Origin of the sequence: Myxococcus sp. CA040A (genome assembly GCF_013336725.1) — a bacterium.
In the GTDB taxonomy this organism is placed as follows: Bacteria; Myxococcota; Myxococcia; order Myxococcales; family Myxococcaceae; genus Myxococcus; species Myxococcus llanfairpwllgwyngyllgogerychwyrndrobwllllantysiliogogogochensis.
In genome coordinates this window covers 1-171,999 of record NZ_JABUMR010000014.1, presented here as the reverse complement: position 1 = coordinate 171,999, position 171,999 = coordinate 1, and the positions used below count along the sequence as shown (strand labels likewise).

139 protein-coding genes, 1 tRNA gene and 2 pseudogenes are annotated in these 171,999 nt (G+C 68.3%); 46 read left to right on the top strand and 96 right to left on the bottom strand.

All coding sequences use genetic code 11. From position 1 onward, the window contains the following. Nucleotides 1-755: 755 nt before the first annotated feature. The gene (locus tag HUA75_RS41785; RefSeq protein ID WP_174489609.1) at nt 756-1,403 is read left to right on the top strand and encodes a choice-of-anchor C family protein; all 648 of its coding nucleotides are present in this window, start codon (nt 756-758) and stop codon (nt 1,401-1,403) included. A gap of 408 nt (nt 1,404-1,811) precedes the next feature. Here HUA75_RS41785 and HUA75_RS41780 read toward each other — a convergent pair whose 3' ends face one another. From HUA75_RS41780 to HUA75_RS41675, 22 genes and pseudogenes are all read right to left on the bottom strand, one after another. Next, complete coding sequence (locus tag HUA75_RS41780) at nt 1,812-2,282, bottom strand: CopG family transcriptional regulator (protein WP_174489608.1); 471 nt, start codon at nt 2,280-2,282, stop codon at nt 1,812-1,814. Nucleotides 2,283-2,284: 2 nt separating this feature from the next. Further along, nucleotides 2,285-2,494 (bottom strand): hypothetical protein, encoded by a 210-nt coding sequence (locus HUA75_RS41775; protein ID WP_174489607.1) that lies wholly within the window; start codon nt 2,492-2,494, stop codon nt 2,285-2,287. After that, nucleotides 2,494-2,895, bottom strand: a complete 402-nt coding sequence (locus HUA75_RS41770; protein ID WP_174489606.1) for a hypothetical protein — start codon at nt 2,893-2,895, stop codon at nt 2,494-2,496. The genes HUA75_RS41775 and HUA75_RS41770 overlap by 1 nt, the downstream gene beginning before the upstream one ends. Before the next feature lie 247 nt (nt 2,896-3,142). Continuing rightward, nucleotides 3,143-3,355 (bottom strand): hypothetical protein, encoded by a 213-nt coding sequence (locus HUA75_RS41765; RefSeq protein ID WP_174489605.1) that lies wholly within the window; start codon nt 3,353-3,355, stop codon nt 3,143-3,145. Then, nucleotides 3,352-3,837: a hypothetical protein gene (locus HUA75_RS41760; RefSeq protein WP_174489604.1), complete on the bottom strand. Its 486-nt coding sequence runs from the start codon at nt 3,835-3,837 to the stop codon at nt 3,352-3,354. The genes HUA75_RS41765 and HUA75_RS41760 overlap by 4 nt, the downstream gene beginning before the upstream one ends. Continuing rightward, nucleotides 3,834-4,019 (bottom strand): hypothetical protein, encoded by a 186-nt coding sequence (locus tag HUA75_RS41755; protein WP_174489603.1) that lies wholly within the window; start codon nt 4,017-4,019, stop codon nt 3,834-3,836. Before HUA75_RS41755 ends, HUA75_RS41760 begins: the two co-directional genes overlap by 4 nt. After that, nucleotides 4,016-5,062, bottom strand: coding sequence for a hypothetical protein (locus tag HUA75_RS41750; protein ID WP_254628048.1), 1,047 nt, complete (start codon nt 5,060-5,062; stop codon nt 4,016-4,018). Before HUA75_RS41750 ends, HUA75_RS41755 begins: the two co-directional genes overlap by 4 nt. Continuing rightward, complete coding sequence (locus tag HUA75_RS41745; protein WP_174489602.1) at nt 5,059-5,565, bottom strand: GIY-YIG nuclease family protein; 507 nt, start codon at nt 5,563-5,565, stop codon at nt 5,059-5,061. Before HUA75_RS41745 ends, HUA75_RS41750 begins: the two co-directional genes overlap by 4 nt. 172 nt (nt 5,566-5,737) lie before the next feature. Next, nucleotides 5,738-6,985: a site-specific DNA-methyltransferase gene (locus HUA75_RS41740; protein WP_254628047.1), complete on the bottom strand. Its 1,248-nt coding sequence runs from the start codon at nt 6,983-6,985 to the stop codon at nt 5,738-5,740. Beyond that, a complete protein-coding gene (locus HUA75_RS41735; protein ID WP_174489601.1) occupies nt 6,982-7,665 on the bottom strand; it encodes a hypothetical protein in 684 nt (227 codons plus the stop codon). Before HUA75_RS41735 ends, HUA75_RS41740 begins: the two co-directional genes overlap by 4 nt. Further along, the gene (locus tag HUA75_RS41730) at nt 7,662-9,635 is read right to left on the bottom strand and encodes a DNA cytosine methyltransferase (protein ID WP_174489600.1); all 1,974 of its coding nucleotides are present in this window, start codon (nt 9,633-9,635) and stop codon (nt 7,662-7,664) included. Before HUA75_RS41730 ends, HUA75_RS41735 begins: the two co-directional genes overlap by 4 nt. After that, nucleotides 9,632-9,820: a hypothetical protein gene (locus HUA75_RS41725; protein ID WP_174489599.1), complete on the bottom strand. Its 189-nt coding sequence runs from the start codon at nt 9,818-9,820 to the stop codon at nt 9,632-9,634. The genes HUA75_RS41730 and HUA75_RS41725 overlap by 4 nt, the downstream gene beginning before the upstream one ends. Beyond that, a complete protein-coding gene (locus tag HUA75_RS41720) occupies nt 9,817-10,257 on the bottom strand; it encodes a hypothetical protein (protein WP_174489598.1) in 441 nt (146 codons plus the stop codon). The genes HUA75_RS41725 and HUA75_RS41720 overlap by 4 nt, the downstream gene beginning before the upstream one ends. Further along, on the bottom strand, nt 10,250-11,389 hold the full coding sequence (locus HUA75_RS41715) for a DUF5131 family protein (RefSeq protein ID WP_174489597.1): 1,140 nt from the start codon (nt 11,387-11,389) through the stop codon (nt 10,250-10,252). The genes HUA75_RS41720 and HUA75_RS41715 overlap by 8 nt, the downstream gene beginning before the upstream one ends. Then, nucleotides 11,382-11,600: a hypothetical protein gene (locus HUA75_RS41710; protein WP_174489596.1), complete on the bottom strand. Its 219-nt coding sequence runs from the start codon at nt 11,598-11,600 to the stop codon at nt 11,382-11,384. The genes HUA75_RS41715 and HUA75_RS41710 overlap by 8 nt, the downstream gene beginning before the upstream one ends. Then, nucleotides 11,597-11,896 carry a hypothetical protein gene (locus HUA75_RS41705; protein WP_174489595.1) on the bottom strand — a complete coding sequence of 100 codons (300 nt, stop codon included), beginning with the start codon at nt 11,894-11,896 and terminating at the stop codon, nt 11,597-11,599. The genes HUA75_RS41710 and HUA75_RS41705 overlap by 4 nt, the downstream gene beginning before the upstream one ends. Before the next feature lie 59 nt (nt 11,897-11,955). Continuing rightward, a pseudogene (locus HUA75_RS47300) lies at nt 11,956-12,156 on the bottom strand (repressor LexA); the annotation flags it as partial. Nucleotides 12,157-12,230: 74 nt separating this feature from the next. Continuing rightward, nucleotides 12,231-12,467, bottom strand: a complete 237-nt coding sequence (locus HUA75_RS41695; RefSeq protein ID WP_174489593.1) for a hypothetical protein — start codon at nt 12,465-12,467, stop codon at nt 12,231-12,233. Next, nucleotides 12,464-13,012 carry a DUF1643 domain-containing protein gene (locus HUA75_RS41690; RefSeq protein ID WP_174489592.1) on the bottom strand — a complete coding sequence of 183 codons (549 nt, stop codon included), beginning with the start codon at nt 13,010-13,012 and terminating at the stop codon, nt 12,464-12,466. The genes HUA75_RS41695 and HUA75_RS41690 overlap by 4 nt, the downstream gene beginning before the upstream one ends. Then, nucleotides 13,009-13,245, bottom strand: a complete 237-nt coding sequence (locus HUA75_RS41685) for a hypothetical protein (RefSeq protein WP_174489591.1) — start codon at nt 13,243-13,245, stop codon at nt 13,009-13,011. The genes HUA75_RS41690 and HUA75_RS41685 overlap by 4 nt, the downstream gene beginning before the upstream one ends. Then, on the bottom strand, nt 13,242-13,937 hold the full coding sequence (locus HUA75_RS41680) for a hypothetical protein (protein ID WP_174489590.1): 696 nt from the start codon (nt 13,935-13,937) through the stop codon (nt 13,242-13,244). The genes HUA75_RS41685 and HUA75_RS41680 overlap by 4 nt, the downstream gene beginning before the upstream one ends. Continuing rightward, a complete protein-coding gene (locus HUA75_RS41675) occupies nt 13,934-14,185 on the bottom strand; it encodes a hypothetical protein (protein ID WP_174489543.1) in 252 nt (83 codons plus the stop codon). The genes HUA75_RS41680 and HUA75_RS41675 overlap by 4 nt, the downstream gene beginning before the upstream one ends. Nucleotides 14,186-14,528: 343 nt before the next feature. Here HUA75_RS41675 and HUA75_RS47295 point away from each other — a divergent pair, with 343 nt between their 5' ends. After that, the gene (locus HUA75_RS47295) at nt 14,529-15,083 is read left to right on the top strand and encodes a Vps62-related protein (protein ID WP_254628046.1); all 555 of its coding nucleotides are present in this window, start codon (nt 14,529-14,531) and stop codon (nt 15,081-15,083) included. 27 nt (nt 15,084-15,110) lie between these two features. On the opposite strand, the gene HUA75_RS41665 is transcribed toward HUA75_RS47295, so the two are convergent. Further along, on the bottom strand, nt 15,111-16,214 hold the full coding sequence (locus tag HUA75_RS41665; protein WP_254628045.1) for a mannosyltransferase family protein: 1,104 nt from the start codon (nt 16,212-16,214) through the stop codon (nt 15,111-15,113). A 210-nt stretch (nt 16,215-16,424) separates the two neighbouring features. Here HUA75_RS41665 and HUA75_RS41660 point away from each other — a divergent pair, with 210 nt between their 5' ends. Further along, a complete protein-coding gene (locus tag HUA75_RS41660; RefSeq protein WP_174489587.1) occupies nt 16,425-18,011 on the top strand; it encodes a carboxypeptidase-like regulatory domain-containing protein in 1,587 nt (528 codons plus the stop codon). A 67-nt stretch (nt 18,012-18,078) separates the two neighbouring features. Here the strand turns inward: HUA75_RS41660 and HUA75_RS41655 are convergent, their stop codons facing one another. The 5 genes from HUA75_RS41655 to HUA75_RS41635 all read right to left on the bottom strand — a co-directional run bounded on the left by HUA75_RS41655 (nt 18,079) and on the right by HUA75_RS41635 (nt 25,247). Next, complete coding sequence (locus HUA75_RS41655; RefSeq protein ID WP_141641295.1) at nt 18,079-18,666, bottom strand: hypothetical protein; 588 nt, start codon at nt 18,664-18,666, stop codon at nt 18,079-18,081. Between the two features lie 469 nt (nt 18,667-19,135). Beyond that, the gene (locus tag HUA75_RS41650; RefSeq protein WP_174462072.1) at nt 19,136-20,389 is read right to left on the bottom strand and encodes a carboxypeptidase-like regulatory domain-containing protein; all 1,254 of its coding nucleotides are present in this window, start codon (nt 20,387-20,389) and stop codon (nt 19,136-19,138) included. Nucleotides 20,390-20,685: 296 nt separating this feature from the next. After that, nucleotides 20,686-21,987, bottom strand: a complete 1,302-nt coding sequence (locus HUA75_RS41645) for an ankyrin repeat domain-containing protein (protein ID WP_254628044.1) — start codon at nt 21,985-21,987, stop codon at nt 20,686-20,688. Nucleotides 21,988-22,308: 321 nt separating this feature from the next. Beyond that, nucleotides 22,309-23,925, bottom strand: coding sequence for a Rieske 2Fe-2S domain-containing protein (locus HUA75_RS41640; protein ID WP_141641293.1), 1,617 nt, complete (start codon nt 23,923-23,925; stop codon nt 22,309-22,311). A 245-nt stretch (nt 23,926-24,170) separates the two neighbouring features. Beyond that, a complete protein-coding gene (locus tag HUA75_RS41635) occupies nt 24,171-25,247 on the bottom strand; it encodes a carbohydrate-binding protein (protein WP_174489586.1) in 1,077 nt (358 codons plus the stop codon). 350 nt (nt 25,248-25,597) lie between these two features. Here HUA75_RS41635 and HUA75_RS41630 point away from each other — a divergent pair, with 350 nt between their 5' ends. Then, complete coding sequence (locus HUA75_RS41630) at nt 25,598-26,584, top strand: TerC family protein (protein ID WP_174464936.1); 987 nt, start codon at nt 25,598-25,600, stop codon at nt 26,582-26,584. A 155-nt stretch (nt 26,585-26,739) separates the two neighbouring features. Here HUA75_RS41630 and HUA75_RS41625 read toward each other — a convergent pair. From HUA75_RS41625 to HUA75_RS41600, 6 genes are all read right to left on the bottom strand, one after another. Continuing rightward, a tRNA-Val gene (locus HUA75_RS41625) sits at nt 26,740-26,811 on the bottom strand. A 74-nt stretch (nt 26,812-26,885) separates the two neighbouring features. Beyond that, nucleotides 26,886-27,155, bottom strand: coding sequence for a hypothetical protein (locus tag HUA75_RS41620; protein WP_141641290.1), 270 nt, complete (start codon nt 27,153-27,155; stop codon nt 26,886-26,888). A 14-nt stretch (nt 27,156-27,169) separates the two neighbouring features. Next, on the bottom strand, nt 27,170-27,595 hold the full coding sequence (locus HUA75_RS41615; RefSeq protein WP_141641289.1) for a hypothetical protein: 426 nt from the start codon (nt 27,593-27,595) through the stop codon (nt 27,170-27,172). A gap of 6 nt (nt 27,596-27,601) precedes the next feature. Beyond that, on the bottom strand, nt 27,602-29,221 hold the full coding sequence (locus HUA75_RS41610) for an Hsp70 family protein (protein WP_141641288.1): 1,620 nt from the start codon (nt 29,219-29,221) through the stop codon (nt 27,602-27,604). 89 nt (nt 29,222-29,310) lie between these two features. Beyond that, entirely contained in the window at nt 29,311-31,392 is a 2,082-nt protein-coding gene (locus HUA75_RS41605) for an ATP-dependent helicase (RefSeq protein ID WP_174489585.1), read from the bottom strand. Nucleotides 31,393-31,445: 53 nt separating this feature from the next. Further along, nucleotides 31,446-33,137 carry a HEAT repeat domain-containing protein gene (locus tag HUA75_RS41600; protein WP_174489584.1) on the bottom strand — a complete coding sequence of 564 codons (1,692 nt, stop codon included), beginning with the start codon at nt 33,135-33,137 and terminating at the stop codon, nt 31,446-31,448. Nucleotides 33,138-33,273: 136 nt separating this feature from the next. On the opposite strand from HUA75_RS41600, the gene HUA75_RS41595 reads away from it, so the two are divergent. After that, a complete protein-coding gene (locus HUA75_RS41595) occupies nt 33,274-34,140 on the top strand; it encodes a CHAP domain-containing protein (RefSeq protein WP_174489583.1) in 867 nt (288 codons plus the stop codon). A gap of 61 nt (nt 34,141-34,201) precedes the next feature. Here the strand turns inward: HUA75_RS41595 and HUA75_RS41590 are convergent, their stop codons facing one another. From HUA75_RS41590 to HUA75_RS41575, 5 genes and pseudogenes are all read right to left on the bottom strand, one after another. Further along, a complete protein-coding gene (locus tag HUA75_RS41590) occupies nt 34,202-35,386 on the bottom strand; it encodes a glycosyltransferase family 2 protein (RefSeq protein ID WP_174455291.1) in 1,185 nt (394 codons plus the stop codon). Between the two features lie 169 nt (nt 35,387-35,555). Then, nucleotides 35,556-38,114 (bottom strand): hypothetical protein, encoded by a 2,559-nt coding sequence (locus HUA75_RS41585; protein WP_254628043.1) that lies wholly within the window; start codon nt 38,112-38,114, stop codon nt 35,556-35,558. Nucleotides 38,115-38,120: 6 nt separating this feature from the next. Beyond that, nucleotides 38,121-38,219: pseudogene (locus HUA75_RS48120) on the bottom strand (zinc-ribbon domain-containing protein); the annotation flags it as partial. 9 nt (nt 38,220-38,228) lie between these two features. Then, a complete protein-coding gene (locus HUA75_RS41580) occupies nt 38,229-38,645 on the bottom strand; it encodes a helix-hairpin-helix domain-containing protein (protein WP_141641282.1) in 417 nt (138 codons plus the stop codon). A gap of 4 nt (nt 38,646-38,649) precedes the next feature. Beyond that, nucleotides 38,650-39,927, bottom strand: coding sequence for an aspartate kinase (locus tag HUA75_RS41575; protein ID WP_174455288.1), 1,278 nt, complete (start codon nt 39,925-39,927; stop codon nt 38,650-38,652). A gap of 107 nt (nt 39,928-40,034) precedes the next feature. Between HUA75_RS41575 and hutH the strand changes: the two genes are divergently transcribed. Further along, nucleotides 40,035-41,561, top strand: a complete 1,527-nt coding sequence (hutH, locus tag HUA75_RS41570; protein WP_174489581.1) for a histidine ammonia-lyase — start codon at nt 40,035-40,037, stop codon at nt 41,559-41,561. A gap of 78 nt (nt 41,562-41,639) precedes the next feature. On the opposite strand, the gene HUA75_RS41565 is transcribed toward hutH, so the two are convergent. The 8 genes from HUA75_RS41565 to HUA75_RS41530 all read right to left on the bottom strand — a co-directional run bounded on the left by HUA75_RS41565 (nt 41,640) and on the right by HUA75_RS41530 (nt 51,936). Then, complete coding sequence (locus tag HUA75_RS41565; RefSeq protein ID WP_141641279.1) at nt 41,640-41,915, bottom strand: hypothetical protein; 276 nt, start codon at nt 41,913-41,915, stop codon at nt 41,640-41,642. Nucleotides 41,916-42,030: 115 nt separating this feature from the next. After that, the gene (gene vioE, locus HUA75_RS41560; RefSeq protein WP_174489580.1) at nt 42,031-42,660 is read right to left on the bottom strand and encodes a violacein biosynthesis enzyme VioE; all 630 of its coding nucleotides are present in this window, start codon (nt 42,658-42,660) and stop codon (nt 42,031-42,033) included. A gap of 7 nt (nt 42,661-42,667) precedes the next feature. Further along, complete coding sequence (locus HUA75_RS41555; protein ID WP_174489579.1) at nt 42,668-43,957, bottom strand: NAD(P)/FAD-dependent oxidoreductase; 1,290 nt, start codon at nt 43,955-43,957, stop codon at nt 42,668-42,670. Continuing rightward, complete coding sequence (vioB, locus tag HUA75_RS41550) at nt 43,958-46,969, bottom strand: iminophenyl-pyruvate dimer synthase VioB (protein ID WP_174489578.1); 3,012 nt, start codon at nt 46,967-46,969, stop codon at nt 43,958-43,960. Further along, a complete protein-coding gene (locus HUA75_RS41545) occupies nt 46,966-48,327 on the bottom strand; it encodes an FAD-dependent oxidoreductase (RefSeq protein WP_254628042.1) in 1,362 nt (453 codons plus the stop codon). Before HUA75_RS41545 ends, vioB begins: the two co-directional genes overlap by 4 nt. Before the next feature lie 240 nt (nt 48,328-48,567). Further along, nucleotides 48,568-48,861: a hypothetical protein gene (locus HUA75_RS41540; RefSeq protein ID WP_174489577.1), complete on the bottom strand. Its 294-nt coding sequence runs from the start codon at nt 48,859-48,861 to the stop codon at nt 48,568-48,570. A 102-nt stretch (nt 48,862-48,963) separates the two neighbouring features. After that, nucleotides 48,964-50,730 (bottom strand): thiamine pyrophosphate-binding protein, encoded by a 1,767-nt coding sequence (locus tag HUA75_RS41535; protein WP_174489576.1) that lies wholly within the window; start codon nt 50,728-50,730, stop codon nt 48,964-48,966. A 258-nt stretch (nt 50,731-50,988) separates the two neighbouring features. Beyond that, the gene (locus tag HUA75_RS41530) at nt 50,989-51,936 is read right to left on the bottom strand and encodes a pirin family protein (protein WP_254628041.1); all 948 of its coding nucleotides are present in this window, start codon (nt 51,934-51,936) and stop codon (nt 50,989-50,991) included. Nucleotides 51,937-52,005: 69 nt separating this feature from the next. Between HUA75_RS41530 and HUA75_RS41525 the strand changes: the two genes are divergently transcribed. The 4 genes from HUA75_RS41525 (at nt 52,006) to HUA75_RS41505 (ending at nt 73,908) form a co-directional block, all read left to right on the top strand. After that, the gene (locus HUA75_RS41525; RefSeq protein ID WP_254628040.1) at nt 52,006-54,951 is read left to right on the top strand and encodes a hypothetical protein; all 2,946 of its coding nucleotides are present in this window, start codon (nt 52,006-52,008) and stop codon (nt 54,949-54,951) included. A gap of 177 nt (nt 54,952-55,128) precedes the next feature. After that, nucleotides 55,129-67,257 carry a non-ribosomal peptide synthetase gene (locus tag HUA75_RS41520; RefSeq protein ID WP_174489575.1) on the top strand — a complete coding sequence of 4,043 codons (12,129 nt, stop codon included), beginning with the start codon at nt 55,129-55,131 and terminating at the stop codon, nt 67,255-67,257. Between the two features lie 63 nt (nt 67,258-67,320). Further along, a complete protein-coding gene (locus HUA75_RS47290) occupies nt 67,321-68,622 on the top strand; it encodes a hypothetical protein (RefSeq protein ID WP_254628039.1) in 1,302 nt (433 codons plus the stop codon). A gap of 207 nt (nt 68,623-68,829) precedes the next feature. Further along, nucleotides 68,830-73,908: a tetratricopeptide repeat protein gene (locus HUA75_RS41505; RefSeq protein WP_174489574.1), complete on the top strand. Its 5,079-nt coding sequence runs from the start codon at nt 68,830-68,832 to the stop codon at nt 73,906-73,908. Between the two features lie 24 nt (nt 73,909-73,932). Here the strand turns inward: HUA75_RS41505 and HUA75_RS41500 are convergent, their stop codons facing one another. Then, nucleotides 73,933-74,670, bottom strand: coding sequence for a molybdopterin-binding protein (locus HUA75_RS41500; protein ID WP_174462056.1), 738 nt, complete (start codon nt 74,668-74,670; stop codon nt 73,933-73,935). Between the two features lie 162 nt (nt 74,671-74,832). On the opposite strand from HUA75_RS41500, the gene HUA75_RS41495 reads away from it, so the two are divergent. Next, nucleotides 74,833-75,456: a hypothetical protein gene (locus tag HUA75_RS41495; protein ID WP_174489573.1), complete on the top strand. Its 624-nt coding sequence runs from the start codon at nt 74,833-74,835 to the stop codon at nt 75,454-75,456. 9 nt (nt 75,457-75,465) lie between these two features. On the opposite strand, the gene tmk is transcribed toward HUA75_RS41495, so the two are convergent. Next, entirely contained in the window at nt 75,466-76,122 is a 657-nt protein-coding gene (tmk, locus tag HUA75_RS41490; protein WP_141641270.1) for a dTMP kinase, read from the bottom strand. Further along, entirely contained in the window at nt 76,119-76,457 is a 339-nt protein-coding gene (locus HUA75_RS41485) for a hypothetical protein (protein WP_217440105.1), read from the bottom strand. The genes tmk and HUA75_RS41485 overlap by 4 nt, the downstream gene beginning before the upstream one ends. A 214-nt stretch (nt 76,458-76,671) precedes the next feature. Between HUA75_RS41485 and ribB the strand changes: the two genes are divergently transcribed. Beyond that, nucleotides 76,672-77,826 (top strand): 3,4-dihydroxy-2-butanone-4-phosphate synthase, encoded by a 1,155-nt coding sequence (gene ribB / locus HUA75_RS41480; RefSeq protein ID WP_141641268.1) that lies wholly within the window; start codon nt 76,672-76,674, stop codon nt 77,824-77,826. Nucleotides 77,827-77,895: 69 nt separating this feature from the next. On the opposite strand, the gene thrC is transcribed toward ribB, so the two are convergent. The 5 genes from thrC to greA all read right to left on the bottom strand — a co-directional run bounded on the left by thrC (nt 77,896) and on the right by greA (nt 84,338). Next, the gene (thrC, locus tag HUA75_RS41475; protein WP_174464923.1) at nt 77,896-79,233 is read right to left on the bottom strand and encodes a threonine synthase; all 1,338 of its coding nucleotides are present in this window, start codon (nt 79,231-79,233) and stop codon (nt 77,896-77,898) included. Further along, a complete protein-coding gene (locus tag HUA75_RS41470; protein WP_174477795.1) occupies nt 79,230-79,790 on the bottom strand; it encodes a hypothetical protein in 561 nt (186 codons plus the stop codon). The genes thrC and HUA75_RS41470 overlap by 4 nt, the downstream gene beginning before the upstream one ends. Nucleotides 79,791-79,914: 124 nt before the next feature. After that, nucleotides 79,915-80,559, bottom strand: coding sequence for a protein-L-isoaspartate(D-aspartate) O-methyltransferase (locus HUA75_RS41465; RefSeq protein WP_141641265.1), 645 nt, complete (start codon nt 80,557-80,559; stop codon nt 79,915-79,917). A gap of 156 nt (nt 80,560-80,715) precedes the next feature. Further along, nucleotides 80,716-83,697, bottom strand: a complete 2,982-nt coding sequence (gene recG, locus HUA75_RS41460; protein WP_174489572.1) for an ATP-dependent DNA helicase RecG — start codon at nt 83,695-83,697, stop codon at nt 80,716-80,718. 122 nt (nt 83,698-83,819) lie between these two features. After that, on the bottom strand, nt 83,820-84,338 hold the full coding sequence (greA, locus tag HUA75_RS41455) for a transcription elongation factor GreA (RefSeq protein ID WP_141641263.1): 519 nt from the start codon (nt 84,336-84,338) through the stop codon (nt 83,820-83,822). A 185-nt stretch (nt 84,339-84,523) separates the two neighbouring features. On the opposite strand from greA, the gene HUA75_RS41450 reads away from it, so the two are divergent. The 9 genes from HUA75_RS41450 (at nt 84,524) to HUA75_RS41410 (ending at nt 93,162) form a co-directional block, all read left to right on the top strand. After that, a complete protein-coding gene (locus HUA75_RS41450) occupies nt 84,524-85,054 on the top strand; it encodes an FHA domain-containing protein (protein ID WP_141641262.1) in 531 nt (176 codons plus the stop codon). Between the two features lie 54 nt (nt 85,055-85,108). Then, complete coding sequence (locus HUA75_RS41445) at nt 85,109-85,519, top strand: MGMT family protein (protein ID WP_174467316.1); 411 nt, start codon at nt 85,109-85,111, stop codon at nt 85,517-85,519. Between the two features lie 96 nt (nt 85,520-85,615). Continuing rightward, a complete protein-coding gene (locus HUA75_RS41440; RefSeq protein WP_174459378.1) occupies nt 85,616-86,158 on the top strand; it encodes a D-alanyl-D-alanine carboxypeptidase family protein in 543 nt (180 codons plus the stop codon). A 190-nt stretch (nt 86,159-86,348) separates the two neighbouring features. Then, entirely contained in the window at nt 86,349-87,224 is an 876-nt protein-coding gene (locus HUA75_RS41435; RefSeq protein WP_174459377.1) for a TIGR04222 domain-containing membrane protein, read from the top strand. Then, nucleotides 87,221-88,066, top strand: a complete 846-nt coding sequence (locus HUA75_RS41430; RefSeq protein WP_174489571.1) for a DUF692 family multinuclear iron-containing protein — start codon at nt 87,221-87,223, stop codon at nt 88,064-88,066. Before HUA75_RS41435 ends, HUA75_RS41430 begins: the two co-directional genes overlap by 4 nt. After that, nucleotides 88,063-88,527, top strand: coding sequence for a hypothetical protein (locus HUA75_RS41425; protein ID WP_174489570.1), 465 nt, complete (start codon nt 88,063-88,065; stop codon nt 88,525-88,527). Before HUA75_RS41430 ends, HUA75_RS41425 begins: the two co-directional genes overlap by 4 nt. Nucleotides 88,528-88,636: 109 nt before the next feature. Further along, nucleotides 88,637-90,883, top strand: coding sequence for a DUF4139 domain-containing protein (locus HUA75_RS41420; protein WP_174489569.1), 2,247 nt, complete (start codon nt 88,637-88,639; stop codon nt 90,881-90,883). Beyond that, complete coding sequence (locus HUA75_RS41415) at nt 90,883-92,445, top strand: mucoidy inhibitor MuiA family protein (RefSeq protein ID WP_141641299.1); 1,563 nt, start codon at nt 90,883-90,885, stop codon at nt 92,443-92,445. Before HUA75_RS41420 ends, HUA75_RS41415 begins: the two co-directional genes overlap by 1 nt. Before the next feature lie 12 nt (nt 92,446-92,457). Then, on the top strand, nt 92,458-93,162 hold the full coding sequence (locus HUA75_RS41410; RefSeq protein ID WP_174489568.1) for a hypothetical protein: 705 nt from the start codon (nt 92,458-92,460) through the stop codon (nt 93,160-93,162). 34 nt (nt 93,163-93,196) lie between these two features. Here the strand turns inward: HUA75_RS41410 and HUA75_RS41405 are convergent, their stop codons facing one another. Next, complete coding sequence (locus tag HUA75_RS41405; RefSeq protein ID WP_174489567.1) at nt 93,197-95,425, bottom strand: transporter substrate-binding domain-containing protein; 2,229 nt, start codon at nt 95,423-95,425, stop codon at nt 93,197-93,199. A gap of 187 nt (nt 95,426-95,612) precedes the next feature. On the opposite strand from HUA75_RS41405, the gene HUA75_RS41400 reads away from it, so the two are divergent. Beyond that, nucleotides 95,613-96,206, top strand: coding sequence for an HD family hydrolase (locus HUA75_RS41400; protein WP_174489566.1), 594 nt, complete (start codon nt 95,613-95,615; stop codon nt 96,204-96,206). A gap of 16 nt (nt 96,207-96,222) precedes the next feature. Here the strand turns inward: HUA75_RS41400 and HUA75_RS41395 are convergent, their stop codons facing one another. Then, nucleotides 96,223-97,071 (bottom strand): MBL fold metallo-hydrolase, encoded by an 849-nt coding sequence (locus HUA75_RS41395; RefSeq protein WP_174462231.1) that lies wholly within the window; start codon nt 97,069-97,071, stop codon nt 96,223-96,225. Between the two features lie 293 nt (nt 97,072-97,364). Here HUA75_RS41395 and HUA75_RS41390 point away from each other — a divergent pair, with 293 nt between their 5' ends. Continuing rightward, nucleotides 97,365-97,979, top strand: coding sequence for a hypothetical protein (locus HUA75_RS41390; protein WP_174489565.1), 615 nt, complete (start codon nt 97,365-97,367; stop codon nt 97,977-97,979). Continuing rightward, nucleotides 97,976-98,884: a DUF3396 domain-containing protein gene (locus tag HUA75_RS41385; RefSeq protein ID WP_141641252.1), complete on the top strand. Its 909-nt coding sequence runs from the start codon at nt 97,976-97,978 to the stop codon at nt 98,882-98,884. Before HUA75_RS41390 ends, HUA75_RS41385 begins: the two co-directional genes overlap by 4 nt. A gap of 12 nt (nt 98,885-98,896) precedes the next feature. Here the strand turns inward: HUA75_RS41385 and HUA75_RS41380 are convergent, their stop codons facing one another. Together HUA75_RS41380 and def are read right to left on the bottom strand one after the other, a co-directional pair. After that, nucleotides 98,897-99,538 carry a glutathione S-transferase N-terminal domain-containing protein gene (locus tag HUA75_RS41380; RefSeq protein WP_174489564.1) on the bottom strand — a complete coding sequence of 214 codons (642 nt, stop codon included), beginning with the start codon at nt 99,536-99,538 and terminating at the stop codon, nt 98,897-98,899. A gap of 88 nt (nt 99,539-99,626) precedes the next feature. Continuing rightward, nucleotides 99,627-100,241, bottom strand: a complete 615-nt coding sequence (gene def / locus HUA75_RS41375; RefSeq protein ID WP_174489563.1) for a peptide deformylase — start codon at nt 100,239-100,241, stop codon at nt 99,627-99,629. Between the two features lie 1,116 nt (nt 100,242-101,357). Between def and HUA75_RS41370 the strand changes: the two genes are divergently transcribed. Both HUA75_RS41370 and HUA75_RS41365 read left to right on the top strand, forming a co-directional pair. After that, nucleotides 101,358-102,056 carry a hypothetical protein gene (locus HUA75_RS41370; protein WP_371746315.1) on the top strand — a complete coding sequence of 233 codons (699 nt, stop codon included), beginning with the start codon at nt 101,358-101,360 and terminating at the stop codon, nt 102,054-102,056. A 128-nt stretch (nt 102,057-102,184) separates the two neighbouring features. Further along, nucleotides 102,185-102,610: a hypothetical protein gene (locus HUA75_RS41365; protein WP_371746314.1), complete on the top strand. Its 426-nt coding sequence runs from the start codon at nt 102,185-102,187 to the stop codon at nt 102,608-102,610. A 20-nt stretch (nt 102,611-102,630) separates the two neighbouring features. On the opposite strand, the gene HUA75_RS41360 is transcribed toward HUA75_RS41365, so the two are convergent. Further along, nucleotides 102,631-103,788, bottom strand: a complete 1,158-nt coding sequence (locus tag HUA75_RS41360; protein ID WP_174489562.1) for a fatty acid desaturase — start codon at nt 103,786-103,788, stop codon at nt 102,631-102,633. A 321-nt stretch (nt 103,789-104,109) separates the two neighbouring features. On the opposite strand from HUA75_RS41360, the gene HUA75_RS41355 reads away from it, so the two are divergent. From HUA75_RS41355 to HUA75_RS41345, 3 genes are all read left to right on the top strand, one after another. Next, nucleotides 104,110-105,327: a type I restriction endonuclease gene (locus tag HUA75_RS41355; protein ID WP_174489561.1), complete on the top strand. Its 1,218-nt coding sequence runs from the start codon at nt 104,110-104,112 to the stop codon at nt 105,325-105,327. A gap of 23 nt (nt 105,328-105,350) precedes the next feature. Continuing rightward, nucleotides 105,351-107,147, top strand: coding sequence for an SIR2 family protein (locus tag HUA75_RS41350; protein ID WP_174489560.1), 1,797 nt, complete (start codon nt 105,351-105,353; stop codon nt 107,145-107,147). 302 nt (nt 107,148-107,449) lie between these two features. Beyond that, a complete protein-coding gene (locus HUA75_RS41345) occupies nt 107,450-107,848 on the top strand; it encodes a hypothetical protein (protein WP_174459174.1) in 399 nt (132 codons plus the stop codon). Between the two features lie 179 nt (nt 107,849-108,027). Here the strand turns inward: HUA75_RS41345 and carB are convergent, their stop codons facing one another. Beyond that, on the bottom strand, nt 108,028-111,282 hold the full coding sequence (carB, locus tag HUA75_RS41340; RefSeq protein WP_141641247.1) for a carbamoyl-phosphate synthase large subunit: 3,255 nt from the start codon (nt 111,280-111,282) through the stop codon (nt 108,028-108,030). Nucleotides 111,283-111,432: 150 nt separating this feature from the next. Between carB and HUA75_RS41335 the strand changes: the two genes are divergently transcribed. Beyond that, the gene (locus HUA75_RS41335) at nt 111,433-112,296 is read left to right on the top strand and encodes a hypothetical protein (protein WP_174489559.1); all 864 of its coding nucleotides are present in this window, start codon (nt 111,433-111,435) and stop codon (nt 112,294-112,296) included. Between the two features lie 52 nt (nt 112,297-112,348). Here the strand turns inward: HUA75_RS41335 and HUA75_RS41330 are convergent, their stop codons facing one another. From HUA75_RS41330 to HUA75_RS41310, 5 genes are all read right to left on the bottom strand, one after another. Further along, on the bottom strand, nt 112,349-113,539 hold the full coding sequence (locus tag HUA75_RS41330) for a pyridoxal phosphate-dependent aminotransferase (protein ID WP_141646022.1): 1,191 nt from the start codon (nt 113,537-113,539) through the stop codon (nt 112,349-112,351). Between the two features lie 51 nt (nt 113,540-113,590). Further along, nucleotides 113,591-114,073: a pantetheine-phosphate adenylyltransferase gene (coaD, locus tag HUA75_RS41325; protein ID WP_141646023.1), complete on the bottom strand. Its 483-nt coding sequence runs from the start codon at nt 114,071-114,073 to the stop codon at nt 113,591-113,593. Between the two features lie 45 nt (nt 114,074-114,118). Then, nucleotides 114,119-114,676, bottom strand: a complete 558-nt coding sequence (gene rsmD, locus HUA75_RS41320; RefSeq protein WP_141646024.1) for a 16S rRNA (guanine(966)-N(2))-methyltransferase RsmD — start codon at nt 114,674-114,676, stop codon at nt 114,119-114,121. Nucleotides 114,677-114,702: 26 nt separating this feature from the next. Then, nucleotides 114,703-115,740 carry a hypothetical protein gene (locus HUA75_RS41315; protein WP_174489558.1) on the bottom strand — a complete coding sequence of 346 codons (1,038 nt, stop codon included), beginning with the start codon at nt 115,738-115,740 and terminating at the stop codon, nt 114,703-114,705. 112 nt (nt 115,741-115,852) lie between these two features. Continuing rightward, complete coding sequence (locus HUA75_RS41310) at nt 115,853-116,848, bottom strand: cation diffusion facilitator family transporter (protein ID WP_174459178.1); 996 nt, start codon at nt 116,846-116,848, stop codon at nt 115,853-115,855. Nucleotides 116,849-116,955: 107 nt separating this feature from the next. Here HUA75_RS41310 and HUA75_RS41305 point away from each other — a divergent pair, with 107 nt between their 5' ends. From HUA75_RS41305 to typA, 3 genes are all read left to right on the top strand, one after another. Next, nucleotides 116,956-118,539 (top strand): sigma 54-interacting transcriptional regulator, encoded by a 1,584-nt coding sequence (locus HUA75_RS41305; protein ID WP_141646027.1) that lies wholly within the window; start codon nt 116,956-116,958, stop codon nt 118,537-118,539. Continuing rightward, the gene (locus tag HUA75_RS41300; RefSeq protein WP_174459179.1) at nt 118,536-119,477 is read left to right on the top strand and encodes an alpha/beta fold hydrolase; all 942 of its coding nucleotides are present in this window, start codon (nt 118,536-118,538) and stop codon (nt 119,475-119,477) included. The genes HUA75_RS41305 and HUA75_RS41300 overlap by 4 nt, the downstream gene beginning before the upstream one ends. Nucleotides 119,478-119,690: 213 nt before the next feature. Further along, nucleotides 119,691-121,538, top strand: a complete 1,848-nt coding sequence (gene typA / locus HUA75_RS41295; protein ID WP_141646029.1) for a translational GTPase TypA — start codon at nt 119,691-119,693, stop codon at nt 121,536-121,538. A gap of 195 nt (nt 121,539-121,733) precedes the next feature. Here typA and HUA75_RS41290 read toward each other — a convergent pair whose 3' ends face one another. Then, nucleotides 121,734-122,189, bottom strand: coding sequence for a MarR family winged helix-turn-helix transcriptional regulator (locus HUA75_RS41290; protein ID WP_174489557.1), 456 nt, complete (start codon nt 122,187-122,189; stop codon nt 121,734-121,736). A gap of 157 nt (nt 122,190-122,346) precedes the next feature. Between HUA75_RS41290 and HUA75_RS41285 the strand changes: the two genes are divergently transcribed. Continuing rightward, entirely contained in the window at nt 122,347-122,826 is a 480-nt protein-coding gene (locus HUA75_RS41285; protein ID WP_174489556.1) for a DUF1772 domain-containing protein, read from the top strand. Continuing rightward, on the top strand, nt 122,823-123,584 hold the full coding sequence (locus tag HUA75_RS41280) for an SDR family NAD(P)-dependent oxidoreductase (RefSeq protein ID WP_174489555.1): 762 nt from the start codon (nt 122,823-122,825) through the stop codon (nt 123,582-123,584). The genes HUA75_RS41285 and HUA75_RS41280 overlap by 4 nt, the downstream gene beginning before the upstream one ends. Before the next feature lie 12 nt (nt 123,585-123,596). Here HUA75_RS41280 and cglE read toward each other — a convergent pair whose 3' ends face one another. The 14 genes from cglE to HUA75_RS47630 form a co-directional block, all read right to left on the bottom strand. After that, entirely contained in the window at nt 123,597-124,199 is a 603-nt protein-coding gene (gene cglE / locus HUA75_RS41275) for an adventurous gliding motility protein CglE (RefSeq protein ID WP_141646033.1), read from the bottom strand. Nucleotides 124,200-124,367: 168 nt separating this feature from the next. Beyond that, nucleotides 124,368-126,416, bottom strand: a complete 2,049-nt coding sequence (locus tag HUA75_RS41270; protein WP_141646034.1) for a TonB family protein — start codon at nt 126,414-126,416, stop codon at nt 124,368-124,370. A 51-nt stretch (nt 126,417-126,467) separates the two neighbouring features. After that, nucleotides 126,468-126,761 carry a hypothetical protein gene (locus HUA75_RS41265; RefSeq protein WP_141646035.1) on the bottom strand — a complete coding sequence of 98 codons (294 nt, stop codon included), beginning with the start codon at nt 126,759-126,761 and terminating at the stop codon, nt 126,468-126,470. A gap of 181 nt (nt 126,762-126,942) precedes the next feature. After that, on the bottom strand, nt 126,943-128,439 hold the full coding sequence (locus HUA75_RS41260; protein WP_174489554.1) for a lipopolysaccharide assembly protein LapB: 1,497 nt from the start codon (nt 128,437-128,439) through the stop codon (nt 126,943-126,945). Next, nucleotides 128,436-132,098, bottom strand: coding sequence for a tetratricopeptide repeat protein (locus tag HUA75_RS41255; RefSeq protein WP_174462033.1), 3,663 nt, complete (start codon nt 132,096-132,098; stop codon nt 128,436-128,438). The genes HUA75_RS41260 and HUA75_RS41255 overlap by 4 nt, the downstream gene beginning before the upstream one ends. Nucleotides 132,099-132,323: 225 nt before the next feature. Then, the gene (locus tag HUA75_RS41250; protein WP_174489553.1) at nt 132,324-133,865 is read right to left on the bottom strand and encodes a tetratricopeptide repeat protein; all 1,542 of its coding nucleotides are present in this window, start codon (nt 133,863-133,865) and stop codon (nt 132,324-132,326) included. Between the two features lie 25 nt (nt 133,866-133,890). Continuing rightward, on the bottom strand, nt 133,891-135,144 hold the full coding sequence (locus HUA75_RS41245; protein WP_174489552.1) for an outer membrane beta-barrel domain-containing protein: 1,254 nt from the start codon (nt 135,142-135,144) through the stop codon (nt 133,891-133,893). Between the two features lie 15 nt (nt 135,145-135,159). After that, entirely contained in the window at nt 135,160-135,981 is an 822-nt protein-coding gene (locus HUA75_RS41240) for an outer membrane beta-barrel domain-containing protein (RefSeq protein ID WP_141646040.1), read from the bottom strand. Between the two features lie 385 nt (nt 135,982-136,366). Then, nucleotides 136,367-137,041, bottom strand: coding sequence for a 50S ribosomal protein L3 (rplC, locus tag HUA75_RS41235; RefSeq protein ID WP_141646041.1), 675 nt, complete (start codon nt 137,039-137,041; stop codon nt 136,367-136,369). Between the two features lie 147 nt (nt 137,042-137,188). Next, complete coding sequence (locus HUA75_RS41230; RefSeq protein ID WP_141646042.1) at nt 137,189-137,959, bottom strand: hypothetical protein; 771 nt, start codon at nt 137,957-137,959, stop codon at nt 137,189-137,191. A 65-nt stretch (nt 137,960-138,024) separates the two neighbouring features. Beyond that, nucleotides 138,025-138,498 carry a hypothetical protein gene (locus tag HUA75_RS41225; protein ID WP_174459189.1) on the bottom strand — a complete coding sequence of 158 codons (474 nt, stop codon included), beginning with the start codon at nt 138,496-138,498 and terminating at the stop codon, nt 138,025-138,027. 58 nt (nt 138,499-138,556) lie between these two features. Further along, nucleotides 138,557-139,633 carry a HupE/UreJ family protein gene (locus HUA75_RS41220; protein ID WP_174489551.1) on the bottom strand — a complete coding sequence of 359 codons (1,077 nt, stop codon included), beginning with the start codon at nt 139,631-139,633 and terminating at the stop codon, nt 138,557-138,559. 49 nt (nt 139,634-139,682) lie between these two features. Then, nucleotides 139,683-140,249: a hypothetical protein gene (locus HUA75_RS41215; RefSeq protein ID WP_174459191.1), complete on the bottom strand. Its 567-nt coding sequence runs from the start codon at nt 140,247-140,249 to the stop codon at nt 139,683-139,685. After that, nucleotides 140,246-140,404: a lmo0937 family membrane protein gene (locus tag HUA75_RS47630; protein WP_141649494.1), complete on the bottom strand. Its 159-nt coding sequence runs from the start codon at nt 140,402-140,404 to the stop codon at nt 140,246-140,248. The genes HUA75_RS41215 and HUA75_RS47630 overlap by 4 nt, the downstream gene beginning before the upstream one ends. Before the next feature lie 307 nt (nt 140,405-140,711). Here HUA75_RS47630 and HUA75_RS41205 point away from each other — a divergent pair, with 307 nt between their 5' ends. The 7 genes from HUA75_RS41205 to HUA75_RS41175 all read left to right on the top strand — a co-directional run bounded on the left by HUA75_RS41205 (nt 140,712) and on the right by HUA75_RS41175 (nt 150,048). Further along, nucleotides 140,712-141,449 (top strand): lytic transglycosylase domain-containing protein, encoded by a 738-nt coding sequence (locus HUA75_RS41205; RefSeq protein ID WP_141647217.1) that lies wholly within the window; start codon nt 140,712-140,714, stop codon nt 141,447-141,449. 224 nt (nt 141,450-141,673) lie between these two features. Continuing rightward, complete coding sequence (locus tag HUA75_RS41200; protein WP_174489550.1) at nt 141,674-141,994, top strand: STAS domain-containing protein; 321 nt, start codon at nt 141,674-141,676, stop codon at nt 141,992-141,994. 84 nt (nt 141,995-142,078) lie between these two features. Beyond that, nucleotides 142,079-143,062 (top strand): MoxR family ATPase, encoded by a 984-nt coding sequence (locus HUA75_RS41195; RefSeq protein ID WP_174489549.1) that lies wholly within the window; start codon nt 142,079-142,081, stop codon nt 143,060-143,062. After that, nucleotides 143,059-144,030, top strand: a complete 972-nt coding sequence (locus HUA75_RS41190; protein ID WP_141647220.1) for a DUF58 domain-containing protein — start codon at nt 143,059-143,061, stop codon at nt 144,028-144,030. The genes HUA75_RS41195 and HUA75_RS41190 overlap by 4 nt, the downstream gene beginning before the upstream one ends. Then, the gene (locus tag HUA75_RS41185; protein WP_174489548.1) at nt 144,027-146,081 is read left to right on the top strand and encodes a DUF3488 and transglutaminase-like domain-containing protein; all 2,055 of its coding nucleotides are present in this window, start codon (nt 144,027-144,029) and stop codon (nt 146,079-146,081) included. The genes HUA75_RS41190 and HUA75_RS41185 overlap by 4 nt, the downstream gene beginning before the upstream one ends. A 458-nt stretch (nt 146,082-146,539) precedes the next feature. Next, on the top strand, nt 146,540-147,427 hold the full coding sequence (locus HUA75_RS41180; RefSeq protein WP_141647222.1) for an RNA polymerase factor sigma-32: 888 nt from the start codon (nt 146,540-146,542) through the stop codon (nt 147,425-147,427). A gap of 158 nt (nt 147,428-147,585) precedes the next feature. Further along, nucleotides 147,586-150,048, top strand: a complete 2,463-nt coding sequence (locus HUA75_RS41175; protein ID WP_174467529.1) for an OPT family oligopeptide transporter — start codon at nt 147,586-147,588, stop codon at nt 150,046-150,048. Nucleotides 150,049-150,127: 79 nt separating this feature from the next. On the opposite strand, the gene HUA75_RS41170 is transcribed toward HUA75_RS41175, so the two are convergent. The 4 genes from HUA75_RS41170 to HUA75_RS41155 all read right to left on the bottom strand — a co-directional run bounded on the left by HUA75_RS41170 (nt 150,128) and on the right by HUA75_RS41155 (nt 151,996). Then, the gene (locus tag HUA75_RS41170) at nt 150,128-150,556 is read right to left on the bottom strand and encodes a hypothetical protein (protein ID WP_141647224.1); all 429 of its coding nucleotides are present in this window, start codon (nt 150,554-150,556) and stop codon (nt 150,128-150,130) included. A gap of 51 nt (nt 150,557-150,607) precedes the next feature. Continuing rightward, entirely contained in the window at nt 150,608-151,111 is a 504-nt protein-coding gene (locus HUA75_RS41165) for a hypothetical protein (protein WP_141647225.1), read from the bottom strand. 68 nt (nt 151,112-151,179) lie between these two features. Then, on the bottom strand, nt 151,180-151,578 hold the full coding sequence (locus HUA75_RS41160) for a hypothetical protein (protein ID WP_174489547.1): 399 nt from the start codon (nt 151,576-151,578) through the stop codon (nt 151,180-151,182). A gap of 79 nt (nt 151,579-151,657) precedes the next feature. Continuing rightward, nucleotides 151,658-151,996: a hypothetical protein gene (locus HUA75_RS41155; protein ID WP_141647227.1), complete on the bottom strand. Its 339-nt coding sequence runs from the start codon at nt 151,994-151,996 to the stop codon at nt 151,658-151,660. Nucleotides 151,997-152,174: 178 nt separating this feature from the next. On the opposite strand from HUA75_RS41155, the gene HUA75_RS41150 reads away from it, so the two are divergent. Both HUA75_RS41150 and HUA75_RS41145 read left to right on the top strand, forming a co-directional pair. Further along, nucleotides 152,175-153,938 carry a HEAT repeat domain-containing protein gene (locus HUA75_RS41150; protein WP_174459195.1) on the top strand — a complete coding sequence of 588 codons (1,764 nt, stop codon included), beginning with the start codon at nt 152,175-152,177 and terminating at the stop codon, nt 153,936-153,938. A 4-nt stretch (nt 153,939-153,942) separates the two neighbouring features. Further along, the gene (locus HUA75_RS41145; protein ID WP_141647229.1) at nt 153,943-155,253 is read left to right on the top strand and encodes an HD-GYP domain-containing protein; all 1,311 of its coding nucleotides are present in this window, start codon (nt 153,943-153,945) and stop codon (nt 155,251-155,253) included. Here the strand turns inward: HUA75_RS41145 and HUA75_RS41140 are convergent. The 7 genes from HUA75_RS41140 to HUA75_RS41110 all read right to left on the bottom strand — a co-directional run bounded on the left by HUA75_RS41140 (nt 155,234) and on the right by HUA75_RS41110 (nt 162,122). Then, on the bottom strand, nt 155,234-156,277 hold the full coding sequence (locus tag HUA75_RS41140; RefSeq protein WP_141647230.1) for an RluA family pseudouridine synthase: 1,044 nt from the start codon (nt 156,275-156,277) through the stop codon (nt 155,234-155,236). The two genes, HUA75_RS41145 and HUA75_RS41140, sit on opposite strands and share 20 nt — an antisense overlap. Before the next feature lie 10 nt (nt 156,278-156,287). Next, on the bottom strand, nt 156,288-156,551 hold the full coding sequence (locus HUA75_RS41135) for a hypothetical protein (protein WP_141647231.1): 264 nt from the start codon (nt 156,549-156,551) through the stop codon (nt 156,288-156,290). A gap of 84 nt (nt 156,552-156,635) precedes the next feature. Next, the gene (locus HUA75_RS41130) at nt 156,636-158,345 is read right to left on the bottom strand and encodes a helix-turn-helix domain-containing protein (protein ID WP_174489546.1); all 1,710 of its coding nucleotides are present in this window, start codon (nt 158,343-158,345) and stop codon (nt 156,636-156,638) included. Next, the gene (locus HUA75_RS41125) at nt 158,342-159,295 is read right to left on the bottom strand and encodes a P-loop NTPase (RefSeq protein ID WP_141647234.1); all 954 of its coding nucleotides are present in this window, start codon (nt 159,293-159,295) and stop codon (nt 158,342-158,344) included. Before HUA75_RS41125 ends, HUA75_RS41130 begins: the two co-directional genes overlap by 4 nt. A 222-nt stretch (nt 159,296-159,517) precedes the next feature. Beyond that, nucleotides 159,518-160,111 (bottom strand): HNH endonuclease, encoded by a 594-nt coding sequence (locus tag HUA75_RS41120; protein ID WP_141647233.1) that lies wholly within the window; start codon nt 160,109-160,111, stop codon nt 159,518-159,520. Further along, on the bottom strand, nt 160,108-161,505 hold the full coding sequence (gene selA, locus HUA75_RS41115) for an L-seryl-tRNA(Sec) selenium transferase (RefSeq protein ID WP_174462025.1): 1,398 nt from the start codon (nt 161,503-161,505) through the stop codon (nt 160,108-160,110). Before selA ends, HUA75_RS41120 begins: the two co-directional genes overlap by 4 nt. 107 nt (nt 161,506-161,612) lie before the next feature. Next, nucleotides 161,613-162,122, bottom strand: a complete 510-nt coding sequence (locus HUA75_RS41110; RefSeq protein ID WP_141649184.1) for a GNAT family N-acetyltransferase — start codon at nt 162,120-162,122, stop codon at nt 161,613-161,615. 90 nt (nt 162,123-162,212) lie between these two features. On the opposite strand from HUA75_RS41110, the gene HUA75_RS41105 reads away from it, so the two are divergent. After that, on the top strand, nt 162,213-162,551 hold the full coding sequence (locus HUA75_RS41105; protein ID WP_141649183.1) for a TerB family tellurite resistance protein: 339 nt from the start codon (nt 162,213-162,215) through the stop codon (nt 162,549-162,551). A 55-nt stretch (nt 162,552-162,606) separates the two neighbouring features. Here the strand turns inward: HUA75_RS41105 and HUA75_RS41100 are convergent, their stop codons facing one another. The 4 genes from HUA75_RS41100 to mltG form a co-directional block, all read right to left on the bottom strand. After that, entirely contained in the window at nt 162,607-163,146 is a 540-nt protein-coding gene (locus HUA75_RS41100) for a hypothetical protein (RefSeq protein ID WP_141649182.1), read from the bottom strand. A gap of 284 nt (nt 163,147-163,430) precedes the next feature. Further along, on the bottom strand, nt 163,431-166,412 hold the full coding sequence (locus HUA75_RS41095; protein WP_174489545.1) for a DNRLRE domain-containing protein: 2,982 nt from the start codon (nt 166,410-166,412) through the stop codon (nt 163,431-163,433). A 137-nt stretch (nt 166,413-166,549) separates the two neighbouring features. After that, nucleotides 166,550-169,459 (bottom strand): DNRLRE domain-containing protein, encoded by a 2,910-nt coding sequence (locus HUA75_RS41090; RefSeq protein WP_371746312.1) that lies wholly within the window; start codon nt 169,457-169,459, stop codon nt 166,550-166,552. A 199-nt stretch (nt 169,460-169,658) separates the two neighbouring features. After that, nucleotides 169,659-170,675, bottom strand: coding sequence for an endolytic transglycosylase MltG (gene mltG / locus HUA75_RS41085; RefSeq protein WP_141648576.1), 1,017 nt, complete (start codon nt 170,673-170,675; stop codon nt 169,659-169,661). Nucleotides 170,676-171,014: 339 nt separating this feature from the next. Here mltG and HUA75_RS41080 point away from each other — a divergent pair, with 339 nt between their 5' ends. Next, the gene (locus tag HUA75_RS41080; protein WP_174489544.1) at nt 171,015-171,869 is read left to right on the top strand and encodes an alpha/beta fold hydrolase; all 855 of its coding nucleotides are present in this window, start codon (nt 171,015-171,017) and stop codon (nt 171,867-171,869) included. Nucleotides 171,870-171,999: the final 130 nt, after the last annotated feature.

Sequence of the window (171,999 nt, the reverse complement as noted above, 5' to 3'; positions counted from 1 at the left end):
GGAACCGGCAGCGTCAACACGCGCATCCCGGACCCTTGTGACAGGTGTTCGCCCGGGGGATGCAGGAGTCGCCACAGGGTTTGCTGCTGGGCCCACAGCGTCGGCAGCAGGCACCACCTCCGCCACCCCCTTCAGATGGGTATTCGCACGTCATCGAGTTTGGGTTGCATTCGCTCTCGCCCAAGCACTCGTCTTCAACGTGCCACTCCCGACGCCCCTCTTGGTCCGCCTTGCACCTGAGCACGGCGTACTCATCGCACTTGAGCGTTCCGGGCTCTTCGTTCGCACAAGAGTCGCCTCCAATGTCACACCCCTGCAGCGTCAATGCGGCCACCAGCAACACCATCAACCTGGTCATGGTCCCCCCGTCAGATGAACAAGCAGGGGCGCATGCTTTCAGCGTCGGGGGACACCTCGCAAGCCAGCTCTAGCCCTTGGGCTCGGGCCATAGGTCGAACTGGCCCACCGCAGTCTCCTGCCGTTCCCGCTGACGGGTTGAGTTCCGCGCGCAGCAGCAGACCTCGGGCGCAGAAGCTACTCCTCCTGCGCAGCCGATCCTTCGCATTGGTGGAAAATTCTATCCTTCCCTGGCACGGGGGTGGACCAACAGAGCGGCCCCGTTTGGTCGGCCGCTCGGCGAGGCCATTGACGGGCACCCACATCCCAGATTCCTGGGATGGACTCACCCGCCTGCGCCAACGCACTCTGGCGCCATCCTGATTTACCTACCACCAACCACCAACCGGAGAAACCACATGCACGGCTCAGCATGCCCACAACGCTTCAAGCGCAAGAGCGTCGCCTCCTCATGGTTCGTCCTGGCATCAGCAAGCCTGAGCATCATGCTCTATGGCTGTGGTGCAACTGAGCCGGCAACACATGAATCGCACGACACACAATCAGAAAGCACGCAGCAGCTCTTTGACATAAACGTAATCAACCCCAGCTTCGAGACAGGAGTAAACACATATCACCCAAGCATCAAACTTGCCCCCGGAAGCAACTTCCAAGGCTGGACCATCGGGGGTGGCGGCATTGATCTCATCATAAGCCTTTGGCAAGCGGCAGACGGTTCACGGAGTGTCGACCTCAACGCGACCTCGGCCGGTTCAATCACGCAGTTTATCGATGTCGAACTACCAACCTTCCCCTATACCGTTTACTTTTCAATGGCAGGCAATCCCGATTGCGGCGGAGGCGAGAAGCGCCTGCGCGTAGAGGCTGCTGGTCAGTCCCAAGAATTCAGCTTCAATACAACCGGAAAGACGCGAGGCAACATGGGCTGGCAGAATTTCACGTTCTCGTTCGTACCCAGTGCCACTCGCATACGCTTGGTGTTTCGCAGCCTTACGGATGGAGCCTGTGGCCCAGCTATCGACCACATCTCGATTCACACCATCTGAGACATGTCGCCCCAGTGCACACCCAAACTCGACGAGGGGAGAGCCAACATCAAAGATGTCGCATCTATGGCTCTGACCACAGATTAAGCTGCGCCTCGGACCGCTCCTTTCTGGTCCGAGGCGTTGGTATCGATTCCGGCCGAAGCAGCAGCCCTCTGGCGTAGGAGACAGAGGCCTTTCGAAGCCTGTCTTTCGCTCGCGCGAACTCGACCTCGTCGTCTCCCGCGTCGGCGTACGCCAGGGCAGCCGCAGTGAGCCGATCCCAAGGGGTCGCGTACGTCTCGGCCACGGGCGTGGACAGGGGCTGGCCCCGCGTCGAGCGCTTCTGGTGCGCGTGGCAATGCCGCCGCCCTGCCGCGGCGTTCCGCGTGCAATCGGCCACCGTGCACTGCTCGGGGGGACACGGCGTCACGTCTCCCTCCTCTCGTGGGCCTGCCAGGCCGCGTCGACATGGACTTCTCCCTCTTGGTCATTCACGGCGGTGCCCTCTCTCCTCACTGTTGCCCAGCTCGTCCGCATCGAGGCCTCCACCTTGCGCCGGGCCTCTCGGAGCTCCTCCACCGCTTCGGCCACCCAATCCGGAGCGGGCGGAGGCGGATGCCGCGCGCACCACTCGCGGACGGCCTCGCGGAGCACCTCGATGCGCGGGACACCACGCCGAGCAGCCTCCTCGTCCACCATGGCGAGCAGTTCCGGAGGGGCGATGCGTCCCTGCACCTCCTGCCAGTCGTCGATGCGGACCGCCCGCGTGTACTGGAGCGGCGCCTCCAGCGCCTGCCCGCGCTCCTTCCGTCGGGCGTGCAGCACGCACATGCCGCGCTTGCGGCTTGGGCGCCCACACCCCTCGACGCTGCACTCCCGCTTCGCGCAGTCCGCCATGGCTACCTCCCTTCCGCGCGCACCGCGGCCCTGTCACCGGCCACCACCAGGAGGAGGCCCGCGACGTCGAGCACCAGCGCGCGGCCAACCTCCCCCGTCAGCCAGAAGTTGACGCTCACGCACCACAGCGCGCCACCTGCCAGCCCGAGGGCCGCGCCCTGGGCCCGGAGCCACCGGCGGCGCCTCTTCTCCTCCAACGGCGTCAGCAGCATCACTTCCTCCTCGTGTCGGTGCTGCGGTAGGTGGCGGGCGTGGCCAGTGCCCGGACGTCGGCCGGTGACTTCGGGCGCTTCTCCGCGCGGACATCGAGCGCGGTCCGCACCACCTGGCCGTCGACGGCGGCGAGCGCCTCCTCAGGGGTGGTGACGATGGCGACGGTGAGCTCCGCGGCGCTGAGCTGGGCGTGCAGCTCCACCTGGGCCGGCTTCATCCGCCCGCCCTTCGCGGCCTTGACCTCGAGGAAGACGATGCGGCCCTTCCTCACGCAGAGCAGGTCCGGCACACCTGCGCCGTTGAGCTGGATGACGAGCCACCCGTTGGCGCGGAGGGCGTCGACGATGCCCGGCTCGTTGGCGTCGCGATTGAGGGCGAAACGGCGTCGGCAGCGGCTCATGGGCGTCTCCGGTAGAATGAGCCCGTGGGTGACCGAGCCCACGAACACGGGGGAAACACGACATGAGCAACAACACCGATAATGGCCGTCCTCTCGACACCACCGACTGGACGCAGGTCCGAAGCACCTGCAAGAAGTGCGGGCACGAAGGGCCCGTTGCTCCTGACTTCGGCCTCCGGACGCAGGAGGGAGTCGGCTGGCCTCAGTCGTGGTGCAATGCCTGCCGGGCTGCGACGAAGCGCTGACGTCATGGCTTGAGTCCTCCCTCTCGGATGCGGTCGTGGAGCTGGCAGGTGCAGGCGCTGTGTCCGTGGCTGCGGGAGAACCGGCACCCGTGCTCGTGGCGCCCGTACCTGTCGAGGGCGTTGGTCATCTTCCCCACCAGTGCCTCCAGCTCCGCGATGCGCTGGACGTGGTGCTGGTTGACGCGCTCCAGGTCGGGGTGGTTGCGGCACGTCATGGCGTTGCCTCCTCGGGGCGCAGGGCCCCATCCGCGTCCATCAGCAGCACGCGTCCCTTCCACCGCTCAGCGCTGCACAGCCGGACCATGTGAGCCGTGCCCTTGCCCAGGCCCGGGTCGGTGTGCGCGGCAGCCCAGCGCACCGTCCAGCCACGGCGCACGTAGCCGCGGAGGGCGCGGTGCATCTGCTCGTTGCGTCGCGGGCCGGCCTTCCCGCCCAGCGTCTTCCAATCCGCCGGCCACCGCTCGACGTCAGCGACGCGGAACCAGGGCCACTCCAGCGCGCATGCCGTCTCCCACAGCTTGTCGGCGCCGATGGCGGCGGGGCCGTCCTCCTTGCGGGTTCCGCCGGCACCGTGCATGAGACGCGCGCCAGGGCAGGCCACGAAGCGCCGCACGTACCGGCGCAACTCCGGCAGGTGCGCCAGCGTCAGGCCCGAGGAACCGGTGCCCAGGAGGATGAGCTTCGTGGCGCAGCTCATGGCCGCACCCACGTCGAGCGCCACCAGCCGAGGTGCGCCCGGTCAGCCACCATCGCGCGCGTGGCGTAGCCGAACCGCTCGCGACCAGCGCGCATCGCCCGGAATGTGGCGCGCAACCTGCGAGCGTGGAGGTAGTCGCGGCACAGCACCATCTCCACCAGCGCCCAGGTGAGCGGGCTCAAGGTGCCACCCCCTGGGCCTGACCGCGGCGAGACTCCACCCACGCGGCCACCGTGGCGTCGGAGAGCGGGAACACCTCGTCCATGGCTGCCTCACCGCAGAGCCGGCACAGCGGCTGTCCCCACACCGTGGCCCATGCTTCGCGTCCGCAGCCCGTGGGGCACGGGCCGCCCACCGGGTTCCACCCGCCACCGACGGCGAGGTCAGGTGCGCGCGTCTTCGCTGGCGCGCTGCCGGCCCGCTCTTCGGGCGTGGCGTTGGCCTCCCACCGGCGCACCAGGTCCGGCAGGGTGTCGACCCGCTGCTTGAACTGGGCCCGGAGTCCATTCTCCAGGCGTCGCAGCACCTCGGCGACGGGCCCCCGGGACAGGAGTTCACGCGCTGCGGCGTCGTCCCTGCCTGGGCGCCAGTCGTAGGGCACCCCCTTCACCTCGAGGTTGAGGCGGTTGACGCCGTCGGGGAGCGTCTCCTCCAGCGCATCTCCCGCCGTCGTCCCGCGCGGAGCGCTGGAGGGAGACTTGAGGGGCGGTGGCTGCGGCGCCACAGGGACGCGCTCGCGTGACGTCGTCTCCTCTGCCCTACGTGCTGGAGACTTCTTCTCCCTTCTCTGCTCTCCCTTCTCCCCGCCGTCCTCCCGCGCGGGAGATTGGAGGGATTCGCGCGGGGCGGTGGCGGGCTCGGCGGGGGCTCCCGCCGTCCTCCCGTCGGGCTTGGCGCGGTCGCGCTCCACCTTGGCGATGTGGGTGCCCTGCTCGTCGGCCCACGTGGCAACCACGAGGTCCTCGCCGTCGAGCACCAGCAGGCCCACCGCGAGGAGCCCCTCCACCAGCTTCCCGCGGCGCCCGCGCCAGCGCACCGCGCGCTCCACGGCGAGGGCGGCACCAGGCCCAGGGAAGCGGCCTTCGAGGCGCTCCCGGCCGCAGTAGGCCCAGAGGCGGAAGAGGTAGGCGTCGGCCTCGGGGCCCAGGAGGGCACAGAGGGCGTGCACCGGGTACTCCTCCGGAGCAGCCGAGCGAAACTTGAACCAGGGAAGGCAGGACGTCATCGCTCGGCCCTCATCTCGCCATCTGCGGCGAGCATGTACCGGATGTAGTCGACGAGTTCGCGCGTGGCGGTGAACCACTCACCATGGAGTCGGATGGCCGCGAAGCGCTCATGCAGAATCCGCTCCAGCCCCTGGTCGCCGACGACTTCGCCGCAGTACTTGAGCTCCACGGCGTTCCCCGTCTGGAGCTCCTGCATCCGCACACGCGGATTGCGCGAGAACCCAATCTTGATGGGGCCACCATCTCCGGCCTGGACGAAGTAGACGAAGGACGGCTCCGGCTGCGACGGTGGCGAGGCGCGCCGAAGCGTTTGTTGCGGCGGGGGCGGTTGGGGCAGTGAAGGCGGTGACACCTCCATGTGCCGAACCAGCGCCTGAGCCTGGAAGTACGTAGCCTCCGTGAGGCGATTGACGCTGGCATCGGCACGCCGGCGCGCCTCGCGCTCTTGCGCAAGCTCAGCCCGAAGGTGGGCGAGTTGAATCTCATGCGGGCACTGGCTCATGGAGTGGGCTCCGGAGTGGCGACAGGTGCGGAAGGAAGAAGGGGCGACGGCGCGCTGCAGGCCGAGCACCACCGGTCCCGGGGTGCTGGCGGCAACACCCACCCGCCGCGCACGCCGGCCTCGCTGAACACCCACGGCTCGCCACAGGCCGGGAGGACAGGCTGGTTGCGGATCACCGGCCACCTCCGAAGAGGCTGCCCTGACGTGGCACCTCGGGCTTGCTCGGCGCAGGGGCGACGTTCCCCACGCGGCACCGGGCAATCTCCAGGTACTCGGCGGACTGCTCGACTCCGACGAAGCGCAGCCCTTCGTGGAGCGCCGCCAGCCCGGTGGTGCCACTACCGGTGAACGGGTCCAGGACGATCCCACCCGGCGGTGTGACGAGCCGCACAAGCCAGCGCATCAGCGCGACGGGCTTGACGGTGGGGTGGACGTTCCGAGCGCCCCCGGTTCTCCCAGCTCCTGCGCGCGGGCTTGCTGCGCCGGGGCTCCCGTCCTCGCGGTCCGTCGCTTCGCCACCGCTACGCACGGGGAGGGACTCGCAGCCCTCGTCACGCTCGGCGCGAGACGCCTTGGCGACGTAAAAGAAGCGAGACGCGCCACCACTGTCGACGCCGCGGGCTGGCACGCACGCCTCCTGCCCCTGGAACTCGCCGAACGTATTCTTGAACTTCGCGGCACGCCGACGCGTGGGGTTGGCACCGCTGGTGAGCATGCCAGTCTGCGCGTCGAGCGCCGCGGCGGCTTCCTCGTCGAGCACGACGTTCGCGGGCCAGCGGCCCGAAGGCTGGACGTAGTCGCCAGGGACGCCCCGCCCTGGCGCGAACATGCCTTGCCCCTTCGCGTCACGGGCATCACCAACCAGTCCTCCAGCGCGGCCTCCAGCGCTGTAGGCGCCACCGTTGAGGTTGTCGGTGGTTTCGATTCGGCACCCGTCGATGTTCAGCGCTCCGGTGCCGTGGGCCTGGACGTTCGCCGCGACGGTGCCCGCCAGCGACTTGCGCGCAAGGATGATGGGTTCCCACGCGGGCTTGAGAGCCGTGCCGCGCCCGTCGCCCAGGTTCATCGACTTGGGAAACCCGGTGCCGTACATCCACGACAGGGTGTCCCGGATGTCAAAGCCCGCGTCTTCGATGGCGCAGGCGATGCGATGGAACGTGCGCGATCCGCCGAAGGCAACCAGGTAGCCACCCGGCTTGAGCACGCGCAGCATGGCTGCCCACGTTTCGGGCCGGAACGACACGCCGGCCGAGTCCCAGGACTTGCCCATGAAACCGAGCTCGTAGGGCGGGTCCGTCACCACGGCGTCCACCGACTCAGGGGGCATCGTAGGAAGAACGGCCAGCGAATCGCCGTGGACCAGGGTCCACTTCGCGGCGTGAGAGAGAACCTCGGAGAATGACGACGCTGGGCACGTCATGGCCGTGCCTCCGCGCCGCACACGTGCCGCGTGCAGCTGCACTTCCACCCCTGGCAGGAGCTGCACTTCACCAGCGCCTTGGTGCACCCGGGCTGGGCACACTTCTTCAACACACGCTCCTTGAGCCCATCGCGGACGATGGGGACGGAGCACCCGGAGGCCTTCGCCCGGTACGCCGTCCACCTCTCCTCGTCCTCGCGCACCACCTGGCCGTACCCGGCGCGCACCTGGGCCTGGACGTCGGGCGGCAGCTGCCACACCTCACCCTCACCGCGCAGCTCGCACGGCACGGACGCGGGCAGCGTGACGACGTCCTCCAGCCACAGCGTCACCGGACCCCAGTACCAGGGGCTGCTGACGAAGTGCTGGAACCGTTGGTGCTGGGGCGCGGCCGGGTACTCGGACACCACCGCAAGCCGGCCCACGGCAACAACCACGCGCGTCGGGAGCTCGTCCTCGGGCGGGGTGCAGATGGCCACCTCGCGGCGGAACCACTCCACGAGGTCGTCGTCCCTGCCCTTGCCCGCGCAGACGGCCACGTACGCACCCGGGCCGACACCCGCGGGCACGCTGGGCAGGTTGAGGATGGCCATGCAGCGCGCGGCCACCGCACGGGCCCAGGCAGGCGCCACGGTGACGGCGATGAGCGGCGCACGCTCTGAGGGAGGCCAGGCGTTCATGACGGCGCGTACTCCTCGCCCGCCTGGGGCGCGTCGAACCAGTAATCGCCACGGAGACTCCAGCCCTCGCCCAGCGTCGAGCGCAGCAGCGCCTCCAGCGTCACCCGTCCCCAGGCCAGCGCTCCGCCGACGGGGATGGCGTTGCCGATGGCCTCGCGCCAGCGCGCGTCGCTGTTGCCGGCGAGGATGAGCGGCGCACCCTGGTGCACGTGGGGCAGCCCCTGGAGGACAGCCAGCTCCAGCGTGGTGAGCGGCCGGTGCCAGCAGCCGGAGAGCGGCGAGAGGATGGCCGGCGCCGGCGTGCCCTTCGGCGGCTCCCAGCCCTCGGCCAGGAGCTGCAGCGCGAGCTTGATGTCGATGACGAGCCGGGGCGGCGGCATCCGCGGGTCAGCGACGCACGCCGGCCCGTTGTCGAGCTGGAGGCTCCCCGTCACCGTCCAGCCGGGGTTGGACCAGTCGAGGACGCCGTAGAAGCCGTTGTACACGTGGCACCCGAGGCCCAGGCGCTCCACGCGTTCGTCGGCGACGGCCGCCTGCGCGTTGCCCCCGGACACGGTGGCCCTCCCCGGCACGGTGGGGCTCGGCTGGTGCCAGTCACCCACGCCGAAGAGTCCCGGGCGGCCCTTGAACCCTTCAGCGCCCTCCCCCGTCTTGCCCAGGCCGAGCTGCTCGAGCGCGCGCGGGTCGCCGACGGACACCGGAGAACTGCCGCCGGACACCCATGACGTCGCGATGATGGTGCCACTGGGCCCGTCCCAGCCGATGACACCGGCAGCGCCTGGCCGTGCGTCCGCGCGCATCGCCAGCGCCTCGACGGCGCGGGCGTCAGCGACGGACGGGGCCCCTGTCTGGAGGTCCGTGTCCGCCGTCACCGTGCCAGCGGCCTGCGCCCAGTCACGAACTCGGTAATGGTTCGCGTGCCGCCCGCCGCGGTCGTGCGTGAGACCCAGTGCCTCCAGCGGCCGTGGGTCCTCGACCGCGCACAGCCCCGCGCCACCCGGCCCGGAGACGGTGGGCGCCGACTCAGCCCAGGCCTGCACGGGATGCCGGCGGTGCACCTCGCGCCGCTGCTGGCCTTCCTCCACGGGGTTGCCGAGCTGCTCCTCGACGAGAACCCGGAAGGCCGCCGTGTCCATGCCCGTCGGCCAGAGGCCGCGAGCCTGGAGAGTCTCCACCACCTGCCCGCGCTTCGGCAGGTCGCGCCAGTCGCCGCCCGGGGGGATGAGCGCCAGGCGCACGGCGTTGAGCCAGGAGACGCGGGGGAGCCGGTGCATGCGCCCTGCCCGCGGGTCATCCGGCCAGGGCAGCGGGCCGAGCACCTCACCCACGCCGCGCAGCCGCTGCGCGGGCGGCATGTCCACCTGCACCGGGCACTGCGCCACGTCGCGCGCCGCAAGAGTGAAGCGCTCGCGCGTCTGGGCGAGCCCGCCCTCCTCGCCCAGGTTGTGCGTCCGGACGTCCACCTCGTAGTTGGCCTCGCGCAAGAGGCGAATCGTCTTCCCCAGCACCTTCCGGCACCGCGTGCGGAAGCTGGGCACGTTCTCCACCACGATGAGCGCGGGCCTGTTGCGCGGGTCCGGGTAGGCCGCCAACACCAGCTTCGTGGACAGGTACATGAGCTCGTTCATGTCCTGGTACTTGGCGCTGGCGGCCATGTCCGCCGGCAACAGGCGCGACGCGCCCTTGCAGGGAGGGCTCTTCTTCACCTTGGTGGGCGCGAGCGGCCCCCAGAAGTCTCGAAGTGCCTCGGGCGTAAGGGTGGCGATGTCCGCGCAGAGGGCAGGCGCCCCCGTGAGGTACCGGAAGTCCTCACAGCACTTCGCGTCGAAGTCGACGCCCCCCAGGTTGCGCCAGGAGGCGGTGAATCCATTTACCTCCGCGCGGGACATGTCGCCGCCCATCGCTCCAGGGCCGGAGCCGCAGAACAGGTAGCCGACCGTGTACTCGTGGTGGGTGCTCGTGCAACTCATGGGCGGCAGCTCCGACGGAAGGCGGCGCGCACCAGGGCGGCGGCACCGAGAACGAGGACAACGGACACGACGGACTTGAGCGCGGCGTGCCACTGGTGGGCGTCCGCGCGGGCGGACAGCCCGGCCACGCACGAGGACGCGAGCGCGAGCCCGGCGAGGGCCACGGTGCCGACGCGGGGGCTCACCGGGACGCCTCCGCCTTGGCGCGCTGCCATTCCTCGCGGACCTGGGCGAGGACGTCCTCACGAAGGGTCCACAGCCCCTGGGCACCGCGACAGGCCACGGGACGGATGGGCGTCGCTTCTGTCAGCCACAGCCCCGTGTCGCCCATGTACCAGCGGCTCTCGCGGTAGGGAGTGCCGCGCGTGACGGCCTCCACCCGCGCCACCCCGATGATGGTTCCGGCCGGGTGCTCGCCCTCCGGAGGCACGACGAGTTTGAACTCCTCGGCCATCGCCGCCGCGTTGTCCTCGTCCCACTTCAGGCCGTTGTGGATGGCGAGCCAGGAACCCACCGGAGGCGCAGGGAAGCGCGCGCCTCGGTTCTCCACGTCCTTGCCCCCGTGGAAGATGGCCCAGCCCCACGGCCGCCAGAGCGTGAGTCCGCGGATGCGCTCAGTCATGGGGGAACTCCCGGACGCGCAGGTACTCGGGCCACTCGGCCATGTCCCCACCCTTCGAGTCGTTGAGGCGGACGACGCGCCCGTTCAGTCCCTCGACGTGGCGGTGGTTTCCGAAGCGCGTCCCCGACGGCCACTCGCGGTCCGGCGTGAAGGGGTCCTCTCCCGGAGCCGGCTCGCGAATCACCGGCACCTCGCCGAGCTGCTTCACGAAGGACGGCACGGCAGCATCGCGGCACTGGCGGACGACGTCGCGCACCCACTCCACGTGGCACGGGCGCGCCTTGTTGCCGGACTCGCCCCCGACGATGACCCAGTCGAGGAACCGAGAATGCGCGCTCACCAGCGCCTGCCGGCTCAGGCCGCACTCGGCCCCGGCGGCCTTGGCCTCGGCGTAGCTCTGGTAGGGGAATCGCCACCATCCGCGGACAGGCCACATGAACTTCCGCAGGTCCAGCGGGCCCACGAGCGGCTCCGCCGACACGAAGCGGTAGCGGAATCCATCAGCCTGGAGCAAGCGCGGGACCATCTCGTCAGCCGTGGCCTGGTCGCTGACGCTCGTGCCCAGCCACACCAGCGGGCGCACGTCCTCGGGCACCAGCGCCCAGTTCTCGGGGCGCTTCGTGAGGAGGAGCCAGTCGAGGCCACCTGCCGCAGCTCCGCACCCGGCACACGTTCCTGGGTCCTGGCCGGGCGAGGGCTGGAGGCACCGGCCGCTCCGCTCGTTCGAGCACACGAAGTGCGTCGCGCGGATGACGCCCCAGAGGCGCTCGCGCGCGCTGGCCATGGCGTCGCGGGCCTCGGCGACGCGGAGAGCGGCCGCGCCGCCATCCCGGATGGAGTCGGGGACGTCGGCCGGCACCTCAAGCACGTCCGCCAAGGAGGAGCAGAACACCCGGCGACGCACGCCAGCCGCAGCGGCCTGACGCGCCCAGGTGACGGGCTTCTTCCAGTAGTCGGCGGACATCATCGTCCGCGTTCCGCCCTGCCAAACCTCGCCCCAGGTCGTGCGCGAGGTCCTCACCGGGGTCTGCGTCATCGCGTAGCACGACGCGCATCCCACGTGGACCTTGGAGCAGCCCATCCAGATGTTGAACGTCGCATCGCACCACTCGATGGCGGTCGTGTCACCCACGGGGAGCCTCCTTCGCGTTGAGGTCCGGGCCCGCGCACTTGGCGCCGGCGTCAGTCGGATGGGCGGGGCGGATGATGAGAAAGAAGGCGTCCTTGCCGGGCGGCTCGAAGCGCGCCACGGAGCGGTCGATGACCTTGCCGCACGTACAGACGACGGGGCCCGAGCGGATGACCTTCCCCTTCAACGTGAGTCCCTGCGGCACGGTGCTCACGCGTCGCTCCGGCGCTTCCGCTCGGTGGGCGTCGCGAGCCCCTCGCCCGCGTCTTCTTCCTCGACGTCGAAGATGCCGCGCTGCCGGTCTCGAAACTCGCCCTTCTGGCGGATGACCTTCGAGAGATGCCGGGCCTGCATGGACAGGTCCGACTCCGACTTCTTGAAGTCCTTCATCGCCGCGGTCTTCTCCTCGCGGACGGTGTCGAGCTTGTCGAGGACGGCGGCCAGCTCCGTGGACTTCTCCAGCAACTGGTCTCGGGTGTACGGCACGAACTCCTGGGTGGACTCGCTCATGACTCGGCTCCTTCCGTGGTGGTGAGGGGGTGACGGGCCGCCTCGCGCAGCCCGGTGGCGGTAGGCACCAGCGAGCGCGCAGTCATCGCGTCGCGGTCCAGGCAGCCCTTGCGCACCAGCGCCTTGAGGTGGTCGTTCACCCCGTTGGTGGAGGTGATGCGGAACGCCTGGCCAATCTCGCGGACGCTGGGCGAGTAGCCGCGGCGCTCCCTCACGTCGACGATGAAGCGGAGGATTTCCCGCTGGCGTCCCGTGAGCTCGTTCTTCGCGGCGTCGGTGGTTGCACCAGGGTCAGCCGCAGGCCGGCGACGCGTGGGAGCACAGTACGGGCACGTCATGACAGGACCTCCTCGGGTGGGTATTCGGTGGTGATGTCGAAGTCGTCGACGGTGAGCCCGGCCGCGTCGGCCTGGGCCTCAATGGCGGCGAAGGCCTTGGCCTGGGCCTCCTCGTTGGTGGCCGCGTCCTCCACCACGGACTTCAGTCCGTCAGCGTGGATGGTGACGCGGCGGCCCTCTGGCCCACGCGTCTCGCGGTACAGCAATTGCCTGGGCGCGAGGCACGTGCTCATGCCGCACCGGCCTTCGCGCGAAAGAGGACGGGCTCGGTGCTGTTGGGCAGGTACAGCGGGTGCTGCGGGTGGCCGTCCTTCGTGACCTTGAAGGCGTAGACGTCCGCATGTGCCGTGAGCACGCGGAGCACTGGGCGCGGGCGCTCGCGCACCACCTGCGCCTTGCTCTCGGCGTGGAGCGTCCCCCACGCAGCCATGACCCGACCGACGGCGCCGCCGGCCCCCTGGCCGAAGTCCGCGCCGGACACCAACTGCGCCAGCCACGCGTCGTTGTCCGGGCCCACCGCGCCGGGCAGCAGGGTGAGCGCGTCCGGGTCCGTGGCCCGCCACGCACAGAGGTTGCCCTTCACGAGAGCGCCGAAGCCCCAGCGCTTCGCGAACCCCACCTCCTTGCGGATGGTGTTGTCGTCCAGCTTCTCGTCGGCGGTGCTCGGGTTGTGGCCGATGATGACGAGCGCTGGCGCGTCGCTCCACCGGCGGCCCAGCACGTACCGGTAGCACCGGTCCTCGCTCAACACGGCCCAGGTGTTCGCGCACGCGGTCATCGCGACACCCGGCCCAGGAAGTTGGCCACGTAGCCGTCAACGGCCCGGCGCGCGTCAGTCGCCTTGAGCGCCCAGGCCGAGGCCACGACGTCGCCGTCAGCGGTGAGTGCGTTGGCGCGCCAGCCACTCACCCCGCGCGTCACCATGACGGCGATGGCCGGGACGACCTGGTTGACCCGCTCGTACGCGGGCGGAGTCAGCGCGCTCCAGTCCTGCCGGACGGGGGCGCTCATGACGCCACCGCCTGGGGCTGGGCCTGCTGCTCTGCCGCCAGCTCCGCGCGGAGCATGAGGACGAGGCGCGGCCACACGGCAGCAGTGAAGGCATCGACGACGCGGGCCTTCGCGGTGTTCACGCCCAGCTTGCCGGCGACGTAGCCGACGTCGAGCCTCGACGCCCACGAGCGGAAGCAGGAGGAGCCCGTGGAGGTCCACCGGAAGCCGTAGCCGCCCCAGTCCGACAGGGCGAAGAAGGACCCATCCGAGCGGAGGACGACGTCCGCGAGCCAGTCACCCGCCTCGGTGCGCACCACGTACTGCCACACGGTGGGGGCACTCGGCGCGACCTGCGCTGCCACCTTGCCCTCCAACTCGTCGACGCGGGCGAGCAGGTCCCGGACGTCCTCCCATGACGCGGCGAGGAAGCGCGCATCCGGGTTGGCGATGTCAGTCACGCGGCCCCGGCCCACGGAGGTGTCCGGCACCACAAGCTCGGACATGTTGTGGAGGATGCCGTCGACGCTGAAGACGGGCTGGGCGGACTGCATACCCCAGCGGTGGAACTCCATGACCGACGAGGCGCCACGCCCGTGCAGCCCGACCTCGTTCGAGCCGAGATAGCCGAACCAGAACCACGGCCCCTTCGTGGTGGCGACATGCCGCGTACGGATGGCGGCGAGCTTCTCCGGCCAGGTGGGCGTGCTCATCGCGAGCCTCGCTTCCCGCGCACGGACTCGGGCTGCAACTCGCCGGACTCGAAGACGCGGACGGGGAACCACTCCGTGCCGCCCTTGTCCGACACAGCCAGCACCGGGCGCTCACCGACGAGCTCGCCGTAGCGCTGCTCGAGGCGCTTCACCGTCCAGAGGCGGGCCGGCACGTCGCGGTCCCGCTCGCCGGCACTTCGGATGTCGTACGTCCGCCCGACGAGGACGGAGGTCGTGGCGCCGCTCATCGCCCCCTCCCGCTCTTGGCCAGAACGGCGGAGACCAGCCCAACGTCACGGGAGGGGCCGCGACGCTTCGCGGGTTGGGGGCGGAGGCGCTCCAACTCTGAGACGAGGGCAGCGCAGTCGTGCGCGTCCAGGACGACGGACCGCCCGGCCGCCGCACCGGAACGAAGGGTGGCCTCGAGGAAGACAGGGAGCCCACGGGGGGAGTTTCCCCGCGTCACGCCGGCGTCACGCGTTCGTGTCCGCTGCTGTCCCTTCCTGTCCCTTCCTGTCCGCTCCAGAGGGGGCGCTGTCCTCTGGAGTCCGCTCCTGTCCGCTCCTGTCCGCTCCTGTCCGGAGCCTCGCGTTGTTCTATCCGTACAACAATGGCAAGCGCGTCTGTATTGGCTGGTACTCACCCTGGGGCTGCGTGGGGGGCTATTCCACCTTCGGCAACCACGTGGGGGATTGGGAGCACGCGACGGTGCGCTTCGTGGAGGGCCGGCCGTCGCAGGTCTACCTGAGCCAGCACTCCAACGGGCAGACCTTCACCTATGGCGACAAGGGCATGGGCTTGCTGGGCTGGCGGCCGGAGCTCTTCTCCGCCCAGGGCTCCCACGGCGTCTACGCGGATGCCGCCCGACACATCTACCGGCAGTTGCCCAACGGCGACTTCCTGGCGGATGACACCGGACGCGGCATCGCCTGGGACACGTGGAGCGCGCTGGTGCCCTTCGACTGGCGCACGCCGGGCACCTTCGAGGGGAGCCTGGCGTGGCTGAACCGCACCGAGCGCTGGGGCAACCCGAAGTCGGGCTGCGAGGTCTCCGAGCCCATCGCGGGGGAGTGCGTCCTCAACGACGGGCCCACCGGCCCCATGTCGAAGAGCGCGTCACGGCCGGACTTCCTGCCCCTCGACTGACACGAGAGGGGCACTCGCCTTGCGGCCCTAGTTGATGGGGTACGCGTGGACGAAGAGGAAGACGAGCATGCCCTGGAACAGCGCGAAGCCGAGCACCACGGGCCCTCGCAGCGCGGGGTGCCGGCCGAGCCAGGCTCCCAGGGGCAGGAAGGCGGGCCACACGGCCGCGCTGTAGCGGCCCAGGCCCACCAGCCCGACGGTCCACAACACGAGCATCAGCGGAAGGCCAAAGGCCGCCAGCGCCCACCAGCGCCGGCGCGCCAGGAGCAGCAAGGCCCCCACGCCGGGGATGAAGGAGAGCGCCACGTAGAGGCTGACCTCGGGCGCCCAGTCACCCTTCCACCAGGTCAGCAGCCCCGCCCAGGCCCCCGCCCACTCGCCTCCGCGCACCTTCCACCAGATCTGCGGGTCTCCGAACTTCCGCCAGAGGAAGACGAAGTAGAGCGAGGTCATCACCAGCGGTATCGCCAGCGCGAGCATGTCGCGGTGGAACCACGCCCGAAGCCCGCCCCCACGAGAGCGCACCTGCTGGAACAAGAGGGACAGGCCCGCCGCCAGGGACAGGTGCCGCGCCAGACCGCCGAAGCCCAGGGCGAGCGCCGCCCACCAGTGACGGCCGCGCAGGCTCAAGAGCAGCGCGAGCGCGGTGAGGAACACCATCCACGACTCGGGGTAGCCCGCGGACTGGAAGAAGGCGAAGGGATACGCCGTGAAGAGCAGCAGCGAGACACGGGCCGTCTCCTCGCCTTCCAGCGCGCGAAACAGCCGATACAGGACGATGAGTCCCAACAACCCGGCGACGTTGGCCACCAGCACCAGCGAGACCTGGATGCTCAGGCCCGTGGCGTCTCGCACCCACCGCCCCAACATGGGCAGCAACGGGAAGAAGTTCGTGGCCTGGGGGCGCTCATAACCCTTCTGCGCGATCTCCATGTACCAACCACAGTCCCACCGACAGAACGCATCCAGCCCCGCCGGGCCCACCTGCTGGAAGGGCGCTCGGTGGAGCCTGTTGTCGAACGCGAGCGATACGCGCGCGAGCAGCAACAAGGCCAGACGGCTGAAGAAGAAGAGCCCCACGGGAAAGGCCAGCTCCGCGCCCAGCACGCGCAACCGCGCGCCCAGGGACATAGGCAGTGGCGCCTCTCCTGAAACAGGAACATCGGTGGACATGCGGTGGAGAAATCCGAGGGTGCGGGAACGGCGGACACCCTACCCTACTCCCTCGCCCTTCACAGCGGGGAAGACCCCGGCGGCCGTGCCCAGAACGGCCCCGGGAATGGTAGTCTCATCTGTCTCGCCCAGGTTGCGCGGGTGCGAGGAGCCTGGGAGGTCCACATCATGCGTGCAAAGGCTGGCTGGGTCGCGACCGCGGGAGTCGTGACGGCCCTTGGAGTCGCCGCGCTGCTGCGCCAGGAGCTGACGGCGCGAATCCATCCGCCTCCTCCGGCCGCCATCACGCCCGTCCCCCTCCAACCCGCGGCCCCTCCCGCGAGCCCCTCCGCGCCCAGGCCTCGTCCACCGCTGACACCTCCCACGCGCGATGGGACGGGACTCGCCGAGGTCCACGTCGTCTCCGCCCAGGACCAGCGGCCTCTCGCGGGGGCCATGGTCGCCATCATTCGCGAGCCCGTCGACCTGGCCAATCCCTTGGAGTCCGCGCTCACGGATGAGCAGGGTCTGGCGCGGTTCCCCGCTGCGCTCCCCGGTCACTTCCACCTCTGCGCGCGCGGCGCGGGGCATGGCGAGGACTGCGTGCCGGACGTGGGGCTCGTCGCCGGAGGAACCATCACCGCCCACCTGGCGCTGCCTCCTGGCGCCACCGTCACCGGACAGGTGCTCAAGCTCGATGGGACGCCCGCCCAGGGGGTGCGATTGATGGCCAGGGGCGAGCGCTCGGTCGAGAAGTGGATGCCCACCCAGGCCGTCACGGACGCGCAAGGCCACTACCGCCTGGATGGCGTTTCGCCGGGCCCCGTCTACATCCAGCCCTTCTCCCCCGAGGGCCAGGGGCTGGGTCGCGACCTCGACGTCAAAGCGGGAGAGGAGGCTCGGCTGGACATCCAGTTCGCGGGCTTCACCACCGTGACAGTCCAACCCTCGCGCAGCCGCAATCGCCGCTGGTCCCGGTTCAAGAAGTCCAACAACGTGGATGTCATCGAATCCGTCTCCGTCGCCGCTCCGCTGAGGCGTCAGGACGATGGCAGCTGGAGCGGCAACGTCGAGTCGGGAAGCCACACCGCGCACGTAAGCGGCGTCCACGGCTGGTCGACCCTCGACGGATGGAAGAAGGTGGAATTGGCCCCCGGAGTCCCGCTGTCCATCAAGGTTCCGTATGACTCGAACGTCCACGGAGTCACCATCGGGCCACCCCATCCTCCGGTGCCGCACTACTTCGAGCTGGCGGGTCATGTCCTCATGCCGGACGGCACGCCCGCGAAGGGGGCACGCATCTCCGTGATGAAGCCCACCCAGTACTGGAGAGGCTGCAGTCAGAGCCCTCGTTACTTCAGCCAGATCCGCTTCGAGGGCTCAGCCTTCGTGGTGAATCCCGTCGTGGGGACGCAGACCGTCGTCCATGCGTGGCTCGATGACGGCCGCGCCGGCAGCGTCACCGTCACGGCCACCGAGGGCCAGAGGGTGGTCGCGGACATCCGCTTGGAGGACACCGGCGCCGTCGTCGGCCACGTCGACGTCACCCAGGAGGGGACGTATGTCGTGGGCCCGCGCCTGAACGTCGACGACTGGATCTACCACCCCATGTCCTTCCGGGGGGCGGACGGGCGCTTCATCGTGGCGGGTCTTCCCCCGGGAGAGCACTTCCTGACGATGGAGGGGAGTCTCGACAAGCGCCCCTTCGTCATCGAGGGCGGGGCTCGCACGGACCTGGGACACCTCAAGGCGGACACGCTGGCCCGGACGCCCTGACTCGCGCGAAGCCCTCGCGTCGGGTCCCGGCGCGCCTCGGCGAGGGCCGAAGCGCTCGGGCGACACTTCAGAGCACGGTGCGGATGGACCGGTCCCCGGCGATGTACTGGTTCAGCGTGTAGCCGAAGTCCGACGTACAGCCGGCATCCACCTTGCGGAGCAGCGCATACAGCGCGCGGCCCACCGGGACGGTATCGAGCACGGACCTCACGCTGAAATGCTCTTCATGCGCGGTGACCTTGAGGTCCTCGTCGAGCACGACCTTGTGCACCGCTTGATAGGTGAAGGAATCCCCGACCAGCTTCTGCCAGGGGCGCCACAGGAGGAAGTGCTTGAAGACCAGCGTGCACGTCACGTCGGCCAGCACGACGTGCGAGCCGTCCGGACGGACGGTCTCCGCGACATCCCCGAACACGATGCGGCAGTCCGTGAGGAACGTCCGGTTGACGTAGACGAGCCGCCGGATGCTCTCGATTCCCTGCACCGTGAGGAGCGGATCCTGGAAGGTGGCATCGGGATGGTAGTGCTTCGTCGCGGCCGCCCGAGGCGGGCGCTCGTCGACGCCATAGAGGATGGGCAGGATGCTCCGGACGAGCTCCGCCGCACTGCTTCGGGACTCATGGAGAGACAGGGTGGAATGCGCGACATCCCTCATCTGGGATACCTCCGACTGGGGTGGTGAAGCTGCTTCGAGCCCGAGCACGCATCAAGCCCGGACAGAAAAACCACGCGGCGGCGCCAGGCCCGTCAGCGCGCCCTGGAGCAGCGCGGAGCGCGGGGAACTCAGCGGCAGGGCTGGCGGCATGGAAGGCGCGACGGTCACCGCGGCGTTGCGAGGCGCTCCCCAGCGGTCGCCCCGAACAAGCATGACGGCGTCGCGCGCGACCCCCGCGCCAATGACAGCCACACGACGTCGACGGAAGGGGGTTCGCCCTGTGGGAATGGCACGCATTCGGAGGCCGGGATGGTCTCCGTTCGGGCGGGGGCTCGTAATCGCCTGTCAGTCGCGGATGGCTGTCGGCTGCTGGACGGCGACCTTTCCGGACACGGCACCCCTTCATTTCGGCGACGACAAGGCTCCGGCGCGCGAGCACGCCGGAGCCCCTTGCAACCATCGACTCAGGTCAAGGCAGCGGCGGCAGCGTCAGCACGCCGTTGCACTGGCCGGGGGAAGCAGGCACGCCGGCGCCGCCCCACGGCGCGCCCGTGTTCACCGTCACGCTGCCGCTGGGCGGCGGCGGACACCCGAAGCCCGAGGCCTGGCGCACGGTGACGTTGACGTTGGCCGGCAGGTTGTAGAGGACGTCGGTGCCCGCCCCCACGCACATGTTGCGCGTCTGCGTCCCACCGGTGGGGATCGGAATCTCCAGCTCCAGGCAGATGGGCAGCACGGTGCCGGGCGGCAGCGACGCGGCGTTCACCACCACGCGCAGACAGGCGGGGTTGGTCTTTTCGATGTCCGCATTGACGAAGCCAATCTCGCTGGTGTTGCCCCCGAAGCCGGTGGACGAGATGCGGCTGCAGTCGTCAGGGTCACACGTGACGGTCTCACGCACCCCGCACTGCGTCGGGTTGGGCGCCCGCGTGGCGGGGGCGGCCTGCTGGTTCCACACGTTGGTGCCGACACCCATGGACCACAGCGCGATGGAGCTCGGCGCGGAGCCGGCCATGTCGTTGGTGAGCGGGATGAAGATGCGGGCCGTCGCGCCCGCGCGCAGCTTGAGCAGGGTGCCCTTGGCGTCGCGCACCTCCGTGTAGATGGCGCCACGCGACTCCAGGAAGACCGTCTGGCCCGCGCGGTTGATGGCGGCGTCCGCGCCCGGCATCGCGAGCAGGCCCGTGTCGATGTAGCGCACGCCCACCGTGAACGGGGGGAGGGGCTGCTCACCGGAGGGTCCCTGGAGCGCGCTCAGGTTCACCTGGATGGAGGCGCCGCTGCGCGGGTCCGCCACCGTGGGGGTGCCGCCAGTGAAGGTCTGACGGTGGAGCGTGTGGAGCACGAACCGGGCCCCGAGCACGTTGCGCGTGATGGCGCCGACGTGGGGCATGTACCCCGGCGCGGTGATGGTCAGCGCGGAGCCCATCGGCGCCGGCGCGGACACGGAGAACGAGCCATCCGCGGCCGTGAGCGTCCCAATGCCACGCAGGTCCACCATCGCGCCAGCGACCGGCGCGCCCGTGGCCGTCGTGACGACGCCACAGGCCGTCAGGCCCGTCGACGAGGGCGTACACTGGACGAGCGGACGCGCCTGCTCCACGGAGGGCTGAGGCTCGACCTCCGCGTCAGGCGCGCCACAGCCGCCACCGAGCACCACCGCGCCTCCGAGCAGACCGCACAACCACAGCCACTGCTTGCCAGCGATTCTCGACAGAGACATCACATACCTCCGGATTGGGAGAGAGGTGGCATCGGGCTCGATGACACCCAGGAGCACGATATGTGATTCGTCTGACGTTGCCACGACTGGCACAGGCGTTCCAATCCCGGCGTCAATATCCATCCAAACACAGCCATGCCACACACGACCCACGGCAGGCGGGACCCTCATGTGACATGAAGCGCTACAAACAATGCCTCTCAGCTGGCGGCGTGTGACATGAAATGCCACAAACATCGACGTCCGACCCCAGCGCATACGGGATTCCCGCAAGCGCCGGGGCGAACCAGGTCTCATCATTTCGCCAGTGTGGCTTTCCTTCCGCCCGGCGGCCGCGGCGCCCCCAGGAGTTCGGCGAGCCGCGGGTTCTTGTGGCGCAGCGCTTCCTGGGCGGGGGTCTTCTCCCCCGCGTCCTTGCGCGTGACGTCCGCGCCCGCGCGAAGGAGGAGCTCGATGACCGGCTCCCGGTCCAGGAAGCACACGTGCTGGTGCAGCGGTGTCCAGCCGTCGCCCCCGTTGGGGTCGGCGCCCACGTCGAGCAGTGCCTGGGCCACCTCAGGCACCTGGGCGTTGAAGAGCGGGGTGCGTCCATTCTCGTCGAGCGCGTCCACCTGGGCTCCGCCCTTGACGAGCACGGGGATGCAGGAGACCGCGCCATCCTCGGCCGCGAGGTGCAGCGGCGTGGCCGACTCGGCGGCGACGGCGGACGTGGAGAGTCCCAGGGCGAGCAACTCCCGCACCAGCGCCGCGTCATCCACGCGGGCGGCCAGGTGGAGCAGCCCCTGCTCATCCTCGTCCTGGACGTCCAGGTTCGCGCCCAGCGCGCGCAAGGCCAGCACCCGGGCCACTCGACCTCCGCCGAAGCCCGGGCCGAAGAACGGGGCGGCGTCCTGCCCCGCCGCGAGCAGCAGGCCCGCGTCAAGCTGACGGGCCTTTCTCCCCTTGGGCCGCGCCGCCGGCTTCTGCTTTCGCAGCCACGCCACGAAGCCCTCGTCGGAGAAGGCCCCCTGCAGACCGCTGAAGCAATCCGGGCCGTCGTCCTCCACGTCGAGGGTTCGCTGCTCGGGCGCCGCTTCCAGCACGGCGAGCAGCTTCTCGTAGCCCTTCGTCCCCGGGCCCTTCCGCAAGGTGCGCCAGGCGTCGAGCCCCCGGCGCGCCCGCGCATGGTCCGGCAGCGGGCGCAGCCCCTCGGCCTCCTCCAACGCGGCCTCCACGGCGTCGAGCTGGGCGTCCGTGGGACTGCCCCCGACGACCTCCTCCGCCCACAGGCTCAGGGCCAGCGAGCGCGCCCGCTGGGCATCGCTCAGGTCGCCACCGGCCCGGGTGCCTCGCGTCAGCTCGAGGACGCGGTCCCTGGCCCTCCAGTGCTCCGCCTTCAGCGTTCGCTCCCAGCGACGAGGATCGGTGCGACGCGAGGCGTCCAGCGCCCAGCTCAGGGAGTGCAACGCCATCAGTCGGTCTGGCTCGGCCTCCAGCACCTGGCGCAGAAGGGGAACCGCGTCATCCAGTTGAGGCGGCGACTCGTCGAGCAGGCCGTCCACCTTCTTCATCAGCCTGGCGACATCCATCTTCTTCGGGGGCTTGGGGGCATGAGACATGGCGGACCGAAAATACCGCCCATACCCGCCGCCGGGCTCACCTTTTCACCCGTGGACGATCGAGGAATCCGCCGGCTCCCGTGAATCCCCGGATTCATTCCGATACACAGACAGACATCCACCAGAACCCAGGGATTCCCGAGTGGGTCAGACGCTCCTCCTGCCAGCCCATTCCAAGCCATCCATGAAAAGACCTCGGCCGGCGGGAGCTCAGAACGTCACCGTGAACGCGAGGCTGGCGCGCATTGGCATCCATTCCTCGCTCAGGGCGGCGTCAGCTTCGAGCCCTGAGCGCCCCACCTCACACCTCGCGTCCGCGAGCTACACGCGAGGCTCGACGACTGGCGCGGGGACGGTGGGCTTCTCCGTCTCCTCGGGAACGACGTCCGTCGCCGGCTCCGCGCAGAGCGTGGAGCCATTCATCAAGCAGCGACCTCCGTCGTCCAGGTCGAACTGCCAGCGGTGGCGAGGACAGACGAGGTACTTGCCCTCCTCCACCCAGCCCTCCGCCAGGTCCGCGCCCTGATGCGGACAGAACCGCTGCACGGAGAAGCGCTTCTGCCCCACGGACACCACCGTCCGCTCGCGCTGCGACTCCGTGGAGCGCACGCCTTCGCAGAAGGCGCGCATGTCTTCGATTTCCACCCCCAGGAAGCCATGGAGGATGGGCTCGTAGACGTCTGGCGACCGGCTCAGCCGCAGGCGGAACGACAGCAGGAAGTCCTCCCACGTCAGCTTCCTGTCGAGCACTCGCACCATGTCCGCAGCGGAGACCTTCATCGTGTAGCGCGTCGTCTCGCGAAGCTCGGAGACCTCGTCCACGCGCCGGCCCTTGAAGTCCACCCGCAACAACCGCTCCGGCAACTCCGTCAGCTCCACGTACAGAGGCATGCCCACGCGCTCGTGCAGGTCCAACAGGTCCAGCTTGCGCTGCAGCTCCACGCGCAGCCGCGCGTGAATCTCATCCACCTCCGCGCGCAGCATGTTGCGGCGGCGCTCCCGGAACAGCGGCGCCATGTCGTCCGCGTATTTCCGGAGGTACGCATCGAAGCCCTCCTGAGTCACGCGCTCCTGGTCCAGCGAGACGAAGTCCAGCGAGCCGATGTCCAGCACGTCCCCGGGCATCGGCTCCAGGTACTTCGACGCGGCCCCCGGCAGGCGCTGCTCCAGGAACCGGAACAGCGTGGTGGCATTGGGGAAGATGTTCACCTTCTCGAAGTTGAGGTGGAACAGCGTCGGGTCCAGGAAGCACGCCGGCCCCGCGGACGCGAGGTAGGCCCGAGGGCGCACCACCTCCAGCGCCCGCGCCACCGCCTCGAACTTGCTGTCGCGCTTCTTCAGCGAGATGGCCGCGTACGTCTCCGGCGAGTACTCGTAACAGGTGGGATGCCAGATGGCGCCGGAGAACTGGGCCGTGAAGACGTCGATGGGCCCCTCCTCCTCGGTGATGCGCGCCAGGCGGTCATGCAGCTTGCAGTCGTTGAGGTTGATGAAGCACTGGCCGTCCCCTCGCACCATGACGGCCGAGTCCCGGTTGGTGCCCTGCTCCGACACGTAGAGCTTGAGGTAGCCCCCCTTGAAGGGGATTTCGCGGCCATCCTCACAGGCGATGACGCGCTTGCAGCCGTACTTCGCGAAGATGTCCTGCAGCTCCGAGCGCAGGAAACGAGGAATCACCACCGTGAAGTCGCGGCGCTGGAGCGTGGCCAGGAACTCCGGGTCGAAGTGGTCCTTGTGCTCGTGGCTGACGTAGAGGAAGCGCTCCCGGCCCGGCGTCTCCAGCAGCTCGCGCACGCGCGGCGCCAGGTGGTGGTTGCGCGGCAGCTGCATCCACGCCGAGTCGAAGGCTCCCCGCTCGGTGAGCCACGGGTCCATGACGACGACGCTCCGCGCGGTTTCCACGGCGAAGCCCGCATGGCCCAGGAAGGTGATTCGCATGAACGCCGCCCCTCGCCCGAAGTGGACCGGCGAAGCGCCGCGCCCACACCCTCGGATGCCGTCCGCTCCCGCGCCGGCGCGAAGAAGGCTGCGCGTTCCCGGACACTCCGGCCACCTGCCTTGGGGTCTCGCACCTCGTTGGCGCGGAGACATGAAGCCCCCAGACACGAAAAAGGGCGCGGAAGGCTTCCGCCCTCCGCGCCCTGACACGGCCGCGTCCACCGCGGTCCGTGACGCCCCATCAACTACGGCTGGATTTCACGAACGGACAGCCACTTGAAGTCGACGTCCTCCGCGTTGTCCCAGCGGAACGTGGCGATGGGGCCACCCCAGGTGATGGGCATGGGACCGACGGAACCACCGCAGTGCTCGGCGTCACCGCCCCAGTCCCCCGCGTCGACCATGTCGTGGACCTTCTTCCACGTCACCTTGTCGGCGTTCTCGTTGACGTACAGCTCCAGCCGCACGGCCTCCTTGCCGCTGACGGTGGTGTTGCGCATCACCGCCTTGAAGCCCACCCAGCGGCCCTTCAACGCCGACGTCGCGGGCTTGTAGGGCGCCTGCTCGTAGGACACGTGCCACGTCTCCTTCTGCCAGCGGGCACGGCCGTCATAGTGCAGACCGCCCTTGTAGCTGCTGCCCTCACAGCCCGACTCCTTGTCGTTGTGCTTCCCGCCCCGCGCGTACCAGTCGAAGTTGTCCGAGCCGTCGGAGGCGGAGTTGAGCTTCACGAAGCCCGTCATCTCCAGGTTCTTCCAATCGTTCGCCGCCTGCATGTAGCCACGGCTGGCCAGCACGTCCCGGTCATAGGTGGGGATCTTCGCCGCCGAGTAACCCGTCGACGTGGTGACACCCATGCGAACCTGGCTGCTCTTCATCTTCCAGGAGCCATCCGAGTTGCGGGTGATGGTGCCCTGGGGATCGAACCGCGAGTCCGACGTGGGGTTGTCCGACAGCGCCCAGGCCTCGCCCCCTGCCTTGGAGGGATAGAGCATCGTCACGCCAAACTTGTCCGCGCCTGGCTGCTCGGGCGTGGGGTCCGGATTGGGAGTTGGCGTCGGATCCGGATCGGGCGTCGGTGTCGGATCCGGATTGGGCGTTGGCGTCGGGTCCGGATTGGGCGTTGGCGTCGGGTCCGGATTGGGCGTTGGCGTTGGGTCCGGCGTAGGCGTGGGGTCAGGCGTGGGGACCGTGGGCTGCTCGGAAGGCGACTCGGTGCCACCACCGGGGGACGTCGTACCAGAGGAGTCAGCGCCACAAGCCGTGGCGGACAGGGCAAGCAAGGCCCCGCAAATCGAGGAGAGAAGACGGTTCCGGGTCAAAAGGGCGGTCCTTCTTCGAGGGGCCACGAGAGTGACAGGAGCCGCGGACGCCAATCGCCCTGCGAGCCCTCGCCGCGCCCATCCCGCCGGAGGCCAGAAATGCCTCCGGGCGCGGACGCCTGGTTGGTCTCAATGGCCCGGTGACTGTCGAGTTCCAACCGGACGGGCCGAAACCCACCACGTCCCGCAACCCTTCCCCAGCCAGCGTCGCCCGCTCCAGCCCCCCTCGGGCCGGCCCCTCCCGGGACAGGCCTCCATCCGCTCCCGGCATCCCTTAGGTTTTCTCGATGGAGCGCAACCGGAATCCCTATTTGTCGATGAGAACGGGCGCTCTTATCTGAAATCCACCTATGGAATCCCTACAAACCGTCGGCAGTCCCGCCCTGTGGGGCGGCTTCATTGCCTTCGTCATCGCCATGCTCGCCCTGGACCTGGGCGTCTTCCACCGGAAGGCCCACGCGGTCGGCTTCAAGGAGGCGCTGGGCTGGAGCACGGTGTGGATCAGCCTGGCGCTCGTGTTCAACGCGGGGCTGTGGTGGAAGTTCGGCGGGGGTCCGGCGGTGGAGTTCCTCACCGGCTACCTCATCGAGAAGTCGCTCTCCGTCGACAACATCTTCGTCTTCGTCGTCATCTTCTCCGCGCTGCGAATCCCCGCGCTGTACCAGCACCGGGTGCTCTTCTGGGGCATCCTCAGCGCGCTGGTCCTGCGGGCCATCATGATCTTCGCGGGCGTGGCCATGCTGGAGCGCTTCCACTGGCTCATCTACGTCTTCGGCGCGTTCCTCATCCTCACGGGCCTGAAGCTCTTCTTCCAGCGCAACAAGGAGGACCACCCGGAGGACGGGTGGATGATGAAGATGGCGCGGCGGACCATCCCCTCCACGCCCCGCTTCGACGGGCACCACTTCTTCACCGTGGAGAACGGCCGCAAGCTGGCCACGCCGCTGTTGATGGCGCTCATCCTGGTGGAGGCGTCGGACATCCTCTTCGCGCTCGACTCCATCCCCGCCATCTTCGCCGTCACGCGGGATCCATTCATCGTCTTCACGTCCAACATCTTCGCCATCCTCGGCCTGCGCTCGCTGTTCTTCCTCCTGGCCGGGGCGGTGGAGAAGTTCAGCTACCTGAAGGTGGGCCTGTCGGGCGTGCTCGTCTTCGTGGGCACGAAGATGGCCATCATCGACTTCGTGAAGATCCACCCCGCGGTGTCCCTGGGCGTCATCGCCGGCCTGCTGGGCGTCAGCATCGTCGCGTCGCTGATCAAGTCGCGGAACACGCCGCCCCACGCGCCGGTGACGCCCGGCGCCGAGCCGCTCGCCAAGCCGTCGGAGGGCTGAAGTCCACCCCGCACGGGGAACTCGCGGCGCGCCTGGGAGTCCATGCCCGGGCGCGCCGAGCCGACGCTCCGAAGAGACGTCCGGCACCGCCTGAGCCGAAAAGCGAAGAGGCCGTGAACCCTTGGGTTTCCCCTTGGATTCACGGCCTCTTCTGTTGGGCGCAGCAGGGCTTGAACCTGCGACCCCTGCCGTGTGAAGGCAGTGCTCTACCACTGAGCTATGCGCCCGCGCTTCGTGTGCGACCGAGACGCGACGAGGGGGTAAATGCCATCTGCCCCCGTGGGTGTCAACGCAATTTCAACTACAGCCCATCCAGCTTCTCTTCCAGTTCGCGCAGCCGACGCTTGAGTCCGGAGAGCTGCTTTCCCACGGCCTTGAACTCGCTGCGCGGCGCGAAGTGGAACGCCTTCAACAGCTCCTCCTGGCCCCGATCCAGCGCCTGTTTGCCACGCTGAACCTTGCCAATGGCGTTGGCGATGGCCATGGCGCGACTCTCGTCGGCCATCAGCTTCTCCACCGCCTTGCTGGAGACCTCCAGCGCCTGCTTCTTCAAGTCGTCACGGATACCCATGATTGCCCCCCGGCCTACGGCTCGTCGACGAACTGCGTCTGCAGCTTCGCGAAGACTCGGTCCGCGATGCCCTTGTACTTCATGCGCTCGATGAGCGGCTGCAGGTCACCCTTCATGGTGATGCGGCGCTTGAGCACCGCCTCCACCGGGTCCAACGTCCCCTGGAGCAGCTGCTTCCAGACGGTGTACGGGGCGCGCGCCAGATAGATGGGCTCGAGCTCATCCAGGTCGTCCGGGTCCGCGAGCACACGCGCCTTCTCGATGCGGCAGTCACCGGGGACGACGTGGATGACGAACGCCTTCGCCAGCTTGCCGGGCTCCGCTTCGATGACCGCCCCGAAGTCGCCCTTCCAGCCCCTGCCGGCCACCGCGCACTCGGGATCTTCGTTCGTGAGCCGGACCGCTTCGTCCAGCCACTCTTTCGACGGGAACTTCGCCATGCCCCACTAACCTCTCCGGAAGATGCTCTTGATGCTCGAGAGGAGGCCCCGGTCATCGTTGGTGCCGTTGGAGCTGGGCACCGGCTGGGTGTCGCGCTTGATGACGACCTCCTGGAGCGCCTTCTTGAGCTGCTCCGGGGTGTCTCGGGTCGCCAGGTCCACCTTCCGCATGCCGCTGGCCTCTTCCACCATCACCTGGAGCAGACACTCCTCGGTGAGGCGGAAGTCGATCTTGCGACCGGCGGCGGCGGAAGGAACGCGGACGGTGCCCAGGTACTCGTTGTCCACCATCAGGTCGCTGTCGCCCTGGAAGATGTCCAGCTCGATGAAGGGCGCGCCGGGCTCCTTGGGAGGAGGCAGGCGGAAGCTCTTCACCATGGGGATGAGCGAGTTCTTCTCGATGATGCGCTTCACGCGGCCATTGGGCAGCGCGTAGCCAATGGGCATGGACAGCGCGTCCAGCAGCGTCACCGCGTCGATGCTTCCCAGCGAGTCACCCAGCAGCGCCGCGCCCAGGGCCACGCACTCGTCGGGGTGCACGCCCTTGCGAGGCGGCTTGCCGAAGTGCGCCTGGATCTTCTGCTGCACGAGCGGCATCCGGCTCTGCCCGCCGACGAGGATGATCTCGTCGATCTCCGAGCGGGCGATGCCCTTCTCCGCCAGCACGCGATCACAGATGTCGAACGTCCGGTCCACCAGGTCGCCGGTGAGGCTGTTGAGGAACTCGCGCGTCAGGGGGATGCGCAGGTCCAACGGCTTGCCCTTGCGCTCGTCGATGAAGGGCAGGTCGATGACGACGTTGGGGATGAGCGTCAGGTCGATCTTCGCCGCCTCGGCGGCGTTCTTGATGCGCTGGAGCGCGATGGGGTTCTCGGCGAGGTCGACCTTGGTCTCCTCGCGGAAGCGCTCCAGCACGTACTCCATGATGCGGTTGTCGAAGTCCGCGCCGCCCAGGAAGGTATCGCCGCCCGTCGCGAGCACCTCGAAGACATTGCCGGACAGGTGCAGGACGGAGACGTCGAAGGTGCCGCCGCCCAGGTCATAGACGAGGATCTTCTGGTCCAGGCCCCGGTTGAAACCGTAGGCCAGCGCCGCCGCCGTCGGCTCGTTGACGATGCGCTTGACGTCGAAGCCGGCCAGCCGGCCCGCCTCCTTCACCGCCTGGCGCTGGTTGTCGTTGTAGTAGGCCGGGACGGAGATGACGGCCGCGTCGATGGGACCGCCCAGGAACTGCTCGGCGATGGTCTTCAGCTGGGACAACACGAAGCTGGAGACCTGGGGCAGCGAGTAGAGCTTGCCGTCCAACATCACCGCGGCGTCACCGCCAGGGCCTTCGACGATGTCGTACGGGAAGGCACCGCGGAGGTCTTCCACGGACTTTGAATGGTACTTCCGTCCGATGAGCCGCTTGGTCCCCCACAGCGTGTTGCGGGGGTTGGTGACCATCTGATCCTTGGCCACCCCACCCACCAGCAGGTCACCCTTGGACGACAGGGCGACGACGGAGGGGAGGATGAGATTGCCGCGGTCCGTGGGGACGATCTTCGGGATGCGGTTGCGCACGGACGCCACCAGCGTGTTGGTGGTGCCCAGGTCAATCCCGACGATGCGAGGTCTGTCCGCCATGAAGTTCACAGGCGCGGGTCACAAGACGCACGCCCTCGTCCCACTCTGTATCACGTCGCGACTTCGCGCGCGCGTTTCTGGGCGTCCGCTCAGTCCTCCGGCTCGGACCCCATCGGCCCAGGCCCAGCCAACCCCAGGGGGAGCCCCCCCAGTACCGCCTCGGCGGAAGCCAGGACGAGCCGATCATAGGGAGCCCCCTCCCCGGCTGGCAGCTCTTCCAGGAAGCGGGACGGCCGCAGGAGGATGCGCTCCCCCTCCCGGGGCAGCACCGACAAGGGGTACACCAGCGCCAGGTGGTCCCGGGCCCGGGTGGTGGCGACGTAGAAGAGTCGTCGCTCCTCCTCTTCCTCCTCCGCCGAGCGGGCGGCCTGGGACATGGGAAACCGCCCGTCCACCAGCCAGAGGACGAAGACGGCCCGCCACTCCAGCCCCTTGGACTGATGGACGGTGGTGAGTGTCAGGACCTCTCCGGGAGCCCCGGCCCCCAGGGCATCCTTCGCGGCGAACTCCGCGACGAGCGCGAGCTCCGACAGGAAGCGGGGCAGGTCCTCGAACCGGCGCGCGTACTCGGCCAGCTGCCGCAGGTCGTCCTCCCGGCCTTCCTCGGGTGAGGACTCCGCCGCGAGGACCTCCGCGTACCCTCCCGCCAGCACCTCCTCGATGAGAAGACCCGGGTCAGCCGCGGCCTCCGGACGTCCGAGCCGACCCATCAGCTGAGCGAAGCGCTCGAAGCCCGGGCGCGACTTGCGCGACAGATGGGTCCGGACCTCGTCGCGCGCGAGGCCTTCCGCCAGGGACAGTCCCTCCGGCAGCGCGCGCAGGGACGTCCACAGGTGCTCCGCCGTCGTGGGCCCCACCCCGGGCACCGCGCGCACCACCCGCTTGAAGGCGAGCTCATCCCCGGGGTTGTTCACCAGCCGCAGGTGGGCCAGCACGTCCTTGACGTGGGGCTGCTCGAAGAACCGCACGCCCGAGCGGACCCGGAACGGGATGCCCAGGCGCGTGAGCTCCAGTTGGAGTTCGAGCGAGTGGTTGTGCGCGCGATAGAGGACGGCCATCGCCTCCAGGGACAGGCCCCCGTCGCGCAGCTCCAGGACGCGGCGGGCCACCCAGGCGGCCTGGTCGGCGGCGTCGAGCGCGGGGACGACGACGGGACGGGCCCCCGAAGGACGCTCCGCGACGAGCGTCTTGGGAAACTGCCGCTCGTTGCGGGAGATGGCCGCGTTGGCGAGCTGGAGGACCTCAGGGGTCGAGCGGTAGTTGCGCGTGAGCGTGAAGACGGCGCAGCCGGGATGGCGCTCGGGAAAGCCGATGATGTTGGAGAAGTCCGCGCCCCGGAAGCTGTAGATGGATTGGCAGTCGTCCCCCACCACCGTCAAGTCACGACGCTCTCCGGCGAGCAGATCCACCAGCTCTCCCTGCAGCTTGTTGGTGTCCTGGTACTCGTCCACGAGGACGCTGTGGAAGCGTTCGGTGAGCTGGGCGCGCACCGTGGGGTGTTCGGTGAGCAGCCGCTTCAGGTTGAGCAGCAGGTCATCGAAGTCCATCAGGTGCAGCTGCGCCTTGCGCTGCCGGTAGCGCGCCGCCGTCGCGAGGATTTCCGGGGCCAGGGGAAGAAACTGGGGCCGCCGGTCGAAGAGGACCTCGGAGACGGCCTGCTGGAGATTGGTGGCCAACGACACCAGGTCCAACACCAGCTCCGGTCGGGGGAAGCGCTTGTCGCTCTTGAGCTTGCGCTCGGCCAGACAGGTGACCATCAAGTCCCGGGCGTCCTCCCGGTCCAGCACGGTGAAGCGGTCCGAGTAGCCCAGCATCCCCGCGTGCTGGCGCAGGAGCAGGTGCGCCGCGTGGTGGAAGGTCCCTCCGAGGATGCGCCGCACGTCCGCGAACGAGCCCGCCAGGTCCGCCACCCGCCGGGTCATCTCACGCGCGGCCTTGTTGGTGAAGGTCAGCAGCAGGAGGTTCTCGGGCTGGACGCCACGCTCCAGCAGACGCGCCACGCGGAACGTGAGCGTGCGCGTCTTGCCGGAGCCCGCGCCGGCGATGACCAGCACTGGCCCGGCCTCCGCCTCCACCGCCCGCAGCTGCTCCTCGTTGAGCAGGCCGGCGTAGTCGATGCGCGACGAGGCGCTCGTCGGAGCGACGGTCCGAGGGGTGGGCAGGGTGACCATGGGGCGGCGAACTCTAACCGCCCCGCCCTCCGGGGACGAACGGATCAGTCGGCTCAGGGCACCGGCTTGAGCGCCGTCAGCCGCGCGGAGGCCGCCTCGCGGACCTGGGGCGAGGGGTCTCTCTCCCGCGCCAGCTCCAGGAGCAACCGTCCCACCTGCGGCAGCTTCGTTCCCACCGTGGCCAGCGCCGCGGTGCGCTCCTTCACCCCACCCTCCAGCCGCTCGCTGACACCCCGGTCCGCGCAGGTGCGCACGCCCGGGCTCTGCTCACGCAGGAGCAGCTCCGCGTCCGCCAGTCGCGCCTCGGCCAGCCGCCGCGCCTCCTCCGCCCGACGCTCGAACTCGGCCAGGTCCTCGGGAAACTCGCTGGACGCCGCGCGGGCACGGGAGATGGCCCCGGCCGCGAAGCGAGCGTTGACGGCCGCCGCGCACAGCTGCCGCGCGGAGGCCAGGGGCACGCGGCCCTCCGCCGTCACCGTCTCCTCGCGCGCCACGCCCAGCGCCCACACGGCGAGCTGCCGCGCGGCCACCGCCGCGGAGAACGGCTGCTTGCGCGCCTCGCGGATGTCCACCCAGCGGCGCAGGACGACGGGGTCCGGCACGCCCGTATCGAAGGCGCGCTGGTACTCCGTGGAGGCCTGGGCGAGCTGACCGGAGAGGTCCAGCAGCACCGCCACCGTGAGGTACATCTCCGCGCTGCCGGCCCGCTCGCGCAGGGCGTCCAGCCGCGAGGCCACCTCGTAGTCGGCCACCGGACGCGGCAGCGAGGCCAGCACCGTGCGCAGCGACTCCAGCGCGTTCTGCCGGATGAGCGGATTGCGCGCGGAGCGCAGCGCATCCAGCAGCGGATCCACCGCGCGCACGGACACATGCTGCCCCATCTCCTCGGCCGCCTGCCACCGGTCCAACGCATCCGGCGCCACCATGGCGCGCTTCAGGTCCTCCAAATCGCGCAGGTAGTGCCCCACGTACGCCGCCTGCACCAGCGGCTCCGGCTGGGCCAGCGCTGCCTTCTCCGCGCGAGCGCGAGCCAGCCTCGCCGGAAAACCCGTGAGCTTGGGCCCCAGGGGATGCGCCTTCACCCGGGCCTCGGCCTCGTCCACCAGACCCGAGACGAGCAGCCCTTCCACTTCCAGCTCCAGCAGGAGGCCGCGCGCCTCCTCGCGGTGCGTCCCCGCCGGGAAGTCCTTGAGGTACGCGAAGAGCTTCGCCGCGCCCCCGGACCTGGCCTGCTCGAAGGCCTGCCCGTCCAGCCGCGACTCCACCTCCATGCGGCGCGGATCATCCGGGCGCTCGCGCAGGTACTCGGCCAGACGCCGGGGGTCCTGCGTCGTCGCCAACTCCCGCGTCTCCACCTCCGCCATCAGTCGCTTCGCCTCGTCGCGCTGCAGGCCCTCCGGGTGCTCCTGGAGGAACTGTCGCCACGCGGCCACCGTGGCGGCCTCCTTCGCGGCGTTGAAGCGCAGCCCTTCCAACAGCGTCTTCGCGGTGCGCGTGTGCGGCGCGTCCGGGTACACCTCCAGGAAGCGCTTGTAGGCGAGCACCGTGTGGAGCTTCTTCGCGTCCTCGAACTCCAGCTCCTCCAAGCGCGACTCGGCGGCGTCCGCGTCCGGGTGGGTCGGGTTCTCACGCAGGAAGGCGCGGTAGCCCTCCACGGTGTCGGTCCTGGCGGCGCGGTCATACGGCGACGGCAGACAGCCAGCGGACAGCAGGAGGATGGCGAGGGCTCGGCGGAGGGAGACCATTCTCCTGGGAGCAATACCGCACCCGGGCGCCCCCGGAAACCCGAGCCGTCACGGACGGTTGCCTGGGTAGGTTTTTTGACGACACAAGCCACCGGGGCGACCATGGGTGCCTCAGGACGCTACAGGGAGGTCGCGCATGCGGTGGCTCACGCTGATGGGAATCCTCGCGATGACGGCGACGGGCTGCGCCACCCCGTCGAACCGGCTGGAGCCGTGGCTGGACTCCTACGCCGTGCGCTACCGCTCCGCGTCTCCGCCCGCCTTTCCGCGCGAGTCGCTCTCCAGCCCCGTGGCCCCCAAGGCCCAGACGGCCGAGCGGAAGGCCGCCCCCGTCAAGCGCACGCCCGCGCGCGCCACCGCCGCCCGCCCCGCGAAGGGCAAGCCCGCCACCGTTCCGGCGAGCACGCGCGTGCGGCCCGCCTCGGCCGATGCGCGCGCGACGGTGCTCGCGTCGGCCCGCTCGCTGGTGGGCAAGCCCCAGGTGACGCTCGACGGGCGCAAGTACCCGGCGGACTGCACGGGACTCATCGAGGGCGTCTACGCCCAGGCGGGCCTGTCCTTCCGAGGGACGCTCAAGCCCGGCGACAACGGCGTCACCGCCCTCTACCGCTACGCCCGCGCGAATGGCCGCGTGTACTCGGAAGGTCGCCCCGCGGCGGGGGACCTGGTCTTCTTCAACGAGACGTATGACCAGAACCGGGACGGCCGCCGCAACGACGGCCTCACGCACGTGGGCATCGTCGACTCCGTGGATGCGCAGGGCACCGTCACCGTCATCCACCGGGTGCGCCGGGGCGTCGTGCGCTACCGGATGAACCTGGCCCGCCCTCACCTGCCCAGGGACCCCAAGACGGGCGCGGTGCTCAACGACCTGCTGCGCCACGCGGGTCCGAACAAGGACCCGGTCCTCACCGGCCAGCTCTTCGCCTCGTTCGGCAGCGTGCTGCCTCCCAGCCCCGCGACGAAGAAGCCCGCCCCCGTCCCCGTCGCCTCGCTGCGGTAGAACGACGAGGCGCCCGGCCCCCAGAGGGACCGAGCGCCAGGACGCACGACGTGCTCGCGACTCAGGACGCGCGAGCGGTGCGGTCCCACGCGGCGCGCTGCGAGTTGCGCAGGAAGCGCCAGAAGCCCACGACGATGGCCAGGTTCATGGTGACGAAATAGTAGGCCACCGAGGCGACTCGCTTCGCCGCGCCGCGCTTCAGCACCCCCACCTTTCCGAGGTAGGCCAGGGCATAGAACAGGCCCTGCCCCAGGAGGGTGAAGCGGTAGAACACGCTGTCGAGCAGGAACAGGTTGGCGATCAGCGCCAGTCCCATCAGCGCGGGCGCGCACCAGCGCAAGAGCTTGTGCGACCAGAACGCGAACGCGGGGAAGCCCGCGGTGGGCAGGAGCAAGCCCGGCACCATGCGGAGGCTCTGGAAGTTGCCCGCGGCGATTCTCGCGCGACGGCCGAACTCCTTGCCGTAGTCCTCCGTCGTCTCCTCATGGGCGACGGCCTCTTCCTCGTAGGCGACCTTGTAGCCTTTCTCGAGGATGCGCAGCGGGATGACGAAGTCGTCGACGATGGTGGACGGCGGCAGCTCCGTGAACAGCGTGCGACGGATGGCGTACAGGCCTCCGTTGGCCCCCACCACCGCGCCCCGGCGCCCCTCGTACATCTTGATGAGGGACTCGTAGCTCCAGTACGCGCTCTCCTCGTAGTCCTGCTTCGTCGGATTGTAGAGGCGCAGCTTGCCGCAGACGGCCCCGACTTCAGGGTCCTCGAAGTGGCGCACGAGCTTCTGGATGGCCTCCGGTTCAATCATCGTGTTCGCGTCCGAGAGGACCACGATGTCGCCCTTCGCCGTTGGAATGCAGCGATTGAGCACCGTCGTCTTGCCCGCGCGCGGCGCCGGCGACAACCGCACCCGCTCATCCTGGCACTGGAGGACCCGCTCGTTCGTTCCATCCGTCGAGCCGTCCGAGCCAATCACCACCTCGAAGCGCTCCGCCGGATACTCGAGCGCGAGGCTGTTCTCCAGCTTCTGCTCGATGCAGGACACCTCGTTGTACGCGGCCACGACGAGGCTCACCGACGGAGCCGGCCCCCGACTGGCCGCCAGGCTCCGACGCGGCGCCCCACCCCGCATCGCCCGGATGTTCTGCGCCACCTGCGCCGCCCCATCCAGCACGAACAGGCTCAATGGGTAGAGAAAGTACGTGTGCGCCAACAGCAGCGCGGCACACCAGAAGAAGACCTCCGCCATCGACCATGCCTCCCAAGACCCAGTCCCCGACTCCGCACGGGTGACCAGCAAGAGGCATGCCCCGCGTACGGGCGCGCGTTCCGCCCGAAGAACCTGGGAAAGGCGAGGATCATCGCCACGGAGGGACTGGACTTTCTCCAGCCTGCCTCGGGACGCGACGGACGTCGTTTCAGGGCTGGAAGCCCGTGGCATCCAACTGTTCGAGCAGCTTGCGCGCCAGCTCGTGGTTCGGATTGAGGGCAATCACTTCGTCCAGGAGTGAACGCGCCGCCTCCGGCTTCTTCTGACGCAGGGCCAGGCGAGCACCCAGGACATGGGCGCGCAGGAGCGTGCCGTCGGCCTGGCGCAATGCCTCCAGCTCGCTCACGGATTGGGCCACGGAGTCCGGAGGAGAACCCGAGCTGAGCACGTACTCGGCCTTGGCCACGGTACTCCAGATTTTCGGGGCGCTCTCCACGTTGCGCAGGCGCTCCGCCAGGGCCAGGGCATCCGGAGCCGCCGTCACTCCGGCGTGCAGGGCCAGCGCCTTCACCCGAGCCGCCAGGGCCGGGGCGGGCTCCACCTCCGGCGCGGCTTCCAGCTCCGAGGCGAGGACGTCTACTTCCTTGCGAAGCGTGTCGACCTCGACCCGCAGCGGGCCGCTGAGTTGAACGACTTCTGCCGTCGATTCCCGCAGCACGTTGACCCGGCTCTCCCAGTCCACCGACTCACGGGTCCGGGTGAGGATCTCGATTTCGCGCTGGAGGTATTCGCTCCGCATTCGAAGTCGCTCGGCCTGTGACTGGAGCTCACCCAGACGCAGGGACAGCGCGCCGACGAGTTCGGCCCGTGCCTCGGTGTACTTGGGATGGACGGTCGTCAGCCCCCGGAGGGTCTTGATGGCCTGGTCCCTGGAGGTCGCGTCATCCCTCCGAAGCAGCGCCGCCGCGCGGTCCTTGTCCGCCACCGCGTCCGCCGGCATGTTCGCGTTGCGATCCCTCCAGGCCGGATAGGCGAGCACTCCCGCGAGGAGCACTCCCGCCGCCACCAGCAACCCGAGCCACAGCCGGGAGGAGCGACTCGACGGGGCCATCCCGGGGAACTCCGAGTCGTCCCTGCCCGCCGCCAGCAACTCGGGAGGAAGCGACACGGGGACCCGGCGCGAGGACGGGGTTCTCGGCTCGGAGGCTCCGAGACTGGCTCCCGCGCCAAAGGTCCCGACACCCGACATGTCCTCGGGCGGCAACCGCACACTCCCGGACGGGGCCCCAGGCCCCAGGGCCGCGCCGTACAGCGTCGTCTTGCGCTCCACCGGCGCCGAAAGCAGGCCCGTGGGCGACGACTCGGAACCGATGGCTCCGTAGCTCTGGGTGCCGCCAGGGGCATCCCCATAGGCGCGAGTCTGGGCCTCACCCGCGAGCGACGGTGCCTCGCCGGGGGCGGAGGGTGTGGACTGAGCGGCCATCGCGCCGAACGTCAGGGTCCGTCCAAGGGACGCAGGGGCCTCGGTCGAGCCCCCCGTCATCGGCGCAATCGAGGGCGGCACGGAGCTTCCCTGGGCCGCGAGACCGAAGACCTGGGTGGACTGCCTCACACCCCCGGCGGAGGAGCCCTGGCCCGAGGGGTCCCCACTCGATGCGTGCGCCGGGCCCGGCACCGCGCCGAAGGTCTGCGTCGTGTTCGGCACGGAGCCGTGCGGGCCCGCATCCGCGCGCACCGGAGGCACCGCGCCGAACGTCTGCGTCGTGTTCGGCACCGCCCCGTGCGGGCCCGAACTCACCGGAGGCGCCGCACCGAAGGTCTGCGTCGTATTGGGCACCGCGCCGTGCGGGCCCGCACTCACCGGAGGCACCGCGCCGAAGGTCTGCGTCGTGTTCGGCACCACCCCGTGGGGGCCCGGATCCGAGCGCACCGGAGGCACCGCGCCGAACGTCTGCGTCGTGTTTGGCACCGCCCCGTGCGGCCCTGCACTCACCGGAGGCACAGCTCCAAACGTCTGCGTCGTGTTCGGCACCGCCCCGTGCGGGCCTGAATCCGAGCGCACGGGAGGCACTACACCGAACGTCTGCGTCGTGTTCGGCACTGTGCCATGCGGGCCTGAATCCGAACGCACCGGAGGCGCTGCACCGAACGTCTGCGTCGTGTTCGGCACTGCGCCGTGCTGCCCCGAACTCACCGGAGGCACCGCGCCAAACGTCTGTGTCGTGTTCGGCACCGCGCCGTGCGGCCCCGAATCCGTGCGCACCGACGGCACCGCGCCAAACGTCTGCGTCGTGTTCGGCACCGCGCCGTGCGGCCCTGCACTCACCGGAGGCACAGCTCCAAACGTCTGCGTCGTGTTCGGCACCGCGCCGTGCGGCCCTGCACTCACCGGAGGCACAGCTCCAAACGTCTGCGTCGTGTTTGGCACCGACCCCTGGGAACCCGCACCCGCGCGCACCGGCGGCACCGCACCAAAAGTCTGCGTCGTGTTCGGCACGGCGCCATGCGGGCCCGAATCCGCGCGCACCGGCGGCACCGCGCCAAACGTCTGCGTCGTGTTCGGCACCGCGCCATGTGCAGCGGCCCCCGCGTCCACAGGAGGAACCGCACCGGACGCGCCCTGATTCTGGCCCGAGCCGAAGATCTGCGTCCTCAGCATGCTCGACGCGGCGGGACTCGAGGCCGAGGCCCACGAGCCGCTCGGTGTGCGTGGCCCCGCGGGGTCCACCGGTGGCGGACGCGGAGCCTCCGCCTGCGGCGAGGCCATGAACACATGGCCACAACGCGTGCACTGGACCGATGCCCCTCCCGGCGGCAGCAGGCGGGGATCAAGGACATACTGCATCGAGCACTGAGGGCAGGCGATCTGCACGTCGCGTGCTTACCACACGGGCCCGGCATCCGGAGTCGGCCCCAACAGGGTGGCCGCCTGGAGGGTCTTCAACCGGGCAGCACCCACCCCGGGAACCTCGTCCACCGCGTCCCAGCTCCTGAAGCCACCCGCCGCCTCACGGGCCTCCACCAGCCCCCGCGCCAGCGACGACCCCACGCCCGGCAAGAGCGCCAGCTCCTCCTCCGTCGCGGCGTTCAGGTCCAACCGCCGCCCCAGCGCCAACGCCGTGGCCCCCGTCGGCACCTCACCCTCGCCACACGTGGCCACGCCATCAGCCCGAAGCCGCACGGACTCTGGAGCACAATCCAGCGCTGGCTCGGAATCCGGCCAGCGCCAGCGAGCCACCGCCCCCAGCCCGATCACTCCCAGCGCGACGACGGCGAGCGCGGCGGTGCGCCCTGCCACCGGCTCAGACCTTCTCGCCCTTGAGCGCGGCCGTCTCCGACACGGTGGCGACACCCTCGGGAGGCAGCGGCTGATCCAACCCGAACGCCGTGTGCAGCGCCCGCACCGCCAGCTCCGTGTACTTGGCGTGGACCACGCACGACACCTTGATCTCCGAGGTGGAGATGATCTGGATGTTGATGCCCTCGGAGGACAGCGCCGTGAACATCCGCGCCGCCACGCCCGAGTGGTTGCGCATGCCCACGCCGACGATGGACACCTTGGCGATGTTCTCGTCCGTCTCGATGCCGGCGGCGTGAATCTCCTTCACCGCCTCGCGCACCACCTCCTGCGCCTTGAGGAAGTCCGACTTGCCCACCGTGAAGGTCAGGTCCGTGCGCCCATCCCGCGACGGGTTCTGGACGATGAGGTCCACCACGATGTGCTTCTCGTCGAGCGGTCCGAAGATCTTCGCGGCGACGCCCGGCACGTCCGGCACGCCACAGACGGTGATCTTCGCCTCGTTCCGGTCATACGCCACGCCGCGGACCAGCACGTCCTCCATGGACTTGTCCTCCTCACACACGAGTGTGCCCGGGTCCTGGGAGAACGACGACTTCACCCAGAGCGGCACCTTGTACTTCATGGCGAATTCGACGGAGCGGATCTGCAACACCTTCGCGCCCACGCTCGCCAGCTCCAGCATCTCCTCGTAGGCGATGCGCTCCAGCTTGCGCGCGGCGGGGACCATGTTCGGGTCCGTGGTGTAGACGCCGTCGACGTCCGTGTAGATTTCACAGGCATCCGCGCTGAGCGCCGCCGCCACCGCCACCGCCGTGGTGTCCGAGCCACCGCGCCCCAACGTCGTGACGCTGCCCTCCTCGTCCACGCCCTGGAAGCCCGCGACCACCACGATGTGCCCCTTGGACAGGGCCGCGCGGATGGGCTGCGCGTCGATGCTCTTGATGCGCGCCTTGGAGAAGGTGCTGTCGGTGACGATGCGCACCTGATGCCCCAGGAAGCTTGTCGCCTTGCCCCCCTGCGCATGGATGGCCATCGCCACCAGTCCGATGGAGACCTGCTCGCCGGTGGCCACCACCACGTCCTGCTCCCGCTCGTCTGGCCGGTCGGTGATCTGCGCCACGAGCTTGAGCAGCCGGTTGGTCTCTCCCGACATCGCGGAGACGACGACCACCACGTCATGACCCGCCGCCTGGGCAGCCAGACAGCGGCGAGCGACATTCTTCATCCGCTCGGTGTCACCCACGGAGGTACCGCCATACTTCTGGACGATCAGCGCCACGGAGTCCGTGACCTCCCTCTTCAGTCGGCGGACCTATACGAGCACCGCTCCCGGGTGTAAAGCCCCGCTGCCGAAGACCCTGAATCCGCCATCCCTTTGGAGCCCCAATGTCGCGCCCCCGCATCCTCATCGACGGAGACACCCTGACGCTGGAGCAGATCCTCCAGGTCGCCCGGAACGAGGTCACAGTGGAGCTGGCCCCCGAGGCCGCCGCCCGCGTCCGCGCCGCCCGCGCGCTCGTGGACCGGGTCGCCGCCGGTGACACGCCTTCCTACGGCATCAACACCGGCTTCGGCACCCTGGCCGAGGTCCGCATCGACAAGAAGGACCTGCGCGACCTCCAGCGCAACCTCATCCTCTCCCACGCCTGCGGCGTCGGCACGCCCATGCCCCTCCACGAGGCCCGCGCGCTGCTGCTCCTGCGCTGCAACGTGCTCGCCAAGGGGTACTCCGGCATCCGCTCGGAGACGCTCGCCCTGGCGCTGGACATGCTGAACCGGGACGTCGTCCCCGTCGTCCCCGAGCGCGGCAGCGTGGGCGCCTCCGGTGACCTGGCGCCGCTGGCCCACCTGGCGCTCGTCTTCATCGGCGAGGGCGAGGCCTTCCACCAGGGACAGCGGCTGCCCGCGCGCAAGGCCCTGGAGCTGGCCGGCCTCCAGCCCGTCATCCTCGAGGCCAAGGAGGGCCTGGCCCTGGTGAATGGCACCCAGGCCATGTGTGCCGTGGGCACCCTCCTCCAGCTTCGCGCCGAGTCCCTCGCGGAGCTGGCCGACGTGGCCGGAGCGATGACGCTGGAAGGCCTGCTCGGCAGCCACAAGCCGTTCATCCCGGAGATTCACGACATCCGAGCCCATCCGGGCCAGAAGGCCTGTGCGGCGAACCTGCGGCGCATCCTGGTCCACAGCGAGCTGGTGGAGACGCACGTCAACTGCAGCAAGGTGCAGGACCCCTACTCGCTGCGCTGCATGCCCCAGGTGCACGGCGCGGCGCGCGAGGGCCTGTCCTTCGCCCGGCGCATCCTCGAGGTGGAGGTCAACAGCGCCACGGACAACCCGCTCGTCTTCACGGAGACGGAGCGCATCGTCTCCGGCGGCAACTTCCACGGCCAGCCCATCTCCCTGGCCATGGACGTGGTGGCCATGGCGCTCACCCAGTTGTCGTCCATCAGCGAGCGGCGCGTGGAGCAGTTGGTGAACCCGTCCCTGTCGGGCCTGCCCGCGTTCCTGGCGAAGAACTCCGGGCTCAACTCGGGCTTCATGATTGCCCAGGTGACGAGCGCGGCGCTGGTGGCCGAGTCGCGAGTGCTCAGCCACCCCGCGTCGGTGGACTCGATTCCGTCGTCGGCGGGCCGCGAGGACCATGTGTCCATGGGCATGACGGCGGCGCTCAAGGGCCGGCAGGTGGGTGAATTCGCCCGCTCGTGTCTGGCCATCGAGCTGCTCGTGGCCGCGCAGGCCCTGGACTTCCGCCTGCCGGGGAAGCCGGGCAAGGGCGCGCTGGCCGCCTACGAGGTCATCCGCTCCAAGGTGCCGCACATGGACCGGGACAGGGAGCTGCACAAGGACATCGAGGCCGTCAGCCAGCTGGTCGACTCCGGCGAGCTGCTCGCGGCCGTGCGCTCCGCCACCGCCTGAGCCACGCATTGCTGAAGCACGACGGCCCGCTTCCGGAGACACTCCGGGGCGGGCCGTCTTCATTCACGCGGGGCGTGCTCAGCCGCAGGTGTAGTTATAGGTGATGACGAACGCCGTCACCCGGCCCCACTGGCCGTAGTTGCTACAATCACAGCTCCGCGTGCCCACCAGCGTCGAGTACGACGCGTCGGAGTAATACTCCCGATCATAGGCAATGCCATTGCAGTTGGGCACCGCGTCCTCGCGCGAGGTGAGGTCCTGGGCCTCGGTGTCTTCCACCGCCGCACCACCGCAGCCAGCCAGCATCAACCCCACCGCAAGCAACGCACCGCTGACGAACCTTCCAGCCTGCATTCGTGCCTCCAGGGACAGTCCATGGTCTGTACGACCTTTCCAGTTTAGCACACTGGGCAGGTTGAGAGAATCTCCCCAGGCATGAGAGGGGATGCCGCATCGAGTCGAGTCCCCTTCAAGTTTCAACGACGCGCGGGACCTCCCCGGCCATGCCGGGTGGGAACGGGGTTCTCGGCATCGCGAAAACACTCTCGGGGATGTCTCCGACAAATACGTTCGGGAAATCACGCACCGAGACGTGCTGCTTGTCGTTGCCGGAAACCATGCGGAGCAGCAGGTTGGTTCCAGCCTGGAGGTAGAGCGTCAGGGGCGCCTTGTGCGGCCTTTCGATGGTCCAGACATCAGCCAACTGGCCCAGCACAGGGTCACATCCGGCATGACGCGCGTTCCCGTCCATCAATACGGCGCGAGGCAGGAACAACTCATGGAACGATGACCTTTCATCCGGCAACAAGGTCTCACAAAGGTGTTCCCCGATGGGGGTCACCTTCTTCCAGTAGACCATCTTCCTCTTGAAGCCCTGGCCGCGCGCGACATCGCCGACCTCCGACATCCAGAGATGCTCCCCCCTCTCCTTCTCGGGCCAGGGATTGAACAGGCCGTCAATCCGGCAGACATCGCGAGCGTAGTTGAACCAGCAGTAGCCAGAAGTCATCTGATCGCCAGGCAGCATGGGCGACCAATAGGAGACATAGGCGCTGCTCCACTGCATTGGCAGGAGCGGCGGAGGGGGATGTGCTTGCATGGCCGAGCTAGTTCATCCTTCCAAGCTTGTACCACACATTCTGCTTCCGTTGGATTCGCTGCAGCTCGTCGTAAGGGACCGAATCGAAATACAGCTTCTCCGCCATGTCCGGCGGATAGAGGCTGGGAAATTTCTGATGCATGTAGCGGGCATACTGGGCCCGCAAGAAGAAGATGAAGCGAGGATTGCTCAGCATCTCGTAGTTCGCGATGGACATGTCCTGCATCGCATCCGCCTGCACCTTCCGCTGGCGGGTGAACTCCGGGAGCACGACCTCAAGGTCATGGGCGTGTTTGTCCAGCAGGGTGGAGAAGACATAGGCATCTTCCAGGGCCATGTTCATGCCTTGCCCCATGAAGGGCGCGGTGGCATGCGCCGCATCGCCCATCAGCACTGCATTCCCACGATAGTGAAAGGTGCTGGAGCGAACATTGACGAGGTCGTTGCTGGGCAGTGTCATGAACTGCTCCAGCATTTCTTGCCGGCGGGCCGGAGGCAGGCCCCCGAAATAGTGGTTGAAGAAGGCGCGCAGGGTGTCTCCATCTTGCGTCGCCAGGCTCAGGGCGCCCGTGTATGGCAGACAAATCGCGAAGCTGATGCTATCGCCGGGGATGGTCGCCGCGCGGCCGGCGAAGGTCCCCTTGGAGTCCATGCCAAAAAAATACAACAGGTCCTTCCGATAGCCCAGTTCCGCGGCATTGGTGAGGACCAGCGTCTTGTAGCCGTGGCGGAAGAAGGTCTGTTTGAATTCGAAGCGCCGCAGGCCGCTCTGCATGGACTGGCGTACCGCGGAATGTGCGCCATCCGCGCCGATGATCAAATCCCCTTGATGGCGCTGGACCCCGCCGTCGTTTTCCTGGACGAGGACTGACTTCTTCTCCAGGTCGACACCCAGGCATCTTGATTCGAAGTGATACTTCACACCGAGAAGGGCGGCGTGCTTGTTCAACAGCCTTTGAAACGCCAACCGATCCAGGGACAGAGGGGAAATCCCCTCGGACGGAGTGAGTTCGCGGATCCTGTACTTTCCGCCAACGGAGAAGGCCATGCCGGCGATGGGTTCGCCGCACCGATTCAACTCTTGTGGCTCAATCCCGGCCCGCAGCACCGCCTTGATGCCCCTGACGTTCATGCTGACGCCGATGGCGCGCGAGCTGGTCATCTCCAGGGCGGAGAAGGTGTTCTGCAGCGGGTCTCTCCGCCTTTCGACGACACGAACGTCGTACCCACGCCGCGCCAGATAAATGGCGGTCAGGCTGCCTGCCAGTCCGCCGCCCACAATGATGGCTTTGTGCATTCAGGCCTCCCTTGGAATGTTCCCCTGGGCCAGATCGGTCAGTTGACGATTGAAGAACTCCAACATTTCTATCGGTGCCACGCCGACAAGGTCCACGCCAATACCGCGGGCCACCTGCGCCAATGTCAGGCATTTCTGAGCCAGCATCTGGCATCCTGAGGCGTAATCGCCGCCGACCTGGCCCTTGACTGGCTCGGGCACTGGCGGTCCGGCATTGCGCCCGGGCAGACCCGACGGCGTATTCATCAAGGTGATCGACAAAGGGCGCAGCAGACCCGTCATGATGTCGATGGAGGCATTCATCAAGCGGGAGCGGCGCAAACTGCCCAGCGGTTTTTGCGCGAAATGATGGGCCATCAGTAGCACCATCAACTCATGACACCCTTGATACAGGCCCATCAGCGACCTGGCATCCTCGTTCACCACCTGGACACAATCGTCACGTGGCTCCAGGGCCGGATTCCTCAATGCCGGTACGGCGGGCTCAAACGGCTTCTTCTGGGCGCTGAATCGGGCGGCCATGCGGCGCAGTCTTTGGAAATGCGAGGACTCGAAGGATGGGGCGTCGACCGCGACACCCTCTCCCTGCTCGGTGACATAGTCGATGGAGAAGATCGCGCTGTCCCGATCAAAGACCTCCAGCTGATACCCCGGGAACAGCTTGTTCGTCAGTTCATTCAAGAAGAGATGATGTTCCCCGCCGCGTTTGCCGGGGCGGGTATCGAACAGGTCAGGCAGCTCACGAATCCCCTGGCGAATCGAGCTGTAGAAATCCGCGATGGACTTTCCTGGCACGGGGATATGTCCAGGCCATTCAAAACGAACGAACCGGGCGAGCACATGCTCCGAGAAGGGCTCGAAGGAGAACTCGGTATCCAGACCAAAATGGAGCCGCGCCTGCGCTCCCACCATGGGGGTGCCCGCATGGAAGGGTTCGCCCAAGGCCATCAGCACATTGTTCACCACCAGATAGTGAATCATCTCTTCATGCGCGATTTCCAGCAACGTACCGCGCACACCACTGTTGCGGCGCCTGTCCTCGGTGCCGCAGGCCAGCTCCAGCTCCGCCATCTGCCAACGGCCCGCCTGAACCTGCTTGAGCCCTTGTTCGTAGTTGGGAATGGAGTAGGCGGAATACAGATACTGAAACAGCAGGGACAGCTCCAGGTCGATCGCTCTCTTCAACTCCTTGACCAGGTGGGCCCTACTGCTGATCGGCTGCGGACCAGGAGGCTCAGGAAGGGAGGTCCTGGAGGCCGCTTCGAGGTGCGTCAGGTATTTCAGGAACAGCTTGGACTTGGGCAGGGAGAGTTCCCTGGTGCTCGGCATGTAGTAGCTTTTGTCCCGGTTGAGCGGATCGCACATCTGCCACATCAGCCGGGAATACGTTTCGCATTTACAGCGGTCCGCCAGGCTGAACACCTTGTTCGACATGAAGGGGTATACCAGCTCGTAATAGCTCATGACGTGCTGATACAAGAATGCATAGTCCACCTGCTCGGCGGGGACCTCATCCAGGTGCCAGTCGTCGGGCAATACCCTGACGCCAATGGACTGGCTGTCTTCTCCGGCGCGCAGCGCAACGCGAGTCGCGCCAGGGCGTTGGCCCGTGAGGGTGACTTGCGCATAGCCAGCCCCCATGGCCGACGAAGTCAGGTGCGCGGTCAGCATGCCGGAGTCTTCAGCCTGCACCGCGAGCGCCGAGTGCGATGCCAGTTCGCCACGGAGGCGGCTTTGCACGGTGATGGTCTCCGGGAAGGCCTGGTCCTTCCGCTTGTTGGGCGCCTCCAGAAACAGGTGGTTGCTGTCGGACTGCACCACCCAATCGGCTTCTCTCCACTGGGCGTGTTCGCTTGTCAGGAGAAGTGAATCCGTGGCGGAGTTCAACAACGGCACATCCAGCACGCCATGATGGCGCCAATAATCGAGGTAGAGTTTTTCAGGGATTCTGGCAACCAGTGCGCCGGACTGATTGAGGAGTGCAAGATCTCCCAGCGGCAATTTTCCGCCCAGGCCATGGGTGGGATGTTGGTCCGAGACAGGTTGGGCGCTTCGAGTCGTGAAAGGGATGGCGGTCGGCATGTTGAGAGACACCCGGTCCGACTGAACCCTCACCACGACCGGTCCCAGGCCGGGCTGGCGTGGCAACAGCAGACGCCCCGCCGGATAGGTTTCCAGCTCATGCCGGCACCACAGGCCCACGGTGCCAATCAGGTCATAAAAGACAGGTGAATCCGCTCCCCGCGGCGTCGACATGTTGAACAAGGCGTACTGGACCGTCAGTCCCTGTACCTCGTCGCCCTCCAGCGCTTGCAGAACGGCCTCCAGGCCGGGGGATGGGGAGGCTTGCGACGTGGGTAGAAACTGGGAGTCGTTTTTTGAAACGGAGAATTGAAACAGCCGCGAGCGGGTGAACTCTTCGGCGAGGAAGTGGTCGTTGCGCTCGACGATATGCCCTGTCCCCACCCAACGAACGGAATGAGCCCGCGGAATGGTCGCCGTGAGCAAAGCCGGGGTGTGAGGCGTGGCGTGCCTGTCGCTCAGCGTCACCTGTCCGGCGTATATCAAGGTGGTGTCGGCCCGGCTGGGGTTGTTGTCCACCCATCGGGCGCGGTTGAACGTCGTGCGAAGGTATTCGTTGTAGTTTCCCCAGAGCGCCAGTTGGGCCCCCACCAGACTGTCGCTGGTGTCGAGGTCCCCTTCCCGCAACTGCACGCCCGTGATCCTGACGTTTTCCCAGGAGAAGTGATTGTTGCCGCCGAAATTGTAGCCGGCTGCCTCGCTGAAGATTCCTCCGGAGTCCGCCCTCCCCTCCGCGTCATACCTGGGAGCCAGTTGTTTCAGGTGCTCATGGAATTCGGAGGGCGGCCGGCGAAGATCAAACGGAGCACCTTCCATGAGGACGGTATTGGTGGCGATGTCGATCTGGCCATGCGTGTTTCGATTCGCGGTTGGAACATTGGCGCGAGCAAAGCCTCGAAAGAACAGCCGAGGAAAATAGAGAATACTCATGGCGCTCGACAAGCGGTGCTGCGAGGGCTTTGTTGATACCGGTTCTCTGAAGCGCTGGTGAGCTGTTCCAGCAAGAGCCGAACTGCTTGATGCGCGCTGAGCAGTCCACCTTCCATCCAGCCGCCATGCGGCGTGTAGGCATCCGAGCAGGCGATGACACCATCGCGATGAACCAGGGCGGTGGGCTGATCCGCCTTGGATTCCAGACAGAACTCCACTCCATGTGGCCAATGCTTGTGAAAATGGTCCTTGATGGGAGGTAGGGGCTTTCCACCGAGGGGGAGAACCTGTTCCAGGCAGGCGCGCACCCTCTTCAAATAGACGTCCTCGCCTTGCTCCAGGCTGTCCTGCCAATACGTCGCATTTTCGCCGTCGGTGTAGAATTGTACGTATTTTTCGCCCTTGAAGTAGATCTTCCTCAAGGGGTTGTTAACCACCAGGACCTTGTCTGTCATCTGACAGTCTCGCCACCAGGCGCTATTGAAGGTCAGAAACCCCTTGAACAATGGCAGGGAGCCATATTGGTAGGGACTCCAGTGGGTGGGAAAGCCGAGATTGAGCGGTGTCATGGCGGAGGGTGGGATGGCCAATATGACGTGCCGCGCCCGATGTATTTGTATGTTGTCCTGATGACTGAAGGCGAGGCCGTATCCATCTCCAGAGCGCGAAACGGAGAGCAGCCGGTGTTCCATCCGAAACTCGACCCGGCCCTCCTGTGCCTGACACTGAAGGCGCGCCAGCAACTGGCCGTAGCCTTCCGGGGCATAGCGCCATTGGTTGCTTGCGTCATCCACCAGGCATTGCGTTTCCGGGTGCTTCTTGATGATGCTGTATGCCATGGACGCGGAGACCATCGGCAGAAGGAGGGCGTCATACCCCATGGCCGTGATGATCCTCCTGGCCTCCCCTTCCCCCAGGTAGTGGCTGACGAATTCCAGGAATGAGGCCTGGGGGTGTTCATCCAGCATGGGGAGCAGGCCGAGCAAGGTCGTCCTCAGCGTCCCCTGCATGTCGTCTTGAAATATGGCCTGAGTGAATGGGTAGGTCTCATGTTGATGTTGGAAACAGTGCATGAGCGCCTGGAAGCGTGGATGCAGCTGCGGCGAGTAGCGAGCGGCGCCCAGTTCGGTGATTTCCCCACCGTCCAGCTTTCTTGACTGGATGCGGCCTCCCACGCGGGCATTCAAATCAAACACTCTGACGCGCAGACGGTTGCTCAGGGGGGAAGTCGCCAATCCGGTGGCGCAGGTCAGCCCTCCGATTCCGGCACCAACAATGCAGACATCTGAATAATGTGTCATCTCAAGGTTCTGGACAGAAGAGGGACCGCTGGGGCGGATCCTCATCGTGCTGAGCAAGAAGCATGGCTCAACCCTCGGAATCCAGCCGACGAAGATTTGATGGTCCCTGGAGTAAGTCATGCTCGCCGGCTGGATACAATCGACCAGGCAGTACTAGGAGAATGTTGATAAACGCCGCCCCAATAGTTAACGGGCTTTGCCAATCACTCTCGACTGCTCAGGAAGCGGAAATGCGACGGCCCGCCCTGGAGACATTCCGGGGCGGGCCGTTTTCTATTCACGACGACGTCTGCTCACTCAGACCTCGGGCGGGTACTCCTTGGGGCACAGATCCGTGGCGGAGGAGTAGCTCGACGTCTGTCCCCATCGCGTCCAGCGACCACAACCGCAGCCCATGTATCCCACCATCGCCGTGTGCGCCGCGTTGGAGTAGTAGATGGTCCCCGCCGTGGAGCCCGTACAATCGGGAACCAGGGCCTCACGCGAAGTGAGGTCTGGTGCCTCGGTGTCTTCCACCGTGGGGCCACCACAACCAGCCAGCATCAATCCCACCGCAAGCAACGCACCGCTGACGTACTTTCCAGCCTGCATTCGTGCCTCCAGGGACAGCCTATGGGTTGTACGGCCTTCCCAGACTAACACACGTGGAGTGATTCCCCATCCCGCCGCCCCGCAAGGGAATGCGCCAGGGGCTCAGAAGCGAGGCAGTCCGCTGTCGTCCCGGTATGACAAGGAATAGACGGAGGCCCCCATCTGGGCCATGCCCGCGGGGGCGTCCAGCGGGGCCACCCGAACCTCCACGAACACCAGCCGTCCGTCGCGCTGGGCACGCACCGCTTCGGCCAATACGGGCGCCACCTGCTCCGGCTTCTCGATGAGCAAGGTCAAGGACTGACCTGGAGCCCCCAGCGCATCACAGACGGCCGGGTAGTTCCACTTCGGGATGTCATTGTAGACGGACTCCGGACCGACGATGAGGCGCTCGATGGTGTAGCCCGCGTTGTTGATGAGGAAGACGAGGGGCTTGAGCTTCAAATGCAGCAACGTGGAGAGCTCCTGGGCCGTCATGATGAAGGAGCCGTCGCCGATGAAGAGCAGGTGGCGCCGTTCCGGGGCCGCCGCCAGGCTGGTGCCCAGCAACGCCGGCAGCGTGTAGCCGATGGAGCACCACAGCGGCTGGGCCACCCAGCTCACGCCTCGGGGAAGCTGCGTGGATGAAAAGCCCACCATGGGGCTGCCCGCCTCGACGACGAGGACATCCTCCGGCTCCAGCAACCCCGCGAGCGCGGGCCAGAGCTGCGCGTGGGTCAGCGGCGTCCCGGTCTTGGGGATGGGCACTGGCGCCCGGGCTGCCGCCGTGGCTCGCAGCCGGGCCGAGCGGGGAACAAAGTCCTGGGCCCCCCGAGCGCCCAGCGACTCCGTCAACGCCTCCAGCACCTCGCTCAACACCAATCCGCTGTACAGGGACGGTGGCACACCCTGCGTCCCCTGCCCCAGCGCGGCGCTGAAGAGCTGGAGATCCACCAGCCGGGCGGACTCCAGGCGATGAGAGAAGGAGTGCGTGTTGAGGTCCGTGAAGCGCGTGCCCAGGCCCACCACGCAGTCCGCGCCGTCCACCCAGTCCCGCACGTATGCATCGGACAGGCGCCCGCCATAGAAGCCGAGGAACGCCGGATGCTCCTCGTCGACCAGGCCCCGCGCTGAGCTGAGCAACGCGATAGGAAGTCGGCCGGCCTCCGCCATCGCGAGCACCTTCGGCGCGAGGCCGAAGCGCTGGATATCGCTGTCCACCAGCAGCGCGCACCGCCGGGCCCCCCTCAACCTTGGCACCAGCTTTTCGAGGAGCAGCCGAAGACTGTCGGGGTCGCTCCGTGGAGCCTCCTGCACCAGCGGCGCCTCGGGAGCTGGGACGTGCTGGAAGGTCACGTCGGAGGGGAGCTGGAGATACACGGGCCGCCGCTCCCGAAGACACGTGCGCAGCACCCGGTCGATCTCCTGGGGTGCATTCGCCTGTGTCAGCACCGCATGCGCCACGGTGAAGGGCGCCACGCTCGCCAGCGTGTTGCCGAAGTCTCCATCCCCCAGGCTGTGGTGGATCACGGAGCGCTTCTGGAGATGGGACAGCGGAGGGGCTCCGGTGATGGCCACCACGGGCACTCGCTCGGCATACGCGCCGGCGATGCCGTTGATGGTGCTCAGCTCCCCCACGCCGTAGGCCGTCAGCAGCGCGGCGACCCCTCGCATGCGGGCATACCCGTCCGCGGCGTAGGCGGCATTGAGTTCGTTGCAGCACCCGACCCACCGCAGCCCCGGATGCTTGAGCAACTGCTCGAGCACGCCCAGGTTGAAGTCTCCCGGGACGCCGAAGACATGGTGGATGCCCAGCTCCTGCAAGCGGGCCAGCAGATAATCTCCGACGGAGACGGACACTTCTCGCGACTTCATGATGGGATGGCTCACGGCGATTCCTCCCCGCACAAGGGACTCGCTCGGGCATCTCCAGATACCCAAGGTCACCGTGAAAGGATTTGCACCGCGAGCCTCACAACTCAATCCATGAAAACCCTACCCTCCCCTGCCCGTCGGCTTCCCGTCAGTCCAAGCGGCGGATACTGAAACAGAGAATGTTTGCACAAGGATTGAGCCACCTCGGGGCACACAGACACTCCCCGCAGAAGGACCTCCTGCGGGGACGTCTCAATCAACCGTGCGGGCGTGTCAGGGATAACGGGGGACGTTTGGCTCGGGCTCCGGGAGCGGAATGAATTCCGTCTCACCCGGGACCTGGCCGATGCGCCCCGCGAGCCAGTCTTCCTTGGCCTGCTCGATGCGCTCCTTCGAGCTGGAGACGAAGTTCCACCAGATGTGACGCGGCCCATCCATGGGCTCGCCGCCAAAGAGCAACAAGCGCGAGCGCGTGGCCCCGCCGCCCCGGGCGACGACGTCCGCGCCCGGACGCAGCACCAGGAGCTGACCGGGACCGAAGCTCTCGCCGCCGACCTCCACCTGCCCCTCCGCGATGAACAGGCCCCGCTCCTCATGCACTGAAGGCACGGGAAGCCGGGTGCCCACGTCGAGCGTCACGTCCGCGTAGAACAGCTCTGACTGCGTCTTCGCCGGAGAACGCTCGCCGAACAGCTCGCCTGCGATGAGCCTCAGCTCCAGGCCGTGGTCCTGGATGACCGGAAGCGCCTCCACCGGCGTGTGTACGAAGGACGGCGCGTCCTCCTCGTCCTTGCCGGGCAGCGCCACCCAGAACTGGATGCCGAACAGCCGGTTCGCCTTCACGCGCGCCTCCGGCGGCGTGCGCTCCGAGTGGACGATGCCGCGTCCCGCCACCATCCAGTTCACCGCGCCGGGCCGGATGGTCTGCACCACGCCCAGCGAGTCCCGGTGCAGGACCTCGCCGTCGAACAGATACGTCACCGTGGCCAGGCCAATGTGCGGATGGGGCCGCACGTCGAGCCCCTTGCCCGCCTGGAGCACCGAGGGCCCCATCTGGTCCAGGAAGATGAACGGGCCCACCATCCGCCGCCGCGACGACGGCAGCGCCCGGCGCACCTCGAAGCCATCCCCCAGGTCCCGCGTGCGCGGAACGATGACGGTCTCCAGCGCGGAGCCAGGCTCCGCGTCGACATAGGGTTCCTCGGGCATCTTCCAGGCCATCGGCTCACACTCCTGTAAAAATTCGCTCCGTCCGGACATGCCATGGGTAGGTCCGGACACTCCAGACCCATGAGACTGCGTCACCGTCACGGGCATTTCCACGAAAGCGAATGCCAGTATTTACGGCTCACACCGTATCCACGGAAGATTCCGCATTCCCTTCCAACCGTCACTCCCTCGACGGAGGGAGGGAAGAGTCCCTCTCCCCTGGAGGATGATGTGAAACCCCGGTGCACTGCCGTTCGAGCTGGTTCGCTGAGAAGCGTTGTCTTGACGTTGCTGCTGGCGGGAGTCTTTTCAAGCCGAGAAGCCGTGGCGGCGCCCTTCACGCTCTTCGAAAGCGGACAGGTGCGGCCCCTGGCCCTCTCCCCTGACGGCAGGCTGCTGTTCGCCGTCAACACGCCGGACAACCGCCTGGAGATCTTCCGCGTCGGCAACAGTGGCCTCAGCCACCGGGGCTCGGTGCCGGTGGGCCTGGAGCCCGTGGCCGTCGCCGCGAGGACGAACGACGAGGTCTGGGTCGTCAACCACCTGTCTGACAGCGTCAGCATCGTCCGCGTGGACGGTGAGGGAAACAGCGGCATCGTGACGCGCACGCTGCTCGTGGGTGACGAGCCTCGCGACCTGGTCTTCGCGGGCCCGGGCCGGCGGCGCGCGTTCATCACCGCGGCGCATCGCGGACAGAACGCGCCGTTCGACCCCCAGCTCACCACGCCGGGCGTGGGCCGGGCCGACGTCTGGGTCTTCGACTCGGACCACCTGGGCAGCTCGCTGGGCGGCACGCCGCTCACCATCCTGTCGCTGTTCGCCGACACGCCCCGGGCCCTGGCGACGACGCCCGACGGCTCGCGGGTGTACGCGGCGGCCTTCCACTCCGGCAATCGCACCACGGTGCTGCATGAGGCGGCCATTCCCAACGGTGGAGAGGCCGCGGGCGGCGTTCCGAGCCCCAACACCAACTTCGCGGGTGTCCCCGCCCCGGAGGTCTCCGTCATCGTCAAGTACAACGGGCAGGACTGGGTGGACGTGGTGAACCGCTCGTGGACGCCGCAGGTGCGCCTGTCCCTGCCGGACAAGGACGTCTTCGCCATCGACGCCACCTCCAACCCGCCCGCGCCGCTCACCGGCAGCGGGAGCGTCTACGCCGGCGTGGGCACCATCCTGTTCAACATGGTGGTCAACCCCGCCAACGGGAAGGTGTACGTCAGCAACACCGAGGCCCGGAATGACCTGCGCTTCGAGGGGCCCGGCACCTTCGCCAACACCACGCTGCGCGGCCACATCCACGAGAGCCGCATCACCGTGCTCGGCCCCACCAGCGTCACGCCGCGCCACCTCAACAAGCACATCAACTACGGCACCTGCTGCGCGCCCACGCCCAATCCGGAGAGCGAGAAGAGCCTCGCGCAGCCGCTGGGCATGGCGGTGACCTCCGACGGCGCCACGCTGTTCGTCACGGCCTTCGGCTCCTCGAAGCTGGGCATCTACTCCACCGCGGCGCTGGAGGCGGACACCTTCGTGCCGAACGCCGCGAACCAGATTCAGCTCACCGGCGGCGGCCCCACGGGGCTGGTGCTGGACGAGGCGCGGCGGCGGCTCTACGTGCTCACCCGCTTCGACAACGCCATCTCCGTCATCAACACGACGACTCGCCAGGAGATCGCCCACCTGCCCATGTACAACCCGGAGCCCTCGAGTGTGGTGGAGGGCCGTCCGTTCCTCTACGACGCCCGGAACAGCTCCAGCCACGGCGACTCCTCGTGCGCCAGCTGCCACATCTTCGGCGACTTCGACAGCCTGGCCTGGGACCTGGGCAACCCGGACGGCGCGGTGAAGAACAACCCCAGCCCCGTCGTCCCCATCATGCCCGAGTTCGGCAGCGATCCGACGTTCGGTCAGAGCACGGCCTTCCACCCGCTGAAGGGCCCGATGACGACGCAGAGCCTCCGAGGCATGGCCAACCACGGCCCCATGCACTGGCGAGGAGACCGCAACGGCGGAGACAGCGCGGCGAACGCCCAGCCCAACAACGGCTCCTTCAATGAGTCGGAGGCCTTCAAGCAGTTCAACCCGGCCTTCATGGACCTGTTGGGCCGCAACGCCCAGCTCACGCCGCAGCAGCTCCAGAAGTTCACCGACTTCGCGCTCCAGGTCGTCTATCCGCCCAACCCCATCCGCAAGCTGGACAACTCCCTCACGTCCACGCAGCAGGCGGGCCGGGACTTCTTCCTGAACACGACGACGTTCTTCCACGGGCCCTGCGGCTCGTGCCACACGCTCGACCCCAACGCGAACCCTGGCGAAGGTGTCTTCAAGGGCTTCTTTGGCACGGACGGTCGGTCGTCGTTCGATGTGGTGCCGCAGTTTCCCAAGGTGCCGCACCTGCGCAACGCGTACCAGAAGGTCGGAATGTTCGGCGCGCCCTTCGCCACGGGCAATCTGCCCGTGGACCCCTTCATGGGAGACCAGGTGCGCGGCTTCGGCTTCAACAGCGACGGCACCGTTCCCACCCTCTTCACGTTCAACAGCGGCTTCGACTTCCACCCCATCTTCAACTCGGTGGGCATCCCGAACACGCCGGAGGGCGTCGCGGCGAAGAAGAACATGGAGCAGTTCATCTTCGTGTTCGACACGAACCTGGCGCCCATCGTCGGCCAGCAGGTGACGCTGACGGCAGCCCAGGCCGCCGTGGTGGGGCCGCGCATCAACCTGCTGGTGGCGCGAGCGAACGCGGGCGAGTGCGACCTGGTCGCCAAGGGCCGGGTGGGCCCGCACGATGCGGGCTTCCTCTACGTGGGAGGAGGTCAGTTCATCGTCGACCGACAGGGTCTGCCAGGAGTGTCGGATGCGAACCTTCGCGCCGCCACCACGGCGAGCAACGGCGTGCTGACGTACACGTGCGTGCCTCCGGGCTCGGGAACGCGCATCGGCATCGACCGGGACCTCGACGGCTTCCGCGATGGCGACGAGCGCTCCGCTGGCACGAACCCGGCGGACCCGACGAGTCACCCGTAATAAACTGAAACACAACTCAACGGGATCCGCCTCATCAGGGCGGGGAGGACCAGCCAATCTTGCGCATGTCTCGGCAAGCCTCCTAGATATGACTCACGCGTTCCGCCCCGTCTCATCGGCTGCCGTGCCCCCCGCGGCAGCCGTCGCTTTCTCATCCTGTGAGGGCGACGCGTTGACATGCTCGACGCCCTCTCCTTGTCGGCTCCCTCTCCGGCTTCTCTTCCCTCCAACATCGCGGACGCCTTCGAAGCCCAGGTGGCGCTGCGTCCTCACGCTGTCGCGGTCAGCAGCGACAGCGTGAGCCTGACGTATGCGGGACTCGACGCGCGGGCGAACCAGCTCGCGTGGCGCCTGCGCGCCCAGGGCATCTGTCGAGAGCATCCCCAGGTGGGCGTCTGTCTCCCGCGCTCGGCGGAGCTGCTGGTCACCCTCCTCGCCATCGTCAAGGCGGGCGGCGCCTACGTTCCGCTCGATCCCGACTACCCGTCCGAGCGACTGCGGTTGATGGCGGAGGACGCGGGGGTCCACGCCATCGTCACGCAGACGGGCCTGCGCTCCCGCCTGCCGTCGGGCGGTGTACCCACGCTGTGCCTGGACGCGCTGGAGGCGGAGCTGGACGCGCTTCCCGCGCATCCGCCCGAGCGGGAGGTCTGCCCGGACGACCTCGCCTACGTGGTCTTCACATCGGGCTCCACGGGCAAACCCAAGGGCGTCTGTGTTCCCCACCGGGGCGTGTTGCGGCTGGTGCTGGGCGCCAACTACGTGGACGTGGGCCCCGACGACGTGCTGCTGCAGCTCGCGCCCGTGGCCTTCGATGCGTCGACCTTTGAAATCTGGGGAGCGCTCCTCAATGGCGCGCGGCTCGCCGTGTTCACCCAGGGCGCCGCGGGGCTGGACGAGCTGGGTCCCTTCCTGGAGGCGCAGGGAGTGACAGTGGTCTGGGTGACGACGGGCCTCTTCCATCAACTCGTCGAGTTGGGCCTTCCTGGAATGGGCCGCGTGCGCGAGCTGCTCACGGGAGGCGAGGTCCTCTCCGTGCCCCATGCGAGCAAGGCGCTGGAGCAGCTTCCGCACACCCGGCTGGTCAACTTCTACGGGCCCACCGAGAACACGACCTTCACCAGCTTCCACCCGATGCGCGGAGGACTGGAGACAGATGACACCACGGCCGTCGCCATTGGCCGCGCCGTCTCCGGGACGCGGATGTATGTACTGGACGAGGCGCTGCGGCCCGTTCCCGTCGGAACCGTGGGTGAGCTGTACACGGGGGGTCTGGGCCTCGCGTGGGGATACTGGGAGCGCGCGGACCTGACGGGAGAGCGCTTCCTGCCCGACCCCCGGAGCGATACGCCCGGTGGGCGGATGTACCGCACCGGAGATCTGGTGCGGCAGCGCGTCGATGGAGTCATGGAGTTCATCGGCCGTCGCGATCACCAGGTGAAGCTGCGTGGCTTCCGAATCGAGCTGGGGGAAGTGGAGAGTGCGCTGCGCCAGCATTCCTCCGTGCTGGAGGCACTCGCGCTCGTGCGAGAGGACTCGCCGGGAGACCGGAGGCTGGTCGCGTACGTCGTCGCGCGAGCGTCCTCCGTCGAGCTGCGCGAGCACGTGCAACGCCTGCTCCCCGGTTACATGGTGCCCGCCGCCATCGTGGTGCTGGACGCACTGCCACTCACGCCCAACGGCAAGGTGGACCGCGCGTTGCTGCCCACACCCCAGGCGCACTCCGAGGACTTCATCGCGCCGGAGTCGGCCCTGGAGACCGCCGTCGCGCGCATCTGGGCGGAGGTGTTGGGCATGGACGCCGTGAGCGCCACCGCGAACTTCTTCGACCTGGGGGGCCACTCGCTGCTCGCCACGCAGGTCATCACCCGGATGCGCGAGGAGACACGGTTCCACCTTCCGCTGCGTGCGCTCTTCGATAGGCCCGTCCTTCGCGAGCTGTGCGCCAATCTCGAGGAGACCACGAGCGCGTTCTCCGAGGACCTCATCCGACCCGCCCAGGGCGAGGCGCGCCTGAGCCCATCGTTCGCGCAGCAGCGCCTGTGGTTCCTCGACCAGTGGATGCCGGACACGGCCGTGTACTCGCTGCCCATGGCGTTCAGGTTGGAGGGGCCTCTCGACGTCACGGCCCTGGAGCAAAGCCTCCAGGCACTGGTTGACCATCACGAGTCCCTGCGCACGACCTTCCCGGGCGAAGGCGCTCCCGTGCAACTCGTGGCGGAGTCCGTGTCCGTGCGGCTGGAGCGGAGCGCCGTGAGTTCAGTCGAACAGGCCCACGCCCTGCTGCATGCCGCGGCGGAACGACCGTTCGACCTCGCACGTGGTCCGCTCTTTCGAGCGCTGCTGGTGACGACCGCTGCTCACGAACATGAGCATCTGTTGCTGCTCAACCTCCACCACATCATCTCCGACGGCTGGTCCTTCGGCGTCCTCTACCAGGAGCTCTCCGCCGAGTACCTCGCTCGCCTTCAGGGCGTGGCCTCCTCCCTCGCCCCTCTCTCCATCCAGTACGCCGACTTCTCCTCCTGGCAGCGTCACTGGCTCTCCGGCGACACCCTCTCCTCTCAGCTCTCCTTCTGGACTCGCCTCCTCGACGGCGTCCCTCACGTCCTCTCTCTTCCCTCTGACTTTCCTCGTCCCTCTCTTCAATCCTTCGCGGGCTCCACTCACCGCTTCTCTCTTCCCCTCCTCCTTCGCGACTCCCTCGATTCCCTCTCTCGTCTCCACGGTGCCACCCTCTTCATGGCACTGCTCTCCTCCTTCCAGCTCCTTCTCTCCCGCTACTCCGGCCAGCTCGACTTCCTCGTCGGCTCTCCCATCGCCAACCGCACCCGTCCTCAGCTCGAATCCCTCATCGGCTTCTTCGTCAACACCCTCCCTCTCCCCGCTCGCCTCTCCGGCAACCCTTCCTTCCTCGACGTCCTCCTTCGCACTCGCGACTCCTGCCTCGGTGCCTACTCCCACCAGGAGCTTCCCTTCGAGAAGCTCGTCGAGGAACTCCACGTCCAGCGCGAGCCCGGACGCAGTCCGTTGGTCCAGGTCCTGTTCGCGCTCCAGAACGCTCCCGGGGGACAGCTTCAGCTTCCAGGGCTCCAGGTCGCTCCGCTGGAGCTGGGAACACGGACGTCGCGGTTCGAGCTGTTCCTCGCGCTGGAGGAATCCCCCGAGGGACTCCGGGGCTCCATCGAGTACTCCACCGCGCTGTTCGCTCCGCGCACCATCGAACGGATGGCGGAGCACTTCGTGCGACTCGTCGAGGCGTTCGTCCGGGAACCCGAGCGTCCTTGCGGACAAGTGCCGCTCCTCTCCGACGACGAGCAACGCCAGTGGCTCATCGACTGGAACCACACGGCGCGCGCCTACCCGTCCGAGTCGTCTCTCGTGCGCCTCTTCAATGCACAGGTGGCGCTGCGGCCCGAAGCCGTGGCGGTTCGACATGGAGAGCGCGCGCTCACCTATGCCCAGCTCGATGCGCGCGCCAATGCGCTGGCCCGGGTGCTGCGAGCCCAGGGCGTCAACCGACGGCATCCGCAGGTGGGCGTGTGCCTGCCTCGGTCCCCGGAGCTCATCGTCGCGTTCCTCGCGAGCCTCAAGGCCGGCGGAGCGTACGTTCCGCTCGACCCCGAGCACCCCACCGAGCGACTGGCCTTCATGGCCCATGACGCCCGACTCGCGGCCATCATCTCTCACGATGCGCTGAGCACGCGGCTTCCCGAGGGACCATGGCACGTGGTGAACCTGGATCGGCTCGGGGATGCGCTGGAGGGTTCGGCGTCAAACCCGTGGGTGGATGACAGCACCGCCGATGACCTGGCGCACATCATCTACACCTCCGGGTCCACGGGGCGCCCCAAGGGTGTCTGCATTCCACACCGGGGTGTGGTTCGCATGGCGCTCGACGCGGACCAGGTCCGCCTGGGGCCAGACGACCGGGTCGCCCAGGTGACCACGGTGACGTTCGACCTCTCCACCTTGGAGATCTGGGGTGCGCTGCTCAACGGCGCCGCGCTCGTCATCTTCGACAAGGAAGACGTCATCCAGCCCGACGTCTTCGCGCGCCGACTGCGGGAGGAGCGCATCTCCGCGCTGGTCGTCGCGACCGCCATCTTCCACCACACCGCGCGCACGCACCCTGATGCGTTCGCGGGGTTGCGCTGGGTCATCTTCGGAGGAGAGGCCGCCGACGCAACGACTGTTCAACGCGTGCTCACGCACGGAGCACCGGTCGCATTGGTGAACGGCTACGGCCCCACCGAGAACACCACGTACAGCACCTGGTATCAGGCCCAGCCCTCCACCGAGCTGTCGGTCCCCATTGGAAGGCCTGTCTCCAACAGCACCGCCTATGTGCTCGATGCGAATCTGCAACCTGTTCCTCAGGGTGTCGCGGGTGAGCTGTTCGTCGGAGGCGACGGCCTCGCCTGGGGCTATTGGGACAGACCCGACCTCACCGCCGAGCGCTTCATTCCCCATCCCTTCAGCACGACTCCGGGTGCGCGCCTCTATCGCACGGGCGACCTCGTTCGCTTCCGTCAGGACGGAGAGCTGGACTTCATCGGCCGCCGCGACAACCAGGTGAAGCTGCGCGGCTTCCGCATCGAACTGGGTGAAGTCGAGGCCGCGCTGCGTGCCCATCCCGACGTACGCGACGCCGTCGTGCTCGTGCGAGAGGACTCGCCGGGTGACAAACGATTGGTCGCATACGTCGTGACGCGAAGCGCCGGGACACTGTTGCGTGAGCACCTGGGACAACAGCTTCCCAGCTACATGGTGCCCTCGGCGGTCGTCGCCCTCGACGCGCTTCCACTCACACCCAATGGCAAGGTGGATCGCCGCGCATTGCCGGCGCCTGAGTTCGGAGCGTTGGAGACGGACTCGTTCGTCGCTCCACGCACGGAGCTGGAGTCGCGGCTCGCGGCCATCTGGGGCGCTGTGCTTCAGCTCGACAGCGTCAGCGTCACCGCGAACTTCTTCGACCTGGGCGGGCACTCCTTGCTCGCCACCCAGGTCATCTCTCGCATCCAGGAGCACCTGGGCACGCTGATTCCCGTTCGCGCGCTATTCGAGGCACCCTCCATCGAGGCCCTTGCTCGCGTCGTCGAGCAGCGCCGAAACGCCGTTTCTGCTCCGACAGACGTGGCCCTCGTCCCGACGGTGAGCAGAGATGCGCCGCTATCGCTCTCCTTCGCGCAGGAGCGTCTCTGGTTTCTCAGCCAGCTCCATGAGCAGCAGGCCGTCTACAACATGCCCTTCGCGCTGCGTCTGGAGGGCGCTCTCGACGTCGCCGCGCTCCACGACAGCCTCCGCGCGCTCGTCCTTCGTCACGAGGCTCTCCGCACTCACTTCCCCGGCGAGGGAGCTCCCTTTCAGCACATCTCCGACGCTCCCGACTTCGACTGGGGACTCGTCGACCTCTCGTCGTCTCCCAACCCCGACGACGAAGCCTTTCGCCTGCTCCAGTTCGATGCCGAGGCTCCCTTCAACCTCGCCCTCGGTCCTCTCTTCCGTGCGCGCCTCTTCCTCCTCGCGCCTCAGCGGCATCTGCTGCTGCTCAACCTCCACCACATCATCTCCGACGGCTGGTCCTTCGGCGTCCTCTACCAGGAGCTCTCCGCCGAGTACCTCGCTCGCCTCCAGGGTGTGGCCTCACCTCTGCCCCCGCTCTCCATCCAGTACGCCGACTTCTCCTCCTGGCAGCGTCACTGGCTCTCCGGCGACACCCTCTCCTCTCAGCTCTCCTTCTGGACTCGCCTCCTCGACGGCGTCCCTCACGTCCTCTCTCTTCCCTCTGACTTTCCTCGTCCTTCTCTCCAATCCTTCGAGGGCTCCACTCACCGTTTCTCTCTTCCCCTCCACCTTCGCGACTCCCTCGACTCCCTCTCTCGTCTCCACGGTGCCACCCTCTTCATGGCACTGCTCTCCTCCTTCCAGCTCCTCCTCTCCCGCTACTCCAGCCAGCTCGACTTCCTCGTCGGCTCTCCCATCGCCAACCGCACCCGCCCTCAGCTCGAATCCCTCATCGGCTTCTTCGTCAACACCCTCCCTCTCCCCGCTCGCCTCTCCGGCAACCCTTCCTTCCTCGACGTCCTCCTCCGGACTCGCGACTCCTGCCTCGGTGCCTACTCCCACCAGGAGCTTCCCTTCGAGAAGCTCGTCGAGGAGCTCCGCGTCCAGCGCTCCCTGAGCCATGGCCCTCTCGTCCAGGTCATGTTCGCTCTCCAGAACGCACCCGGTGCACCGCCGTCCTTCCCGGGGCTCAGCGTCGAACACGTCGAACTCCATCCCCGAACGTCCAAGTTCGACCTCACGCTCTCCTTGGAGGAGTCCTCGGATGGCCTTCACGGCGTTTTCGAGTTCGCCACCGCGCTCTTCGCGCCAGCCACCGTCGCGCGCATGGCGGACCACCTTCGCAGGCTGATGGAGCAGGTCGTCCGGACTCCGCACGTCTCCATCCACTCACTGGACCTGCTCTCCGCCGACGAGCGTCGCCAGTGGCTCGTCGAATGGAACGACACCGGCCGGCCGTATCCGGCCCACTCGTCCATCGTCGAATGCTTCGCCACCCAGGCCGTGCTGCGTCCCGACGCCATCGCCGTGCAGTACGGCTCCGACTCGCTCTCGTACGACGAGCTGGATGCTCGCTCGAACCAGCTCGCTCGCATCCTTCGTGCTCACGGAATTGGCAGGGCGCGACCTCAGGTCGGAGTCTGCCTGCCCCGCTCTCCCGAGCTGATTGTCACGCTGCTCGCCATCCTCAAGGCGGGCGGAGCCTACGTCCCGCTCGACCCGGATTTCCCCTCTGAGCGTCTCGACTTCATGGCTCGCGACGCACAAGTCGTCGCCGTCGTCACTCACGAGTCGCGCAGAGAGAGCGTGCCTTCGGGTGATTGGCGACTCCTGAGCCTTGACCTGCTTCGCGAAGCGCTGAGTGCGAGCAGCAAGGCGCCGTTGGAGTGCGACCTCGGTCCAGATGACCTGGCGCACATCCTCTACACCTCGGGTTCGACGGGCCGACCCAAGGGTGTCTGCATCCCCCACCGAGGCGTCCTCCGTCTCGTCCTCAACTCCAATGACGTTCAACTCGGGCCCGACGACCGCGTCGCCCAGGCCGCCACCGTCGCCTTCGACGCCTCTACCTTCGAAATCTGGGGCGCCCTCCTCAATGGCGCCGCCCTCGTCATCCTCGACAAGGATGACGTCATCGACCCGGCTGTCCTCGCCCGTCGTCTCCGCGACGAGCGCATCTCCGCCCTCGTCCTCACCACTTCTCTCTTCAACCTCGTTTCCCGCTCCGAGCCTTCCGCCTTCTCTCGCCTCCGCTTCGTCCTCATCGGCGGTGAGAACGCGGACCCCTCCTCCATCAACCGCGTCCTCTCCTCCGGGCCTCCTCAGCGACTGGTCAACGGCTACGGCCCCACCGAAAACACCACCGCCAGCACGTGGCACCCCACCCTCTGCCACCAGGAACTCTCCGTCCCCATCGGCAGGCCCATCGCCAACAGCACCGCCTATGTGCTCGACGTGCATTTGCAGCCCGTGCCCATGGGCGTCACTGGGGAACTCTTCGTCGGTGGCGATGGCCTCGCCTGGGGCTACTGGAACAAGCCCGACCTCACCGCCGAGCGCTTCATTCCCCATCCCTTCAGCGCGGCTCCCGGCGCTCGCCTCTACCGCACCGGTGACCTCGTCCGCCTTCGCACTGACGGTGCTCTCGACTTCATCGGCCGCCGCGACAACCAGGTGAAGCTGCGTGGCTTCCGCATCGAACTGGGTGAAGTCGAGTCCGCCATCCGGGCTCACCCCGACGTGCGCGACGCCGTCGTACTCGTGAGGGAGGACGCGCCAGGTGACAAGCGACTGGTCGCCTACGTCGCGACGGAGCTCGCCGGCTCCGTGTTGCGCGAGCACCTGGGGAAACAACTTCCCAGCCACATGGTTCCCTCGACGGTCATCGTCCTCGCCGCGCTGCCCCTCACGCCCAACGGGAAGATCGACCACCGCGCACTCCCCGCGCCCGAGGCGAATCGCCTCGACGGTGAGACGTTCGTCGCTCCACGCACGGAGCTGGAGTCGCAGCTCGCAGTCATCTGGGCAGCGGTGCTTCAGCTCGACAAGGTCAGCGTCACCGCGAACTTCTTCGATCTCGGTGGGCATTCCTTGCTCGCCACGCAGATCATCTCGCGGAGCCAGGAACGTCTTGGTGTTCCGCTGGCCGTGCGGATGCTCTTCGAAGCACCGACCATCGAGTCCTTCGCACAGGCCGTGGAGCTGCGCCTCCAATCAGCGCAGACGGTTCAGAACACCTCGCTCATTTCGACGGTGAGCAGGGATGCACCGCTGCCGCTCTCGTTCGCGCAGGAGCGCCTCTGGTTCCTCAACCAGTTCCATGAGCAGCAGGCCGTCTACAACATGCCCTTCGCGCTGCGTCTGGAGGGTGCTCTCGACGTCGCCGCGCTCCACGACAGCCTCCGCGCGCTCGTCCTTCGTCACGAGTCCCTCCGCACTCGCTTCCCGGGCGACGGCGCGCCTTCCCAACGCATCTCCGACGCTCCCGACTTCGACTGGGGGATCATCGACCTCTCGGCCTCTCCCAACCCCGACGACGAAGCCTTTCGCCTGCTCCAACTCGATGCCGAGGCTTCCTTCAACCTCGCCCTCGGTCCTCTCTTCCGTGCGCGCCTCTTCCTCCTCGCGCCTCAGCGGCATCTGCTGCTGCTCAACCTCCACCACATCATCTCCGACGGCTGGTCCTTCGGCGTCCTCTACCAGGAGCTCTCCGCCGAGTACCTCGCTCGCCTCCAGGGTGTGGCCTCACCTCTGCCCCCGCTCTCCATCCAGTACGCCGACTTCTCCTCCTGGCAGCGTCACTGGCTCTCCGGCGACACCCTCTCCTCTCAGCTCTCCTTCTGGACTCGCCTCCTCGACGGCGTCCCTCACGTCCTCTCTCTTCCCTCTGACTTTCCTCGTCCCTCTCTCCAATCCTTCGAGGGCTCCACTCACCGCTTCTCCCTTCCCCTCCACCTTCGCGACTCCCTCGACTCCCTCTCTCGTCTCCACGGTGCCACCCTCTTCATGGCACTGCTCTCCTCCTTCCAACTCCTCCTCTCCCGCTACTCCGGCCAGCTCGACTTCCTCGTCGGCTCTCCCATCGCCAATCGCACCCGCCCTCAGCTCGAATCCCTCATCGGCTTCTTCGTCAACACACTCCCTCTCCCTGCCCGCCTCTCCGGCAACCCCTCCTTCATCGACGTCCTCCTCCGGACTCGCGACTCCTGCCTCGGTGCTTACTCCCACCAGGAGCTTCCCTTCGAGAAGCTCGTCGAGGAACTCCACGTCCAGCGCTCCTTGAGCCATGGCCCTCTCGTTCAGGTCATGTTCGCTCTCCAGAATGCTCCGGCTGGACAGCTTCAGCTCCCTGGGCTCGTGGTCGATACACTGGAGTTGCACCCGCGCACGTCGAAGTTCGACCTCACCCTGTCGCTGGAAGAGACGCCTCACGGACTCAACGGTGTCTTCGAGTTCGCCACCGCGCTCTTCACGCCCGCGACCATCTCGCGCATGGCGGGCCATCTCCGCGGCTTGATGGAGCAGGTCGTCCGGACTCCGCACGCCTCCATCCACTCCCTGGAGCTGCTCTCAACCGACGAGCGTCGCCAGTGGCTCGTCGAATGGAACGACACCGGCCGGCCGTATCCGGCCCATTCGTCCATCGTCGAGCGATTCGCCACCCAGGCCGCGCTGCGTCCCGACGCCATCGCCGTGCAGCACGGCTCCGACTCGCTCTCGTATGGCGAACTCGACATGCGCTCCACTCGACTCGCGCGCATCCTCCGTGCGCAGGGGGTCGACAGAGCACGTCCCCAGGTCGGGGTCTGCCTGCCCCGCTCTCCCGAGTTGATCGTCACGCTGCTCGCCATACTCAAGGCAGGCGGCGCCTACGTCCCGCTCGACCCTGACTACCCTTCCGAGCGCCTCGACTTCATGGCTCGCGACTCACAGGTCCAGCGCATCGTCACGCAGACCTCGCTGTCCGTGCGCGTTCCCCACGGTGACATCGAGCCGCTGTGCATCGATGCCCTGCCACCTGTCTCCGATGACGAGCTTCCTCGGCTCACTCACGACATGGGGCCCGACGATCTCGCTTACGTCACCTACACCTCGGGCTCGACGGGTCGCCCCAAGGGTGTCTGCATTCCCCACCGCGCCGTCCTTCGACTCGTCCTCGACTCCGACTACGTCCAGCTCGGACATGATGACCGCGTCGCCCAGGCCGCCACTGTCGCCTTCGACGCCTCTACCTTCGAAATCTGGGGCGCCCTCCTCAACGGCTCCTCCCTCGTCATCCTCGACAAGGATGACGTCATCGACCCCTCCATCCTCTCCCGCCGTCTCCTCGATGAGCGCATCTCCGCTCTCTTCCTCACCACCGCTCTCTTCAACCTCGTCTCGCGCTCCGAGCCCTCCGCCTTCTCCCGTCTCCGCTTCCTCCTCTTCGGCGGCGAGAACGCGGACACCTCCTGCGTCAACCGCGTCCTCTCTCTCGGGCCTCCTCAGCGTCTCCTCCACGTCTACGGCCCTACCGAGAACACCACCTTCAGCTCCTGGCACCCCGTCCTCCTCCACCACGAGCTCTCCGTTCCCATCGGCAGGCCCATCGCCAACAGCACCGCCTATGTGCTCGACGTGCATTTTCAGCCCGTGCCCATGGGTGTCACCGGGGAACTCTTCGTCGGTGGCGATGGCCTTGCCTGGGGCTACTGGGACAGGCCCGACCTCACCGCCGAGCGCTTCATTCCCCATCCCTTCAGCTCGGCTCCCGGCGCTCGCCTCTACCGCACCGGTGACCTCGTCCGCCTTCGCCACGACGGCGCTCTCGACTTCATCGGTCGCCGCGACAACCAGGTGAAGCTGCGCGGCTTCCGCATCGAGCTTGGCGAAGTCGAGTCCGCGCTCCGCTCACACCCCGACGTGCGCGATGCCATCGTCCTTGTGCGCGAAGACACGCCGGGAGACAGGCGCCTCGTCGGCTACGTCGCGACGGAGTTGGAGCTGTCGTCCACGGTTCTTCGCACCTTCCTGCAGGGGACCCTGCCTTCGCACATGGTCCCCTCCGACTTCGTGGTGCTCCCCGCACTCCCGCTCACGGCGAACGGCAAGGTCGATCACCGGGCGCTTCCCCGACCCTCCGCTGCCGGGGATGACTCGAATGCACGCGTGGCGCCGCGCACTCCCCTGGAAGAGGACATCGCCGCACTGTGGGCGCAGGTCCTCGGCCGCGAGTCCATCAGCGTGACGGCGAGCTTCTTCGACCTGGGTGGACACTCGCTGCTCGCCGCACAGCTCGTCGCGAAGCTGTCCGAGCGCTTCGGCTTCAAGGTCCCGCTCCAGGTCCTCTTCCAGAGTCCCACTGTGGCGGCGCTCGCCTCCTGGGTTCAAGACAAGCTGACGCCCGGTGAACTCGACACCGCGCCCGCCCTTCCCGACGGTATCGTCTTGCTCCAACGCGGACGCGACGACCTCCCGCCACTCCTGTGCATGCACCCGATTGGCGGAACCGTCTTCTGCTACCAGGACCTCGTGCGCGCGCTCGGTCCGGAGCGCTCCGTCTACGGCTTCCAGGCCCCGGGAGTGAATGGCGAATGCGAGCCACTGCAGACCATCGAGCAGCTCGCCTCCGTCCACCTGAACGCCCTGCTCCAACTGCGTCCGCGCCCGCCGTACTACCTCGTGGGCCTGTCGATGGGCGGCACCATCGTCTACGAGATGGCGCAGACCCTGCGGCGTCTGGGAGTCCCACCCTCGCTGCTCGTGTTCCTCGACACGCCAGGGCCAGGTCAGCTCCCCAAGCGCTTCGAGGACGACGCGGAGCTGCTCGCCGCCACGTTCGGTGACTCGTCGGAGGCGCTCATCACCCTCCTGCGCGGACTGGACCCGCAGGCCCAGATGCTCGAGGTGCTGCGACGCGCCCGCGACGGCGCCGTGGTGCCCGACTCGTTCTCCCTCGTGGACCTCCAGGTCTTCCTCTCCGTCTGGAAGGCCCACATGCGCGCGCTGTTCAGCTACGCGCCGTCGCCCACCGAGGGCACCGCCATCTACCTGCGCGCCCAGGAGTACGTCCCGCCACACCCTCGACACCCCGAGCGACCGTGGCAGGAACTCGTCAAAGGCGGACTGGAACTCATCGGCGTCCCCGGCAATCACCAGACGATGATTGAGCCGCCCCAGGTCACCGTGATGGCCCGGCACCTGAACGACTTCATGCGAAGACTCGAAGAAGCGGTCCTCCCGAAGTCGACGGGGACTTGAGCGCCCCCTTCGCGAGTCGACTCACCCGTTTACCCCTCCCGCGTCCCGTGCGAAAAATCGCCCATGCCCAACTGGAAGCACCTGCAGAAGCTCAACAATGGCGAGGCCATCTGGTACTCCGACCCCCAGCTCGAACTGAAGGGCGAGGTCTGGCTCTACTCGGCGGGTGGTGAGCTGCGGGTCTGGAGCGACGGAACCCTCTCCAAGAATCAGCCCGAGGCGTTGAAGGTCACCACACCCGTGAAGGCGCGATTCACGCTCTTCAAGCCCATGTCGTTGCTCTTCGTCGACGTGGAAGTACGAGGAGCCCAGGCCGTGGTCCGACGCGGCACCATCAACGGCGCCTTCAACGTCTCGCTCCTCGACGCGACCACGGGCGAAGCCCTGGTGGCCCGCTATCGCGCGCTCGGCTTCCGCGATGCCAACCCGTGGAACGCGACGAAGAAGCGCGTGGTGATTCGCGAATACATCAAGGGCGACTCCACGTTCTGGGCCATGAAGGTCGATGGGCCTGTCATCATGGACGGCTACGACAAGGAGACCGCCACCGAGAGCCACGAGGCGGCCATCGAGCGGGCGGAGAAGCGCATCCGAGCCAAGGAGAAGGCTGGCTTCGTCCTGCGGACCATCGATCTCCGGGATGCCTCGCATCCCAATCCGGAACCGAAGGCACCCAAGGGCGCGCCGAAGAAGGCCTCCGCGCCCAAGGGCCCGTCGTTCACGAAGCCCAAGAACGCCTACGAGGCCGTCGACACGGCCATCGCGATGCTGAAGGACCTCCACGACCGCTACCCCAAGGCGCACTTCGTCGCGGAGCACCTCGACGTGAAGAAGGAGCCCGAGCGCATGGACTCCCTCGACCAGCAGCTGTCCATCTTCAAGCGCCAGTACAAGCACCGCATCGGGAGCTGGGAGGGAGCGAAGGCGCTCAAGCCCCTGAAGAAGGAGTCGAGCTGGGACTACTTCCAGCGCGTGTACGGCACTGTCACGTGGATCGTGGACAACGCCATGGACCGCGGCCTGCCCACGTTTCCCTGCGGCAACGTCACGGGCGGCGGTTGGAGCTGCCTGGAGATCGCCGACGACGTGTACGACATCGACGGGCTCGTCGAGGCCACCGAGAACAAGGACCTGGAGAACCTCTTCGTGTTCCACGGCGGGTGGCACGTCGGCCGGTCCTTCGCCTTCGACCAGCGCACGACGTCACCCACGGGCGAGCACGCCGTCATTTCCTTCGACGAGGGCATCCAGGACCTCCCCAGGAAGACCCCGGCGGGTCGAATCCAGCCCTTCGGGCTCTGGCTTCACAAGCATGTGACCCGGCTGATCCACATCGCCGAGGAAAACCTGCGCGAAGGGCTCTGAGCTTCACGGGCCTGAAGCGGAGGAGAGACGGTGGGCGCAAGCGAGGCGCCCACCAGGAGTCCAGAGCGGGGGCCTGCCTGCTCCCCGGGTATCCGGACACCCAAATCGCCAGGAAAGACGGGAAGTTGAGGGACCGGCCAAGCGCGTGTTACGACCGCTTCCGGCCATTCTCCTCCTCTCAGAACTGGCCCCCGGAGCCGGCCTTCCATGAGCGAGCGCAACGACATCCCGCGACCCCCCGTCACGGTCGCCCCTCCTCCGCCTTCAGGGGCGCCCGCGAAGTCCGGCCCCAGCGCCACCGAAGTGCTGACGCAGTCCGTGCAGGCCGCGCCCCAGGCGACGCCCGCGCCCAGTGCGGAAGACGAGGCCCGCGAGCGCATCGCCTCGCTGGAGCGCGAGGCACGGACGCTGAGCACCACGGATGGTCCCGCGGCCGCCCAGCTCTTCCATGAGGTGGGCCTGCTCTGGGAGGAGCCGCTCAAGAACCCCCGCAACGCGGCGGTCGCCTTCCAGAACGCGTACAAGCTGGCGCCCCGGTACCTGGTCAACATCCGCGCCGCGCGGCGACTCTTCGCGGACGTGGGCAACTGGCAGATGGTCATCCAACTGCTCGACGCGGAGCTGGCCGCCACCGAGGACGCGCGCCACCAGGCCGCGCTCCTGTTCGAGAAGGGCATCGTCCTCCAGGAGCGGCTGTCCCGCGACGACGAGGCCAGCGCCTGCCTGCGCCAGTGCCTGGAGCGGCGGCCCACAGACGTCGTGGTGCTCACGCAGCTCGAGTCCGTCTACGCCGCGCGCAACGACGCCGCCGCGCTGGTGGAAGTCTACCGGTTGCTCGCCGCCACCATGCAGCAGCCGTCGCTGCGCGCGCACTACCTGACCTCCGCGGGCCTGCTGCTCGACGAGCGCCTCAAGCAGCGCGAGCCCGCCGCCGCTCTGCTGCGCGAGGCCTTCGCGCTGGACCGCTCGGATCCGCTGCTGCTCGCCGCGCTCAAGCATGTGGCCGAGCGAGAGGGACGCACCGAGGAGCTGCTCGCGGCGCTGACCGCCGAGGCCACCGCGCTGGGCTCACAGGCCGCGCCCGCCTATCTGCAGATCGCCAAGGTGCATGAGCGCCTGGGACAGAAGGAAGAGGCCCTGGCGGCGCTGCTGGACGCACGCCACGCCGCACCCAATGAGCCGCTGGTGCTCAGCGAGCTGGCCGGCATCTACGAGACGCAGGGCCGTTACGAGGAGCTGGCGGACGTGCTGCTGGCGCGCGTGGGTTCGCTCAACGACGAGAGCGAGCTGGTGGCCACCAACCTGCGACTGGCCGCGCTGTACGAGGAGGTCCTCAAGCGCGAGGTGGACGCGGCGGCGCGGTATCAGGCCATCGTCGCGCGCATCCCCGGCCACGCGGCGGCGCTCGCGGGTCTGGGCAAGCTGAACTACCGGATGCAGAACTGGGAGGGGCTGGTCGCCGTCTTCGACGCGGAGGTCGCCGCCGCCGAGGACGCCAAGCAGAAGGCCGCGCGCATGTACAAGGCCGCGGAGATCCTCGAGGAGCGGCTGGGCCGGCAGGAAGACGCCATCTCCCGCTACAACTCCTGCCTCCAGTTGCAGCCCGGCTACCTTCCCGCGCAGAAGGCGCTCACCCGCCTCTATGAGCGCCAGGGTCGCTTCGCGGAGCTGGTGGCGATGTTCGAGCAGGACCTGCTCCAGACGTCGGACAGGGATCAGCTCATCACCACGCTCAACAAGATGGCGGGCGTGTACGAGGACCGGCTGGGAGACCTGGACCACGCCATCGAGTGCATGAAGCGCATCCTCGACCTGGCGTCGGACCACCTGCCCACCATCCGCAACCTGGCGCGGCTGTACGAGCGCGCGGGCCGCTACCGGGAGCTGCTGGAGACGCATGACCTGGAGGCGTCGCTCGCGGGCGACACCAAGCAGGTGCTGTCGCTCCTGCACCGCAACGCGGAGATCCTCGACGAGAACCTGAAGGACCGCCCGGGCGCCATCTCCGCCTACGAGCGCGTGCTGGCGCTGTCCCCGTCGTACCTGCCCGCGCTCAAGGCGCTGGGCCGGCTGTACGCGCAGGATGGCCGCTGGGCGAAGCTGGTGGACATGTACCGGGCGGAGTCGGAGAGCTCGCCCTCCACCGACCAGGCCGCGGCGCTCATCTACAAGATTGGCGAGCTGTACGAGCAGCGGCTGTCGCAGGAGAACGAGGCCATTGCGTCGTACCAGGAGGCGCTGATGCTGGCGCCCAGCTACTTCCCGGCGCTGCGCGCGCTGGCCCGCATCTACCGGGCGCAGGGCGCGTGGGAGAACCTGGTGGAGATGCTGCGCGAGGAGGCCGCCAACCGCACGGACCCGCTGGAGCGCGCCAACGCGCTCTTCCAGGCCGCCGCCATCTGGGAGGACGCCCTCAAGCGGCCGGAGCTGGCCATCGAGACGTACCAGGAAGTGCTGCGCCTGACGCCGGGCCACGCCGCCACCCTGCGCGCCCTGGAGCGCCTGTTCCTCGCGCAGGACAACGTGAAGGAGCTGGTGTCCATCCTGGACCGCGAGACGCAGGTGGGCGGCACGCCCACGGCCAAGGTGACGGCATACCTGAAGCTGGCGCGACTGTACCTGGACCGCTTCCAGGAGCCCTCGCGCGCGGCGCTGTGCTGCGAAGCGGTGCTCGGCCTGGACGCGGGCAACCTCACCGCCCTCACCCTGCTGGAGCGCATTCGCGCGTCGGACCGGCCGCGCCGCGCGGAGCTGCGTCAGCGCATCGCCGAGCGCGTGAATGATCCACGCCTGGCCACCGCGCTGCGGCTGTCCGCCGCGGTGGACCTGGACAAGGGCCCCGCCGAGGGCACGCTGGAGGCGTACAAGCGCGCCTTCGAGGCGGACCCTGGCGACGCGCGGCTGGCCTTCGCGCTGGAGCGCTCGCTCAAGCTCGCCGGTGACGTGTCGGGCCTGGCCCGGCTCTACACGCTGCGACTGGCGCACGCGCGCGACGCGGAAGAGGCGCTGGAGATGCTCCTGCGCACGGCGGAGCTGGCGGAGATCCGCTTCGGCGACCTGGAGCGCGCGGCGGCCCTCTACAAGCAGGCGCTGGAGCTGCATCCGCAGTGCCTCCCGGCGCTGCAGGGCACGCGGCGCGTGGCGATGCGGCGCGGAGACGCGGCCGAGGCCCGGGCCGCGCTGGAGACGGAGGCCCGACTCAGCAAGGACCCGCGCGGCGCCATCGATGCGTTCATCGGCGCGGCGCGGCTGGCGTCGTTCGTCCAGAAGGACACCGACGGCGCGGCGGCCCTCTACAAGCAGGCGCTCGAGAGAGATCCGCTACACCCGGCCGCGCAGGCGGGCCTGGAGGAGCTGCTCGCCCACCGTGGAGGCTCCGCGGACCTGGCCGCGCTGCACGAGCGGCGCGCTGACGCGAAGCTGGCGCAGAAGGACCACACCGCGGCGGCCACGGGCTTCGTGAGCGCGGCGCGACTGCACCACGCGGCCCTGGGAGACCGGACGCGCGCGGTGGCGCTGCTGGAGAAGGCCCTGGCCGCGCAGCCGGGCCACATCGAGGCGCTGGAGCTGCGCGGCTCGCTGCTCCTGGAGGCACAGCAGTACGCGGAGGCCGCGGCCATGCTGAGCCAGCGCGTGCAGCAGGGCGGAGACGCCCGGACGCTCGCGCCCTTCCACCTCACGCTGGGTTCGCTGTACCAGACGCACCTGAATGATCCGGGCCGCGCGTCCTCGCACCTGATGACGGTGCTCTCCGCGCAGCCGCGCCATCTGGAGGCGCTGGAGCGGCTGGCCACGCTGCATGCCCACGGCCGCAACTGGTCGGGCGCGGTGGACTGCCTGCACAAGCTGCTTCAGCAGGAGCTGCCCGCCGAGTCGCGCGCGCGCTTCACGCTGGAGCTGGCGCGCACGTATGACGAAGGCCTGGGCGACGCGGGCGCGGCCACGCCGCTGTATCGCCGCGCGCTGGAGCTGACGCCGGGAGACCCGACGCTGGTGGACCGGCTGGTGACGCTGTACGAGCGCGCGCGCAACCTGCCGGAGCTGGCGCAGTTGCTGGAGGCGCAGGCGCAGACGACGGCGGCCACGGACCCGAAGCGCGCGGCGGCGCTGCGGATCCGCGTGGCGGAGCTGTTCGCCGGCCCGTTGTCCGAGCCCGCGCGCGCCACCGCGCTGTACCGGCAGGTGGTGGAAGGCGACGGCACCAACCTCACGGCGCGCACCGCGCTGGCGGGCCTGTATGCACGGGACACTTCGTCCGTGCCGCTCGCCGTCGAGGAGCACCGGCAGATCCTCCGCCAGGACCCGACGCGGGTGGACAGCCTGCACGCGCTGTTCAAGCTGTGGGAGGGCCTGAAGCAGCTCGACAAGGCCTTCTGCGTGGCGTCCGTGCTCCAGTTCCTGCGCTCCACGAACGAGGCGGAGCTGGCCTTCTACACGGAGGGCCGCACCCGGCTGGCGCAGGAGGTTCGCGAGGGGCTCACGTCGACGGACGTGGACTCCATGCTGCTGCACCCGGGCGTCCGGGGGCCGCTGCTGGAGGTGCTGCGCGCCATGGGCGACCAGCTCGAGAAGGTCTACCCCCCGAGCTTCGACATCGTCGGCGTCAACCCCAAGACGGACAAGCTCAAGACGGACAGCGCCGTCTACAAGGCCATCCGCACCGTCGCGCAGGTGTTCGGCGTGGAGGAGTTCGACGCATACCAGGCGCGGCGCGGCCTCACGGTGCTGGAGACCACCGAGCCGTTGTCGGTGTGCATTGGCCAGGACGTGGTGCGGCGCTTCAACGCGCGCGAGCAGAAGTTCCTCCTGGGGCGCGCGGCGCTGGGCCTGTTGAACAAGGCGGCCGTGCTGGAGAAGCTGTCACAGGGCGAGACGGCGGAGCTGTTCGGCAGCGCCATCCGCATCCACGCGCAGCAGTTCTCCGCGCTCGGCCGTCGCAACGACGAGACGGTGAAGCAGCTGCGCAAGGCCTTCTCGCGCAAGGCCATCAAGGCGCTAGAGGGGCCGGCGATGGCCCTGGGCGACGTGCAGAAGCTGGAGCTGGCGCCTTGGCTGGACGCGCTGGACTACTCGGCGGACCGCGCCGGTCTGCTCATCGCCGGCGACGTGTCCGTGGGCCTGGGCATGGTGCTGCGCGAGGACCCGAACTTCGCGGGCGCCCGGTTGGACACCCCGGAGCCCATGATTCAGGCCGTGCGCGAGGGTGAGCGGCTGCGCACCCTGCTCGCCTGGTCCTTCACCGACGACTTCTTCCGGCTGCGTCAGCGGCTGGGACTGTCGCTGTAGTCGAGGCGCACGGCGGGAGGGCTGCTACTCCCGCCGCAGCACCGCGCCCTCGGGGAGCCCGCCGATGATTCGCGCGACGGCTTCCTCCACGGGACCACCCTCCGCGGCCTCCACGGTGATCTTCACCCGGTAGTCCTTCCCCGGGTCGAACTCCGGATACGAGCCGATGGCCACGTGCGGCATGTTCAGCGCCACGTTGTCCAGGACGGCGGCGATGTCGCTCTCGCCCAGTCGCAGGTACAGGCAACTGAGTACCACCGGGGTGCCGCTCAGCCGCGCCAGAACCGTCTCCAATTGCATCCGGAAGAGCTGGGGCACGCCGGGCAGGAGGAACACGTCCCCCACTGTCAGCACGGGGTACCAGGTGCCCGCCTGGGGCAGCAGCACCGCTCCCTCCGGGGCGTCCGCCAGCCGCATCCCCTCTGGCGTCACCTTGCCATCGGGCGCTCGCGCCTCGATGAGGGACACCATCTCCGGCAACCGCACCACGGGCTTGCCCAGGGCCAGCGCCACCGCCCGCACCGTGACGTCGTCGTGCGTGGGGCCAATGCCGCCGCTGGTGAACACGTAGCGAGCCCGCTGACGCGCCCGGTTCATCGCATCGACGATGGCGTCCACGTCGTCCAGGATGGTTTCCACCGAGCGCAGGACGATGCCCACCTCGCGCAGCCTCTTGATGAGGTGCGGGCCGTTCTGGTCCTGGACCTTCGCCGTCAGGACCTCGTTGCCGATGATGATTGCCGCCGCGCCAGTGCGCTCCATAGGAAGGGCGGACTGTAGCGCAACGGCCGGGGAGTCCGCCGCGCGAGTCACGAGGATCCGTCGTCGCGTCAGAATTCCGAGGCGCGACAGACCCCCTCCGGAGGGCCTCTCTCCCCGGGGGACAAGGGCATCCGGATTGCATTTCCGGGAGGCATGCGCTCCATGCCCCCCCGGTCCGCCCGACGTCCGTCCGCCCTGCTCCTCGCGTCGCTGCTGTCCCTCGCCGCCTGCGGTGACGACGCGGTGAGCGACCCACCCCTCGACTCGTCCATCGAGCACTACGAGGACTCGGGCGAAACGTTTCGCGTGACGTACGACGAGGGCTGGATGGCGTTCGACCAGCACCGCTCCGCCGAGTTCGAGAGCGGAGCACCTCGGACGCTTCGCCTGTGCGGGCTGAACGACCCGTCGAGCGTCGTGGCCGACGACGAGACCTCCGCATGTGTCTCCGTGCGCTTCGACACGGAGGTCCTCGGCGCGGGCCCCGTGACGCTCACGGTGGCGGGCGACGCCATCGCCGCCCCCACGGACTCGTTCCGGAACATCACCTTCACCCCACGCAAGGGACATTCCCCGGAGATCCTGGCGGTCTTCGTGGCGACGGGCTGCTACGGCACCGTCCCCAAGGAAGCCCTGACGCAAGAGGTGGCCGGGCAGCTCGTCCTTGAGGAGAACAGCGACACCCGGGTCCGCGGGCGCCTGGTGCTGCGCAGCGTCGGGAAGACGGCGGGCCGCTGCTCGGGAGATGGGGCGGAGGTCGCGCTGAGCTTCGACGTCGCGCGCTGACCCGCTCCTTCAGCGCTTGCGGCCCAGCAGCTTGCGAATCTCCGCCAGCGACGCCGCCGTCACCGCTTCAATCCCCTGCTCACCGTCGATGTGGACGATGCGCTCCTTCTTCGCGCGGCGGCGGATGGCGGCCAGGTACTGCTTGGCGATTCGCCGCTGGGCCTCGTCCGCTTCGAACAGCTCCGCGGCCCCGCCACGCGCCGCCCGGCGCTTCGCCGCCACCTCTGGCGCCACACCGACGAACAGCGTCAGGTCCGGGGACACCGCGTACCCGTTCACCGCCTCCACCCAGGCCATGGGCAGCGACGCCCCCTGGTAGGCCAGCGAGGACAGGACGTACCGGTCGCACAGGACGAGCTTCCCCTCCTCGAGGGCGGGCAGCACCCGCGCCGCGAGGTGGTCCGTCCGGTCCGCCGCGAAGAGCAGCGCCAGCGTCTCCGGCGCCAGCGGGCCCGCGCCATTCGGCAGGCCCAGCCGTCCGGTGAGGGCCTGGCGAATCAACGTTCCCACGGGGCCATCCGAGGGCTCACGCGTGGTGAGCACCGCGTGCCCTTCGGCGCGGAGGGCGGAGGCCAGCCGCTCCGCCTGCGTGGTGGTGCCGGCTCCGTCGAGCCCCTCCAGGACGATGAACCGCCCCCGTCGGGCGGACTTGCGGGCCGCGCTCACCGGGGCAGCAGCGCCGCGGGGTCGTCGAGCCGCAGCTGGCTGCGCAGCTCCAGCAGCGTCTGGAAGCGCGTCAGCTCGTCGGCCAGCACGCGTCGCCCCACCACGTAGCGGCGCAACGCGTACGCCAGCAGGCCCAGCGCCAGCAGCGTCACACCCCAGGCCATCAGCGGGGTGCGAAGGGAGTCATAGAACAGCTTGCCAGCGGCCCCCGCGAACATGAGGGCCGCCAGGGTGGCGACCCCCGTGTGGGCGAAGTGGGTGGTGCTCTGGCGGACGGACAGGCTCTCCTGGAGCTGGTCGAGCTGCGTCCTCAAATCCTGGGTATCGGCGCTCATCACGGAGCCGGGCACCCTACAGCAGCCTGTCCCACGCGTCGAGTCACTCGCCCCTGGCGACTCCAACCTTCTGGGTCCCAACTAATTCCAGCGACACCGCAACGGGCGAGCGAGGGAGCCCTCGCGAATGGCTCATCCACCCCATCACCCGAGCGCACGGCGTCAAGCAGGTTGGCTTGCCAGCCCCGGACGCAGACGCTACATGCGCCAACACATGCAGACTCGCGAGCGGACCGAATCCTCCATGCGCCCTGACGACCTCCAGATCTCCTCCATCGAGGACGCCATCCGCGACATCCGCGACGGCAAGTTCGTCATCGTCGCGGACGACGAGGACCGGGAGAACGAGGGCGACCTCATCATGGCGGCGGAGAAGGTGACGCCGGAGCACCTGGCCTTCATGGTGCGCCACACCAGCGGTATCGTCTGCATGCCCATGCTGGCGGACCGGCTGGACGCCCTGCGGTTGCCTCAGATGGTGGCGGACAACAACGAGTCCCACCGCACCGCCTTCACCGTCTCCGTGGACTACCGGCATGGCACGACGACGGGCGTGTCAGCGGCGGACCGGGCGAAGACCATCCTGGCCCTGGCGGATCCGGAGAGCCAGGCGAACGACTTCCTGCGCCCCGGCCACATCTTCCCGCTGCGTTACCGCGATGGTGGCGTGTTGCGCCGCGCCGGCCACACCGAGGCCACCGTGGACCTCTCGCGGCTGGCGGGCCTGGGCTCCTCCGGCATCCTGTGCGAGCTGGTGAAGGACGACGGCACCATGATGCGGATGCCGGACCTCAAGGCCTTCGCCCTGGAGCACAAGCTGGCCGTCATCACCATCGCCGACCTCATCGAGTACCGCCGCCGCAAGGACCGGCTGGTGCGCCGCGAGCCCGGCCAGCACACCGTCACCACGCGCTACGGCGACTTCACCGCGCTCACGTACACGTGGCTGCCGGACGGCGCCAAGTCGCTGGTGCTGGTGAAGGGTGACCCCGCCTCCCGCCCGAGCGCCCTGGTGCGCCTGCACGCCGCCTGCACCCTGGGCGACGTGTTCGGCTCCCCCACCTGCAACTGCAACGTGCTGTTGGACCAGTCGCTCGCGCGCATCGCCCGCGAGGGCACCGGCGTCCTGGTCTACCTGCCCGGGATGCACGGGGGCGACTTCGGCATCAGCCACAAGCGCAACACGGACGGCAGCGCCGACATCCGCACGGGCCCGCACGAGACGAGAGACCTGGGCATGGGCTGCCAGATCCTCAATGACCTGGGCGTGCGCTCGCTCCAGGTGATGACCAACACGGACATCACCTACCGCGGGCTCGCCGGCTTCGGCCTCACCATCGACAAGCGCGTCCCGCTGCTCGCGGACTGAAGCACCCGCGCTCGGAAAACCCGGGGGCTCCCCTCCTACGGGAGCCCCGCCCTGCCGCAGCGCGCGTCGTCAGCCCAGGTCCGACAGGGCCTCGCGCACGGCGTCCAGGTTCGCGGGCAGTTGCACGGGAGGGTTCGCATAGCGGCTGGTGACGTCCGCCAGCGTGCCCCGGTGGTAGCCCACCTTGAAGTCCGCGAACTTCAGCCCGTGCGCGGTGGACACCACCGCCACGCGAGAGCCCTTCGCGATGACTCCCTGGGCCACCAGCTTCTCCAGCGCCGCGAGCGCCACGCCCGTCTGGGGACAGGTGAAGGTGCCCTCCTTGTCCGCGCGCGCGGCGGCGTTGGACAGCTCCGACTCGGTGGCTTCCTCCACCACGCCATCGAAGGCCTTGAGGATTCGCACCGCGCGTCGGAAGGACACCGGGTTGCCAATCTGGATGGCGGACGCCAGCGTGCTCCGCGCCTGCATGGGCACCAGCTCCTTGAACCCGCCCCGGAAGGATTGGGTCAGCGGATTGGCGCGCTCCGCCTGTGCGACGGCGATGCGCGGCCGGCGGGTGATGAGCCCCAGCTCCAGCATCAGCTCGAAGCCCTTGCCCAGCGCACTGGCGTTGCCCAGGTTGCCGCCCGGAATCACCACCCAGTCCGGAGGCTCCCAGCCCAGGTCCTGGCACAGCTCCACGGCGACCATCTTCTGCCCCTCGATGCGCAGCGAGTTCATCGAGTTGGCCAGGTACAGGCCCGTGTCCGCCGTCACCGCCTGCACCAGTCGCATGCAGCCATCGAAGTCCGTGTCGAGCGACAGCACGCGCGCGCCATTGGCGATGGGCTGCACGAGCTGCGCGAGGGAGACCTTGTCCCGGGGCAGGAACACCACCGCCGGAATGCCCGCCGCCGCGCAGTACGCGGACAGCGCCGCGGAGGTGTCACCGGTGGACGCGCACGCCACGGCCCGCAGCGGCACGCCCTGGGCCCGCATGTGCTTCACGGCGGAGACGAGGACCGTCATGCCCCAGTCCTTGAAGCTGCCCGTGGGCGACACGCCGCATTCCTTCAAGTCCAACGCGGCCAGCCCCAGCTCCGACGCCATGCGCGGCAGGGGCTTCAAGGGCACGCGGCCCTCGCCCAGGGAGACGATGTCCTCCACGGGAAGCTGGGGGTAGGCCCACTCGCGCTTGCCCCACACGCCCGAGCCATCCGGCAGCCGCGCCGAGCCGAAGCGCGACTCGAAGCGCCGCTTCCACTCCGCCGCGGGCACGGCTCGCAGGGCCGCCACGTCGTGACGCACCTCCAGGAGCCCCTCGCAGCGAGGGCACCGGTAGACGACGTCCAGGAGCGAGGCGCGGAAGTCACAGCCCTCGCTGCACGCGTACTCCGCCCGGAAGCCGGGCTCCGAGGCGCTCACGCCCCCTCCTGGAGCCGGGTGCCGCACTCGGAGCAGGCGCGTCCGGGACGCCCTCGGGTATGGCACGAGGGGCAGGCCATCCACCCGTCCTCCTCCCCCTTCGCCGCCACGGCGGTCGCCGCGGGCCGAGCGCGCGGCAGTCGCATGCCACAGTTGTCGCAGAGCAGTCCCACCGCCTGCACGTTGCGGCAGTAGCGGCAGGTGACGGCGCCCAGCGGTGCCGGGGTCCTCACGCCGTCATCCTGCGCACGCCCCGTGTCCAACTCCTCGAGCGCCGCCACGGGCATCTCACCCGTCGGTGCCGCGCGCGTCAGCTCCAGGTCCTGCACCACCTGGGCCGGCAGATCCGGCCCGCTGCGCAAGCGCGTTCCATCCAGCTCCGGCAGCACGGGCGCGTCCACCGCGTCACGGCCCCCCGCATGCGGCGTCAGCTCCAGCTCCGGCAGCTGTGCCACGGGGGGAGTCGCCACATTCACGGCGGTGGGAAACCGCTTTCCGCAGACGTCACATTCGGTCCCTTCGGGCTGAACGTGGTCGCAGACCGGGCAGATGATCATTGCGCGACGTTAGCGGGCGGCCCTGCTCGGGGGCAACGCGCCTTCGAGGGCCCTGACGGCATTCAAGCATCCGGGCGGACCATCCCTTCCTCCGCGCCAGACCAAGGCCGCCCCCCGCGAGCTTTCAGGGGAGAACCGGACGAGGCGGTCCCCCCGTCATCGGGACGAAGCGGACGGGAAGCAGGGACTCCACCTGGGGCAAGGCCCCCGGCTCTCGTGCTCGATGGATGCGCAGCAGCTCCTGGGTGCCCCCCGTGGGCCCCACGGGGATGACCATCCAGCCACCGCGATGGAGCTGGCCAAGCAGCGTGCTGGGAACCTCGGCCGGCGCGGCGGTGACGAGGATGGCATCAAAGGGCGCCTGCTCCGGCCAGCCCTCGGTGCCATCGCCTTGGCGGAAGTAGATGTTCTCGAAGCCCAGTCGCAGCAGCCGCCATCGCGCCGAGCGGGCGAGTTCTGGGACGATCTCCACCGTGTACACCTCGCGGCAGAGCAGCGACAGGACCGCCGTCTGGTAGCCGGAGCCGGTGCCTATCTCCAGGACGCGCTCATGCCCCTTCAAGGCCAGCGCTTCGGTCATCAGCGCCACGACATAGGGCTGGCTGATGGTCTGGCCATGGCCGATGGGGAGCGGCACGTCGGCGCCGGCCTCGAGACGCTCTGCCTCCGACACGAAGTCCGCGCGCGTCAGTCGCGAGATGGCTTCCAGCACCCGTCCATCACGGATGCCCTGACTCGACAGGTACTCGGCGCGTCCCCGATCACCCATGCCTTGAGTCTAACCATGTCGGGGTGGGCGGGCAGGGACTCCGGCGCCCTACCAGGGTCGGTGCGTTGCGCCCCCACGGTGTTCGAGCCCCGGGCCTGTGCTTCCCGCAGCAGCTCGGCCAGTGGGTGGGGGGACGGGCAGCGCGAGGCGAACGCCCTACCCCACCCGAGCCAGCGCGAGTCGTCCTTCCCAGCGTTCATCGAGCGCCTTCACCAGACTCTGATGCTCGGGGGACTCCATCTCCGGGTCTCTGGCGAGGATGCGTCGGGCCTCGACCTGCGCCATCGACAGCAGGTCTCCGTCCCGCGCCAGGTTGGCCACCGCCAATTCCGGCAGGCCGCTCTGCCGCGTGCCCATGAATTCGCCGGGCCCGCGAATCTCCAGGTCCTTCTCCGCGATGACGAAGCCGTCGCTGCTCTGCTCCATCACCGCCAGCCGCTCGACGGACTCCATCGAGCGCGCGCTGTTGGCCACCAGGTAGCAGAAGCTGGCCGCCGCGCCACGGCCCACGCGCCCCCGGAGCTGGTGGAGCTGCGACAGGCCGAAGCGCTCCGCCGCCTCCACCACCATCACCGAGGCGTTGGGCACATCCACTCCGACCTCCACCACCGTGGTGCACACGAGGACCTGCAGCCGCTTCTCGCGGAAGTCCTCCATCACCGCGTCCTTCTCCTCGGCCTTCATCCGCCCGTGCAGCAAGCCGACGCTCGCCTGGGGGAAGGCCAACCGCAGCTTCTCCACGCCGCGCGTCGCGTCCTCCAGGTCCAGCTTCTCCGACTCCTCCACCAGCGGATACACGACGTAGGCCTGGTGCCCCTTGGTCAACTCGGTGGCGATGGCTTCGTAGACGCGCGCGCGCTGCTTGTCGTTGAAGACGCGCGTGTTGATGGGCGTTCGTCCCGGCGGGAGCTGGTCGATGATGGAGAGGTCCAGGTCCCCGTACAGCGTCATGGCCAGCGTGCGGGGAATGGGGGTGGCCGTCATCACCAGCACGTCCGGCTTGGGGCCCTTGCTCATCAGCGAGTGCCGCTGAAGCACGCCGAAGCGGTGCTGTTCGTCGATGACCGCGAGCCCCAGCCGAGCGAAGGCGATGTCCTGCTGGATGAGGGCATGCGTGCCCACTGCCAGGTGGATGTCGCCCCGGGCCACGGCCTCGCGCACCTGTCGCTTCGACTTCGCCGTCCCCGCCGCGCTGAGCAACCCCACCTGGAAGCCCAGCGGCGCCAGCACCTTGCGGAAGGTGCGCTCGTGCTGCTCGGCCAGGATTTCCGTCGGGGCCATCACCGCGACTTGATAGCCGTCCAGCAGCGCGACAATCGCGGCGACCATCGCCACCGCCGTCTTGCCGCTGCCCACGTCACCCTGCACCAACCGGTTCATCGGCTCGGCGCGGGCCATGTCCCGACTCAGCTCTTCCACCACTCGTGCCTGGGCGCCGGTGAGCTGGAACGGCAGCGCGGCGCGGGCCTTCTCCAGGCGAGGCGCGGACACATCGAAGCAGATGCCTTCCTCCGCCTTGATGCCCTGACGCTTGAGGGCCATGCCCAACTGGAGGAAGAACAGCTCGTCGAACGCGAGCCTGCGATGAGCCGGGCTCTGGTGCGCGTCGAGTGACTCCAGGTCCGCCGCGTCCGGTGGGAAGTGGATGAAGCGCAGCGCCTCCGGCAACCCCATCAACTCCAGCCGGCGACGCAGGTCCGCGGGCAGCGGGTCCTCCAGTTCGTGCGCGTACTGCTCGCCGACGCGCGCCGCCAGTTCGCGGAAGGAGCGCTGCTCGCCTCGCTCGAAGCCGGGGTACACGGGGACGATGCGGTTGAAGTGGACCGAGGTGGCGGACTCCATGTCTTCCGCGGGCTCGATTTCCGGGTGCGCCATCTCGCGACCATTCATCGTCGCGCGCACTTCACCGGAGAGGACGATGCGCTTGCCCACCGTGAAGCGGCTCTTGAGCCAGGGGCCCGCGTGGAAGTACGTCGCGGCGATGCTGCCCGAGCGGTCTCCCACCACGGCGCGGAACATCCGCCGCCCCTGCTTGCCCGGGACGTAGTCCGCGACCTTCACCATGCCCACGGTGACACCGCGCTCCCCAGGCTCCAGTTCGGCGATGGTGCGCAGACGTCTGCGGTCCTCGTAGCAGCGCGGCAGCAGGAAGAGGATGTCGCCCATCCGGCGAAGGCCCTTCTTGTCCAGCGCGGAGATGAGCCGAGGCCCCAGGCGCTTGCCGAGCGTCTTCAGCGGCGAGGACAGCGGACCGGAGCGAGGCGCGATGGACAGAAGCTTCGCCTCGGAGCGGGACGCCTCCGCCGCCACGGCGCGCTTCTTCTTGCGCTGCTCCTTCTTCGCCTTGGCTGGAGGGGCCCCGGACTCCGCGCCCGTGTCGAGCGAGGCCTGTCGGGCGCCACGTCCCCCCGGGCGCATCTCTCCCCGAGCAGTTTGCACGTTGCCGGGTCGTGCAAGGCCCGCCTCCGCGCCATAGGACCGAGGGTTCGCCGTCGGCGACGCGACACCGGTCGCCGAGCGGGGCGCGGGAGCCTTCGCGCGAGGCGTGGGAGGCAGTGGGTCGTTCGACTTCCACGGAGGAGTCTGCACGTAGCCCGGAGGCGGCGCGACAGGGCCACTCTCCACCCCCACGCGCGTTCGGCCACGGGCGACAGGCTCCAGCAAGGCCTCCTGTCCGCGAGCATTCACGGGGTCGCCACCGCGCCCCAGCGCACTTGCAGGCGCCCTGTCCTGTCCGCGTGTCCGAGTGGCGTCTCCGGTTCGCCCGGGCTCACTCGCAGGCGCCCTGTCCTGCCCGCGCGTCCGTGAGGTGTCTCCGGTTCGCCCGGGTTCACCAGGTCCCTCGGACCTCGGAGCGGCCTGGGCGATTCCGTCCAGTTCGACGGGCAACACGACGCCGCTGAGCTTCAGCGCCATGACCACGCGACGCAGCGCGGCCTTGCGGCGTTCGGGCGTGGGATGGTCCACATAGGGCAACGCCGCGCGCAGGTGCCCAAGCGCCTCGGAGTCCACACCACTGGCTCCCGCCAGCGCGCGCTCCATGACGGACGTCAGGTCCTTCAAGGTCGCGAGCATGGCGAAGTCACGCTGGCACGCGTACCGAAGGGGTCCCACAAGACTGGCGAGCGGATGGTTCACGCGTGAGTCACGTCCATCCATCCTACGGAACGGGGGTGACGTCTCCCAGAAAACGCGACCGGGGAAGCGAGCTCAGGCCCGCTCCCCCGTCGGCTTTCTCTCGAGAAGGATACCGCTGACGTTCAGCCCTCGCTGGGCGGGGCCTCGTCCTCGGGGTCTTCGAAGCGAATCTCCTGGACCTCCAACTCACGCGTCCCACCCGGACTCTGCACCGTGGCGATATCGCCCTTGCGCTTGCCGATGAGAGCCCGAGCCACCGGCGACGTGACGGCGAGCCACCGCTTCTTCAGGTCGGCCTCCAGCTCACCCACGAGACGGTAGGTGACGGGCTTGTCCGTCTCCGTGTCCAGCAGGTCCACGGTCGCCCCGAAGACGACCTTGTCGCCACCCAGCTTGCTGGTGTCGATGACCTCGGCGCGCGCAATCCAGTCGTTGAGGTCCAGGATGCGTCCCTCGATGTGCGACTGCTTCTCCTTCGCCGCGTGGTACTCGGCGTTCTCGCGCAGGTCCCCATGGGCCCGGGCGACCTCGATCTCCCGTGAAATTTTACCCCGCTCGACAGACTGCAAATGCTTGAGCTCCGTCTTGAGCTTGCGCAGTCCTGAGGGGGTCATCGGGATGTTGTCGCTCCCGCTCGCCATCGACACAGCTCCTTCCACCACTCCCTGGTTCACTAAAGATTGAGGGCCGGCGCTCCTCCCGGAGCCCGGCCCCCACCATGAAGTGCTCAATGTAGGGAACCCGTGACATGCAGGTCAACGAAAGCCGTACATGACACCCTCCGGGCCGCTGGGCGCACGCGGGGTGACCCGCTAGGCTGCCCCGCGTGCTGTCCGTCCAGGAACTCCGCGCGCTCGCCGCGTCACTGCCCGCCAAGGACTTCGAGCGGCAGCTCGGGCCCTTCGCCCTCATCCAGCGCCCTCCCTCGGAAGCCTCGGCGGCGGTGCTCGCGCCCACCCGCATGGCGGACCCCGAGGACATCAGCCTCGGAATGATGACCCTGCTGTTCGAATTCGAACACCTGCGCGTCGTGACGCTCCCCCCGCTCCACTCGACGGACCACCTGAGCATCGGCCGGCGCATGGACTGCGACTTCGTCATTGACGACGCGTCCGTCTCCAAGCAGCACGCGGAGCTGCGCTGGGACGAGGCCGAGAACCGCTGCACGGTGAAGGACCTGGGCTCCACCAACGGCACCTTCCTCAACGCCGGCACGCTGGGAACCCGCGTGGCCACGCTGCGCGACGGCGACATCCTCAGCTTCGGCAACGTCCAGTTCTGGTACCTGGAGGCCAGGACGCTGCACGAACGGCTGCGAGCAGGCGAGGCCACGGGCCTGGGCTCGCGCAGCGGTTAGCGCTCGCGTCGAGACGCGCTGGATGGGTAGCTTTCCCCCAGGAGCCCGAACGTCATGACGCAGAGTCCGCCGCGCGACGAGCGCGACTACTACGAGCGCATCTACACGCTCGTCGAACAGGTACCGTGGGGCAAGGTGGCCACGTACGGAGACATCGCGACCCTCCTCGGCGAGGAAGGCTGCGATGCCCGCGTCGTGGGCCATGCGCTGGGCGCGCTGGGTGCTCGCTCGGCCACCGTCCCCTGGCAGCGCATCATCAACCGCACGGGTGGCATCAGCCTGGACGGACACAGACAGCGCGAGCTGCTGGAAGCAGAGGGCGTCGCCTTCGACGAGAAGGGCCACGCGAAGATGGACGCGCACCACTGGAGCGGCCCGAGCGAGGAGTGGGCTCGCGCCCATGGCTTCAAGACGCTCCCACGCCCCGTGGAGAAACCGTCGTCCGCGCAGCTCTCCTTGTTCTGATCGCCGGAAACTCCGACGAGGGCTCGGTTTCCCGCCTGCTTGCCTGCGGGAATAAACGCGCGAGAGTCAGGTCCTTTCCCCAGACCGGATTCCGCCATGTCGCTCGCGCTCTTCCGCTGGAGTGTCATCCTCACGTGCCTGTTCACGACCGTCGCCTTCGCCGGTGAGTCCCGTCCCCGGCGTCAGAAGGTGAAGGCCGCGAAGCTCGTGCGGGTCGAAGGCGGCCACCGGCTGCATCGCGACACGGCGACGGCCCTCGAACGCATGGCCACCGAAGCGACGAAGGACGGTCTGGTGTTGCGAGTCACCAGCGGCTACCGCTCCCTGCGCGAGCAACGGTGGCTCTACGAAGAGTACCGCCGGGGCCGTGGCAACAAGGCGGCGCGGCCCGGACGCTCCAACCACCAGCGAGGGCTCGCGGTGGACCTCGTCATCGGTCAGCGCACCTCGAAGCGCTACCTCTGGCTGGAGGCCAACGCGTGCCGCTTCGGCTTCCGCCGCACGGTGCCCTCGGAGCCGTGGCATTGGGAGTACCGCCCCAGCAGCACCTTCCCTCCCGTGGTCGGCTTCGACTGCCTGGGCAATCCCACGCGCCCTCCCGTGTCCCCGGAACCGGTGGCGCGCAAGGACCCGAGCTGAGGCTCACGCGCGCCCCGCTCGGCGCGACACAGCGCGGCGTGGCGGCTTCGCGGTAGACTGCTCCTCTCCAGGGCGCGGACGTCGGACGCTCCGGTGACACCGGGACGTCACGAAGACGTCACGGGCCCTCGCTGTCAGCGGCTTCGCGGTGCGTTTCATGAGGGGGTGAACCAGCATGGAGGCCGCCACGATGAATCCATTGGAGATGTCGGGCCCGCAGTTCCTCGAGCTGTTCGCCGCGCTCTTCGCGTTCGCGTTCCTGGTGGGACTCCTGCTGCGCTACCTGCTGCGCCAGCCCGGAGGTGACCCCGGTGCCCTGCCGCGGAACCCGGACCCCTATGAAATCGCCATGCTCTCCGGGCCGAAGGCCGTGGTCCACGCGGCCCTGGCCAGGCTCCTCCACGACGGCTCGGTTCGCATGCATGGGGCGCGACTCGAGGCCACCGGTTCTCGCCGCCCGGACGCCGCCTTCATCGAGCGCATCGTCTGCCGAGCCGTCACCGATGGCGAGGTCAAGTCGTCCGAGCTGCTGGCGCGCGCCGAGCCCGCCATCCAACAGCTCAAGCCCGCACTCATCGAGCGCGGATGGCTCGTCGATGACACCTGGGGCTGGCGCGCCCGCTGGTTGCCGCCGCTCCCCACCCTCGCGGTGCTCCTGCTGGGCCTGACGAAGATCTCCGTGGGCCTGGAGCGCGACAAGCCCGTGGCCATCCTCGTGGTGTTCTGCTGCGTGGCCACGGCCGGCATCGGGCTCCTCGCGCGGCGGGTCTGGACGAGCCGCCAGGGAGACTCGGTGTTTCAGAAGCTGCGGTGGCGGGAACAGCCCCTGAGGACCGCCGCGCGCAGCGCCGAGGCCCCCGAGATGCTGAACGGGCACGACGTCGGCATGGCCGTGGCCCTCTTCGGCCTGGGCGCGATGTCCACGAGTGACTTCGAGTTGATGCGCCGGGAAGTGGATCCCGGGAGCAACTCCTTCGGGTTCGGCGATTCGTCCAGCGGAGGCGATGGCTGCGGCGGAGGCGATGGCGGCGGGGGTGGCTGCGGCGGCTGCGGAGGTGGCGATTGACGAGCCTGTCGCTCCAGGGTGTCGGCATCGGCTGGCGCAGGGAGCTCGCGCTGTTCATCGACCGGCTGCCAACCCCGGGCTTCGTGGAGGTCCTCGCCGAACACCTGCCTGACTCGGGCGCCGTGCCCGAACCCCTGATGCGCCTGCGCGAGCGAGGAGTGCCGGTGGTGTTGCACGCCGTCTCGCTGGGACTGGGCTCCGCGGAGCCACCCGACTCCCGGCGCCTCGCCTGGCTCGCGCGACAAGCCGAACGCGTGGGCGCAGTGTGTGTCAGCGAGCACCTCGCGTTCGTGCGCGCCGGAGGGCTCGAGTCAGGACACCTGCTGCCCCTGCCCCGCTCCGAGGAGGCGCTGGACGTGCTCGCGGAGAACGTGCTGCGCGCCCAGGCGGCGCTGCCGGTGCCGCTGGCGCTGGAGAACGTGGCCTCGCTGTTCGAGTGGCCCGACGCCGCGTTCTCGGAGGCGGAGCTGCTCGCCGGAGTGCTCGCGCGCACCAGCGCCTCGCTGCTGCTGGACGTGGCCAATCTCCACGCCCACGTGCTCAACCACGCCACCGATGCCGACGCGGTGCTGGCCTGTGTACCGCGCGAGCGACTGGCCTATGTCCACGTGGCGGGCGGCGTCCAGCGGGACGGCCTGTACCACGACACGCATGCGCACCCGGTGCCGAGCGGCCCGCTGGCCTTGCTGGAGCAGTTGTCGGCACGGCTCGGGCCGGTGCCGGTGATGCTCGAGCGCGATGACCGGTTTCCCGCTCCAGCGGAGCTCGCCTCCGAGCTCTCCGCGATGGAAGCCGCGCTCCGGCGCGGAGTCTCGCGATGGCATGCGGAGTCCCACGGATGAGCGCGCGCGAGCGGCTGGCCCGGGACCAGGCGGAGCTCGTCAAGGCCCTGGGCGTGGGCGCGCCCGTGCCCTCCGGCTTCGACACGGCTCGCGTGCTCGCGGCGTCCGAATCCCTGCTTCACAAGCGCCGTCGCGGTGTGGAGCGTGCATGGCCTTCGCTCGCGGCCGCGCTGGGCACGGACTTCAGGGCTCGCTTCGAGCCGTGGGCGCGCGCGCATCCCATGTCCGTGGAGCCCGACTCGCTCGCGGAGGGACGGCGCTTCGCGGCATCGCTCCAGGAGGAGGGACGACTGCCTCCCTCGATGTCCGGGGTCCTGATGGACTTCGATGCGCGCTGGCGGCTGACCTCGGCGGGCGAGCGGGTGCGACGCCGGGGCTTCTGGCTCGTGGTCCGGTGGGACATCACGACGCGGCGCTTCCGGGTGGCCTTGCGTCTGCCCGGAGGACGGGGGCTGCGGTGAGCGTGGAGCGTCAACACCGCCCCTCCCGCCGGAACGACACCGTGGGGGGGCATGATTCTGGCGCCCATCTCGACTAGCCTTGCGACTTCATCCCGAGCCGAGGGGGCGCATGCTCGTCGTGCCATCCATCCTGGATGCAGTCACCGTTCACGCAGAAGGGGCGCTGTGTACTCGCATCGCCACCTTGCAGCTCGTGGAGGACCGCGTCCCCACCGAAATCCAGCTCAACGGACTTCCGATGTCACTGCGCCCCGGAACCCTCCGGGCCGCGATACGACAGGGCCCTCCCGGGCTCTCCATCCGCGCCATCCGGCCGACTTTCGACGTCCAGCTCCCGCCCGAGGTCGACGTCCCCGGTGAGCACCGCGCCCTCGAGGAGGCGCTCGCGCGAGTCTCGGATGTAGCGGCACGGCTGGAGGGCGTTCAACGCGAGCTCCAGTCCATCGGCAAGCTCAAGCCCACCTTCGCGCCGCCGAAGAAGGACGCCTATGTCCCTCACGAGGCCCCGCTGGCGGCGCTGCTGGCGCTCACGTCCTTCGTGGACACGGAGCTGACGTCCCTGAACGCGCGGAGACTGGAGCTGGAGCAGGCGCACCGTGACGCGGAGGCCGATGTCCGGCTGCGGCGCCAGCGACTGCACGAGGCCTCTTCATCCGTGCGGGGCGAGCGGGCCCGCGTGTACCGCGCCGCCGTCCTCACCTTGTCCGGCAACCCCTGGCCCCGGGAGACTCCCGCGCTCATCTCGCTGGAGTACGCCGTCCCGGGAGCGCGCTGGGTGCCGACCTATGACCTGCGCCTGCCCCGGACGCTGGAGGAAGGCACGCTGCGGATGCGCGCTTCCATCATTCAACGCACGGGCGAGGACTGGACGGGCGTGAAGCTCGCGGTGTCCACGGCCGCGCTGGACCGCAAGGCCGAGGTCCCCGAGCTGAAGGCGCTGCGCATCGGCCGCCGCCAACCCCCGCCGCCTCGCTCTGGCTGGCGCGAGCCGCCTCCCGGCCTGGACGAGCTCTTCGCCGGCTACGACACCCTCCGGCAGGCCGCCACCAGCCCCCAGTCCGCGCCGAGGGACGAGCCCGTCTCCGGTGGCCTCTACGATTCGTCTGGCATGGAGAAGGAAGCCGCGCCCAAGGGCGGGCGCGCACTCCCGAAGCCCATGGCTCCGCAGAAACGCTCCGTGGGCAGCGCCTCGGCCTCCGCGCCACCTCCACCGCCCGCGCCCGCGGCGGCTCCGCGAAACATGGCGCCAGGCTCCCGGGGAGGTTCGACCCAGGCCGGGGAGTTTGAGTCGCTCAGGCGCTCTCGCGGCTCGGTGGCCCCCGCGGAGATGGATGACGAGCAGCTCGACATGCCGCAGGACGCGGAGGAGGAAGGAGGCTCCTCGCGCGTGTACGCCGACATGGCGGATGGGAGCCTGGGAGGAGGCGGGGCGCAGGACCGCCCGAGCGCGGTGCCCCGACTGGAACCCTCGGACTCGTTGCTGGACTATGACCGCCTGTCGCTGACACCCGCGGACGACCTGGACGGACGTGGCCGGCTGCGTCCCCGCCCGTCGCACGTCACCCGGGAGATCCTCGCGCTGTCGGCCGTGCAGATTCAGGTCAACATCCTCTCGTTCATCGCGGTGAGCGAGCAGGAGGTCAACAGCCTCTGGCGCGTCCCGACGCCCACGTGGACGGTGCCGCCCCGCGAGTCCGCGATGCACTTCGATGCGCGCTTCGACCTGGAGACGCGCGCGGATGTGCCTTCGGACGCGGCGTGGCACACGCTGCCGGTGCTGTCCGTGCCGGTGGGCCTGTCCGCCGAGTACGTCTGCGTGCCCTCGGTGGAGTCCCGCGCGTTCCGCACGGTGCGGGTGGAGAATCGGACGCCCTATCCGCTGCTCGCGGGCCCGGTGGACGTCACGCTGGGCGATGAGTTCCTGATGACGTCGCCCTTGCCCACCATGCCCCCAGGCTCCACGCAGCGACTGGGGCTGGGCGTGGAGGAGTCCATCAAGGTCGCGCGCAACACGCGCTTCGACGAGGCCACCGGTGGCATCTTCGGTGGCGCGACGATGCTGACCCACCACATCTCGGTGGAGCTGGCCAACCGGATGTCCAACCGGATTCTCGTCGAGGTGTGCGAGCGAGTGCCCGCCGTCCCCACGGGGTTCGAGAAGGACATCAAGGTGGAGGAGACGGAGGTCGCGCCGGTCTGGCAGAAGCGCACGCCGTTGCCAGGAGAAGTCCCGGTGGAGGGCGAGCGCGCGTGGCGCGTGGTGCTCCAGCCGGGTGAGGCCCAGACACTCAAGGCGACGTGGACCGTGAAGATTCCCGCCAGCAAGATGCTCGGCGGCGGAAACCGGAGGACATGATGAGCACGCCCCTCACCCTGCCGGTGGTCAAGGTCACCGTCCTGGAAGACCGCGCGCTCGTCGAGCGCCGAGGTGAAGTTCCCCTGGTGCCAGGTGCCCAGCGCCTGGTCATCGCGGGGTTGTCTCCGCTGGCGGTGGACCGCTCGCTCCAGGCGAAGCTGGCCGGAGGCACCGTGTCCCAGGCGCGCGTGCGGCGCGCGAAGAAGCCCCAGCCTCCCGAAGCCCGACGCGAGCACGCCACCGAGCTGGGCCGGCGCGTGGCGGAATTGGAGCGACAGGAGCGTCAGGCCCGCGCGGACCGGGAGCGACTGAGCACGCGCCAGGGCCTGCTGACCACGGCGCACGCGGACGTGTACCGCGCCATCTCCGAGCAGGCCGGTGGTGGCAAGGCGCAGGCGGAGGAATGGAAGCAGCAACTGGACACCGTGCGCCAGGCGCTCGAGGTCGCGGACGAGGCACTTCGCGGTGCGCTGCGCGAGGAGCAGCGGCTGCAGCGGCAGCTCGAGGAAGCGAAGCGAGCGCTGGCGGGGACGCAGCAGGCGGAGGCGAAGCTGGACGTCCACGCCGAGCTGGAAGTGGGCCACCCCGCGGGAGGCACCGCGCTCCTGTCCATCACATACCTGGTGCCGTGCGCGGCGTGGCGTCCGGCCTATCGCGCGACGCTGGAGCAAGCCGCCAGCGGCACGGGCCAGACGGTGCGGCTGGAGTGCGAGGCAGTGGTGTGGCAGCGCACGGAGGAGGAGTGGAAGGACGTGGAGCTGGCGTTCTCCACGGCGCGGCCGACGCTGGGCGCCACCCCTCCCCGGCTGGAGACGGACTGGCTCTTCCTGCGCGACAAGACGGAGCGCGAGAAGCAGGTGGTGGAAGTCTCCATGCGCGAGGAGGTCATCCAGACCACGGGCGAAGGTGGCGGAGGAAAGCGCGACGAGGGCCTTCCGGGCATGGACGACGGCGGCGAGGCCCTGACGCTCGCGGCGACCCACCGCACCACGGTGCCCTCGGACGGTGAGCCTCACCGCGTCCCGATGTTCCACTTCACCGCGCCCGCGGCCTCCGAGCTGCTGGTCTGCCCGGAGCTGTCCCCGCTGGCGCACCGCGTGGCCCGCTTCGACAACGTGGGGCCGGCGGTGTTGCTGGCGGGTCCCGTGGACCTGGTGCGGGTCAGTGGCTACGTGGGCCGCTCGCAGTTGCGCTTCACGGGCAAGGGCGAGCGCGTGCGACTGGGCTTCGGCAGCGAGGATGCGCTCCGGGTGGCCCGGCAGACGGACCTGCAGGAAGAGACGAGCCGCCTGACGGGGCGCAAGGTGAAGACGCACCACGTGAAGATGTTCCTCTCCAACATGAGCGCGCAGCCCGCATCGGTGGCGCTGGAGGAACGGATTCCCGTGTCCGAGGTGGAGACCGTGGAGGTGAATCTCCTGAAGGACGGCACGAAGCCAGCGCCCACGCGGGTCAGCGCGGACGGCATCGCCCGGTTCGAGGTGACGGCCGCGCCGCGTTCCCAGCAGGAATTGACCTTGGTCTATACGGTGTCCAGCGCCTCGAAGGTCGCGGGGCTGTAGAGGAGGTTTGTCATGCGTACCCTGTTCGGCCTGCTGTTCGCCCTGGGCCCGGCCTTCACTGCCGGGGCCTCCTCGCCACCGCCGGGCACCGCGTCGGACATGGCGCAACGGCCCCCGCAGCTCTCGGTGGAGTTCGGGGGCTCGTGGGCGCGGGTGCAGCACCCGACGGCCTACATGCTCGATTGGAGAGACAGGACGAGCACGCTGGGGGCTCGCGCCAGCGCGATGCGCCTGGCGGGCGGGCTGCACTTCAACATGGTGCGGAGCTCGGACCGGAGCGACTGGTGGTGGACCAACGGCGTGGAGTGGTACCTGACGGGGGGTGACCTGCAGGTCCTCTCGGTGCGGCCGGGGTTCGAGAAGCGCTTCGCGCTGACGGGCAAGCTGCTCTTGGGCCTCAGTCTCTTCGGCTCGGCGTCCGAGGTGAGCCTCGCCTCCGGGCGCATGTTCGCAACGGAGCCTGACGGGACGGCGGCCCCGGAACCCGACTCGGGCGCCTTCCAGCGTCGCGTCCGGAAATGGACCTTCGGTGGAGGCGGCTCGGCGGCGCTCCAGTACCAGCTCAACCGCTGGGTCCACACCCGCGTCAACGTGGGCTACACGCAGTACGTGAAGCAGGCCCGGAACTTCGGAATGGTGGCGGACTCGGAGCCCGACACATTCTCCGTCTCGCTCAGCGGCCCCTGGGCCGCCGCGTACGTGGGCGTGAGTCTCTGAGTCACGACTGAAACCCCGAGCCGCGCTTGGGGAGTCAGTGCTGCACGACGGCGATGTAGTTGCCGTAGCGCGTCTGGATTTCGGAGACGTACTTCACCGGCTCGGAGCCCCGGCAGTAGCCGTGTCGCGCGCGGCGATAGTGCTGGGGCTTCTCCAGCAGGAGCATGGCCTTCTCCACGTTGCCGAACCAGCGGTTGGGGTCCCAGCCCTGCTCCTGCGCCAGCCGCCGCGCGTCCAGCACGTGGCCCAGTCCCGCGTTGTAGGAGGCCAGCGCGAAGCGCAGCCGCTGCTTGAAGGGAATCTCCGGAGCGATGCGGCCGATGAGCTGGTGCATGTACTTCACGCCCGCGTGGATGCCCTGCTCCGGGTCCTCGAGCTTCCGGAAGCCCAGCTCCTTGCCCGTGCCGGGCATCACCTGGAAGAGACCCTGCGCGCCAACCCAGCTTCGCGCCCGAGGGTCGAAGCGGCTCTCCTGGAACATCTGCGCCACCATCAATCGCCAGTCCAGGCCGTAGCGCTGCGAGTAGGACTGCACCAGCACGTCATAGGGAGAGATGGCACCGGTGAGGACCGCCTCGTCCGTCGTCGCGGGAGCCTCGCTCCGGTGGCCCTCGAAGTAGCGGCGCCGGGCCAGGTTGTACTCGGTGCCCCGGTAGGTCTTCTGCACGAAGCCATCCAGGAAGGCGCGCAGCTTCACGTTCTGCGGACGCACGGCGAAGGCGATGCCGTGGTGCCCCTCCGTGCCGGCGCGAGGCCCCTGCCCCGGTAGCGTCACTCCAGCCTCCACGTCATCGCGGTACACGCGCTCGGCGGCGAGGATGTGGCTGTCTGTCACGGTGAAGGGAATCTCTCCGCGCGCCACCTGGTCGATGAGGGTCTCCGCGTCCTGGTCCTCGGGTGCCTCGACGACCGTGAAGCCGTGCTGGGTCGCCGCGTCCTTGAGCGTGGCGAAGTGACTGGATGAGCGCCGGACGTGGACAGCCTGGCCCTTCAGGGCCGCCAGGGATTCGAGCTTCGGCGCCCCCACGCGCTGCACGATGACTTCGTCCACGAAGAGGTAGGGGCGGCTGAAGGCCACCTCGCGCTGACGCTCCGGCGTCACGGTGAGCGCGGCGGCGACCACGTCTCCCCTGCCCTCCTTCAACCAGGTGACGAGTTCTTCATACGAAGGAGGCACCACGACCTCCAGCCGTACCTTGAGCGCGGCGGCGGCGAGCTTCGCCATCTCATAGTCGAAGCCCGCCTGGTCGCCTCGGTGGAGAAAGTACGTGACGGGGCTGTTGCGCGTGAGGACCCGCAGCACGCCGCGCTTGCGAATGGCGTCGAGGTCCCCCGTGAAGCGCTGCTCCCTGTGGTCGGTGAGCGCGCGCTCCACGAGGAAGGCATCGAGGGCACCGCGCAGCGCGGGGTTCTCCGGCCGCACGGCCCAGGCGAGGGCGCGCTTCTCCGCGATGGGAAAGAGGCCCTCCACATCCGGGTTGTACGTCTCGATGGCCGCGAGGAGGTGACTGTCCACGACGGTGAGCGGGACTTCACCTCGTGAGACCTTCCAGGCGAGTTCCTCGGAGTCGGTGCTCTCGGGCACGGGCTCGATGGTGAGCCCCGAGGCCTTCTCCTTCGCGAGAGCGGCGAGCGACGCGGCGAAGGTGGAGCTGGCGCGAACGTGAACGGCGCGGCCCGCGAGTTCCTCTGGCTTGCGAGGAAGTCCGGCGGCACCCCGCTTGCCCACGACGACTTCATTCACCAGGGCCAGGGGACGGGTGAACGCGAGGTCCTTGGTGCGCTCGGGGGTGACGGTCAGGTCCGCGGCGATGACATCTCCGCGCCCCTCTCGCAGCGAGGGGATTAGCTGATCGAAGCGCTCCATTGCGAGGAACTCGACGGACATGCCGTGCTTCTCGGCGAAGCGCTCCAGCAGCGCGCGGTCCTGCGAGCGGGGCGTGCCCTGACGTGGCAGGAAGTCCTCGTCGGTGCCTTCCACGAGGACACGCAGCACACCGCGCTTGCGCAGCGCGGGGAGGTCTCCGGTGAAGGGAGGCTCGGGCGGCTTCGTGGGCTCGGCGGCGACCTGAGCCACCTCGGCGGGGAGCGGCAGGGCCTGCTCGGGGAACGGATGGTCCTCCGGCTCCACGGCGGCGACAGGCGGGGGCGGTGCTGGCGGCGGAGCGGGCAGCTCCTGCTTGCAGGCGGTGACACTCACGAACAGCGCGGCCATGAGCAGCCACTGCGACGCGCCTCGGCACTGACGAGAAGAAGACTCCATGGGTGCTTCCCCTCCTCCGGACCGTGTCCAACGTCGCGGACCCGACCCTCGTCCCCCGTCTAGCCGAGGTCGTGGGGTGAAATCACGCAGGCCCCTGAAATGCGCACCGGGAGGGCCATGAGAGGCCACTCAGCCTCACCTGGAGTACGGGAGTGCGCGGGCTCGTGGGTGTAGCGTGGAGGGACGCATGAAGACGAAGAGCTCGCCACCCATCGCCCTGCTCGAAGGGCGCAAGACGCTCCCGATCATCGAGACGTACTTCGAGCTGAATCACCTGAAGCAGCTCTTCCGTCAGGGGTGGTTGCGCGTGGGGATTGCGCCGGAGCGATGCGAGAGCGTGGCCGAGCACTCGCTGTTCGTCGCGTTGCTCTCGCTGTTCATCGTGGACAGTCACTTCCCGGAAGCGGACGCGGGGCGGGCGATGCGCATTGCCCTGTTGCATGACCTGGGCGAGGCGTATGTCGGCGACCTCACGCCCCATGACGGAGTGGGACGCGAGGACAAGCACGCGATGGAGCGTCGGGCGATGGAGCAGCTCGTGGGCAAGCTACCGCGGGGCGCGGAGTACCTGGCGCTGTGGGACGAATACGAGCAGGGCAGCTCGTTCGAGGGACGGCTGGTGCGGCAGGTGGACCGGCTGGAGATGGGCCTCCAGGCGTGCGTCTACGAGCACCAGGGCGCTGGAGACCTGTCGGAGTTCTTCGCGTCGGTGGAGAAGGCGCTGGAGGCGCCGGAGCTGCGTGCGGTGCTCGCGGAGCTGGAAGCACTGAGGCCCGACTGAGTTTGTAACGCGAGGCTCAGCCGAACCAACGACCGGACTCTGGGGCGAAGACGCGCACGCGCTCGGCGAGCGTGGGCGGGAGGCGCTCGCGAATCAGGGCGTGTACTTCCTGCGGGCCGAGTGACTGGCTGAAGTGCATGAGGACGATGGATTCGTTGTGGAAGCGGTCGGCCTGGGCGATGAGTTCGTCGAGGTGGAGGTGGGCGCGGTCTCTCGCATCCTGCACGGGGCGCTTCGGGTCGACGAAGGTGGCTTCGAGGATGAGGACGCGCGAGTCGAACAGGGAGGGCTCGGTCTCCAGCACGCGGGCGAGCGTGTCGGTGGCGTAGGCCAGCTCCAGATGGTCCACCTCGGTGAGGAGGTTCTCGCCGGCCCTGCGACGCTGGGCGATTTCCTGCGGTGGCAGGCCGAGGAACTCGGGGCGCAGCTTGGAGACGCGGCGGATGAACTGGTAGCCGAGCGAAGGGACGGGGTGGTGCGTGCGGAAGGCGCGGACGTGAAGCCCCTGCCCGAGCGGCTGGACGTCACCGGGGAGCATGGGGACGGTCCGCACGTCCATGGATGTGTGATGGAGGCGGGTGAGCACGCCGAGGGCCTCACGGACGGGGGCCTCGATTTCGGCGGGGAGAAAGACTTGAGGTTCGCCCTTCCCCAGCAGCCGACGGATGCCCAGCAGAGAGCCGAGCCCGCTGGCGTGGTCCGGGTGGGCATGACTGAGGAAGATGCGGTCGGTGCCCGCGAAGGAGCGGATGGGGATGCCCGCGTCGAGCACCACGTCCAGTTCGGGGACCTGGAGGGAGGTGTAGACGCCGCCGACAGAGATGCCTCGGACGGTATAGGGGCCTGCCTGGACCTCGGTGAGCATCGCCATGTTTATGGCGTGACTGGCGCCCTGGTCGCAACCCACGTTGGGGCGTGGGTGTCATCCGCGTCATGATGGGTGAGGAAGGAGGACCGCGGATGGAGCGATCCCGACGACGGCGAAGGATGTGGGCCTGGGCGCTGCTGCTCGCGGCCTGCGCGGGCACGCCTGAGCGCACGTCGACAGGGCGCTACGAGTTCGACTCGGCATCCAACAGTTGTCGACAGCGGCCGGAGCTGTGCGCGCGCATCGCTGGAGAGGAAGCTGTCGTCCCTCCTGTCCGGCCGATTCAGGCCATGGTCTCCGCCACCCGGACCGCCGCCGCCGCGATTCGCGTGCTCGACTCCGCCACCCAGGCGCTCATCGAGGAGCGCCTCAAGGAGTGCGCGGACCAGGCTCGCTCCTCCGTGCTTCTCGAACACCGGGGCGGACGGGCCCCCACGCGCAGCGAGTGCAATGAGTCGCGCATCGACGAAGCATCCAACCGCCGCATGACCCTGGCCATGCAGCTCGGGTGCCTCATGCATCGCGTGGCACTCGATTGTAGTGAAGCGGCGCTGGAGAAAATTATCCCAGGAGGCTTCAGCCGCGAGCAGCGCTACCGTTACGACAGATCACGCAGGGCTCTCGCGATGGTCAGCGAGGAAGAAGCTCGCGGTCTCCTCAAATCGGGCTGCGGCAATGAGCTGAAGGGAACACTGGTTCCCGATCTCGTCATCCACAACGGAGATCCACTCAGCGCCCATGCCATCTACGACTTCAAGTTTCCCTGCATCGCAACGAACGTGACACCGTGGAGCGAGTACCCCGTAGGCCACGAATACGAAGAATTGACTCAGAAGGCGATTTATGAGGAAGCCTTGGGTGCCCCTGCCGCACGAGTCCTTCCTCGCTGGGGAATTCTGCCATGAGTGATCATTACCCGCGGATTCGCCTCACATATGGCGAGCTCCTTCTGGTGCGCGAAGGGTTGAGCCTCGTTTTCTTCATGGACCACCCTCATCAGGAGATTGCTCAAGCGGTCGTCGCGGCAATGGAGGCGTATCTGCAGGCGGTCGGCCCCAACGCCATCGGGAGATATGCCAGCGAGGATGGCGAATGGATTGACCTGACAGAACAGGAGTGGTCATTCGTCCGCGCGAAGCTGCTCGAACGAAAAGCGCCGCTGCTCCTGCTGCACGATTCTGAAGACGGACGCTATCAATACCGGTTCGAGTACTTCGGCAAACCGCACGACGCCACGCTAGGCCCTGAAAAACGCCACCCTGTCTGCGCGATGCGCTGCTGGCTTCCGACCGAATACCTGGAGCAGCACGGTCCCGCCGAAGTGCGAGAACTGGCGCTCAAGCTCGCGAACCTCCTGCCGTTCTGCTCGGGGCATGTGGGCCTCGCCTTCAATGGTGAACTCGATGTCGCCGGGATGGTGGCCGAGGTCCGCAAGGGGTGCTTTCGCTACCCAGGGCTCGACCTGCTTCCCCTAGAGCACGTCTCCTGGGAGCTCGGCACCCGCGTGCGAGGACCTTCCTGGCTCACCTTCCTCGGCCAGCCGGCACTCGCGGGCCTTGGTGGCGTGTCGGCACTCCGTGAGCAACTCCGCGCGCCAGGCACCACCGTCGACGCCCTTCCCGGAGACAGCGCCATCATCACCCTGGGCTCCTGGCCCGAGGCCGGTGACACCCTGCACGACAACACCCTGCCCGCATACCGCGAGCTGGCCCGCGTCCTGGAGCCCTGGCTCTTTCACGAGAAACATCCCTACAGCCTCGGACTCCCCGCGGACGAGTTGCTTCGATGGGAGCGTCGCTTCCTCGATTGAGGCACGCCGAACTCACGTGTCGAAACGAAAGGTCGTCTCCTGGCTGGAGGCTCGCGTCTCGAACCGCTGACAGAATGCGTTGAGTTCTTCGTAGGAGGCCGTCGGCAAGACCTCCCGAAACTCCAGGTGCTTCACGAGGCAGAAGAGCGTGACCTCCAGAAAGCTCAGGTCCCGATCCGGTGGAAGCGCGGCAAGCACCGGCGCCGTGTTCTCCTCCAGCCACGACATCATGCTGACCAGCCCCGTTCGCATCTTCGACTGATGGGCACTCTCTCCCGTGCCCCCCAGCTTGGACATGATCAGCGTCACTTCCGTCGACATGGCCTGAAGTACGAGCTCCTGCGCATTCGCAAGCACCGGCGCCTCCAGGTCCTCGGGCCAGACCACGCGAGGCGTGAGGCTCGACATCCGACGAAGCTCCCGGCAGACGTTGAGCGCCCCGAACCAGACTCCTCGGGACGTCTGCATGACCGGAATCCGCAGTGCGGGGTTGCCCCCGTAGTCCTCCGGATTCGAGGACAGGAGGTCTCGCAGGACACGGAAGGAGTAGTCGACACGCAGCTCCGCGGCGAACATCCGCGCGATGCGTGTGAAGTGAGAACTCGAGCGGCCGATAATGACAGGCGTGGTGACGTCTTCGCGCGCGACAGTCATCCGTGTTCCTCCGAGCCAACGAGCAACCAACTGCCAGCGACAACTCCACACCCAGGCCGAGGGGAGCACCCACCCCGATGAAAGCCGGTCAGGTCGACGACTTCTCGCACCCCGGTGCCAACCCGAGGGCAGCCCGCACTTCGGCGGTGGTGCGCCCCGCCCAGTAGCGCCGGTGGTTCTCCGCCGTCGCGAAGCTGCGCGTCTCCATCCGGTCCACGTAGAGCGTGCCATCCAGATGGTCCAGCTCGTGCTGGAGGATGCGCGCGTACCACCCCGTCGCCCGAATCGTCACCGGCCTGCCCTGCTCGTCCAGCGCATCCACCCGCACGCCTCGCGCCCGAGCCACGAGCGCCGCGAAGCCCGCGACACTCAGGCAGCCCTCATGAAACTCGGCGGGCGTCGCATCTTCCACCGTCAACTTTGGATTGATGAGCACGTGGAATGGCACCGGCGTCCGCTCCCGGTCCGACAGGTCCGAGGGCGACACACCGGCCTGGTACTCGGCCCGGTCCTCGACAACCACCAGCCTCAGGCCCACACCGACCTGCGGCGCAGCGAGTCCTACTCCTGGCGCATCTCGCATCGTGTCGCGCATCAACACGATGAGCCGCTGAATCTCGGGACTGCCAATCTCCTCCGGCGTCAGGTCTCGCGCCTTCTGCCGAAGCACGGGTTCTCCTGCTTGGACGATCTTGAGCACCATGACGCAAGCGTAGCAGGGCCCCTCACGACGACCTCAATCGAAAGCGCGACCTGTCGGCCATCAACCCGCCACGATTCCCGCACACCTGAACAGCCACGCGTCACGACAGGAAGCGTTCTGCATCACACGACTCCAGTCCGCGGGAACGCGTGGGCACGCAATCCCGAAGCCTCTCTTCCGTAGGGCTCGCGACCCGGGAATTGAAGCCGGGTAGACTTTCGAGGACAGAGGGCCGGCTCTGGAAGCCCCCACGGCGGCAACCCGTGGAACTTGCCAGGGAATGTGGGAGTCGCGATGCAGCGGTTTCGGCGCTTCGGGTGGGCCGCCCTGGTCTCACTCGTCATCCACGCGGCCCTGCTCGCCCTGCTTTGGGACGAGACGCCGCCTGTGCGTCCCTCACCGGCTCCCTCGCGCCCGCCTCCCGTGTTCGTGGAGGTCATCACCGCACCGCGAGCCGAGCCTCCCGCACCCGCGAACCAACCCCCATCGACGACGCCACAGCGGCCCTCCCTTCCCCCCATCAAGCCTTCGCCCGCCGAGCCCCCTCCTCCTGCTCGCGAGAACGCTGAAGCCTCAGCCCAGCCCCCGGAAGCGGCCTCCAACAGCGTCGCCTCGCGGCCCGGAACACCGCCCGATGCCGTGACCGAGGGGCAAGAACAGGCGCCCGAGACCGTATCTCCAGACGAGCTGTCCCACCCGACCGCTGCACGTGGCTCCCCGACGACAGCCCCATCCGAGGGTCCCCTCGATACGCGACCCGAGGCACTCCCTCTCGCGACGGGCCCCACGGAGGCCAGTGCCGCTCCGCACAACACCCCGCCTCCTGTCGCCGCGCGCGACGAGCCCGACTTTCGGCACGCGGATACCCCCATGGGATTGCTCGCCGGAGAGACCGCTCCTCGCGGGCCACGTCGTCCGGCGGACCACCTCTTTCCCCTGCCCTCCCTTCTCACGCCCGGAGGCGACTCTAGGCCCTCGGGCATCCCCATTCAGAGCGGGCGCACCCTTCGCCCCGGAGACGCAGGCCCATCGCGCGAAGCCCTCGCCGCCGAGGAACGCGGGCGTGTCAGTGGCCGAGTACAAGGCGTCATCGACGACCAACAGGCCACCCTGCGCGTGGCGAACGGGTTGATCGACCCGTACTTCAGTCGACTGCGCAAGGCGCTCGAGAAGGGCCTCGAGGACGCTCCGGTGTTCCCGGGCACGAGCCTGCTCCATCAGGCCAAGACCTCCTGGGCCTCGCAATCGAAGAACTACGGAGCCACGGGCAACCCGGGCGGCCCCACCCCCAACGCCCCTACCGGGTCAGAGCAACTCCAGGCCCTCCAGAACCGATTGGGCGACTCCTCCGGCGACTATTCGATGGAGGGCCTGCGCGGTCGCGTCCAGGCGGGCGACGAGATGCAGAAGCTCGCGGGCGGTGGAGGGGCGAAGCTCATCGTCACCCTTGAGTTGCATCAGGACTCGGATGGCACCTTGCGTGACGCGAAGCTCGTGACGCTGAGCGGCAATCCGGCCTACGACGCCTTCGTGCTGAATGGCGTGCCCTTCTCGCTCGCGAAGCTCGGTGCTCCTCCCGATGGGGCGCGAGGCGTGAAGGCCACTGGCATCCACACGCTCTGGTCCGTCGAGGGGCGCGTCGTCTACTTCCGCAAGCTCAAGGAGCTCAAGGGACAGGACAGCCTCTACGTCGCCTCAGCCGTGGCCGCGGGCCTCCTGGCGGGCCGCTTCGAGGAGACCACGGGCGAAATCGAGGTCATCGACTTCCGCAACCCGCGCTTCGTCTGTCAGCCCAGGCTCCTGCGAGTCTACTGACCCAGCGGCCCCCCATTGGCTCGACTCGGGCGGGGGGACTAGGCTGTGCGGCCATGGCTCGCCGCAAGAAGGCCGATGAGATAGCCGATCGCGTCCGCAACCTGCTTGCAATGGACGCAGCCGGCATCATGCGCCGACTGGAAGCTCGACGTGACGAGATGTTCGCCCTCTTCTCGCGCCTGCGCAGTCGAGAGCCGCTGCTCGACACCATCGCCTCGCGCTACGCCGACGGCGCGTTCGAACAGCTCATCCACCTTCCTGAGCAAGAACAGGCCGTCATCGACCGGTACTACAGCAACCTGGACGAGCTGCGCTGGTACTTCACGTACACCGAGGACATGCCCGGCACCGCGCAGGTGAACTTCATCAAGCTGCACAAGCGGCTGGAGGAGGCGTACCGGGTGCTGGTCGTGACGCTCGGCCCCCCTGCCTCCGCGGATGGCGCCCGAGTCGTCGACGTCGAGGTCCTCAGCCGCGAGGACAAAGAGAGCGTCCCCGAGAAGACCCTGGTCCGGCGCGCGCTCCCCAGGCAGCGCCGCGCATCACCGGGCTGACGTGCTGGCGGGCACGGCCCTCAGGCCACGTGGGCCTGGAGCACTTCCTCGGCGTCAACGGGCGCTTCCGAGCGCTCACGAGGCGCGAGCTTCCGCATGGAGGCCTTGCCCACCACCACGTCGACCATCTTCCGCACGCGCGTCCAGACACTCTCCTGCACGTAGGGGATGCCGTACTTCTCGCAGAGGGCGCGGACCTTCGGCTGCGCCTCGCGGTACTTGAGCATCGGCAGGTCGGGCCAGATGTGGTGCTCAATCTGGTAGTTGAGCCACAGGTGCGCGAAGTCGTTCAGGTCTCCGCCCGTCCGGTAGTTCGCGCTGCCGATGACCTGCTGGACGTAGCGCTCGCCCTTGTTCGCGGGCTTGTCGTCGAAGCGGTACAGGTCCTCGCCAGTGTGGTTGGGACCGACCACCAGGAAGGTGTGGACGCTGGTGAGCACGTCCGCCATCAACGAGTTGCAGAACGCGCTGAACGCGGCCCACGGGCCGATGACGAGGAACAGCGCGGGGAAGAGTACGAACTGGACGGCGGCATACGGCAGGTAGCACTGGAGCAGGAGTTCCTTCCACTCGGCTCCCGTGAGGGCCCCACCGTCACGGCGGCCCTTGCGGCGCAGGGCGCTCAGCGTCTCGGGCGCGTAGTACGAGGCGCGCCAGGTGAGCGCCAGCAGCGTGAGCTGGATGTAGCGCAGCGCCAGGGGCCGGGACGGGTTGCGCAGCGTGCCTTCGGCGTTGCGCTCCAGGAGGTCCGGGTCCGCGTCTTCGCCCGTATGCGAGTGGTGCAGGACGTTGTGCTCGAAAACCCAGGCCTCGGGCAGCATCCAGTCGAGCCAGTCGAGGTAGCGCCGGCCGCCCTTGGCGAAGCCCTTGCCGGTGCGTGACGCGGGCAGGCCCGGGACGCGGTCATAGCCCCGGTGTCCCACGTGGTGCATGAGGAGCCAGCGCGTGGAGCGGCCCAGGCTGAGCGCGGCGGCGCTGAACGGATTGGGGGCCAGCCAGCAGGTGGCGATGCCCAGCAGCGTGCCCACACGGCCCCAGCGCTCGATTTTACGAAGATGCTTCGCGTCCGCTTCCCCCAGGTTCGCGTCGAGCTCCTGCCGCAACGCCTTCAACTCTCGGTGGAAACCCTCCACGTCCACGGACGCGGGATTGAAGGCGGGGGGCAAGGACGACGACATGCGGCGGGCTCCTCGGACGAGGCGTCAGACGGGGGGACGGAGCAACGCGTCAACGGTAGCCGCCAGAGGGGGCCCCGGGAAGCGTTTCCGACCACCCTGCCCGAGCCTGCACCTACCGTGTGGGGCCTGACCCTATGGCAGGAAGACAGAAGCTCTCCCGCCTCACCGCAATCCACCGCTGTGGAGGGTCAAACCGCAATGAGGTGTCAATGCCGACCTTGACGCCAGACACAATGATGCCAGGTGTTTGGGAATCGGGAGCGCGCTGCGTTAGCGTCAGCCTCCCGTGGCGACCCGCCACGCGGACTCTGGGGGAATGACATGGGCCTTGGTGAGGATTTGCGACTGCTGTCGGAGCAGGTCCGGAAGCGTCAGGCGTTCATCAAGGGCGAAGAGGCCACGAAACAAGCCCTCATCCTCCCTTTCATCCAGGCACTCGGCTACGACATCTACGACCCGACGGAGACGCAGCCCGAATACGTCGCGGACTTCGCCAAGAAGCGCGGCGGCGTCATGGAGAAGGTCGACTACGCACTGCACCTGAAAGGGCAGCCGGCCCTGTTCATCGAGTGCAAGGCCACGGACGCCGCTCCGGAAGACCATGATGGCCAACTCGCCCGCTACTTCAATGCCACGCCTTCCGTGCGCATCGGGGTGGTGACGAATGGCATTCGCTACCGGTTCTTCACCGACCTTCAGTCTCCCAATGTGATGGATGCGGTGCCCTTCCTGGAGTTCAACGTCCTCGCGTTCACCGACCGGGACGTGGAGCTGCTCCGTCCTTTCACCAAGGAGTTCTTCGACGCGACATCCATCCAGGGCCACGCAGAGGAAATCATCTTCGTGGGCAAGGTGACGGCACTCATCAACGAGCTGCTCCGAAACCCTTCGGAGAGCTTCGTCCGGTTCCTACTGGCCGAGGTCGAGCTGGTCTCGGGGCGCGTCACGCGCAGCGTCGTCGAGCGGTTCGTTCCCATCGTCAAGAAGTCCATCCAGACGACCCTGCTGGACATGATGACGAAGTCCATCCAGCAGGAGATCGCCCAGAACTCGCCTCCCCCGCCGACCGTCACGGCGATTCCGGCGGAAGCCCTCCAGCGCGCCGCGGAGGCCAGCGAAGCACCCGGCGTCGCCCAGGTCGAGACGACCGAGGTGGAACTGGAGATCTTCCGGATCGTCCAGCGCATGTGTTCCGAATCCGCGCTCAGGCAATCCATCAGCTACAAGGATTCGACGACCTACTTCGGCATCAACCTGGGCAAGGTGACGTCCTGGTTCCTGCGTGCCTTCACCAACGGGAAGAAGAAGTCCCTGGTGACGAGACTCCCGCTGGAGCAGGCCGCGATGCTGTCCCCTGGCTTCGAGGTCGAGTCGGCGCCGGATGGCATCGGCAAGAGCCGCGTCTACTTCAATGCGGCCACAGACATCGAGAAGCTCCGCTCCTTGGTCCTGGTCGCCTATGAAGAAGAGGCACGGCGCCAGAGCAGCTCCCCCGTCGACGGAGGTGGCTCCACCTCCGAATCCGCTTCCGGAGCCTGAAGCGTCGGAGCAGCGCACCGCACATGTCAGCAGAATCCACTGAACGACTGGAATCGCTTGATGCACTCGTCTACGCGTTGAGCATGGGGCGCAAGAAGATCGCGCTTCTCGTGGGATCTGCCCTGTCCATGGCAGACAAGCCCGGGGCCCCTGGAGTCCCCGGCACCACCGAGATGCTCAAGCTCGCCCAACGGGCAGTCGGCACCGAACTCCAGGCGAAGTTCGAGGCCGCCATCGCCCAGGATGACGGCACCCAGAAGTACCAGCACGCCATGCGATTCCTGCTGAAGTGGCATGATCAGCAGACCGTCAACCAGGTCGTCCGCGAGGCCGTGCTTCAATCGCGGCTCGACCCAGCCGCCAGCGGCGTACGGCCCGATCAGGAGCTTGATCGGGACACGCCCGGATGGGCCCCTCCAGCGGCAACGCGGGATCTCGGCAGGCTGGTCGTCGCACATCGCGACCGCTTCGGGCCCATCCTGACCACGAACTTCGACCCACTGCTCACCATCGCCATTCGCCAGGCCGGCGGCCGAGTCTCCCAGACCATCCTTCATGCGGACGGGCGCCTGGATGCGGTCAGAACCGAAAGCGATGACCACGCTATCGTGCACCTGCACGGATACTGGAACGGCGCGGATACGCTCCACACCAAGGCTCAGTTGACCCAGGAGCGAAACCACCTCAAAGCCTCCATCCACACGCTCCTTCGCGAGTACACGCTCCTCGTCGTCGGGTACGGAGGATGGGACGACATCATCACTCGCGCCCTCGCGGAGTGTGGTTACGACACCCTCGCGAATGTCGACATCGTCTGGGCTTTCTACGAGTCAAAACCGGAAGAGATACAACATCGATACAAGCGGCTCTTCTCAAGCATCAGCTCGCTCTATGGCCGCGGGTGGTTTCGCGAGTACGGAGGCATCAACTGCCACGTGCTTTTCAAGGCCCTACATGACGCCATGGACCGTCGCGTGGGCGCCTCGACTCGGCCCGCCCTCCCCATCGTCGCTTCAGCACCACCTGCCCCGTCCAGCCCGACGATAGGCGACCGGGGAGCCGTTCTGCCCGCGCCTCCCCATGCGCCCTCCGTGCCCAGTCCCGCGCCTGAAGTTACGGTGAAGCGTCCCCGCAAGGCGCGCTCGGTCAAGGCAGCCAAAGAAGCGACGCCTCCTCCTGAGTCCCGGCCACACACAGCCCGGCTCCTGGCGAGTCTGGCACTGGTCGGGGTGGTGGGAACCCTGGGCCATGAGTGGGTGACGCGTGCCCCTGAACGAAGCCCTCAAGGAGACCGGCCTGGGACCGGGCTCGACCCTGTCGTCCGGCAACCCGCCAGGGTCGCACCTCCGCCACGTACCGAGAGCCCCATCACTCTCGCCCCAGTCCCCTTCGGTCCGCCCGCTACCCTGGAGGCATTGCGAACGCAGAATCGAGTCAGGCTCCTGGTGCGAAGTCCCCAGGGAATCCAAACGTCGGAGATGCCCGACAGAAGCTACGCATTCGTGTCCCTGGACCAAGCCTATCTGCTGCGCTCGGCCAGAATCCTCGAGAAGTCCTCGGCGGAAGCGTTCGAGATTCATCACCTCCAGGGCGACGCGTTCTGCCTGGTGGGCTACGTGCAACCGACCACTGCCAAGGCGCTGGACATGGGCCGTCCGGTCAATGTCGTCATGTCGCCCAGGGCCACTGCGGACAGAAATCAGGTCGTCAGCATCCCCTTCAAGCGAATCGTCACCATCGGATCCAGGACAGACGATGGACGAAGGGTCCTGCTCCTCAATCTCGAGGAGAGCGGCCGTCAGGCGATTTGGGGGCCCTGACGTCCCACCAAGTCTCAAACTTTCAACGAAGCTCTTCCTCTTCAAATCCATCCATGTACAGAACCCTGGTCGTCGTCGTCCTGGCAACGCTACTCATCGGAGCAGACGAAGGCGGTTGCGGAGACTCCTCCGACCCCGTGCCACTTCCCCTGGTGGAATGCACACCCGACTCATGCACGGGATGCTGCCAGGGCACCACCTGCATCGCGGGCACCGCCACGAGCGCATGCGGAAACAGTGGTGTCTTCTGCTCGGCATGCCTCGGCCTGACCACCTGCAATGTCGAGCGCCGTGAGTGTGAGGTGGACTCCGCCGCTCTCATCGCCATCCAACCCACCCAGGCAGTCCTCTCTCCCCGAGACCCGACTGACGACAGCGACTGGGACCTGGACGGCTCCGTCCCCGACGTTGTCGTCGAGCTTCGCTGTCCGAATCCTGGCGGCGAACCGCTGGTCACTCGCACACCCGAGATCTCCAGCCTGACTCCTCAGTGGACCACGGGCGGCTGCAGCGTGTCGGCGGAGCTGCTGCTCACCCACCCCATTGAAATCAAGGTCTTCGACATCGACACCCTGTTCGACGACGAGGTCGCGACGCTCAGCCATACCCTGACGCGCGAAGAGCTCAAGGTAGGAACGATCTCCGTGTCCATGTCTCCTGCCATCAACTCGCTGACACTGACCTTCACACGGGCGCGTTGAGCCGAACTCCACGGCCCTCAGCGCCGCATACCCCACGATTGTCTTTCAGCCAGCCAAACTCCGCTAGACGGACTCTGCCTTTAAAACCCGCTTGGGAGAGCCGATGCGCGGAGGCATCCACGCAAACGGCCCCGCTCCCACGGGGGAACGGGGCCGTTCGGAACATCCCGAAGCGCGTCCTACCGCCGAGTCTTTCCCGGCACCGTGCTGGTGATGCCCAGGTACTCTTGCAGCGGCTTCACATCCAGGTCCGTGCGCTTGAGCGCCTCCAACGCGCCCACCGCCATGCGCGCCGCCTGCACCGTCGTGTAATACGGCACCGAGTGCATCAATGCCTCACGGCGGATGGAGAAGCTGTCGGAGATCTCCTGCTTGCCGAAGGTCGTGTTGATGACCAACACAATCTCCCCGTCGACAATCTTGTCGACGATGTTCGGCCGGCCCTCCTTCACCTTCTGCACCACCTGCGCGTCGATTCCCTTCGTCGCCAGGTACTTGTGCGTCCCCGCCGTCACGATGAGCGAGAAGCCCATGGACCGCAGCCGCCGCGCCAGGTCCACCACCGCCGGCTTGTCGTCATCCTTGACCGAGATGAACACCTTGCCGCTCTTGGGCAGCTTCACCCCCGCCGCCAACTGGCTCTTGGCGAAGGCCGTCGCGTAGTCCTGCGCCAGCCCCATCACCTCGCCCGTGGACTTCATCTCGGGCCCGAGAATCACGTCCACGCCCGCGAAGCGCGCGAAGGGGAACACGCTCTCCTTCACCGCCACGTGCCGCATCTCCGGCTCCTGCGTCGCGTTGAGCTCCTTCAGCGTCTTGCCCACCATGCACAGCGCGGCGATCTTCGCCATCGCTACACCCGTGGCCTTCGAGATGAACGGCACCGTGCGGCTCGCACGCGGGTTCACTTCCAGGATGTAGATGGTCTTTCCCTGGATGGCGAACTGCACGTTCATCAGGCCCACCACGCCCAACTCCCGCGCGAGCGCGATGGCCTGGTCCTTCATCCGCTCCACCAGGTCCGGCGGCAGCGAGTGCGGCGGCAGCGTCGCCGCCGCGTCACCCGAGTGCACACCCGCCTCCTGGATGTGCTCCAGCACTCCGCCAATCATCACCGCACCCGTCCGGTCCGCGACCAGGTCCAGGTCCACCTCAATCGCGTCCTTCAGGAAGCGATCAATCAGCACCGGATGCTCGGGAGACGCACTCACCGCCTCGCGCATGTACCGCTCCAGGCTGGACGCGTCGTACACCGTCTCCATCGCGCGCCCACCCAGCACGTACGAGGGACGCACCATCACCGGGTAGCCGATGCGCTCGGCCACCTTGAACGCCTCCGCGTGGCTGCGCGCCACCCCGTTCTCCGGCTGCGTCAGCCCCAGCTTCTCGATGAGCGTGCTGAAGCGCTCGCGGTCCTCCGCCCGGTCGATGGCGTCCGGCGACGTGCCGAGAATCGGCAGGCCCGCCTTCTCCAGCGGCACGGAGATGCGCAGCGGCGTCTGGCCGCCGAACTGGACGATGGCGCCCACCGGCTTCTCGCGCTGCGAGACCTCCAGCACGTCTTCAATCGTCAGCGGCTCGAAGTAGAGCCGGTCCGACGTGTCGTAGTCCGTGGACACCGTCTCCGGGTTGCAGTTGACCATCACCGTCTCGTACCCGGCCTCGCGCAGCGCGAAGGCCGCGTGCACGCACGCGTAGTCGAACTCGATGCCCTGACCGATGCGGATGGGCCCGCTGCCCAGGATGAGCACCTTCTGGCGGTCCGTCGGCGGCGCCTCGTCCTCTTCCTCGTAGGTCGAGTACAGGTACGGCGTGAAGGCCTCGAACTCCGCGGCGCACGTGTCCACCCGCTTGAACACGGGACGGATGTTGCGCGCGTGCCGGTGCGCCCGCACCTCCTCCTCCGGGTAGCCGAGCAGCTTGCCCAGGTACTTGTCGGAGAAGCCGTGCGCCTTCGCCTGCCGGAGCACCTCGTCCGGGAGCTGATCCAACCGGCCGTACTCCTGGATGGACTGGCCCTCGCGAACCAGCATCTCGATGTAGCGCAGGAACCACGGGTCGATGTTGGACAGCGCGTTCACGTCCTCCACCGTCAGGCCCTCACGGAACGCCTGGGCCACGAACCAGGGCCGCTCCGGGCGCGGAATCCGCAGCGCCTCGCGCAGCACCTTCTCGCGCTCCTCCTTCTCCACGGGCAGCTCGGGCGGCTCCAGCCCCACCCGCCCCAACTCCATGGAGCGCAGCGCCTTCATGTACGCCTCGGGGAAGGTCCGGCCAATGGCCATCACCTCGCCCACCGAGCGCATGCTCGTGGTCAGCGTCCGGTCCGCGTGCGGGAACTTCTCGAAGTTGAAGCGCGGAATCTTCACCACCACGTAGTCCAGCGTCGGCTCGAACGAGGCCGGCGTGTCACGGGTGATGTCGTTACGCAGCTCGTCCAGCGTGTAGCCCAGCGCCAGCTTCGCGGCGATCTTCGCGATGGGATACCCCGTCGCCTTCGACGCCAGCGCGCTGGAGCGAGACACGCGCGGGTTCATCTCGATGACCACCATGCGGCCATCTTTCGGATGGATGCCGAACTGGATGTTCGAGCCACCCGTCTCGACGCCAATCTCCCGGATGATGGCCAGCGACGCCTGCCGCATCCGCTGGTACTCGCGGTCCGTCAGCGTCTGCGCGGGCGCCACGGTGATGGAGTCACCCGTGTGCACTCCCATCGGGTCCAGGTTCTCAATCGAGCAGACGATGATGACGTTGTCCGCCGTGTCGCGGACCACCTCCAGCTCGTACTCCTTCCAGCCGAGCACGCTCTCCTCCACGAGGATGGTGGAGTTGGGGCTCGCCTTCAGGCCCGAGCGGCAGATGCTCTCGAACTCCTCGCGGTTGTACGCGATGCCACCGCCGGTGCCGCCGAGCGTGAACGAGGGGCGGATGATGGCCGGGAAGCCAATCTCCTCCACCAGCGCCATCGCCTCCGTCAGCGTCGTCGCGTAGCCGCTCTTCGGCAGCGCCACGCCGATCTTCTGCATGGCCGCCTTGAAGAGCTTCCGGTCCTCCGCCTTGTTGATGGCCTCCAGCGAGGCACCAATCAGGCGCACCCCGTACTTCTCCAGGATGCCCTGCTCGGCCAGGGCCTTGGCCAGGTTGAGCGCCGTCTGACCTCCCATCGTCGGCAGCAGCGAGTCCGGCCGCTCGGCGGCGAGGATGCGCTCCGCCACTTCCACGGTGATGGGCTCGATGTAGGTGCGAAAGGCGAATTCTGGGTCGGTCATCACCGTGGCGGGGTTGCTGTTGAGCAGCACCACCTCCACGCCTTCATCCCGGAGAGCCTTGATGGCTTGAGTACCGGAGTAGTCGAACTCGACGGCCTGGCCGATGACAATCGGGCCCGAGCCAATCACCAGAACCTTGCGGATATCGGTACGCTTAGGCATCGGGGCGCCCCAATACCAACGTCTGACTCCGCATGCACGGATGTTATGTGGCACGTGACGTCCGTCCGCCCGGACGCCCGGTTTCCACAGCCGACTCCCAGACGCCCGGTGCCCAGGCTCTGCTACGCTCCGCCCGTCCTCGGAGGTCGCATGCGTCGCTGGTCCCTGGCCCTCATCCTCTCCCTCTCCGCGCCCGCGCTCGCCCAGGCGCCGGAGACTCCCGAGCCCGCCGCCGCGCCGCCCGCCCAGGAGCCCGCCCCCCAGGCGCCCGCCTCCTCGGCCCCCGTGAAGGCCGAGTCCCCTCCCGCCCCGACCCCCAAGCCCGTCGAGGCCGCGCCCACCCCGGCCCAGCCCGCCGCCGAGACGACGCCTCCCCCCGCGCCCAAGCCCGCCGTGGAGAAGGCTCCTACCCCCAAGCCCGCCGCGGAGACGACGCCTCCCGCGCCCAGGCCCACCGCGGAGAAGGCCCCCGCGCCTCCTCCCGCGCCCAAGCCCGCGACAGCGGCCACGCCGCCACCCGCCCAGCCCATGGCGCCGCCCACGACGGCCGCCATGCCACCACAAGCCCAGCCCAAGGCCGACCTCGCGCTGCCCCCGCCCGTTCCGGATGAGGGACCGGTGTCGGCGACAGAAGTGAAGATGCGCGACATCCAGACGAGCGCGCGCTTCCTCTTCCAGTGCCTGCTGACGGGCGACGTGCGCAGCACCGCCAACGAGCTGTTCTACCCGTTCCAGCTCGAGGAGAAGCGCTTCGGCACACCCGAGGAGCTGGTGGCCGCATGGGTGAAGCAGCTGCGCCTCAAGCGCACAGACCTGGTCACCCTCTTCGACGTGGAGGTGATGACGCTGGAGGCGATGGAGAAGAAGTATGGCAAGGCCCCCGCCCGGCTCGGGCTGGACCTGCGCAACATGAAGGACATCTGGGTCGCCGTGGGCAACCTCTCCGGCCGCGCCGGCGTCTTCGTCTACAAGCCGTACGGCGACGAGCACCGCGCCTTCGCCTACACGGATTGAGCCTCACCCCGGCGACACCCTCTGGGGGACGCCGGGGCGCCAAGCCGGGGTTTCAGCGCAGCGCCTGGACCAGCTCGCCCAGCCGCGTAAGCCCCTTGCCGAGCACCTCGCGCGAGGTGGCGAAGCTCATGCGGATGTACCCCTCCGCGCCGAACGGGTCTCCCGGCACGGCGGCCACGCGGAAGTCGTCGAGGAGGATCTCCGACAGCTGCAGGGAGCCCGTCACGGCCTTGCCCTTGTAGGGCCGTCCGTAGAGGCCCCGGACGTCCGCGAGCGCGTAGAAGGCGCCCTCCGGCATCCGGCACCGCACCCCGTCCAGCGCGTTGAGGCCGCCCACGAAGAAGTCCCGGCGCGCGCGGTACTCCGTCACCATCATCGCGATGGTGTCCGGAGGCCCCTGCAGCGCGGCCAGCGCGGCCTTCTGGCCAATGGACGAAGCGTTGGAGGTGGACTGGTCCTGCACCAGCTGCATCGCGGACAGCACCGGCCGGGGCCCCGCCGCGTAGCCCATGCGCCAGCCCGTCATGGAGTACGCCTTGCTCATCCCGTTGACGACCACCAGCCGGGGCACCAGGTCCGGCGCCACGTCGCTGATGCCCAGCCGCTCGCCCGTGTAGAGGAGCTTCTCGTAGATGTCGTCCGTGACGATGAGGCAGTCATGGCCGCGCACGGCGTCGGCGATGCCCTCCAGCGCGGCGCGCGAGTACACCGCGCCCGTGGGGTTGCCCGGGCTGTTGATGATGACGGCGCGCGTGCGCGGCGTGAGCGCGCGGCGGATGGCGTCCGGGTCCGGCGCGAAGCCGTCCTCCTCGCGCGTGGCGACGATGATGGGCGTGGCACCCGCCAGCCGCACCATGTCCGGATAGCTGACCCAGTACGGCGAGAAGATGAGGACCTCGTCGCCCTCGTCCAGCACCGCCTGGCAGAAGTTGTAGAGCGCCTGCTTGCCACCGGACGTGACGAGCACCTGCTCCGGCGTGAAGCGCAGCCCGTTGTCGCGCTCCAGCTTGCGGCAGATGGCCTCGCGCAGCTCGGGGATTCCCGCCGTGGCCGTGTACTTCGTGAAGCCGGCCTTCAGCGCGTCGATGGCCGCCTGCTTGATGTAGTCCGGGGTGTCGAAGTCCGGCTCGCCGGCCGCCAGGGCCACCACGTCCACGCCTTGGGCCGCGAGCGCCTTGGCGCGGGAGTTGAGAGCGAGCGTTGGAGACGGCTTGATGGCCTGGAGCCGACGGGCGAGTTTCATGCGCGAATGCGTAGCGCGGCGGCGCCGGCCCGACAAGTGCCGCGAAGGGGGCTACGTCTTCCGCGCGAACTTCGCCTTCAGGGCCTCGTGCACGTTGGGCGGAACCAGCCCCGTGACGTCACCGTTGAAAGAGGCGACTTCCCGCACGAGCTGGGAGGAGATGTAGAAGTAGTCCTCCCCGGTCATCATGAAGACAGTCTCCACCGTGGGCGCCAGCTTGCGATTCATGTTGGCGAGCTGGAACTCGTATTCGAAGTCCGACACCGCCCGGAGCCCCCGGACGATGACGCTCACCCCCCGGCGCTTGACGTAGTCCACCAGGAGACCGTGGAATGCGTCGACCTCCACCCTCGGGTCCTTCACGGCGTCGCGAATCAAGTCGCGTCGCTCGTCCTCGGTGAAGAGCGGGGTCTTCTTCGGGTTCACCGCGATGGCGACAATGACCTTGTCGAACATCTTCAGGCTGCGCTGAATGAGGCTCAGGTGCCCGTTGGTGAGCGGATCGAACGAACCTGGGTAGATGGCGACCGGCATGTGACAGGGAGTCTCGAACGGCCCCGGATGCCGGTCAAGCAATGGTCAGGGCGCCCGGTAGAAGCTCACCAGGGTGTCCCCGAACCGACGCTGGTCCTCCAGGGTCAACCCCGCATGGGCATCCGGGGCATTCTCCCGCTTGTCGTGCTCCACCACGAGCATTCCGCCCGGCGAAAGCAGCGCCGCCCCCGTCACCCCGTCCAGCACCGTCTCGACGACGCGCGCGGCATAGGGCGGGTCCGCGAAGATGAGCTCGAAGCGCTCGTTGCGCCGCTGCAGGAACGCGAGCGCCCGGACCACCGGCTGGGCGAGCAGCTCCACCTGGCTCGTGAAGCCCAGGCCGTCCGTGTTCTGCCGACAGAGGGCCTGGGCCTCCCGGTCCTGGTCCACCAGCACCACGTTCCCCGCGCCCCGGGACAGGGCCTCCAGGCCCAGCGCGCCGGTACCCGCGTACAGGTCCAGGACTTTCTGCCCGTCCAGGAACTGGCCCAGCACGTTGAAGATGGTCTCCCGGACACGGTCCGCCGTGGGGCGGATGTGAAGCGATGTGGACTTGGGGCCGGCAATGGCCCGGCCCTTCGCGGAGCCTGAGACGATTCGCATGGCGGCCCTTCTACACCGCGCGGCGGCTACTCGCCCCGGTTCTCCGCGAGGAAGCGCATGACGGAGCCGCCCGTGCCCACCGCGCCCAGCGCGGCGAAGACCTCCGACGCCTCCGCGAACGACAGCGCCTCCAGTCGCTCCCTCGCCTTCGGCTCCAGGGGCGGCAGGCTGTCCTCCAGCACGCTCAGCAGCTCTCCAGCCGCCACACCCGAGGCCGCCGACTTCTCCTCCACGCTCGCGCGGATGTCCGCGGACCAGGAGCCCAGCGCGAGCCGCTCGAAGGGGCCCACGCAGTCCACCTTGCGAGCACCGGCCGCGACATACGTCGGCAGCGTCCGGGGGAAGCCCTCGCGCACGTCGCCCACGCAGACCGCCGCGCCGTACTCCGCGGCCAGGTCCACCACGGAGCGCAGCATGCCCACGTCCGGCTCGCCGCCGCCCAGGTCCCGCTCCGAGACTCGCACGAAGCGCACCGGCACCTTCCACTGCTTGAGCCCCTCCAGGAGCGTGCGGTACGCGTCCAGCAGGCCGCCATTCGCCGGGGCCGGGGCGCTCAGCTCCAGGGACAGCTCGCGCTCCGTCACGGGGCCCACCAGAGCGTTGACGGCCTCCACGGCGGCGTAGGAGTCCAGCCGCGACAGGTCCAGCGACACCAGCGAGAAGCCCGCGTCCACCACCCGGAAGATGCCCTCGCGCAGCGGACCGAGCGAGTCCTCGTCCGCCGTCGTCACCCGCACGGGGCCCGCCTGGAGGAACAGGGGCCGCGAGTGCTCCGCCTCCATCGCGGCCTCGTGTACCGCGGCGACGAAGCGCTCCGCCGCGCCCCGGTCCGCCGTGGGGTGGGGACACGCCAGTCCGAGCACCGCGTCCTCGGAGCGCGCCGCGCGCAGCAGTCCGGGCAGCGCGCCCTTCGCCTGCACCGGCAGGCAGGGCAGCGCCACGGGGAAGCGCTCCAGCGCGCGCAGCGGCTCACGCGGGTTGAGCAGCGGAATGCGAGAGCCCGGGCCCACTCGGGCCACCGTGTTGCCGGGTCGCAATGACAGCACCTTGTCCAGCACGCTCATGGGGCGCGGAGAATCGTCCGCCCGCTGGGCCCAGCGCAAGGTGAAGCTTGAGGGAGCGTCCGTTGCGCTACGCGGCCCCCACCCACGAGGGCAGGTCGGCGAGCGCCCGCTCTCAATGCACCTCGCCCAGATGGGCATAGGTCTCGCTCTCTATCTGGATGGTGGTGTGGTCGATGCCGAACCTGTCGAACAGGTCATGCTTCACCGCCGAGAGAATCTCGTCGTTGTTGCAGACCATGGGGTCCAGCACCACCAGGTGCGCGGACAGCGCGTACACGCCGCTGGAGATGGTCCACACGTGCAGGTCATGCACCGCCGTCACGCCGGGCACGCGCAGGAGCAGCTCCTTCACCTGCGGCATGTCCACGTGCGAGGGCACCGCCTCCATCAGCACGTCCACCGCGTCGCGCACCAGCCGCACCGCGCCCACCACGATGACCACCGAGATGACCGCGGAGATGATGGCGTCCACCACGAACCAGCCGGTCAGCGCCATGATGCCCGCGCCAATCAGCACGCCCACCGAGGACAGCGTGTCCCCGAGCACGTGCAGGAACGCCCCCCGGACATTCATCGAGTGCGTGCGGTGCAGGAAGCCCAGCGCGCCCAGGTTCGCGAAGAGGCCCACCGTGGCCACCACCGCCATGGGCCCCAGCTTCACCGGCGTGGGCGTCTGGAAACGCTCCCAGGCCTCGAAGAGGATGAAGCCGGTGATGCCCAGGAGCAGCACGCCGTTGAGCAGCGCGCTCAAAATCTCCATCCGGTAGTAGCCGTACGTCTTCTTCACGTCCGCCGGCTTGCCCGCGAACCACAGGGCGACGAGGCTCAGCCCCAGCGCGGACACGTCCGTCAGCATGTGGCCCGCGTCCGACATCAGGGCCAGCGACTGCGTCAACCAGCCCCCCACCGCCTCCGCCAGGGCGATGGTCGCCGTCAGGACGAGCGCGAAGATGAGCCTCGTGCGGTCCTTGCGTCGCTCCTCCGCCACCCCACCCTTCCGGGGGCCATGCCCATGCCCGTGCCCATGGTGATGATGACCGTGGTCATGCCCGTGGTCGTGGTCATGCCCATGCCCTGCCCCGCCGCGAGTGTGAGTGGAGGTAGTCACGGGAGAGAGAAGTGCGGATACAGCCCGGTCCTGAGGTATGAGAAGTGAGAAACGCGATTCCGACGGCCCGGTTCCCTCCCCGGTGCGCGGGCCGGACGGAGGTAGGGATGGACTTCGAGAAGCACCAGAGCCTGCACACCATCATCATGCTGAGAGATGTCATCCGCAAGTGGTGGCAGATGGAGCTCTCCTTCGCGGATCGGCATGGCGTGGTGCACGAGTGGCAGCGTGGGGACATTGCCCCGCCCCCCAATCCGTTCTGCCGAATCTCCCTCTTCTCGAAGGAAGGCCTGCGGCGCTGCAGCCAGTCGGTCCGGGTGCTGCACGAGAAGTTCCGGGGCAACAAGAAGGTGCGCCGCTCGCTCTTCCACGACTGCCACCTCAACTTCAGCATCGTGGGCGCGCCGCTCTACGTGGACAACGAATACGCGGGCTGTCTCTTCGTGGAGGGCTTCGCCCGGCAGATGCTCAACGCGCGCGACGTGGAGGTGCTGCGCTCGCGGCTGCTCCAGTTCGCGCCACCGTTCTCCGACCTGGACCGCGCCGACGAGCGCGTGCCCGTCCTGGACGGCTCGGAGCTGGCGAAGCTGTCGGACCTGCTGGAGTTCGCGGCGCAGGAGATCGCCACCCACGAGTCGGAGCTGGCGCGGCGCGAGGAGCAGGCCCCGCCCCCGTCCCCCGAGGCGCTGGAGCGCTACCGCTTCGAGAAGATCATCGGCCGCTCCGGGCCGATGATGGAGATCTTCCGGCTGATGGAGAAGGTGGCCAACTCCGACTCCACCGTCCTCATCAACGGCGAGTCGGGCACGGGCAAGGAGCTGGTGGCGCGGGCCATCCATCACAACGGTCCGCGCAAGGACCAGCCGTTCGTGGTGCAGAACTGCTCCGCCTTCAACGACAACCTGCTGGAGAGCGCCCTCTTCGGCCACACGCGCGGCGCCTTCACCGGCGCGCTGCGCGACAAGAAGGGCCTGTTCGAGGTGGCCGACGGCGGCACCTTCTTCCTGGACGAGGTGGGCGACATGTCCCCCGCCCTCCAGGTGAAGCTCTTGCGCGTGCTCCAGGAAGGCACCTTCCTGCCCGTGGGTGGCACGCACCACAAGGAGGTCAACGTCCGCGTCGTCGCCGCCACGCACAAGGACCTGGGCGAGCTGGTGAAGCGGGGCGAGTTCCGCGAGGACCTCTTCTACCGCATCAACGTCATCCGCCTGCAGCTCCCGCCGCTGCGCGAGCGCCGCGATGACCTGCCCGTCCTCATCGACCACTTCCTGCGCAAGCACCACCGCGAGGGCCAGCGCACCCGAGGGCTGTCCACCGAGGCCCTGGCCATCCTCGGCGCCTACGCGTGGCCGGGGAACATCCGCGAGCTGGAGAACGAAATCGAGCGGCTGCTCGTGCTCGGCGGAGACCTGGAGATGCTGCCCGCGGAGCTCTTGTCCAGCCGCATCCGCGACGCCGTCGTCCCCGGCGGAGGGCCGTTCATCCCCCCGCGCGCCCACGGCCGGCTGCACGAGGCGGTGGAGGCGCTGGAGCGGGAGATGATTCACCAGGGCCTGTTGCGCACGCGCAACAACAAGAGCCGCCTGGCGCGAGAGCTGGGCATCAGCCGCTCCAACCTCATCTTGAAGATCGCCCGCTACGGCTTGGACAGGGGCCTGCCCGAGGACGACGAGGCGGAGGCGGAGGCATGAGCGCGCAGGCCGTCTACTTCCATCAGGACTTCCTGCACGTCCCGGACGGCGCGGAGCTGTACTACCAGGTCACCGGCGACGGTGAGCCGGGCGTGGTGCTGTGCGACGGGCTGGGCTGTGACGGCTTCGCCTGGAAGTACCTGGCGCCCTACCTCTCACGGCGCCACCGAGTGCTGCGCTGGCACTACCGAGGCCACGGCCGCTCCGGCATCCCCGAGGACCGCGAGCGCATCGGGATGCTGTACACCTGCGATGATTTGCAGCGGGTGATGGACGCGGCGGGGATGGAGCGCGCCGTCCTCTTCGGCCACTCCATGGGGGTGCAGGTGGCGCTGGAGTTCCACCGCCGCTACGCCAGCCGCGTGCAGGGCCTGGTGCTGTTGTGTGGCAGCTACGGCAACCCACTGGACACCTTCCACGACTCCACCGTCCTCAAGAAGATGTTCCCCACCCTTCGCCGGGTGGTGGAGCGCTTCCCCGAGCAGTCCGCCCGGCTCATCCACGCGGCGCTGCGCACGGAGCTGGCGGTGCAGCTCGCCATCTCCCTGGAGATGAATCGCGAGCGCATCGCCCGGAACGACCTGGCGCCGTACTTCGAGCACCTGGCCCGCATGGACCCCGTCGTCTTCGTGCGGACGCTCGACTCGCTGTCCGAGCACTCCGCCTGGGACCACCTGCTGCACGTGGACGTCCCATCCCTCGTCGTCGCCGGCGAGCGCGACAAGTTCACCCCCGGCTGGTTGTCCCGGAAGATGGCCGCCCGGATTCCCGACGCCGAGCTGGTCCTCATCCCCGACGGCACCCACACCGCCCCCCTGGAGGCCCCGGGGCTGGTCGAGGTCCGCATCGAACGCTTCCTCCGCGAGCGGCTGGGCATGCCTTCCACCCCCGGCTCCCTGGGCGGCAAGGCCTGGAATTCCTCCCCAGTGGGTTCCTGAGGGTGACGCCCGGGTGACGAGATGCCCCGGATACCCGGCCTTTACCCTGTCGGGCGGGGTGTACCCCCTGGCTGAACGTCCGGGGAGCATCCGCGCTCATTGCAGGAGCCGCACTCACGGCATATAAGCCCCCGCCTTCCGGGTTCCGGTGGGGATCGGGAGACCTGTCCACAACGCGGCTTCCCCCCCGCCATTCACCTCAGTTTGGTTCGTATGATTCCTCGCGAAAACATCCGTAACGTCGCCATCGTCGCCCACGTCGACCATGGCAAGACCACGCTCGTCGATCACCTGCTGCGGCAGGCGGGCACTTTCCGTAGCAACGAGCACGTCGCCGAACGGGTGATGGACTCCAACGACCTCGAGCGCGAGAAGGGCATCACCATCCTCGCGAAGAACACCGCGGTCAGCTACAAGGGCATGCAGATCAACATCATCGACACCCCGGGCCACGCCGACTTCGGTGGTGAGGTGGAGCGCGGTCTGCGCCTCGTCGATGGCGTCATCCTGCTGGTGGACGCGGCCGAAGGTCCCCTGCCCCAGACGCGCTTCGTGCTCACCAAGGCGCTCGCCATGGGCCTGAAGACGGTGCTGGTCATCAACAAGATCGACCGTCAGGACGCTCGCGCTCCCGAAGTGTTGGATCTGGTCTACTCGCTCTACATCGACCTGGGCGCGGACGATAAGCAGTTGGAGATGCCCGTCCTGTACACCGTGGCCCGTCAGGGTCAGGCGTCCACGTCGCTCGAGGTGCCCGGCAAGACGCTGGAGCCCTTGTACGACGCCATCATCAAGCACATCCCGCCCCCGTCCGCGTCGGAAGAGAAGACGCCGCAGCTGCTGGTGGCGAACCTGGACTACGACGACTACGTCGGCCGCCTCGCGGTGGGTCGCGTGCAGGCCGGTCGCTTCACGCCGAACATGCCCGTCTCCGTCGTGCGCGAGGGTGGCAAGGTCGAGCAGGGGAAGATCGTCAAGCTGTTCGGCTTCTCCGGTCTGAAGCGCGTCGAAATCCAGGACGCGGGCCCCGGTGAAATCGTCTCCATCGCCGGCATCGAGGACGTGTCCATCGGCGACACGTTCGGCGACCCGGAGAAGCCCGTGGCGCTGCCGCGCATCACCGTGGATGAGCCCACGATGATGATGATCTTCAAGGTCAACGACGGGCCGCTGGCGGGCAAGGAAGGCAAGTTCGTCACCTCCCGCAACCTGCGTGAGCGCCTGTACCGCGAGGCCTACCGCAACGTGGCCGTGCGCGTGGAGGACACGGAGACGCCTGACGCGTTCCGCGTCGTCGGCCGTGGCGAACTCGCGCTGGCCGTCATCATCGAGAACATGCGCCGCGAGGGCTACGAGCTGACGGCCTCCAACCCGGAGCCGATCACCAAGCACATCGACGGCGTGCTGCACGAGCCGATGGAGCTGGTGTTCTGCGACGTGCCGGAGACCAGCGTCGGCGTGGTGACGGAGCGCATGGGGCCTCGCAAGGGCCGCATGTCGGACATGGCGCCGCTGGGCTCGGGCCGCACCCGCCTCCAGTTCCGCATCCCCGCGCGCGGCCTCATCGGGTTCCGCTCGGAGTTCCTCACGATTACGCGCGGTGAGGGCATCATGAGCAGCCAGTTCGACGGCTTCGAGCCGTGGTTCGGCTACATCCCGAAGCGGCAGAACGGCGCCATCGTGTCGGACCGCCTGGGCGACACCGTGCCCTACGCGCTGTTCAGCATCCAGGAGCGCGGCTACCTGTTCGTCCCCGCCGGCATCACCGTGTACGAGGGGATGATCATCGGCGAGCACGCTCACCCGTCCGAGCTGAACGTCAACTGCTGCCGCGAGAAGAAGCTCACCAACATCCGCGCCGCTGGCCGCGACGAGAACGTCATCCTCGTCCCGCCCCGCGAGATGGGGCTGGAGAAGGCCCTGGAGTGGATCGCCGACGACGAGCTCGTGGAAGTGACGCCCAAGTCCGTGCGCATGCGCAAGAAGTCGCTGGCCGTGGGCGAGCGCTACCGCGCCGAGCGCGACCGCAAGCGTGAAGAGCGCGCGGCCGACGCCGAGTAGTCCCGACGCCGGCCCCAGGCCGGTGTAGCACCCAGGGCCCGTTCCCGATTTCGGGGGCGGGCCCTTCGTGCGTCCGGGCTCAAGGGGTGGCTGGCCGTCCCGGTCGGGTCCACATCCAACCCCTCGCACTCCGGTGACACGCGCACCGAGGCTCCCGTGGTGGAGCGCACCCGGGCGGGGCCTCCGCGGTTCGGGTCAGCGGTCGCCGGTTCCTCGCGGGGGTGCCAGTCGCTCGAAGATGGCGCGCAGTTGCTCCAGCTCCGCCACGTCGAGCTGGAGCAGTTCGGGCGGTGGCTCGTACATCCCCTCCTGGAGCTGACGCCGGGCCTTCGCGCCACGCGGGGTCAGCGCCACGCGCTTCACCCGCCGGTCCTTCGGGTCCGCTGTCCTCGCGGCCAGCCCTCGCGCCTCCAGTCGGTCGACCATCCAGGTCGCATTGGAGGCATCACACCCCCACTCCTCCGCCAACGCGCGCATCACCTTCCCCGCTCCCACCTCGAGGCTGGAAAGCGCGCGAGCATCGTTGGGAGTGAGGCCCAGCCGCTCCAACACCCGGTCTCGCTGGGCGCGCGTGCGCATGAAGAAGCCGAAGCAGTGCCGCCAGACCTCTTCCGCCAGCGCGTCCTTCCGTTTCGAGCCGTCCCCAGCCATGGACCGAATGTGCCTCGCACCCACCTCGATTGCGAGGCCTCCTTCACATAATTTAACGGATTCAATAGTTGAATGACTTCAACCTTCTCCCAATCATCCCGGTGACGACGGGCCGGGGATTCGGTCTTCGCCGACGCCGGGCCCGACGGAGGTCACCATGGGGAAGAAGCGGTCGCTCTACATCCTGCTGTACTGCAGCTTGTTGTTCGGGCTGGTGCTCGGCGCGGGCATCAACGAAGCCCTGTTCGTGATGCCGGCCTGGTTCCAGGCGCCCCCCACGTCCCTGCTGCTGATTCGGGAGCGGGCCGGGAGCGCGATGGCCTTCTGGCTGCCACTCCAGGCGGCGTTGCTCGGGACGCTCGTCGCATCGCTCGTGCTCAACTGGCGCTCACCGGTTCGTCGCAAGCTGCTCGCGGGAGCCCTGGGTGCCTACGTCCTGGTCTGGGTCCTGTCGGGGGCGATCTTCGCCCCGGAGATCAACGCCCTGGCCGCCGCGGGGGCGCAGGGGCCCTACGACGGGGAGCTGGCGGCGCGCGGACAACGCTGGCTCCAGCTCTCCTGGAGCCGCCATGTCGTGCTCGCGCTGGGCTGGGTCCTGGTGGGTGGCGCCATCTCGAAGTGGGAGGCGGCGTCATGACGAGCCACGGCCCGTTGAGTGGCAAGGTCGCCATCGTCCTCGGCGCCAGCCGGGGCATCGGCGCGGTGACGGCCCGGAGTTTCGCGGACGCGGGCGCCTCCGTGGTGCTGGCGGCGCGTTCCGAGGACGCCCTGCGCGCGCTCGCCGCTGACATCGAAGCGCAGGGAGGCACCGCCCTCCCCGTCCCCACGGACCTGGGCGACGAGGCGTCCATCGAGGCCCTGGTCCGCACCACCGTCGCGCGGTTCGGTCGGCTGGACGCGGCCTTCAACAACGCCGCGGATGGGCACATGCCCGCGCCCCTGGCGAAGCTCTCCGTCGAGGACCTGGACCGCGCCTGGCGCATCAACGTGCGAGGCTTCTTCCTCGCCATGAAGCATCAGCTCACCGCGATGCTCGCGTCCGGCGGGGGTGCCATCGTCAACATGGCGTCCACCGCGGGGCTCCAGGGTGTCCGGGGCATGGGCGGCTACAGCGCGACCAAACACGCCATCATCGGGCTCACGCGCTCCGCCGCGCTCGACTACGCGGACCAGGGCATCCGGCTCAACGTCGTCGCCCCGGGGCCCATCCTCACCGGCCGCATCCAGCAGCTCCCCGAGGAGCGCCGGGCCCCCATCGTCCGCGCGGTGCCCATGGGACGTATCGGAACGCCAGAAGAGGTCGCTCGGGCCGTGACCTGGCTGTGCTCGGACGCGGCGTCGTTCATCACGGGAACGACGCTCGCTGTCGACGGAGGCAGGCTCGCGGGCGCCTGAGCGCGGTGGGGCTCAGAACGTGTACTTCACCTTCGGGAAGATGGCGAAGGAGGTGATGTTGGGGCCGATGACGTAGCGGGCCAGCAGGTCCGCGCCCACGGAGAAGTGGTCCATGCCCGTGGCGTACTCCAGCCCCACACCCACGCCCGCGTTGGGCGAGCTGATGGCCCGGCCCGGATCTCCCTCGTCCGGGTCCACCGGCGCGGGGTCCATCCGTGTGTAGCCAGCGACGAGCTTGGGCGTCAGGTACAGCCGGTCCATCAGCCGCACGTGGTACGCGGCTGTGACGTCCAGGAACTGCATGGTGAAGTTGTCGGAGAGCGCGCACGTCTCCGTGCCCGGCAGATAGCCCGCGAAGCAGTTCTGCGCGGACGAGCCCATGCCGAAGTGCGCGCCCAGCGAGATGCGCTCCGTCAGGTCATAGCCCACCCCGAGCTGCAGGTAGGTCTGCGCGTTCGAGTACGCGTTCTCACCGCCCACGGTGAAGAACACGCCGATGTTGGTGTCGGTGTAGAAGCCGCGGCGCGGCTGAAAGTCCACCCCTTCCGGGGGCGTGGCCGCGAGGGCCGGAGTCGACAGCAGCGCAAGCGCGGCAACCAGCTGGGACTTCTTCACGGGTCCTCCCCACGCGGTGCCCTCCCGGTCCAACCGGAAGCGGCGCCGGACGTTAGTGACGCCCCCCTCACTTCGGCAATGAGGGGCTGAAATGAAAGTGGCGTGGACCGTTCCGTCCACGCCACTTGAGGGACGCTCAGGGCGTCCCGACAGCGCTCGCGTCCGCTATCAGCCCTCGCCCTCGGAACCGGCGGGCGAGAACATCCACGGATACGTCACCGCCACCACGCCGCCGCCCTTGGGCTCCGGGAACTTCCAGCGACGGATGCGGGAAATCATGCACTGCTCCGCGCGGGAGTTGCCCAGCGTCGACTCGGAGACGGTGGCGTCGGAGACCGCGCCCGTCGGGTCGATGGTGAACGCCACCGCGACCTTGCCCGCCAGACTCGGCTCCTTGTTCAGCTCCGACTCGTAGCAGTACTTGATCTCATTCTGGTGCCGCCGGATGACCTTGGCGATGACGTCCTTGTCCAGGCCGCCGACCACGGTCGTCTTGCCCGGGATGACCTTGGTGATGGACTTGCCACGGCCACCCAGGTCGATGCCGCCCGAGCCACCCGCGCCACGTCCGTCCCCCTTCGTGCCCAGGCCACCGATGCCCATGGCCGTGCCGCCACCACCGGTGCCTCCGCCACGAGAGCCCAGACCACCCACGCCCTGCGCGTCACCCATGGCCGCGCCGCCCTTGAGGCCACCCAGCGCGTTGTTCAGGCCGGTGCCGAAACCGCCCGGGCCGAACACGTCCGAGGCGCCGCCCTTCATGCCCTTGAACGCGCCCAGCAGGCCGACCTTGCCCACCACCTGGCGGTCCTTCTCCTTCTTCGTCTTGTCGACGACGGGCGTGCCGGGCTTGGACGGAGCCGCTTCCGCCTGCTTCGCGTCCTCCTTGCCGAACTTGCCCTCCTCGTCCTTCGCCTTCACGCCCTCCTCCACGCCGGTGAGCTGGAGCTTCTTCTGCTCCAGCTTCTTCTCCGGCGTGACGAGGAACTTCGCCACGCGCTGCTGGGACTCGAAGATGTCGTCGTGCGGCGCCCGCTCCGCGCGCGGCGTCAGCGCCATCGCCAGCACCACCGCCACGCCCGCCATCAGGCAGATGGTGGCGATCTTGAAGAACGTGTAGTCCGCCTCCACCAGCGCGTTGGCCGCGATGACCGGCGACGGTTTCACGTACCGCGCCACGAAGGCCACCGTGCCGAGCGACACCTCCACCCGGTCATGCAGGCCCAGCTTGAAGACCTGCTCCTTGTCCTCCGCCGTCCCGGTGAGCTGCCCCGCCGCGCGCAGCGCGTCCTTCGACTTCACGTTCCCACGCTCGGTGACGATGGCACCCGAGCCCGCAGGCACGTGCACCTCCAGCACGTCCCCCCGGCTCACCGCCAGCTCGTACCGCTTGCCCACCGAGGGCACATAGACGTTGAAGAAGTTCTTCTTCCCCTCGCCGATGGTGACGGGGACACCGTCCTTGAAGTGCTGCACCTGCAGCAGCGTGTCACCCCACAGCATCGACACCTGGAGCACCTTCTCCCGGGCCGTGGGCATCGCCTCGAGCGGGAGCTGCTCCTGCAGGTGGGGAAGCACCGCGCGCCTGGGCGCCACGGCGACAGGCGAAACCGGAGCAGGCCGCTCCACCCGTGCCGCCGGAGGCGGAGGTGGAGGCCCCACGCGATTCACCGCGGGCGGAGTCACCCGCTCGGCGCGCAGTCCGCCCACGGACTGGGCAGGCTCCGAGCGAGGGCTCGTGAAGACGAACCCTCCGCGCGTCTGGCCTGCTCCCGCCGAGGGCGGTGTCACCACCTGCGGTATCGCCATGGGCACCGGTGTCGGCGCCCGCTGCGTCACCGAGCCCTGGAAGCGCGGTCCGGACACCTTGGCTCCCGCGGGAGCCTGGCGCTCGGGTGGGTCGCCTCCGAAGAGGACCTCCACCCGCGTGCCGCCCACGCGAAGCACGTCCCCGGGTTTGAGCGCCGTGGGGATGACCAGCTTCTGGCCACTCACCTCCGTGCCGCCCTCGCTCCCGAGGTCGATGGCCGTGACCGAGCCGTCCTTGTCTACCTTGAGCATCACATGGAGATTGGAGACCCGCGGATCCTGAATCTTCACCGCCGCTTGGGCGCCCGACCCCACGATAACGCTCTCCGCCTCCGACACGGTTTCCACCGTGGAGCCATCAGGCCCCGTGATTCGAAGGGTCAAGCCGTTGTTCTTCGCCGCCGCCATGAGGATTCTTCCTTCTTCCCTTCCGCTCCCGAAAACGCCTGACCGCCGCCGCTAGAGGTTGTCGACGGACTTCTGAAGCTCCGGGTCGAAGTTCTCCCGGACCTTGATGAGACTCTGGAAGTCCGTCTTCTTGCGGTGGAGCACGTATGAGCCTTCCGGCTTCGTCAGCTCGCCCTCCACCGCGACATCGGTGAAATCGATCACCGTCTTCTTCCGGAAGACCGTGCGGTCCTCCTCCTGGACGATCTTCACCGTGTCCTTCGATTGACCCTGCTCCTGCGCCATCGCCACTGGCGCACTGAACAGCAGCCCCACCACCGTCACCGTCGATGCCAGACGCCTCATACCCAGCCCTCCTGTTGCTTCCTCGGGTGTGACAGCGGGTTCTCGAAGAGGTACCCGCGAGTCCTTGCACGGGGCGATCCAAATCCAAGTCCCTGAATCCTATGGAACTCGCTCGCCGCCTTCCACGTGGGGGCCTGGAGGATGGAAAAAACTTCCCCCAGACCCTGTCATCCCTGCCGTCCTACTTCGTGGGCGGAGCGCTCGCACCCTGGGGCGCCGGCACTGGTGCGGGAGCAGACGTGCCCGTGCCCTCACCGCTCGGCTGCGCGGCCTCCGCTGGAGCGCTCTCGGTTGCCTCGGGCGTCGTCGCCCCTTCGGCGGCCCCGGCGCCTTCCGCGGGGGGAGGCGTGGCCTCCGTGGGCGCGTTCGCGTCCTGCGGGAGCTGGTTCAGCATGGAGCCCGCGCCACCGGTGGCTTCGTCCTTCTTCTCGCCTTCCGCGCCGGCGGTGGCGGCCTCCGGCGGTGGGGCCTTGAGCATGTTCTGGAGGCCCTGGACCTTGGCGGTGATCATCTGCCGCTCTTGTTCAGTGGTGGACTCCAGTGACTTGCAGCGGTCCAGGAAGGCCACGGCGCGCTCCCAGCCCGTGCGGTCCGAGGCGAAGGCCCATCCCGCGCCGCACACGGCCTCGGGCAGGTCCGCGCGATTGGCGAGCACCTTCTCGAACGCCTCGCCCGCCGCGATGCCCTTCTTCGAGTCGCGCCCCTTCTGTCCATCCAGCGCCCAGGCCAGCGACAGGCGCGCCTCCGTGGAGTCCGGCTCCAGTTCGAGCGCGCGGGTGAAGGCCCGCTCGGCGCCCGCGTAGTCGCGGTAGCTGAGCGCCAGGGCACCGAGGTTGAGGTGGCCCGGGGCGTACTTCTCGTCGAGCGACACGGCCTTCTGGAACTGCGCGAGCGCGCGCGGCCGCTCGTCGAGCTTCAGGTAGACCATGCCCAGCAGGTTGTAGAGGGACGGGTCCTTCTCCGCGTGCTTGCGCGCGGTGCCCACGAGCAGCTCCGCGAGGCGGTACTTCTCGCGAGCGTAGGCCACGTACGCCAGGTTCTTGTACGCGTCCGGGTGGTCCTTGTTGCGCTCCAGCACGCGGCGCGCCGTGAGCTCGGACTGGTCCAGCTTGCCCAGTTGTCGGTAGGTCGCGGAGAGGCCGTTGAGCAGTGCCGCGTCGTGCGCGTGGCCGGGCGCCTTCAGCGCCTTCTCGAAGAGGGCAATCGCATCATCCCCCCGCTCCTGCTTGCGGTAGACGCTGGCCAGGTTGACCACCGAGGGCGTGTGCGCCGGCTCCAGCAGGAGCACCTTCTCGTAGGCGTTGCGCGCGTCGTCCACGCGGCCCTGGCGCTCGGCGATGACGCCCAGGTTGAACTGCGAGTTGAGGCTCTGCGGCGACTTCGCCAGCACCTTCTCGAAGCCCTGACGGGCGGCGTCCAGGTCTCCGGCCTCATAGGCCTGGATGGCCTGGGTGAAGTGGTCGGAGGCGCTGGCCTCCTTCGCCTCCGGCCGCGCGAGCTGGGAGGGCGTCGTCGAGGAGGCCGGCGCGGAGGGCGCCTGCTTCGTCGGCAGCGCGGAGGGCTTCTGCTGAGGACCCGAAGCGCACCCGGCCGTGAAGGCCAGCGAGCCGACGACGAGCGAGCGGAACCATTTCATCGGCATCATTCCCGTGGAAGTCTTCGACGTGTCGCGAGTCATGGCCGCACCTCCTGCACCGCGGCCGTGGGTGCCTGCGTTCTGTCCTCGGAGGCTGGCGGCTTCGGAGCGCCGTCCTTCGGCTCGGCGGGAGCCGTGGGGGCGTTCGAGTCCGGGGGCGGCGCCGGCGTGGCGGTGGCGCCCGCGGCCCCTCCGGGCTCCTTCGCGAGGTCGGCCGTCGCGAGCGTGTCGCTGCTGCGGTAGCCCACCTGCCTCACCTGCGCATAGGCGCCCGGGTGGAAGCGGTTCACCTGGTCCTGCGCGGCCAGCGTCCAGGGGCCGTAGAGCCCCAGCTCGTAGGACTTCTCCAGCGCCTTCTCCAGCGCCTCGTTGGCCTTGTCCTCGAGGGGCAGCGCGAGGTTCTCCAGCTCCGCGCGGTACATGCCGAGCTGGTCCTCATCGAGCCCCGTCGGGTCCGGCGAGTCCATGATGTTGCGAGCGAAGTCCGCGTAGGCCAGGCCGATGCGCGTCAGCGAGGCGATGCCCCACTCGCCCGAGCCCGTGGAGAGCACCGCGAGGTACTCCTTCTCGATGCGCTGGATTTCGCGCTGCTTGGCGGCCAGGTCCCTGCGGATGGTGCTCACCCGCGTGAAGCGGATGTCCGAGTAGCGCTTCCACGTGGGCTCCAGCGCCAGGAAGCGCGCGTGGGCGTACGCGTTGAGCGGCGCGTCCTCCTTGCGCACCGCCTCGGGCAGCCGACCGTACGCGCGCACCAACTCCGCCTGCACGCGCTCCTGCTCGCGCGCGTTCTTGAGCTGCTGCCACGCGAGCAGCTCGTGGTAGCGCGCCAGGTAGAGCTGCGCGGGCGTCGCACGCGAGTCCCGTCCGTAGCCGTCCGCGAAGGAGGCGAACGCACGGGCCGCCTCGCTCCACTTGCGCTCCTTCTCCCAGACGAGCGCGGCCGAGTAGGCCACCTGCGGCACGTCCTTGCGCTCACGGAAGCGCGTCACGTAGGCGTTGTAGGCGGCCACGGCCTTCTGGGCCTCGCCGGCGCCCTCCCACCATACGCCCGCGTTGAACTGGGCATCCGCCACCCAGGCCCCCGCCTCGGCCACCAGCGCCTTGCGCTCGGCGGCCTTCTGCGAGCGGCGCGAGTCCGCATCCTCCTCGCCCCCCGGCGTGTCGCTCTTCTTCGCCGTCGTCTTCGCGCGAGCGTCCTTCGCCTTCTTCCCGTCGGCCTCGCCGGCCTTGAGCGCGGCGTCGTACTGGGCCACGAAGGACTCGGCCAGCGTCGCCGCCTTGCGGTAGTCGGCGACCTTCTCGTAGAGGCCCGCCAGCGTGTAGCGCGCCTTCAGCTCGAAGGGGCTGCGCGGGTATTCGGCCAGGACGCGCTCACCCGCCTCGATGCCCCGGTCCAGCTCGCCGGCCTCCTGGGCAATGGACATGGCGTAGACGAGCGCGCGGTCCGCGTTCTCCGACCTGGGGAACTCCTTCACGAACTTGAGGAACTCCTCGGCGGCCTTCTTCGGGTTCTTCTCCTGCTTGTAGACGACCTCGTCCACCCACTTGTAGTGGCTGCCCTCCACCACGCGGCCCACGCGAAGCGCGAAGTCGGAGCCGGGCTTGGCCAGCTTCTTGTTGTCGAGGAACTTGCGCGACAGCGTGGCGAGCTCCAGCCACTCCTGGCGGCTCTCCAGCACGTACATGGTGAGGTCCGCGGCGTCACGCGAGCGACGCTCCTCGGGGAACTTCTCGATGATTTCGCCGAAGCGCCGCGCCGCGTCCACGAAGTGGCTGCGGTCATAGAGGATGACGGCCGCCTGGTAGCGCAGGTCGATTTCGTCCTGCGTGTCCGGGTAGAGCTTCACGTACGTGTCGCACGCGGAGACCAGCCGCTCCTCGAACTTCGTGAGGGACTCCTCTTCCTTCTCCTTCGCGTCACGCTTGACGATCTTCTGCCGCGCGACGTCGCCCTTGTCCTTCTTCTCGTCGACCTTCTGGCCGTCCTTGAGGTCGCTCTTCGCGAGCTGACCGCGCTCGATTTTGACCAGCTTGTCGTAGGCGAGGATGGCGTTGAACGCGGCGCTCTTGCGGTAGCTCTCGCTGGAGACCTCTCGCGCGGAGTCGCGGTCCGGAATCTTGAACGCCACCACCGCGTCGTACTCGGCCGCGGCGGCCTGCCACTCCTCGAGCGCCCAGAGGATTTCCGCGTAGAAGAAGCGGAGGTTGAAGGCGGAGTCCGCCACGTACTCCGGGTTGGAGCTGGAGGCGAACGCCTCCACGTACTGCTTGTAGATGTCGCGCGCGAGCCGGTACGTCTCCACCTGGCGCGTCTTCTGCGCCTCCTGGTGGTACTCCGTCACCATCACCCGCATCGCCTCTTCCGTGACGTTGAAGGCGTTGCGCAGCACGGGGGCCTTGCCCTCGTTGGACTTCCACCACTCGCCCCCCGGGCTGTAGAGGTCCACCATCCGCTTCATCTCCTTGCGGACCTGCTGCCGCTGGCGCAGACCCTCGAAGGCGCGGACGACGGCCTGCTGGTACTCGGGCGCGCTGACGCCCATGGGTTCGTCGTCGATGAGCGTGCGGTAGAGCAGGATGGCGCTGTCGAAGTGACCCGCGTCCACCAGGCCCGCGGCCGTCTTGGCGATGAGCCGGCCCTGGCGCTTCGCCGGCGCCTTCTCGCGGAAGTACGAGATGGCCTGCTTGGGCTGATCCAACTGGACGTAGAAGACCGTCAAGTCATTGAGCGCCTCGGTGCGCAGGTCCCCCAGCTCCGGCTGCTTCGCGGCGTAGTCCACGACTTCGTGCAGCTTCTTCAGGCCCGCGTCGTAGTCGCCGGTGTTGTAGTCACACCAGGACAGCTTGTAGACGGCGTAGCCGTAGATCTTCGGCACCCCGGAGTCGCGGGCCTTCTCGTAGTTGGCCTTGGCGGGGATGAGCTTGTTCGACTCGAAGTAGTGATTGCCGAGCTGGATGTACGCGTCCGGCACGAACTGCGAGCGAGGGAAGTCCTTGATGAGCTCCTCGTAGCGGGCCACGGCGTCGTCACGCCGGCCCAGCTCGTAGAGGTTGTAGCCCATGGAGAAGAGGACCTCGTCGCGCTGCGGGTACTGCGGGTATCCCCGGAGGATGTCCTCGTAGATGCCCATCGTCTCCGTGCGGTAGCGCTCGCTCTCGCGATGGTCCTGCTTGGGGGCCTCCAGCTTCTCGCCCCGCGCCTGGGCCGCGTCGAACTTCTTCTCCTCCGCGAGGAAGCGGTCCATCTCCAACTGGTAGAGGTACTTGGACTTCTCCCAGTACAGCTCCGACAGGCGGTAGAGCATCTCCGCCTTCTGCTGATTGCCGTCCTGGAGCTTGGGGATGAGGCGCTTGAAGGCTTCAATCGCCTCGTCGCGCTTCTTGTCCGCCAGCGCGTTCTTGCGCGAGTCCGCGATGCGAGGAATGTCGGCGAACTTGGCGGTGGCGGGCTTCACGCGCGCCGGACCGCGCCGCACGTCCTCCGGCGCGACACCCGGCGGTGGCGCCGCCTTCTCCTCCGCCTTCTTCGCCTGGGCGCCCTTCTTCGCCGCGCCCGCCGCACCGGACGTCTTCGACGCCGACGACGCCGCGGGCTTCTTCATCGCCTTGCGCGCTGGCGCTTCCGCCGCCTCTCCCACCCCGCCGCCAGTAGCGAGCGCCACGCCCACCGCCAGCGCACCGAAACGAAGCACCACCTTCATGCGAGCTCCCGACTGTGAAGCCGCCCCGACCACCGAGCAGCCGTTCGCCCGGGCACGAGGGACGAACGAAAGTAGACGCGCACTCCACGAATGAGAAGTGGCGTGGAACGCCTCTTGCGATGGCATGCAGCGCACCAACAACGCCGAAGGGGACCACCCCGGCACCTGATGTGCGCCAAGGAGGTCCCCTCGTGGACGATGTCTGGGCAACCGTGGCCCATGGCGTCACGGCTGTTGTTGCTCGGCTGTCTTCGCCGGGCAGCCACGCTTCAGCGTGTACTGGTAGTAGCCAATCTCGTCGATCCAGAACTCGCCCTGGAACTTCCAGTAGTTCCACGCCGCGCCCGGCATCTTCGGCCGGTACAGCGACTGACGCGTGAGCAGCGCCTTCTGGTCCACGCCCGCCTGCAGCAAGTCCTTCTCGTCCAGCGCCGTCTGCACGCGGATGATTTCGGCCTGGTCGGAGAAGGTCCGCAGGTTGTCCGCCGCCTCGCGAATGCGGCTGCGCGCCAGCGTGCCGCCCACCTGGAGCAGCGTGCCGCGCACGTCCTCCAGCGAGGCCACCGTCTGCGTCGCCAGGGGTGTGCCGCGCCACGGGCCGCCGCTCAAGTCCCGCTTCTCCTCATCCAGCTTCGCCAGCACGCGCATCACCTCGCGGATGCGCTCGTTGTTGCGCAGCCACAGGTACACCGGGCGCGGCAGCCGGCGATTCTCCGCGGCCACCAGGTTGTAGGCCTGCACCAGGTCGCCGTCCTCGGCGGTGAAGGGCTCCAACTGCTTGGCCATGGGGCCATACAGCTCGTCGAAGGCCGCCAGCGTCGTCTTCACCTCGTCGTAGAGGCACGAGTAGTAATAGACGGTCGACTTGAGGATCCACGACTCCGGCTGGAAGGCCCCGGCGAACTGCGGCGCATGCAGCGCCTGGAGGCTGCCGAGCGCTCCACCGAAGTCCTCGTTCTGGAAGCGCGCGAAGCCGTTCTCGAAGAGAGACTGGTCCCAGTAGCGCGTGTAGCGCGGCACCTTCTCGTAGGCGACGGTGGCGTCGGCGTACTCGCCACGGCGGTAGTGCAGCCGGCCCAGGCCGATGAGGGCCAGGTGCTGCGTCGCCTTCAGCTCCACCTGCGGTTCATTCGACGACAGCGAGGCGTTGAAGGCGGCCAGCGCCTCCTTGTCCAGCGCCTCACCCTCGCCGGGGCGGCCGGGGAAGCGCGGGTCCGCGAGCACCACGCCCAGCAGGTAACGCGCCTTCGCGTAGACGCGGCTGTCCTTCGGCACCGCCTCCAGCAGAGAGCGCGCCTCCTCGAAGCGCATGCGACGCTGGCTCACCGTGCCCACCAGGTAGTTGATGCGGGCGAGCACTTCCTTGGGCAGCGTCACCCACTTGTCCCGCACCTCCTCCGAGTACGCCTGGTTGAGGATGCTGGGGATGAGGTTCTGCTCGTCCAACTGCTGCTGCATGTCCACCAGCCCCTCCACCGCCTTGAGGTACGAGGGGTGCGAGGGCCCGGCGTTGACGATGGCCGCGTAGGAGATGAAGGCCGAGACGGGCAGGCCCTTCTTCGCCAGCGACTGCGCGAGGAAGAACTCCGCCTTGCCCTTCGTGTCCGCGTCACCACCGGACTCCGAGACCTGGAAGAAGAGCGGCGCGGCGGTGTCGAAGTCACCGGCATTGAAGGCGGCCAGCGCGCGGTTGTAGCCACCCGAGTCCTGCTGGGCGGCCACCGCGAACGGCGCCAGGACGACGAGGATGTGGAGCAGTCGTTTCATGGCGAGTCGTGCCTTCATGGCGAAATCAGAAGAGGAACGAGAAGCCTGCGTAGAAGCTGATGTTGTTGAGGACGTCGGAGGACGGCTCGGCCACCAAATCCCGGCCGAGGATGATGTCCTCGCGGTAATTCTTCTTCGTCTTCGGATCCACGCCGTCGAACTTCTCGTACTTGCAGCTGCCACTGAGCTGCAGCGAGCTGAACTCCTGGCCACCGGCGCGCGCGGCCTCCAGCGTCTCGAAGTCCGCCAGGTTGCAGCCGTCCACCTTGTCCACGCGCGCCGTGTAGATGAGGTCCCTCACCTCCAGGCGCAGCGCGTACGACTCGCCGAACTGGAGCCGGAACCCACCGCCCACCGAGCCGAGGAACTTATTGCCCGTGTCACCGAAGCGCGCCGGCACGTTGTAGCGCTGCCCGTCGACCTCGTTGGAGACCTCCGGTCGGATGAGGTGCCGCGTGGAGCCCACGCCCGCGCCGCCGCTCAGCACCAGGCTGAACTGCGCCAGCTTGTCGTCGAGGAACGCGAACTTCCCGTACAGCGGCGTCACCTCCACGCCCGCCTGCGCGCCCCAGACGAGCAGCAGCGACGAGGCGGCCTGGGCCTGCTCGCGCACCTTGTCGATGAGCTCCAGGTTGAAGTCGCTCTCGTTGGTGTGCCAGTTGTACTGGCCCGTCACCTGGAGCGCGAAGTTCTCCTGCAGGTGGTAGCTGTAGTGCAGCGCCGTGCCCGCGTGGTTGGTGTACTTGCCGTTCACCTGGACGACGGCCGGGTACAGCGCCAGCTCGTGCTTGCTCTCGTCCGCGAAGCGCTTCTTCTGGACGATGTGCAGCGACACGTTCGGGTTGTAGAGCGGCGCGCCATTCACCAGTCGCTGCTGCTGGACGTCCGTGGTGCGCGGTGCCTCGTCCGATGAGGCCAGCACCGGCGCGTCTTCCGGCGTCACCGGCGCGTCCACGTCGCGCGCGCGCTCGGGCTCGGACAGCACGGGCTGCTCGTCCTGTGCGTCATCCATGGGCGCGAGCGCGGGCTCGATTTTCGGCGCCTCGACGGCCTCCGTGGGCACGGTGGGATCCGGACGTGACGTCGGAGCGCGAGGCACCTCCGGCTTCGGCTCCGGAGGCCGCGCGGGAGGCGGAGGCACGGACGTCTCCGCGCCCGGCCCGGGCACGGACGGAGCCTCCTCCGCCTGGGCGAGCACGACAGCGGGCGTCGGGAAGCGCGGAGGGGCGGCCTGGGCCGCCGCCGCGACGAGGAGCGCGAGGGACAGAATCGGTCGCATGGTTTTCAGGAAGCCCTAGAAGGAAAAGGTGTAGCCGAGGTCGAACTGCACCAGGTGCGTGAGGCCGGGACTGGAGGCGACATCACCCGTCACCCGCCCCGCCTCCCAGTCGTCGCGGACCAGGTTGACGCGGTAGTTGTCGCGGAACACCCAGTCGCGCAGCTCCAGCCGCACGCCGTGCTTTTCGAGGATGAAGAAGCGGAAGCCCACCGCCGCGGACACCACCGGCGCCACGCGCGTCTCGCGCACCCAGTAGTTCTCCGAAGCGGAGCCCCGGTCGTCCAACGAGGTGCGGTTGTCACAGACGCCCAGATCCCGATCCACCACCTGCGAGCACTGGATGACGGAGTTGCGCTGGAAGCTGCCCACCCCGCCGCCCGCCCAGACGTACGCCTGGAAGTGCGCGGGCAGGTCGGACACCAGGCTCAGCTTTCCGTAGATGGGCGCCCACCGGACGCCGGCCACCCCGTGGAAGTTCATCTCCCAGAGGTCCTCCAGCTCGTCCGTGACGCGCTTGTCCTCGCGCGCCAGGAAGCTCTCGGAGATGGAGCGCGCCAGGCCCGTGTGGCGGCTGGCCGCATAACCGGCGCGCGCCTCCACGGCGAACGTGTTGAAGAGGTTGTAGGCGACGCCGGCGGAGAAGAAGTAGTGCGCCGTCAGGTGCGTCTGGAGGGGCAACCCCACCCCCAGCGACGCCTCCAGGTGTCCGCCCGGCTCGTACAGCCGATTGCGGACAACGACGTTGTCGAGGACGGCCTCGTCATCCTGCGCGGCGGCCCCAGTGGCCGCCAGCCAGATCAGCAGTGGAGCAAAGACGCGGAGCGTGCGTGCGTTCATGGTTCCTGCCCGGCCCAAGGGGATGGGCCGCCGTGTGCGGGAGTCCAAAGCCTCCCCCATCCAGGGCGCCTGCGTCACCCGACGCCAGGTGCCTTCGTGGCGCATCCATGTGCGCACGGCTTCCACTCACGACAAGCCACGGAACCCACGGGGCGGAATTATTTTCACCCTCGGGCAACCGCGCCGCCCACCGGTCAACGTTTCGAGGCGGAGAAACGCCCACGCCTGGGCACGACACAGGCCACGGCTTCCCACCGGGAGCACCCCCGTGCCCCTCCGGCCTCCGTGAAGCCCGCAAAAGAAAACGCCCCGCCCGGATGCCCGACGAATCGGGCCCGGAAGCGGGGCGTCAGGAGCGCTTCAGAGGAAGACGCTCAGCAGCGGATCAACCGCGGCGCGCGGCCTTGTGCTGCTCGCGCATCGCCACCTTGATGCTGGGGCGCAGGAAGACGATGGCGTTGTTGTGGCCGGGGACGGCGCCCTTGACCAGCACAAGGCCCTTCTCCAGATCCACTTCGACGACGGTCAGGTTCTGCGTGGTGACCTGCTCCACGCCGTAGTGACCCGGCATCTTCTTGTTGGGGTACACGCGGCCCGGCGTCTTACGCTGACCGATGGCGCCCGGGTGACGCTGATACTCGTGCGTACCGTGCGTCTTGGTCTGCGAACCCTTGAAGCTCCAGCGGCGCATGACGCCGGAGAAGCCACGACCCTTGGTCACGCCCGTGACATCCACGAGCTGACCCTTGGAGAAGAGGTCCGCCTTGACGGCGTCGCCGACGTTGAAGGAGGTGGCCTCCTCCACCGTGACGCGGAACTCCTTCACGTGGCGGCGATACGGGACGTTGGCCTTCTTGAAGAAGCCCCGCTCGCACTTGTTCAGAATCTTCTCGCGAATCTCACCAAAGCCCAGGGTGACCGCGGAGTACTGATCCTTCTCCGGGGTACGCTTGCCCACGACCTGGCAGGTGCTCACGTCGATGACCGTCACGGGAACGAGGTTGCCCTCGTCATTGAACACCTGGGTCATCCCGATTTTCTTGCCAATCAGACCCTTCACGTCGTCCTCACACTGCCAGCGCGCGTAGGCGCGGAAAAACCCAATAAAATCAATGATCTGGCCCGCGAACTACACTGCGGTCCCCAGGAAGCGGCGCAATGTAGCAGACATACCCCCCACGTCAAGCACTACGGGCGGGGGGGTACCTCACTGAGCGCGATCAAGCCTTGGGTAGAAGGCCGCGAGCTGCGCGTCAGCGATGCGCTGAGCGTACACGTCCTCGCCCAGCAGGAACAGCGCTTGATCCAGATAATCCTCGGCCGCCTTCACCTGTTCCTCCAACGTGGCGATGGTTTGATCCACTTCCGCCATGCGCTGGTCGTGCTCGGCCAGCCGGGCCTCGGCCTCGTCCTCCATCTCCAACAGGCGCTTGTGCGCCAGGATGCCGGGGGCGCCGGGCTGACCGGGCTCCGGGGTGAGGGCGGTGGACAGCCGGAGGTCCAGGTCCTCGACTTCCCGGCCGAGCCGCATCTGGGTGAGGCGGTTCTTCTTGAGGTTGGTGCGCGCGACGTCGATGCGGGCAACGTCCTGTCGCGTCAGCTCCATGTCGGCGATCTTCTTCTCCAGCTTGATGAGGCCATCGGCGGCGTAGCGCAGCTCCGCGCGCCGGGTGGCGAGCGTCTTGCGCAGGTCGTTGACCTTGCCGTCGATGGCGTCCACCGCCTTCTTCCATTTGCGGACGATGGCCTGGTGGCCGACCTTCTCCGCTTCCTGCTCGTCGAGGAACGCCTGATAGGCGGCGTCCTCATCGTTCATCTCCTGCTCGAGCGCCGCCAGTTCGTCACGGCGCGCCACCACCGCTTCCTCCGCCTTGTAGACACGGTCCATGGAGCGGGGGCAGTTCGGCTTGCCCGGGAGCCTGTCCCGGGCGAGGTCGCCGAGCTGAAAGATGAGATCGTCGTAGCTCTCCTTCGCCATGGGCGGATTTCTACGCCCAACACGCGGGGACTGTCACCGGGAGAGCGAGCGCCCGACGCGCGTTTTCAGGAGTCGGCGGGCGCGGCGGCGGCGGTGGAGCTGGCCATGGTGGACGCGGCCAGGGCTCCTTCGGCCAGGGCGAGCAGCTCCCGGGCACGGTCCTGCTCCTCGGTGCGGTTGAGCTCGCAGACCCACGCCGAGGACAGGTCCGCCTGCTGCCGGGCCAGCTCGGCGGTCGTCTCGTAGCGCGCGGCGGACGCTCGGGCGAAGGCGCCCTCCCGCCGCAGCTCCAGGAGCGTGTCCGCGTCCAGCTCGATTTCCTCGGGAGGCACCGGCAGGGGCCCCCGTCCCAGCGCCGCCAGTCGCGCGAGCAGCCGCGAGGCGTGCGCCCGGCAGAACGCGGCGAGCACCATCAGCCTCGCGCGGACCCTGGCGTCCATGATCCGCTCGGCGAGCATCGTCATCCGCCGGGCGGAGACGACCTCCGCCTCCCACGCGGCCGCCAGTGCCGCGGCCAGCCGGGTATGCCTCGCACCCATCTACGTCCCCCGATCCCTACCCACTTCGAGCCCAACGTAGGGATGGGTGCCGCCGGATTCAACCGAGTGCGCGCTCGACCATCCAGTACCCACCAGCGGCGAGGATGCACACGGACAACACTCGCACCGCCCCGCGGTGCACCGAGGGCCTGCGTTGGAGCATGCGAAGAGGCGGCAGCAGCACCACGACGACCAGGGCCTGCCCCAGCTCCACGCCCAGGTTGAAGCCCACCAGCCCCTTCACCACCGAGTCCCCCAGGCCATAGCCCGCCAGCACGCTCGCGAAGCCGAAGCCGTGCACCAGCCCGAAGAGGAAGGTGATGAGCGCCCGGTGGCGGTGCTCGCGCAGCACCAGGTTCTCCACCGCCACATAGATGATGGACGCGGCGATGGCGGCCTCCACCCAGCGCACCCGATCTCCGTCGAGCACCACCCAGCCGAGCGCGGTGGCCCCCAGCGTAATCGAGTGCGCCACGGTGAAGGACGTCACCAGGAGCAGCACCCGCTTGAGCCCGCCTCCCACCAGCAGCACCGCGAGCAGGAAGGCGAGGTGGTCCACGCCCTCGAAGATGTGGCGCAGGCCCAGCCCCACCCAGCCGCCAAACCCGCTGACGGCCGACGAGGCCCCCTGCCCCGGCCCGGGAATGGCCAGCGACGGCTGCGCGGCGTCCGCGAAGAGCGCCCCGGGCATTTCCCCCTCCACCGCGCTGCCGAGGATGACCCGGTAGCCCGCGGGCAGCACCGACAGCACGGCATAGCGCTGCTGAAGCGGCCCCTCCGGACACGTGAAAATCGCCGACAGCTCCACGAAGGTCTGCCGGAGGAGCGCCGCGTGGGACGTGCGCGCGCAGGGCTGGCCGCCGGCGGTGAGCGGCATCGCGTCCCATACGCCGACTTCCAGCGAGGGCCTGCGGGCGTCGAGATCCGCCTGGGACACCGTGCCGTCCCCGTCCGCGTCGGCCGGGGCGAGCAGGCCCAGCGTGCCCGAGGTGAGGGTGACGACCTGGCGCACCTCGGCCTCGGCGGGCCCGGCGCGACGCACCTGGGTGTAGAGGATGTCGGCGTCGTGGGCGGAGGCGGCGCTCGGAAGCAGCAACAGGCCCGCGAGCAGCGCTCCCCAGGGAAACTTCGTCATGGCGCGCGAGCCTGCCGCCCCGGCGCGCCCGCGTCCACCGCACCCTGGTCTATTCCGGAATGATCTCCAGCTGGACCTGCTGCCGACCACTCAGGCCGCCATGCCGCGCGCCGCAGCGGGGACAGAAGATGAGCTGATCCCACTCCCAGAGCAGCTTCACGTCCTCCCCACAGCACAGCATGGGAATCACGCGCAGCAGCTCGTCCGGCTCCGGCTCCATGGGGCCCGGCAGCGACTCCGGCGCCACCGCGACGAACGTGGGACTGGGGTTGAGCGACAGCGTGCGCGAGACGTGCGCGAGCTGCTCGTAGCGGACGTGGTTGGCCCACGCGCGCGCCACCGACTCCAGATGTGTCTGCTGCGCCGGGGTGAGGAAGCCGTCCGCCTCCGCGCGGTGGCCACAGTAGGGGCAGCGCCACACGGGCAGCCCCTCCTCGCTCTCGTGCGCGTTCTCCAGCGCGAAGAACGCCTGCAGCTTGTGCAGCAACGCGCGAGCGTCATGCGGGCCTGGCCGCGTCTTGAACGGGCGCATGCAACTGGGACACTCGCGGCGCGTGAAGCCCGCGGTATCCCGAGGCAGCTCCACGCCCTCCGCCTCCAGGCCCTGGCCGCTCATGACAGCGCCGTCCGCCGGCCCCGCGACACCACGCCCACCACGAAGGCGAGCAGCGCGAAGAGCAGGAACAGGTGCACCCAGTACCCTTCGGTGGAACCCGCGGTGAGCCCCAGCCCCCACAGCACCATCAGGATCATCCCTATCGTCCAGTACACGCGGCACCTCCCCTGTCCCCTACCCGGACCGGCGCAAGCTAGGAACGCGAATGCCCACCGGCAACCCAGGGCCGCCTCCCGTCCTTTTCACAGGAAGCAAAGTTCCCTGTCCGGGCATTTTTTCCGACCGGTGAGAAGCCGCTCACCCCGTGAGGCCGTCGGAGTTCCAAGAGATCTAAAGGAGATAGAGGCGCGCAACCCCCGCCAAGGGCGCTGGCATGGCGCCTGCTTGGGTGTCTCCCCGTCGGAGTCAACGCGAGTGAGTGACTCCGTGAGCGCTGTGGCACGGGTTGCTGGGGAGGGTGGGATGAGGGGTTGGACGGTGGCGGTGACGACGGCTGCGATGCTGGTGGGAACGGGTGCCCAGGCCTTTCCGGTGCAGGTGCCTTCAGGTCCGCAGGGTGAGCCCGCGGAGGTGACGCAGCTGCGCACCCGGCTGGAGCAGCGGGAGCTGGAGCTGAAGACGGCGCTGGCGAAGCTGCAGGCGTACGAGGACGAGGCGCTCCACGCGGAGGCGGAGCGGCTGGGCGTGGTGGAGCTGGTGAAGGCGTCGGGCCTGCCGGTGCACCAGCAGCGCCGGCTGTCGGTGGCCATCGTCCGCGAGGCCCAGCGCAACAACGTGGACCCGCTCCTGGTGGTCGCCGTCATCAAGTGCGAGAGCTCCTTCAACAACTACGCGGTGTCCCACGTGGGTGCCATGGGACTGATGCAGGTGATGCCGGACACGGGCACGTGGCTGGCGGACAAGGCCGGCTTCCGGCTGGGCCGCAGCACCAACCTGTTCGACGCGGAGACGAACGTGGCGCTGGGCACCGCGTACCTGGCCAACCTCATCGAGCGCTTCGGCTCCGTGGAGAAGGCTTTGGTCGCCTACAACGCGGGCCCCGGACTGGCCCGGCGCATCCTCGCGAAGAAGGAAGCGCGCACGAAGTTCATGGCCGGCTACCCCACCAAGGTGGTGAAGGAGTTCCGGAAGCTGAAGGCCCACCAGGAGCGTCAGCTCACCCTGGCCGATCAGCAGAAGACGATTGACCGCCAGGGTTGATCGCCAGGCAACACCCCGGGCGCCCGTCACCTGACAGTCGCGTCAAAGTTACCAAGCGGGGGCTGAAATTCCTTCCCGCCCCGGTGCAGTGTTCGCGCCCGGCGGTGCACCCCATGGATTTTCCATGGGTTTTCCGGTCGCTGGACTGGCCCGGAATGTGCTCCTGCCGCCGTGCCCAATTCGTTGGCACAGCGCGCACACGGCATCCAAGGGAGAGCACAGCAATGGCGGGTTTGCAGATCCACCGCGAGGACGTCGCAGGTCACGTCACCCTTCGTTTGGAAGGGGTACTGGACGGGAAGACGGCCCAGGAGGTCGAGACGTCTCTGGAGGGGCTGAAGGGGTGTGAGGTGGTGCTGGACTTCACCCATCTGCGCGAGTTCAAGGACAGCGCGGTGGGGGTGTTGACGCGGAACATGGCGAACTCGGTGAAGCTGCGCGGGCTGGCCACGCATCACGAGCGGATGTTCCGCTACTTCGGGGTGGGCGCCAGCGTCGCGCCACGGCGGCCATACTACACCCCGGAGGACGTGCTCTCCCTCTGAGCCGACAAGGGAGCGGGCGTCCCTGGAGGGCGCCCCGGAGTCTGGCGTGTTGGCACCCGGAGGAGTCGGCTAGAGTGGCGGCAGATGAACCAGCCCGCCCGCGTTCTCGCCGCCGCCGCCCCCTCCCCCGCAACCGCGCGCACGGCGATGGAACGCATCGCCGCCGAGCTTGGCCGGGCCGTCCAGGGCAAGGAAGCCCAGGCCCGGCTGGTGGCGACGTGCCTGGTCTCTGGTGGGCACCTGTTGCTGGAGGACGTGCCGGGTGTCGGGAAGACCACGTTGGCGGAGGCCCTGGCCCGCGCGTGCGGGCTGAGCTTCTCGCGGGTCCAGTTCACCGCGGACCTGATGCCGGCCGACATCCTGGGCGCGCAGATCTTCCACGCGCAGACGGCCACCTTCCAGTTCCGCCCCGGTCCCCTCTTCCGCCAGTTGGTGCTCGCGGATGAGCTGAACCGCGCCCCGCCCCGCACGCAGTCCGCGCTGCTGGAGGCCATGGCGCAGGGCCAGGTGTCGCTGGATGGGAGCACCCACGCGCTGCCCTCGCCCTTCACCGTGGTGGCCACGCAGAACCCGGTGGACTTCTCCGGCACCTATCCCCTGCCGGATTCCCAACTGGACCGCTTCATGCTGCGCCTGTCGCTGGGGCACCCCGCACCGGACGTGGAGGCGAAGCTTCTGGCCACCCGAGGGCGCGCGCCGCCCCTGGATGCCGTGCAGACGGTGTCCAGCCCCGAGGAAGTGGCCCAGCTGCGAGAGCTCTCCGCGGAGCTGCGGCTGGATGGCACGGTGGCCGACTACGTGGTGCGACTGGCGCGGGCCACGCGTGAGCACGGCGACATCGAGCGAGGCGCTTCCACCCGCGCGGTGCTGGCGTTGGGCGCGGCGGCTCGGACGCAGGCGCTGTGGGAGGCGCGTGACTTCGTGACGCCTGGGGACGTGCGGGCGGTGCTGGTGCCGTGCTGGGCGCACCGCGTGCTCTTGCGCAGCGCCGTGCAGGGCGTGGCGGCGCGGGACGAGGCGGCGCACCTGCTGGAGGAGCTCACCCGAAAGGTGCCGGCGCCGCGGTGAAGCTCCGCCTGAAGCAACGCTGGGCGCGCCTTCGCGTCTGGCTGCGGCCCCCGCGCACCCTCAAGGTGACGCGCATCGGTCGCACCTACCTGGTGGTGACGTTCGGCGTGGGCCTGGGCGCGCTCAACACCGGCAACAACCTGCTGTACCTGCTGCTGGGCCTGCTTTTGAGCATGGTGGTGGTGTCCGGAGTGTTGTCGGAGCGGTGCATCCGGGACATCTCCGTGCGGCGTGTGGGCACGGACGCGGCCTTCGCCGCCGAGCCCTTCGCCTTCCGCTGGGCCGTGTCCCGCAAGCAGGGCCATGCCTTCGCCCTCACCTTCTCGGAAGCGGACTCCCCGCTGGTGGGCGGGGGCGGCGTGGGCTACCTGCCGGCGAACGTGGAGCACGTGGTGCGGGCCGACCTCACCGCGCCTCGACGGGGGCCGGTGCGACTGACGGGCGTGCGCGTCACGACGACGTGGCCCCTGGGCCTGTTCGCCAAGACGCGCGTGCTCCCGCTCGAAGGCCTGCTGCTCGTCTACCCCCGGCGCGCCTATGCGTGCCAGGAGCCGGGGGACGCGGAGCGCGGGCCCGCGGGCGACGCGGGCAACCCCCGCCGCAACGACGGCAGCGGAGACGTGACGGGCCTGCGGGAGCTGGCCGAGGGTGAGGACGCGCGCCGCATCCACTGGCTCAAGAGCGCGTCTGCGGGGAAGCTGCTGCGCGTGGAGCGCGAGCGCGAGGAGCGCCGCACCTGGGTGCTCGCCGTGGAGCCGGGACTCGAGGGCGCGGCGCTGGAGCGCCGCTGCGAGGAAGTGGCCGCGCTGGCCCACCGGCTGCTCGAGGAGGGCCATGAGGTGGGGCTCAACACCACCGACCAGCGGCTGCGCTCCGGTGCGGGCTCCGCTCAGGAGAAACGCATCCTCCGGGCCCTGGCGTGGCTGGGCTTCGAGGGGCTTCGCGAAGAAGAAGAGGAGGCGGCATGACGCGGGGCACCCGGCTGCGACTGGTGCTGCGGGACGTGGCCTCCGGGTGCGCCTTCGCTTCGATGGCCGTATCGGGCCAGCTCCCGCTGTGGACGCTGGGCCTCTTCGCCTTCGCGCTGGTGGCGGCCCTGTTCGGCAAGCGCCTGTTCGCCCGGCGCGCGAAGCTCACCGCGCTGCTGCTGCTGGGCGTGGCGGCCGTGCTGGCGGTGAATGTCACGTCCGGGGCCCTGAACCTGGTGGTCGCGGCCTGTGCCTTCGCCGGCCTCATCTCCGCGCATCGGCTGCTGTCCGCGCCGGACCCGGCCACGGATGGACAGGTGCACCTGTCCGGGCTGTTGATGGTGGCCGGTGGCGCGGCGCTGTCGGGCGAGCTGGTCTACGGCCTGTTCCTGGTGGCCTTCAGCGTGCTGTCCAGCGTGTCGATGGCGCTGGGCGTGGTGGAAGCCGCCGTGCCGGAGGGCGAGCCCATCCCGGTGCGCGCCGTGCTCCGCCCTCTGGGCACGGGCGTCACCTTCGCGGTGGCGGGGGCGATGGCCTTCTTCATCCTCTTCCCCCGCCTGAACTGGAACATGACGGGCCCGCGCGCCGCGCCGGGATTGGGCCCCGCGACCGCGGGCTTCTCCAACACCGTGCGGCTGGGCGGCGCGGGCACCATCAAGGACAACCCGCGCATCGTCCTGCGCGCGACGCTGAGCCCGGACCCCGGAGTGGACGCGCTCGGTTCTTACTGGGTGGGCCGCACCTACGACATCTTCGACGGGATGGAGTGGACGAACGCGGGAGGCGTGCGTCGCGAGCGCGAGCCGCTCCTCACGCTGCGCCCCGGCGGGGACAACCTCATCCACCAGCGCGTGGAGCTGCTGCCCGCGTACGGCGCCCGCACACTCATCGCCCTGGAGACGCCGTCGCGGCTGGGCAACGCGGTGGCCAATGGCAGCACCGGCAGCCGGCGCACCTCGCTCCAGGAGCTGGCGGGTGGCGAAGCGCGTTTCCTGGAGGCGGGCGTCTCCTACGCATACGAGGCCTACAGCCTGCCTCCGGGCGGCAGCGGCGACTCCTTCCGGAAGCTGCCCTCCGAGGAGCAGGACGCGCTGCTGGCGCTGCCGGAGGCGTTGGATCCTCGCGTCGCGCAGACGGCGGCGCGCGTGCTCAATGGCGAGCGAGAGCCCATGGCCGCGGCGCAGAAGCTGGCCACGTGGCTCCAGCGTGAGCACGCGTACACGCTGGAGCAGAATGGCGAGCGGGAGGATCCGCTGGCGGACTTCCTCTTCGACCGCAAGGCCGGACACTGCGAGCACTTCGCCACCGCGCTCACGCTGATGCTGCGCACCCAGGGCATCCGCGCGCGGCTGGCCACGGGCTTCTTCGGTGGAGAGCGCGTCAATGACGGCTACGTCCTGCGGGCCGGCGACGCGCACGCATGGACCCACGTGCTGGTGCCCGAGCGGGGCTTCGTCACCGTGGACGCGACGCCGCCCGCTCACCGCCCCAGCCAGGGCTCACGGCTGCTCCAGCGGCTGCTCGGGCTGTATGAAGCGCTGGAGTCGCGGTGGCGCAACTCCGTCGTCGACTACTCCTTCCGGGACCAGGTGGACGTGGCGCGCGCGCTGGTGCGCCCGCCGAAGGGCGCCGAGAACACCGCGAGGAGCCGCCTGCCTCCTGCCCGGGCCTGGGGCGCCGCCCTGGTGGCGGGCATGGTCGTCTATGCGGCGTGGCGACTGGTGACGCGGCTGGCGGGGCGGCCTCGCCCGCACGCGGCCACGCGCTTCGTCGACGCGGTGGAGGCGATGCTCGTCCCGGCGCGACTGGTGCGTGGCGAGGGCGAGACGCTCGAGGACCTGGATGCGCGGCTGGCTCGCGAGGGACATCCGCTGGCGCTCGCGCTGGCACCCGTCACCCGGCGCTACCTGGAAGCGCGCTTCGGTGGACGCCCCCTGCGCCAGGGCGAAGCGGACCAGCTGCTGCGCGCCCTCCAGCAATCCGTCGCGGCCCACGTGAAGCTGGAGGCCCAACGGGCCCGCGCGTCGGAGCCCCGGGCTCGCGCGTCCTGACGCTCGCGAGTCCGGATGCCCCCCGGGCGTCCCTTCGCGCGCGGAAAATGCTCCCGGCCAGCATCCGGCGCCGTCGTTAGCCGTTCTTCACGGGAAGACGACAGCGGCCCAGGCGGCCCTGTCGCCAGGGGTTCCCTTGCCTGGCTGCTGGGCCCCCTCGCTCGCTTCGCGTCAACGGCCGAAGGGCCCTGGCGCTCCTCTTGAGGAGGCGTGTCGTGCACAGACGGGCACATTCTACAGCCGAGAAGTCGCGGCGAGTTCCCAGAGCGGCCGTAACCGTTACAGCCCTCCTTCTTTGTACATGAGCGCAGCATCCGCCAACCCCCCGCAGACATTGGGGAAGGTGTGGGACTTCGCGCTGGCACCGCGGTTGCTCCTGACAGCCTTCGTTCAGTCGTCAAGCGGTCCGAAAACCTAGCGGCCTCGTCAGCGAGGCCCCACGTCGGGAGAAACCATCCATGCAGGCGTCCACCGAGCAGTCGTCCAACTCCGGCTCCCTGGCGATGTACCTCTCGGAGATCAACCACTACAACCTCCTCACCGTGGAGGAAGAGCAGGCACTTGCGCGCAGCTTCATCCGCGGCGAGCTGGCCGCCGGCCACCGGTTGGTCACCTCCAACCTGCGCTTCGTGGTGAAGGTCGCCTACGAGTACCGCTCCTACGGCATCAAGATGTCGGACCTCATCCAGGAGGGGAACATCGGCCTGATGAAGGCCGTGCAGAAGTTCGACCCGGACAAGGGCATCCGCCTCATCTCCTACGCGGTGTGGTGGATTCGCGCGTACATCCAGAACTACATCCTCAAGAGCTGGTCGCTGGTGAAGCTCGGCACCACGCAGGCGCAGCGGAAGCTGTTCTTCAGCCTGGCGCGCACGCGCCGCGAGCTGGAGAAGTTTGGCAACGGCGAGGCCGTGGTGAACGTGGAGGAGATTGCCCGCCGCCTGCACGTGAAGCCGGGCGAGGTGCGGGAGATGGAGCAGCGCATGGGCGGCCGGGACTTGTCCCTGGACGCGCCCATGGGTGAGGACGGTGGCAACAGCCACGTGGACTTCGTGGTGAGCGCCGCCGCGCCGCAGGATGACGAGTTCGCGGACAAGGAAGAGGCGGGCCTCATCAACGCCCGCGTCCGCACCGCGCTGATGCGGTTGGACCCCCGCGAGCGCTTCATCATCGAGCAGCGGGTGATGAACGAGCGCCCCATGACGCTCAAGGAGCTGGGCGAGCATTTCGGGTTCTCCCGGGAGCGTGCCCGTCAGCTGGAGATTCGCGCCAAGGACAAGCTGAAGGCGGAGCTGGCGGCGCTGATGGCGGAGGTGGATCCGGACGCTGCGGCGATGCAGCAGTGAGCCGTGTCTGACGCGGCAGGTCGGTCCCGCTGAGTGCGGGACGCCAGGCGCCTCCTCCCCACTCGGGGTGGGGGCGCTTGTCATTTGTGGGCCATCACTTCGCTGGCGGGCGGGGCCCTGCTAGAAGGGGCCGGATTCCCTCGTAAGGAGCCTTTCGCTTGGCCCACGGTACCCCGCCGGTCGTCGACGAGCGCGTCCCGATCTCGCAATCGCACGCGCCGCACCTGCACATCCCGTACGTCCCACCTGAACAGTCGCCCACGGAGATGACGATTCGAGCCCTGGTGCTCGGCTCGGTCCTGGGCATCGTGTTCGCCGCCTCGTCCGTGTACCTGGCCATCAAGGTCGGCCTCACGGTGTCGGCGTCGATTCCGGTGGCGGTGCTCTCCATCGCCATCTTCCGGGCGCTGGGCAAGTCGAACATCCTGGAGAACACCATCGTCCAGACGACGGGCTCGGCGGGTGAGTCGCTGGCCTTCGGCGTCGCCGCGGCGCTGCCCGCCCTGCTGCTCCTGGGCTACGACATCAGCCTGACGCACGCCTTCCTCGTGGCGGCGCTGGGCGGTGTGCTCGGCGTGCTGATGATGATTCCGCTGCGCCAGGGCCTCATCGTCCAGGAGCACGGCAAGCTGCCCTACCCTGAAGGGACAGCCAGCGCGGACGTGCTCATCGTCGGTGAGCAGGGCGGCACCAACGCGCGCACGGTCATCATCGGCTTCCTGGTGGGCGGCATCTACAAGTTCGCCTACTCCGGCATGAAGCTGTTCCGCGAGGTGCTGAGCACGCCGCTCAAGGGACTCAAGAGCGCGACGCTGTCGACCGAGGTGAGCCCGGAGCTGCTCGGCGTGGGCTACATCATCGGCCCGCGCGTGGCGGCCATCACCTTCGCCGGTGGCGTGCTGAGCTACCTCATCCTCATCCCCGCCATCTCCTTCTTCGGCGCGGGGCTGGACCAGCCGCTGCTGGTGCACAACGGCGCGCTCATCCGGGACATGTCCCCGGACCAGATTCGCAACGCCTACGTGCTCTACATCGGCGCGGGCGCCGTGGCGACCGGCGGCCTCATCAGCCTCATCCGCTCGCTGCCGACCATCATCGGCGCGTTCAAGCGCGGCGTGGAGTCGCTCAAGGCTTCGCGCGGGCAAGGCGGCGGACCGCAGCTGCTTCGCACCGAGCAGGACCTCCCCATCACCGTGGTGCTGGTGGGCAGCGTGGCCCTGGTGCTCCTCATCTGGCTGGCGCCGCCGCTGGAGGTGAACTTCATCTCCGCCATCCTCATCATCGTCTTCGGCTTCTTCTTCGTGACGGTGAGCGCGCGAATCACCGGTGAGATTGGCAGCTCCTCCAACCCCATCTCCGGCATGGTGGTGGCCACGCTGCTCGTCACCTGCCTCGTGTACCTGCTGCTCGGGTGGACCAGCTCCGAGGACCGCTTCATGGCCCTCACCACGGCGGCCATCGTCGGCATCGCCGCCTCCAACGGCGGCACCACCGCGCAGGACTTGAAGACGGCCTACCTGGTGGGCGGCACCCCCAAGAAGCAGCAGATCGCCCTCTTCGTGGGCGTGCTGACCAGCGCCATGTTCATCGGCCTGGTGCTGGTGACGCTGAACAAGGGCGCCACCGTGACGATTCCGGAGCCGCACCCCGGCGTGCAAGTCACGGAGATGACCCAGGAGACGCGCACGCAGTACACCTTCCCGTGGGCCGTGTCCGCGCAGTCCCTGACGTCGCGCGGGCTGGACGAGGCCGCGCTGCGCAAGGCGGCCTGGGCGCAGGGCTATGACCTGGCCTCGCAGGGCGGAGCGATGGAGCTGCGCAGCTGGCGGCAGGTGAGCGCGCAGGACGTCAGCGGCGTGACGCTGAGCCCCACGGGCGGCTCGCAGGTGAAGGTGTCGGAGCTCGGCGCCATCACCGAGGGCCCCCAGCGCACCTTCAAGGAAGGCTACGTGCGCGGCGCGGACACTCCGGTGCCCGCGGGCAAGTACCTGGTGGATGACGGCGGCAGCATCCAGTACGTGGTGGACCCGGGCATCGGCGGCCGTATCAGCTCCTACGAGGGGCAGGCCCTCACCCGCTACGCCGCGCCCAAGGCTCAGCTGTTCTCGCTCATCATCGACGGCATCCTCACGCAGCGGCTGCCGTGGGACCTGGTGCTGCTGGGCGTGTTCATCGCGCTGATGCTGGAGCTGTGCGGCGTGTCCTCACTGCCCTTCGCGGTGGGCGTGTACCTGCCCATCAGCAGCAGCGCGCCGCTCTTCGTCGGCGGCATGGTGCGCTACCTCGTGGACCGCCTGCGCGGTGGCAGCGAGTCCGACTTCTCGCCGGGCACCCTGCTCTCCTCCGGCTACATCGCCGGTGGCTCGATTGCCGGCGTGCTCATCGCCTTCCTCGAAATCGCCACGGATGGCGCGGGCTCACGCGCCATCAACCTGCCGGCAGTGTTCGGCCACGAGGGCGCCTTCGGTGGCTTCCTCAACGCGGTGGGCGAGAGCGAGCTGGCGAGTCCCCTCTGGTCCAACCTGTGGGGCCTGCTCTTCTTCGCCGGCCTGACGCTGTTCCTGCTGCGCTCCGCCCTCAAGGGCACCAGCGCCGCGGTGTCACCGCCGCCCGGTAAGTAGGCCTGTGAGGTGACGGCGCTCCCATGTCTGGGAGCGCCGTTCCTCCAGACACCGTTGAAATCCGAAACGGCTGGCGGCCTTAGAAGTTCGTGTTCTGCGAGCTGTTGACGAGCCTGAGATAGTCGCAGGTGCCGCTCGCGTCCCAGCTCACCCGGAAGAAGCCCCGGTTGCTCAGGGCCTGCTCCCAGAGCGCGGAGACGGCGGCGTTGGGGATGCAGGTGTAGACAACCGGGCTGGTGCCACCTGGCGGGGTGGACCACGAGTCGAAGCTGCGCGTGCCGGTCATCAGGTCTTCACGGAAGGACGCGGACGAGGTCGACGTCGCGTCCTCACGGAAGCCGACGAAATTGCCGTAGCAGAGTCCCGAGCCATCCGCGTTCTTCTGGCAGAAGACTGTCTGTGATTGGAGTCCTCCCCACGCGACGGGAGCGAGCCCCAGGACAGCGAGCGCCACCCCAGGGAACAGAACTCCGCGGAGAAGGGGCTTCGAAAAAGAGAGCTGCTTCATGTTGTGACTCCTGAGCCTTGCGTCGTTCGACTGCTCAAAGGGAAGTGAGACTTACGGCAGGCCATCGAAACCCGGCGCGGGGACGAGCCGGTCCTGGTTGATGGCGACGACGAGTTGCTTGCGGAGCGCGTCCGCCTCGGGGCGACCTCGAAGGTGGACGAGTTCACGTCGAATCTCGAGAACGTCCTCGGCTGTCATGCGCCCGCTGGAGACCACCCGGTCCACCATCATGCCCGCACGCGCCACGGCCTCGCGCTGCTCCGAAGACGGCTCTGGCGCGGTGGGAACGGGAGCCTCCGGCTCGGAAGAGCCCGCGACGGGCCCTCCCGACTCCTTCAGCAAGGTGGCCACCCGCAAGGCCATGGCCTCCTGGTCCTCGACGGAGAGACGACTCTCCCGCGGAGCGAGGATGGTGGCGGTGCCCACCGGGCTCGCTCCAGTCGCGTGGGAGCTGGACTCCAGCGCCCGGCGCAGCGAACCCACTTCGTCGGTGAGCTGCTCCATTCGCTGCGCCTGGGATTGCTGCGCCTGGCTCACCGCGAGCCAGCACCCCACGGCGCACCCCACCGCTGTGGTCAGGCTTGGAAGCCAGCCACGCAACACCTGGGTTGTCATGGAGTGGATCAGAAATGCGAGTACTGGCTGCCGTTGATCAGGAACAGCGAATAGCACTCACCCGCGGCCGACCAGTAGATGGAGAAGAAGCCCCCGTGGTTCATGGCCTTGCTCCACTGCGCCGCCGTCGCCGTATTGGCCGTGCAGTTGAAGTACGTCGTCGTCGTGCCCGAGGTGAGGGCCGCGGAGAAGTACGGCGCGGCGTTGCTCACCCGGGTGAAGGACGCCTGGGTGCTGGCGCCGACGTGGTTGCGAAAGCCAAGGAGACTGCCGTGGCACCGACCGGAGCCATCCGCGTTCTTGTAGCAGTTCGCGGACTCGGTCTCGAAACCAGCGAAGGCAGCGGGAGCGGCCAACAGCGTCGCGACACAGAAAGCCGAGGCTCCGTGCTTCAAGACATCATGCATGTGAATTCCTTGCTCAAGGGAGGCCAGGTGTTTCTGGCCCCTTGAAAAGAACTCTACGAAGAGCCTCTGACACACCACTTCAGAGCGGCGCGATGGAGTCCGGCACCTGCTCCCGCTCGGGCGCAGCCTGCGTGGACGTGGTGCCCTCCGCGCATACGTACTCCGTGCGCAGCGGCGTGACGAAGCCCACCGTGCCCACGTAGACGAGCGCGCCCCACCAGGGCCAGTACACGTCCACGCGCGACACCCCGTGGCGACACTCCGCCGCCGACACGTTGGCCGTCGACAGCCCGTACACCAGGCTCACGCCCGTGCGCGCCTCCGGGAGCCCATCTCGCGGGGCGCCCGTCCGCACGCTCATCCGGAAGCACCCCGTCAGCCCCAGCAGCAACACCCCACAGGCCATGACTCGCAGCATGCGCTCGACACTCCTCCCGGTACGCCGGCCCACGCAAGATACCCGGTAATTCCAGGGCGACGGCGTCGAGGTAGACCCATGTCATCCAAGTCCGCGAACTTCCAACCGCCGCCGGCTGGGGCCCCAGAGGATTTCGCGGTAGGCTGGTGATACCGCCCGAGCGGAGAGTTGCACGCGCATGGCCCATCCCCAAAAGACCCAGGAAGCGAGCACGGAGCCGGAGCAGACGCCGGAGGTCCGCGAGAAGGTGGAGCTGGCGCGCACGTTCGCGTTCCACCTGCTCAAGGGCATCAAGCAGATTGGCATGTACCGCCACAACGATGCGCGCTTCCCGGAGTTCCTCGCCAAGGCGCTGGAGTCCATCACCCAGTACACCGAGAAGTACGGGCCCCTGTCGCTCAAGGTCGAGCAGCAGAACCTGACGCTGCACAACGACTCGCTCTTCACCGAGGACACGCCGCTCCCGTACAAGTTCTTCCGCGACGGCATCCGTCAGCTCATCTTCCGTCCCGGCCTGGCCGTGGAGGAGCTGGTCACCTTCACGATGATTTCCCTGTCGGAGCCGGAGCGCGGCGCCGAGGACGTGCTGGCCCAGCTGTGGCGCGCCGGCATGGAGCACGTCGAGTACGTCGTGGTGGAAGGCTTCTCCATGGAGAACGCCAGCGAGGAGGAGGTGCAGGTCGAGGTGGACAAGGTGGTGGGTTACCTCTACGCGCGCCTCCAGACGAACTCGGACGACTACCTGCGTTTCGCTCGCGTGTCCGCGGAGGACCTGGACGCGAAGCTGGACGGCGTGGAGCAGATTCGCGGCCTCGTCGTCGGCGGGCGGCATGCGTCGGATGACCTGAAGGCGAAGCTCCAGCGCGAGGTGTCGGAGGAAGAAGGCGCGCGGCTGTTCCCCAAGCTGGTGAGCGCCGTGTTCCAGGTGGTGGAAGGCGGCGTCGAGGACGGCGCGCTGCTCGAGGAAATCTTCGTGCAGTTGCTGGACATGCTGCTGCTCCAGGACGACTTCGGCACCATCAATCAAATCGTCCTCAAGCTGCGCGCGCTGTCGCAGAAGGAAGGCGGCGCGCCGCTGGAGAAGCTGCTCGAGTCCTTCCTGCACAAGATGGGCGAGGAGCAGCGGTTGATGCGCCTGGGCGAGTCGCTCAAGGGCTCGCGTCCCAAGCACCCCGCGGACGTGACGCGCTACCTCCAGGCGTTGGGCCGCGACTCCGTCATCCCCCTGCTCACGGTGCTGGAGACGTTGGAGATTCCGGAGAACCGCGCGCTGTTGTGTGACGCGCTGGCCGTCGTCGCGCGAGAGCTGCCGGAGCCCTTCGTGGCGCGGCTGGTCTCAGACCGTCCGCAGACGGTGCGCGACATGGTGTACGTGCTGGAGAAGAGCAACCACCCCGAGCGCATCAAGATGTTCGGCCAGGTGCTCAAGAGCCCCAACCTGGTGGTGAAGCTGGAGGTGCTCAACATCATCGGGCGCGGGCGCACGGGCGAGGCACGCCGCCTCATCTTCGAGGCGCTCGCGGACCCCGTCTCCCAGGTGCGCATGGTGGCGGCGCGGATGCTGCCGGAGTTTGATCGCGACAAGGCGTTCTCCGACTTGATGCGCCTGATTCGAGAGCCCGCGTTCGACAAGAAGACCCCCGACGAGCGCACCGCGTTCTACGCGGCCGTCGGTGCGACGGGCACGCCGGGCGCGCTCTCGCACATGCAGCAACTGCTGGCGGTGAAGCCCTCGTTGCTCAACAAGAAGCGCGTGCTGGAAGACAAGATGCTGGCCGTCGCCGGGCTCCAGGGCGCCTGCTCCATCCAGAGCTACAAAATGATGCAGGCCATCGTCGAGGACCGCACCCAGCCGGTGGAACTGCTCACGGCGGCGCGCAAGGCGATGTACCAGACGCGCAAGACGCTGTTCGGTGACTCGGCGCTCCCAGAGGAGGCATAAGCCCATGGCTGAGAACCTCAAAATCACCCAGAGCCAGGACGAGAGCACCAACGAGTTCGGCCGCGAGCACAACGAGAAGCTCCAGGCCCTCTCGCGCTCCATGGTCGCCGGCCTCTACATGCTGGTGCGCTCCGTGAAGATGTATGACCCGGAGAACGGCGTCTTCCAGAAGCCACTGCACCAGCTCCAGGACATCATCAACCAGATCATCGGCAAGGAAGGCCGACTGGAGCTGGCGGGCGTCAAGGACTCCTTCTACCTGAACAGCATGCTGGTGAAGGTGGACCTGAACTCCATCGAGAACCAGCGATATCTCCTGACGGAGATGCGCGCCAAGGACGTCGGCGGCTTCACGCTCACCAAGCCGGTGACGGTGCCGGACCTGAAGAACTTCATCTGGATCTTCAGCAAGGAGCAGTCGAGCACCTCCGAGGAGGACGGACTCGCGGGCCGCAAGCTGCTCAACATGCGGGTGGCCAAGTTCTCCAAGCTCAAGGAGAAGCTCGACAAGGACATGAACAACGTGGGCGACCAGAAGGTCGATCGCAAGAAGTACGCGATGACCGTCTACGCCCGCTCGGTGTTCTTCCTCAGCAAGTACCTGGAGTCGGTGCGCGCGGGCAAACCCATCAACGCGTCCAAGGCCCTGCGGCTGGTGCAGGACTTCGTGGACATCAGCTACGAGCAGAAGACCCACTTCCTGGGCATGACGACGATGCGGCGCGAGGACGACTACCTCGTGTACCACCAGGTCAACGTGTGCCTGATGTGCATCGTCTTCGGCGCGGAGCTGGGGCTCACGAAGCCGCAGCTGCGAGACCTGGGCTACATCGCCCTCTTCCACGACGCGGGCATGACGACGCTGCCGGAGGAGCTGGCCACCAAGCGCGGGGCGCTGACTCCGGAGGAGCGCGTGGCGGTGCAGCGCGCGCCGCTCATCTCCGTGCGCAACATCCTCATGGAGAAGGGCTTCAGTCGCTCCACCCTGCTGCGCGTCGTGACGACCTTCGAGCACAAGACGGACTTCGGTACCGCGGTGCGCGACTCGCGCGGCAACATCCAGATGATCATCCCGAAGACGAACCTCGGGGCCTACGCGAAGATCATCGCCATCTGCGACGCGTACGACGCGCTCACCTCCAAGCGCCCGTACCGCGATGCCTACGGCCCGGAAGTCGCGCTGATGCTGATGTGGACGGAGATGCGCAACAAGTTCGACCCCGAGCTGCTCGAGGTCTTCATGCGCGTCATGGCCATCCAGCCCGTGAAGGTGCTGTCCAAGCGACAGCAGTCACTCAGCGTTTCCGGCTTGTAGCCGCCGCGCGCTTCTTCGTCGTCGTCTTCCGGGCGGGAGCCTTCTTCGGCTTCGCCTTCGGCTCGGGCTCCGGTGGCGCCTGGGGGCCCCGCAGCAGCTCGAGCGCGGCGGTGAAGTCTTCGGGAAGGGGCGCCTCCAGCGAGAGCGCCTTGCCCGTGCGCGGGTGCGCGAAGGCCAGCTTCCACGCGTGCAGGGCCTGGCGTCCCAACCGCTCCTGCGCGGCCGCGGACTCACCCTTCGGCTTGCGCCCGGCGCCGTACAGCGTGTCCCCGAGCAACGGGTGGCCAGCCTCCGTGAGGTGGACGCGAATCTGATGCGTCCGGCCGGTGAGCAGATCCACCTCCACCAGCGCGGCGCCGTCAAAGGCCTCGAGCACGCGGAAGACGGTGATGGCCGGCTTGCCCTCTCGCACCTTCCCGGTGAAGCGCTGACGGTTCACCGGGTGGCGGCCATAGAGCGTCTCGATGCGCCCTTGCGCGGGGGGCACGCCGTGAACCAGCGCCAGATACGTCTTGGTGACTTCGCGCCCCTTGAAGGACTTCTGGAGCGCGACGAGAGCCCGCTCGCTCTTGGCGACGACGAGGCAGCCCGTGGTGTCCTTGTCCAGGCGGTGGACGATGCCGGGGCGCAGCTCGCCGCCGACGCCAGCCAGGTCCTTCACGCGATGCAAGAGCGCGTTGACCAGGGTTCCCGTCGCGTGTCCCGCGCCCGGGTGCACCACCATGCCCGCCGCCTTGTCGACGACGACGAGGTCCTTGTCCTCGTGCAACACGGACAGGGGCAGCTCCTCGGCCTGAGGAGCGGCGGCCACGGGGGCCGGAACGTGGAGGGTGAGAAGCTCGCCACCGCGCAGGCGCATCGCCGCCTTCACGGGCCTGCCGTCGACGAGCACGTGCCCATCGTCGATGAGGCCCCGGATGCGCGAACGCGTCAGGTCGGTGAAGACGGTGGCGAGGTACTGGTCGATGCGCTCTCCGCGTGAGGCCGGCGGGGCGCGATGATCTCGGGTGTCGGGCGCTGCCACGTGGAGCGGACTACCAGATCTTCGACTTCACGTGCGCCTTGGAGCGCAACACGATGTCGTTGATGGCGCGCTCGAAGAAGTTCGCGTTCGTGTAGACATCCTGGCTGACGCGGCTCTTGTAGAGCTCACGTCCCTCTTCCAGCTCCTCCTTGAGGACCTCGAAGAGGTTGTCCTGCTCGATACCCTTGATGATCTTCTGCTCGTTGTAGAGCGAGATATCCGAGGCAATCGCACGGGCGAGCCGCATCGCCTTGATCTTTTCCTCGTCCGTCATCGTCCTCCCTACATAGGCACCGCTCGGAGGGGAGTCAACTTTCCTTGTGGTACGAGCGCAGGTTGGCAGCTCCCCGGGTCAGCATCACTTCTTGCCCGACTTCTCAGAAGCCAAGCCCAGATAGCTCCTGGACACCTGGAGCGGATCCAACCCCAGCTCGCGGGCCAGGTTCATGAGGATTCCTCGCAGGTACACGGGCGGGGGCAGCAGCGTGTAACGGTCCGCCTCCACGTTCTCCAGATGACGCAAGGAGATACGGGTGCGATCCGCCACCTGATGGAGCGTGAAGCCCCGAGTCTCCCGGACCCTGCGCAGCAGCTCGCCGTTGAACTCGGCGTCGGCGGGGATGTCCGGGAGGCGCGGACGGACATCGCGCACGCGGGCGGAGACCTGGGCCAGGGCGGCTTCGGCCGTGGCGATGGCCGAGTCCTGGGAGAGCACCTGTGCCTCTCCCAGCTGACGGCCCGAGCCGCCCCGGGTCTGCGCGGACGCCCCCGTGCCAGACGCGGTCGAAGGCATGGAACGGGATGTGCCCGTCGACCGACCTGTCGTTGGCGTCACGACGATGGACGTGGCCGGCTCGGGCGCGGGGGGCTCCGCCGACACGGGTGCAACCGGCTGCGCGGAAGCGTCCTGCGCGTTCGACGCAACGGGAGCCTCATCGACCGAGGGATCTTCGGTGGGTGCTGGCGTCGATGCGATGGGGCTCGCCGGAACCTCGGTGCCTTGAGCCTCCGCGCTCGCACCGGCCGACTCCGCCGTGCTCATGCTGGAGCCCTCGGTGCTCGACGCCGCCTGGGCAGCGACCGCACTCGCGCGGATGGCAGCCTCGACGCTTGGCTCGGTCTGGGCGCTCGTCGCGCTCGCGGTGTCGGGAGCCTCGGTGCTCGACGCCGCCTGAGCTGCCACCGAACTCGCGCTGTCGGGAGCCTCGGTGCTCGACGCCGCCTGGGCAGTTACGACACTCGCGCTGTCGGGAACCTCGGTGCTCGACGCCGCCTGGGCAGTTGCCACACTCGCGCTGCTGGGCGCCTCGACGCCCGGCACGGACTGGGCGCTCGTCGCGCTCGCGGTGTCGGGAGCCTCGGAGTTCGACGCCTCGGCGGCGGCACTGGCCGGAACGACGGCCGACGACGTGGCGGAGGACGAATCCGCGCTTGTTTCCACCGAAGCGGAACCCGCCGCGCTCGACTGCGCCACGACGCTCTCCGCCGTCCGCGCCTCCGCGACATTCGCCGGGGCAGACTCACCGCGCGCGGGCGAAGACCCGACGTCCACCCTGCCCGCCGCGGGCATGCCCACGAACCCACCGCCGAACGGCGCGGACTGCAAGGAGCTGGTCACGTACGACAGCGAATAGCCACTGACGAAGCTGGCCCGGAACGCCGCCGGCCCACTCAGCTCGGGCTCCGGCTCCTCCGTCCCCTTCCCTGCCTCGGAGGCAGAGGACGAAGCCGACGACTCCACCGCGCTCGCGAGCGCCTCGGCCGCGCGCTGCACGGGGCCGGAGTCCTTCGCGGGTGCCATCACGGCCTCGGCCACCTTGCGCGCGGGCAGGCCCAGGTCCTTGTCGTACTCGACGCGCAGGTCGGCGTCCGTGAGGATCTCCATCGCCTCCGTCATCCGGGCGCGGAGGGCGTCCACCTGATCCGCATCCACGAGCGCGTACACCGCGATGGAGTCCGGCGCATAGAGTTCCATCAACCGCGAATAGGCGGCGTGGATCTCCTCCATCTGCGCGGTGACAGGGACCTCCAGGAGCTCGTAATAGGTCTGCTGCGCGAAGGGCTTCATGGCGTGGCGGGAATGGGCGTTCCGTCGATTGCGAGCAAGCGCGAGGCGATGCGTTGAATGGCCAGAGCCGCCGGGGAGTCCGGCCGCTCAATCAATACGGGGCGCCGCTTTCGCACCGCGCGCCACGCCTCATCGTCATACCGGATGGCACCCAGGTCATCCATGTCGATCCCAAAGAACTTCTTCCACGCGGAGGCCACGGCTGTTCCCACGTTCAGGTCCGCGTCCGTCCGGGCCTGGTTCACCACCAGCCGGATGCGGAAGGCCGCCAGCTCTCGCTCCAGTCGCTCCGCACCCACGGGGTCCTTGCGCCTCACCTGCTCGAGCACGTCATGCAGCGTGCGCAGCGAGCCCTCCCGGGTCGTCAGGGCGCTGTCCACCAGGTCCCCGATGCCGTACTCGGCCTCCATCTGCTGCAACCGCCGGAAGAAGGCCGCCTTCGCGAAGCGGTATGCGTTCTCCACCGACGTGGGCTCGGGCAACACCACCAGCAGCCCATGGTCCGCCATGATGAAGAAGTCGATGGTGTTGAAGCTCGTGCCCGCGCCCAGGTCCAGGATGAGGTAGTCCGCCTGCGCCCCCAGCAGCGTCTTCAAGAGCTTCTGCTTCTGCGCGTACTTGAGGTTGGCCGCGTCCAGCGCGTCCTGCGCGCCCGCGATGAGCGACAGCCGAGGCACCCCTGTCGGGACGATGACGTCCTCCAGCCGCGCCTTGTTGCGCCGCAAGAAGTCGGACAGCGTCGCCTCCGGCTGCCCCACACCCAGACACGTGTGAAGGTTGGCCCCGCCCAGGTCCGCGTCCACCAGCAACACGTTCAGCCCGGACTGCGCCAGCGCCACGCCCAGGTTGGCGGACACCATCGACTTGCCAATGCCACCCTTCCCGCCGCCCACGGCGATGATGCGACGGGGCCGCGCACGTCGTCCCAATCCCGGCGGCCCCGACTGCACCGGCTCGGAGGTCGGGGTCCCCAGGGCACGGGCATCGGCCAGGGGCGCTCGCGAAGGTTTGGACATGGGCGGTCGCATCAAAGCCCGTCCTACCGCCCGAGTCGACTCCCCGCCAATCCCCGGCCATTTCGTCGATCAATCCCCCCACCACCGAGAGGGATGACACCCAGATTTACAGGGCTCGCATGGCTGACCAGTGAACAGGCGACCGAGCGCTTCGCCCTACTCGTCCAGCAGCTCCACGTTCCAGTACGACGCGTCCGCGAGGTGCAGGAAAGGCAACCACTCCTGATACGTCACCTTGCGCGAAGCGCCTCGGAACAGCGGAGTCCAGCGCGGGCGCACCGGCTTCTTGAGCAGTCTCATGTCGGCCTGCTCCGGCGTGCGGCCCCCCTTCTTCAGGTTGCACGGCACGCACGAGCACACGACATTCTCCCACGTCGTCTTGCCGCCCTGGGTCCGAGGCATGACGTGGTCCAGGTTCAAATCGCTGCGGGGGAGGTTCTTGCCACAGTACTGACAGGTGTCCGCGTCGCGCGCGTAGATGTTGAGCCGGGAGAAACGCACCCTCCCGCGCGGGAGATGGTCATACGCGCTGAGCACCAGCACCCGGGGAACGCGGATGGTCCGGTTGATGGTGGTGATGCAGTCGTTGGTGGCGCTCAGTGCCGCCCAATCGGCGAACTCGTAGAGTCGGTACTGCTGGTCAATCGCCTTGGCGACGCCCTGATACAGCAGCGAGAACGCCCGCTTCACCGACGTGACGTGCACCGGTTGGTAGTACCGGTTGAGTACGAGGACGGCGCTGTTGATCATGGTGGTTTCCCGGGACTTGCGGTCGCCACGCTTTCAGCGACCGACGCGAGTTCCTCCTTCGCGAGACAGCGGACGTCGAGGACCACCTCGCCATCCGCGATCCTGCCAATAACCGGCACTTCGCCGCCGCGCAGGCGTTCGAGGAATGATTCCGGTGCACCTACGGTGAGGCTGCACGCGAAGGAAGGCAACCGGGCCAGCGGCATGGCACCCCCGCCCACCTGTCCCACCACCCCGTCCACCCGGGCACTCACACCCTGTTCGGCCAGCAACGCCTGGAGCCGCAGCGCCCGTGCGCGCAGCTCCTCGGACGACTGGGCAAGCAGTCTGTAGGTGGGCACGGCCTCCGGCCTGCCGTCCCGGTACAGCTCCAACGTGGCCTCCAGCGCGGCCACCGTCAGCTTGTCCACACGCAACGCCCGCGTCAGCGGGTGCGCCTTGATGCGCGACACCAGCGCGGAACGTCCCACCACCACGCCCGCCTGCGGCCCGCCCAGCAGCTTGTCCCCGGAGAACGCCACCACGTCCGCCCCCGCGGCCACGACTCCGGGCACCGTGGGCTCCTGGCTCAAGCCCTCTCCCGCCATGGGCACCAGCGCCCCCGAGCCCAGGTCCTGGAACACGGGCACGCCGCGCTGCCGCCCGAGCGCGGACAGCTCCGCCACGCTCGCCTCCTCCGTGAAGCCCACCACCGCGAAGTTGGAGCGGTGCACCTTCAGCAACAGCCCCGTCTCCGCGCCCACCACGCTCGAGTAGTCCGCCACGCGCGTGCGGTTCGTGGTCCCCACCTCCACCAGCTTCGCGCCCGACTGACGCATGACATCCGGCACGCGGAAGCCACCGCCAATCTCCACCAGCTCCCCGCGCGACACGATGCACTCGCGCCCCCCCGCCAGCGCCGCCAACACCAGCAATACGGCCCCCGCGCAGTTGTTGACGACGAGCGCATCCTCCGCGCCGGTCAACTGACGCAACAGCCCCACCACCGGCGCATACCTGCTGCCGCGCTCGCCTTCGTCCAGGTCGTATTCGAGGTTCGAGTACCCTCGCGCCACCTCGGCCACCCGCGCCACCGCCTCGGGCGCGAGCGGCGCGCGACCCAGGTTGGTGTGCAGCACCACGCCCGTCGCGTTCAGCACGGGACGCAGGCCCGGCGTGGCCAGCGTGCTCAGCGCCTCGCCCACGTCCGCGTCCTCGAAGGAGCGCGGCTCACCCTGGAGCAGCCGGGCCCGCGCGCGCTCCACTGCCAACCTCAGCGCGGACACGGCCCTGGCCCTGGGGACACCCGCAAGCAGCGGCTCCAGCGAAGGCCGCCGCAGGAGCTGCTCGATGGAGGGGAGGGCGCGCAAGAGCGCGTTCTTCCCACCGTCTACATTGTTCGACGGGGGTCCCACGTCTCCGAGTCTAGGAGACGTGGCACCCAATCTCCAAACGACGGGGAGGTGTCAGGCAGGTGACGGCCCGCTCGCGCCCGGGTGCCGCGCGGTGCTCCGCGCTCGACTCAGGGGGGCGTCAGGTACAGGCTGATTTCCTCGGTCGCCCCAGGCAGCCGGATGTGCTTCTCGAACCGCAGCCCCAGCCGCGACAGCACCTTGATGGAGCTGGCGTTGTCGTTCGAGACGATGGCCGCGATGCGCTTCAAGCCGAAGTCGCGCAACCCGTGAGCGAGCGTGGCGGAGACAGCCTCCTGGGCGTAGCCCTGCCCCCAATACGCGGGCAGCAGCGCATAGCCGATGTCCACGTGCTCCAGCGAGTCGCGCTTGAGCAGGCCACACATCCCCAGCGGCGCGCCGTCCGACTTGCGCTCCACCAGGTACAGGCCGAAGCCATGGCGCTCGTACGACACCTGGGGGCCGTTGCGGATGTAGCCCCACGCGTCCTCGAGCGTCTTCACACCCCGGTCGCCAATGAAGCGCAGCCACGCTGGCTCATTCACCAACACCAGGATGAAGGGCGCATCCGCCTGCGTCACCCTGCGCAGGACGAGCCGCTCCGTCTCCAGGACTTTCATGCGAAGATCTCCTCGGAAAGCCCGAGGCAGCCCTGGACGGAAGTGTCCAGACACGTCAGCCTGCGAGCCACCTTGGAGGATGTACCACGGATGTCCACCCCCTCGAGCCCCGACTCCCGGTTCCAGATTGAAGTCCTCAAGCTGCTGCTCCAGGTCGCCAGTGGCGACGAGGGCGTGAGCCGCCAGGAAATCGACCACATCATGGATACCGCGCGAGGCATGAGCGTGCCGTTGCCGGAGCTGGCCGAGCTGGCGAAGTGCCTCCAGAACGGAATCCCACTGCCCGCCCCCAACCTGGGAGTCCTCCGCTCCAATCCCCAGGCGGTCGTCGAGGCGACGCACGCCCTCATCTCCAGCGATGGCCACATCCATCCGAGTGAAATCGAGATGCTGCGGCAGATTCGCGAGATGCTCGGTGTCGCGGGCTGACTGAGCGTGGACGCGGGCCGGGAGGAGCGCTCCCGGCACCGTGTCCGTCCAGCGACTACGCGTCGACTTCGTCGACTTCCAGCTCGCTGCCCGCGCCACTCAACAGCTCCAGCAGCTCCGCCGCGCCGCCCTCGCTGTCCTTCAGCGAGGTGAGCTTGCCGCCGCCGAGGAACTGCATGATGAACTGCTTGCGCATCTCGCAGCGTCCGCCCTGAATCTCGCCCAGGACGGTCAACGTGTTCGGCTCGCCCTCGCCGACAATCTGGTCGGCGACGTGGCAGTTGCCCAGCACGAGCACGATGGAGTGCAGCTCCGCCGTGCCGACCTTCAGGTCGCCGAGGACGAGCAGGCCGCCGGGGCCCTTCACCACCAGGGTCTCCACGTCCATGTCACCCGTCACGACGACACAATCGCGTGTCTCCAGCGTGCGCGACTGGGCCGTCAACTCTTCGTGGAGTTCGATGCCGGTTCGCAGCATCGCGGAGATGTCGACGGGGGCCGCGAGCAGCGCGTCCTCGTCCAGCGCGGTCAGTCTCTCGTCCGCGGCTGCAAGTGCATCGGCGTGGTCCTGGAGCTTCTTGGGGAGCTGAGTCATGTCTACCGTCGTGAATACCCCAGATCAGGCCGGGAGGAAGCCACCATCGACGGCGAGTGTGGCCCTCGTCACGAATCCGGCCCCCCGGGCACGCGGTTGGAGCGTCGCGAAGGTGACTTCCTCCTCGGTGGCCATGCGACCCATCGGGTGCTCCGCCACCAGCGAGGGGACCACCGGCTCGGCCTGACGGGGTCCAGGGGGACAGGCACGACCCACTCCGTCGCGAGGAAGCCCGGGGGCGCCCGGCCCCCAAGCCTCGCGGTAGGATTTTCCGCTGGGGCCGCTCAGGGCCGGAGCTTGACGTGCAGCAGGTCCAGCCGGCGCAGGCGGGGCGTGTACCAGGTCCCATCCAACTCGAAGGGCGCGGCCAGGCTTCCCGTCGCGATGACCCCGTCACCCACGGGCGCCAGGTGGAGGCCCGACTGGAGAGGATCCAACACGCGCACCCAGCGCGTCGCCAGACTGGGAGCGAAGCCCGCCAGCGTGGGGCGGTCGGGTGCCACGTCCTCGGGGAGCCCCACGGAGCCGAGCCCCAACAGGCGACCCCACCCGGACTGAGTCGTCGTGATGTTGCCCGACGCGTCCACGACGAGCGAGCCGAAGCTCAGGCTGCGGCCCCTGTCGTCCTGGAACTGCCTTAGCGCCGCCTCCGCGCCCGTCGCGCTCAGCCGCCCCAACAGGGCGTCACGCTGCCCGTCGTAGAAGTCGTCCGGCTCCAGGCTCGCGTAGGACGTGCCCGCGAAGGTGAAGCGACCGTCGAAGTTCCCCGTGAAGGCCACGCTCCCGTCTGGAAGGACGCCCACCTCGAGCACGTCCGCGTAGTGGCCGTAGGTCGTGGGCAGCAGCCAGGCCCACAGCGGCGCACCGCTCACGCTCCACCGCGCCACGAACGGGCCCTGGCCTGTGATTGCGCCTGCGCCAAAGTCGGTGCCCTGGGCCGCCCAGCCACCGACGGTGACGTTCTCCTGGGCGTCCACGGCCACGCTCACCGCCTGGGTGCCACGCAGCGACTGCCCGGCCAGCACCCGCGCCCACTGGTAGGCACCGTCCCACTGGACCTTCAGGACGAAGGAGTTGGGGCCCTCGTCGTCATAGGGGCGCGGCTTGCCGGAGTAGACAGGCCCGGCTCCGAAGTCGGCATGCCCCCAGAAGCCGCCCGTCACCACGGCGCTGCCATGCGCGTCCGTCGCCAGGTCGTACACGGGGATGATGTTGTCCTCGGGGCCGTCCTCTCCCTGGCTCCAGGACCGGTAGCCCCGCGTCCAGTCCACCGCGCCCGTGGGCGTGAGCTTCATCAGGAACATGCCCCGCCCCTGTGGCAGCGGGCCCTTGCCCAGGTCAGGTGCGCCGGAGTACTCGCCCGCGGCGAGCACGTTGCCCAGGGTGGTCACCGCCACCTTCCTGAAGGTGACCCCCGGGTGCGCGAACTCGCGCGTCCACGCAACGCCGCCGTCCGCGCGGTGGAGCGTGACGACGTCCGTCTCCGCCGCCGAGTATGGCCCATCCTGCGTCTGCTCCACCGCGCTGAGCACGGCGAAGCCACCATCCGGCGCGGGGGCTGTGTGAATCGCGCGCTCCGCCTCGGGACGGTTTGACTGCTTCACCCAAGTGGTGGTCCCCGCCGGCTGCGTGCCTCGGTACGAGCAGAACGGCGCGCTCTCCGTGACGACGACCAGGCGGGGCGCGGCGTCCAAAATCTGCTCCCTCGACGCATCCACCGACGCGAAGCTCAGACCGTCGTTCGAGGAGGGATATAGCTGGAAGGCATGGCGGCCCGAGGTGGTGACGGTGGCCGTCACGTCGTACTCCACCCACTCGTCCTTCTTCACCGCCCACGCGTCGGCGAGGACTTCATTGACGAAGGGCGGAGGGTGAGACCAGGTGGTCTCCTTCGGGTCGAACGGAACGGACTTGAGGAGTCGGGGCGCGCGGTCCGAGGCCTCCAGCGCATACAACTGGAGCAACACGCGGCGCACCTGTCCCGGCGGCAACTGCACGTCGAAGTCGAGGTAGCTGTAGAACCCCGGCCGCGTGTCCACCTTCAGCGACGCCTCGCGGTGGAACGTCGTGTCCGGACGGTACTGGTCGATATAGGTGTCGTGCAGCGGGTAGAGGGTCGTCGAGACAATCTCCCGACGCGTCAGGCACGCATCCCCCGGCGCCGTGCGGGACGCACCCGTCCAGACGAGGAGCTGAGGCCCGGGCACGGAGGAGGACTCCCGGGAGACGAACGTCACCGGGGTGGTCGAGTTCCCATACAACCCGAACGAGACGTCGCCATTGCCTCGCACCAGGTCCGTCACGTCGTATTCCACGGTGCCGAGGGGCGAGAGGAACGGAACATAGGACAGCACGCCGCCCACCCGCTGCGGGCGCGTATTCCAGGTGACGCTCGACTCATTCCAGGCCCCCTGAATCGCATACACGGAGGGACCTCCCGCCGTGCCCTCGTCGGAGACGTTCAAACGCAGAATCGCGCGTTGGACGGTCTCCGTCAGGCCTTGCACCGAGAAGCGCAGATACGCCTCGCGCTTCTGGCCATTGTCCACCCACAGCTTCCGCGACGTGCCTCCGGCCGAGGAGCCCGGCGCGGCCTCGGAGACATACGTGTCGGCGCTCGCGTTGAAGAGCGTGGGCGGACCCGACACCGGGAGCGGCGTGGGACGGTGCGGAGGATGGTCCTCCGCCGACTCAACGGTGAGGACGAGCTGGGGACGCAGCGCGGCGTTTGGATGTTCGCTCGACGCAATCGTCACTCCATCCGTGCTGTCGGGCCGCAGGTGGATGTCGGTATAGGCGTTCTGGGAGATGTGCAGGTCGGAGATATCCAGCTCAATCCAGGTGCCGCTCGTCACTGCGCCCGCGCTGGCGAGGATGTTGTTGGCCGGGGGCGGACGTGTGTTCCACGTCGTCAGCTCGTTCCAGTTGCGTCCATCCAACCGGGGGTCATGCGCGGTGGGCCCATCCGACGAGCCATCCAACGCGTAGACCCGCAGTCGCGCCGTCGTCAGCGTCCCCTCGAACGGGGTGATGAGGAAGCGAAGGTACGCCTCCGACTCTGGAGACCGATCCACCTCCATCGTCGGTGACGAGCCAAAGCTCGTCGTCGGTGACGTCGCCACCACGTGCGTGTCCGCCGCCGCGATGAACGTCACCGTCTGTGTATTGAGTTCGTCACGCCGCTGGCCGTCCGGGGCCACATCCAGGGTGGAAGCAGACACTTCACCCTGGGAACTCCCACACCCACCCAGGAGTGCGAGCGCCATTCCCAGACTCCAACCCACCACTCCGCCTGTCACGTATCTCACGTCATCTCTCCTTCGGGTCCAGCCAGGACGATGCGTGAGCAACAGGTGCGCCAATCCATCTGTCCGTTGGAAGTCTCGCGGGGTGCCCGCATCGCTCAAGGGCGGAGCTTGAAGTGCAGCAAGTCCGAGCGACGCTCGCGGGGCGTGTACCAGGTGCCCTCCAGCTCGAAGGGCGTCTTGAGGTCCGCGGTCACCACGAGGCCATCACTCACCGGAGACAGGAGGAGCTGCGACTGGAGCGGATCGAACACGCGAACCCAGCGCGTCCGCAGGTCGACGCCGAAGCCCGCCACCGTCGGGCGCAACGACGCACCCTCTTCCGTCGGACCGACGTCCCCGAGCCCCAGCCTGCTTCCGCCTCCAAGCTGCGACGTCACGACGTTCCCCGACGCATCCACCACCAGGTCATGGAAGTCGACGTCCTGGAGCTGCCTCAGCGTCACCTCGGCGCCCGTCGCGCTCAGGCGGCCCAGCATCGTGTCGCGCGGCCCGCCATCGTATTCGTCCGGCTCCCTGCTCGCGTACTCCTGCCCGGCGAACGTGAAGCGGCCTCCAAATTTCCCCGTGAAGACGACGCCGCCGTCGGGCAACAACGCCAGCGTGGACAGCCCACTGAAATAGACCGGGATGACCCGGGACCAGACAGGTGCACCGCTCGCGTCCCAGCGCGCCACGAAGGCGCCGTTCTGGGTGATGGCGCCCGCTCCAAAGTCCGTGCCCTGCCCCGCCCAGCCGCCGACGGTGACGCTCTCCTCCGCGTCCACCGCCACGCTTGTCGCCTGGGCGCCCCGGAGCGAGTCCGACGTCAGCGTGCGCGCCCACTGATAGGCGCCGTCCCACTGGAGCTTCAGGACGAAGGAGTTCGGATACGTGTCGTCATACGGGAACGGCTTGCCGGAATAGACGGGCCCCGCTCCGAAGTCCGTGTAGCCCCAGAAGGTCCCCACCACGAGCGCGCTGCCATGCGCGTCCGTCGCCAGGTCGAGCACCTGCATCGGGTTGTCGACGGACTCGTCCATCCGCTGGAACCACGCCTTGTAGCCACGCGTCCAGACCACCCCGCCCGTGGGCGAAAGCTTCATCACGAACATGCCCTGCCCTCGCGGCAGCGCGCCCGTGCCCAGGTCCGGTGCACCGAGGTAGCTCCCCGCCACCAGGACGTTGCCCTGCTTCGTCACCACCACGCGCTCGAAGGACACCTGCGACTGGGAGAACGCGCGGCTCCACGCGACGCTCCCATCCGCGCGGTGAAGGGTGACGACATCCGTCCGCTCGGAAGACAGGGGACCGGTCACCGGTTGCTCCACCCTGCTGATGACGACGAAGCCGCCGTCGAGCGCGGGGGCCGAGTGAGTCGAAAGCTCCGCCGAGGGGTCGCTCGACTGAGTCACCCACGCCGTCGAGCCTGATGGAGGCGTGCCCTGGTAGGAACAGAAGGGCTCGCTTTCGGTGATGACCACCAGTCGCGGCGCGACGGAGAGCAGCCCTCGCTCCTCCATCTCGGACGAGGCGAAGCGCATCCCATCCGCGGAACCATCGAGCAACGCGAAGGCGTGACGCCCCGACGTCGTCACCACGTCCGTCACGTCCAGCTCCACCCACTGGTCCTTCTTCAGCGCCCCCAGGTCCCCCACCACGCCCCCCATGATGGCGGGCTTGCGATACCAGTCCGTCGTCGCCTCATCGAACGGCGCGGCCTTGAACAACCGGGGCCCATTCCCGGAGGCATCCAGTGCATAGAGGCGCAGCAACACGCGGCGGACCGGCGCCGCCCCCAGTTGTACGTCGAACTCCAGGTAGCTCTCCGCGCGCGGTGACGCATCCACACGCAACGAGGCCTCGCGGTAATGCTGCGTGGTGGGGCTGTCCGGCGTGACGAAGGTGTCCTGCGACGCGAGGATGGAGGTCGCGAGGACCTCCTGGCGTGTCAGGCAGTCATCCGTCGGAGCAGTCCGGGGCGCCCCCGTCCAGACGAGCAATTGGGGCTCGAGCGCGAGGACCTCTCGCGAGTGGAACGACACCTCGTCGCCGGAGTTCGCATACAGGCCGAAGGTGACGTCGCCATCGCCTCGCACCTGTTCCGTCACGTCGTAGTCCGCGAAGCCGAACGGCGCGAGGAACGGTGCGCGGTCCAGCGAGCCGCCCACCTTCGTCGGGCGCGTGTTCCAGGTGACAGCCTCGCTCCATGCCCCCTGCGTGGCGAAGACCGAGGGCCCTCCCTCCGTGCCATCCTCGCGAACGCGCAGGCGCAACACCGCGCGCTGCACCGTTTCCGTCAGCCCCTGCACGGAGAAGCGAAGATGCGCCTCTCGCTCCGGCGTGCTCCCGACGCGAAGCGCCTCCGACACACCACCGGCCGAGGAGTCCGGCACATCCACGGAGACAAACGTGTCAGCGCTCGGAGCGAACGAAACGGGCGTACCCGACACCGGGAGTGGCTCGGGGCGCGGAGGCGGATGGTCCTTCGCGGACTCGATGGTGAGGACGAGCTGGGGGCGCAGCGCGGGGTCCGGGTGTTCGCTCGACGCGAGCGTCATGCCATCCGGGCTGTCTCCCCCCATGAAGATGTCGAGATAGCTGCTCTGGGAAACGTGCAGGTCGCTGACATCCAGCTCCATCCACGTCCCGCTGGCGACGGGGCCCGCGCTGACGAGCGCCCAATAGCCGCCCCACTGAGGACGGGTGTCCCACGTCGTCAGTTCGTTCCATGTCCGGACACCCGGAGGGTCGTAGACGGTGGGCCCGTCCTCCGTGCCCTCCAGCACGTACAGGCGAAGGCGCGCGGTCGTCATCGTGCCCTCGAAGGGCTGGATGAGGAACCGGAGGTAGGCTTCGGCATCGGGCGAGCGACCGAGCACCAGCGTCTCCGAGGAGCCGAAGCTCGTCGTCGGAGACGTCGCCACGACGTGCGTGTCCGCCGCCGCGACGAACGTCAACGTCCGGGTGACGAGTTCCTCACGCCGGCCATCTGGAGGAGCGACCACCTCCGTGGAACTCGGCGCCACACCTTGGGAAGCCCCGCACCCACTCAGGAGCGCGAACAGCACTCCCCAGCCCCTCCAACCCGCCCCGACAGTCATCCGCCTCACGTCACCGCTCCCTTGAGACCAGAGGAGACGATGGGTGAGCAACAGTCACGCCAGTCAGGGCCGGTGCGCTCCCTCTACCTGGTGGGCGAGGGAGCGAGCACCGTGTCCCGCGGCGTCAGTACACGTTGTACTTGCGGCGCAGCGCCTCGTGCTCTTCCGCGTTGCGCGAGGGGCGCAGCGTCTTCTGCGCGTCGTGCAGGTAGTACCAGAACTCGCTCGGCGTGGGCGCCATGGCGGCCTGGAGCGACGCCACCGTGGGCGCGCCGATGGGACCCGGGGGCAGGCCCTTGCGATGACGCGTGTTGTACGGGTCCTCGGGGTCCCTCAGTCGCTGGAGGAACGCCTTGCGGTCATTCCACTGCGCCAGCACGTACCGCGACGTCGCGTCCACGCCGAGCGGATAGCCCTTGTCCACGCGCTTCCAGAGGATGCCCGCGACCAGCGGACGCTGGTCCGGCACGGGCTCCTCGCGCTCCAGCATGGAGGCCATCACCACCACCTCATGCAGCGTTCTCCCGCTCTTGGAGATGGCGTCCCGGTTGGGCGTGTAGAAGCGCTCCCCGAAGGCATTCAACTGACGCTGGATGAGGTCCTCGACGTCGAACTTCCCCGGAATCACGCCGTAGGACTCCGGGTACAGGTAGCCCTCCAGCGTGGTGGTGGGCAGGGGGAACGGCGCGGTGAAGCGACTGGGATTGCTGGCCGCGGTGATGTACGCGCCCGCGGTGATGAAGCCCGCCGCCGTGAGCGCCGCGTCGGTGTCCCGCAGGCGCCAGCCCTCCACCACCAGGAACGGGATATCGTCGGGGAGCGGGTTGCCCTCCAGCACCGTGGCCAGCTCCGCCACCGTCATGGACGGACTCACCGGGTGTCGTCCCGCCTTGGGCGAGAACGAGCCACGACGGAAGAGATGCCAGCGCCACACCCGCGCATCACGGATGAGGCCCTGGTTGGCGAGCAGCACGCCCAGACCTCTCCCGGAGGTGCCCTTGGGGACGGTGAACTCCACGGGGGTCGCGCCGGGGGCCGCGACGGCTTGATGCGCCGCCTGCTCCACCCACCAGAACGCACCCACACCCGCAGCCGCCAACAGCACGAAGACCACTGCCAGACTCACGAGGACTTTCTTCATCGCGGCGCAGGGTAGCACCGTCGTCCCGCCGTGCATCCATTCGAGTCACCGGATGTCCGCTCCCGGGCGCTGGCCCGGCCACCAACCAGGCGGCACGGGCCACGGCCCTCCTAATCCCCCTGCCTCGGGTCATCCGTTCCGGCTGGCCGCCAGGTGCGAACTCCCTCGCGAACGTGCGCGTGACGATGGCGACAAAACGCGGCGGCGTCCTTTGTCCAGAGGGTCAGCCCCTCTCAACCTTTCGTATAGGAGCCAGAGAGACAGGGGCCGATGGCAGGTCATGAACACGGGGCACATCTTCGCAACCGTTGCATCTACCCACGACCCGAGGACCCTCGTATGGCCACTCAAGCCGGCAAGCTCCAGGGCAGCTACCTTTCGACTCGCGACGGAACCCAGATCTACTTCAAGGACTGGGGTCCCAAGGACGGACAACCCATCGTCTTCTCCCATGGCTGGCCGCTCACGGCCGATGCCTGGGAAGACCAGATGATGTACCTGTCCGAACGAGGCTTCCGCACCATCGCGCATGATCGTCGTGGCAACGGGCGTTCGTCACAGCCCTGGGAAGGCCACGACATGGACCACTTCGCGGATGACCTCGCGGAGCTGACCGCCGCGCTCGACTTGCGCAAGGCCGTGCACGTCGGCCACTCGACGGGCGGCGGCGAGGTGGCGCGGTACATCGGCCGCCACGGGACTTCTCGCGTCGCCAAGGCCGTGCTCATTGGCGCCGTGCCTCCCATCATGCTCAAGACGGACTGGCACCCGAACGGCCTGCCCATGAAGGTCTTCGACGACATCCGCTCAGGCGTGTGTGGCGACCGCTCCACCTTCTACAAAGACCTGAGCATGGCGTTCTACGGCTTCAACCGGCCGGGAGCGAAGGTCTCCGAGGGCCTGAGGGAGAGCTTCCGCCTTCAGGGTCTGCAGGGCTCGCTGAAGTCCGAGTACGACACCATCAAGGCCTTCTCGGAGACGGACTTCCGCGCGGACCTGGCGAAGTTCGACGTGCCCACGTTGGTGATGCACGGCGACGACGACCAGATTGTCCCCTTCGAGGGCGCGGGGAAGATTACCGCCACGCTCGTGAAGGGCGCGCAGTTGAAGGTCTACAAGGGCTTCCCCCACGGCATGTGCTCGACCCACAAGGACGTCATCAACGAGGACCTGCTGCTATTCATCAAGGGCTAGCGGCAATGCCGATCAGTTAAGGGCGAGAAGGATCATACTGCCGCGACCGCATACAAGGAGGCGGTTGCGTGGGAAGAGGTCCATTCGGGTATTTGCCCTCTGCGGATGAGGGGGCGTTCGACCGGCTGTG

Coding starts and splice junctions, on each gene's coding strand:
- HUA75_RS41365 (WP_371746314.1), top strand. CDS start 102,185: ATGCGCCGACTGGAAGCTCGACGTGACGAGATGTTCGCCCTCTTCTCG.
- HUA75_RS41385 (WP_141641252.1), top strand. CDS start 97,976: ATGAGTGATCATTACCCGCGGATTCGCCTCACATATGGCGAGCTCCTT.
- HUA75_RS41185 (WP_174489548.1), top strand. CDS start 144,027: ATGACGCGGGGCACCCGGCTGCGACTGGTGCTGCGGGACGTGGCCTCC.
- HUA75_RS41255 (WP_174462033.1), bottom strand. CDS start 132,098: ATGAAGGTGGTGCTTCGTTTCGGTGCGCTGGCGGTGGGCGTGGCGCTC.
- HUA75_RS41775 (WP_174489607.1), bottom strand. CDS start 2,494: ATGCTGCTGACGCCGTTGGAGGAGAAGAGGCGCCGCCGGTGGCTCCGG.
- HUA75_RS41220 (WP_174489551.1), bottom strand. CDS start 139,633: ATGACGAAGTTTCCCTGGGGAGCGCTGCTCGCGGGCCTGTTGCTGCTT.
- HUA75_RS41495 (WP_174489573.1), top strand. CDS start 74,833: ATGCCCCCCCGGTCCGCCCGACGTCCGTCCGCCCTGCTCCTCGCGTCG.
- typA (WP_141646029.1), top strand. CDS start 119,691: ATGATTCCTCGCGAAAACATCCGTAACGTCGCCATCGTCGCCCACGTC.
- HUA75_RS41585 (WP_254628043.1), bottom strand. CDS start 38,114: ATGGCCTCGCCGCAGGCGGAGGCTCCGCGTCCGCCACCGGTGGACCCC.
- HUA75_RS41230 (WP_141646042.1), bottom strand. CDS start 137,959: ATGGCGAAGGAGAGCTACGACGATCTCATCTTTCAGCTCGGCGACCTC.
- HUA75_RS41780 (WP_174489608.1), bottom strand. CDS start 2,282: ATGGCGGACTGCGCGAAGCGGGAGTGCAGCGTCGAGGGGTGTGGGCGC.
- HUA75_RS41665 (WP_254628045.1), bottom strand. CDS start 16,214: ATGTCCCTGGGCGCGCGGTTGCGCGTGCTGGGCGCGGAGCTGGCCTTT.
- HUA75_RS41250 (WP_174489553.1), bottom strand. CDS start 133,865: ATGAAACGACTGCTCCACATCCTCGTCGTCCTGGCGCCGTTCGCGGTG.
- HUA75_RS41645 (WP_254628044.1), bottom strand. CDS start 21,987: ATGTCTCATGCCCCCAAGCCCCCGAAGAAGATGGATGTCGCCAGGCTG.
- HUA75_RS41685 (WP_174489591.1), bottom strand. CDS start 13,245: ATGAGCGCCCCCGTCCGGCAGGACTGGAGCGCGCTGACTCCGCCCGCG.
- HUA75_RS41770 (WP_174489606.1), bottom strand. CDS start 2,895: ATGAGCCGCTGCCGACGCCGTTTCGCCCTCAATCGCGACGCCAACGAG.
- HUA75_RS41245 (WP_174489552.1), bottom strand. CDS start 135,144: ATGCGACCGATTCTGTCCCTCGCGCTCCTCGTCGCGGCGGCGGCCCAG.
- HUA75_RS41440 (WP_174459378.1), top strand. CDS start 85,616: ATGTCGCTCGCGCTCTTCCGCTGGAGTGTCATCCTCACGTGCCTGTTC.
- HUA75_RS41395 (WP_174462231.1), bottom strand. CDS start 97,071: ATGCTCACCGAGGTCCAGGCAGGCCCCTATACCGTCCGAGGCATCTCT.
- HUA75_RS41350 (WP_174489560.1), top strand. CDS start 105,351: ATGTCAGCAGAATCCACTGAACGACTGGAATCGCTTGATGCACTCGTC.
- HUA75_RS41330 (WP_141646022.1), bottom strand. CDS start 113,539: ATGAAACTCGCCCGTCGGCTCCAGGCCATCAAGCCGTCTCCAACGCTC.
- HUA75_RS41420 (WP_174489569.1), top strand. CDS start 88,637: ATGCTCGTCGTGCCATCCATCCTGGATGCAGTCACCGTTCACGCAGAA.
- HUA75_RS41555 (WP_174489579.1), bottom strand. CDS start 43,957: ATGCACAAAGCCATCATTGTGGGCGGCGGACTGGCAGGCAGCCTGACC.
- HUA75_RS41610 (WP_141641288.1), bottom strand. CDS start 29,221: ATGGCGGACAGACCTCGCATCGTCGGGATTGACCTGGGCACCACCAAC.
- HUA75_RS41485 (WP_217440105.1), bottom strand. CDS start 76,457: ATGAGCGCCGATACCCAGGATTTGAGGACGCAGCTCGACCAGCTCCAG.
- rsmD (WP_141646024.1), bottom strand. CDS start 114,676: ATGCGAATCGTCTCAGGCTCCGCGAAGGGCCGGGCCATTGCCGGCCCC.
- HUA75_RS41530 (WP_254628041.1), bottom strand. CDS start 51,936: ATGGCCTGGAAGATGCCCGAGGAACCCTATGTCGACGCGGAGCCTGGC.
- HUA75_RS41690 (WP_174489592.1), bottom strand. CDS start 13,012: ATGACCGCGTGCGCGAACACCTGGGCCGTGTTGAGCGAGGACCGGTGC.
- HUA75_RS41720 (WP_174489598.1), bottom strand. CDS start 10,257: ATGACTGAGCGCATCCGCGGACTCACGCTCTGGCGGCCGTGGGGCTGG.
- HUA75_RS41615 (WP_141641289.1), bottom strand. CDS start 27,595: ATGGCGAAGTTCCCGTCGAAAGAGTGGCTGGACGAAGCGGTCCGGCTC.
- HUA75_RS41675 (WP_174489543.1), bottom strand. CDS start 14,185: ATGAGCGGCGCCACGACCTCCGTCCTCGTCGGGCGGACGTACGACATC.
- HUA75_RS41565 (WP_141641279.1), bottom strand. CDS start 41,915: ATGCAGGCTGGAAGGTTCGTCAGCGGTGCGTTGCTTGCGGTGGGGTTG.
- HUA75_RS41540 (WP_174489577.1), bottom strand. CDS start 48,861: ATGCAGGCTGGAAAGTACGTCAGCGGTGCGTTGCTTGCGGTGGGATTG.
- HUA75_RS41280 (WP_174489555.1), top strand. CDS start 122,823: ATGACGAGCCACGGCCCGTTGAGTGGCAAGGTCGCCATCGTCCTCGGC.
- HUA75_RS41435 (WP_174459377.1), top strand. CDS start 86,349: ATGAATCCATTGGAGATGTCGGGCCCGCAGTTCCTCGAGCTGTTCGCC.
- HUA75_RS41390 (WP_174489565.1), top strand. CDS start 97,365: ATGGTCTCCGCCACCCGGACCGCCGCCGCCGCGATTCGCGTGCTCGAC.
- HUA75_RS41650 (WP_174462072.1), bottom strand. CDS start 20,389: ATGTCTCTGTCGAGAATCGCTGGCAAGCAGTGGCTGTGGTTGTGCGGT.
- HUA75_RS41660 (WP_174489587.1), top strand. CDS start 16,425: ATGCGTGCAAAGGCTGGCTGGGTCGCGACCGCGGGAGTCGTGACGGCC.
- HUA75_RS41360 (WP_174489562.1), bottom strand. CDS start 103,788: ATGTCGTCGTCCTTGCCCCCCGCCTTCAATCCCGCGTCCGTGGACGTG.
- carB (WP_141641247.1), bottom strand. CDS start 111,282: ATGCCTAAGCGTACCGATATCCGCAAGGTTCTGGTGATTGGCTCGGGC.
- HUA75_RS41410 (WP_174489568.1), top strand. CDS start 92,458: ATGCGTACCCTGTTCGGCCTGCTGTTCGCCCTGGGCCCGGCCTTCACT.
- HUA75_RS41695 (WP_174489593.1), bottom strand. CDS start 12,467: ATGAGCACGTGCCTCGCGCCCAGGCAATTGCTGTACCGCGAGACGCGT.
- mltG (WP_141648576.1), bottom strand. CDS start 170,675: ATGAAGAAAGTCCTCGTGAGTCTGGCAGTGGTCTTCGTGCTGTTGGCG.
- HUA75_RS41505 (WP_174489574.1), top strand. CDS start 68,830: ATGAGCGAGCGCAACGACATCCCGCGACCCCCCGTCACGGTCGCCCCT.
- HUA75_RS41170 (WP_141647224.1), bottom strand. CDS start 150,556: ATGAAGCAGCTCTCTTTTTCGAAGCCCCTTCTCCGCGGAGTTCTGTTC.
- HUA75_RS41110 (WP_141649184.1), bottom strand. CDS start 162,122: ATGAAAGTCCTGGAGACGGAGCGGCTCGTCCTGCGCAGGGTGACGCAG.
- HUA75_RS41405 (WP_174489567.1), bottom strand. CDS start 95,425: ATGGAGTCTTCTTCTCGTCAGTGCCGAGGCGCGTCGCAGTGGCTGCTC.
- ribB (WP_141641268.1), top strand. CDS start 76,672: ATGCAGACTCGCGAGCGGACCGAATCCTCCATGCGCCCTGACGACCTC.
- HUA75_RS41300 (WP_174459179.1), top strand. CDS start 118,536: ATGAGCGCGCAGGCCGTCTACTTCCATCAGGACTTCCTGCACGTCCCG.
- greA (WP_141641263.1), bottom strand. CDS start 84,338: ATGGCGAGCGGGAGCGACAACATCCCGATGACCCCCTCAGGACTGCGC.
- HUA75_RS41260 (WP_174489554.1), bottom strand. CDS start 128,439: ATGACTCGCGACACGTCGAAGACTTCCACGGGAATGATGCCGATGAAA.
- HUA75_RS41590 (WP_174455291.1), bottom strand. CDS start 35,386: ATGGCGGAGGTCTTCTTCTGGTGTGCCGCGCTGCTGTTGGCGCACACG.
- HUA75_RS41160 (WP_174489547.1), bottom strand. CDS start 151,578: ATGCATGATGTCTTGAAGCACGGAGCCTCGGCTTTCTGTGTCGCGACG.
- vioE (WP_174489580.1), bottom strand. CDS start 42,660: ATGCAAGCACATCCCCCTCCGCCGCTCCTGCCAATGCAGTGGAGCAGC.
- coaD (WP_141646023.1), bottom strand. CDS start 114,073: ATGCCGGTCGCCATCTACCCAGGTTCGTTCGATCCGCTCACCAACGGG.
- HUA75_RS41640 (WP_141641293.1), bottom strand. CDS start 23,925: ATGCGAATCACCTTCCTGGGCCATGCGGGCTTCGCCGTGGAAACCGCG.
- HUA75_RS41240 (WP_141646040.1), bottom strand. CDS start 135,981: ATGAACGCACGCACGCTCCGCGTCTTTGCTCCACTGCTGATCTGGCTG.
- HUA75_RS41145 (WP_141647229.1), top strand. CDS start 153,943: ATGGCTGAGAACCTCAAAATCACCCAGAGCCAGGACGAGAGCACCAAC.
- hutH (WP_174489581.1), top strand. CDS start 40,035: ATGTCGCGCCCCCGCATCCTCATCGACGGAGACACCCTGACGCTGGAG.
- HUA75_RS41745 (WP_174489602.1), bottom strand. CDS start 5,565: ATGAGCCAGTGCCCGCATGAGATTCAACTCGCCCACCTTCGGGCTGAG.
- HUA75_RS41655 (WP_141641295.1), bottom strand. CDS start 18,666: ATGAGGGATGTCGCGCATTCCACCCTGTCTCTCCATGAGTCCCGAAGC.
- HUA75_RS41285 (WP_174489556.1), top strand. CDS start 122,347: ATGGGGAAGAAGCGGTCGCTCTACATCCTGCTGTACTGCAGCTTGTTG.
- HUA75_RS41525 (WP_254628040.1), top strand. CDS start 52,006: ATGAGACTGCGTCACCGTCACGGGCATTTCCACGAAAGCGAATGCCAG.
- HUA75_RS41400 (WP_174489566.1), top strand. CDS start 95,613: ATGAAGACGAAGAGCTCGCCACCCATCGCCCTGCTCGAAGGGCGCAAG.
- HUA75_RS41195 (WP_174489549.1), top strand. CDS start 142,079: ATGAACCAGCCCGCCCGCGTTCTCGCCGCCGCCGCCCCCTCCCCCGCA.
- HUA75_RS41200 (WP_174489550.1), top strand. CDS start 141,674: ATGGCGGGTTTGCAGATCCACCGCGAGGACGTCGCAGGTCACGTCACC.
- HUA75_RS41150 (WP_174459195.1), top strand. CDS start 152,175: ATGGCCCATCCCCAAAAGACCCAGGAAGCGAGCACGGAGCCGGAGCAG.
- vioB (WP_174489578.1), bottom strand. CDS start 46,969: ATGAGTATTCTCTATTTTCCTCGGCTGTTCTTTCGAGGCTTTGCTCGC.
- HUA75_RS41100 (WP_141649182.1), bottom strand. CDS start 163,146: ATGACTCAGCTCCCCAAGAAGCTCCAGGACCACGCCGATGCACTTGCA.
- HUA75_RS41080 (WP_174489544.1), top strand. CDS start 171,015: ATGGCCACTCAAGCCGGCAAGCTCCAGGGCAGCTACCTTTCGACTCGC.
- HUA75_RS41180 (WP_141647222.1), top strand. CDS start 146,540: ATGCAGGCGTCCACCGAGCAGTCGTCCAACTCCGGCTCCCTGGCGATG.
- HUA75_RS41605 (WP_174489585.1), bottom strand. CDS start 31,392: ATGGTCACCCTGCCCACCCCTCGGACCGTCGCTCCGACGAGCGCCTCG.
- HUA75_RS41380 (WP_174489564.1), bottom strand. CDS start 99,538: ATGACTGTCGCGCGCGAAGACGTCACCACGCCTGTCATTATCGGCCGC.
- HUA75_RS41290 (WP_174489557.1), bottom strand. CDS start 122,189: ATGGCTGGGGACGGCTCGAAACGGAAGGACGCGCTGGCGGAAGAGGTC.
- HUA75_RS41465 (WP_141641265.1), bottom strand. CDS start 80,559: ATGGGTGATCGGGGACGCGCCGAGTACCTGTCGAGTCAGGGCATCCGT.
- HUA75_RS41735 (WP_174489601.1), bottom strand. CDS start 7,665: ATGAACGCCTGGCCTCCCTCAGAGCGTGCGCCGCTCATCGCCGTCACC.
- HUA75_RS41120 (WP_141647233.1), bottom strand. CDS start 160,111: ATGATCAACAGCGCCGTCCTCGTACTCAACCGGTACTACCAACCGGTG.
- HUA75_RS41335 (WP_174489559.1), top strand. CDS start 111,433: ATGCGTCGCTGGTCCCTGGCCCTCATCCTCTCCCTCTCCGCGCCCGCG.
- HUA75_RS41315 (WP_174489558.1), bottom strand. CDS start 115,740: ATGAGCGTGCTGGACAAGGTGCTGTCATTGCGACCCGGCAACACGGTG.
- HUA75_RS41445 (WP_174467316.1), top strand. CDS start 85,109: ATGACGCAGAGTCCGCCGCGCGACGAGCGCGACTACTACGAGCGCATC.
- HUA75_RS41305 (WP_141646027.1), top strand. CDS start 116,956: ATGGACTTCGAGAAGCACCAGAGCCTGCACACCATCATCATGCTGAGA.
- HUA75_RS41205 (WP_141647217.1), top strand. CDS start 140,712: ATGAGGGGTTGGACGGTGGCGGTGACGACGGCTGCGATGCTGGTGGGA.
- HUA75_RS41600 (WP_174489584.1), bottom strand. CDS start 33,137: ATGGTCTCCCTCCGCCGAGCCCTCGCCATCCTCCTGCTGTCCGCTGGC.
- HUA75_RS41620 (WP_141641290.1), bottom strand. CDS start 27,155: ATGGGTATCCGTGACGACTTGAAGAAGCAGGCGCTGGAGGTCTCCAGC.
- def (WP_174489563.1), bottom strand. CDS start 100,241: ATGGTGCTCAAGATCGTCCAAGCAGGAGAACCCGTGCTTCGGCAGAAG.
- HUA75_RS41760 (WP_174489604.1), bottom strand. CDS start 3,837: ATGAGCTGCGCCACGAAGCTCATCCTCCTGGGCACCGGTTCCTCGGGC.
- HUA75_RS41425 (WP_174489570.1), top strand. CDS start 88,063: ATGAGCGCGCGCGAGCGGCTGGCCCGGGACCAGGCGGAGCTCGTCAAG.
- HUA75_RS41630 (WP_174464936.1), top strand. CDS start 25,598: ATGGAATCCCTACAAACCGTCGGCAGTCCCGCCCTGTGGGGCGGCTTC.
- HUA75_RS41265 (WP_141646035.1), bottom strand. CDS start 126,761: ATGAGGCGTCTGGCATCGACGGTGACGGTGGTGGGGCTGCTGTTCAGT.
- HUA75_RS47290 (WP_254628039.1), top strand. CDS start 67,321: ATGCCCAACTGGAAGCACCTGCAGAAGCTCAACAATGGCGAGGCCATC.
- HUA75_RS41355 (WP_174489561.1), top strand. CDS start 104,110: ATGGGCCTTGGTGAGGATTTGCGACTGCTGTCGGAGCAGGTCCGGAAG.
- HUA75_RS41095 (WP_174489545.1), bottom strand. CDS start 166,412: ATGGCGCTCGCACTCCTGGGTGGGTGTGGGAGTTCCCAGGGTGAAGTG.
- HUA75_RS41135 (WP_141647231.1), bottom strand. CDS start 156,551: ATGACGGACGAGGAAAAGATCAAGGCGATGCGGCTCGCCCGTGCGATT.
- HUA75_RS41680 (WP_174489590.1), bottom strand. CDS start 13,937: ATGAGCACGCCCACCTGGCCGGAGAAGCTCGCCGCCATCCGTACGCGG.
- HUA75_RS41520 (WP_174489575.1), top strand. CDS start 55,129: ATGCTCGACGCCCTCTCCTTGTCGGCTCCCTCTCCGGCTTCTCTTCCC.
- HUA75_RS41155 (WP_141647227.1), bottom strand. CDS start 151,996: ATGCTGCGAGTCATGGCCTGTGGGGTGTTGCTGCTGGGGCTGACGGGG.
- HUA75_RS41595 (WP_174489583.1), top strand. CDS start 33,274: ATGCGGTGGCTCACGCTGATGGGAATCCTCGCGATGACGGCGACGGGC.
- HUA75_RS41105 (WP_141649183.1), top strand. CDS start 162,213: ATGTCCACCCCCTCGAGCCCCGACTCCCGGTTCCAGATTGAAGTCCTC.
- HUA75_RS41415 (WP_141641299.1), top strand. CDS start 90,883: ATGAGCACGCCCCTCACCCTGCCGGTGGTCAAGGTCACCGTCCTGGAA.
- HUA75_RS41730 (WP_174489600.1), bottom strand. CDS start 9,635: ATGAGTTGCACGAGCACCCACCACGAGTACACGGTCGGCTACCTGTTC.
- HUA75_RS41750 (WP_254628048.1), bottom strand. CDS start 5,062: ATGACGTCCTGCCTTCCCTGGTTCAAGTTTCGCTCGGCTGCTCCGGAG.
- HUA75_RS41130 (WP_174489546.1), bottom strand. CDS start 158,345: ATGAAGCCCTTCGCGCAGCAGACCTATTACGAGCTCCTGGAGGTCCCT.
- HUA75_RS41500 (WP_174462056.1), bottom strand. CDS start 74,670: ATGGAGCGCACTGGCGCGGCGGCAATCATCATCGGCAACGAGGTCCTG.
- HUA75_RS41740 (WP_254628047.1), bottom strand. CDS start 6,985: ATGACGTGCCCAGCGTCGTCATTCTCCGAGGTTCTCTCTCACGCCGCG.
- HUA75_RS41215 (WP_174459191.1), bottom strand. CDS start 140,249: ATGAGCGGCCAGGGCCTGGAGGCGGAGGGCGTGGAGCTGCCTCGGGAT.
- HUA75_RS41765 (WP_174489605.1), bottom strand. CDS start 3,355: ATGACGTGCCGCAACCACCCCGACCTGGAGCGCGTCAACCAGCACCAC.
- HUA75_RS41785 (WP_174489609.1), top strand. CDS start 756: ATGCACGGCTCAGCATGCCCACAACGCTTCAAGCGCAAGAGCGTCGCC.
- HUA75_RS41270 (WP_141646034.1), bottom strand. CDS start 126,416: ATGGCGGCGGCGAAGAACAACGGCTTGACCCTTCGAATCACGGGGCCT.
- HUA75_RS41225 (WP_174459189.1), bottom strand. CDS start 138,498: ATGGGTGCGAGGCATACCCGGCTGGCCGCGGCACTGGCGGCCGCGTGG.
- HUA75_RS41705 (WP_174489595.1), bottom strand. CDS start 11,896: ATGAGCGAGTCCACCCAGGAGTTCGTGCCGTACACCCGAGACCAGTTG.
- HUA75_RS41470 (WP_174477795.1), bottom strand. CDS start 79,790: ATGATCATCTGCCCGGTCTGCGACCACGTTCAGCCCGAAGGGACCGAA.